Genomic DNA, 229101 nt, shown 5'->3' with positions numbered 1-229101 from the left:
CGTGCTGGATGCTCGTGGCGCGGTTTCGGTGACGGAGCGCGCGGCCTACATCAACCGGATTCGGGCGCGAGTTCGCGCGTGCTGCCTCAAGCACCTTGAACAGTACAAGCTAAATGCATAACTTCCAGCACGTGCTGGGCTAAGTCGCCGCTGGCGGCTGGCTCGCGATTCTCGCCGATGCTCGCGATTAAGCAGAGCTGGGCGGGGAGCATCACTTGAGGAACAAATGGGGATAACGCAGTGAGCGGCAATGATAGGAGCACTATTCGTCCTGGTAAAATTGAGGTGCCGAGCCACCGCCGTGCTTACACATGCCGCTAGATTAGCGGAAGTGGAGTCGGTGGGGTGACCTACTCGCAAGACTAGGTTCGGAACTAGAATTCCAATAGTCGGAAGGGCACATTGACAGCTGAATTGAACGCAGCCGTGCTTTCTGCGGTCCGCAAATTTTTTGCACAATCGCGAGGAACAGCACGCAGCCGATGCGTTTCTCACTGCGCAAGCCCCTGGGCAAGACCGATGCGTTAAGTCGATTTTTCGACAAGGCGGTTCCGCGAGGAAGATTCGGGCTGGCCGATTGACTTAGATAGTCAGTTATGGGAGCTTGCAGGAAAACGATAATGAGTAAAAAAGAGCTCGTAAAGAGCGGAAGCACCGACTTCCAAGACTGAAAGTAGATCGTCGCTCACACCGAGCGCGAAAGTGAGATAACGCGGGCCCTGTCTTTCGAGACGGGGTCCGGACTACGCAACCCCACCGACTCCACTTCCGCTAATCTAGCGGCATGTGTCAGCACGGCGGCGGCTCGGCGGCAAGGCGCAAGCGTGTATATCGCGGGCCGCAAAATTTTTGCACAATCGCGAGGAACAGCACGCAGCCGATGCGTACAATCACTGGAAAAGCCCCTGGGCAAGACCGATGCGTTAAGTCGATTTTTCGACAAGGCGGTTCCGCGAGGAAGATTCGGGCTGGCCGATTGAGACAAAACAGAGGGTCGAGCACTGATCAAGTTCGACCCTGTTTTGGTTATGCATATGTCATTGTTGGACAAAATATCTGAGGAAGTCCTTCTCCAGTCTTTTCACAAGGTTGGGCCGCAGCCCGGTTGTGCAGTGAAGTATCGGCGCGAATACGAGAGAATGCAGTTGAAAATTCTCGATCACATCCCGAAGTTGCTGAACGATATCCAAAGCGGATCGTTTCAATTTGGTGAACCTGAATTGCATTTGATAAACGGGGTAAGGCCGATTCTCTCCGTTGGCCCTATTGATCGGGCAGTTGAAAGAGCAATTTTCAAGGTTGTTTCTCAGCATCTTGCTGCGGTTCTCGCACAACCAAACACGTATGCCCGCGCTTCCCTTCGAGGGGAAACTAGTCGGTCACTGCCTGCCTTGGCGAAAGAACTTCAACAACGGAGAAAGGATTACTCCCACTTTTTCGAAACCGATATAAAGAAGTTTTTTCCAAGTATTAATCATAGCTTGCTGCAGCAAAAACTGAAGAAGCTCTTGCCTGATGAGACACTCATGCCGTTGTTGCTTGCAGTCGCCCAACGGAAGCCTCCAGAAAAGGTATGGAGAGCCCAGTATGTAGACCTGGCTTTCTACTTCGAAGAAGTCGAACGAGGGATTCCTCAAGGATCATGCCTATCGCCCATTCTTTCGAGCGTGTATCTGCACGATTTTGATATCGCCCTTGAGAAACGTAAGATTTCCTATCTGCGGTATGTTGATGATCTCATTGCCTTTGCGGAGAGCGAACAAAGCGCCTCGGATATCCAAGACGTGATTTCAAGAATCTTAGAGGATGTTGGACTAACCGCTCATTCGACGCAAAACAAAGAAGACACAAAAGCCAAGATTGGGTCCGGAAAGGACACGATCACCTTTGTCGGGTTAGAATTCCTACCCGAGAATGTAAAAGATGAACACATTGTTCGTCCCAGAAACAAAGCTCTGCAGCATTTTTGCGACAGAGTGACAGAAATTGGGGATACATCAAACGACCTCCTAACGCTTCTGAAGAGGTTAGACAATTTTGTGAAAGGTTGGTTTGCCGCATATAAATGGTGCAGCATTCCACGATCCGTAATTGATGAGCTCGACAGTCATCAACGGAAAATCGTTGGTCAGTGGAATAAGAAGCATGGCGTTCTTGATCGCAACCAATCAAGATATCCGAGGATGGAGCAAGCAAAATTATTGGGGCTTTCGCAATTACATGACCTAAAGCGTCAGATGGACAGACGCCCAAGCGAGATGGTGCAAGAACCGGACGAAGATTTCTAACTTCAGAGCGCTCATCGTTCAGTCAGTTTCAAGTTGGAAGTAGAGTGACAGCGACAAGTCAGAGGTACCTGATGCTCCGGGCGCGAGTTCGCGCGTGCTGCCTCAAACACCTTGAGCAGTACAAGCTAAATGCATAACTTCCAGCACGTGCTGAGCTAGCTCGCCGCTGGCGGCTGGCTCGCGATTCTCGCCGATGCTCGCGATGAGGTCGGCCACGCCAAGCCCGCGCCAGTTTTCATGGTGAGGAGTCTCCAGCGCAACCTCGGTCCAGGCCGGCGAGTCCTTGGTCCAGAGGTGGAGCGGCCCGCCAAAGCCGTTGGGGTCGGGGCAGTTGAGCGAGCCCGCGCTCCCGAACACCTGCAGATGCGGAAGTTGGTGCGCCTGCACGTCGAAGCTGGTGATGAGCGTCGCCACAAACCCGGATTCGAACTCGAGCAACGCCTGGATATGGGTGTCCACTTCCACTTCGGCGAACTCGCCCGCGCGCGTCTGGCTCGAGATGAGTCGCCGATCATGCGCGCGCGTCGCCGTGGATTGCACCCGCCGAACGCGGCCAAAAAGATGGACCATGGCGGTCAGATAGTACGGCCCCATGTCGAACATCGGCCCGGCCCCGGGCTGGTAATAAAACGCCGGATTGGGATGCCAGTGCTCGTGACCCGGACACAGCATCATGGCGACTGCCGACAGCGGGCGGCCGATTTCCCCGCGCTCGATGAGGTTCTTCGCGGTTTGGTAGCCAGCGCCCATGAACGTATCGGGCGCGCCACCCACACGCAAGCCGCGCTCGGCGGCCAGGGTAAGCAGTTCGCGACCTTCTTCTACTTGGCCGGCCAACGGCTTCTCGTTGTAGACGTGCTTGCCGTTTTGCAGCGCGGCGCGAGCCACCGCGTAGTGAGCCAAGGGCGTGGTGAGGTTGATAATCAGCTCCACGCTCGGGTCGGCTAGCAGTTCGTCCACCGTAACGGCGCTGATGCCGTGGCGGGCGGCGAACTCCCTTGCCTTCGCCGGGTCGAGGTCGGCACAGGCCACGAGGTCAATCTCGGGGAGGCGACGCGAATTCTCGGCGTAGATTCCGGCGATGTTGCCGCAGCCGACGATGCCCACCCGCACTAGAGCACCTCGCCCAGACGCGCGCCCTGCAAGTCGCCTCGGCTCGCAGCCCATAAAACGCCTCGCCGCATGAGTTCGAGCACGGTGGGGTGCGCGACCACCGATGGATCGTGCCCGAGCGAGCAGTAGAAGACGCGGCCCTCGCCGTGCAGTTTGGTCCAGACCGCCGGCATCTCCGTATCAAACTCGTCGAATCGGCACGTGGCCAGCACCCGAATCGCGGGGTCCACGTGCATGTAGTACTGCTCGGTTACCACGTCGAAATCGCTGAGCCCGGCCGTGAGCGGCCACTCGCCGCGGAACCGCACCCGATACGGGCGGCCATCGCCGGGGTGCGCCACAAACTGACCGCCGACCGCGAACTGAAACTCGGTGCAACTGCGAAACGCGTCGCCCATGCCGCCGTGCAATCCGACCAGCCCCGTACCCGCCGCGACCGCCGCCAGCAAGGCTTGCGCCTGCTCGCCGGAAATCTCGCCCATGGTCCAGTTAGGAATCACCACATCGAACTCGTGAGCCTGCGGACAATCGTCGAGGCTCGTCGAAAGCGTGACTTCCCCGCCGATGTGGGCGGCGAGAAGTTCCGCCACCGCGTGGGGATGGTGCCCATCCCAACCGCCGGAAATGATGAGCGTCCGCACTACGCCATGGCCTGCGTGTAGACGGCCTTCAAAACCTCATCCGGGGTCGTCCACCCGTTCATGACCTTGAACAATCCGTCGTCCAGCATGGTGTGGAAGCCTTGCGCCTTGGCGACTTCTTCCATTTCGCGCATCGGTGCGTGGCGGGCGATGGCGGCCTTAAAGTCGGCGTTGCCCATGACCAGTTCGAACACGCCCATGCGGCCCTTGTAGCCCGTGCCGCGGCACTCGGGGCAGCCCGCGCCCTTGGCAAACTTGCCCTGCGCGAGTTGGTCACTGCTCAGTCGCAGCATCTCCACTTCCTCGGCGCTCGGCTTGTAGGGTTGGCGGCATTTGCCGCAGTTCAATCGGATGAGGCGCTGGGCGAGAATTCCCACGCAAACCCCGGCGATGAGGTACGGTTCGGCGCCCATGTCCACCATGCGGCTGACCGTTTCGATGCTGTTGTTGGTGTGCAGAGTCGAGAGCACCAAGTGGCCTGTAAGCCCGGCCTGAATGCCGATGGCGAGCGATTCGGGGTCGCGCATTTCACCGACCATCATGACGTCGGGGTCTTGTCGTAGGAAGCTGCGCATCACCTTGGGGAAGCCCATTTTGTCGGTCACCTGCACCTGCGCGATGTTCTTGTCGAACTCGTATTCAATCGGGTCCTCGACCGTGACGATGTTGCGGAGTTTGGAATCGAGTTGGTGCAGACTCGCGTAGAGCGTCGAGGTTTTGCCCGAACCCGTTGGGCCGGTCACCAAGATGAGGCCGTACGGCACCGAGATACAGCGCGACCAGTTCTCCAGCACCGGCTGCGGCATGCCGAGCTTCGGCAGCTCAACGCGCATGGCGGCGGGGTCGAGAATCCGCATGACGATTTTTTCGCCATTGAGACACGGCACACACGAAACCCGCGCGCCGAGTCGGCGTCCGTTGTATTCCATGTCAATGCGGCCGTCTTGGGGTTCGCGATTTTCGTCGATGCGCATGCCCGCGGCGAGCTTGAGACGCGCAATGACGTTGTTCGCGTGCTCGGGCGGCAACGCGCCGTTGTCGTGCAGGACGCCATCTTGGCGGTAGCGAATGCTCAGCTGCTCGCGCTCGGGCTGCAGGTGAATGTCGCTGGTGCCGGTGTCCAGCGCGGTGGTGATGATGTTGTCAACAATGCCGACGGCCAGCGACATCTCGCTGCCGCCCATTTCCCGCTGCTGGCCGCTTTCGCGAAGAATGAGGCGGAAGCGCTTCATCGCGCCCCAATTGGTATCGGAGAATTGTTGATCCATGCGTGCGTTTTACCCAGCTAATCAGGTGGAGAACCCGACAACTTCAAATAGAGAGTTCCGCCGACCTCGATGGTTCGGCGGAACTCGAATTGATTTGCGGTGAAGTTAGCTCGCCTTCTTCAGATCTTCCGCCGTGAGCAGTTGCGGTTCGGCGGTTTTGCCGACTGCGCCCTCGGGCACGATTACCTTCTTCACGTCCTCGTTGCTCGGCACTTCGAACATGATCTCCAGCATCAGACTTTCCAGAATAGCGCGTAGCGCACGGGCTCCGGTTTTGCGCTTGATCGCCTCGTGGGCGATTTCGCGTAACGCACCTTCCTGCACCTCAAGCTCCACGCCATCGAGTTCGAACAAGCGGGCGTATTGCTTGATGAGCGAGTTTTTCGGCTCGCTAAGGATGCGCACCAAGGTTTCCTCGTCCAGTTGGTCGAGCGAGGTGAGCACCGGCAAGCGCCCGATGAACTCGGGGATGAGGCCGAATTTCAGCAGGTCGTCCGGCTGAACCTCGCGCAGGATGAGGGTCTCCTCTTCCTTCGTCATCGCGGGCTCGCTCATGAATCCGATCACGCTTTCCTTGCGGCGGCGTCGGATGATATCTTCCAGACCTTCAAAGGCCCCGCCGCAGATGAACAGGATGTTCTTGGTATCAATTTGCAGATACTCCTGTTGCGGGTGCTTGCGGCCCCCTTGCGGCGGCACGTTGGCCACGGTGCCTTCCAAAATTTTGAGCAGGGCTTGCTGCACGCCTTCGCCGCTCACGTCGCGCGTGATCGAAGGATTGTCTCCGCGGCGACCGATCTTGTCGATTTCGTCCACGTAGATGATGCCGCGCTCGCAGAGCTCCTTGGCCCGCTTGGGGTCCATGGATTCCGCGGTTTGGAACAGCTTCAGCAAGATGTTCTCCACGTCTTCGCCAACGTAACCAGCCTCGGTGAGGGCGGTCGCGTCGGCAATGGCGAACGGAACTTCCAGCATGCGGGCCAGCGTCTGCGCGAGCAGAGTTTTGCCCGAGCCGGTCGGCCCCACCATGAGAATGTTGCTCTTAGCGAGTTCGACATCGGTGTTTGCCGTGCCGATTTCGGTAATGCGTTTGTAGTGGTTGTAAACCGCCACCGAGAGGGCGCGCTTGGCGTGCTCTTGGCCGATGACGTACGAGTCCAGCCGCTTGACAATGTCCTTGGGCTTGGGCAGCGAGAACTCAGCCGAGGAAGCCCCCCCTGTAGTGGCTCCGGCCGCGCCGCTGGCCACCTTGTCGCCACCGCGTCGAGCCGAGCCCGCCGCGCCGGCGCCGATGCCTTCGCTGGTCAGGATGTCGTTGCACAGGTCAACGCAATCCGAACAGACTGCGCCATGCAATCCGACGATGAGTTTCTTTACTTGCTCTTTGGTTTTCCCGCAGAGGCAGCATTGGTCGCGACGTTCCACAATTCTTGCCATTTCCGAAGTCCTTCAGCCAAAAATCTCGCCGCTGTTAGCTACGAGAAACCACCTTATCCACGAGACCGTAGGCGACAGATTCTTCTGCCGACATCCAGTAGTCCCGGTCCATATCTTTCTTTACCGTATCTTGGTCCTTATCTGACGCTTCGGCCAGAATTTTGGACAAAATTTCTTGGTAACGGTCTGCTTCCTGTACGGCGATCTTCATGTCGGCCACCGTGCCTTGCGTGCCACCGCTCACTTGGTGAATCATCACGCGGGCATTGGGAAGCACATAGCGCTTGCCCTTGGTGCCACCGGCCAGCAGCACCGCACCCATGGAGGCAGCCATGCCAACGCAGATCGTGCTGATGTCGCACTTCACGAGTTTCATCGTGTCGTAGATGGCGAGGCCCGAGGAGACGGAACCGCCCGGAGAATTGATGTAAAGCTTGATGTCCGAATCGCGGTCTTGCTTTTCGAGGAACAGCATCTGGGCAACCAGGAGATTCGCGACGTAATCGTCAACGCCCGTGCCAAGGTAAATGATGCGGTCCACCAACAAGCGGGACCAGATGTCGTAACTGCGCTCTCCGTTCTGAGTCTTTTCGATGACGTAAGGAATTCCCATTCGATTCTCCACTAGTTTCTTCGGCTTTCTACGCCGAATCCCTTACTGCGAATTCTACCTGGTGCAGAAATGTCTACATAAGTCCAAGATTTTCTCTCGGACTTATGCAGTTACATCGCGAAGTCTTCGATGACCGGCTTGAGTGGGGTGCCTTCGGGCGCGAGTTGGGCATAGCTCGCCTCGCGGAATGCCGGCACTTCGCGGGCAATCGCATCCATGATCTCGCTCGCGTTGAAGAACGGGCGGCTCGGTTCGAGCCGAACAAACATCTCGTTGAAGATGCGCCAGGCGGGCTTGCCGTCGCCCGGATTGGCGACCACTTGCTGCATGCGCTGCACGCGACCTTCCACGTTGGTGTAGGTGCCATCGTGCTCGGCGGGCGCTTCCATCGGCAAAATCAGGCTCGCGTACTCCATCACCTCGGCCGTTTGCACACCTTGATAAACCAAGAACGGCACCGACTCGATCGCGTCTTCCACCAGACGGCGATTCGGATGACGGCGGAACGGGTCGCCCACGACCCAAAGCGCATCCACTTCCCCGCTGATGCAGTCGCGGAAAATCTCGTGAGTGTTGAGGCCCGCCTGGCTCAGCGGCTTGCCGCCGGGACCGGCGTCGGGAACTACGCCAAGTTCCACCGCGCCCTCGTCGTTGCCGCCTTCGACAAAGCAGTTAAACTCGCCGCCCAGGGCCGCGCAGATGGCCTGAAGATCGGCGAGGGTTTCAATCGGGCGATTGGTTTCGTAAATCGAGTTGCTGGTGATCACGGCGAAGTCGCCGCCCTTGAGCAGTTCGACCGTCGCTTGAAGGTCTTCGAGCGAAAGACCCGCAAGCCGCGCACCACGCTCGGCGTGTTCGGCGCGACCTTCGACGAGCGCGCGCAGAGCCGCTACGCTTTCATCCAGTCCGCCCGGCTTACAGAACATTCGGCTGTGGGCAAACGAATCGGTGTCGGCGGGACCAGAGTTGATGGTGACCACCTTGGCGCCGCGACTGAACCACGCCTTGCGGACTCGCAGGAACACGATCGGCTGCGATTCGCTGAGGTTGGTGCCAACGACGAGCAAAGTTGCCTTCGCTTCCAAACCGGCGATGGTGGATTGATGGCGATCTTGCAGACGTTGGCCTGCAGGCGGCACAAAGCGCGTCCAGCGGTGGTCAATGTTGCTCGACTTGAAGCCTTCGCGGAACAAGCGTTGGAACATGTAGAGCCCTTCGTTCGAAATCGTCGAGCCGATGAGTCCAGCCGAGCTGGCCGTAAAGTTCTCGGCGATCTTGGCGTAGGCGTCGGCCCAGCTGATCGGCACGAATGCGTTGCCTTGTCGCAACAGAGGCTGCGTCAAGCGCGAGGGGTCGTTGTAGAAGTCGTGGCCAAACTTCCCGCGGTCGCAGGTCCACTCCTCATTCACTTCTTCGTTGATGCGGCCATTCACGCGCACCAGCTTGCCGGCGCGGTGATCCATCCACACGTTACAGCCGTTGCCGCAACCGAGGCAGAGTCCAGCGCGAGTTTCGAGGTCCCAAGGGCGAGCGCGGAAGCGATATTTCGAGCTGGTCAGCGCGCCGACCGGACAAATCTCGATGACGTTGCCGCTGAACTTGCTTTCGAAATCGGTGAGCTTAAATGTGCTCGGCTGCATATCCGCGCCGCGGAATCGGAATGCGAGTTGAGCGTCGCCGGAAATCTCCTCCGTAAACCGCACGCAGCGACCGCACTGGATGCAGCGCTCAAGGTCGAGCGTCACGTAATCGCTCAGCGGAAACGCCTTGTGGGCGTGCCGCTTCATGTCCACGAATCGGCTGGTCGAAGGACCGTAGAAAATGGTGTTGTTTTGCAGCGGGCACTCGCCACCACGGTCGCAAATGGGGCAGTCGAGCGGGTGATTGATGAGCAGGAATTCCAGAACACCCTTGCGGTCGCGGTGAACCGGCTCGGTATCGGTGAAAATGACCATGCCCTCGCTGGCGGGGAGGGTGCAACCGGCTTGCGGCTTGGGCATCTTGCGCACGCTGCCATCGGGTTGCTTAAAGCCCACCTCGACCAGGCACATTCGGCACATACCCACCGGCTTCATGCGCGGGTGATAGCAGAAGATCGGAATCTCGAGGCCAAGGCGCTTGACCGATTCGACGATCAGTTCGCCTTTAGGCACCTGCAATTCAACTTCGTTAATAGTGATCGTAACGAGTTCCGTGCTCTCAACCGCGGCCATAGGTTCCGTAAACATACCCGATGCAACCCGCGGCACGGGTAACCTTGCGGCAACAATTAGGGGGGTTTGGTGAGCACGGTCAATCGGGCATTCTTGTTTACCGACGTCGTCGATTCGACGCGGCGCTGGGAAGTTGAACCCGCCCTCATGCGCGACCTGTTGCCGGTGCATTTCGCCGCGCTTGGCGCGATTGTGGAGCGTCATGGCGGACACATTTTTAAGACCGTCGGCGACGCGGTTTACGCCGCATTTACTGATGTTGCGGCAGCATGTGCGGCGGCGCACGAGGCTCAGGCCACCGACCTGAGTTTGCCGGTCCGCATCGCGGTCACTGCGGGCGAAGTCGAGTCCACCGAAAACGACTTCTTTGGGCCCGCCTTGAACCTGGCGGCGCGACTCGTGGCGTTGGGCGAGCCAGGCCGCGTGTTGTTACCGCTCGCCCTCGCGGGTTCGATGCCCCACCGAGCGCTGGGCGTCGTGCGACTCAAGGGCATCAGCGACTTGGTTGCCGTTGCCGAACTTGCGAACGACCTTCCTCTGATGATGCTGCCCTGCGCGGGGCCGGTGCTGATTCCTTTGCCGCTCACGCCGATTATCGGACGCGAGGATTTGCGTGAGGACATCCTTCGCCGACTGCAAAAAGCGCGCTTGGTGACGATGACGGGGTTCGGCGGCACCGGCAAAACCCGCCTGGCGATTGACGTTGGACTCGCGGCGGCCGGGTTCTTTCCGGGTGGACTCGTCTTTTGCGACCTGAGCGAACTTCCTGCGCTCGATTCGGTGGAGCATATGCGCGGCGTGGTGCAGCGTTCGCTGAGCGAACTCACCGCCGGTCAGCCGCGCCTGCTGATTTTGGACAATTGCGAGCACGTGCTCAAGAACATTACGCGGGTGGTGCAAGACGCGCTTTCGACGGACGCTACGCTGGTCGTGCTCGCCACCAGCCGCGTCGGATTGCCGTTGGCCGGACAGGTGCAGGTGCCGATTCCGCCGTTGCCGCCGAGCGCGGCGGCGGAACTTTTGACCGCGCGCCTCGATGCGCTGGGCGTCACCGCGAGCGCCGACCTCACGCTGAAAATCTGCGAGCAAGTGAACGGGATTCCGCTCGCCATGGAACTGGCCGCGGCGCGTTGCGAGGCGTTTAGCCCGGACCAAGTGTACGAGCGCATGCGCTCTTCGACCAAGTTTTTGCGCTCGCCCGATTCGCTGAACGACCGTCACGCGGGGATGGAAAGCGTGATCGGCTGGAGCGTGGACCTGCTCTCCGCTCCGGCACGCCAGGCTCTGGAAAATCTGAGCGTCCTCATCGGCGGGTTCGACTATTGGTCGGCGATGGCCGTGCTGAACTTGACTGAGGCCGACGATCTGGATGGCATTGTCGAGGAACTCGCGCGGGCCAGCCTCATTCATCGTGACGATCGGCGCTACCGGTTCTTGGAGCCGGTTCGCGGGTTCGCGTTGGAGCGTTTGCAGCAGCATTCCGCCCGCATGACCGAGGTCAAAGAGCGCCTGATCGGCTATGTGGAGGAGCTTGCTCGCGAGGCGCACCCGATGCTGCAGGGCGAGTCGCAGGCAGTGTGGCTCGCGCGCTTGAGCGCGGAACACCCCAACGTTCGCTCGGCGTTTGAGTGGATTGTCGAGCCTGCGCGACGCGCGGAACTGGCGGTGTTGCTGCACGGCTTTTGGCTGGCGACCAATCGCGCGGCCGAAGGACGCTCGTGGGCGGAGGCGGCGCTCGCGCGGCTGCCGGCCGCGCAGTTGTCGCCCGAAGTGGACTCGATGGCGGGTGTGCTCGCGTGGTCGAAGCAGGATTTCGAATCCGCGATTGCGCATATGGAGCGGGCGGTGAGCAAAACTCCGCACGAGCCGCCCACGGCTTTGCTCGTCAAAGTACTCACAAACCTGGGGCTGGCGCACGCCAGCGCGGGCAACTTGGAACGCGGTGAGGAGTGCCTGCAGCAGGCTTTGGCGGCGGCTACGGTGGCGGACGTATTACGAGTGCCGCATGTTCTGGTGAACCTAGGTCGTTTGGCGACCGAACAAAAGCGCTTTCCGGAGGCCACCGATTTGTTGTCGCGCGCCGAGGTGGCGTTTGCCGCGCAAGGCAACGAACGCCAAGCCCGTAACGCCCGGGCCCTGATCGCGGAAAACTATCGAACCTTTGGCGACTTGGAGCGGGCGGCGGCGCAGTTTCGGCAGCTGGCCATGGACGCCTACGGCTTAGGTGAGATCGAGGAATTTGCCAACGAGGCCCTGCGTTACGGGTTGGCCGCGGAAGATGACGAGGTGGTTGGCGAGTGCATGGCGCTGCTGCGCGAACTGAACCTCAATCCCAAGCTCGCCGCCGCCGAAGATCGGGACAAGGTGCTTGAGTTTCAGGAGACTTTTGACATTTCCGCCGAAGCCCTTGCGGCGCGAATATTTGATCGGCTAACATCCGCGTGAGGGTTTATTGATGATTAGTCAACTTGTTGTCGCCGCAGTTCTGAGTCAGGGAGATGTCCAACCTCAGAAAGCCTTTCCAGACTATGTTCCGATCACAAAAATGAAAGTGAGCAAGACGTTCAATCCCAATGGCCGAGTGTGCATCGTCACTACGGCTTACACGATTGATACCGCAGAACCAGATGGAACGCTTGATCAAACCACTTCCGTATACGCTCCCAACACACCTACCCCGAGCGACTACATCGAAGGAGTAGCCCTTAAGCCCGCGGGTGGCGATTTTAATACAGTTGTCTCCTTTCGTATGACACAGGCCGTGTATGACAGTATCACATCTGTCGTGTCGGCGGCGTATGCCGAAGCAAATGAAGATCAACCTGGTATGGACTTCCAATTCATCTCGGGCTCCTGCCGCGGAGGCATGACAACGCCTCCTTTCCGACAAGGATCATTTGTCAAACAAGGATTACTCAAAGTTGCGAGCAACGGACCCACTTATCGAGTCTCGGCGCAGTGGCCAACTACCCCCGCAGCGGTAGGCGCAAAGTACACGATCGCGGCGAGGGCGAGCAACTCAACTTCAGGATTCACCAAGAACTTCTCAGGTGTCATTGCCGCAAACCAACCATCCATCTCGCTGGGCACCTCGCTACCCGCAGGTCTGCTAGGCGAAGCCCGCTCGGTGGATGTCGTCATCGTCGTAACGAAGGCCAATCGCCAGCAGATTCACGTACTTTCCTACCTATGATCTGGATCACCGGCGGCGGCGGATTTCTTGGCCGAGAACTCGCCCGCCAACGCCCCGACGCCGTCGCCACGACCCGCGCCGAAGTTGACCTGCTCAATTTCGACGCGGTTCGTCGGTTTGTGCGCGACCGCGGTGTAGACACCATCATCCATTCAGGCGCGCACGTGGGCGGTCTCGGATTTCAACTCGCCAACGCCGGTAGTGTAGCCGTCCACAACACGCGCATGGGCATCAACGTCCTGGAGGCGTTGGCCGAGCGCGGCGGCCACTTTGTGCTGGTGAGCACCGCCTGCATCTACCCCGAAGATGCGCCGATTCCAACGCCCGAGGACTCGGTCAACACCGGTCCGCCCGCCCCCAGCGTGGCCGCCTACGGCCATAGCAAGCGCATGGTGCATGCTGCCGCCGAGGCCCTGGCCAAAGAAGGTCGTCTGACATTTGCCACCATGGTGCCGAGCAACATTTACGGCGCGGGCGACCACTTCGACGAAGCCAAGAGCCACGTCGCCAGCGGTCTCATCCGGCGCGCCATCGAGACCGTGCGCCGGGGCGAACCGGAGTTCAAAATTTGGGGCACCGGGCGAGCGACCCGCGACTTTATCCACGTCCGCGATGCCGCCCGCGCGGTGTTGCTAGGCTTGAAACCTGAAGCCCATGGCGAACTTTGGAACGTCGGCAGCGGTCGCGAGATGCCGATCCGTGAGATGGCCGAACTGATTCTCGAACTTGTGGGGTTCCAGGGAACGACGACCTGGGACACGACAAAGCCCGATGGCACGCTCCGCAAAACCCTCGATATCAGCAAGATCCAGCGGGGGCTCGGGTTCGAACCGAGCGTGAGCCTCGCCGACGGCTTGCGAGAGACCATCACATGGGCTCAAGAGCACCTGGCAAATGGCCATAATTAACCTTCGTTCATGAAGCTAACGGTTGTTGACGGAGAGCCGAAGGGGCATTATCTGGGGCTCCACTTTCGCATCATCCTGCGCGAGGCCGTGCGCCGCGGCTGGCAGGTGCACCTTGTCACCACCCAACGGGCGCTCGATCACCAGGTGTTCGCGATGCTCAACGAGGAGTTTGCTGGAAAATTCTCCACCTCGCTGATGACCGATATAGTTAACTCGGAAAACTTCTCCAACAAGAAGAAGATTTGGCAACACTTCCAGCGGTGGTTCGCCATGCGCGACGGATTCCGCGCGAGCCTCCGCGACTTTCAACCCGACATCGTGTACCAAGTCGCGCTCGAAAAGAGCGACCTGCCGATGGGCGTACTCGGCTCGCCCTACGACAAAGCCCCGTTTGTCGGCTTGCTTATGAACCGCTACTTTCACGCGCCGACGATGGGTTTGCGGGTCGAGAAACTGAGTCGCCGCGACCGTCTGATGGGCTGGGCGTACGAGCGTTTGCTGCGTATTCCCACCCTCCAGCGCATCGTCAATATCGATCCTCTACTCACCGAGTACCCCAAGAAAATGGGCTGGCGAGGCGCGGATAAGGGCATCTACATTCCGGATACCGGCGCCTACAAACCGTTTGAGATTCGGCCCGGCGCGCGGGCTCACTTTGGTGTGCCCGAGGATAAGTTCGTGCTGCTGAACTACGGCGCGATGACGCCGCGCAAGGGCGTGGCCGAGATGATCGCCGGACTCGCGCACCCCGACTGCCCCGCCCATGTTGTGGGCTTACACGCCGGTCGCAGCGATGCCGGCGTCAAGGAAATGCTCGCTGGCGAAACCGCGCAGCGACTGGTCGCCGAGGGGCGACTGTTCGTCCACGACCGATTTTTGAGCGACGAAGAAGAGTGCGCGGCGTTCGTCGCGTGCGACGTGGCCTGGCTGGGCTACATCCACTTTTTTGGCATGAGCAGCGTGCTGATTAACGCCGGCACCATGGGCAAGCCGGTGCTTGCCCAAAACCAAGGGCTCTGCGACCACTTTGTCCTTGAGAACAATCTCGGCGAGGTGGCGAATGTCTTCGATCCGGCAGATGTCGCGCAGGCGTTGGCGAGGCTCTCCACTCGGCCCAAAGAGACTCAGGCCCAGGGCGAGAACAATCGCCGGTTCTCCGAGAACCACCGCTCCGAGTTGTTCGGGCAGCGCATTTGCGACGTATTGGCTACAGCCGGAAGCGCCGACGCGAGCTGAGCTTCACGATCAACAGCCCCACCACCGCGGCCACGCCACTGGCGACAAGAATCGCGAGCTTCGCCTGATTCTGAACTGCGGCCGAATCCAGCGCGAGGTTGCTGATGAAAATCGCCATGGTGAATCCCACCCCGCCAAGGAAGCCGACGCCCACAATCTGCCCCCAATTGGAATGCTTCGGCAAATCGCAAAGCTTGAGTTTCGCGCCGAGCCAAGCAAACGCCACGATGCCCAGCGGCTTCCCGAACACCAAGCCCAGGATGATGCCGAGCGACAAGGAACTGCCCAGCTGACCGCCGCCGAGCGGCACACCCGCATTGGCTAAGGCAAACAGCGGCAGCACGACAAAAGCGACGCCGCTATGGAGCAAGTTCTCGAGGCGTTGCAACGGGAACTGCGCATTCTCGATTGCCCGCTCCAACCGGCCAAGGTGATACTGCTCCTCGTCGGTCAGGTGCGGCTCGTCGCTGCTGCCGCCTTCTTCAATCTCTTGCAAACTCGCCTTCGCCCGCTCCAAAAACGCGGTGCGATCCATGCGCACCCATAGCGGAATGGTGAACGCGACGAGCACCCCGGCGATGGAGGCATGCACGCCACTGCTGTAAATGCCCGCCCAAACTCCCAGCCCCAGAGCCATGTAGGGGAAGAGTCGGCGCACCCCCATGAAGTTGAGCAGACCCATGGCCAGCAAAAACCCGGCCGCCACAAGCAGGCCCATGGCGTTGACGCCCGATGAATAGAAGAGCGTGATGACGAGGATCGCGCCGAGGTCGTCAACGATGGCGTACGCCGCCAGGAACACCTTCAGCGAGGTCGGCACGCGGTTGCCGAGCAACGAAAGCAACCCCAGCGAAAACGCGATGTCGGTGGCCATCGGGATCCCCCAGGCGCGCGCGGAAGCCTGACCCGAATTCAGAAGCAAGAAAATTCCCGCCGGAATCACCATTCCCCCGAGAGCGGCAAGCGCCGGAAGCGTGGCTTTGCGACGTGTGCTGAGCTCGCCCATAAAGAGCTCGCGCTTGATCTCTAGCCCCACCACGAGGAAGAAGATCGACATGAGGAAGTCGTCCACCCAATGGCGAATCGACATTTTGAACCCAGCATCGCCCCAACTGAGGCCAATCTTGGTTTCAAAAAAGCGGGTGTAAGCCTCCACGCCGACGACGTTGCTCCACACGAGCGCGACGATTGTGGCAGCGAGCAGAACGATGCCGCCCGCGCTGGTGGTGTGCGAGAACTCCAACAGAGGTCGGAAAAACCTTCGGCTCCGCGCGATGCGGGCCGCCCGTCCTGAACGGTTCGGCAAGGCGTCACCAAATTCGGAACGAGGCGCTCGCATCTATAATAGATACCCGAGCCGGGTGCCTATTTGCGCTTTCGGAGCAGGAGCAGCGCGCCGAGCCCAATGGCGGCGAGCGAGCCGGGTTCAGGCGCGACGATCATGCTAAAGCCATTTACGTCCGCTGCAGGATCAATCCAACTGAGTAACGTTTGCGTGGCGCCAAAGCCACCATCAAAGGATGTCCGCGTGAAGAAGTATCCGCTGTTCGACCCCAGAAGTCTGACGGCCGATTCGTTGTGGCCAAACAGCATATAACTGGGCCGAGAGGCTCCGATCGAAAGGTTATCAAATGCGTAATCCAACGTGTCCGAGGCGTTGCGGCGGGCATATTCGGTTGAGAACTGGTTTGAACCAGAGATGGTAGTCAAGAATCCTACCAAGTTGCCGCTTACATCTCCTCCACGAATCCCGCTATTCGTGCCTCCCCAAATACCCGCGTTGCGGAAGTTTCCGACCCAGGTACTCGAAGAATTGACGCCGATCAGGTAATCATAATCCTCAAAGTAGGTTGTTCGTTCCGCGAGCAGATAATACACGCCGGTGCTGCGCATGGCAGCTGCGCCTTCAAGGTACGAAAATCCGCCGCCCGCCCAAGCGAGGGGAGTGCCAATGGCAGCTCCTGTCGCTACGCTTCGGCGTAGCACGTTGCCCGAGTAACCGATAAGGAACTCGCCATCGTTCATACCTTTGGAGATGGAACCCGCCCCGGCACCGACGTCAACTCGCCCGCGATATTCGCCCGAATTGTAATCGTATTTGTAGACCCAACTGCCCGACAAAACGTAGGATTCGCCGGTTGATTGATACGAAATTATCGAGGTGCCGCTCGCCAGCAGATTGAAGTTACCCAGGTAGGTGTTGCTCACCGGATCCCACCGGTGAACCTTCAGCCCCTGCATCACCAGGCCCATTTCGTAGGAGGCGCTGGAGACGAGCGGCAGCGCGGCGAGACAACCTAAAGCAAGAGCATGTTTGAGCATGACTCTAGAGTTGTATCACACGCCGGGCGGATTTGGACGAACTATTTTTTGCCGACGCCGGAAAGGGCATCTTCGCCCATGATTTCCTTAACAATCATGTTCTGGTTGATGCGGTATTTCCGGGCCCGCGGCGCCATGACGTTGCACTCAATCTTCTCGCTGAGGTCAATCGTCGGGCCAGCCGCGGTCCAACTCGCCTTGGTTGTGCACAGCCACTTGTCGTCGTTGCGGTCGGGCGTGTCCATCTTAAAGTGAGCGCCGCGCGACTCGTCGCGGGTAAGCGCGCCTTCCACAATCGCCTTCGACATCTCGACCATATTTTGCAGCGCGCGGGTGAACGGAGCGGCCTGATTGCTCCACGCCGTGCCGTCAATGACGGCACACTTTTTCGCCCGATCGGTCAGATCGTTGAGGTCACTCTTGGCTTGCAGCAAGTCCTTTTGCACGCGCCAAATTCCGCAGTTGTTCCACATCACCTTGGTCAAATCATCGTGCACTTGATACGGATTGTCGGTGCCGCTGGACTTAAGAATGTCGTCATATTGCGACTGGTTCTTGCTGACCGCATCGGCCACCACGCTGCTCGCAAGGTCCTCACCAGTGGCGGGCAGATTGCGCAAATAGGCTTGCACGCCAAGGGCGGTCAATTCCCCACCAGTAAGGCAGGTAAGCAACGCGTTAGCGCCTAAGCGATTCGCGCCGTGATACTGATATTCGCACTCGCCGGCCGCATAAAGCCCAGGAATCGTTGTCATCTGATTGCGATGGCTATTCACGTCAAGAGTTTCTTCGTGGCCCTTTTCGTAGTCCACCCAAAGTCCACCCATCGTGTAGTGCTGAGCGGGATAAATCTTCATCGGCGTGACGATCGGATCTTCACGCATAAACTTCTCGTAAATCTCCAACACGCCTTCCAGTTTGTCGTTGATCTGGTCGCGCGTAAAGCGTCCGCCACGATCTTGGTGAAGGTGTGTGATATCGAGATAAACCTGTTGCTTAGCGCCGATGCCGCGGTTCATGCGGCAAACGCAGTAAATGATAAAGCTGACAATATCGCGGCTCAGCAAGTTACCGTACACCGGGTCGAGTTCTTCGCAAACATACCAGCGATCCTGCTCAGGAATATCCACCGGTTTGCGGCTGTCCATGGGGTCGCGCGGCGTCCAAACTCGGCCCCCTTCCCCACGTACCGACTCGCTCATCAGGCGACACTTATCTTCGCCGACAATCGCGGTCGGGTGAATCTGCACCATCTCGGGGTTGGCGTACACCGCCCCCTCTTGGTAGCAAATGCTCACGGCCGAACCCGAGTTGATCACCGAGTTGGTCGTGCGGCCAAAGATGATCCCGTTGCCGCCGGTAGCGATCACGACCGCGTCGGCGGCGTGACCCTCAATCTTCATGGTGCGCAGGTCTTGCGCCACGATTCCGCGGCAGCGACCTTCGCTGTCTTTGATTAACCCCGTGAATTCAAAGGCTTCGTACTTTTCGACCAGGTTTTGATCCTCAAATCGTCGCACCTGTTCGTCCAGCGCGTACAGGAGCTGCTGTCCGGTGGTCGCCCCGGCGTGCGCCGTGCGATGCTTCAGCGTTCCGCCAAACCGTCGGAACGAGAGGAGGCCTTCCGACGTGCGATTGAACGGCACGCCCATGCGGTCGAGCAGGTAGATAATGGCGGGCGCGCGCTCGGCCATGCGCATCACCGGCGGTTGGTGGTTCAGGAAGTCGCCACCGGTAATCGTGTCTTCAAAGTGCAGAAACGGCGAGTCGCCCTCGCCGCGCAGGTTCACCGCGCCATTGATGCCGCCTTGCGCGCACACGCTGTGACTGCGCTTCACGGGCACCACGCTAAACAGCTTCACCTTGTGCCCCGCTTCAGCGAGTTTCAGGGTGGTCATGAGGCCGGCCAAACCGCCTCCCACAACAACAACGGTGCGTTGGGCTGCCATGTCTTTCGGCTAGTTTACTCAGGCTTGGGTCAATCGTTGGCGCCGTCGTCAATCCATTTGACAAGCAAATCCATGTCGGCTTGGCTCACACGACCGCGCGGAGGCATTTTCCCGCTGCGAATCGCCTGGATCATGCGGCTGTTGTTGGCGGTATCGCCAATGACACCGCTCTGCTTGGCCGCGGCTCCCGAGGCGAGGCTCACCCGCCCGCGCGACTCGCGAATATGGCAGCTGCCGCAGTTGCGCTCCAGCGCATTCTGCACATCGGCGAACACGAGTTTGCGCGTGGGGTCGGGCGCGGCGGCAAGCGTCGCGCCAGCGGGAGGCGTAAACGCAAACACCTTCACATCGAAATCGGTCTTTAGAGCTTCCATGGCCGAGACCTGGACCACCACGTCGGCGCCGCGGGCGGTTTTGTAGGTCGCGCCTCGCGCGATGCCGGTCTTCTTATCAAAGAACACCGTGATCGGGCCCTTTTCGCGGCTGAGCGATGCTTCGCTCATTTGCACGCCACGCACGGTGCGCCCGTTTCCGGCCCGCGAGCTGGTGACCTGCTTGGCGAAGTTAGCATCGAAGAATGCCGACCACGCCCAAATCGCATCGTCGGCGAAGAGCGCCTTCGGCCAGTCGGTGCTGACCGGCGTTTGTGTATAGGTTTTCTTCGACTTGTTATACACCGTGGTCATCTTGCCGTCCACCAGGGTGAGGGTCGTGGGCGTCTCCCACTTCAGAAATCCGGGCTTGCCGAGCATGAGCGTTTGCTCTTCTTGATTGCCGCCAATCTCGGTAACCGTGAACGTCACGGTGAATTGGCTGGCCCCTTGCATGGCGGTGAAATGGGTTTCCACCGGCCCGACGGCGGGCGGCGTGAAAGCCAGCAAAACGGGTGCGGCGATGGCGAGAGCGAGAACTTTCATGGTGTTATCTTACTTGCGGTTTCAATGAAATTGACGGACTTCGACCGCGGCGCGGCACGCGACGGCGGCTTTTTTGCCCCACTCGATCGCCTCGTCCATGCTCGCGACCTCCAAAACCCAGAGGCCACCCGCATACGACTTGGTGTCTAAGTACAGACCCGGCGTCACTTGGAACTCGTCGCCGCTCGCCACAATGGCGCGGGCTTCATCGCGGCCCTGTAACCCGCCGACAAAGCGGCGGATGTTGGCGGCGACCATCTCGTCGTTCAGGTCGTCAATCGCCTGCATCATCGCGGCATCCACATGGCTGGATTGGAAATCCTCGGCGTGGTGAATGGTCACCAAAAAGTTGGGCATGCCGACAGTCTACTTGCGCGTGTGACGCTTGAAGAATTCCACCATCGGGCCCACCCACTTCTGGTCGAATTTGTGGCCGCCATCGGTGATGTAGGTTTGCACCTCCATGCCGTTGGCCCCCTTGTACGTGGTCAGCGGCCCCTTCTTGCCGACTTCCTTCACATCGTTGAGCTTCAGCGCCACATCAATGGACGCTTGCTGGATCGGCCACTTCACGGTTTCGTCGCCGGTGCCGCCGCCAATGAATGCCGGCACTTGCTTGGTCGGGTTGTACCGTCGGAACCCGCCGCTACTGAACGGCGCAACCGCCGCGAGTTTCTCGCCTCGGGCCGCCCACAGCAGAAACGACATGCCGCCGCCGTTGCTATGGCCCATGGCGTACACCCGGTTCATATCAATCGTCCCGCTCTTTTTGAAGTGGTTGTAAACGGCATCAAAAAACGGAACGTCGCGGGTCTTTTCGGGATCGGTGCCGCGAATCTCCCAGCCATTCTTCTTGCCCTCGGGGTCGGTCATACCGGGCGTGGGCAAGCCTTGCAGGTACACAACCGTGGCTTCGGGCCAATCCTCATGAACGTGATAGCTGCGCGAAATAATGCGCATATTGCCGCCGTGACCGTGGAAACACAGCACCAGCGGCGCGTTGGCTGTGTTGGTTCCGGCAAAAACCAGGGCTTGGCGGTCGAGGCCGTTGACCTTGAAATCCAGGACGACCGGTTGAGCGAGGCTGAGCGCGAGAGCGGCGGCGATGATCATGCGGTTAAGGACGCGGCAACCCCGCGAAAGTTCATCCGCCGAACTCGCTACAATGGGAATATGCGTACTTTTGCGGTTATGTTCCTGGCCGGTTCGGCCCTCGCCAGTTGGGCTTGGCACGATACCGGGCACATGGTGATCGGGCGGATTGCCGAGCGGGAAATGACCGCTGACCCGGCAAAGGTCAACGCGCTGCTAGCGAATCTCCCGGCGAAAGATGCCGCCGAAGGCAGCTTTGGCTACCCCACGCTGGGGGCGGGCAGTTTGGGTTCTGGTCCGGAACTCGCTGGTCAGCCGAGCGCGCTGGATTGGGCAAGCGTTTGGCCCGACAAAGTGCGCCGCACCTGGATGGATCGACCTGACTGGCACTACATTAACTATCCGGTCCTCGGTCCCGGCGGCAAGGCTCCCGCGGAACGCCCGGGCAACGTCGAAAAAGCGATTGTGGCCATGGTCGAATTCGCGAAGAACACCGGCAACCCGGCTAACTCGCGCGCCGTCGCTCTGGCGTGGGTGTGTCACCTCATCGGCGACCTGCACATGCCGCTCCACGCGACGGCCTACTACAGCTCGCTCCACCCCGAGGGCGATCGCGGCGGCAACATATTTTTCTTGCGGAAGGACCCCGTGACCCACAAATGGGAGCCCCGGAAGGACTGGAACCTGCACACGTTTTGGGACAAGATGGGCAAGGCCGAGGATCTCGGCGTTTCGGTGATTCTCGACCGCGTGCTGGACCTGAACTTCGGGACTCCGCGCTATACCAACCTCAACCAGATTCAAGCAAATGTCGGCGCGTGGGCACGCGAGAGTTTGCAGATTGCCAAGACTTCGGCGTACAAGGAGGTCAAGAACGGCTGGCTCGTGCCGCTCAGCCCGTTCGCCACGACCGTGAGCCCTGAGTATCAGCGCCGGGCGCAAGAGGTTTCTCTGGAGCGGGTGAACCAAGCGGGTCGCCGACTCGCCGCCGTGATCGACTACATTTTCCGCGATTAGGGTGTGCGGCGACGGGGCCGGAGGCTGAGCTTTTCGGCTTCGCTCGACATGAGGTGGTCGCCGGGGAATTTGGTGAGCCCTTCTTGCGCGACGTCCAGCGCCTCGCGGCGCAGGCCGAGATCGCGGTTTACGAGCACCAGCCAGCGATAGGCTTCCTGCGCGTGAACCTTGGTGTCCTCGTCCATGCGGCTCACATCGGCGGGCGCGATTGCCGCGCGGGCACGGTCGAGATACACCTTCCCTGCCTTCAAATTGTCGAGCGGTCGCACGTAGGTGTAGGCGATTTCCTTGAGCAAGGTGATGCTGTTGGGGTTGGCCCGGAGACCCTCTTCCAAGTAAGCCAGCGCCTTGTCGTAAGCGGCGCGGTTCTTCTCGCGGCACATCACCGAGGCCCCGACCGTCCAACCGGGGATAAATTGCGGGTCAATCCAGGTCATCAGCCGAAACAGCGGCAACGCACCCTTGGGGTCGTTGTGCGAGTGATTCCGCATGTCTTTGTAGCTGGAAGTTGCCCGCTCGATGTCGCCGAAAATGCCTCGGAAATCGCGCTCGCGACTCGGGATGACGGTCACCACGGCCGCGTGGCCGATCTCTTCGTCAAGGCCGTCGTGGGAGTTCTCGCTCACCACATTGCGCTGCTTTTCTTGGTCCAGCATCGGGCGCATTTGCACCCCGTTATGCAGATAAAGATCGGTGCGAACCCACAGCCATCCGCTGACGCTGGTGCGAAACTGCCCGATCAGCGACAGCGAACCGTGCGTCTCGTGCGCGTCCAGCCCGGCAACCGGCGCGTCGGGATTAGCGATCGGACGCACGCCCTGAATGGCGATGCCACCCATGGTGAGCGCGGCGAGCGCGGTAGCCGAACCAATGAAAGCCTTCATGGTCTTAAACCGCCTGGCGTCGGAACTTGAGCCACGACACCCCGAGCATGGCGCTGGTGTAGAGGACCGCATAAGCGAGGAGCGCGCCGACCACCCACATGGGAACCATGCCCCACTGGTCGTTGGCCACGCGGCTGCCGAGATCGAAAAGATTGACTTGCGGAAGCACGCCGTTGAGCGCCTTAAAGAAAAATCCGCCCGCACCCGGGTTGGCGTCATTGGCCATGACCAACGCCCGCACGATCATGCTGCTGCCGAACGCGAGGATAAAACTCATCGTGGCGGCGGCGGCCGGAGTCATGAGGGTGCTCAGGGCGAAGGTGACGCCGCACACCACGGCGAGTCCAAACATCTTGCACAGCAGGTACTGGAGCATGATCGGCTCGAACGTCACGCGGAAAATCGCGAGCGAAACGGCGGTCACCACGGCGAGCAAAAGGAAGCTCAGCCAGCTCACGGCGATGGCTCCGGCGAGCTTGCCGATGAGCAAATCAATGCGTCGAATGGGCCGCGCGAGCAGCGGGTACAGCGTGCGATTCTTGATCTCCTCGGGCATCAACCGCGAGGTGGTCGTGATCGCGATGATCGTCGAGAACAGTCCCAGCACGCTCACCGCGAGGTCCTTGGCGAACGACTGTAAGCCTTGGAATCCGAAGAAGCCAAGGGCCCCTGCGCTCAGCATGATGATAAAGCCAAGAATGGCGATTACCCAAAGGTCTTTGCGGCGGATCGTTTCGATCACGACGCCGCGGGCGATGGCTTTCCAAACTTGTGTCATGCGGCCTCCTGAATGGTTTGAATAAAGTAGTCTTCGAGCGAGCCTTCTTGCGAGACAAGATCAATGATCTGGCCGCCCGCTTGGTTGATCCTGGCGACGGCCTGAATCAGCAATTCCTTATTGCCGAAGGTTGCGCGCTGGGATTGGGCACCAGTCTTGTCAATGTGATCGGCTAGGTCCGTGAGGTTGGTATGTCCGGCGAACTCAATCGCGTAATTTCTCAGCTCGTTTTTCAGAGTCGGCAAGTCGCGTTCTTCGACAAGCTTGCCTTGGTGAATCAGCAGCAGGCGATCGCAAAGCATCTCTACTTCGGCCAACTCATGACTGCTAAAAAAGAGGGTCGCGCCGTTGCGTTTGCGTTCTAGCAACAGGTTGCGCAGTTCTTTTCGGCCGACCGGGTCGAGACCGCTGGTCACCTCGTCAAGGATGAGGAGTTGCGGCGAGCCCAGCAGGCTTTGCGCGATGCCAACTCGCTGCAGCATGCCCTTGCTCAGGGTGCGGTTTTGCTTCTTGAGGGCATGGCTCAGGCCGACGATTTCCAGCAGTTCGCAGGCTTCCTTTTGCAACGCGGCGCCGCGTAAGCCTTGCACTTCGCCGTACAGCTTAAGCGTTTCCAGCGGTGTCAAAAATGGATAGTAGAGCGCGACTTCGGGGAGGTAGCCAATTTTGGCATTGGCCGACGGTTGGCCAGCTTTTTCGCCGAACACCAGCGCCTCGCCGAACTTCGCTTCTTGAAAGCCCATCAGGTGCTTAATCGTGCTACTCTTCCCGGCCCCGTTGGGGCCGAGGAATCCGACGACTTCACCAGGAGAAACCGAGAAACTCAGGTCGCGAACCGCCTCGACAACCTTGCCATCTTTCTGGCGATATTGGATGTGGAGGTTCTTTGCTTCAAGAGCCAATGCGCTCATACTGCAAATTGTTGGCAGATTACGGCCAAAACCTCAGCCAAGTTGTGAACTTTAGCTCGCGCGCTTGCGCACGGAATTGAGGAAAGGATCGAAAGATTGCGCGAATGTTTGGAAGCGCGTGGCGACCATCTTTTCGTGGGTATCAATGACCGCGCCCAGTTGGTAAGAAGTTCCGCTCGGCGAGGGCTCGCAGTGTCGCACCACAAAGGGGACACGAAGCAATCCGGATTCGAGCGAGAAATCAATCACGAGTTCCGAGCCCACCGCGACGTGGTTGGAGACTTGCAGCCCAATGCCGTTTACGCTGATATCCAGCACCCGCACCCCTATGGAGACGCCGTTGATCCGGGCCGATGGCCGAAGCTGCACCTCGTAGCGACCCACCTGTTCGCAAGGCGTGATGCGCAGATCAAAGTTGAGCTTGATAAACAGGCCGTCTTTCGTCAGTTCTTGCACCGTGGCGGTGAAATCAATCCGCCGCCCATGCTGCACAACGTAACAAGTCAACTTGCTCACGCCGGCAAACTGCTGGGCTTGCGGACACTCGATCTGAACCGAAGTTCCGTCCACCATTCTCACATAACCCGAGACCCAATGATCCGTACCAGGCGTGCAAAGGCTGATGCGGTAATCGGTCAGGAATTCAAAATTCGCGGGCATAAGTGATCCTTAAGTGAATCTTTGGCCCGACGCCCCTCGATCACTAGGGGATTTTGTTAAATTTTTCGCAAGAAGCCGCTGAAATTGGTGGGTGCCCTGTTCTTTTGTGGCACTGAACCGACCGCGGTCATAAAATCGGGACTTCAACCCCTTTTGCACGAGTTCAACCACCACCTCATCTTCCCGCTCCACGCGGTCGAGGGCGGCCCCGGCGCCTTCCTCAATCTTGCTTTCATCCCACACATAGCAAAGGAATCTCACCTTCGTCAGTTCGGGGTTAATTGGCTGAATCACGTTCACGCTCAGCCCCCATGGGTAGAAGTTCAGCATCAAGTTCGGGAACATCCAGAAGTAGTAGGCCGAAATGCGCTCGCCATGATCCGGGGACGATGTGGGCAAGTTGAAGATGCCATCCGCGCCGCTCGCCCGACCTAACTGCAGGTTGCCGTGCTCAAACATCTCGGTCGTGTAACCGGCAAAGTCCAATTGCGCGTTGAGCTCGGCGTGGATAAACGGAATATGGAGGCCCTCCAAGTAGTTCTCCACGTACAGCGCCCAGTGCGCCCGCACCAGATAGTCGCGCGACCGCTCGGGCGAGAACTTGAACTCGTTGAGCGGTAGCCACCCAACCCGCTCCATAACCGGGCGAAACACGTCGGCGAACGGCGCTTCCGGCCAGATGCTCGCGAAGAGCAACTTATCCCACTGGGCAAACGGCACCGCCGTCAAGTGATCGTTCTCGCCGGGAAAATCGCAAACGCCCTCAAACTCGGGCATATGCTGAAACCGGCCGTCCAGCCCAAAGCGACGCCCGTGGTAGCGACACCGCAAAAAGCGCTCATTGCTCAGCCCTTCGCACACCTTCATGCCGCGATGCGTGCAGACGTTGCTCAACAGGTGCAGCGTGTCGCTGGTGTCGCGGGTGAGCACCAGCGGCTCATCCAAAAAACCTTCGAGCAGCGTGATCGGCTTGACGGTGCCCGGCGCGCGCAGGTCGTCGGTGTCGCCCAGAAAGTGCCACGCCCGCCCAAACACTTCGTTCTTGCTCCGCTCAAACAGCGCCGGATCGTGATAGAACGAGCCTGGCAGCGTCCAGGCTTTCGCGATTTCGGGGTCAACAGTCAGGCGCGGATCCATGCTGCGAGTTTACTCACGCCTTGCTTTAGACCCGAACTGCCATAATGGTTGCTGGCCCCGCATGAAGAAGTTTTACGTCACGACCCCGATCTATTACGTCAATAGCGTGCCGCACGCGGGCCACGCGCTGACCATGATGGCGGCGGACGTGGTGAAGCGTTACCAGCAAATGCACGGGCGCGAAGCCGTGTTCCTCACCGGCACCGACGAAAACGGAACCAAAGTGATGGAGGCGGCGGCCACCGCGGGCGAAACGACGCAGGCTTTTGTGGACCGCATCAGCGCGACCTTTGCCGACTGCGCGCGCGACACCGGTTGCGACGTGGACATCTTCTTCCGCACGTCGAGCCAGCGCCACTACGAAGCCGCCCAAGCGCTGTTTGCCAAGCTCCAAGAAAACGGCCATATCTTCCTGGACAAATACGAGGGTTGGTATGACGTCTCGGCGGAAACCTTCGTCAAGGAAAGCGATCTGGTGGACGGCAAGAGTCCCGATGGCAACGAAGTGCGGTGGGTCAGCGAGGAGAACTATTTCTTCCGCCTGAGCGCGTTTGCCGAGCCGCTGCTCGCCAAGATTGAGGCCGAGCCGAACTGGATTTTGCCCGAGAGCCGCAAAAACGAGGTCGTCAGTTTCATCAAGCAGGGCCTCCGCGACATGTGCGTTTCGCGCAGCAATCCGGGTTGGGGCATCCCCGTCCCCGGCGACGATAGCAAGGTCATCTACGTTTGGTTCGACGCGCTGATCAACTACCTCGCCGCGAGCGGTTGGCCGAACGCCGGTTGGGAGGAGCTTTGGCCCGCCGACATCCACTGGATGGGCAAGGAGATTCTCACCCGTTTTCACGCCACGCTATGGCCAGCGATGCTCATGGGCGCGGACCTCCCGCTCCCGACTTCGGTCGTGGCTCACGGCTGGTTTACGTTTAACGACGCCAAGATGAGCAAGTCGCTGGGCAACGTGCTCGGCCACAACGAGATCATGGCTTTCTTCCGGCGGATGGGCTGCTCGGACGAGATGGCGGTGGACGCGTTGCGGTTCTCGCTTATTCGCGTTCTGCCCTTCGAAAGCGACTCCAACTTTACGCTCGACGAGATCGCGAAGAACTTTAACGCCGACCTTGCGAACGACCTTGGCAATGCGCTGAATCGCAGCTTGAGCATGGTGCACAAGTTCGCCGAGGGCGTGGTGCCCACCGCTGCTCCGGAAGCCGCGCAGGTTGCGCGAGTAGTGCAGCTTCGCGACGAAGCCGCGGCTCACTTCGCGACGCACCGCTACAATTTGGCCCTCAACAGCGCGTTGGAAGTGGTCCGCGAACTCAACCGCTACATCGCCGAAGCCGCGCCTTGGACCCTGGCCAAAGAAGGCGACGCCCGGTTGTCCGCCGTTCTCGCGACGATGCTGTTTATGCTGCGATCGGCCGAGGGCATGATCCGCCCGTTTATGCCGAGCGCGGCCAACGAGCTCGCCCGCCAACTGGGATACGACGCCACGCAAATGCTCACCGAGTGGTCGCGAATTGGCGACCCCGCAACCATGAACGTGGGCGGCAAGGTCCTGGAGCCGAGCCCCATGTTCCCCCGCATTGACCTGAAACTTATGGAAACCGAAAAGCCCCAAGCACCCGCCGCCCCTGCGGCGCCCGCCCCGAAGAAGGAAAAGCCGAAGTTCGAGCAACCCGCCGAAATTGACATCACCGACTTTATGAAAGTGAAGCTCCAAGTGGCGCGTATTCTCGAAGCCGAACCGGTGGAAGGCAGCCAAAAGCTTGTGAAGTTGCAGGTGATTTTGGGCGAGGAGCGACGGCAAGTCTTAGCCGGAATCCGCGCCAGCTACGAGCCCGCCGACCTTGTGGGCCGCCAGGTCATTGTGGTGGCCAACCTCAAGCCCGCCAAGCTGATGGGTCACGAAAGTCAAGGCATGATTCTGGCCGCCGATGGCCCCGACGGAACCGCGATTCTGCTGCAGCCGGAAGCCGAGGCACCCGAAGGCACCAGCGTTCACTAGGCCGACTTACGGCTGGCTTCAAGCTCGTCCAGGAGCTTGAGCACGCCACCGCGGACCAACTGATACACTTTCTCGAACCCTTCGGGACCACCGTAATAGGGGTCGGGGACCTCGCTGACCGGGCCATCCAGCAACAACCGAATACGGCTGGCGTCGGCGCCGGGGACGCCGCGTATATCGGCCAAGTTGGAGCGGTCCATGGCGACGAGCAGGTCGAATTCGGCCAGGTCTTTCACCAGAAGTTTGCGCGCCCGGCTCCGCCAATTGTGGCCGTGCTTGGCCAATATCGCGATGCTGCGCGGGTCGGGGGTTTCGCCTTCGTGCCAGCCGCCGGTGCCCGCCGAATCCCAGTCGTAGTCGGCTTCGAGTCCACGCGCCTCCACCTCATCCGCGAAGATCGCTTCGGCGATGGGGCTCCGACAGATATTGCCGAGGCAGACGAACAGCACGCGGGTCATGGTTAACAATTATGTCGGCACTTTCATGTCAAAGTGAACCTATGATCCCCCACCCGAGGTTTTCGCTTTGAGAAAGAACGCCCTGTTCGGCATCTTCCTCACCGTTTTCCTCGACATGCTGGGGTTCGGGATGTTCATTCCGGACTTGCAGATTCGCGGCAAGCAACTCGCGGCGCAAGTTCTCGGCGTCAACCCATTGTCAGATAGCGTGCAACTGGGCATGCTCGTGGGCTTTTCGCTCGCCATTTTCTCGCTAGCGCAGCTGATTATCTCGCCGATCATGGGTCGCCTGAGCGATGCCCGCGGCCGCAAAATCGTGCTGCTTTGGTCGGCTATTTTCACGCTGATTGGCTACCTGATCTATGCCAACGCGACCAGCTTCTCGCTGATCATGGTGTCGCGCCTGATGACCGGCATCGGCGCGGCGAATCTTGGGGTGGCGTTTGCCTATGTGGCCGACGTGACCACGCCCGAGAACCGCGGCAAGGGCCTCGGCATGATTGGCGCGGCATTTGGATTGGGCTTCGTCTTGGGGCCGCCGCTCGGCGTGCTCCTGCTTCATCTCGGCAAGGATTCGCCGGCCCTGCTCGGCTATGTCGGTGCGGCGCTGATTCTGGTCAACGTGCTGTTTATCCAGTTCGGGCTGGCCGAATCTCCCCGCGAGAACCTGGGCAAAGACGCGCCATCGCTCTGGCAAAATTTCCGACTCGCATGGACCTACCCGCAGCTGCGCTTGCTGCTCATCATGAGCTTTGTGCTCTCGCTCGGGTTCACCAACCTCGAGACAACGTACTTCCAGCTTTTGGAGAGTCCTCGCTCGAACTACCAACTCACGGCCGAACAGGCGAAGGTCGCCGGCGGTTGGGTGCTCACCTTCGTCGGCGTGGTCGCCGCCATTATGCAAGGCGGGCTGGTCGGCCCGGCCATCAAGCGCTTTGGCGAGATCAATCTGGTGAAGTGGGGGTTCCTCATCACCGCGATCGGGCTCCTGCTGGTGCCACACGGCACGCTCTGGGCGCCGACGCTGATCGTTGTCGCGCTCATTGGTATCGGCAACGGCCTCGCGAATCCGAGCCTCAGTGCGCTCACCTCGCATAATGCGCCGATCACCATGCAAGGCGGAATCTTTGGCATCTCGATGGCGCTGGGCGCGCTGGCCCGGACTGTCGGCCCGATTGTCAGCAACCCGTTGTTTCAAAAGAACCCGGCCTACCCGTACCTGCTCGGCGGCGGACTCATCCTCATTCCGGCGTTCGCGGCCTGGGGTCTGCGACCGGTGCCGCCCGCCGAGTCTGCGACGTAAAAAAATAGCACCCAGCAAGCTGGGTGCCTCTCTCCTTATCATTGCAGTATTAGGTTGGTTGGCCGGACTCCGGAATCGTCCGACAGGGTGTAACGGTGCAAGTCGGGGGCCAATCGGCTTGGGCGGCCACGAAACCGCGACTTTTGCCGGGTACCTTGAACGAGAATGTTGCCACGAACGCCGCTAATCTGTGCCCCAACGCCGTGCCATCTGCTCCCCCGCCTGAGCGAGCAGTTGGGCGTGGAGTTGTGGATCAAGCGCGACGACCTCACCGGCTTCGCGGGCGGCGGCAACAAGGGCCGAAAACTCGAATTCCTGTTGCCAAAAATCCTGGCCGAGGGCGCGGACACGGTGGTGACCAGCGGCGCGAGTCAGAGCAATTTCGTGCGGCATCTCGCCGTGGCGGCGCGCATGGTCGGGCTGGAATTCCACGCCGTAACCATGCCCATGCCGTTTGAGCCCGGTCGCCAGGAACCCGGCGTGGTTGCCCATTTGGGCGGAAACCGCGTGCTGACCGAATTGGTGGGCGCGCACCTCCACGAGTTGCCCGACGGCACGTGGGATGAGCTTGATGACGCTGCGCTGCATTTGGCGGAGAAGCTTCGCGCTGACGGCCGTCGTGTGGCGGTGGTGCCCTTAGGCGGGAGCAGCGTCGAAGGCGCGTATGCCTTCTATCTGGCCGCGCAGGAACTTGCAGCCGAATTCGATCACATCGTTTGTCCGACCAGTTCCGGCTCCACCCACGCCGGGCTCGCGACGGCATTTGCCGGGCGCGCGACTGAAGTGTGGGGCATGGCCGCCGACCCTGAGCCCGAGTTGGCCGATGTGGTGCTCGATCTCGCCGGTCAACTCGCGGCGATGCTGGACACCGCGACGCCGCATTCGGTCAACCTTTCGACCGACTTTGTCGGCGCGGGCTACGGGTTCCCCAGTCCCGCCGGAACCCATGCCACAGTATTACTGGCGCGAACCGAAGGCATCTTCTTGGACCCGACTTACGGGGCGAAAGCGTTCGCCGGGCTGCTCGACATGATTGAGGCAAAAACCCTGCGCGGCCGTATTTGCTATTGGCACACGGGCGGATTTCCGGCCCTCTTCACGCACGGCTCGGGAACCTGAGACCCGGCGGACCCGTCTATGGAATGCAAATGAAGCGAAGTTTGATTGCGATGATCGGCGTTTTGGCCGCCACGAGCCTCGTCCACGCGGACGATAAGGCGCTGGCGATTGCCGAAATCCAAGCCGCGTTGGCGCAAAACCAGCGCTCCAACACGTGCTCGATCATCACCACCGGCTCGCTCCGCGTCAACAACAAAGTTGACGAGTTTCGCATTGAGATTTTCCTCGACGCCGGGACCAAGACCGTGCCACCACAGCTGATGATTCGCGAGTTCCTCGGCCCCGAAAACGGGCAGCTTTCTCAAGTGGCGGCCACCTGGGTGCAAGACGAGATTCTTTACGCGTACAGCTTCCGCGGCAATGTGTACTCGGCGACGCCGTTCGGGGCGCAAACCCGCAGCGCGTCGCAAACCCCCATCGACTCGCTGCTACAAAAGCTGAATGCGACAACGCGTAGCCAAGTCGTTCATTTGGTAAAGTTTCTTGGCGATACCTACACACGCAACGCGAATAGCTGGCGACCTTGGCAGCCCACCGCCACCTTCGACGAAGGGCTCTTTGTCTTGGAAACGGGTAACCGGACCGAGCAGTTTTACTACGGAATCAACGATCCCGATCTTGACATCGTTGGCGACGAATGGCTGTCCACGCTCACCTACTTTAAGCGCGAAACGCTAATGGGTGAACTCCGCACGACCAAGTGGTCGGCCGCGATTTATCCGGGGTCGCTGCCCAACGATGCGGGGACGTTTAGCTTCCGCTTGCCGGCGGGAGCGAAGCTGATTCAGCCGGGCCGTTAAGCACCGCCAAGAGCTCGGTTTCGAACTGTTCCCACGCGTCTTCGGTGGGCAATCCGTGCATTCGCAGCGCCGTTCCATCCGGCCGAATGATCACGGCGAGCACCTTTTCTTCAAGATGGAAGTTGCTCCATTTCAGCAGGCTCAGCGTCGAATCGCTCAACAGGTAGGTTCGGCGATGGCGCGAGATCGGCATGCACTGGTCGAGTACGGCAAGGTGCTTGCGTTCGGCGACCGGCGTCACGTAGGCAAAGCTGATCTTGGGGTGGCCCGGTGCCGTGTCATCCAAAAGGCGCGCCCAGATTTCCCACGTTGCGATGTGCTGAAAATCGAATCCGAAAACCCAGACCGTGCCCGGCTCAAGGAGTCCTTGGCCACCGATGAGCGAAGTCGCCTCGAGGGGCGGCGGACCTTCCCCCGATTCAATTCGCGTCGTGAATTCCGGTTTCCAAAGCATCTTGTCTAGAATTTTGCCACTTTCTTAGATTTACTTTAGGTTTTGCGCACGCGAAAAAGGAGTCGCGACCCGGTGGAACCGGGCAACAATTCCAGATAGCGGCCGCGAACCGCCTCCGTCACGAGTACTTTCCAGGCAAGACCAGGGTCGCTCATCATCGCCGTGCGCTCGTCATCCGGGAAGGGCGCGCCGCCGCTCAGCGCGGTCAGCCATCGGTCGCGCGTCTCCTTATCTTGCAGACCCAAGTTGAGATAAACGTGGCTAATGCGGTTGCGCAGCAGGCTCGCCATGTACTGTTCCACCGTGCTGTTCGGGCCTTGATCCAAGAGCATCGAGTGGCCCGGATTCGCCCAGATGTAGTCGCAATCTAGCAGGTAGCCGAACACCTCGTCGTAGAGCGCCACCCGACCTGGCCCCACCGCGGACGTCACGTCACCCGCGATCTTGGCGAAGGGGGTCATTTCGCGCTGGTAGGCGAGTCGCTTGTCGGCGGAGCCGATCGAACTGAGCTGCCCGGCGGTGAGAATCGTGTGCTGCAAGTACACGGTGTAGAGCGCCTGCACACCGGCCAACGCCTTGAGCATCATGGCCATGGCATCGCGCCGCGCGAAAAGGTCGGCGGCGAGCACAGCCACCACCACATAAGTTCCGCCGAGGTAGCGGGCCTGCTGGCTCAGTACCATCCACACCGCCAATTGCACGCCCACAAACACCGCGCCCACGACGGCTAATCGCGACCGCCGCAGCGTTGCCAAACTCGCGACCAGAGCCAGCACCCACGCCGCGCCGACCGCGCCTTGCGGGAAGCCCGTCCCTGCCTGTGGGTTGGGGTTAATATAGCGTCCGGGCTGATAGCCCAAGCCCAAAATGGCGTGCCCCGGCTGCATGCCGACGCCAAACGACTTTTGCTCGAAGCTGTAGGTGTCGGCGCGCCATTGATCCCAGCCGCGCCCGCCGAGCGAGCTATAGAAAAACGGATACACCGGGTTGCCGGTGTTGACCACGTTGCGGACAAACCATCCGCCCGAGATGAGCAGCGCGATTCCCGCCGCGAGCGCTAAACCGCGCGCCGCTCCCGGCTGGCCGCGCCGCCCCAACCCCAACACGAGTGCAACGGCGACCAATCCAACCCCGGCCAGCATGCCCGTCGTCTTGCTGCCAAGCGCTCCGCCCAAGAGCAATCCGGCGACGGCCCATGTTGGACTTTCCTCGGTGAGGCTTAGCAAGCCATACACCGCGCCAAGCCCGAAGTAGACGCCATGGCTCAGGTCAATGTAACCCGTGCCCAATTGGCTGAACATCACCGGCATGCCGAGCGCCAGCAGCAGCACCCACGGCGTGGCCGAGGCATGGCCGCGGCGGGCGAGCAACCCTGAAATCGTGATCGCGCCCAGCACCGGAATCGCCACGGTGAATGCCCTCGCCATCGGCTCCTGATTCGCGCTCAGCCCGACCATGAACAGGCTGTCTATGGTGAACGGAAAATTGCTGTGGTGGATGAACGGGATGTACGCCGTGGCATCGGCCTTTAGCCAAAGCTTGGGAACGGCAAAGTGATAAGCGAGCGTGTCCCATTCCAGCGAGGTCGGCAACGACATCGCGCTGACGACGCCAAAAATGAGCCCGACCAAGGCGACTAGGCTCCAGATTCCCGGCTTCGGACGCCAGCCCTGAAGGGGTTTCACGAGCATGGCCAAACCAACAATCGCGGGCAGGCAAAGCGTCCAGCCGAGCCGTGGCGGCAGCACAAAGAAAGCCGCCCAACCGAGCACCGTGAGCCCGACCAAACCGCCGATTCCGATGGATTCCGTCTCGCTGAGGCCCGGCGCGAGGCGACGCACCAACGGCCGAAAGAGCCCGGCGAATCCGAACGCGACGAGAAAGGCGAGGAGCACGCCGAACATGAGAACGATTATAGCTAGGCGGGTAACCTCGGCGAGTGCGAAGGTTCTGGCGCATTTATCGCGAATTCGCCCGCAGTTCGATTCAACGAGAACTCGAATTTCGGGCGAATTTCTTCGCGAAAATTCTGCGCAACATGGTGTGGATCGTTTTCTTCATCGTGATTTTGCTCGTCACGTACTCGCACACGGAGATGGTGGCCGGCTGGAACCGGCACGAAGCGGCGATTCTCGCGGGCTCGTGCTTCGCGGTGGACGCCATCATCCGCACGTTCGCATTTTCGCTAATGGAGATTCCGCAGCAGGTGCGCATGGGCACCCTCGATTTCGTGGTGACCAAGCCGGTGGACGCCCAGCTTTGGGTGAGTTTGCGCAAGGTGAGCCTCGACCAGTTGGGGCAGTTCATCGCCGCGATCATCTTCATTGGGTGGGGCGCGGCGAACCTGGGCCGCACGCCAACGGTGCTCGATTGGGGCGCATTCGGCGCGCTCATTCTGTGCGCCGTGGGCGTGTTTTTCGGCATCATGAGTTGCCTCATGACGCTCGGCATTTGGTTTGTGCGGGTGGACAACCTGTGGGTGCTAGGCGACACCGCGTTCCAGGTAAGCCGCTTCCCGATTGACATTTTTCCGGTGGCGTTGCGGCGGGCTCTGACCTACGGGCTGCCGATCGCGTTCATCAGCACCATCCCCGCCAGCGCCTTGCGCACCGGCGCGAGCCTGCCCATGTTGGGGTTGGGAATTCTGTACGCGTTCCTCAGCCTCGCCATTTGCCGGGCGTTTTGGGTGTATTCGGTGCGGCATTACTCCAGCGCGAGTAGCTAGTTCCCGAAGCCCGTGCCGGTGCCGAGAGCCTGGCCGCGTCGCCCGATGCCGAACGGCGTTTCGAACGGCACCGCCTTAATGCGAAGGTAGATTCCAAACTCCGTTCCCCGGCGGAAGCCGACCCGCGTGTCACTCACCTGGACGATCAGCTCGGTGCAGTGCATGTCGTAAATGGCTTGGAGTTGCCGACTTTCGAACTGCTTGAGGTAGCCGTTGTAGCTGAGCAAGGCGTTAAATCGAAACTGCTTATAAGTAAGTCCTTCGGCGTAGATATTGACATTTCCCCAGACATGACGCTCGGCGTCGAACCTGGTGCCGAAGTTGAGGAACTTGTCCTGCGCGAAACGCAACCCACCATTGATCCGCACGTTTTGCCACTTTGCGCGAAGACTGTCGTAGCTAGTGGTCGTTCGCACGTACAGGTCGCGGGTCGGCTCGTAGTCGAGGCGCATGTTCACGAGCTGCCACGGTGCGAGATTGCGTTCCTTGTTCCGGAAGTCGTAGCCCGTTTGGAACCCCGCCCTGAATCCCCGCCCGAACTCGGACAGCATGTCCACCGTGCTAAGGTTCGACTTGCCGGATCGGTCGATGCCGAGCGGCGTGAAGCCCTCCGGCTGCAGGTAGTTGTGCCGCCAATCGAGGTACGACTTTTTGCCAAACTGCCAGCGGTAACCGCCGTCGAGCGCGACCACAAACTGCGCCGTATCGTCGCTGTAGAGGCTCTGCCGAAACCGCGAATTCACGCGGAACTCGGAGCCGTTTTTGGCTCGCCAATTGCGGTTGACGCTGCCATCAAAGTTGGTGCGCGTGAGGCGCTTGCCTTGGGTCTCGCTGAGTTCGCCAACGCTCAGTTCGGCGCGGATGGGCCACTCCTTGGCAAAGGGCGAACTGCCCCAACGCGAGCTTTCGGTGCGCCAGGTGAAGAGCGGCGTGCGGTCGGCGGCGCTGAAGAAGTTGGCCGTGGTTTCGATCGGAATGGCCCGTTGGTAGAGCAGCTCAAACTCCGAACTGCTGAGCTGTTTGGTGGCCCGGAATCGCAGGTCGAGTTGCTCGCGGCGAGTGGTCAGCGCGGAGCTGGTGCTCTTGGATTCTGAGCCGGAGAGAATGAGATCGAGCGAGGTGCGAGTTCGTCCACCGAGTTCTCGCTGGTCGGATAACGCAAAGTTTGAGTTCTTAAAATTGAACGTTGATGAATCCGAATCAGTGCGATTCCAGGTCAAGCGCGTGGCGCCGTTGCCAATTCGGCGACCAATGGCCGCGCGTGTGGTCCAGTTTGTGGTGCCCGGCGCGACCAAGTAGTTGTTGGCCTGATAGACGGAAGAAACGGTAAAGTCTGCGCCGAGAAACCTGTCGCGATGATCAATGCTCGCAAGGCGACTAGCCGAGGCTCCGGTCAGCCCATACACCCGCGCCAGCCCGGTTCGGGCGCCCGACCCATACCGGTAGTCGGCCCCTAAGCCAAACCCCAAGCGCGTGAAATAGTCCACGCGGCTGGTCACGATGTCCCGCGCGCCGCGAGCAAATGAGAACTGGTTGAGGATGTAGTAGCCTTCGTCGCGACTGTAACCCATCTTCGGCGTGTACCGCTCGCCGCGCTCGTTGAGCGGGATCGTGAGAGTCGGCAATGAGAAGATCTTTTTGCCCCCGATATGCAGCGAGGCACCGCGCAGAATCAAGCGATCGCCGCGACGCAAGTCGCTTTCGACCGCCTCGATGTGATAGTGAGGATCGGTTCGATCGCACGAGGTGATCGAGGTACCCCGCCCCACCAGCCGATTTCCGCCGCCGCCGAAGCCGTCGCTCGTGATGTAGAGCGGGCCGGTCAGCCGATTGCCAATGCTTTCCGGCTTCACCACCGTCTGCGAGCCCTCCGCCTCGTAGGTCTCGTCAAGGAAGTTCACCACTACCCGCGACCCCGCGATTTCGGTGCCCTTGCCTTGCACACGAACCCGGCCCGTCATCTCGAAAATGCGGGTGTTGAAGTTCCCCACGACCTCGTCGCAAAACACCTCAAACCCGCGATAAAGAAAATGGATATCGCCCTTCGCGGCAAAGTTGCCGTCGCCGTCTCGTTGAGAGTCGCCGGCGTTGAGCAGCACAAACTTCTTGTCTGTGAGTTTCGGCTCGGGCAGGGTCTGCTTCGGCGGCGGGGTGGGGAGCTTTTTTGCCATCTCCACGCCGCGCTTGATCACGCTCCCCAAATGCCCCATTTGCGCGGGAGCAATTGCCACCAGCAGGGCCGCGGCGAGCACGCCCAACGACCTCATTCGGCGCGCCTCAGCATCCACAAGCCCAGCAGCAAGAACACCACGTTCGGCGTCCACGCGGCGGCGATCGGCGGCAAATAGCCGTTGCGACCAATGATTTCCTTGGCGATGACGAAGGCGTTGTAGTACACCATCACCAGCACGAAGGTGAGCATCACGCCGACGAACGGGCCGTTCCGCGCGAACGACACCGCCAGCACGGCGCCGGTGAACGCAAATATGGCGCAACTCGCGGGCAAGCTGTAGCGCAGGTAGAACTCGATTTCCAGGTTGCGCGGGTCCAACTTCGCCTCGCGTTGGGCGGCGATCGCCGCCCGAAGTTCGGGAATGCTCATCTCCTGGGTTTGCGATCCGCCAAAGAAATTCTCCACGCTGATGCGCTGGTTGATGCGCATCTCGGATTTGGTGCGAATCTGAGTGAGGTCTTTGCCCTTGAACACCCGCACGGTGGCTAGCGGAAACACCCAGTTGCCCTGCCGATAGCTGCCTTGATCGGCGATCACGACCGTCTCCTCGCCGCGCGAATCCTTCTGCGCGAGCATCACGTTGCTCATGTTCATCGTGTCGCCCTCGCCGCGCGTGACCGTGCCGATTGTGACAATCCAACCGTTCAGACTCAAGGACACATTGCTTTTGAACGTCGGCTGCAAAGCAAGCTGCCCCATTTCGCCGAGCAACTTGGTGGAGGCGCGCTCCGAGCGCGGCATCAAATGCTCGGTGATCCAATAGTTGAGACCGGCTCCGAACACCCCCGCGATGAGCACCGGCACCAGCACGCGGCGGATCGGAATTCCGGCGGAGCGAATCGCCGTCAGCTCGCTTTCGCGGGCTATCCGGGAGAGACTCAACGAGGCGCCCAGCGCGATCCCCACCGGCATCGTCAGTTGCAACCAGCTGGGGGTTTTCAGCAAGATGAATTGCAGCACGGCCACAAAGGGCACCCGCTGCATGTTGATGTTTTGATCCTTGTAAAGGGCGATCAGCTGGTTCGCTTGGAACATGAGCACGACCATGAAGGTGCCGATGAGAAACGGCAGCACCATCTCGCGCAACACGTAGCGATCCAGCTTTTTCAAGTTGAAACTTCCCTTCCCAGGAGGCGCACCAGGGCGTATGCGGCTCCCGCGACGACCAGCACAATGACCGGAATCGCGGCAAGGCCAGGTAGCTTCACCACGACGATCGGGAGCCCGACAATGAGGCCAACGGTGATCGCCCAACCCAGCATCAGTCGCGCGACCAAGCCGGCGCTCGAATTAGTCACCGAATGCAGAACCAGCGTATCGCCGCACGAGGCGCAGAAGATCGCGCTCAGGTTCGTTGTGGCTCCGCACTTGGTGCAAACCTGCGTCTCGCCGGACAGACTGTCGGCGCGGATATGGCCGCGCATTTGCCAATGCTCAAACTCGCGATGTTCCTGCGAAAAGTGCGCCTTGTGCAGGTCCGGAATCACGCGCGCGCCGATCGCGATTGCGCGTCGCATGTCGCCGGTATCCCACACCGACGCGGCCACGCGAAACTCGGTGCCGGGATTCGGCCTCTGCCTAAGCGTGTCGCAGTATCCCCGGATTTGATCCTGATGAATGCTGCCCATGGCGCGCGCGTGGGTCAGGCTTTTTATGATCGGAATGGCCAGCAAACTCGCCACGCTGGTGCCCATAAACACAAATCCCAGCGCCGGAGTGGGCGGGTTGGCGGTGAAGTAGCCGAGGCTAAACGCCACGCAAATGCAAAAAATGCCGGGCAGCACTTCCAGCTCGCCCATGATCATCCAGTTGATTGCCAGATAAATCCAGATCCCGATCGGAATCCAAACCAAGCAACCCCCTACGCACCCGAGCGGGTTCGCCGCAACCCTGTCGACAAAGCTCATGCCTCGGGCTCCTTTTTCTCACGGAATTTGCTTTCGGTTCCGTTGCGGATGCGGACGATGTTTGCCCGGTGTTTGAACAAAATGAACGCGGCAATGACGCTGTGGAAGACGATGGCCACCGGCGGCATTTTGAAGAGCAAGTCCCAGAGCGGCAGCGAGGCGGCGGCCACGATGCTACTAAGACTGACGTAGCGGAACATCGCCAGCAGCGGCAAAAACACCACCGCCGAGCCCAGCGCCACGAGCGGAGTCGCGCCGATGACCACGCCGAGCGTGGTGGCCACGCCTTTGCCGCCTTTGAACTTGAGGAACGGCGAAAACGTATGCCCCAGCACCGCCGCGAGGCCCAGCCACAGACCGCTCTCGATGCTGTGGAGCATGTGCACGCCATAGAGCGCGGGCGCCAGTCCCTTGGCGATATCCAAAAACAGCACCAGCAAACCGGCCTTGGCGCCGAGCACCCGGTTGACGTTGGTCGCACCGATGTTGCCGCTGCCCGCTTCAAAAATGTTGACGCCCTTTGCGCGGGCCACGAGGTACCCAAAGGGAACCGCGCCCAACAAAAACGCGAACGGCAACAGGGTCCAGTGATTCATGGTGCAAACAGCCTAAAGGTCAAGACGAGCGGCCCCCTTATTTTGACTGGGCGACGCGCCACGCGTTTTCCAGAAGTTCGCGAATGAGGTGGCGGCCAGAAACTGAGCCTTTGGGCGCGAAGTCGGGTTCGCCGGTCGCCACGTACGATGCGTACCGCGCGCGGAGCAAGTCTCGCCAAATCGGAATCAAGTCTTGCTGCCCCAATGCGTCGAGGGCTTCGGGAGTCGAAGTCGGTAGCGCCCGGCCCGCGTTGAGCGCAGAAATCTGCATCGCCCACTGCAAATCGTCAATGCCGCCGGGCCCAAGTTTCAGGTCGTGCTCGCCGCGACTCCGCTCGGTTTCGATGCGCGCCTTCATCGCGCGGAGTTCGGCGATGGTTTCCGGCGTCCAGTCCAGGCGGTTGGCTTGCGCGATTGAAGTTTCGGGCAAACTGGTGCGGAAACGGCGTAGCGCGAGGCGCTCCCAGTTCTCCATCTCGGTCTCCGCGTAGTGGAGCAAAGCGTCCGGCGTCGGGGCGAGCAACCCTCGCCCGGCGTTGGGCCGCAAGCGAAGGTCGAGCTCAAACGGCTCCTTTGGCCAGCGCCGAAGGGCAGCTTCGACCTCGCGCTCGGCGTGCGACTGATCGCCGTTGGCCAGAAATAGCATGTCCAGATCGGACGCCGGGCCGAGTTCGCGCGCGGCAAACGAGCCCAGCGTCACGGCGGTGAGAGCCGAACTAGCCAGGTGCTTGGCCACCATGGCGTCGGCCAGATCGCTCAGCGACGCCCACGGCGAATCGTCGAACCCCAAAGCGAAACGAGTGAGAATAACGAGCCGTCGCAATTCGGGGTGGTGACCCGACCACGGCGGCAGGTCTTCCTCGATTTCGCCGGACAGAACTTGGTCGAGCAGAGCGGGCTGCGCCTCCACCTGAGCCGCAAGAAAAGGTGCGGTTTCCCGCAAACGAGCCAATGCGGCGGGGACCATTGATGGTTCATTGGCAGAATCGCCTTGTCCCAGTGTGCGGTTATAGATGTCGCGCACACTGTCGCGGCGCTCGGCCAGCTCGTGCTCCAGATCCGCTCCGCTGGCAAAGCCCATCAGGTGCGCCACTCGGGCGAGTTCTCGCTCATTCTCCGGAAGGTCGTGGGTTTGCAACCCTTCGCCCAACTGAATGCGGTGCTCCAACCGGCGATAAAACGTGTACGACTCGGCCAGATATGCCTTGTCGGCGGCGGAAATTTTCGTCACGGCGAGGGCGTCCAAGGTGAATCGCTGCTCGTTGCCCGAGAGCATTTGCAGAATCTGAGTGAGAAACTCGATGTCGCGGATACCGCCGACCCCTCGCTTCAGGTCGCGATCCGTGCGCAACCCTTCGATGGCCGACCGCATCGCGAGCAGTTGATCCACGAACCAATCGCCGTGCGGCCGCTCGAACACCATTCCGCGTCGCATTTCTTCGAACTCCGGCAACTCCGGGCCGCAAACTTGGCGCGCCCGAATGAGGGCCAGCTGTTCCCAAGGCTCACTGTAGTTTTCGTAATAGCGCCGCCACGCGGTCATGTTCAGGAAAATGGGGCCGCTCGTGCCGTAGGGTCGCAGCCGCAGGTCCACCCTATATAATGCGCCCCGCCCCATCGCATCACTCAGCGAGCGCCCCAGCCGCTCGCAGTATCGAATCAGCAGCTTTTCTTCGATCTCAGGCGCGTCGTCGGGGATGACGTATACCAGGTCAATGTCGCTACTGTAGTTCACTTCCGAGCCGCCGAGCTTGCCGAAGGCGAAGACTGCGACCGGATTGGGCGCTTCAACTTGGCGTTCCAGCGCAAAGTTTTCCCACACCACGGCGTGCGCCAATTGCACAATGCCGTCGGCCAAGGCGCTGAGTTCGCGCCAAATCTGGGGCTGGGGAGCGAGGTCCAGCAGGTCGCGCGCGGCCACCCGCAATCCCAGCCACTGTTTAAGATAGCGAAGCCGATCGAGCTTGTAGCTGTGGCTCGGCGCGGCCCGCATCAGGCGGTCGCCTTCGCGGAGAACTTCCGCCACGGTGAGTTCGGTCACAAGCCACTCTTCGTCGAGCAGGCTGTAAGCGAGTTCCGGGTTTTGGATGATGCTTTCGCTGAGCTGCTGACTCGCGCCGAAGATCACGGTGAGCGGCACGGATTCCTGCGCCTCCCGGTGCACCGCCTGATTCCCAGTGATGGCGAGCCACCGCTCCCAGTTGGCGGCGGCCGCCTCCGCATCCGCCGGGGTTAGGAATTCGCTCACCAGCGGAGTGTATCCTTTCGGGTCATGGCGCACCAACGCATTGCCGTTATCATGGCGGGAGGTTCCGGCGAACGCTTTTGGCCGGCCAGCCGCAAACTCCGACCCAAGCAGCTTCTCAAACTCGCCAGCCCCACGGAGTCGATGATTGAGCAAACGGTGGCGCGGATCGCCCCGATGATCAGCCTCGACAAGGTTTATGTGGCCACCGTGCCGCACCTTCAGCAAGCTTGTCGCGAGCACCTGCCGCAGTTGGCCGCTGAAAACATCCTTGCCGAGCCACACAAGCGCAACACCATGGGATGCCTCAGTTGGTTCGCGGCAAACCTCATGGCCACCGGATTCGGCATGGACACCAGCATTGTCGTGCTAAGTGGCGACCATCTGATCAGTCCGCAGGAAAAGTTTTTGCACACGGTTGAAGTTGCGTTCGGCGCGGTGGAGGCCAACGGCGGCCTGTTGAACTTTGGCATCCGCCCCTCGCGACCGGAGACGGGTTACGGTTACCTGCAAGTGGATCGCGACGCGACCGCGATGGGCACTGCCGACGTCCCGGTGCGCCCGCTCAAACGCACGGTGGAAAAGCCCGACCTCGCCACCGCCGAAGAGTACGTCGCGAGCGGCGAGTTCCTGTGGAGCAGCGGCATGTTTGTCTTCACCTTGGCGGCGTTCATGCGCGAGACCGAGACCTCATCGCCGGAGCACTTCCGCGCGATCCACGAAATGGTTCCCGCGCTCCAGGCGGGAGATACGGCCGCGGCAAGCGCCATTTTCGAAAAGCTGCCGAGCATCAGCTACGACTACGCGATCGGCGAGCGAGCCAAGAACACGTGGACCGCAGAGTCCTCGTTTGATTGGGACGACATCGGAGCTTGGGACGCGCTCGACCGGACCATGCCCCACGACGAGGCGGGCAACGTGACCCAAGGCGGGACTTTGGCCCTAGTGAATACCAAAAATTCCATCGTGGTTAACGAAACCGGCTTGGCGGTTGGTGTCCTGGGCATGGAAGACGTGGTCGTAGTGGTCACCGCCGACGCCGTGTTGGTGTGCCGCAAAGACGATGCGCAGCAGGTTCGTGGCGTGGTGGAAATTTTCAGCCAGCAGGGATTGCCGGTTACTTAGGCTTAGTTTTCCACCGAACCTGGTAATTTTACTTAGCCGATCAGGCTAAAAATTAAATTATAGTAGGTGGAACTTTCGGATGCCGTACGGTGTCCTAGGGTTAGCGAGTTCCAGCAAAAAAGGGAATTGTTAAATCAGTTTAACTTTTGGCGCGGATCATGCTAAGATTGTTATCAAGCCGATTCGTCGGCCACGACTCCGGAGGCACGAGCCCCCTGACAGCTATAAATGCGGCTTGCCGCGATATGTACAGGCTCGATCTCCGGTTAAGAGGAATCTGAAACCAATGCGAAAGGCATTTACACTCATTGAACTTCTCGTCGTTATCGCGATCATCGCGATTCTGGCGGCCATCCTGTTCCCCGTCTTCACCCAAGCTAAGGCTGCGGCGAAGAAGACCCAGGCGATCAGCAACGCCAAGCAAACGACGCTCGCTTCGATCATGTACAGCAACGATGTTGATGACATGATTCACCCGGCCCAAACTTGGGGCGGCGGCGGCCCGGCCACCGTTGGTGGTGTTTCGACCAGTCCTTGGACTTGGCTCGTTATGCCCTACATGAAGAATGCGGACATCCTGATGGACCCGCAAGCACCCGGACCCCTCGCCTGGCCGGCCGTATGGCCCGTCCTCGTTGCTAAGGCGTTCCAACCGGAAATGGGCTTCAACGTTGATGGTCTGGCTCAAGTCATCGCTTCGACGACCATCACGCACAACGTTCAAGGTATGACCAACGTTGCCAACCCGGCCGACACCGTGCTCTACACGGCTAAGAACAGCCGCTCGGAAGTCAAGGGTCTCACGACTCCCACCGGTTTCTGGTGGTTCGGTGCTGGTACGTACAACATTCAGTTGACCGTCCAACAACCGTACTGCTCGCCGGATCCCACCGTTGTCTGCGGTTACGACTGGGGTAGTGCTCAGTTCCTCGCCGACACGATTCTTGCTCGCAAGGAAGCCGCTGGTGCTTACACCGGTGCTGTTTCGATGCGCGGTACGGGTCAAATGGTTGTCTCCTGGACTGACGGACACGTCAGCTCCAAGAACTGGGGTGCTATGACCGCCGGTACCAACTTTGGTAAACTGGCCAACGGTACCTGGGTAAGTGGTGCAAACGGACTCCTGTTGCAAGACAAGACCAAGTACCTCTGGGACATCGAATAATATGAAAAAGAACCTGGTATTGATCGCACTTGCCCTCTTCGGCGTAGCCCTCGTTGGTTGCGGTGGAGGCGAAAAGAAGGATGCCGAACCCGCTCCGGTTGAGCAGGGTGCAGGCGAAGGCCCCAAGCAAGGTGGTGGCGCAGCGTCCGCTGATATGACTCCGAGTATCTCGGAAGCCGAAGCGAACAGCCACGTCGGTAGCAAGGGCACCGGCAAGTAAGCCAAACCTGGTCTGAACCTAGAATCTCGCTCGAAAGAGCGAGATTCTTTTTTGTTTCTCACAGTAAAATAAAGGCGATGTCGACGCAAACGTTTATCCCTTCGACCGAGACCGTTTTCCAGCGTGTCGGGGAGAACACCATGATCGTGAACATGGGGCCGCAGCACCCCAGCACTCACGGCGTCCTTCGCATTATCTGCGAGCTCGATGGCGAAACCATCGTGCAGTGCAAGTGCGTCATTGGCTACCTCCACACGGGCATGGAAAAGGAGGCCGAATATCAGCAGTATCACAAGTGCGTGGTCATGACCGACCGCATGGATTATCTGAACGCGAACGGCAACAATCTGGCCCACGCTCTGGCGGTGGAAAAGCTGCTCGGATGCGAAGTGCCCAAGCGCGGCCAATACCTGCGCGTGATCTTAGCCGAGCTCAGCCGCATCGCCAGTCACTGCGTGTGGCTCGGCACCAGCGGCCTGGACCTGGGCGCGATGACCCCGTTCTTCTACATCATGCAGCAACGAGAACTGATTCTCGACCTGTTCGAGATGTTCAGCGGCGTGCGCATGATGCCCTCGTGGATCGTCCCCGGAGGACTCCGCGGCGACATGCCCGAGGAATTCGAGCCGCGCCTGCGCGCCTTCCTCAAGAGCTTCCGCGAAGAACTCAAGGTCGTTGAAGACCTTCTCGTCGAAAACCCGATTTGGAAGGAGCGCACCCAAGGCGTAGGCATCCTCACCGCCGAACAGGCGTTGGCGCTCGGCTGCTCTGGCCCCATCGCTCGTGGCAGCGGCGTGGCGTGGGACCTCCGCAAGAGCAACCCCTACAGCAGCTACGAAGACTTTGACTTCGGAGTGCCGATCGGCAAGACCGGCGACGTTTACGACCGATTCTTGGTGCGCATCGCCGAGATGAAGGAGTCGGCCAAGATCATCGAGCAAGCGATTGACAACCTGCCGAGCGGGCCGTGGAACACCAACGACCGCAAGATCGCGCCGCCGCCCCGCGAAGAGCTCGACAACTCGATGGAGTCGCTCATCCACCACTTTAAGCTCTACACCGAGGGCTTCCACCCGCCGGTGGGCGAGGCTTATGCCGCCGTCGAAGGCTCGAAGGGCGAGCTCGGCTTCTATATCGTAAGCGATGGATCGAACCGACCCTACCGCTGGCACGAGCGACCCAGCTCGTTTATGAACCTGAAGACGCTTGAGGTCCTTTCGATTGGCCGCATGATCGCCGACGTCATCGCGATTATTGGCTCGGTGGACATTGTGCTCGGCGAAATCGACCGCTGACCTCGTAGAACAGCTTCGTGCAAAACTTTCGGGAGGCCTTGACCGGACTGTGGGAAAACCGGAGTCGGTCCGTGCTCAGCGCGCTGGGCGTGACCGTGGCCGCCATCGCCATTGTGATGCTGGTCAGCATCGCCATCGGCGTGCAAAAGGACATCCGCGGCCAGGTTGAAGACCTCGGCGTAAACACGATCGTCGTCATGCCCGGCAAAGTCGGTTTTGGCCAATTCAACCCCAACATCGGCGGTCAAAGCTACCTCAAGGAGCGGCACCTCCCCGCCTTGCGCAAGGTCTCGGGCGTGGTTCGCGCCTGCCCCATGACGTTTGTCGGCGGTGGCATTCGTGCTGGCAAAAAGGAAGCCGCTCCGTTCATCATTGCCACCACCAGTGACTGGTTCCTCATCCGGCCGATGTCGTTCCGATCGGGACGCGCTTTTACTGATCCGCTGACCAGCGAGCGGATCGCGGTGATCGGTAGCATCGCCAGCGACGAACTCTTCGGCGAGGGCGTGGACAGCGTGGGCAAGCAGGTGAATGTCAACGGCCAACAATTTCGCGTGGTCGGCGTGACCGTCGATAAGAAAAGCGAGCAGAGCCTCTTTAGCATGGGCGGCCTGCAAAACGTGGTTTACATTCCCTACCACGCGCAAAAGCAGCTCACCGAGAACCAGCAAACCGATCGCCTGATGGTGCAAAGCCGCAGCGACTACGACCCCAAACAGCTGGTCCCGGCGCTCAACGCGGCGATGACCAGCCAACTTAGCGACCTGCAATTCAGCATCCTCACGCAAGAGGATTTGCTGAACCTCGTGTTCAAGGTCATGAGCATCCTCACATGGCTACTGGTAGGCCTGACAAGCATCGCGCTGTTCGTCGGCGGCATCGGCATTACCGCGGTGATGATGATGAGCGTGAACGAGCGCAGCCGCGAAATCGGGATCCGCAAGACGGTCGGCGCGAAGCGCAAAGATATCTTTGTGCAGTTCATGTTCGAGAGCGTGCTGATCGCGGTTCTAGGCGGAACCGTCGGACTTCTTTTCAGCGCGATCGCGGGCTTTTTCCTGACGCAATACACGCCCATCAAGCCCGAGATTAACTGGCAAGTGATTAGCCTTTGCTTCGGAACTTGTATCTTTGTGGGGTTTGTGTCGGGCATGATCCCGGCGGTGCGGGCCTCGCGCAAAGACCCCGTCGACGCGATGCGCCAAGAATAACTGAACGATTTGCCGCGCGAAAATCACTCATGATTGCGAGGAGCGTCTCATCATGTTTAGTCTCATTTCCGCGTCACTTACTTTAATGCAAGCAACCACTCCCCAAACTTCCCTTACCGTTTACAACGGAGGCTTCGGCCTCGTGAAAGACGTCCGCGTCGTCGAGCTCGCGGCCGGTCGTCAAACGATTCCGGTGCCCAACGTTGCCGCCATGATCGAGCGCGACAGCGTCGCGGTTCGCAGCCTGTCCGCGCCGGGCTCGTTCGAGGTGATGGAGCAGAACTTCCGCTACGACCTCATCAGCCCGTTCGCGATTCTGCAAAAATCCATCGGCGAAGAGGTGACAATCACGCAGGTGCTGGCCAACGGTACGGTCGCTCGCGAGGAGGGCACGCTGCTTTCCGCGCCCGTCAATGAGGCACTCGCCGCGACCAACACGGGCGTGACCATCCGCCTCAAGAATGGGGGCGTGTTGCTGAATCCGCCTGGCACCATTGAGGTGAAGAAACTTCCGGGCGATCTGGTAAGCAAGCCGACCCTGTTTTGGGATCTCGACGCCGACAAGGCAGGCGCGAACACGGTCGAACTGAGCTATCTGACCGGCGGCCTTTCGTGGATCGCCAACTACGTGATTCTGCTGGAGGACGACGGCAACTCGGGCAGCCTCAAGGGCTGGGTAACGATGAACAACACGTCGGGGACCAGCTATGTTGACTGCCGCCTGAAGCTTTTGGCCGGCGAAGTCAACCGAAGTGCACCGGCGAAAACGCCCGCAGATGCCGGGCGCTTCCTTCGTGAATACAAGATGAAGGATCACGACATGCAAGAGGAGCAGTTTGGCGAGTACCACCTCTATACACTGCCCCGCCCCGCGACGGTGCTCAACAACGAGATGAAGCAGCTGAGCCTGCTCGAATCTCCCAAGATCAAGATCGCCAAGCAGATTGTTTTCGATCCGACTCTGAACTACGGCTCGTACCGCGCCAGCGAAGGCGAAATCGGCACCGGCTCCATCAAGCCGCTGGTCAAGTACACCATCGTCAACGCCAAGGCATCGGGACTGGGCATGCCGTTGCCCGCCGGAACAGTCAAGCTGTACCAGCGCGATAGCGAAGGCGCGACCCAGTTAGTCGGCGAGGACTCGATTGATCACACTCCGGCCGATGAACGGATCAGCCTTGATGTGGGGCGCGCGTTCGACATCGTTGCCCAGCGCAACCGCAGTTCGTACAAGCGCATTGTCAGCGGCAAAAAGACCATTGGCGCGACCGAAACCTTTGTCACCGAGCTTCGCAATCGCAAGAAGGTCGCCGAGACCGTGACTCTCATCGAGCGATTTTACGGCGACTGGAAGGTCACCGAATCCACCGAAAAGTACACCAAAGCAAACGCCAACGCGATTGTTTTCACGGTGACTTTGAAGCCGGGCGAAGTGCGCAAGCTCACCTACTCGGTAGAAACTCGTTGGGGAAGCTGACGATTGTGCCGGGAATCCAGGGCCGAGGGAACTAACCCTTGGCTTCGCCGGTTCATTTGTCATATAATTGAGGGAATCATTATGAAACTGACATCACTTTTCTTGGTCGCTGGCGCATTGATGCTGGGCGTCGTGGGTTGTAAATCGGAAGAAGCAGCCGCACCTGCCGCCGAAGGCACGACCGTGGCATCGAACTCGGGCACTCCGACGAAGGATTCGGCCGAAGCCGCGAAGGGCAGCGAAGAAGCGAAACCCGCCGCCGCGACGGAGGCTGGAAAGCCGGCTCCGCAGCCCGCTCCGACCGAAAATCCGAATCGCGGCACCGCGCCAGATGCTCCGGGCGACAATAAGAACCTGGCCAAGCCGATGGACTCGGTTCAAATGCAAAACGCGCCGAAGCCGATGGAGAACCCCCCAAAGTCCATGGATCGGTACGCGACTCCGAAGGGCGACAAGGTGATGCCGACCAAGCCGGGCGGCTCGGGTACCGAAGTCACGTCCGAACCTGTTCGCGACAAGACGCCGAAGATGGTGGCGTTGAAGAATTGGAAGGCTCCCGCCGCGACCGGCAACTTCAAGCCGTATGCCGGCACCTGGGCTCTGCAAGTCGGCCCGAAGATGCAAGAGCTCAACGCCAAACTCAAGAAGGAAGGCAAGGCAGTTCCCCGCTTTGAGTTCGTTCTGAATCCCAACGGCACGTTCAAGTTCAGCCAAGGCAAGCGAGTTTCAACGGGCGTGATTCAGGTGAAAGGCCAGGATATCATGCTGATGCCGACCGCCATCAACGGCGAAAAGCCGAAGTTTGAGCAGGACGTCAAGCCGTACGTGTTCCAAAGCAAGGGCGGCGCGATGATCTACATGCTCGGCGGACGCCCGGGTAGCAAGTTCGTTAAGGCCTAACAAGAGCCCCTCGCCAAAACAAGAGAGTCCGGTGCCACGCTGCACCGGACTCTTTTTTCTTGTGTTGAGGGGTTGTTGCGTTACATGCCTAAAGCTTCGCGCAGAACGGGGTCGCGGCGGAGCCGCTCCATGGCGCGCGAAAGGCGCTTGCGAGCGTTAACGGAACTGAGATTGGCGCGTTCGGCAATTTCGTCGAACGAGAGGCCCAGCGAAAAGCGCATGATGAGCAGCTCGCGATCCACGACGGGCAGACTGCCGAGGCAGGTGCGCAGCGCGCAATCCACTTCGTTCAGTTCTTCGTCCACGACGGCGGCTTCGGCCACGTCTTCCAGGCTATGCTCTACGCTGCGGCGACCCAACTCCTTGCGACGCCAGGCGCGCAGATGGGTGCGGGCAAAGCCGCTGGCCCATGATTGGAAGTTGGCGCGATTCTCGTCGAAGCGGCCCAAATTGAGCATCACCTCGCAGACGCAGTCCTGCGCAAGTTCATTGGCGTCGTCAAAGCCTAGGCCAATGGCAAGAAATTTCTTGACAAAGGATTCTCGGAGGACCTGTGACAGTACCCCTGCTTTTGATTCATCACCAGTGCGAGCCCGAATGGCTAGCGCCGTCGAGTCTACGAAATCCGTGACCTCGTTCATTCTTTTTTATCCCCTCGTGCAAGCCCCAACATCGGGACTAAGCAAATTAGTTTGGTTTTCGCCTCCACCATCAATTGGGCGGATCGCTTAATACCGACTAGTATTGTCCAGACAGCCGAAATCTGTGACAAACTTTTTCAACATTTCTATGTTTCCCGCATAATTACTTGGGTGGTGCCGGGTAATGTCCTGGTGAGATTTTGGGGAAAAGTGCCTAGTCGGTCACAAATTGAACTGAAAATGACAAAAAGAAAGGGAGATTTCATGGACGAATCTTGCGAGCAAGACGCTCTTTTATTTACATCTGCATTAATTGTTGAAAGCGAGAACCATATGAGTTGTGATGATGTTAGGGACTTCCTGTACCTGTACGTCTGTGACGAGCTGACCACCAGCGAATCGCGGACGGTCAGCGAGCATCTGAGCAACTGCCCCTCCTGCCGCGAAGCCCTGGCCGAAATGATTCAGCTTCACACCGTTATGGCCGCGCGCATGCCCAGTATTCCGCTAAGCTACTACTCGGTGAATAACTAAGTGCGCTGGGAAGGTACGGATAACTTCGGAAATTTGATGATCGCCGAGGGCGATTCGACGGGCGCCAACGATCTCCGACCCGATCTGGAGAGCCTCGTCCGCGAGGTGTTCGCGCGTCACTCGGGCAAGGTGGCCTTCGCCATCGATCAAGAGTATCAAGAAGTCGCCGCCCCCGACGCCGGGCAGGTCACCCACATTCTCCGCCTAAACTGGCTCACCGAAGGCGATTCCGCGCAGTTTGACGCGGTGAAACTCGCGCTGGAAGAGCTGCTCAGCGAGATGCACTTCGACGCCACCGTGCACGGCCCCTGGCCCTAAGTCGGTTCCCACGCCAAGACATTTGGTCTGGCACAGAATCTGCCGTATACTTTTCCCATGCGATCGTTGCTTTTGACCGCCGGCCTTGTTGTGGCCGCGACAAGTTCGGGAATTATTCGGCTGACCACGGTGCCCGAGAGCTCCTACGTCACCCTCGGCCAGAGCTATTTGTTCGTCGGGCGGTTTAACGGCAACAGCGGCGTCCTCATCGGCGACAACATGGTGCTGACGGCTGGCCACTTGTTCCCGGGCGGAGCGGCGACCGTGCCGTTTGTCCTGAACGGTGTGACCTACCAGGTCACCAACTGCATGCGCGATCCGCTCTACAACGGCGGCAATATCGTGAACGGCCACGACTTCACGATCGGCCGCATCACCACCCGAGTCACCACTATCGCCCCGGTGAAAATGTCCACCGGCAACGCCGCCGGACAGACGGGCGTCATCGCGGGTTACGGCATCACTGGGGTGGGCACGGGCGGCGCGACCACCGGCAACGGCGTCCGCCGAGCCGGCACGAATGTGATCGAGAACTTTGGAGACGGCCCCAACTGCTGGTGGACCGACTTTGACGATGGATCGGCGACCAACAACACCTTGCCGGGTTCACTCCAAGCGGCGACGGCGACAGAAGGGCATCTGGGCACTGGCGATTCGGGCGGTGGCCTGTTCATGGATATCGGCGGAGTGCCTCACCTGGTCGGGATCAACTCGTTCAATGGCCGTTTCGACGACAATCCGAACCCGCTGCTCTTCGGGTCGGTCTCGGGGTTCAGCAAGCTCAGCGCCGATGGCGGTTGGATTGAAAGCACGCTCAACTCGATGAATCCGGGCCGTGTCTCGGGGACCATCGTGCTCTCGAACTTGTCCATTCCGATGACCAACACGGCGGCGAACGTCACGATTCACGACGTAACCACCGACGCTCAGCTTGAAACCAGCGCCAGTCCGATCGCCATTGATGGTGGTTGGACCATCTCTACGGCGCTCCGTGGCAACTACCGGGTGCGGGTGAAGGCCGGCACGTGGCTCAGCCGCAGTCAGGTGGTGAATATCACCAACGGCTGGACGCGCAACATCGCCCAAGGGAATGCTCTGAACGGCGACTGCAACGGCGACAATATCATTGATATCGCCGACTACTCGCTCCTTGCGAGCAAGTTTGATCTCACCTCGACTTCGGCGGGATGGGACGTGCGGGCGGATTTGAATCGCGACAACATCGTTGACATCGCCGACTACACGATTCTCGCTACCAACTTCGACGCTGTCGGCCAGTAGGACTAGCGGTTCTGCGGAAGGTCCGGCGGCATTTGCCGCGGCTGCGCTGAGGCGTTACCCAGCGAAGTTGCGTCGTAATCCGGCGTGAGCGGCTGCACGCCGCGATCGTCGAGCGCGAGCGCCTGACGATTAACCTGATCCCTTAAGGTGCGCACCTCCTCGCGGAGCATTTGAAACTCCCGGGCCAGGTGAGCGGAGTTGTCCACCGTTTGGTTGCCGCGCATTATCTCCGCCATTTTGCGCTGGTGCCCGGTCAAGATCGCGACGATCGGAATCCCGAAAATCATGACGACGGCGGCAAGAGGAATGATAAATTCAGGATCGAACGGCACGACCACATTATACGGTCCAGAACCCGGAATCTGGGACTTTGGCCCGCCCAATTTTTGCGACGGTTGCGCCCGCCTCGGCGTTGGAAACAACTAGTATGGTTTCCACAACTCGCTCCCGCCACCTCCCCGTCGACGCCAAAATCGCCAAGGTCGCGAATGAGGCTCTGAGTTCGACTTTACTTGATCTTATGGAACTCGCGAACCAAACGCGGCATGCTCACTGGAACCTGCGCGATGCCAACTTTATCGCCGTTCACAAGCAACTCGACGCCACGTTGGCCGTCGCTCACGCCGCCATTGACCAGGTCGCCGAACGGATTCGGCAACTCGGTGGCACCGTGGATGCCCGCTCGAGCGTGGTCTCGAAAGAAAGCACGCTACCCAAGTTCCCGACCGGCGAACTCAGCGCGGCCGATGCCATTGCGAATCTTTGCGAATCGCTGCAGGCGACGAGCAAAACCATGCGCGCGGGGATTTCGGCGGTTGAAGACGAGCCGATTACCGCCGACCTGTTGACGGCCCATTGCCGCGCCCTTGAGGAGCAGATGTGGCTTCTCGACTCGCACTTGGGCTAACGGCGCGAGCCGTTTCCGCCCGACCGATCCACAAGTTCCGCGGCCACGTGCAGGCTCCGGCCAAGGCCGCGGAACACGGATTCCAGCACATTGTTGGCGTTGACGCCCGATTCTTGGCGCACGTGCAGCGCCATCCGACCCTCGTCGCAAAGGGCGGCGAAAAGCTCGCGCGCGCTTTGGCTGGAGATTTCGGCGATCGTCTCCCGGCCTGGATTCACATCCCACGAGAAGTGGCTCCGACCTCCGAGGTCAATCGCGACGAGCATCAAGGCATCTTCGACCACCGCGTGGGTGCTCGCCATGCGCCGGATGTCGCGCGAGTCTTCTAGGCATTCGCGAATCGCGTGGCCGAGGGCGAGCCCGACTTCCACGCAGAGTTGGTGGCAATGCATCGGCCGATCGGAGGTGACTTGCAGACCCAGATTGAACTGGCCGTAGTAGGCGAATTGGCGAAGCCAAAAATCGAGGATCGGGCTGCCGGTCGAGACGTCGCGATGGGTTCCGCCATCAAAGTCGAGCACGACGCTGGAGCGCATGCCGGGAGATTCCCGTTCAATTTCGGCGTAGCGAACGCTCGGCGCACCCTTACTCATGATGGGATTCTACATCAAAGCCAAGCGAGGCGGGCCGTGGTCTCGTTGAGGGCTGCTTCGAAGGTCGACTCCGCCTGCCTGGCTTCTTCCCATGTTACGGACGCCAACTGGACGGGAGTTCCCGGCCTTTTCTGAGCCAGAGCAAATCGGTCGCTGGGCAGCAACACGCCGAGCTTGGCGTAGCCGCCCACGGTCGGGCCGTCTGGGCCCAGCACAATCGGCTTTCCGCCCGGCGGGAGTTGCACCAGCCCCGGAATCGCCATCTCGCTTTCGCCCTGCGGGCCGCCTTGCGCGGCGTCTCCTTCCAATCGCCAGCCGCGTCGATCGGAGGTGATGCTGACCGTCCATTCGCGGCCGACCACGTCGGATTGGTCCAAGTCGTCCGGCGACGGCGTCATGCGCAACGGGGTCGAGTGGTCGAGCGTTTCGGGATGGCCGAGCGCGAGCGCGCCCAACTTGCTGGCGAGCGCAACATAAGTGACCCAGCCGTGGGTCGGCGCGGCGAGCACCAGGCTGCGCTGCACGCGATGCCGTCCGTTGCGATGCGAGCGCGATAGGCCGTCGATGGTCAACGCGCCCTCGGCTCCGGCAATCGCGACCCAAGTAGGCTCGTCAAACGCGAGCTCGACCGGCGCGCCGACAACTTCGAGCACCTTGCTTCTGGATCCGGCCAGCGCTGTGGCGATGCGGAAACTCACGGCATCGAGCGGGCCACCATCCGGCACGCCAAAGGCGCGGCGATTCGGGCGGGTTGGTTCGATCCAGGTCGTGAGCCCGAGCGCGGACACCAGGTTCATCGCGCCAGCGCCTCGCGCACCCAACGAATCGCTTGCACGCAGCCGGGCGAGTCGCCGTGGACGCAGATGGTATCGACGCGAAGCTGAGCCACCTGGGCCTTGATTTCACTTTCGGTAGTGAGGAGCGCGCCCGGCTCGCTTCGGGGGAGCAGCCGACCGTCGACGGCGTAGCCGCGCTCGGCAAAGCCCTCCGCCCAAAACTCCACGCCCGCGGCGGCGGCTATTTGCTGGTGGTAGCTTCCAGGGAACCCGACCAAGGGCAAGCCCCCCAGGATTTCCAGGAGCAGGTCGGCGGCATCGCCAGGCACCTGCGAGTCGTGATAAAACGCACCGTGCGGCTTGAGGTAACTGGCTCCACCGAGCGCGGCGAGGAACTCCACTTGCTGGCGCAAACTCTCCGCAACCCTTGCCGCGTTTAGTGAGGATAGAGGTCTGCGCCCGAAATGCTCAGGGTCAGGATAGCCGGGATGCATGCCCCACGCCAAGCCATTTGCCCGGGCCAGCGCCACGGTCTGCGCCGAAATCTCCCGCGAGCCAGCGTGCGCGCCGCCGCATACGTTGAGCATATCGGCGAACTCGGCAAGCTCAGCATCCCAGGGCTGCCCTTCCCCGCAATCCACGTTAATCCGCAAGCCGTTGACCCTCCTTCGCCGCGAATTCGGCTTCGCTGATGCGGACAAATCGCACAGTGTCTCCGGCTCGAATCGGAAAGAAATCGGAGCCAGCCTCGCAAATCGTGAGCGGCGTGCGGCCGAGCACGGTCCAACCGCCGGGGAGTTCTGCGGGATAGATTCCGGCCATGTCCATGGCGATCGCCACCGACCCGCGTGGGAGTCGCGGCCGGGGCTCCGGTCGACGCGGTATGCCGCAAAGCTCCGGCGCTAGCCCCGAGAGATACGGGAACCCGGGCTGAAATCCGAGCGCCACCACCGTGAGATCCACCGCGAACAGTGACGCTGCATGCTCGTGCGGATCGAGCCCCAGTTCCAAGCAGACCGGAATCTCGTGACGCCGCCCGGCGCCGGCCAGGGGTTCCACGCCGGAGAACAAAGTCAAGGGAGATTCGGCGGTCCCTCGCACGCCGATGGACGAAAACGCGGGTGTGAATTCCAGATCGGGAAACTTTTCCTGCATGGCCAACGCCAGAAACGCGGAACTTTGTGAACCTAAGCCATCCACAATCCAGCTATCCAAGCCCATTTGGCGCGCGCGCATACGGCGTTCAGATTACCGGAGCCCCTTGCAAACGGTCGGCTTTTGTGGAATACTTCCAACTCACGCGGGGGTGTAGCTCAGTGGTTAGAGCGCCGGCCTGTCACGCCGGAGGCCGCGGGTTCAAGTCCCGTCATCCTCGCCATAGTGTGCCGCGGTAGCTCAGTTGGTAGAGCAAAGCACTGAAAATGCTTGGGTCGCCGGTTCGAGTCCGGCTTGCGGCACCACTTCTCTCTTTCTCCGTTCCGGAGACATGGGTGGCACCCTAGGCAGTTATCTGCTCCGGAGTCATTGCGCGGGGCCGGGTGACTAGTCCGCATGTCCAGTAACTTTGCTGGGGGCTCGACGCGCGAATTTCAATATACTTGGTTTCAACATGAAAGAAGTCTTCGCTTTCTTCATACTCGCAGCCGCGGTCGGAGCGCAGGCGAACCTGCTGACCAACGGTGACTTTGAGCTCGGCAACACCGGCTTCTCCTCGGACTACGTGCACAGCCCGCTGGATTACACGCCCGAGGGCATTTATGCGGTGGATACGAACCCGAACAACCACCACAGCCTGTGGCTGAGCTACGGCGACCATACGTCGGGCGCCGGGAAAATGCTCATCATCAACGGCAGAACCAGCATCGGCACTTCGCCTTGGTATCAAACCGTAAGCCTAGTGGGTGGCACGAGCTACAGCTTCTCGGCATGGGTGCGAAGCCCTTACTCTCCCGAGAGCCTTCAACTCGGCCTCAACGGCTCGGTCCTCTCCGGCTCGACGGTCTCCGTCTCCACCACCGCCTGGTCGCAATGGACCTACACGATCGTCGCGCCGTCTACCGGGTCGCACGTTATCCAACTACTCCCGCCATCCACGGCGTCGGCCGGTAACGACTACACCGTTGACGACATCAGCCTGCGAGTCGTCCCCGAACCGGCGTCAATCGCCTCGCTCGCGGCAGGCGTCGCCTTGCTCGCGCTGAGGCGCAAGAAGTAGCGCCCGATCTGGACAAAAATGAGAATTGGCGCGGAGTAAGGGACTCGAACCCCCAACCTACAGTTCCGAAGACTGTTGCTCTATCCATTGAGCTAACTCCGCCTGCCAGACCGGCAGTTTACCGCAAAAGCGCGGCTACACCGACTGCAATAAACTCGCCTTCATCGCCTCCGAGCCGGGCGCGTCGTTCTGCCACACAACTAGCGGAAGCTCGTGCGCCACGCTCACCAGGTCGTGGTGTGGAATCACGCGCAGGCAATAGCCCATCTGGCCGACAAAATCGCAACTCGCTCTAAGCCGGTAGTTGCCGTCGCCTTGCGGTTCCATATCATGAACCTGCACGTCGGTCAGTTCGCGACTAGCGGTAGCTTTACCCACTAAAACTTGTACTCGCACGTCTTCGGCGCTGAGGCCGCCCAGTTGCACGCGAGCGGAGATTTCAAACTCGGTGCCCACCAAGTTGCTTGCCGCCGTCGTATCCGAGACGTCCTCGATGTGCACGTTCGGCCAGGCTTGCCGCACCTTGCCACGCCATTCGATGGCCTTTCCGGCCTCGGCGCAGTGATCGGCGCGAAGCTTCAGGTGCCGCTCGGAGCACGGCACGTAGTAGCGGGACGCGTATTCGCGGACCATACGGGCGGTGCTGTAGACCGGCGCGTGCTGAGCCATGCTGGCCTTCACCATTTCCACCCACTGGGTCGGGATTCCGCTTTCGCCGCGGCTGTAAAACTTCGGCACGATCTCCTGTTCGAGCAGTTGATACAAGGAGCGGGAATCCAGCCAATCTTGGTGCGCCGGATCGGCATGTTCGGTGCCGTCGCCGATGGCCCAGCCCACCTCGTTGTTGTACGCCTCGGCCCACCAACCGTCCAGCACGCTCGCATTGAGGCCGCCGTTCGGGACGACCTTCATGCCGCTGGTGCCGCTGGCTTCCATCGGTCGGCGCGGATTGTTCAGCCACACGTCCACGCCGCGCACCATGTGCCGCGCAATTTCCATGTCGTAATCCTCCAAGAACACCATTCGGCCGCGAGCGCCGCCTTGCTGAATGAAGTTATTGATCTCCTGAATAATGTTTTTGCCGCCATCGTCGCGCGGGTGGCTCTTCCCGGCGAACACGAACTGCACCGGCCGCTCGGAATTGTGAAGGATGCTGAGCAGGCGCTCGCGATCCGTCATCAGCAGGTGCGCGCGCTTGTAGGTCGCAAACCGCCGAGCAAAGCCGATTGTCAGCACCCGCGGATCGAGCACGGTGCTGGCTGAAGAAATCTCGCTGCGACTGGCGTTCTTGGCTTGGAGCGCCTTGACAATCTGCTTGCGTAAGAACCGGATGAAGTCGCCGCGCAGATTCTCGCGCAGTTCCCAGAGTTCCTGGTCGGGAATCTCTTCAACGCGTTGCCAGAGTTTGTAGTCCGAATCGCTGTCGCGCCAGGCCCGGCTAAAGTGGCGATCGAACAGGGCCACCATTTGCGGTGCCATCCATGTGGCGGTGTGAATCCCGTTGGTCACCGAATCCACGGGCACCTCTTGGATCGGATATTGCGGCCAGCGCTCGCCAAACATGCCGCGGCTCACCTCAGCGTGCAGCTTCGAGACGCCGTTGACGGCGTTGGAATTCTCCATGGCCAGCACGGCCATGTTCAAGTCCTCGGCTGAGTTGTCCGGCTGGAACCGCCCCATGCGAACGAACTCTTCCATGGGCATTTTTAGCTTGCCCTCGATTTCTTTCTTAAGATAGGTGTTCAGCAGTTCCGGACGGAACACGTCGAATCCGGCGGGCACCGGCGTGTGCGTTGTAAAAATGTTGCCGGCGACCATGGCTTGGCGGGCGGTCTTGGTGTCCACGCCTTCTTCGCCCATGATCTGGTTGAGCCGCTCGATGGTGAGGAAGCCGGCGTGGCCCTCGTTGAGGTGGCATGTGCTTGGGCGGATTCCGAGTCGCTTGAGCGCACGCATTCCGCCGATGCCGAGAATCATTTCTTGGCGCAGGCGCATTTGCTCGTCGCCGCCATAGAGGGCATCGGTGATCTGCTTGTCGTCTTGCGCGTTGCTCAGCACGTTGCTATCCAGCAGGTATAGCGAAATGCGGCCAACCATGGCCCGCCAGATATGGCAGGTCACCACGCGATCCGGGAATTCGACTTCGATGCTGAGCGGGACATCGTTTTCGTCGCGCATCAGTTGGAGCGGCATCTGGAAGAAGTCGTAGTTCGGATATTTTTCGACCTGCCAGTTGTCGGGCGAAAGGCTTTGCCGGAAGTAACCGCGGCTGTAGAGCAGCCCAACCGCCACCAGCGGAACGCCAAGGTCGCTGGCCGCTTTGAGGTGGTCGCCGGCGAGAACGCCGAGACCGCCGCTATAGATGGGGAGCGATTCCGAGATTCCGAATTCGAAGCAGAAGTAGGCGACCTTGGTGCGGTTGTCGTCGGCCGGATACTGCGATTTGAACCACGTTTGGTCGGCGGCCAGGTAGCGATGAAGCTCTTCGACGCAGGTTTTGAGGCGCGCCAAGTAAACCGAGTCACCGGCAAGTTGGTCCTTGCGCTCGGTGGTGAGGCGCGAGATGAGCTGCGCCGGGTTGTGCTCGACCTCGGCCCACAGCTTGGGGTCGGTCTCCTCAAACAGCGCCTGCGTTTCGGGGTGCCAGGTCCAGCGGAAATTCAGCGCGAGTTCCCGCAGCCCACTAAGGGCGTCGGGCAGGGAGCTCACCACTTCAAAGGAACGCGCAAATTTCAACTGAAACATACACGCAATATTATCAGCTATCCGGGCCCGAGTTTATAGTCTGGGAAGCTGTCTCCTGTTACTTTTACCGGTTTCAGAAAAAGTTCGAGGTGTTGGCATAAAAAAGACATATACTAGAGCCCAAGGGATTCTGCGACTTGTGCTGTGTCCCCGTCCTCTTCAGGAGAGAAAGTATGAACTCATTCTTCAAGACAACAGTGCTCTTGGGCGCGATCGGAGTCGGTGCAGCCGCCTTCGCCGTGGATCAAGAGACGTTCACATTCACGGGCGTTCTTTCGTACGCCGCACCGGACACAGCCGTTGTTGAAACGCGTACTCCGGCCGTTACGGGTTACACCCTTGGTCGCATCCAGCTGAACGCTGACTGCACCGAAACGATCAACACGACGGGTGACTTTGCTTCGGAAAACAAAATTCGATTCACGTCACCGAGCGGTCTGACGACCGAACTCTCGCCGTTCACGACAAATGGATACACCGGCACGGTTACTTCGGCTCCGTTGAACACGTTCTTCTTCGCCAACGCAACCATTTCGGGTACGTGGTCGTACACGTTCCGCAACAGCTTCCGCGATGCTCCGTCGGGCGAAGCTGATGCAACGGTCAACGCGACGGTGACATTTACCGACGAGGCCATCATGCCTCCGGTCGCGACGGACCTCGGCACCCTTGTCGACCCGGAAAGCGACTACGCCAACGCCGACATGAGCGGCACGTCCACAGGCGGCGCCATTCAGTGGTTCAAGTTCACGACGACCACCGCATTCAACCCGCAAACCGGACGATATCTGGACTTTGATGTGACCGGTGCCGCAACGCGCGCTATCGGCATCTACAGTTCGACCGGTGAGCTCCAAGGCAGCGGCTCGACGACGTCGACGACCACCGTTCTTAAGCTTCTCGCTGGACCGGAAACTCGCCGAAGTGCCACGCAAAACGGGAACAGCTGGGCTGGCCCCCTCACGACGGGTGGACTCCAACCGGGTACGTACTACGTTGCCATTGGTGGTACCACGGCTACTTTCTCGGGCGGCTTCGGCGCAACGAGCACAGCGACGGACACAGATGTTCGTACGCTCGAAATTCGCACGAACATCGCAGAAACGCTGAGCACGACGGCTCCCACGAGCACGAACCTAGGCACCCTGACCAACCCGAGCAACGACTATGACGTTGCCGACCTCGAAACGGGTGAACTCGCGTTCGGCGACAGCGAGGTTAAGTGGTTCAAGTTCACGTTGTCGGAAGCCGTGACGGCGGCTGGCGGCAAGTTCTTGGACATCGACACCACTGACTTCTCGGGCATCTCGTTCGATACGGAAATTGCCGTGTACGACAGCACCGGTAAGTGCATCGGACTCGACGACGACAGCGCCGACGGACTCGAATCGCAACTCTCGTGGGGCGATACGACTCCTCGCCTGGTGACCGGCTCGACCGGCCTTTCCGCCACTGGCCAAAACGGTGACCTCCCGGCCGGCGATTACTACATCGCCATGGGTCGATACCAAACGCGCTTCGGCTCCAACTGGAAGGCAGAAATCCTGACGACCACGGCAGCTGGTAGTGCTTGGCTCAACATCCGCACCAACGCTGGTACGGGCGGCGGCGGCGGTGGCGGCGTGAGCGGCACCCTGAACCTGCAGGACTACCTGCCGGGACCGGGCGGCCGATCGGTCACCTTCTCGCTGGCTAACCTCGGTAACGTTGTTGAAACGGCAACCGACAACCTCGACCTCGGTGGCGGTTACTCGTTCACCACGACCCAACCGGACGGCAACTATGACCTGCTCATCGATGCTGGTCGCGGCTGGCTGACCAAGAAGGTCTCGATCACCATCTCCGGTGGCAACGCCGTGGCTAACGCCTCGGTTACCAACGGCGACGTGAACAACGACGGTATCGTTGACATCGGCGACTACTCGATCCTTGCGGCAGCATTCGACCTCTTCCCCGGCGACTCCGGTTACGATGCTCGAGCTGACCTCAACGAAGATGGCTTCGTAGACATTGCTGACTACACTGTCCTGTCGGCTTCGTTCGACCTCGTCGACGACGCCCCGTAAGGGACGTTCTTCGAGAACCTCAATCCCCTCAGCTTCGGCTGGGGGGATTTTTTGTGTATGCACCCCACTTTGTGCCATAGTTGAGTCATGGATTGGGGAGCTTGGACTATGCTGCAGCATTTGGGCGAGGAGGAGCATCTCGCCGGCGCAGTGACGCCGCCGATCGTGCAGACAAGTCTCTTTGTCATGCCCGACTTTGAGACCTTTAAGCAACGAATGTCGGGGCAGTTTGATCCGGAGAATGAGCACGTCTACAGCCGCATTTCGAACCCCAACCTCGCACAAGTGGAGATCAAAGTGGCCACCCTGGAAGGCATGGATCGGGCCCGCTTGTTTAGCTCGGGCATGGGCGCGATCTCGGCGGCCATCATGAGTTGCACCCAAGCGGGGGCGCACGTCGTTGCCGACGAAACCGTCTACGGCCCGACGCAAGAATTCTTGCGCGACTATTTGCCTCGCTTCGGCGTGACAAGCACGTTCGTGGATACTCGCGACATTGCGGCCGTAAAGGCGGCCTGGCAGCCGGAAACAACCCTGCTCTATCTCGAATCACCCGGCAGCATCCTCTTTCGGCTGCAAGACTTAACTGCGCTCAGCGCCTTTGCCCACGAGAAGGGAGCCATGGTCGCCATGGATAACAGCTATTCCGCCGGCCTTATCCAGCAGCCTTCAAGGTTTGGCGTGGACATCGTCGTCCACTCGGCGACCAAGTATCTGTGCGGCCATAGCGATGTCGTCGCCGGAGCGCTCGCCTGCAACGAGGAGCACTATGCAAAACTGATGGTCGGCGAGGTGGCCCTTATCGGCGCGACTCTGGCGCCATTCAACGCCTGGCTGATGCTGCGCGGGATGCGCACGCTTGGACTCCGCATGGCGCAAGCTGAAAAAGTCGGCAACGCCATGGCCGCGTTCCTGCGGCAACATCCGCGCGTCACGGCGGTCAACCATGTGGACGATCAACATCCGCAGGCCGACCTCTGGCGCAAGCAGATGACCGGCTCCGGCGGGCTACTCAGCTTCGAAATCCAGGACCCCACCGAAGACCGCATGCATGCCTTCGCGGACACCCTGGAACTCTTCCAGTTGGGCGTGAGTTGGGGCGGATTCGAGAGCCTTTGCGTGCCGATTCACCTCAAGCTCCCCAGTTGGACGGAGCCGCAATGGGTCATCCGGCTGTACTGCGGCCTCGAAGACCCCGCGGACCTCATCCAGGATGTCGAACGCGGCCTCGCCGCGGCTTACTGAGGTTTCTTCCCGCCGTCTTTGCGGTTCTTCGGGTCCACGTTGATCGGGAGCCCGAGGTCCTTGAGCGAATCCCACGGGTAGAGAATCGGATCGTTCTTGCGTCCGAAGGGCACCGCAATGAACTCGTGGCTCGTAATCTGCTTGATCCCCGGGAACCGGTGACGCACCAAGTGCGCGCAAAGGTGGTGAACCGCATCCACCTGCGCCTGCGGGTAGGGGTGCTTGCCGTCGCCGATGTTCACAATTTCGATGCCGATGGAGAAGTTGTTCACGTTCGTGCGCCCGCTGATGTCCATGCTATTGCCGGCATGCCAGGCGCGGTCGAAGGTGCTGACATGCTGCACGATGCTGCCATCCTTCCCCACAGTAAAGTGCGCGCTCACCTGGCTCTCCGCCATTTGGAACCACTTCACGGTTCCGGCGAGCGAATCTCCCGCGGTGTGGTGCAACACAATCGTGTCGATCGGCGCGTCCACCGGGCGCGGCCCAAAGTGCGGGCTGGCGAACCAGACCAGTTTGTTCGGGCCTGGATCAACAAACTTATCCTGGGCGACAACAACGGCGAACGACAAAAAGAGATCAAACATGGGCAAGTTCCTGCTGCACCGATTCTACAGTAATTTCGGCGGGCAACTTGCCCGCCGGCGGAATCAACACCCGCACATTGTCGGCGGGCGGCGCCCACAGGCGGTGGATGCCTTCGCGGAAGAGGCCCACCACCGGGGTTTCGCGGAATGCGGCCAAGTGCATGATCCCGTTGTCCAAACTCACCACTGCCTCGGCGGCGTCTACCGCGCCGACCACACCAGGAAGCGAATACTTTCCGCGTAAATCTTGCACAAAACCCGTGGCCAAAATCGTGTCATCTACGTTGCCGCCCTTCCAGTGCAGAGCCGCCGTCGAGGGCGGCGCGCCGATGAGGCCGATGCTCTTGCCGCGGGCGTGGAGCCACTGGGTGAGCGCCACCCATTTTTCGGGTGTCCACAGTTTGCTTTCCAGGCTCGCGCCGGTGTTCAGCAGAATCTGGGGCGTGGCGACCTCGGGCTTCCCCGCGGGAATCTCGTAGCCGGGAACCGGACCTTCGAGCGAGAACAGCCGGGCAAAAATCTCAACAATCCAGGGCGTTCGCAGGAACGGATACTTGTCCGTGATCTTCGGCGAAATCCAATCTTGGTCGCGCCAAAGGTCACCGCGGGCGTCGCTTGGGTACTCCCAGTCGCCGCGGCCATCCGCGCGAACGCACGGCCCCGCCACGAAGCCAGAAGGCGTAACCAACGCCATCGCCATGAACTTGGCAATAGTGCTTTGCTCGGTGTTGAGCACCAGGTCGTAACCGGGCCCAGCCCCCAAAGCAATCCACTCCGGCATCGCCCCACCCAGCAAAAATACCGTCTCGTCGGCCAGGTCGCTTTTGTCCGTGAACTCCTGAACACGGGTTCCGGTGAACAGCGTCACGTGTGCGCCAGGAAACTGCCGCCGAATCATCCGCAATAGCGGCGTGACCACGACAAACATGCCGATCGCATCGTTTGCAATCAGCGCGATCCGCGCGTTGGCCGCGATAGGCTGGCCGGTGTAGCGCTCCATCTAGACCAATGCCGCCAGCAGAGCCTCGGTTTCGCTCAGCGCTTCATCAATCACGCTGGCGGCGAAGTCGCACTGCTCGCGAGTGATGATGAGCGGCGGCTCAATGCGAATGACGCGCGGATTGTTGAGCGTGTAGGCGGCGATCAGACCGCGCTTTGTCATCTGCGCAATCGTCAGTTCACCGACTTCGTCTAAGGAAAACTCAAGGCCGATCATCAGACCCAGCCCGCGCACCTCGCTGACCGTATCGGGGTGCTTGGCTTGCACCTCGCGCAGGCGCGCCATAAAGTAAGCGCCGGTGTCGCGGCTCTTCTCGATCAGACCCTCCTCGGCGATCACTTCCAGGGTCGCAATACCCGCCGCGCAGGCCAGACCGTTGCCACCGAAGGTGCTCGTGTGCATCAGCGGATTATCGCCGTAAACGCGGTCGTAGACGCGCCGGGTGAACATCGTCGCACCGATCGGCATGACACCGCCGCCCAGGCATTTGGCGAGGGTCATGATGTCCGGACGAATGCCCTCGTGCTCGCAGGCAAACATGGTGCCGGTACGGCCCATGCCGGTTTGCACTTCGTCCACAATCAGTAGCACGTCGTGCTCGTCGCACGCCTTGCGCACGGCGGTCATGTAACCCGCGGGGGCCAAGTTGATGCCACCTTCGCCTTGCACGACTTCGAGAATCACGGCGGCGGTGTCGCCATCAATCGCGGCGAGCATCGCCGCGGTGTCGCCGAACGGCACAAAAACCGCGCCCGGGACCAGCGGCGCAAACTTGGTTTGGTACTTCTCGCGACCGGTCACAGAGAGCGCGCCCAGGGTCTTGCCGTGGTAACTGCCAATGGTGCTGACGATCTTGCTCGCGCCCTTGGTGCCCTTGGCAAACTTCAGCGCGGCCTCCACGGCCTCGGTTCCGCTGTTGCTAAAGAAGGTGTAGTCGAGTCCTTCGGGCGCGACTTCGGCCAGCTTGGTGGCCAGTTCCGCTTGACGTGGGCCAAAGAAAACTTTGCTGCTGAGCGGCATCAGATCGAGCTGATCCTTGACGGCCTGCACGACTTTGGGATGGCGATGCCCCAGCGAAAATACGCCGTAGCCGCCTAAACAATCCAGGTACCGGTTGCCTTCGTGATCCCACACGTAGCAGCCCTCGGCCCGGGCTTCCACGCCAAAACCGGCGAAGTTCATCAGCTTGGCGAGGTTGGGATTGATGTGGTTTTGATAACCAGAAACGACGTGAGCCAGAACAGCATCGGCGTCCATACGAAAAGTGTACCCATGCCAACTTTCGAATAATTCCTCGGAATTCTATGCCGCTTCGGGATAAGAGAGATATAAATATGTCTACAGGGCCCGGTTGGGACTTGGGAGAAACACAAATGAATAGAGGCACTTGGCTCAAGTGGAGTCGCCTGGTTCTTGCGTTCGCGATCATGGCGATGACCATGGTTGGCTTCGCGCAAACCGGCTCGCTCCGGATTGCCGTGTTCGACGACCCGAACATGAACGGTCTGCAAGACCTCGGCGAAGCGGGCATCGCCGGGCACGAACTTCTCGTCGGCGGAGGCGACCTCGGCACCTTCCATGCGGTTTCTGGCGCCGATGGCCGCATCATGGTTCAGGGCTTGCTGCCCGGCGAATACACCGTCTTCCCGGATATCTCCGGCAAGCGCAAGTTGGTCGACGGAACCCCGCTCGAAACCAAGAAGGTGATCGTCAACGCGGGCTCGGTTGCGAACGTGTCCATCGCGCTGCACGATCGCTGCGTCACCATCGTGGACAAGCGGATTCTGTGGGATCCCACGCGTCCGGGTTGCGTCAAGTACACCTTTACGCTCACCAACAACGCGACCTTCCCGATGGGTTGGATTTTCTTTGACTTACCGGCTGGCGTCACGACGCCGAACAACCCGGTTCAACTGACCCCACCGCTGATGCCCGGCGAAACCCGGACTCTCACCTGGGAGTTCTGCGGCGTTCAACCGAACACCGAGCTGTGCTGGAAGATGGCGTTCCACACGCCCGACCTTTCGGAGTGCTGCGAAACCAAGTGGTGCATCAAGCTGCCCGACTGCGACTGCTTCCAGATTTTGGAAGACATCGCTCGCTGCGACAATGGCGTGCTGACATGGTCTTTCTTCTTGCAGAACCTGTCGCCGTACAATGTCACCAAAATTCTCATCGTGCCGGCTAGCCCCACGGGCATGACCATCACGCCGAACTTCTTTAACGTCACCATGCCGCCGATGGGCGGGACCGGCGGCGGCACCATCACCATCAATGGGGTTCAACCCGGCGAAACGGTGTGCTTCTACATCGCGCTCTATGCGGGCGGCGTCCAGTGTTGCAACAAGCAAATCTGCATCACGCTTCCCGATTGCGGGCCGTGCGTCCTGGTTCCCGGCGAATGCACCTCCCGGAAGCCCGACTACAACAACGACGTTTGGTCGCCGTTCCGACCGCGAACGACGGCCGCCATCACGTGCATGGGCCAGCTCCCCAACGAGCCGGTTGTCGCGTGGATGAACCTCGACAACTACCGTTGCGCGCCGCCGGCGGTGGGCACCAACTGGATGCCAGCTCCGCTTGGCTTCCACAACGAAGGCGCCGGTCCGAACTTCTGGACTCTCGAAAACCTGGGCCAAGTGTTCGGGCTTTGCATCGACAACCAAGGCAACATGTATGTCGCCCAGTCGTCGGCGTACAACTCGGACCAAATCGCCGCGACCACGCGTTGGGGCTCGGCTCTGCACGGCACGGTCTTTAAGATCGCCAACGGTTCTGGCGCGATTAGCGTCTTCAACCCGGTCTCGATGCCGAGCACCATTGATCCCAACATTACGAACACGTACACTACCGAGGAACGCTATCCGGAAGTGGGCGACGTGTGCTTCGACGGGACCAACAACCAGATTTTCGCTACCTGTATGGACAATGGCAAGATCTACCGCTACAGCATGGCGGGCGTGTTGCTGAGCACCTTCGACCCGATGGTCGCCGACAACGGCGCGCCGGGCTTTGCTCCGCGCGGCGAACTGCTCTGGGCCTGCGAATATCACAATGGCCGCCTGTACTACTCAGTGTGGGTAGAAGATGGCAACTTTATCAACCCGACGATGCAAAACCACATTCGCTCGGTGGCGCTCAACGGCTCCGGCGCGTTTGTTCCGACCAGCGATCGCTGGGAAGTGGATATGCCCGGCATTCCGAGCTTGGGCAACATTCCGGCGAGCATGCCGGTCTCGGACATTAGCTTCTCGCCAACCGGCAAGATGGGTGTGGCCGAGCGCGGCATGGGTACGGGCTGGAACATTCCCAGCTTCCCCTGGATGAGCACGCACGCCAGCGGCCCCAACGCCGCTCTGACGAGCAACTATCCGCACCGTAGCCGCGGTCTGGAGTTCACTTGCGGGCCCGCCAATCAGTGGGTTCCCAGTCCGGCGACGTTCGGTCTTGGCCAAAGCAGCGGACATAACGCGGCCGGCGGCATAGACTACGACTACGGAACGGACTGCGCGAGCGTGCCCGGCATGGGCCCGCGCGTGTGGTTCACGAGCGACTACATGGGGCCGTTCCCGGCTCCCACGTTCTGCGGCTCGCCGATTGCCTACGGCATTCAGGGTGTCCCGGTCACTGGCGGTACCTATCTGAACTCGATCCTCGAAGACGTGAATGGCGTCAGCGGGACGTGCGACAAAACGACTGTCGGCGACGTGGAGCTTCCCTGCCCACCCGCCGATGGCGGCGGCACGCCGAATGTGGCGGGCCGAGTCACGTTGGAAGGGTTCGTGGGTGAACCTCACGCGGTGGTCTGTCAGGCTCTGTTCTATCAGGGTTCGACGTACAAGGCCTCGGCCACCGGTCAGCTGGATAACTTCGGGAATCTTAACCTGTTCCCGACGCTGCCCAACGGCACCTACGACCTGTATCTGAGCGGTTGCTCCAACCTGGCTCGCCGGGTTCGAGTGACCATTGCCGACGGCATGGGTAACTTCGGCAACGTGTTGCTGCTGGCTGGCGACGTGAACCGCGATAACATCGTGGATATCGCCGACTACTCGCTGCTGGCTTTGGCCTTTGATGCCGTGCGCGACACGGATCCGGTGGCGGAAGGCGACCAGCCCAGCGAAAACTGGGATGCACGGGCCGACCTGAATGGCGATGGCATCATCGACATTCTCGACTATCACCTTCTCGCGGGCAACTTCGACAAGGTGGGCGACCGACCCTAGGGGTTGACCCTCTCCCCCGACCCCCTGGGTCGGGGGATTTATTATGCCCGCCATTCGGTCAAAATGACCGTAATGGCTCTTCTTTGGTCTGGTGTCTTCCCCGCTCTCACAACCCAGTTTCGGGCGGACGGCTCGCTCGACTTGGACGCAACTGCGTACCACCTCAGCGCGATCGCCGACAGCGGTATTCGTGGCGTGGTGATGCTGGGGTCGCTCGGCGAAAACAACGCCCTGACCTTCGCCGAAAAAATTGAGGTTCTCAGCATGGCGGTTGGTACGGTGGGCGACAAGATGCCGGTCCTCACCGGCGTCAGCGAACTCAGCACCGCCGCCGCCGTGGATTTTGTGCGCGCCGCGGAGAAAGCCGGTGTGAACGGCCACATGGTGATGCCGGCCATGGTTTACCGCGCCGATGACCGCGAGGCGCTGCACCACTTCCGCACCGTCGCCGACGCGGCGACCCAGCCGCTCATGATCTACAACAACCCGCTGGCCTACCCCGTGGACCTCACCCCCCACCTGCTTGAGCAACTCGCCGAAAACGAGAAGTTCGTCGCGGTGAAGGAATCGAGCGCCGACACCCGGCGCGTCACGCAAATCTTCAATCAGATCGGCGACCGGCTCGCGATCTTTGGCGGCGTTGACGACCTGATTCTTGAGGTCGGCGCGCTCGGTGCGCACGGTTGGGTCGCGGGCGTGGGGCTCGCGTTCCCCCGCGAAAACCAAGCGCTCTGGGAGATGATTCAGGCGGGCGAATGGGACAAGGCGCTGGCGTTGTACCGCTGGTATTCGCCGCTGCTCGGTCTGGATATCGGCACAAAATTCGTGCAAAAGATTAAACTTTGCCTGCAAGAAGTTGGATTCGGAACCGAGCACGTGCGCGGGCCGCGCCTGAACCTGGAGGGTGCCGAACGCGCGGATGCGATGCGCATTATTCATGAAGGGCTCGCCCGCCGCCCCAGCCTATGATGCTTTCCTTCGTCGACTCGCACACCGCGGGCGAACCCACGCGCATCCTCACCTCGTTCCCTTCGTTGGTAGGCGAGTCGGTTGCCGAGCAAGCCGCCGACCTGGCGTCGCGGTTTCCGTGGGTGTACGCGGCGACTCTCGGCGAGCCACGCGGCAACGATGTGTGGGTCGGCGGAATCCTGTTGCCCCATACTAACGACTATGATTTTGGCGTAATCTTTTACAATACAACCGGCAACCTCGGGATGTGCGGCCACGGCACCATCGGGCTGGGGGTGACGTTGCAGCGTCTGGGCCGCCTTGGTGTGGGCACGTACACCATGGGCACACCCGCCGGTTTGGTAACCGTGAATATTCTCGGCCGCAACGACGTGAGCCTGCGCAACGTGCTGAGTTACCGCGATTCGACCGGCGTCGCGTGCGGCTCCGTCACCGGTGACATTGCGTACGGAGGCAACTGGTTTTACATCTGCCAAGACCACGGGCTGGCGCTCTCGGAGAGCGTTTGGAGCTTGGAAAAGAAGGGCCAAGCCCTGATGGCCGAGCTTGCCCACCGCGGAATCACCGGTGCCGACGGCGCGCGGATTGACCATGTGGAGTACGTGTGGCCGGGCGACGACACCTGCGACGCGCGCAACTTTGTCATCACCCCCAGCGGCGCGTTCGATCGCTCGCCGTGCGGCACCGGGACCTCGGCCAAACTCGCCTGCCTCGCCGGGGATGGCAAGCTCCAACCGGGAGAATCGTGGCGCGTGCGCGGCATCTCGGGCGAGTGCTTTGAAGCCAGCTACGAACTCGCCGAAGGGGGCGTGCGGCCCACAATTCGCGGCCAGGCCTTCATCACCGCCGAAGGCGCGCTGCACTTTGATGACCTCGACCCGCTGCGGCACGGATTGACCTGGGCATGAAGCACGTCGCCATTGTCGGGGGCGGAATCATTGGACGATGCATCGCCCGCGTGGCCAGCGAGAGCCACCGCGTGACACTCATTGACGCCGAGCCCGCCGACCATCGCGGCTGCTCGTGGGGCAACAGCGGCTACCTTGTGCCCAGCCATTTTTCGCCTCTCGCCAGCCCGGGCATGCTGCTCGCCGGCCTGCGGATGTTGCCGCACCGCGACTCGCCGTTTGGGATTCACCAGCCGATGCGTGGCGAGATGCTTTCCTGGCTGCTGCGGTTCGCGCGGCACTGCACGAAGCGCCATGTTGCGGCCACGCACCAGCTAATTTTGGACCTCAATCTCCGGAGTCAGCGCCTCTATCGCGAATGGGCTCAGGGCTGGCCGGACGCCAAGATTTCCGAAGCCGGGCTGTTGCTGGGGTGCGAGCGCTGGGATACGCTGGACCACGAAACCGAGAGCGTGAAGGTCGCCAAAAACCTGGGTCTGGAAGCCGAGGTGCTGAGCGACCACGAGACGCAAGAGCGCTTCGGGCAACGCGTGAGTTCGGTCGGCGGCGTGTTTTTCAAGTGCGATTCGCACCTCAATCCCGGCGATGTTTTAGCGGCGTTGGACGCGGACCTTGCCGCACGGGGAGTGACTCGTCTCCAGTCCCGCGTGACGCGCCTCGATGAGATAGACGCCGACCAAATCGTGATCGCGGCCGGTGCCGAATCGAGCGCTCTTACCCGCTCATTTGGCCTCAAAATGCCGCTGATCGGCGGCAAAGGATATTCGCTGATTGTGCCCGTGGAGGAACCGCCCACCACCCCGCTGATCATGGTCGAGGGCCGCACCGCGATCACCCCGATGGCCGGAGCCGTGCGCATCGCGGGCACCATGGAACTGGGCGCGGAAGCCGCCGGCATTAATCCGGCGCGGTGGGAAGGCGTTTTGTCCACGGCCCGCCGCACCCTGCCCGATCTCGCGCCGCAGATCATCGCCTTCGCCGAATCCGACGCGGGAAAAGAGCGCGTGTGGAGCGGGCTTCGGCCCTGCTCGCCCGACGGCCTGCCCTACATTGGCCGTGTAAGAACCGATCCGCGCGTGATTATCGCGACTGGCCACGCCATGATGGGCATGAGTTTGGGCCCCATCACCGGCCACCTGGTCGGCCAACTTTTGCGCGACGAAACCACCGATCTCAGCCTCATTCCCCTGGACCCCCACCGATTCTCATGAGCACTTTGCACGCCACCAACCCCGCCACTAACGACCCGCTCCCGGGCGAGTTTCCGCTCGCCAGCCGCGCGCAAATGGACGTCGCCGTTCGCGGCGGTCACGCACTTTTGGCGACCGATTGGATCCGCAACGACGCGCTGCGCGCCGGTCTTCTGGAGCAGATTGCGGTCAACATGGAAGCCGCCCGCGCCACCATTGTCGAGCGAGCGAACCTCGAAACCGCCCTCCCGCTGCCCCGACTGAATGGCGAGCTCGATCGCACATGCATGCAGATTCGGCTGTTCGCGCGGCTCATCGGCCAGACCGGTTGGCGCGGCGATGTCCACGTTCCCGGCAACCCCAATCGGGCGCCGCTTCCGCGACCCGACATGCGCCAAACGTCGCTGCCAATCGGGCCGATTGCGGTGTTTGGCGCCTCGAATTTTCCGCTCGCGTACAGCGTGATGGGCGGCGATTCGGCCTCCGCGCTGGCCGCCGGATGCTCCATCGTGGTGAAGGCGCATAGCGCGCACCCGGGCACCAGCGAGCTCGTCGCGGGTTGCGTGCGCAGCGCCATCCGCGAGGTCGGCGCGCCCGGCTCGGTGTTCGAATGTTTGTTCCTGAGCAACGACGACGCCGGCGCGCTGGTGCAGCACGAATCGCTCGCGGGGGTCGGCTTCACGGGCTCGCTTGGGGTCGGTCGGCACCTCATGGACCTGGCCGCGGCGCGTCCGCGCCCAATTCCGGTGTTCGCCGAAATGGGCAGCATGAACCCGCAGTTTGTCTTCCCGGGCCGCCTGGCCGAAGGCGCGGCGCAGTTTGCGGAAGCGTTTTTTGGCAGCCTCACGCTCGGCGTCGGGCAGTTTTGCACGAACCCCGGAATCGTGGTCGCCGTGCGCGGGCCCGCACTCGACGCGTTTCGGAATCGGTTGGTTAAGCTGGTCAATGGGAGCACCGGTGCAACCATGCTGACCGCCGGTATCGCCGAAAATTATCGCCGTGGCTGCGACCGGTTTCGCGGGGGCTCCGCTCTGCTGGGACATGGCGAGGACTCGGGCGCAAACACCGGTTCGGCGGCGATTTTTGAGGTGGAGGCGAGCGCGTTTTTGGCCAACCCCGACCTGCGCCACGAGGTATTTGGCCCGGCCGCGCTGCTCGTGGTGTGCGATTCCGTGGCGGATTTTGCGGGCATCGCCGAGGCGCTCACCGGCCAGTTGGCCGCCTCGCTGCACATGGCGGCCGCCGACGCTCCGGCGGCGCGCGATCTGCTGCGCACCTTGCCGCATGTGGCCGGGCGCATCATCGCCAACGGCTTCCCCACCGGCCTCGAGGTCGGCGCGGCGACGGTTCACGGCGGCCCGTATCCGGCAGCCAGCGACAGCCGGTTTACGGCGGTCGGGGACGCGGCGATTCGGCGCTGGCTGCGCCCGGTTTGCTACCAAGATTTCCCGTCGGAGTTGTTGGGTTAGGGCTGGGTTTTGCGGGGTCACCTTGGTTGGCTTTTTGACGCAAGCCTTGGCCGCGTTGGGGCTGGACCATCGCTTGATTCCGCTCGCCAGCGTCCGCCTTCGCCGCGTCGAGGCGGGAGGACGCTGCGAGCCCTTCGCTAAAGGCCACTTCCGACCTCGCACTTTCGAATAACCTCCACTTATAGGGTTCGGCACAGCCGCGTCGAGGCGGGAGGACGACGCGAGCCCCGCGAGCGAGTCAGGTACATCCCTGACTTTCGCAACGACCTCACTCCTCCAAAGCGCCAGTCTCAGCCGCGTCGGGGCGGGAGGACGAAGCGAGCCCCGCGAGCAAGTCCGGGGGAGTGGCCGTGGGCCGACGCGGCGCGCCGGGGCTCACCCTCAACAAGCTCATTCGATAGAGGCAGGCTCATTACTTCCACCACTGTTGCGTCGGGGCGAAAGGAGTAGGCGAGCTCCCCCGAGCGAGTCTGACGCTGGCGAACCTTCGCCAGTTGCCCGTCCCATTTTCCAAGGGCCAGCACTAGTCGCGCCGGGGCGGGAGGACACCGCGAGTCCCGCGAACGAGTCTCACGCTTGGGAACTTTCGCCAGCTGCTCGTCCCTTTTTCAAAGGGCCAACTCAGCCGCGTCGGGGCGGGAGGACGACGCGAGCCCCGCGAGCAAGTCCGGGGGAGTGGCCGTGGGCCGACGCGGCGGAAACTTCGCCATCGATTTTCGCCAGATGTGGCTTATACTGGGTGCTCAGGCGGAGTTCGCCTGGAGTTGTGTTTCACATGAGGAAGATTGCTGGTTTGGGGTTTGTCGCAACGGCGTTGCTGCCGGGGCTTGCGCTCGCACAAGCGCGTCAATTTCGGTATTTTCTCACTTATCGAGATTCTGAACTGGTTCGGTTAGCACGATCCACAGGTTCCGACCCTGCCGCCGAAATTGGGGGTGAGATTCCTGTAACGGTACGGTTATCCGTACCGACGATGGGCTCATTCACGGTTGGCCTTGCAATGCAGCATTTGGCGAACGGGCTCGGCCCCGTTTACTTGAATCATTTCAGGAGTTTCATTGCCTACGACCGCGCCCTGCTCTCAAACGGAGCATTTCTTTCAGCGCCGCCGTTAGACCAGAACTCATTTAGGAAGATTTCTCCGCTGTTCACTGGCTCAAATCAACTTCGAAATAACCTAAGCAATTTTGGTTCAGGGATTGTGTATGATCTGAACCGAAACACAATAGATATTGATCTCGACGGGCAACCAGACATTGGTACGTATGGAACAAATGCTGGTCGCGGCTCTGGAGCCTATGTTAGTGGCAATGACGGTGCAACTCAGGTGAGAGGCGCCGGAACAGCATTTCCCATGACCCCCGATTACGACCTGCTAAACGGGTTCATCGGTTCTGGCTGGTTTAAGGTCCTTCCCGAAGCAATTCATCACATTTGCGATGCGACTTACGTAAGTAATCTTGAGGTTGGAGAGGTGTTTGGTTCCAGTGAAGGGGAGACTGGTCTGTTGCTTCACACTACAGGTGGTGAACAGAATGGGAATGGTAACAACATGGGGTTTTATCGTTTGGCTGATGATAATCCCGAACCCTGGCAGAACATCGGCGCCAAGTACACCCTCATCGGGGCCGCGCCTGTGCCGGAGCCTGGGGTGATGCTTGGCTTGCTCGCTGGACTCGGGATTTTGATTCGCCGTCGTCACTAGCTCGGCTCCGCTGCAACCCCGCATGAGGAGGTCCGGGTGGTTCCGAACCGATTCCCGCCGCGTCGGCCCACGGCCACTCCCCCGGACTCGCTCGCGGGGCTCGCGTCGTCCTCCCGCCCCGACGCGGCTAAGGCTGGCCCTGACAGTAGGAGCAAAGTGGCTGGCAAAGGAGGGCAAGCCGGACTCGCTCGCGGGGCTCGCGTCGTCCTCCCGCCCCGACCGCCCCGACGGCGGAAACTTCGCCATCGATTTTGACCAGATGTGGCTTATACTGTGTGCTCAGGCGGATTTCGCCCGGAGTTGTGTTTCACATGAGGAAGATTGCTGGTTTGGGGTTAGTCGCGGCGGCGCTACTGCCGGGGCTCGCGCTCGCGCAAGCGCGTCAGTTCCGGTATTTTCTCACCTATCAAGATCCGCAGTTGGTGCAGTTAGCGCGTAGCAGCGGTTCCGATTCTGACGCGGAGATCGGTGCCGAAATCCCAAACAATGTTTCGTTGGCTGTTCCTTCACTGTCTACCTTCTCGGTAGGGGTTTCGATGCAGCATATTGCAAACGGATACGGATCGGTTTTTCTTAGAACGTTTCAGAGCTATGTTGTTTACGATCGAGCCATCCTGTCGAACGTTGCCTATACTTCAGCAGCGCCCTTAGATGCGAGCTCATTCCGAAAGATATCTCCCGTATACACTGCTTCAAATCAGCTCAGTCAAAACCTTAGCGAGTTCGGTTCAGGCACTGTTTACGATGTTCATCGCAACCCGGTCGACGTGAATGGTGATGGTGTCCCTGACATTGCGACTTACGGTACGAGTGCTGGCCGTGGCATGGGGGCATACATTGGCGGCAGCGACTCCGCGGTCCAAGCACGCGGTGTGGGCACAAACTTCAGCATCACCCCAAATTATGATTTGCTTGATGGATTTGTTGCCTCTGGTTGGAGAAAGATAGTTCCGGGTGAGGTCGTTCATTTTTGCACTTCTACTTACACGAATGCCTTGAGCCTTGGAGAAACCTACGGTGCTAACGGATTTGAAACCGGCTTACACTTGTACACCACAGGGGGGGAGCAAACTGGCCACGGAAATAACATGGGCTTTCGAAGGAACGTAGACGATTATCCCGAACCCTGGCAGAATATTGGTGCCAAGTACACGCTCATCGGGGCTGCGCCTGTGCCTGAGCCAGGGGGGATGGTGGGCTTGCTCGCTGGACTTGGGATGATGATTCGCCGTCGCCGCTAGGTCGGCCCCGACGCAACCCCGCGCAACGCGTTCAGAACCCGCTTCCAGCCGCGTCGGCCCACGGCCACTCCCCCGGACTCGGCTGAGCTGGCCCTGAATGTAGGAGCAAAAGGGGCTGGCGAAGGAGCGCAACTTGGGCTCGCATCGTCCTCCTGCCACGTGAGGACGATTGGCGCCAAATCACATTCGTGGGCCGACGCGGCGAAGGGCCGAACAACCCCGAAACAAGAGCCGGACCAACGCCCACGAAAAAAATGGCGCGGAGTAAGGTATTCCAACCCGCCCGAACGCGCGGCCGGGGGGTGGGCGTAGTTCAAGGTACCATCAAGATTCCCCATGAGTGAGCGCGAATTTCGTCTGTTCGACACCGAAAGCAGGACCGTGAAGCCCTTGGTTCTCAGCGAACCTGGGCATCTTCGCTTCTATTCGTGCGGACCGACGGTCTACTCGTACGCCCACATCGGCAACTTCCGCACCTTCCTCACCGCCGACCTCATCGTCCGCACCGCCGAGGCGCTCGGTTGGCGGGTCAGCTACGTCAGCAACATCACCGACGTGGGCCACCTGACCACCGACGACCAGGCCGATGCGACCGGCGACGACAAAATGGAGAAGGCCCTGCGCAGCAAAGAGGGCGAACAATTTAAGAATGTGTGGGAATTGGCCGGCCACTACGCCACCGCATTTCAGCAAGATTGGGATCAGCTGGGGTTGCGCCGACCGATGGTGTGGCCGCGCGCCACTGAACACATGCGCGAGCAGATTTTGGCCGTGCAGCAGCTCATTGAGGACGGCTTTGCGTACGAAACTCCGACCGGTGTTTACTTTGACAGCGCCAAGTTTGCGCGCCGAGGCGCGCTCAGCGGCAACACCGAACTGGACAACCTGAAGGCCGGCGCGCGCGATGTGGTCCTGGACGATAACAAGCGTCACCAAGCCGATTTTGCGCTTTGGAAAAAGGACGACAAGCACCTAATGCAGTGGTATTCGCCGTGGGGATGGGGCTTTCCGGGTTGGCATATCGAGTGCTCGGTGATGGCGATGGCCTATCTGGGCGAAACGATTGACTTGCACGGCGGCGGCGAGGACCTGATTTTCCCGCACCACGAATGCGAGATGGCGCAGAGCGAATGCCTCACCGGCAAGGCGTTTTCGAATCATTGGATCCACACCAAGTTCCTGAGCGTTGAAGGCGAAAAGATGTCCAAGAGCAAGGGCAACTTTTACACCGTGCGCGAGCTGGTGCAGGATAAGGGCATTCATCCGCTGGCGCTGCGCTACGCCTTGATTTCGGTGCCTTATGGCAAACCGGCCAACTTTACCATGGACCTTTTGCGGGATAGCGAAGCCAAGGTGTTGCGCTACGAAGAGTGCCGGCTGATGGCCGAAGCCGCCGTAGACCGAGGTTTGCCCGGGCCGGATACGGTGGGCGCGGCGCTGGACGAGCTCGCGGACGCCGCGCTCGGTGCGATGCTGGAAGACCTGAACACGAGCGTGGCGCTGGCCAAGGCGTTGGAAGGCACGGGCGTGATTTTCCGCGAGGGCCGCACGATGTCGGCAGCGGCGGGCGAATCGGCTTTGCGCTACCTGCACGCAATCAACAACCTGCTGGGAATTGTGCCATTCGAGGCGCAAACCGGCGCGAATCTGGCGGTGGACGAGGGTCTGATTCAGTCGAAAGTGGACGAGCGGGCCGAAGCCAAATCGGCGCGCGATTTCGCACGGGCCGACGCGATTCGCGATGAGCTCGCGGCGATGGGAGTGGAGCTGCGCGACACGCCGGATGGCGTGGTGTGGCGGCTCACTCGCACGGTGTAATCATGGATTCAGCGCCTGCTCCGGCTTCGCGGCGACTTGGCCGTAACCTCGGGATGATCATGATGATCGGCACGGTCGTGGCCGTGACGTACTCGGTAGTGGATCGCAGTATGAAGGGCGCGGTGAACGCTAGATGGCTTAGATGCGGCGAGCGATTGGCGCGTAAAGCGATTGCCGAAGACGGCTTTCGGGCGCTGCAAGCCGAACGCAAGGAGCGCGACCGCGCCTACGTGAGCCGCGTGGTGCAAGAAGTGCAAGACACGGTGGGTCCGTGCACGCCCGAGGTTGGCGCGGTGCGGCCGACGAGCAAGCAGTTGCACGCCTTTAGCAAGGGCTTTGAGGGTGTGGTCGGCAAAAACTACTGAAGTTTGACCATCGCGCGCAGGCGCTGAATGTCCTTTTGCCCGACCGTGCGGCACTCGCCGAGCGCCATTCCTTTGACGGAAATGAACGCAATACGCTCGCGCTTAAGCGACATCACGTCGTGGCCTAACGCCTCGCACATGCGCCGAATCTGGCGGTTGCGACCCTCGTGCAGGGTGAGGCGGAGTACGGTTTCCTTGTCCGATTGGTGGACGAGTTCGGCTTGAATCGGCTTGGTCTTTCCGCCTTCGATCCACACGCCGGCGCGGAGTTTGGCCAGTTTTTCCGGCGGCATCACGCCGTGGATTTTGACCAGATATTCCTTATCCACGGCGTAGCGCGCGTGGGTCAGGCGGGCGGCGAGTTCGCCGTCGTTGGTAAACAGGAGCACGCCCTCGGTGTCCAGGTCGAGGCGGCCCACCGGCTTCAGCGAGACGCTCATGTCGGGCAGCAGATCCATCACGGTGCGGCGGTTGCGCTCGTCGCTGGTGGTGGTCACGTAGCCCTTCGGCTTGTTCATCACCACGTACAAAAATCGCTCGGCGACGACGGGGCGGCCAAACACGCGGACCTCGTCTTCGGGCCCGACGCGGACCCCCATTTCGATGACCATGCTCCCGTTGACCTCCACCGCGCCCTCGCGAATCAGCTCTTCGGCTTTGCGCCGCGAAGCCACCCCGCAGCGGGCGAGGAACTTGTGCAGACGTTCGGTTTCGGGGGTGGACATGGGGAGTAGACTCCCTTAAGTATGATGGCCTTGGCCCTGATTTCGCTGATCTCCATTGATCACTCAGCTGGATTTGCCCGTCTGGAGGGGCAATTTGAGGGGACGATGGCCTTTTACGATACGTTTGCCAAGGAGCGAAGATCGTTTCCGATTAGCTTGCGGTGGACCCCGTTCTCGGATGGCGCAACGGCGTTGTTCAAGTACCGTTTTCAGCCCGGCCAATATCAGTTAAGCATTGGCGTGATCTCAGTTTCCATGGACGGTACCGTGTGGCTGGACCGCAATAGTAGCTTTGAGGTGGAGCGATTTGACTTGTCAAATTGGGCGGAGTTTTGCGCGGGGCGTTCGGATTGGTTTCAAATTGAAACGGATCGCGAAAGTGAGATGGGGAACTCGCGGATGCGGTTTCGTTATACGTTTACTAAGGATGGGTTTGTGAGTGACAAATCCCTGCTCTGGGCGGGGAAATCCGCGTGGGAGTTTAGCCATCGCATGGAGTTGAAGCGGGTTAAACCAAATCCGTAAAACTAGCAAACTTTAGGCGAAACTGGTGGTGCTCCGCCCACTCCGTTTTGATTGCGTCGGCCCCGGCGATGGTAAGTTGGTTTGCGCGGATGTTTGCCACGACAATGTCGCAAGACGTGACAATGTTGACATCCGGCGCCACTGGTTGGGCTCGCTTGATCGCGCGGCGATCGTCAATGGCGAGGCTCGCGCCAAGCTTAACTGCCGCGGCGAAGCAAAACGCTTCTCCGTTGCCCAAGCCAAGACTGAGCAGGGCCGCGACAGTGTCGCTCAGGGTAACTCCCTCCAGGCTGAGAGTGCTGATCTTCCCGTCGTCAATAAGGCGATGAAGCGTATCTCGCTCGGTCAAAATCTCATCAATCACCGCATCAACAACGTGAACTTGGTATCCCAAGTTTTCAATGAGGTCGAAGCGCCTCACACGTAGAAAGTTCAACAACGTCGAAGCATCAGCAATAAGGAGCGTATCCGCCATCAATCAAAATGCGCTTGCACCTGCGCAAATTCTTCTTCTACATCTAACTTTGCGAGAGTGCAGAAGTCACGAAAGCGCCCGCCCGAGATAACTTCGCGCCGATAGGCTTCGCGGACAAGCCAGCGCAAGTAGGTTTCAAGATACGGCTGGTCGGACGCTTCCACCCACTTGCGCGCGCTACGCTTAGTCAGCAAGGTTTGCAGTTTTTCGCGAGTGACTTTTCCGAGATCACTTAGCCGATAAGCCGCCGCGTCATAACTCACCTGAAACCAATCCGCGATAAACGCGACATCGTGAAAATCGATCTCTTGCGAGCCGGGCGGGTTGCGCTTTTCAATCAGCTCGCCTGCATCGCTACTGTTATCGAAAAACGACATCGGCTCGCGGCTCGCACCACCTTTGTCGAGCCGCGCGAGCAACTCCAATATGCCTTTGGTTGGCATCAAAAACTCGCTGGCAAAGCTGTTCGCTCGCCGCTCCATCAGATCCTTGGCGTTGCTCGCACCACTCACCGAAGTGGGTCGGCCCACTCGATCCGCCAAGATGTGGGCGTACTCATGAGCATAGGAGAATCGGCGGCGACTGCGGTGGTGGCTCTGATTCACGATCGCGGCCGCGCCGATCGCGGGGTGGATCAGGCAGATGCCCGAGACGTTTTCCGGCATGGCGGCGGCGACGGCCCAGACCCCTTGTTGGGCAAGCACTTCGGCCACATCTGCAATCGGACCCGATCCCAAACCCAGCCGTTGACGCTCTTGATTGGCTAACTCCTGGCCCTGCTCATACGCTTCGGCGATCGAGCGCGGGTCGCGCATGCCATAGTCCGGCGGCAGCGGCAACGGCTCGTCGCCGAGTAGGCGCTCGATGGTGCGAGCTTCTTGGAATACGCTGGTGAACCACATGAGTTTCTCACGCAGTCCGGGTGATTCGGCCAAGGTTTCTTGCATCCGGAAGAGCGGGGTGAGCGGCTCGTCCTCGGAGTTGCCTTCCGGACTCAGGATCGAACCGAGCGACCGACCATACAGCCGCGCCAGGCGCGAAATTTCCAGCGAGTTAACGCTGCGGACGCCAGCTTCGATTTGGGCCAGGGTCTCGCGGGAAATGCCCACTTCCCGCGAAGCAATCGCCTGAGTAAGCGCCGCGCTTTTGCGCGCACTTTGCAATCGCGCTCCGAGAGTTTTTTGAGAAAGAGCCATACGCTAGTTTCGGCAGATTTTGCCCAGAATGTAAGCTTTTCTTACATTCACGTAAGTATGACGCGATTAATGAGCCGCGAGTTCCAGACCCAATGCCGCGTCGAGCTCGGTCGGCGCATGCGCAAACGAAGTAAACGCCCAGTCGACCATGCGGGGCTGGTCGGCCATCCAATTCGGCGAATGCAGCTGCACCGTAATCACCTGCCAATCGTTGCGGGTGGCGGAGCCGACGAAGCACCGCCCCGCCTTTTTCGTGTAACCCGTCTTAATCCCGTCGGCGCTGCTATCCAGGCTCAGCCACCTATTGCGGTTGGACACCTCTTCCTCGCGTAGGTCGCCGCGCGAAATCGTGGAGGCGGGCTGGCGGACCACCGCCCGAAACTCCTCGTTGTGCATGGCCGCGCGGGCCATGATGGCCAAGTCGCGGGCGGAGGTGTAGTGGCTCTCGTTGTGCAGCCCGTGCGGATTCATAAAATGCGTGGAGCTGCAACCCAGTTCCGCCGCGCGCTCGTTCATCATTGCGGCAAATTTCTCCTTGCTCCCGGCAATATGGATGGCCGCGGTGTAAGCCGCATCGTTGGCGCTGCGCAGCATAATCGCGGTGAGCAGGTCGGAGGCGGTGAGCTTTTCGCGCGGACGCAAGTTCATGCTCGATTCTCCAACGGAGGTCACGTCGCGCGGCGCAATCACCTGGTCGGTGGGGCTCGTATTTTCCAAGAGCAACAGGCCGGTCATGATCTTGGTGGTGCTGGCCGGAAACATTTTGGCGTCCGGGTTTTTTTCCCACAACACAATGCCGGTCGCGGCGTCGATAATGATGCCGGCGTCGGCCTTGATGCTCAGCTGAGGTTGCGCCCAGGCGGCGGTGGCAGACCCCACAACAAGGGCAAGAGCGGCAATGGTTCGAACTCGCATAGGCAACCTTTGATAAACTGACGGAATGACCCTGCATAGAGATGCAGAATGGCCCCGCGCGGGCGAATGGCTAGCCTCGGCATCGGCGACGAATCCGGCCCTCACGGTGGTGGGGGTGCCGTTTCAGCGCTCGATTTCGCCGGGGCGAGCGGACCTCGCGCCAGCGGCAATACGGGACGCCCTCCTTAAATACTCCACCTACCACCCCGACCATCACCTCGACTTGCGCGATTTGGCGGCGCTGGATGCGGGCGACATCGCCTGGACCAACGACGACGACCCGAGCAAGGAGATCGCCTTTGCTTTGCGAAAGGCGGCGGGGACGTTGGTGCTGTTGGGTGGCGACAACTTCATCACTCGTCCGGGAGTGCACGGGCTCGGCGTGCCGCTGGAGCAAGTCGGGTTGCTCACGCTGGACGCGCACTTGGACGTGCGGAATTTCGATGCGGGGTTGCATAACGGCAACCCGATTCGCGCGCTGATGGACGATGGTTTGCCGGGCGAAAACGTGGTTCAGTTGGGGCTGCTGCCCTTCGCCAATTCGCGCGAGTATTGGGAGTACGCCCGCGGCCAAGGAATCACGAGCGTCACCGCGAACACAGTGCGCGAGCAAGGGCTAGCCGGCTGCGTGCAACGGACGCTTGACGACTTCGCCGCCCGCGGACTCACCGTGTATGTGAACCTCGACGTGGACGTGCTCGACCGAGCTTTCTCGCCGGGAACTCCGGGCGCGCGGCCCGGCGGATTCACGCCCGACGAGGTCGCCGCGGCGGCCTTCGCGTGCGGCCGGTGCACGGCGGTGCGGGCCATGGATTTGGTGGAGATTGACCCGAACACCGATCAAAACGGACTTTCGTGTTTGGCGGCGGCTCGGTTCTTCCTCGAGTTTGCGACCGGCGTGTTGGCCCGAGGCGAGGCGTGAGCGAGTTTGCCATTATCCACGCATCGCTGCTGACCATGGGCGATCGTGGCCTCATTCGCGATGGCGCGATGATGGTGCGCGACGGGCGCATTTCGTGGATCGGCGCGACCAATGAGCTGGCTTACGGTGGCGACACCGTGGATGCTCGCGGCGGGCTGGTTTCGCCGGGATTTGTGGATTCGCACACGCACTTGGTGTTCGCGGGGCACCGCGCGGGCGAGTTCGATCAACGAAACGCCGGCGCGAGTTACCAGGAAATCGCCGCCGCGGGCGGCGGCATCAAGCGAAGCGTCGAGCAGGTGCGTGCGGCCAGCACGCCGGAGCTCACGCAGCAGGCCACCCGCCACGCGGAGTGGCTACTGGCCAACGGAACCACGTCGGCGGAAGTCAAAAGCGGTTACGGCCTTTCGCTAACCGATGAGCTGCGCTTGCTGGAAGTCGCGGGCGGCCTCGAAGCCTCGACCGGTCTTGCTGTGAGCCCGACGTTTCTGGGTGCGCACGCAGTTCCCACCGGCACTGACGGCGACGAATACCTGGCGCATGTGTTGCACGACATGCTGCCCGCGGTTAAGCAACAGGGCCTCGCGCGGGCCGTGGACATGTTCGTGGAGGACCGCTACTTTACGCCGGATGCGGCGCGAAAGCTGGCCGCGCACCGCGGCGATCTCGCGTTGCGGTTGCATGTCGATCAGTTTGGCGATGCGGGTGGCGCGGCTCTGGCCGTGGAACTCGGCGCGCAAAGCGCCGACCATCTGGAGTTCACCGGCGAGGCGGGCATCCGCGCGCTGGCGGCGAGCAACACCGTCGCGGGTTTGTTGCCGGCATCGGTGGCGGCGCTTGGGCGCGATCACTACGCCAACGCTCGGTCGATGCTCGACGCCGGGTGCCGGGTGGCACTGGCGACTGACTTTAACCCCGGCACCGCACCCTACGCGAGCATGGCAAGCGTCATGCATTTGGCGCGATTACACATGGGGATGACGGCCATGGAGTGTTGGCAAGCCAGCACAATTCGCGGGGCCGAGTCGCTTGGCTGGGCGGCGGATCGCGGTTCGTTGGAACTTGGCAAGCGCGCGGACCTCGTTTTGTGGGATGTCGCGGATCCGGAGGAAATCGGCTATTGGGTGGGCGTCTTCCCCCGCAAAGTTTGGGTCGCCGGGAACCTGCGTGTGTCTCGATAATTGCTGGTGGCAGGGTTACTAGCTGGCAAGATTTCGGCCCGCACCGTTACCGTGCGGACAAATACCAGATTGCGGCGGGGCCGCACGTTTTACTAGGAATCGCAGGCCAACGGCCACGGAACACGACCCCTGTCGGAGGATTATGTATCTACTTAACTGGGATCAAGAAAACAACGCAATTGAGGCGAGCCTGGGCGGCGTGATTACCGCGGGCGAAGTCAGCGTGATGGTGGACGACTTGGTGGATGAATTCGTGGCGGGCGATGTTGCCGGCTGGGAATTCGTTTTGGACACCACATTTGTAAAACGATTTGACGAGGGCGCTCACGACCAGATCAATCGGTTGCGCGACCTTTTGGCGATCAATGGTGCTCGCCTGGTGTTCGTGGCCGAGGATCAAAGCTTGGTCGAGGCGCTGACGAGTCAAAACCTGCAAGCCGTGTTGGAAGGTCGTGAGATCTACCGTATGGCGGCTTAGAGCAGGATATCGAGTAGGCAAAAGCCAAAGAACCCAAGGCTGACAAACCCGTTGAGGGTGAAAAAGGCGAGGTTCACACGGCTCAGATCATGCGGTTTGACCAGCGATTGCTCAAAGGCGAGCACGCTGGCGACAAACCCAACCCCCACCCAACCCCATAGCCCGCCGTCCGCGAGCCACGTCGCCCCTAGCAGGGCGACGATGGCGACCGTGTGCAGGGCGCGGCTGACTCGCATGGCACCCACCTTGCCGAGCGTCTCGGGGATGGATCGTAGCCCATGCTCCCGGTCGAATTCCTCGTCTTGTAAGGCGTAAATGATGTCGAATCCGGCGGTCCAGCCGATCACGGCGACCATGAGCGCCACGATTTCCGGCCGGACAAACCCGGCAACTGCCAAGTAAGCCGCGCCCGGCGCAATGGCCAACCCCAACCCCAGAACCAGATGGCAAAGCGGCGTAAACCGCTTGGTGCGACTGTAGATGAGGGTGACAAAAGCGGCGACCGGACTGAGCACGAGCGGCCAATAGCCGAGCATCGCCGCCGAGCCGAAGAACAGCCCCAGCGAGATGAAGAACAGCAGGTTCGCGGTGCCGAGCCGGAGCAGTCCAGCGGGGATGGCGCGCATCTTGGTGCGCGGATTGAGGGCATCAATGTCGCGGTCGGCAATACGGTTGTACGCCATGGCGGCGGATCGGCAACTGACCATGGCCAACAGAATCCAGCCGAACTTGGCCCAACCCGGCCACGCCGAGCCCGTCGCGGCGAGCGATCCCCACATCATGCCGATCATCGCGAACGGTAGCGCGAAGATCGAATGCTCGAATTTGATCATTTCGAGAAACGTGGAGATGGCGCGAAATCCGCTGACGGCACTCACGACTCTATTTTGACTGTTTTGGCCTGAGTTGCTAGGCTACAATACTGTTGGGAAAGGGGTCGTGGTTGTTGCAGTTGTCGGGTTAGGCTTGATCGGCGGGTCCATTTTGCGTGGTCTAGCGGCGAGCGGTTTGACCGATCGCCTGCTGGGTTTTGACACGTCCGTGCCCGCGGTGGATCACTTTCGCGAACTCGGATTGGACGCCTACGGGGCGTCCGAGCTCAGCCGCGCCGAACAAGCCGACTTGTGGGTCGTGGCAACTCCGCCGCGAACGCTCGCGTCGGTGCTCGACGAGGTCGCCGCATTGCGGCAATCCGATTCGGTCGTGACCGACGTCGCCAGCATCAAGGGCAGTTTCCGCGATTCGGCGGCCCCCATTGGCTCCCATTTCGTCGGCGGCCACCCGATCGCCGGCAAGAGCGCCAGCCACCACAGCCTGGCCGATCCCGATTTGTTTGTGGACGCGCCATGGGCGCTTTGCGATGACTTTGAGCCGAGCCGTGAGGTGCGTCACCGCGTGGAGACGATGGTGTACGCGCTCGACGCGCAACCGATTTGGATGTCGAGCGAGGAGCACGACCGCCACTTGGGGCTGCTTTCGCATTTGCCGCACATCTTGGCGGCGGTGCTGTTGCACCAAAGTTTGGGGCTCAGCCACGTGGGGTTGGGCGGCGGATCGTGGCGCGACCTCACCCGCGTGGGCGGCAACTACGCCGAGTTGTGGGCGCAGATTCTTCCGCAAAACCGCGAGCATGTCCGCGCGCACTTGGCCGCGCTAAAGGCCAAGATCGAGGATGTGGATGCGCTCCTCGCGGCGGGTTCCGACGAGGAGCTTGAAGCCTTTTTGACCGAGGCAGACCGGATTCGGCGGGGCGGCGAGGCTTAGCCTTTCGCCTGCGAAATGACTTCCACCTGAAACTCGCGCGTGCTGGCCTTGCCGCCGAGGTCAATGGTCAAACACTTGCCGTCTTGGCATACCCGCAGCACCGACTGTTGTAGTTTGTCGGCTTGCTCCATGTGGCCCAAGTGACGCAGCATCATGACCGCACTCATGAGCAGAGCGGTGGGATTGGCCACGCCCTTTCCGGCGATGTCAGGCGCGGAGCCGTGCACGGCCTCGAACACGGCGCAGTTTTGGCCGATGTTCGCACCCGGCGCGAGTCCGAGTCCACCGACCAACCCCGCGCAGAGATCGCTTACGATGTCGCCGTAGAGGTTTTCGGTGACCATCACGTCAAACTGCTCGGGCCGCGTGACCAACTGCATACAGCAGTTATCCACGATGATGTCGTCGGCTTGAATCTCCGAGTAATCCTTGGCGACCTTATAAAACTCTTCAAGGAACATGCCGTCGCACAGCTTCATGATGTTGGCCTTGTGGATGGCGCTCACGCGCTTGCGACCCTGGCTGCGGGCCATTTCGAACGCGTACTTGGCGATGCGGTGGCAACCCGGACGGGTGATGACCTTGACGCCCTGCGCGATATCCGGGTGCGGCATAAACTCGATGCCCGCGTAAAGGTCTTCCGTGTTTTCGCGCACGATGATGATGTCGAGATTCTTGTCGGCAAACGGCCCCTTGACGCCGGGCAGCGTCTTGGCGGGACGCACGTTGGCAAAGAGGTCGAGCGCCTTGCGCAGCGCGACGTTGGCCGAGCTGTGGCCGCCGCCTTTGGGCGTGGTCGTCGGGCTTTTGAGGGCGACGCCGATGTCGCGAATCTTGTCGAGGGTTTCCTTGGGCATGGGGTCCAGGCCCTTGTCCACGGCGCTCAGCCCGGCGTCGAGGTACACCCAGTCGGCGGAAAATCCGGTGGTCTCGAGGATGGCGATGACCGCCTCCATGATTTCTGGGCCAATTCCGTCGCCCGGAATCACGGCGATCTGTCGCTTGCTCATATACTTAGTATGATCGGTTCCTTTTCATGGGCAAAACAGGAGGAAATTTTCTGTCAGTAGCTTGCACTTAGGCAACCTGGTAGTGCAAAAATCACACTTTGAGGTTACGATATCTGCGTGGATGACGACGAATTCGAAGTAACTCGATTAGCTGAGCACCTTGTGTGGCGCGCAGAGTGTGCACGTAGTAAGCGTCGCCATCTAGCGAGGGACCGCGATAGGTCCGCAAAGATCTCTGAAAAGGACAGTGAACTGCGGGGTGAAGCAGAGCGCCTGAAACCAGTGGCGATTGAATTGGCAGCGAGCTTGGGGCTCATCTTTGATCCGGAGATGCACTCGTTGTATCGAGATGCTTCTACCGAGGTCCCCGATTATCTACGATATGTTCGTTTACAACCGGAGATTGATCCAAGCGGAGAGGGAGATGAAGCGATCGCGTACGCCTATAGTCAACTAAGGGCAAGCAGGATGAGCCCGGAACACAAGAGGCTGATGGAAACTCTTGCGGAGATCGAAATGGCCGATGTCATGCGCGAGGCACTTCGGAAGATGGAGCCTATCTGACCCCAATTCGCAATCTTGGATCAGATCTCGAACTGAGGCTTGAGGCCCGCACCGACGAATCGCGGCGTAACTGGGGGAGAAAGTAAGCGTACAATGCTTTGAGAGGAGAGTTTTAATGAAAACCAATTCCTATGTTCGATGGATGGCCGCGATTGTTCTGGTCGCGCCGACGATGGCGAGCTTCGCCATGGACGATTTGCTCGGTGGAGGCCGAGGTGGCGGCGGTAAAGGCAACGGCAACGGCGGCGGCGGCAATAGCCAAGGCGGCGGAAGCAGTCAAGGCGGCGGCAAAGGCAACGGCGGCGGCGGAAGCAGTCAAGGCGGCGGCAAAGGCAACGGCGGCGGCGGTAACAGCCAAGGCGGCGGCAGCAGTTCCGGTGGAACCCGCGGCGGCGGCAGCGGCACCGTGCCGGTGCGCGACAATCCCCCCGCACGCGACGGCGGCAGCCGTTCGGGTCGCGACCCGATTATCGTGCCGGACCGAGGGCGACCGCAGCAAACCTCGCAAGGGCGTTCGGGCCAAAGCACTTACAAGGGCAATAACAACGCCTCAGTGCGCGGCAGCAACACCCGCGACTACGTTCAGGTGCAAGACATTCCGAGCTACAGCGACATTCGACGCCAAGCCAACCGCGAAGAAAGCGTCCGCGTGAACCGCGGCGGCTACAACAACGGCAACAACGTGCGTTGGCGCACCGGCTACTACCACTACGATCCGTACTGGTCGGATAGCAATTTCTCGTATCCGTTCTACAGCTTTAGCGTGAACAACGGTTGCGCGCTCTCGCCGTGGTACAGCTACTCGTACCTTCCGGGTTACGTCAGCACGACGCGAATCAGCTTTGACAATTGCTGGAATCTGCGCGTTGACCTCGGCTACACGTACCGCTGGGAAGCGCGGTCGCGCTACGACCGCCGATCGGATTCTTACGGCGTGGATATGGCGGTTTCGGCGATTGACCGAGCGTTCGACAAGGATGATCCCCGCATCATCGGCGAACTCATTCCCCGCCGCGACCGAGTGACCATTCGCAGTCGGTGGGAGCGACCTTACTCGTTGGGAAGCGACGACTTCTACGACATGATGGCCGACCTCATTGAGAACTCGCGGACGAAGAACTACCACATTCGCCAAGTGCAACACGACCGATCGTGCAGCACGGTGCGGGTGACGGCCGAGCACATCTATTACGATGCCTGGCGCAACCAGCGCACCGCGTGGCACAGCTACACGCTCGAAGAAGGTCGCTACGGCAACTACCAAATCGTGGAATTTGCCATCAACGACGGCCAATTCGGCGACGACGACTGGCGACGCTGAGCCGCAATCCGCGCAAAACGCAAGCCTGCTTCGACTTCGGTCTGGGGCAGGCTTGCCTGTATAATTGACCTATGACCATTTGGGGCGTTGTGAATCAAAAGGGAGGGGTGGGCAAGACCACCACCACCGTGAATCTCGCCCACGGTTTGGCGCTGAAGGGTCAGCGGGTGCTGGCGGTGGATGCCGACCCGCAGGGCAACGCGACCTCGGGCTTTGGCGTCGAGAAAACCCGCGTGCCGCACACGTTGTTCGACGTCTTTCAGGCGATGATCGACGAGCCTGACACGACCGCCGCTGAGTTGCAACCGGCCATCCTCAACGTCCGCGACAACCTCGACCTCATTCCGGCCACGCTGGATTTGGCGGGCGCGGAGCCGCTTCTGCTCAACGCGGTCGGCAAAGAGCTCATCCTGCGTGACGCGCTGGCGACGTTGGAGGGCCGCTACGACACGGTGATCATTGATGGGCCGCCGAGCCTGGGCATTCTCACCATCAACATTCTGGCGGCGAGCCACAAACTCATCGTCCCCATGCAATGCGAATTCTACGCGCTGGAGGGTCTGAGCCAACTCATGAAGACCATTGACGTGGTTCGACGCCGCATCAATCCGGGCCTCACCATCGAAAAGGTGGTGCTCACGATGGTGGATTCTCGCAACCGCCTGACGCAGCAAGTGATGGAGGAGGTCCACAAGTTTTTTGGCGACCGCGTGTCGTCAATCCACATTCCGCGCAACGTCCGTCTTAGCGAATCGCCCGGCTTCGGAGAGAGCGCACTGGAGCGATTCCCCACAAGCAAGGGCGCGGTTGCGTACAATCAGTTAGCGGAGGAGATTTTAGAAGGATGCGGCGCGCACTAGGGAAAGGACTCGCACAACTGATCGAGGAGCAGCAGGTAGATACCGGAGTATCCACCCTGGCGCTGGCCGAGATCACGCCCAACCGGCAACAGCCGCGGACCCGGTTCGACGACGACACCATCGCCGAACTCGCCGCCTCCATTAAGGAGCATGGGCTGTTGCAACCGATTTTGGTGCGCGCGGTCGCGGATTCCAAGTACGAAATCATCGCCGGCGAGCGGCGCTATCGCGCCGCAAAACTGGCCGGGCTCACCGAGGTTCCGGCGCTCATTCGCGCCGCCACGTCGCAAGACGTGCTGCAGATGGCGCTGATCGAAAACATTCAGCGCGAAGACATCAGCCCGATTGAATGCGCGCGCGCCTTCAAGGAGCTTTCCGACCTCTATGGCCTGACGCAAGAGCAAATCGCGACCCGCGTCGGCAAGAATCGGGCGACGGTGGCCAACACCATGCGGCTGCTTCGTCTGCCGGCGGATATTCAGGACGCGCTGGAGCAGGGCGTCATCAGCGAGGGCCACGCCCGGGCGCTGCTGGGGCTCGATAGCGCCGTGCAGCAGCTTGCGCTGTTCAAAAAGATTTTGGAAATCGGGCTTACGGTTCGCGAAGTGGAGCGACTTGTCTCGGGCAAGACCGCGCCGGAAACCAACCCGACCCGCGCGGTCGTGCCGAAAGACCCCAACCTCAGCGCGTTGGAGCGTGCGTTGAGCACCTATCTGGGTTCGCAGACCGAGATTCAGCCGGGCAAGGTTGGCGGTCGGATGACGATTAGTTACCACTCCGACGAAGAGCTTCAGCAGATTTTGGAGCGCCTCGGCGTTTCGCTCTGATGCACGTGCGGCCGATGCTGGTCGGCGACGTGGCGGGCGTGGTGGCGCTGCAACGCGCGTGCTTTCCCGAGCCGTTTCCGGCGGATCAATTGTGGCAAGGGCAGCATCTGCTCGCGCACTTGATCACGTTTCCCGAGGGACAGTTTGTCGCCGACATCAAGGGGCAGATTGTCGGGTCGGCCAGTGCCCTGCGCATCAGCGAGGCGACCTGGCAAGCGCACCTACCCTGGGAGGAGACGCTCGGCGGATTCGAGTTCCGCAACTATGAGCCCCATGGCACCACGCTGTACGGCGCCGACATCAGCGTGCATCCGGGGTTCCGTCGCCGCGGCATCGCCCGCGCCCTGTACGAGGCGCGGTTTGCGTGTGTGCGGCAACTCGGCTTAGTTCGTTATGGCACCGCGTGCCGCATCCCCGATTTCGCAGGGAGTGGATTCGAAGACCCAGGCGCGTATTGCCAAGCGGTGAGCGAGCGTCAGCGGCAGGACAGGACGCTCAGCCCTTTGCTCGCGATGGGGTTGACCCTGGTGGACGTGATTCGCGACTACATGCCTGATCCCGAATCCGGCGATTCCGCCGCGCTCCTTGAATGGATTAGTTGACGTATGTCTATGTAAACGCCAACCCGGCGTACATGGATGAAAATCAAGAATGGATTGAACGTTCGGCCAAGCTGTTTGAGGCTGGCTCCTACCCGGACAAGGGCGTGGAGTTTGAGGCCGCCGACCTGGAACGTCTGGCGCAGCGGTTTGGCGAACCCGTGCCAGTGCTCATTGAGCACGCGACGTCGCCGCTGGAACTCGGGCGACTGACCCAAGTGTGGGTCGAGGGCAGCGAGCTCTTTGGCACCGTCCACCTTTCGCCCGAAGCCAACGCCCTCATCGAGCGTAGCGACGCCAAGTCGCTGAGCATCGGCCTTTCGGCCGAACTCGACTCGATCGAGGAAGTGAGCCTGGTGCAGTCGCCGCGAGTCAGCTCGGCGCGACTGTTCTCGGGTTCGTTGGGCGAGCTCGTGGATTGGCGCAGCAAGTTCCTGGCGCTGCGCCGCAAACAAGTCACCGACGACTCCTCGCGGCAACTCCGTCGCTGGATCGAAGAGGGAAAACTGCTGCCGGCGCAAAGCGAGTTTGCGCGGGTCCTGTTGGAATCGGGCGGCACGGTCCCCTTTGGCGGCGACGCCACGCCGGTGGCGCAGGTCTTCGCGCGGTTCATCGAATCGCAACCGCCGCACCGATTGTTCGGCGAGCAGGTTCCGCACTTTGAATCCGCCGAGCACCAATTCTCGCCCGATGAACGCGAGTTCTATCAGCGACACTTCCCGAGCGTTGCGCTCCCCGACATTGCGCGAGCCCGGGAGGCTCGCTAACCCCCTATGGCTGCCTTATCTCAACCTTACGAAACGTTCGAGCGACCCGGAATCGTGGTCGCCTACAAAATGGCCGTCGCCAAGCTCTACAAAGGAGCGTTGGTGGCGGTCAACTCGTCCGGCTTTGCCACGAGCATCGCCCACGGCACCGCGAGCCTCAAATTCGTGGGTGTGGCCAACGAGACGATTGACAACACCGCCGGTTCGGCGGGCGACAAGACGATGCCGATTACCAAGAGCGGGTGCTTTGTCTTCCGCGCGGCGAGCGGCTTCACTCCCGCGGCCGGAGACGTCGGCAAGGAGGTCTACGCCAACACCGATTGGGAGGTGCAAATCGCCACCGCGGGCCTCACGAACCAATACAAGGTCGGCACGATTGTGGGTTTGGAGACCACCTCGACCGGCGTCGCGGGCGTGCGCGTCCGCATCGACAACTACACCGTTTAACTCATGGCAATCACAAAATCTGACATCCCGGCTCTGCTCCTTCCCGGCCTGCGGGCCGAATTCCACCAAGCCTATCGCAGCGAGGTCGATCTGGGGCTCGCCGATCGCTTGGCGACGGTCATCAACACGACCTTGCCGATGCAGCGCTACGCTTGGCTGGGCGCGCCGCCACCCATGCGCGAGTTCATTGACGAGCGGCAACCCGGTGGGCTCTCCAGCTACGCCACGGCGATTGAGGACAAGGTCTTCGAGGCGAGCATCGGTGTGGATCGCAAGGCGCTCGAAGACGATCAGCTCGACCTCATCCGCATCCGCATTCGCGACCTTGCGTTTCGTGTGGCGACGCACCGCACGCAACTGGTCATCGAGGCGCTGCTCACGGGTAACACCCAGCTCGGTTCGGATGGTGTGGCGTTCTTCGGGTCGGCCCACCCGCAAGGAGCGGGCACGCTCAGCAACATCTCCGCGGACGATCTCGCCGAAGCTTCGCTGACTGCGGCCATCAACGCGATGATGATCTTGCCGGACGATGTCGGGGTGCCGCTGGGGATTCTGCCCGACACGCTGGTGGTCGGCCCCAAGAACCAATGGCTTGCCTCCGAACTGGTGCAGAGTCCGGTGGTGCGGTACGCCGGCAATGCGGTGGATACCGCGGCCAGCACGCCCTATGTCAACGCGCTGTACGGCAAGCTGAATGTGGTGGTGACGCCCTTCATTGCTGGCACTAACGAGGACCGCTGGTACTTGCTCGACACCAAGCGACCGATGCGCGGCGTGATTCTGCAGCAACGCAGCGACGTGCCGGTCGAGTTCACCGCGATGGAGGGCTCCGACAGCGAATCGGGCTGGATGCGCGACCGGTTCTACTACGGCGTGCGCGGCCGCTACAACGTCGGCTACGGCCTTTGGCAGACCGCGTTTGGGGGCGGCTACTAGTGGACTGGGCCCAAGTGGTGTTGGCGCTCGGATTGGGCGGCGCGGTGGGCGCGGCGGCCGGGGTGTGGACCTCGGTTCGCCGCGCGCAAACCGCGTTGGCTACGTTCCATCAAGAGCTCTCGACCCTGCTCACCGGCGCTCAGTCGCCCGAAGCGCAGCGCGTCCGCCAGGCCTTTGTTGCGTTGGAATCGGAGCTGGCGACGCTGAGCCAGGGCTTAGCGCAACTCCGGAGGGCGCTCCGTTGGAAGTAACCTGGCGTGAACTCTTGCTCACGTGCGGCGGCATGCTCGTCTCCGCCGTGGGCTTGGCCCGATTGACTCTGCTGGGCCGATTTCGTCTGCTTGAGCAGATGCTCAGCGTGCTGAAAGAAAGTTCGCAGCACCGCGAACAGGCGTACGATCGGCTGAGCGAAAGCGTGTTTGCCCTGCGCGAGAACGTGGCCGAGAACACGGCCCTGCTCCGGCGGCTGGCGGACCGCCTTTAAGCCATGGCGTTTAACGTCACGGTGGCGCAGGTGCAGCAGCTGGCCGGAGTTCCCTCGGGCACCTACGACACGCAGATTTCGTTCCTGATTACGCTCATTACGGAGCCTTACACGCTGGCTGTGGACCCGGCGTTGGCCCTCGATGGTGGCGCGTTTCAGATGATGAGCTTGGCGTGCGTCGAGATGGTGGCCGGCGAGCTTGTCGCGTGGCTTTATCGCCAACCCGGCTACGCCGATGAGCTCGACTTCGCGATGATCTCCGTGCGACCCTACGCGGGCCTGAATCCGAACGATCCGAGCGGATTGAAGGCGCAAGGCATGGGCCGGATGCACCCCTATCTGCGGCACGAACCTGCGCAAGGCTTGCTCAACGCGCGGATTGCGCTCGTGAGCGGCAAGCGGGAGGACGACGAATGATTGTCGCCGACCGCTTGGCGGCCAAGATTGCCCGACACGGCGAGGCGGTGACCATTGACGGCACCACCGCCGCCGCCCTTATCTCGGTGGCGACACCCAGCCAATCCTCGGCGTTTATGGCCGCCGACAGCGCGTATCTGGTCACCCGGCCGATCTATCACGCGCTGGTGTTGCCCGCGGTGGCAGCCGTGGTGAATGACGGCGTCGTCTGGGCGGGCGAAACCTACGAAGTTCACCACGTCCATCCCGTTCGCTGGGATGGAGCGGTCGTGGCCAAGGTTGTTCTGTTTAGTTAGGCGGCTTTGGCGGGTGCCACGGCAAAACCGCTCAGGCTAATCGCGGCCGTTGTCGAGGCGTCGGATGGGATGAGCACCTTTTTGACGACAATCGCGGCCTGCTCGTGGAGAATCTCCAGCGATTGCTGCCCCCAGCCGGTGGTGCTTTGCGCGGGTTTGGCCGCGCCTGGCGCGCCGAGACTCACACGGACACTCAGCCCTTCGAGCAAGATTCCGGCGGTTGCGGGCAATGCCCCCTCGCCAAACTGCAGCAGTCCCAAGGTCACCTCATATGAGGACAAGCCAAAGGCGTCTTGAACGGCCTTGGCGATTTTCGGGTCGGGCGCACAGACGACCGCTCGTGGTTCGCCATCGCGGGTGATGCGAAGCACGCCGCACGGTCCGGTTCCGGCTCGCGTGTGGCAGATTCGCGCCGCCCAGAGCGAAAACGCGCCGCCCCATTCCGGATGCACAAGGTTGGTTGAAAGGCGCAGCGCGCCTTCCCAAGCTAAATATTCTGAGCAGATCATAGTTGATTCCGCTCCCCCACACACTTTATCGGCAATCTTTGTCGCGACTTTAGAACACCTTATGTATACTTTTTGATGTGGATTCGGATTCCCCGATATTGGACGACGAGTTTAGCCTGCTGATCCCCGGCTTTCTCGATATTTCGCGGCGCGAGAAGCGGGACGTGAAGATGCGCCACGTGCGCGTGTTGCTGGATGGGCAGGTGCTTGGTCAACTCGCGTTCGGCGAGTCGCGGCGGTATCCCATCCGCCCCGGCAAGCACGAGTTGATCGTCACCAACACGCTCAACAAAAGCCGCGAATTGTTTGAGATTAAGAGCGGCGAGTGCATTAGCTTTAGCTGTAGTCAAACCGCCAGCGAGATCTCGCTGGTGCTCTTTGTCCTGCTCGGCGCCGGCAACATGCCTGTACATTTGCAGAGATTAGACTAGGAATTTGGCTAAATTCCTCAACTTTGCTAGCCGATAATCTCCCTTGACAACGGTAGGGAACAACTATGTCGGCACTACCTCCGATCCGTGGACCTCTCAATGGCGCGGGCATAGTGCCCGTGCATCGTCCGGTGGATCATCGCGACGAGCGCGAGCGCAAACGCCGTCGCGACGAGCCCGAAGAAGCGCCCGAACGCGACGAACACCCCACCCCCGAGGAACCAAACCACCTCGACGTCCGCGTATAAAGTTTCTTATGTACTGACCAATTTGCGGGGCTCAACCGTCCAAACCTTGCATGCTCAAGAAGGTTTGGTTCCCGGCTCTTACGACCCTCGGATTGCTGGCCGCTGGATGCGGTGGCGGCGGTTCGGGCGGAGGCGGAGTGGTGGTCCCTCCTCCGGCTTCGCAACTGTACGCGATCAATCCGGACAATCAGCTCTCGGTGATGAACCGCACCACCCCCGGCGCGCTCGTACGCCAAGTTGACGTGACCGGTCTCGAGGGCGGGGCGTTCTTGCTCTCGATTGACTGGGACGTGAAGCGCAAGGCTTTGCTCGGCCTCGATGACAACTTCCGCATTTATTCCATCAACACCACAACTGGCGCTGCCACCAAGCTTTTTGAGCCGTTCGACGGTTTCACGCCGGGCGACGCGTTGCAGTTTGAGTACGACCCGGTGACGAGCGGCTACCGCGTGATTTCGCAGCTCCGGGCCAACGGTCGCATCGGTGCCGACGGCGTCCTGATTGCCAACGACGCCGATCTGTTCTATCTCTCGGGCGACGCCAACGAGTTTGAGAACCCCAACGTCACTGGCTTCGCGTTTAACAACAACGTCGCCGATTCAGCGGGTTCGACTCTATTCGCCATTGATGCCTCCACTGATGCGCTCGTTCGATTGCCGACTCCGAACAATGGCGGCTGCCAAACCGTGGGCCAACTCGGCATCGACTTGGACCTTTTTACAAGCTTTGAAATTCTGTCTGGCCCCGCCAGCAACACCGCGTTTGTCACCAACAACCAGTCCCTGGACCTCGGCGAATTCCGCAGCGATCTCTATACGGTGAACCTCACCACGGGCGTGGCGACGCTCGTCGGCACGCTCCCCACGGGCGACGTCGTGCTGGATATGGCGATCTCCCCGTAGAAATACCGGTACCAGTTTTTCGAAAAAAGTGTGGCTTGGCGGCCCAAAGCGTTCCGAACGTTACTAAAATAGGTTGGGAGTCCGGTGCGACTTCAGATTCGAATTATGAAACGCTTTACGCTCGCAACGGCGCTAGCTGTGTCGGCCATGTCGACAGTGGTGGCCGCAGAAACAATGATCGTCGATTTCGACAACCAGCTTCAGGCGGTCACCGACCCGAACGCCTTTGCAGGTGGTCGTTGGTTCTTCAGCTTTGTCGATACGGGAGCCTCCGGATCGAACAACAATATCGGCTGGTATCAGGACCCGACGATGATGACCACGGTGGCTCAACCCAACCTCAGCGCCATTCTCGCGGGTAGCAATCCTTCGGTGCCCGCGGGCAATGGAACGGATAATCTTTACCGGCTCCGCTTCGCGTTTATGGCTCCGTGGAACCCGGCGGACGGCGCGACTCCGGCCAACCGCAACACAGATGCGGGCCGCACCTTCCTGCGCGCGTACTTTAGCCAAAACCGCGGAACTGGCGGCGTCCCTGACCTGAAGAACCCCATTCTCAGCACGACCGAGAAGTTTAAGTTCGACATCTATAGCGTCAAGCCCGTCCGCGTTGCGTTGCTGATCAGCGAAGCGGCGCTCACTGGCCCGACGATAGGCGGCATTGGCAGCACAGCTGCTCCGTTTGAACTGGTTGGCGGCCCAACGGCCACCGCCGACGCCCTGAAAACCACCGGTGCCGCCGGTGGATATGTGGTGCCCGCGGGTGTGTGGACAACGATCACCGTTGATCTACCCAACACCGCCAATCTGACGTTGCGAAACTTCTCCGGCGGCAACGGTCTGCTTGACCCCCTTTCGGCCGGATGGGTTAGCCTCAGTTCCCTGATCTTCTCGCCGGTGGCGGGTAGCGAAGCCACCCCGGATGATCACGATATCTTCATTGACAACTTCCGACAAGGCGAGCCCTCGGGTGCCCTGACCGGAACGATTGCCGCCAACTCGTTTGCGGGCGATCTCTCCACACGAACCGCCCACGTCGAAGTGTTCGACGGCGGCGGCAACTCGGTGGCCAACTTCACCGGCGTGACCCTCACGAGCGGCGGTGCGTTCAGCATCACGAACTCGCTCGCTGACGGTACTTACACGGTGAAGGCCAACATCGAAAACGGCTCCTGGCTGCGACGCGCCGTGTCGGTAGCCGTGGCCGGAACGGCCGGTAATGGTTCGTGGACCTTGCCGAACGGCGACATCGTTGACGATGGCATTGTGGACATTGCCGACTACTCGAAGCTGGCTCTGTACTTCGACCGCAGCAGCGGCGATGCCGACTGGACGACCGCGGACGGAGACGGAATCTCCCCGATGATGTGTGACATCACGGTTGACGGCATTGTGGACATCGCCGACTACTCGGCGCTAGCCGCTGCGTTCGACGGCGTCGACGACTAAGCTTTCCCCTGGAGATCGGAGATTGCCTCCCCAACCGGGAGGCAATTTTTTTGCCCGACCACCTTGTACACTGAGGGCATATGGATCCTCAGGGCATTTTCGTTGGGAAGGGAGAGAATCCCGTTTACCTGCTCCCCAAGTATGCGAACCGCCACGGCCTGATCGCGGGCGCGACCGGGACGGGTAAGACCGTCACGCTCCAAACCCTCGCCGAAGGCCTTTCCGACCTTGGTTGCGCGGTCTTCATGGCCGACGTGAAAGGCGACCTCAGCGGGATGTCGCAAACCGGTGGCGGTAACGCCAAGCTGGAAGCTCGCGCCACCGAAATTGGCCTGAGCCCTTATGAGCATCGGAGCTATCCAGTTACCTACTGGGACGTCTTCGGGGAGAAGGGGCATCCGGTGCGCGCGACCATCTCCGAAATGGGACCCTTGTTGCTCGCGCGCTTGCTGCAGCTCAACGAGGTTCAGGAAGGAGTGCTGAACGTGGCGTTCCGCGTGGCCGACGAAGCCGGGCTCCTTCTGCTCGACCTCAAGGACCTGCGCAGCCTGATGGTCCACGTGGCCGACAACGCGGACCAGTATCGCAACGAATACGGCAATGTGTCGAGCGCAACCGTGGGCACGATTCAGCGGCAGCTGCTGGTGCTGGAAGAGCAAGGCGCGGAGACCTTTTTTGGCGAGCCCGCGCTTGACCTGAACGACCTGATTCGCACCACCAGTGATGGCCGCGGCATGATCAACATTTTGGCCGCGGACAAGCTGATGCAAAGTCCGCGACTGTACGCCACGTTCCTGCTGTGGATGCTCAGCGAGCTCTTTGAGAACATGCCGGAAGTCGGCGACCTGCCTCATCCGAAGCTGGCGTTCTTCTTTGACGAAGCGCACCTGCTGTTTACCGACGCGCCCAAGAGCCTGCTCGAGAAGATTGAGCAAGTCGTCCGCCTGGTGCGCTCCAAGGGCGTCGGTGTGTACTTTGTCACGCAGCACCCGCTGGATATTCCGGACACGGTTTCGGCGCAGCTGAGCAACCGCGTGCAGCACGCGTTGCGCGCCTTCACTCCGCGCGACCAAAAGGCGGTGGATACCGCGGCGGAAACGTTCCGGCAAAACCCGAAGTTCAACACCAAGGAAGTCATCACGACCATGGTCGTGGGCGAAGCCCTTGTTTCGATGTTGGGCTCCGACGGCGCGCCGACCGTGGTCGAGCGCACGCTGATCAAGCCGCCCGCCTCGCGGCTGGGACCGGCCACGCCGGAGGAGCGCATGGCCACCATGAACGCCAGCGTCGTGGGCACCAAGTACAACACAATGGTCGATCGCGAATCGGCCTATGAGGTGCTCTCCAAGCGCCGCGTGCAAGCCGAAGAAGAGCAGGCGCAGCAACCAGAACCTGAAAAGAAAGCTCCGGCTCGACGCACCGATTCGGTGCTGGAGAGTGTGGTGAAAAGCACGGTTCGAGCCGCAGGAAGCCAGCTCGGAAGGCAACTGATTCGCGGACTTTTGGGCGGACTGTTGGGCGGAAGAAAGCGTTAATCTTGCAAGCTTTAGCATTCATAAGTTAGACTAAGGGTGATGTTCCGACCCCGGCAACTCTTACAGGGAGCACTTCTCCTGGTTGGAACCTCACAAGTCTCTTTCGCCCAGCGAACGCCCAGCGAATTCTTCGACCAATACGGCTTTAATCCATCGAAGCTGAGCAGCTTTTACAGCAGTTTGGATGGCCTTTCGAAACGCCCGGTTGACGTGCTGTTCCTCGGCGATAGTTTGTCGCGGGGCTATGGATTGGCCGACCCGGATACCCAGGCTTGGCCCAACCAAATGGGTCGCTCGCTCCAAAGCCGTTGGAACCCGCCGGGCATTGAGGGCGGCCGCGGATTTTTGCCCGCTCGCTACACATGGGCGGCTCAGCAGCAGCCGTTTTGGGTGACCGGCGGCTATCCGACCCAGTGGCAAAAGTATATGCAAGCCACCGGCAACGCAGTGCTGCGCCTCAACGGATCGCTCAATTCGCCGCTGTACCTCCGTTGGGATGGTTCGGAAATCACCTCGTTGGAGGTGATTGCCTACCGGATGACCCAGGTCGCGTCGGAGTCGGATTGGGTTTTGTTTAACGACGATCAGCAGTTTGCGGGGAAAATCGTAACCTCGCGCCCGACCCCGCCGGAGATCGCGCGCCGAACCGTGTTGGGCAAGCAACGGCTTGATCCGCAGTCAACATCTAGGCTGTCAATTCGGGCTCCACATACGGGTTACCTACGCCTCAGCGGAATCGTGCGCTACCGCGACGACGAGAACGCGGGGATTCGATTTCAGAACCTAGCCTGCTCGGGCAATCTGCTAGCCGATACCTCAGGTTTTAACAGTTATCTGCAAAACCGGGAGGCTGGCATGGTCACACCCTATACTCGGGATGTCTTCGATGCAAACGTCACGACCTTTCCTCACTCGAAGCTTGTGTTTTTGGAACTCGGCACCAACGATCAGAGCACCTATGGACGGACAGATTTAGAAGCGGCTACGTTGGGCCATCAACTCTTTCGACGCGGCCTGTTTGAGTACTGCCGCATGCTGACAAACCGCGACAATGACGTCGTGCTCGTGGTGATGCCCGCTCCCGGCGCGGGGCGCGAAAGCCGGTACCGCATGATGGTTCCGAATGCCGTGGCCGAAGTCGCGAGAATCCTGCCAAGGGTCACAAGAATAGACTTTGACACGGCGATTGGGTCAGTACCGCGTGCCTTTCTACCAAGCGGATGGGACTTTGGGGATCAGGTGCATTTAACCCGTGTGGCGCACGATTATTTCGCGCAAGTGACAGAGCGGCTACTGGTGGCTGGCCGACTCCATCACTAGGCGAAGTTCTCTTAAGGGAGCGGGTGGATCGTGCGTCCTTCGCGCCACTCGTCGTTGTAGGGTCCGATGAGCGAAGTATTAACGGTTGTGAGTCCGGCGCGGGCCGCCTTGCTGAAGGGCACGACATTGTAGTTCCCCGCTTCGGGGTTGCGGAATCCGGGATTGGTCTTGCCGTAGAAATTGTCGGCGATGCCAAACATGCCCGCGTTAGCCTCGAGATTCATCGAATACCAGATGGTCTCGAAGGTATCAGGATCCTCAAAAACCTGACCAAAGTAGACGTTCTTGGTTACCGAGTTATTCTTTGCTTCTCGCGGGGAATCGTTTAAGATATTCGCCAACGTCGGATAGCGACTCGTCCACAATGCATTTTGATAGGGCATATTGGCCAACCTTGTGTTGAGCGATTCCCACAGACCCGGATAGGAATTGGGCGTTAGCAATCGGCTATCGCAGTGCCAACTGTTGACCATCGGATCGGTGATGTATGGATTTTTAAACCGTAAGTTATTGATCACGTTATTCCGAATCACGTTGTCTCTCCCTCCACCAATTACCCAGGCTGAGCCAACATTGACAAAAATGTTTTGCTCAATGAGCATTCCGCTGATACAATCATCGAGATAGATTCCCCACGTGTCGGAGCGCCGATCGTTGATCGCGTTGCGATGACGGTCGTAGATATTTCGAAACCGATTTCGACGGACGACGTTGCCGCGGTGAGTCCAGTCGCGATTAAAGGCCAATGCACCCGAATCCAAGGTGTCTGTCGCCAGATTGTAGAAGTCGTTGCCTTCCACTAAGTGATCATTGCCTTCAACAAAAACGCCGTAGTGTCGGCCATCGCTAATGCTGTTGCGCGTGATTGTTTGACCGACACCTTCAACCTTGATTCCCGGGGAATAGCTCCAGTCTCCTTGACCAAAGTTCCAAATTCGGCAGTTGTCAACCTTGAGATCGCCACGGGTGAGGGTGGACCGAGTACCACCGATTACATACACACCGACTGAGCCTACGTTGTAAACATCGCTACTGAGAATTTGATTTCCCGGACTTCGCACGAAGGCTCCCATGTTGCCAAAATTACGCAAGGTGCAACCCCGAATCACGGTGTTGGGAGAGTTGATCACTTCAAAAGCATGACGCCAACCTTGCTCCACCACCAAGCCTTCAAAGTGAAGGTTGCTGGGCGTTAAAACACGCACCATTGTGCGATTACTCACGGATAACTCGCACTGAATATCTCCAGTACGGCTTATCGGATAATAGAAGACCAAGCCGCGGGCTCGGTCAATGTAGTACTCCCCCGGCGAATCCAACTCCGCGAGAACATTCTCAACCCTAAAACGAGCCCCGGGCATGTAACCGTAGTAGCTCGCATTGGCCAGATCAATCCTTCCGTTTATTGGGTTAGCAAGCAGGATTTTCAGCATTGCATCCGCGAAATCGTTACCAAGATATCCGTGAACAAACGCGTCAGTAAGCACGCCCCAGCCTGCGATGCGGGAGGCCAACGCGTTATTCTGAACAAAGTTAGCGCCTTGCGAATCGGACTGGAGCATCGGTTCCCCGGCATTCGGATAACCCGCCATTTGGCAAGGCTGTTGCCGATCGTACAGCGCCGCCGCACCGTCCTTCCACAGTGTCGGAATCCCCCGATTGACCAGCGTGCCTAGGTCAATAGTGCCGAGTTCCAGCAGGTTCGCCTGCTTCACATACTGATGCGCTTCCGAGGGGATCAGCGCCGAGGCGATCGGGTCGCTCAGCGGAACAAAGTTGTTCACCTCAATGCTCCCGCGAATGTAAGGAATCTCCTTCGCGTAGTTGCGGATGGTGACGGTCTCGCCGGCGGGCGCGCCATCTTCACCTTCGTACTCAATGCCGGTCGGCAGGCGATAGACGCCGCCGCGCATGTACACCGTCACCGGATACGAAATGCCGGTTGTGCGGCGAAGTGTTTTTAGGTACTGCCGGGCCCGTTCAAGCGATGCGAACGGACCGTTTAAGCCTGCACCTTGGTCGGGCGCCAACCCAGTGTTGGCGTCGCTCCCCGTGGTGGAGACGTATAGGTTCGTGGCCGCAAGGACCGACGAGGACGCGGCGAGAGCCAGTGCACAGAAGAGTTGATTTGGTTTAAGCATGTGCCAGACGGTTTGCCCCTCTCCATCAAGCCCTGCAAGTTTATTCCAACCTTTAGAGGAAAAGTTGGAGAGTAAAGTTCCTAGGATGAATTGCTAAAATTCAAGCAATCCTACGGGGGTCCGGATTTTAGGCGATCCATCACCGGATAGTTGTCCGAACTCACGTGCTCGCGCTGACCATTGGGCCACAGCCGGTACACGCTGACGTCGAAACCCGCCTTTCCCTTGTGCGGGTGCACCTCGCTCCCCGGCGTCACCGTCAGCTCGCGCATTGGCGCGACGGAATGCACGTCGCCCACGACCTTAATCCCGGTCGCGGCGAGCCGCCCCACAATGCGTACTCGCAGATGCTCGCCTTCCCGACCGGCCACAATCACCACCGGCTCATCGTAGGGGTTGTGCAGTCGCAAATCGATATCCGGAAACGCGACCGCGGCATCGCGACCAGGGGCCACATAGCTCGGCGCGAATCGGTGGCGATTCCGCTCCACCACCTCGAGTCCGGCCAAAAGCGCGGCGTTGTAGAGCGTCGTCGAGGTCTGGCACACGGCCCCGCCGTACGCCGAAATCAGGTGCCCGTTGTAGCTCACCGGCGCTTTGACAAAGCCGCGGTCGCGGCTCCACGAACCCACGTGTTGGTTGAAGCTAAACGTGCCGCCCGCCGGTATCACGACGCTGTTGATGCCGTCGGCCGCGCGAAGCGCATTGACCCGTTGGTTCTTGGAGCGACCGGCCAATGGCGTCACATACGAGCCAAGCACCTGCTCCCGGCTCCCCGAACCCAGCGTGGCGACGCCAATTCCCGCCGCGAGCAAGCCCAGAATCACGACCTTCACGGAACGATCTCCAGACGACTTTCCATGCCGGTGGTCACAAGGTCGGGCTGATACATGGGGGCCATCCAACCCGACCGCACCACGTACTTGCCCGGCTTTTCGGCGCGATAGTTCAGCTCAAACTTGTGCTCGCCGACCGGCAGATCGTAGGCAAACAGGGTGATGCGATCATCGAACACCTGAATACCCGAGTACCACATGTCCCAGTAGTCCGCGCTCGGATCGTCCGCGGGTTCCAAGCCGCTCACGCGCGGCAGAGTGATCTGCACAAAGCTCATGGCCGACTTGGTCTTCACTGTAAAGACTTCGCGAACAACTTCACCCGAGCGGAATCGTTCGCGACTGTTACGGCTCGCCACCAATCGCTTGGCGTTGTCGCTCATCCGAATCACGTCTAGCGCGTGGAAGCTGCGGGCTACGGAAATCCCTTCCGGAGAGGCGGGAGGCGCCGCTCCGGCCGCGCCAAAGGACTCCACCATGAGGCTGTAAGCCGCCTGGCCGGTGCCCAGATTGCGCACCTGAATGTCCTTTGTACCGCGATCTTTGATCACGAGCTGCCCGTCGGTCATCGGCATGGACTTGCCGTCCACCGTCACTTCAACTTGACCCGGATCGCCGGCACGGACGCTCGGCAACGCCGCGAGTCCGAGGATAATCTCCGCCGAATCGCGCGTGCTCAGCCAGCCCGCGCCACGGCGACGGCTGACCGCCAGGCCGACGAGGCGTTGCACTTGGTCGCTCTCGGGCTTGTACTTGGCCAGCAACCGAATCGCGCGACCAATCATGCGATCCGCCGTCCAATCTTGATCAATGCTGCCGATGTCCTTGGTGCCGGCCAGCGTGGATTCAATCCCCGCCACGTCGGGCGAGTCGGTGGCCGAAGCGGCCAGGAGTTCTTCGGCTAGAGTCCCCCGGCCAACCGACTTGCGCCAAGCCGAAACGTAGGTGTCGCCGCCCTTCATGTCCGGCGCAATTTGATGCATCGCCGCCGCGAGGTGCAGCAGGTCGGCATCCCAATACTCCTTCGGCTTGCCCCGCTCGGTGTACTTTTGCGCGCGAGTGGTTTGCAGGAGTTTGTCCGCCCAATCCAAGGTCGCTTTCAGTTCGATATTGGGCTGAACGCCAACCGAACGCGCGGTGTGGATTCCTTCCAGCACAATCGCCGTCATACCGGGGTCGGCAATGCCATTGTCGTACCAGGAGAATCCGCCGGTCGGCCGGATCAGCTGATTCAGGCGTCGCGTGGCCCGCACCACCACGTCATCAATGCGCGCACTCCAGGCGGGGTCGGGGTTCGGAGTGAGGCTCCGCACGACCAACGCCGGCACAAAGCGGCTAATCGACTGCTCGGCGCAGAGATACTGAAAATCGACGAGATCGTCCACCGCGGGCCGCATCAGGTCGAGAATCGAGTTCGCCGCATAGATGCGAACCACCCGAAGATTGTTGTCGAACTTGCGCGAAATTGGTTCCCCGCCAGAAGGCATAAGCCCGCTCAGATACTCCCGGTTAATGTTTCGCCGAGTCTGAATCTGCACCGGTAGCCTCACGGCATCCTTGAGGGTGCCCGCGCGGACGCCAGCCGTCAGCAAGCCTTCGCCTTCCGGCCCCATCGTAGCCGCCCACTTCACGATCTTTGTGCCGCCAGCCTCCACGCTCACGCGTTGCTCGCCCGCCGCGCCCAGCGAGATACCTTGGGCCATCACGCCGAGTTCCACGTTCTGCGGCGAATCGGTGTTGTTGGTCACCAGCGCACTAAGCTCGGCTTCGTCGCCTTCGGTCGCCGTAGTCGGCAACGAAAGTCGCACCATCAATGGCTTTTGCGCGAGGATGTTTAGCGTGGCGATGCCCAGCTGAGTTGCATCGCTCACGGCCACAACAGTAGCGCGCCACGACCCCAGATTGTCAGGCAACTTCACCGTCACCTTCGCGAGGCCCGCCGAATCCGTGCGGACGTTCGCGCGGAACGCCGCCGTATCGCGGAACTCCTTGCGCACTTCGCCAAACTTCTTCATCTTCGAAGCCGCATCTTTGTCGCCGCCGTCGAGGTAGACCTCGGGGAAGCTAAAGTACGTGCTCACGGAGCTCGACCGCGAAGGATAGAAAGTGCCCGCCAAGTCGGTTTGATCTTCGCGAATGGCGTAAACGCTCTCGTCCACGACGCCGAAACTCAGGTCGCTAGCCACGGGTTTGCCCGCCACATCCGTGGTCCGCACCGTGTAGTTCACGGTTTCGCCGGGCTGAACCTTCGGCCGATCCGCCGTTATCTCGACCTTCAACTCATGGGAAGTCTCGGTCACTTTCAGCTCGGTTGACGCCTCCTGGAATTGCTTATCCAGCACGCGCACAACCGAAACCGTCGCGTTCGGGAAGTAGTTTTTCGCAACCGGAATATCCACCGTCGTGGAGCGCGAGTCGATCTTGACGACCCGCTGAAACTCAACGTTATTGATCTCAACGGTCAGCAGCGCGTCGCCGCCCACCTTGTCGGTGATAATCAGCGCCTTGGCGGTCTCGCCGCTCGTATAGGTGCGCCGATCCATCTTCACTTCCAGCGTGCCCACCGGGCGATCGTTGCCGCGCAGGCTGGTGACCCACACGCTTGTCGCCGCGCCGATCACGTTGCCCGAGCGGTCGGTGACCTTGGCGCGAATTTGCACGTCGTTCGCATCGGGAACCGGAATCGGCACGCTCGCCTTGCCCGAGGCATCGGTGCGACCCGTCGCCGTCCCTTCCAAAATGAAACGCGAGCGGCGCTTGTCCCACTCGTAGTAGCCGTATTCAATCGTCACCGCCTGACCGGCCACGGGCTTCTCGCCGATCGCAGTCTCCACTTGCACCAGCGCGTTGACCCGCTCACCGGGAGCCGCGACGTAGCGATCGGTGTCCAGCGAAACGCCGTACTCGCCCTGAAGAACGGGCACGGTCGCGCTCGCATCAAAATACTTGTCGTCACCGGCGTTGCCGGTGATCTGGAACTGCACGTCCAGGTCTTCAAGCTCGCTCGATTCGTCCAGGTTTCCGGCGCGGAGTTTGCTGGCCGGGAATCGCACAATCGCCTTCCCCGTGTCGTCGGTCACCGTGTCGTCGAGGTCGCCCACGTATTCGCCGCCGTAGCTGTCGTACTCGTAGTAACTGCCGTAGCCGCGCGGCGAGGCAAACACCGTGCCGGAGATTTTCGCCCCCGCCACCGGCCCGCCAAAGTAGTTCTCGGCGGTCACTTCCATCTCGACCACGTCCACCTTGGTGAAGCTCTCGCGAGTCGGCTTCATCGAGATTTTGAACTCAGGCTTGCGGTAAGCCGCGACCTCAAACGATCGCGAATCGCTGAATTCCTTGCCGTTGACCGTGCCCTTGAGGCTCAGGTAATACCAGCCGACAACGTCAGTCTTGGTCGTGAACCCGCCGTTAAACGTGCCGCTCGGCCCGTTCATCACGGGTGTGCTCACGGACTGACCATCGGGGTCCTCCAAGGTGGCCGTGATTTGCGCGTTACTGGGGATGGCGTAGCTGCCGGGGTCGCCGGTGCGGACGATCGCCTTCCACTGAATCTCGTCGCCGGGACGATACACCGGGCGATCCGAATAGATGTAGCTGCGCACCATCGACCGATTCCGCGCGTATAGGCGGGTGGTGAGGAATGCCGTGGACTTACCTTGCTGGGCGAACATGCCCTGGAACGAGCCGGTTGTCGAGACGTTCACGAGGCCATCGGCCCCCGTGGTACCAATCGTCGCGAGGCCCGAACCGCGCACTTCTTGCACCGGCACGCCGCCAATCGCTTGGCCGGTCTTCAGATCAACCACCTGCACGAGGCCCTTGGTTTCGCCGACCTTGGAGATCAGCCCAATGCGGCTGACGGCAAAATACGCGCCCCGGAATTCGGTGTCTTTGCCTTCGGTGAGGCTGGTGGAAAGCCAGTAAACGCCCTCGGGAAGCTGCTTCACAAACAGCTCTTGCTGGAAGCCGCCTTCGCCATCAGTTTCGGTCAGGTCAAGGTTGATGGTGCGGACCAACTTGAGTTGGTCGGGTTGCAACGGACGCATGGTGCGGCGATCAATGATGCCGCTGAGCACGGTTTGCACGTCCTCGGCCGCCTGAAACTTCGCCATCGGCACTTCGTAAACCGTCGCCTTGATCTCGCGTTGGTCGCTGACGCCGCCGACGTTAAACACAACGTGCTCGTCGGGAAGAAACACCCGCTGGGCGCTGCTGAGCGAAAAGCTCATCGGCAGTCGCTCAAGCGCAAGTTTCACCGTGCTGGTGGCCGCCGACTTGATCACGACCGTATCGTCGTAGACCTCGGCTCGGCGAGTCGTCGCGCGCAGCGAATACGAACCGACGGGAAGATTTTTGGCGCGAAACACGCCTTTGTCATCGGTGCGGATCACGCGCCGCTCGGTTTCAATCTCGCCGTCCGGATCGTCCGGCATGCTCTGCGAAATCACCACCGTGGCGTTGGCCGCCAATTTCCCGGTTTCTTTGTGCAGGACCGTGCCTTCCAGCGAGCCCACCATGATTTCGGTGTTGACCCCGCGCGCGAAGACCGCCGCCAAACACGCCAGCGCCACAACAACGCTGAGCAAGCCGCCCGACTTAAGCAGTTTCATGAGTGAGTGATTCCTCTTGTTTGGAACGCGCTGCGGCGACACTCGCAATGGCGAATATCGCGGCGGCGACAAAGATTTTGATCAGGATTTGCAACTTGGCTTCCTTATCGAACGCGGCGAACGGCAGCATGCCCAGGTGCAGACCCGCGCCGATGCCGGCCACGGCCAGTCCACTGGCCAAGGCGCGCAAGCCGCCCTCCGCCTCCCGCAGGACAAACGCGGTCGCCAACGCCGCGCCAAGAATAAGGCCGAGGCTCCCTCGACCGCCCATCAACACCAAGCACGCCGCGACGAGCAACGCCAACGTGACGCCCGCGAGCCCGCGAGCAATGCGATTGGTTGCGCCCCAAATTCCGCTGAGTTGGACCATGAGGAAGCCTGCGAGAAGACCCACCACGGCGTAGTTTTGGCCGAGGTCAATCGAGCGCATGGCGGCCGGGTCGGCGAGTCGCATCACCCGGAACAGCAGCATCGCGACCACCGGGGCCAGCGTGATGAGCAAGCCGGGGCGGTCGAGGCAGACCATCATCGTGGCCGCCGAAAAGAGCATGATCGGCAATCCCAGTGCGCGATCGAATCCGACCGCGACCGTACACAGGCCCAGCCAGAGAAGCGCCGCGGCCGTCGCGTAGGGGCCACTTTTCGCTTCATCTTTCGGGACAAACCACGCGACCAGCGCGGCCGCACCGAGTCCAAGTAAACCGGGTTGCCACATCTGGCCCACACCCAACAGGTTACGGCCCATGAACACCACGAGCATGGTCGCTCCGACTCCGCCCGCGATCCGGACGAGGCGCCGGTTCTCGCCTTTGGCGAAGGCCTCGCCCACCGAAACCAGCAACCAAACCATCGCCATCGCGACGCTCAGCCGAATCGGCTCCGCCGTGCCTTCGAGCGCGATTTCCTTTGCGAACAGGTGCGTCGAGCCGAGGACGGTCGCGCCGAGCACGAGTCCGGCCAGGCGATCGCTGGCCGAGATCAGCCACACCACGCCCACGCCTCCGAGGAGGCCGAGAATCATGCCGCGCGAATCAATCATGCTCGGCGTTTGGATGGCGGCGATCCCCATCAGCGCGACCGCAAACCCGGCCGAGCCGCGGAATTCTTTGTAATCCGGAAGTAGGTGCATTATCGCGCCCAGGAACGCACCGATGGCCATGCCGTAGAGACTTGCTTGGCCTTCCCACCCGCTGGCCATGGGCGAACGAGCCAAAAGATAGGCGGCGAGGCCAAGCGCGGCGGCCAGCCCCGCGCCCACAAAATCAGACGCCGCCGCCTTTTCGTAGCGCTGCAATCGCGTGACCAATAACAGGACCGCAATAGCGATAATTCCCGGTACAAAGTAGACCATGATGAGTAACTCAGTATAGGTACTCAATTTCAGGCCAAAACGGAGGAAGAACTGTAACTATTTTGTGGGGATATCGCGCAACGAAAACGGATTGTCCTGCAATGCTTCTTGCGCCGAGTAAGGTTTCTTCTCGTTTTGCACCCGAACATAGGTGCCATCGGTCTGCAATTCCCACGCGTTTGTCGTGTCCCGCAAGTAGGGTTCGAGCACCTGTTCCAAGAATCGTTGAATCTGTTTTGCGTTCGAAATCGGGGCCAGGACCTCGACGCGGCGGTCTAAGTTGCGTCGCATGATGTCGCTACTGCCGATGTAAAGTTCCGCCTGGCCGTTGTTGCCAAAGTAGTAAGCGCGGCTATGCTCCAAAAATCGCCCGACGATACTGCGCACACGAATGTTTTTGCGCGGGATGAGGCAGCAGATGCCCCGCACCACGCAATCAATGGAAACCCCTGCGCCCGCCGCTTCGTAGAGCGCGTCGATGACTTCCGGATCCACGAGCGAGTTGAGCTTAAAGATAATCCGGCCCGCCTTGCCGTGCGCGGCCTCGCGCTCAATGCGCTCCAAAATTCCGTCGCGCAGGTTATCTGGCGCCACCAGCAGGCGCTTGTAACTGACGTCTTTGCTGAACCCGGTGAGGTAGTTAAACAGGGTCGCCACGTCGTCCGTGATGTCCGGATCGGAGGTGAACATGCCGAAGTCGGTGTAGAGCTGCGCGGTCACCGGATTGTAGTTCCCGGTGCCGATGTGCGCGAACGAACGCAGCGAACCATCCGATTGCCGTCGCACAACGAGCGCGAGTTTGCAGTGGGTTTTAAGTTCCTGAAAGCCATAGCTCACGTGCACCCCCGCGCGTTCGAGCATCCGCGCCCAAGTGATGTTATTCGTCTCGTCAAAGCGCGCCTTGAGCTCGACCATGACGGCCACTTGCTTGCCTTCGCGAGCCGCTTCCAGCAACGATTCGACCACCGGTGACTCCTTGCCGACGCGATACAGGGTTTGCTTGATGCCGAGCACGCGCGGGTCGGTCGCGGCGGAATCGATGAAGGCCTGCACGCTGGCGAAGCTGTCAAACGGCTGATGCACCACCACGTCGCGCGACTTCACCTCGGCGAATAGCGAGTCGCTCGTCGCGAGTTTGTCGCTGAGATACGATCGGGCGGGCGGAAACTTCTCGCCGGCGATGCTCAGGGCGGCGAGGTCCCAAAGACCTTCGAGCGCGAGCAGCCCATCAATCACCATCACGTCCTGTGTTTCCAGCGCATGCATGCGCATGAGGTTTTTCAGGAGCGCGGCGGGCATGGTCGGCTGCACTTGCAGCAGAACCGGATCGCCAAACCGGCGCTGGTGAATCGTGTTTTCGACCGAGCTGACAAGGTCCGCCGCTTCCAGCCAACGGATATCCATGTCGGCGTCGCGCACCAACCGGAACGGGTGAACCCCCACGATCTTCGCGCCGGGGTACAGCTCATTGATGTTCGCGGTGACCAGGTCTTCCAGCGCAATGAACTCGTTTTTCAGCCCCGGAATAGGGATGAACCGCCGGTCTTCGTGAGGTACCTTCACGCGACCGATCCGCGGCCCGCTCTCGTCGCTAATCTCGACCGCGAGGTTCAGCGAGCGGTTCGAGATAAACGGCACGCTCGGCGCGGGATCGAGAATCAGCGGCGTAAGGATCGGCTTGATCGACCGCAGAAAGTAGGTCGCCATGTCGGCGCGCTGCTTGTCGGTGAGGTCATCCCACCCACGAATCCGCACGCCCACTTTTTGCAGTTTTGGCAGAAGCCCCTTCCACACCTGGTTCGCCTCTTTGCGCATCGGCACGGCAAGCTCGGCGATGGCCTGAAGCTGCTCGGAGGGCGTCAGCCCATCCGGCGTGCGCTCGGTGATTTTCGCTTCTTCTTGCTCAATGAGGCCCGAAACGCGCACCATATAAAACTCGTCGAGATTTGATTCAAAAATCGCCAGAAACTTTAACTTTTCCAGCAACGGATTGCGCTCGTTGGTGGCTTCGGCTAGCACGCGCCGATTGAATTCAAGCCAACTGAGTTCGCGGTTAAGGTAGGCAGCCATGGTCACTTTCGCTTCGCGGTCTTCGCCTTGGGTGCGTTCGCCGCCAGCTCCATAATCGCGCCCTCGCGCACGCCAAACTCGCTCACTACAAAGTGATCAATGTCGAGGCGCTCCATGATCTTACGAAACACCATGGCGCCGGGCACAAGCGTTTGCCCGCGTTTTAACCGAACGTTAAATCTTGCCGCGCCTTGGCTCGCGGTGAGGCGCGCCGCCGCCCATTCCAAATACTTCACTTCCGGCAGCACGATGTCGCGCAGCCCATCCGGGTGCAATGCCCGCCAAATGCCGCGCCCGACCCCGCCCGAGACCACCATGCTGTTGACCCGCGGGAAGTCCGCAACTCGCATCAGTTCGGCATCAATCAGCCGGCCAAGGCGATCCAAGCGGTCCGGCGGGCAAGGGTAAACCAGGCCGGTTTGCTCGATCAGTCGCCCCGTGCCGAGCGGCAGCGAGACTTGATGAGTGAGCGCCCCGCGCTGCACCACCGCGACCTGCACGCTCCCGCCCCCGATTTCGACGAGAGCCGCCGGCTCCGGCGTACTGCAATCCAGCTGCGTGCCGCGCCAGCTCAGCTCGGCCTCGCGATGGCTGGGAATGAGGTCCACGGTCACGCCCACTTCTTTCTTGATCCGCTGCAGAACGGCGTCGTGGTTTTCCGCCACGCGCATGGCTTCGGTGGCAAAAACGTATAGCTTTTGCGCCTTAAAGGTGGTGCATATTGCCTTGTAGCGGGCGAGCACGCCCACCAATCGGTCCGCGTCGGTGTCCGGAATCCGTCGCTCGCGGCTTACTACTTCACCCAGCGAAAGCCATTCGCTTTCGTTGGCGAGCCGTCGCTGAACCGAGCCGTTCACATCGGCGACAAGCAGGTGCACCGTATTGCTTCCGATATCCGCCGCCGCCAGCACCATGCCCATTCCCATTATTATGGGGCCCATAATGCGACATATGGAGATGCTCGCCCGCGCCGCGCAACTGATGACCGAGGCTCACGCCGGGCAATGGACCGACCACGAGCCGCCGCTGCCCTACGTGGTCCATCCGAGCGAGGTGGTGCTGAACCTCCAGCACATCGGCGGAATCACCGACCCGACGATGCTGGCCGCCGCCTTTCTGCACGACACCGTGGAGCACGGCAACATTTCCCCCGAGACCATCGCCGAGCAGTTCGGCCCCGAGATCGCGGCGCTCGTCAAAGAACTCACTCGCGACGAGCCGACCGCCGAAGAACTTGAGGATATGACCAAGGCGGAAGTCTGGGAACTCCGGTCCTACATGCTGCTCCGCGACATCGAGGAGATGTCCGATGAGGCGCAGACGATCAAACTGGCCGATCGCCTGAGCAATGTGAAAATCGCCAATGCGATAAAGAGCGCCGACAAACTGATCCGCTACCACGCGCAGACCCGCACGATTTTGCACCTCATCGCGCCGGAGGTCAATCCGGCGCTGTGGCAGGCTGTGGCGAACGAGCTACTTCAGCCAGGGTAGGCGTTGCTGCGCCGGGAAGGTGCGCTTGGATTTCTTGGTCATGTCTTCCAGCCGCTGAATCCGCTTCTTGTCGTCGGGGTGGCTGCTCAGCCATTCCGGGCTGTTGTTGCCTTTCTTCATCGCCTCGAACATGCGGAACACGTCCACCATGCCTTGCGGGTTGTAGCCCATGGCCACCACCGAGTTGAACCCCTCGACGTCGGCTTGATTTTCGTTCTTACGGCCGTACTTCAGTTGGTCCACACCTAATGCGAGCGAGGCGAGGTCTTGGCCGGTTTTGCCGATGTTGAAAATCTCGCTGGCGATGCCGAACAGGAGACCCTTCTTATTGGAATCCTCCACTTGGCGAGCCCAGTGCTCCATCCGCGCGTGGCCGACTTCGTGGCCGAGCACGCCGACCAGCTGGTCCACGGTGCTCATTTTATCGAGCAGGCCGGTGTAGAAAAAGACCGGTCCGCCCGGCAAGCAGAACGCGTTGACTTCCTTACTTTCGATCACATCGAAGCTGAATTCGTAGGGGCGCGACTTCCACTCCGCGTCAGGGATGGTGCGAATGAGCTTCTCGCCGAGCGAGCGTAGTAGCTTCACACGGGTGTCGGTGCCCGGGAGCACCTTTTCCTTGGTGCGCAGCTCGGCGGCCGCCTCCTTGCCGAGCTTCAGCTGAGTCTTGAAATCGGGCTTCAGGCTCTGCGCTTGGGCCATGGTGGCAGCGCCAACCAGCGTGGTGGCAACGGCAAAATTGCGGATTCTTCGCATCAATGGGTTAGAACGTCACAGCCTGCCTGAAGGTTTCAGGCTAAAGATCTCAAGACACTTGTCCGACAAGACTTGTGGGGAGATTCTCACGAGTCTCGTATTCTTACGAGGTCTTCACAGGATCAATCCAAGGAATTCAAGGAGGGAGGATATACCTCTCTCTCTCGGAAGGTACCGGAAACCTATGAAGAACATCAAGAAGAACAAAGGCTTTACGCTGATTGAAATCATGATCGTGGTCATGATCATCGGCATCCTGCTGGCCATCGCCGTCCCGAACTTCGTTCGTGCTCGCGATACAAGCCGTGCATCGACCTGTGTGGCCAACCTCAAGCAAATTGACTCGGCTAAGGAGCAGTACGCGATGGAAAACCGACTTGGTTCGGGTGCAACTGTCACCCAAGCCAACATTGTGCCGAACTACATTCGCACGATGCCGGCCTGTCCGTCGGGTGGTACTTACGGCATCGCGACCGTCGGCTCTAACCCCACTTGCACCTACTCGACGAGCGACGCTCGCCACGCACTTCCGTAAGGAACGACTCATGCTTGTTAGCCCCGGTTTATCCGGGGCTAATTTGCTATGTGAACGTCGCTTTTGCATGGGGAACAACAAGCCCGTGCGCCAACGATTCATCAGCCCCGGTCATTCTCCGGGGCTTTTGTTTTTTTGCACATTGCCGCACAACTACTAGGTTAAGTTCTTCAGGCATCTATGGAACATCACTTGTAGGGATAGATGTAGATGAACCGCCGTCGAGCACCAAAGAATAGGGGTTTCTCGTTTGTGGAAGTACTTTTAGGAGTCTTCCTGGCTTCCTTGTGCGCCGTCATTGTCAGCGCATCTCTCCCGGTCGCAACGCAAAGTCGCATCAAAGCCGACCTGCTCGGCAAGGCGACCAACCTGGCACAGCAGCAACTCGAACGCGTGCGTGGCACTGGCTATCCCAATCTCAGCGCCGCGGCTCTGCAAACCGAGGGACTCATCGATTCGGTGACGCCCATCGCCGCCGATACCTACAGCTTCACCGCCGTCGGAAACGGCACGAACGAAGCCGTCAGCCAAGTGTTGCCCTCGGGCACCGGCCAAATCCGGGTTGAGCAAGCCGACCTTGACCTTCGCCGGGTGATCGTGACGGTGCAGTACAGCGACCGTGGACAAACCCGAACCGTGCGGGTGGGAACCCTGGTGGCCAACTTATGAAACGTCGAAAGTCTCAAGCGTTTACTCTGGTCGAAACCATGGTGGCGTCCTCGCTGGGCGTGCTCGTGGTGTTCGGCACGGTCTCCACGCTGGTCATGGGCATGTACGGTTGGTCCAAGGGCCAAGGCGCAATTGATAGCAATGTGGATGGCCAAAAATCCATCCGCGTCATCAGTTCCGAACTCAAAGAAGCCATGGAGGTCACGCTCGACGCGAACGGCCTGGGCCTCAACTACAAGCTTCCGCTCAAGGATGGCACCGGCCTTTACGTGCAGCCGATGACCTGGGATGGCGTTACCCGCCGCGTGCAGTACCGCGTGGTGAGCACGGTCGGGCGCATCGAATACGGCCCCTCGGCTTCCATGCGAACGCTCGCCACCAACGTGAGCAACATCAACCCAAGCAGCGGCAACAGCTACCAAATTTTCACCGCTGGCGACGGCACCGTCATCCGCGAACTGAAGATGCGGCTGACCACCGACAACGCCGGGCGCAATTCCGAGCGCCAAAAAACCCTCACCGCGGAGACCTTTTTTCTCCGCAATATCCCGGTGACCACCCGATGACCCTGCAACAAATTCGACCTCGAAGGAATCGCACCAAGAAAGACCGTGGCTTTGCTCTCATCGCCGCGTTTTCGGTGCTGATGCTCCTGACGTTTGCGACCGGCAGCTACCTGGATAGCGCCACGCAAACCAACCGCCTGGCGCGTCGCCAAGCCGTGGATGTGCAGACCACCGGACTTTGCGAAGCGGGTGTGCAGAGCTCGCTCCGCTCGCTGTGGCGACCGTTCCGCGCGAACCAGACGTTCACGGCAATGGACGCGGCCTGTACGGGCGCAACCATCAACAATCCCTTGTCCACGCAGTCGGGCAGTCTCGATGGCGTCGGTCGCTTTAGCAGCGGCGTGGTGGGCTACTCAACCCCAACCGGCAACACTTACGTGCGAAATGTCACGATCCGCGCCGTCGGCTGGGTGGATGCCGACAATGACGGCGTACTCGATACCAACGAGGCCCGCAAAATCGTGGACGTGCAAGCCCGCTACGAGCTCGCCCGCAGCGCCGTTTTTGACTACACGTACTTTGTCAACAACTACGGGTGGATGAGCGGCTTCGGCCAAAACGACCTCGTGGTGAACGGCGACATGCGCGCCAACGGCAACTTCGATTTTAGCGGCGGCGACCCTACCGTCAACGGCTCGATTGTGGCCGCGGCCAACGACAAACTGATCCCGGCCGCGCCCGGCCTGATCAATGGATCGCCGTTCAAGATGGACGACGCGACGTATCGCTCGAAGGTGGATGCCGCGACCCGACCGGGTTACGACAGCACCGTGCACGGCGCGGCGGGCACGTCCGACTACGAAACGTGGCGCGATTTCGTGTTTCAATCCACGGGCGCGATCTCGGCCGGACGCACCTCGGGTGCGGTGAAGTTCGACGCCAGCGGCACCAAAGCGTGGGTCCGCACCGGTTCGACGGCGACGCATACGACGCTCGACACGAACCCCTCGCAGGAGCTGATCATGCCCGACCTGCAAAACATTTCGCGTTACCAAACGTTGAGCCAAACCTACACCAACCCCAAGGCGACGTTCGCCGACGGCACGGCCAACCCCAACTTTGGGCAGCAACCGTACGTGGAGGTCTGGAATAGCAGCACAAACTCATATCAACGCATTTCGACCAACGGCGTGGTGACCGGCTCGGCCATCCTTGTCGGCACTTCGAGCAAACCGGTGAAGGTCCACGGCCCCGTCACGTTTACGCAAGATGTCGTCGTGAAGGGCTACGTCCAGGGCCAGGGCACCCTGTACGCAGGCCGCAACGTGCACATCGTCGGCAGCTGGCAGTATGTCAATCCGCCCGACTTCCGCGGGTCTCCGCTCGCGACCGAGCAGGCCAACGAAAAGAAGGACCTAGTCGCGCTCTGCGCCAGCGGGTCGGTCATCATGGGCAACCCGAAGCAGTTTTCGGATCCGTATCCGCTGTACTACATGAAACCGCCGTTTACCAAGGCGCGTTACGCCGATGACGGGACGCTGATTCCGGCTTACGACGGCACGCAAACCGACGGCACCGGCTACAAAAAGTACCAAAGCGTCTTCGGCGACAACGCGCTTGATGCGATCTCCTCGGGTGTGAATCGGGTTGACGGGATTCTGTATTCCAACTTCGTCGGCGGCGGAAACATCGGCACTGGCGGCGGCGGCGTCACGTTCAACGGCACCCTCATCAGCAAAGACGAGGCGCTGGTGACCTATAGCCTGCCGCTTAAAATGAACTACGACAACCGCATTCGCGAGCGTCAACTGACCAATCAGCCGATCGTTGACATTCAACTGCCGCGCAGCCCAGTGTTGCTCCGCAGCACATGGCAAGACCGAGGTTTCCAATGGTGATGAAGAACAAAGCAACCACGCTCCGAACGCTCCTGTTCGCCTTGGCCGTCGTGGCCATCGGCGCGACCGCCAAGGCGGGCGGCATCATTCGCGATCCGAACTTCAAGCCCGTGCCGGAAGTGACCGACGAGCGCTTGGTGAAGGATCAGGCGCACCAGGCGACGATGGGCGAGGTCAAGGATTTTAAGGCGGCGGCGCCCCAGCCGGTGGCTCCGGCCATGGCGTCCGAGCGCGCGCAAAGCAACATCGCGGTTGCCTCGCGCCAGACTCTGGTGGAAGCGACCGAAGCGAGCAAGCACGCGGCAAGTGGCCCCTCGTGGGTCAACGTTGGGCTCGTGCTTAGCCTTCTGGCCGTACTCGGAGTGAGCGCCAAGGCGTGGGCGGATAAGAAGATTCCGAGCCCGCAGCCCAAGCGAACGCCTAAGCCAAAGTCGGGACGAGCTGGTTAAATTCGCCGAGCGTATTAGCGGTGAAATCAACCCGCTTGAGCACTTCGCTCGCCTCGGGCAAGCGAGTCCCTTGACCGCCCACGCCAATGCGCGTGGTGAGCTCTAGGCGCGCCCGTTCGCGCACGAGCGCGTCCACAACTTCGCTCAATGCCGGCAACTGCTCACCAGTGGTCACGCTCAGTAGGAGCAGGTCGGGTTGCACCTCGGCCACGCGAGTCGTGAGGCTCGCCAGCGGCACATTGGCCCCCAAGTAAAACGTGTGCCAACCGTGCAGGCGCAAACAGTCGCTGAGCATGCGAAGCCCAATGGTGTGATAGTTCTCGGGCACGCACGCTAAAATCGCCTTCGGCCCGGTGGCCGGTGGCACCGCGGCATAGTGCATCACCCGCGACATCAGCCGTTCCAGAATCGCGGTCGCCAGGTGCTCCTGCGCCACGTCAATCGCCTGCACCTCAAACCACTTGCCGATGTAGTAAAACGCCGCCCCAAAAATGTCTTCGTAGGCTTTGATCACATCGCGATGCGCGCGCATGTACTGATCAATCAGCCGCGCTGCGGATTCGTCGTCGCCTGCGGTCGCAGCGCGCGCGATCTTCAGCGCGACCTCGTCGTCGGGAACAACCGGCGGTTCTTCCTGACGAATCATTAGGTTGCGCACCACGACCTCAATATCGTAGCCCTGCAAACTGTAATAGACCTGGCGGCCGATCTTGCTCGACTGCACGATATCGCGTTCGCGCAACTTGGCCAGGTGATTGCTGACATTCGGCTGCTTCATGCCGGTCGCATCCACCAGTTGCGTCACCGTTCGCGCTCCATCCAGCAATTCGCAAAGCAGGATGCGGCGCGACGGCTCCAACATATCTTGGATAAAGTCCGGCATTGCTAGCTACTACGAGCCGCGCATGTTAAAAGTTGTTCAACCTAGCGGCTCACCCCAGGAAACATTCGCCGACCGAAACAATCAGGTACAAACTTGCTTATGGCCGGACAAGAAATTTTGGCGCGAATCGCAATTTTGCACGACGCGCAATCCAGTGCGATTGAGCCAAAGCTGCGGGCCCGGGGGTATCGTTGGGCCACGTTCCAACTGCTCACCACGCTGTACGGCCACGCCCGAGGCTTGGTGCAGGCGGAGGTTGCGCGGCGGCTCGCCATCACTCCGCCAACCCTCACCGAGGCCATCCAACTGCACCTGCGATTGGGCCTGATTGAGCAAGTGGACGATCGGCGCGACCGACGCTCTAAGCGCGTGTTGCTGACCCCCGCCGGGAAGGCCGCGGTGAAGCTGATGGTGCGCGACATTGGCGCAATTGAAGAACAGATGCTAAAGGGAATTACTGAAACCGAACTGAGCGTGGTCGCGCGAGTGTTGGACCAAATGCTGACCAACCTCGAAGGCGGTGACGCCTGATGCGGACCGTGGTCGGCGTGGATTTGGGCGGCACCAACGTGCGCGCGCAAGTGCTGGACGAAGCTGGCAATCCCCAGGGCGAACGGCAAGAGATTCCGAGCCGCGCTCAGGAAGGCACTGAAGCCATCATCGAAGCGCTCAACGAGGTGATTGAGCAAGCGATTAACGACACCGATACCACGCCGGAAAGAGTCGGCCTCGCCATCCCGGGATTTGTGGACGACGTGAGCGGCATGGTCTTTTGGGCGCCGAACTTTGGCCACTACGAAGGCAGCGTTTTTAAGTATTGGAAGGACGTGCCGGTCGGCGCAATGCTGCGTGAGCGGCTCTCGATTCCGGTGTGCATGGGCAATGACGCGAACCTGGCCGCGCTCGGCGAATATCGATTTGGCTCGGGCGAAAACCGCGCCAAGTGCCTGGTGATGCTCACCTTGGGCACCGGCGTGGGCGGCGGAATCGTGATGGGACCGGGCTCCGTGCAAGGCGACGCTCGCGGCCCGATCGTGCTGCTTGGCGGCAACAAGGGCGGCGCGGAATGCGGCCACCTCAGCCTCAACCCGAGCGGGCTGGATTGCCCGGCTGGGAGCTACGGCAGCCTCGAAGCCTATTGTCAGCGCGACAGCATCATCCGCCGCGCCCAGCACCGCCTCAACCGGGGCCGCGATTCGGTGCTGCACCAACTGACCGGCGGCGATTTGAACCTGGTCAGCCCGAGCCTCATCTCCAAGGCCTGCGAAGCCGGCGACGAACTCGCGATTGAGGTGTTCGAGGAAGTCGGCACCTTCCTCGGTCAAGGCATCGGCTCGTTCATCAACATTTTTGCGCCGGACGTGGTGGCCGTCGGCGGCCAAATCGCTAAGGCCGGCGAGTTTATTCTCGGCCCGGCCCGACGCGCGGCCCGCAATGTCGCGATCCCCAACCTGTTTGACTTCGCCACGATTGTGCAGGCCAAGGAAATTGACGACGCCGGCATTCTTGGCGCGGCGGCTCTGGCGTTGATCTAACCACCCGCGAGCGCGGCGTTGACCTGCCCGCCCGCGACATCGCACTGGGCGAAAATGCGCACGTTATCGGTGAGGTCGAGCGCAAGCGACGCTCCGGCGGCTAGCACAAACAACTGATTGGAGCCATCCACGGTGGCGGGCGCGGATTCATCGGGGCCGCTCAAGGTCAGGGCCACCCGCGATCCGGCGATCGGGTTGTGCAGAATCACGCCGTTGCCTGAGCCAGCGGGCAGGGCGATGGGCGTGGCCGAGGTCGGGCTGAGCGCGCTGGTCGTGACGGGCGAAACAATTCGAAGCGTTTGCATCACTCCCTCCGACCGCCAGCGGCGACCTTGTAAACTAGGCGCGATGCTCATTGCCGCGGCCATCGCTCTCGCTCCCCCCACTTGGACCCTCGTGGTGGGCGGCGACCTGATGCTCAATGCGATCACGCCGAAGAGCAAGCCGATGGCGGGCGTCGCGCAGCTGTTTCGCACCGCGGACGTGGCTTACGCCAACCTCGAGATTCCGCTGACGGACGCCAAAACCGTGACGCCGCGCAAGTCGGCCGCTGACCTCAAAGCGAAGCGGCAGTTCGTCCTCAAGGCGGATCCCGGTCATGTTTCAACGCTCACCAGCATGGGTTTGGATCTGGTGAGTTTGGCGAACAATCACGCCATGGATTACGGCGCGAAAGGGCTGAATCAGATGCTGGGGCTGCTGGACAAGGCGGGCATTGCGCATAGCGGCGCGGGCGCGAATGTGGTTGCGGCGAACGAGGTGGCCGTGTTCCGCAATCGCTATGGAATCCGAGTGGGCATGCTCAGCTACCTTTGCTTTGTCGGCGCGGGCGCGCTCAACACGTGCGGCCCGGCGAGCGCAAAAACCCCCGGCATCGCGACGCTCAACTACGGCGGCGCGCTGGATGAAAAGAACCTAAAGGACTTGACCAATCGTATTCTTGCGGCGCGCAAGCGGTGCGATGTGCTGATTGTTGCGCCTCACTGGGGCGACGAGCGGGCCCGCCTGCCCAAAGACTGGCAACTCCGTTTGGGACGAGCGATGATCGCGGCGGGCGCCGACGCGGTCGTCGGCGCGCATCCGCACGTGCTGCAAGGCTCCGAGATCGTGGGCGGCCAGCCGATCCATTACTCGCTGGGGAACCTGATCTCTCCCCGCCCGGCGAACACGGGCGTGTACCGCCTGACGTTTAGCGGGAAGAAATATGTAAAGACGGAGCGCTTGACTTATACAATCGCGGGTGGGGTGATCAAGCGCCGCAAGGGGAAAGACGCCGCCTCGGCGGCCAAGGACTTGGCTGAGCTGGATAAGATTCTCGCGCGCCGCACGGCGCAGCTGTTTCCCCGCCGGTAGCGGGTTGGATGGGGTTTGGGCTTTCGTTTGGCCGAAGGGTGGACGATTCTTGCCATCCGCATAGCTTCCTCTCGTGGTTCCCTCTCGGGATTGCCGACTTTTGCGTGCGTTGACTTGCGCTCTTTCGCAGGCTATTGCACTTTTCAGGGCCAGCATTAGCCGCGTCGGGGCGGGAGGACGACGCGAGCCTAGCGAGCAAGTCCGGCTTGCGCACTTTCGCCAGCCACCCATTCCTTTCGCTGTGCCAGCACCAGCCGCGTCGGGGCGGGAGGACGACGCGAGCCCCGCGAGCGAGTCCGGCTTGCGCTCCTTCCCCAGCCACTTTGCTCCAACTTTCAGGGCCAGCTCAGCCGCGTCGGTGAAAGGCTTTCGCCCTCGACAAAGCTTCACTCTTACGCCAGCCCTAGCCGTGTCGGGGCGGGAGGACGTCGCGAGCCCCGCGAGCGAGTCCGGGGGAGTGGCCTTGGGCCGACGCGGCGGGAAGTGGTTTTTGAACGCTTTGCGCGGGGTTGTGTCGGGGCCGATCTAGCCGCGCCGGCGAATCACCATCCCCAGTCCAGCGAGCAAGCCAACCATCCCCCCGGCTCCGGCCGGATGACTTTCGCCTTCCTCTCTGCCCCCATCTTCAGGGGCGAGTTCAGCCGCGTCGGGGCGGGAGGACGATGCGAGCCTTGCGAGCGAGTCCGGGGGAGTGGCCATGGGCCGACGCGGCGGAAGTTGGGTTCAGAACGCTTTGCGCGGGGTTGGGTCGGGCCGACCTAGCCGCGCCGGCGAATCAACATCGCAAGTCCAGCCAGCAAGCCAACCATCCCCCCCGGCTCCGGCACAGGCGCAGCCCCCATGAGGGTGTACTTGGCCCCAATATTCTGCCAGGGCTCGGGGTTGAATCCTGAATTTCTCGGGTAGCCAAGATTGTTGCTTTGGCCAGTTTGCTCACCACCGGTCGTGTGCAAAAGCAAACCCGTTTCACCAGTTCGGCTGCCATATGGCTCCCCAACTTGCAAGGAATTTGTGTAAACCGAAGTGCAAATTCGATGCCTTTCCCCGGGCTGTACCTTTAACCAACCAAGTGCACTAGTTCCGTTTGACCGTCGATACAATGGCCGGATCGCATAAGATGTCCCAACCGGTCGCACCTGGCGAGTGTCGTCGCTTCCCAAAACATAACCTCCAACGCCAAGGGATGAACTCGCAAAGTAAGTTGCTTGATCTGGGATGCCATCATTGTTCTCGTCGATAGGATCCCGGTTTAGATCATAAGCCGATCCGCCACCGAAATTCTCCAAGTTCATTGACAAGCTTGACTCCGTTGTAAACATTGGAGCGACTTTTCTAAAGGAGTAGTTATCTAAGGGTGGAGCCGCGAGATAACTGACATTTGTCAACTCAGCCCGATCATACGCGATGAAGCTTATACAATCCTTAACATAGACGTCCCCTTCGCCGTTTGAGATATGCTGAAATTCCAAACCCACTCGGAAGGAGCTTGCCGCTGGCACATTTAGATATCTATCCGAGGGTATCTCCTTACCCAGAGCAGCGGTGACATCTGCGCCACTTGCTCTCGCCAGAGCAATAAGCATTGGATCCTGGTAAGTCAAGTAGAAACGAAACTGACGAACCTGCGCGAGCGCAAGCCCCGGTAGGAACGCCACCGCGACAAACCCCAAAACAGCAATCTTCCTCATGTGAAACACAACTCCGGGCGAAATCCGCCTGAGCACACAGTATAAGCCACATCCTGCGAAAATCGATGGCGAAGTTTCCGCCGCGTCGGGGCGGTCGGGGCAGGAGGGCGACGCGAGCCCCGCGAGCGAGTCCGGCTTGCGCTCCTTTGCCAGCCACCAGGGTCCCTTTTCAACGCCAGCACCAGCCGCGTCGGGGTGGGAGGACGATGCGAGCCTTGCGAGCGAGTCCGGGGGAGTGGCCATGGGCCGACGCGGCGAAAAGTGGTTTCCTTGCGATTGGCCGCCTTGCGCGAGTTGCCGGAGCCGCGGACAATTCGCGGACAGAATGCCGTGGTGCGTGCCGCGCCAGCCTCGCCGCGTGCAGCGGGTTTGGCGCGAGCCCGCGAGCGCGTCCGGTTTGTGCTCTCTCGCCAGCCACCAGGTTCCCATTGTCAGGGCCAGCTCAGCCGCGTCGGTGAAAGGCTTTCGCCCTCGCCAAAGCTCCACTCTTACGCCAGCATAGCCGCGTCGGGGCGGGAGGACGTTGCGAGCCTTGCGAGCGAGTCCGGGGGAGTGGCCGTGGGCCGACGCGGCGGAAGGTGGGTTCAGAACGCTTTGCGCGGGGTTGTGTCGGTGCCGACCTACCGACGACGGCGAATCAACATCCCGAGTCCAGCGAGCAAGCCCACCATCACCCCTGGCTCTGGCACAGGCGCTGCCCCGATCAATGTGTACTTTGCACCAATATGCTGCCATGGCTCGGGGTGCATCAAGCTCGAACGGTAGTACCCGTGGTCGTTACCATTGGGTGTTTTTTCACCACCGGAGGTATGCACCAGCAACCCAGTTTCGCCACTGTGGGTGCCGTACGTTTCGCCGATACCTAAAGATGTTGTAAAGGATTGATCACAGATCACATGCTTTTCGCCCGGCAACACCTTCAGCCAACCAAACCCGAAGTTTCCGTTGCGTGTTAGGTAGCGCGGCCACACACTGTGAGACAGTCCGATCGGCCTGAGTTGTCGAAGATCATCGCTTCCCGCCACGTATGCGCCAATCCCCCTGCTGGAAACGACAACGTAATTTGCTAAATCCTGTACCCCATCAGAATTTTCATCGAGTGGCCGTTTCTGCCGGTCAAAGACCGGATCGCTCGCAAATCTCGACAGATTTGCTGCAAGACTTTCTTCTGCAGTAAACGCAGGTGATAGCTTTCTAAAGGAATATGTGTCACTTGGTATGGCACCTAAGTAAGCGACATTGGTCACTTCTGCTCGATCATATGCAATATAACTTGTCAAAGTACTTAAAAAGACTTCGCCATAACTGCTACCCATATTTTGCACAGCAATCCTTACTCTAAAATTCCCAACAATTGGTACGTTTAAGCTGACATGAGTGGGTATTTCGCTTCCAACTGCGGCATTTAAGTCTACCCCCGTTGATCTCGCCATATCTACCAAACCTTGATCCCCATACTGTAGGAAATACCTAAGTTGTCGAGGCTGCGCTTCAGCAAGAAGAGTCAGGGACAAAGAGGCGAGGGAGGCAAAAAGCAATCTCATTGCACAGCCCCCTTCATCTCTGAAGTTGCATACATTGTAAGCACCGGAGACTCAAGCTCCTCATTCGTACACCAGATAACCTGCCCACGCATCACGCGATCATTCGCGAAGCTACTCGCCGGCTCAGTACCAGTAAAGAACGTGTTTAGCTCTTGCTTCATCCGCCAAAGCCCACTCCCCTCGTTGAGAGAATTCGCTTTCGCCACAGTTTCCAAGTTCCTCATGAGACACAAATCGTAGGCGAAATCCGCCTGAGCACACAGTATAAGCCAAATCCTGCGAAAATCGATGACCAAGTTTCCGCCGCGTCGGCCCACGGCCACTCCCCCGGACTCGCTCGCAGGGCTCGCGTCGTCCTCCCGCCCCGACGCGGCTGAGGCTGGCGTTTGAAAAGAGAGCTGCAGCCTAGACCCAAGGGCCGAGCCTGAGAGCATGTGCGGAACCACAGCAGAAGATTGCCAAAAGCGAGGTGAAATAAATGCTGCTCGCGGGGCTCGCGGCGCCCTCCCGCCACAAAACCGCACGGCAAACCTTACAGCAAGACCCCACCAAGGCAAACACAAAAGGCAGGCCGCGAGCGGCCCGCCACGGGGTGCCAGGGAGAGGTGGCAAATTCGACCACGTGTTAAGGGCGACCCCACCTTCATCTAAGCCCATCCTCCGCCAAAAAGCGAGGGAATGTCAGCCCCTATTCATAACCGTCAGCCAACGTTCACGCGGCGACGACGTGCCAGCAGCGCCAGACCCATGGCCACCACCACGCCCGCCGAGGGCTCGGGAACCAACTGCGCGGCGCGCTGCGCCACCAGCGCGTGCCCGGCCCGAGTCGGGTGCACGTTGTCAAAAAATAGCCACTGGTCGGCATTCGCCCCCGCGCCATTGACAATATAGTTCTGCGTCACGTTAGTGAACCCGTAGCCCGCCGGATTCGCCAGCACATCCTGGAACAGCTGCTGAATGTTGAGCTCCAGCACCGTTGAACCCGCGTTGGCTCCGCGGAAGGCGGCCAAGTTGCCTGCCAGAGCGGCGTTGAACCCGAGCGAAAGCGCGTTGGCGCCCGCCTGATTCGCCCCGCCCAGGTATCCCGGCGTAAAGCCGAGCGGCGGCAGATTCGGCACCAAGAAGTTTCGTGCGCCCAGATTGTAAAGGCTCTGCATATGGCCGGTCAGCCAGCCCGCGACCTGCACCGGATTGGTCGCGCCGTTGAAAAAGTCGTTCCCGCCGCCGCTGACAATCACCAAATCGCTGGCGCTCAACGTGAGCCCGGCCAGCTGAATCTGCTGAATCTGGGTGCCCAAGTTCGGCGTCCCCAGCGTGCTGTTGGGCGAGTTTGGATTGAGCTCCGCACCACCCCAGGCAAAGTTGGTGCCGCCGCCGACCGCCGCAGTGGCGCTAAGACCCAGCGTGTTGGCGAGGCCCTCCACCCAAATGGGGCCATTGCTAAAGCGACCGTTCCAGTACGGAGCCGGAGGCTGCGCGCCGCCGGATATCCCATAGACGTTGCCCGTATCGTTGAGGCTATCGCCTAAGGTAACCAGGCGCGTGAACGCGGCATGCGCCGAAACCGAAGCCAGCGCGAGCGAAATGAAAACAAGAGACCGAACCTTCATAGCAGGCCCGAGGCTACCCGTTCCCTACCGCTGATACTTATTCCGCAGGAAAATCGCGACCGAATTCATGGTCAGCAGCACCGCCAGCAACACGATAATTCCGGTCGCGGCCAGCTCCTGAAATCCCGGTTTGGCGCTCCCGCTCCAGTTGTAAATCTGCAACGGCAATGCGGTGAAACTATCGCCGATGCCCTTCGGCGGCATGTTGACGAACACCGCGCCCATGGTCACCAGCGGCGCGGTCTCGCCAATCGCGCGGCTCACGCTAAGGATGACCCCCGTAAGAATACCGGGCATGGCATTGGGCAGCACTTGCTTGGTCACCGCTTGCCAAGGCGTCGAGCCGAGGGCGAGCGAGCCCTCGCGATACGATTTCGGCACCGCGCGCAGAGCTTCCTGCGTGGTGACGATGATCATCGGCAGGATGAGCAAACTCATCGTCAGCGCGCCCGCGATAATCGATCGCCCCAGCGAGAAGATGCGCACAAACAGCGCCAGCCCCAGCAACGCGTAGATGATGGACGGCACCGACGCGAGGTTGGCGATGTTCAGCTGAATGAACTGCGTGAAGCGGTTCTTCTTGCCAAACTCCTCCAGATAAACCCCGGCCGCGATGCCCACCGGCACCGAGATCGCGATGGTCAGGCCGATGATCCACACCGTCCCAATCAGCGCGTTGTAGATGCCCGCGTTGCGCGCATGGCGCGAGGAATTGCGAGTCAGAAAGTTGAAGTCAAGGTTCGGCAAGCCTTGCGCGAAGATGCCCACGAGCAAGATGGCAAGAAACAAAACCGCCAGTAGCGTGCTTCCAAAGCACAGGTACTTAAACGCCTTTTCGCGCCGCGCGCGACGTTGGTTCCACGGGCTGGCCGATAGGTCCAGACTCATTCGTAAACCCTCCGATATTTCTGCACGAGCGCCCGCGCGATGAGGTTCATCACGAACGTGATGACGAACAGCGAGAACCCGACGGCAAAGATGGTTTGGTAGCCGATGCTGCCCACCGGCGTGTCGCCCTTCACCACTTGCACGATGTAGGCGGTCATGGTCTGAATGCTTTCCAGGTAGTTGGTCGTGAGCTTCGGCGTGGCGCCCGCGGCCAAGGTCACGGCCATGGTCTCGCCGACGGCTCGCGAAATCGCCAGAATGAACGACGACATGATGCCGCTGAGCGCGCCCGGCACCACCACCTTCATCGTGACTTCTTGCTTGGTGCTGCCCAGGCCATAGGCTCCCTCGCGCAGGGCGCGCGGAACGGCGGCGAGCGCGTCGCTACAAAGCGAGCTCACCAGCGGCAGAATCATGATGCCCACGACAATCGCGCCGGAGGCCGCGTTGGAGCCTTCCGTCGAGGGGAAAAACTTCTTGAGGAACGGCGTGATCATTGTCAACGCGAAGTAGCCGTAGACGACGGTCGGTATCCCGGCGAGCACTTCCAGCGTCGGCTTGAGCACACGCTTGGTGCGCAACGTCGCAAACTCGGTGAGGTAAATCGCCGAGGCTAGCCCCAGCGGAATCGCGATCACCGCCGCCCCGATGGCGATCATAAACGTGCCCGAGATTAGCGGCAACACGCCGTAGCGGTTGGGCGTAATCTGCGGCGACCACTTGGTGCCCAGATAGAACTCCGCCGGCGTTACCTTTCCGAAGAACGGCACGGTTTCGACGATCAAAAAGTAGGCAATCGCCAGCGTCGTGAGAATCGTGACGATGGCGCAGACGAAGCACAATGAGCGCAAAGTCCCCTCGCTCAATGAGCGAAGGGAGATGCGGCGGCGCAGGGATTCCGCGCGGTTCGAATTGGCTTCGGGAGTGGCGATCAAGACTTACTTTTCCTTGCTGAGGATATCTTCCATCTTAACACCGATCAGGGTTTCGCCGGCAAACACGCTGCCAGTTTTCCCTTCGGTAAATCGCTTGGCCACCAAGTCGTAGGCGGCGTCCGGCAGAGCGACGAACCCTTCTTCGCCCAGGATTGTGCGGGATTCCTTGCTCAAGTACATCTCGATGTAGGCCTTCACTTCGGGTCGCGCGGCGGCGGCCTTGCTCACGTAGATGAAGAGCGGTCGGCTGAGCGGCTGGTAGCTGCCGCCTTGAATGGTTTCCGTGCTCGGCGCTACGGCACTGGCTCCATCGCCAATGGCCACGGCGGCCATTTTGTCTTGGTTCATCACAAAGTAGCTGTAACCCAGGAAGCCGATGCCACCCTTGTCGTTTTGCACGCCGAGGCTGATGACGTTGTCGTCTTCGCTGGCGGCGTAGTCGTTGCGGATCGACTTCTCTTCGCCGACAATCGCCTTGGTGAAGTAGTCAAACGTGCCCGAGTCGGTGCCCGCGCCAAAGAACTTGATCGGCAGGTCGGGGAATCCGGGGCGCACATCCTTCCAGTTGTTGATCGTGCTGCCCGGCGCCCACATCTTCTTGAGCTCATCCACGGTCAGCGACTTGGCAAACGTGTTTTCCTTGTTGACGATCACGGTGAGGCCGTCGAACGCGATGGGAAGCTCGATGAACTCGACGCCAGCCTTCGCGCAGGCTTCCATTTCTTCCTTCTTGATCGGTCGCGATGCGCCCGCGATATCAATTTCCTTGGCCGCAAACTTCTTGAAGCCGCCACCGGTACCCGATTCGCTGACGGCTGCCTTCACGTCCGGATTCTTGTTCGTGAATTCTTCGGCAACGGCCATGCTGGCGGGATAAACGGTGCTCGAACCGTCAACCGTCAGCTTGCCCGAAAGCTTCGCGCCGTCGGTTGCGGGCGTGCCTTCGGTGGTGCCACCTTCGGCCTTGGGGCCGCAGCTGGCAGCGAGGACGCCGAGGCTCAGGCCGGCGAGGAGAACGTTGATCGTCTTCTGACTCATCACGCCCAGATTATGAAATTCGGCCCGTGGGAAAAGAAGCGATTCTTTAAACCAATGTTAAGAAACTTTGTGAATTGTTAAGAACCCGGGCGGGTCGCGATGACTTCAGGGCGACACGCTTCGGCGTCGCAGATGCGATACGCAACTTCGGTTGTGTTCTCCGGAAGCGTGATTTGCTCACCCGAAATGGCCAGTGGCTCGCGCCCGGGTAGCCGCCAGGCACCCACAATTTTTTCGCCTGCCTGGAGCTTTATGTTTAGCTCGTTGGGCTGCCATTCGGCCTGGCTTCCGGCCAGTTTGCCGGCGTCGAGCCGCTCCATCAGCGCCAGGTGCAGAGTCTCGCTGGCGTGGGGTGCGCGGTGCATCCACCCGCTCATCCGAATCAAGTCCGATTCGCACGGAATCGCTTGCCGCACCATCAGGCGAATCGCCGCCCCAACCGGGCTCGGCACCGCCTGATCCAGCGGCTTGAGCGCCGGCCCAAAGCAATCTTCGTGCGCCGCGCTGGAATACACCAGCCCGGGAAAATCGGCGAGCTTTTCTCCGCAACGACGGGCGAAGTCCGCCGCCTCCGGCGCAAACGGAATACAGGCTTCTGCCGCCAAGCCAAGGTAAGCCACGTCGTCCAAATAGGCCGCGCCCATCGGCTTCCCGTCGGCGATCATGTGCGGCCAATCGGGCTGCTCGGCCCACACCGCCAGGGCCCGTTGCGCCATCTGCTGGGCCTGCGCATCGCCGGTCGCACGCGCCCAATCGGCAAGGCCGCGAATCATCAGGCCGTTGGCGCTGGCCAGCATCTTGGTGTCGGTGCTCGGCTGGGCGCGCTGGTCTCGCCGCTGCTTTAGCTCGGCAAGTTCGGCGGCAAATCGCCAGGCGCCATCGCTGACGGGGCTTTCGGGCGACGACCAAATGAGGATATTCTCGCCCGTACGCTGTCGGGTGGCTTCCTCCAAAAAGTTGCCCATCGGAATTACGCCGAACGCATCTTTGAACTCCTGGCTCGCGATCTCGGCGTCGTGCCACACGTACGTTTTGCCCTCCCGACCCTCGGTGTCGGCGTTTTGTGCGGTGAAAAATGCGCCGCAGGCGTCGGTCATGCGCTCCGCGACCCAACCGACAATTCCCTGCCCCGCCAAGCGAAGCAACGCCTCGTCTTCGCCATCTGTCAGCGGCAACGTGGCGGCCATCACCGAAAGCAGTTGCCCGTTATCGGTAAGCATCTTTTCAAAGTGCGGCAGCAACCACTCGGCGTCGGTGCTGTAGCGGTGAAACCCGCCGCCCACCAGGTCGTGGATTCCGCCCAAAATCATGCTGCGCAGAGTCCACCGCGCCATGTGCGCGCTCGCGTCGAGGAGGCAATCCGGACGTTTGGCGTAGGCCGCCAAAAACTCCAGCGCGGTGTGCGGCGGAAACTTCGGCGCGTTGCCAAACCCACCGTACTCGGCGTCGAATTCGTCCTCCAAGTCCCGCGCACAATCGTGCAGCAACTCCGCCGAGAGATCGCCCGAAAACGGCTCCAGATTGGCCGAACGGCTTTCGCGTAGTGCCTTGTCAAACTGCTCGCATGCTGTCTGCACCTCGGTCCGCGCGCCGGTCCACGCCTCGTCAATCTGCCGCAGCAAGTCGCGGAAACTCGGCACCTGACCGTGCCGCTCGGGCGGAAAATACGTCCCCGCGAAGAACGGTCTTCGGTCAGGGGCCATGAACACGGTCATCGGCCAACCGCCCCGACCGCTGCTGAGTTGCACCGCCGCCATGTAGGCGTCGTCCACGTCGGGAAACTCCTCGCGGTCAACCTTAATCGCGACAAACTTTTCGTTGAGAAACGCCGCCACCGCGGGGTCGGAAAACGACTCGCGCGCCATGACGTGGCACCAATGGCAGGTGCTGTAGCCCACGCTCAGGAACACCGGCACGTTGCGCCGCGTCGCCTCGGCAAACGCCTCCTCACCCCACGGCCACCAATGCACGGGGTTGTCGGCGTGCTGCCGCAGGTACGGCGAATGCGACCCAGCGAGGCGGTTCACGGCGTGGACCGCTCGCGGATGAGGCCCAACAGCTTGTAGAGGTTTTCGCCCGGGCAATCGGTCTCAGCGAAGTCGCGGTGCGTTTGCACGCGATCAGCCGGAACTCCGCGCCAGGCGCGCTGCTCGCGCACAAACGCGATGAGCGAGGCCACCTGCGCCGCCGTGGGCTGCTCCTTGGTAAAGTCGCCTTCTAAACAGATCAGCAAGTGGCCCGTCGGGTTGTATTCCGTGTTCGTATCGCCGGCCCATTCCACCGGCCGGCACGCGGCGATCTGACCCTGCCAATCAATGTAGTAGTGGTACGGAATGTCGATCCAGGCCGGCTTAGTTTTGCCGCTCGCGAGCTTATCCTCGCGCTGACTAAACGCCTGCAGTCCGCGCATTTTGTCCACGAACGTGCGTTTGCGGTTGGTGGCCACACCCGCGTGATGAATCGTGATCCGAGAGACACTTTGCCGGGTTCCGCCGGGCAAGACGGGTTTGGCTCCCCAAGCCGCGCGCGAAATCACATGCGGCCCCGGCTCCCAGCCGCGCACCGGATTGACAAATTCGCCGGCCCACGCAACTCCGAGCAGGCCGACCAGGATTAAGAGTGATCGTTGGACCATGGGCTTGAGTAGTTCGGTGGCTCCTTCGTAATGCTGATGTCGTGCGGGTGAGATTCCCGCAGACCGGCGTTGGTGATCTTGATAAACTCGGCGCGTTGACGAAGCTCGCGGAGCGTGCCCGCGCCGACATAACCCATGCCGCTGCGCAGACCGCCGATGAGCTGCGCCATGGTGTCACCGAGCGGCCCCTTGTACGGCACGCGACCTTCGACGCCCTCGGGAACGATGGTCCCGCCCGCCTCCTTCACCTGCATGTAGCGGTCGCTGGAGCCGATCTTCATCGCGCCGATGCTGCCCATGCCACGGTACACCTTGTACGCGCGATTGCGATAGATTTCGGTTTCGCCCGGGCTTTCATCGCACCCGGCGAACATGTTGCCCATCATCACGCAACTTCCGCCCGCGGCCAGACTCTTCACGAGGTCGCCGCTACTGCGCAGCCCGCCATCTGCGATGGTCGGAACCCCGGCTTCATTCGCGATTTCCGCGCAATAGGCAACGGCCGAAAACTGCGGGACGCCGATACCGGCGACCACCCGCGTTGTGCAGATGGAGCCCGCGCCAATGCCAACCCGCAGCGCGTCCGCGCCGAGCTCGATGAGCGCGCGCGTGGCCTCGGGCGTCGCGACATTCCCCGCGATCACCGGCAAGTCGGGAATTTTCGCCTTGAGCATCTTGAGGCATTCCATCACCCCGCGCGAATGCCCGTGCGCGGCGTCAATCACGACAAAATCTACACCGGCATCAAACAGTGCCTTGGCGCGTTCGTAGGGTTCGCGAAGCGAGCCGATTGCCGCGCCGACCACGAGCCGACCCTTGGCGTCCTTGGTGGCCAGCGGGTGCTTGCGAATCTTTTGAATGTCCTTGATGGTGATGAGGCCGGTCAGATGGAACTCGTCGTCCACAATCGGCAGCTTCTCCACGCGGTGCTCGGCGAGGATCTTCTCCGCTTCCTCGAGCGTGGTGCCGACGCGCGTGGTGATGAGGCCGCGCTTGGTCATGCGGTCCTTGATCGGCTTGGTAAAGTCGGTTTCAAACCGAATATCGCGGTTGGTGAGAATGCCGACGAGCTTGCCCTTCGCGTTGACAATCGGCACCCCGCTGATGTGATAGCGATCCATCAGCGCGAGCGCGGCCTGCAGACTCTCATTCGGGGTGAGCTTGAACGGCTTGGTGATGACGCCCGATTCGGATCGCTTGACGCGGTCCACCATTTCGGCCTGCTCCTCGATGCCGACGTTGCGGTGGAGGACACCAACACCGCCCTCGCGCGCCATGGCAATGGCCATCCGCGCCCCGGTTACCGTGTCCATGGGAGCCGAGACGAACGGGACCTTGAGGGTGACGTTCGGCAGCAGCTGAGTTGAGATATCGACTTCGCTGGGCAGGACTTCGGTGTGCTGCGGGAGGAGCAAGACGTCGTCGAAGCTAAGACCTTCGCGAAAATTGTGCATCTTGCCATCAGATTATGGCAGGGTCGGGCTTCGGAGTTTTGCACCGCCCGGCTGGGGCTTCGAGATTTTTACCTGTGTTTAATTTAGTGGTGAATTATATAGCGTATTCTGTGCGTCACATTAATCATGTTGCACATTGACCACATTCATCCGGTCACGGACTTTGTCCGGAATTACCGAACCTACTTGACCCGGCTCAAGGAGACGGGCCGGCCCGAGGTGTTGACCGTGAATGGCGTGCCCGAATGTGTGCTTTTGGATGCCAAGAGCTATCAGGCAATGCAGGACGCGCTGGAGAGCATGCGGTTTGTTCACGCTGTAAACGAGGCGTTGGCAGGCATGCCAGCGAACGACGGAGTGCCGGTGGCGGAGGGTTTCCAAGGGATCCGCGAACACCTTGACCTATAAGGTTTTTATCGAGCCATCGGCTCTGCGCGACGCAACCGAAGCGGCGGCTTACATTCGTTCGACGACGAGCCCGGCAGCCGCGGCCAAATGGCTTGACAAGCTTGAGGCGGCCATCGCAGATTTGAACAGCCATCCTCAGCGATTTCGGGTCATCGACGAGCAGAAATTCTTCGCCATTGAGCTGAGGCAGTTCCGGCACTTCTCGCACCGCGTGATCTTTCACGTGAACGATGAGTCGGCGACGGTACGCGTATTGCGCATTTATCATGGTTATCGCGATGCGCTTCGGCCCAAGGATTAACCTTTCACTGACGATTTTCGCATTTTCCCGGAAATCTTCACTGCTTTTTGCGCCAAGTTTGTTACACTGCATTTCATAGCTCGCAACTATGCGGGCGTCGCCTAACCTCGAGAGGGGTTTTTGGAGAGGTATCAATATGAAAATTAAGCTTGCGGGGATCACCCTTGCGCTCGCCGTCGCGGCCACGTCTCAGGCCAACTATAAGTTTCACTTCGCCTATGGCGATGCGAGCCTCGCCTCGCTGAACAATAGTTCAGTCGGCACCGTCATTACTCCCGGTTCAAACCTGAGAATTCCCACTGCTGGGAATAACTTTTCCGTACAAATTTGGGCCGAGCGTTTGACGTCGACCGGTCAGGATTACCAACCAGGGGGCACCGTCATGGTTGCGTACGACATGGCTCCGGTCGCAAACAGCACAACATCCTGGGACTCTTACTCCTCCTTTGCGCACAGGAGGATCGCCGCAGCCGGCGCAACCGCCTCCGCCTCAATCAACAACGCTGGGACTTTCACGGACGTTTATGATAACTCTTTCACGCCACAAGGTCCTGGCAGCCTGGGCTTTCTCAGCAGAAAGTTCCGGGGCGCACACACGGGCAACTCTAGCAGCCCTCGAATGTTTGGTTTATCCGCGCAATTCAAATTTGAAGCTGCAAGCGGCAATCCGATTTGTTACATTGCTCCAACCGTTGGGCAACGATTTCGGCTGTTTGACATGCAGTTCATAAGCAACCTGCTGGATGGGCAATCTTACGGATTTGCGCAAGGCGAAGTTGGCCTCAATCTTTTCGCATTTGGGCCTGTCACGGGCGAGATAAACGGCGGCTCATCAAGCTGGATGGGCAAAGCACCAACTGGCACCGAAATCGGCTCCCGCTTGAACCTGCTCGCCGTCCCCGAGCCGAGCTCGGCGCTGGCCGTAGCCGTCGGCGCGCTCGCGCTGCTCCGCCGTAATCGACGTGCTTCGAAGGAGGTTCGCTCGTGAAAAAGCTCACCCTCCTCGCGATCGGCATTGCTGTGGCGGCCACGTCTCAGGCTAACTTTAAGTTCCACTTCGCGTATGGCGATGCGGCACTTGCTGCGCTCAACAACAGCACGGTAGGAACCCTGATTGCCAGCGGCACCAACCTGCGCGTGCCGACCGCCGGTGCCAATTTCTCAGTTCAAATCTGGGCCGAGAAAATCTCGTCCAGCACCAAAGTTGCCAGCGGAGCGTCGGTGATCGTTGCCTATGATGTAGCTCCCGTTGCCAACAGCACAACTTCCTATTCCAGCTACTCGAGCTTCATGCACCAGAAGATCCGGTCGCAAACAAGCGACGCAAGTGGATCAATCGTGAACGATGGCACCCTGTCGCGCTTGGTTGACATCAATACAGGTGAGGAACGGGGTCCTGGCTCGTTTTCTGTTCTGAGCAAGAAGTTTCGAGGTGCGTTCACCGGGAACACAATTAGTCCGCGCATGTTCGGTCTCTCGGCTCAGTTCGGGTTGCAGGGCGCGGATGGCACTCCGGTCGGCTTTGGGCTCCCCATGGCCATGAATGAGCGGGTCCGCATCTGCGACATGAAGTTCACCAGCAATTTGGTAGCTGGCCAATCGTATGGATTTGCGCAAGGCGAAGCCGGACTCAATCTCTATGCAACAACCATCGCGAACGGTAACGGCGGAGGTTGTAGCTGGATGGGCAACTACGCGACGAGTGCCGCCGTGGGATCGCGCCTCAACCTAACCACAGTCGTCCCCGAGCCGAGTTCCGCGCTGGCGGTAGCCATCGGCGCGCTCGCCCTGCTCCGCCGTAATCGACGTGCTTCGAAGGAGGTTCGCTCGTGAGAAAGTTCACCCTCCTCGCGATCGGCCTCGCCGTCGCCGCCACGTCTCAGGCCAACTATAAGTTTCACTTCGCCTATGGCGATGCGAGTCTCGCCTCGCTGAACAATAGTTCAGTCGGCACCGTGATTACGCCCGGCTCAAACCTGAGAATTCCCACTGCCGGGAACAACTTCTCGGTACAAATTTGGGCCGAGCGTCTGACGTCGGCCAGTCCGGCTTACGAAGCGGGGGGAAGCGTCATGGTTGCGTACGACATGGCTCCGGTCGCAAACAGCACAACTTTGTTTTCGACTGATAACTCGTTCATGCATGGCAAGATCCGGGCAGCTGGGGCAACGGCGGAATCCTCGATCAACAACCCAGGAAGTTTTGATCCAGTTTATTCCGTTAGCAACGGCGTGTATACGAACGCGGGACCGGGTTCTCTTGGATTCTTAAGTCGAAGATTCCGTGGATGCTACACGGGCAACTCAAGCACACCGCGTATGTCCGGGCTATCGGCCCAATTCAAATTTGAATCCGCAGGCGGAAATCCTTTTTGCCGCATTTCAGCGCCCGTTGGACAAAGATTCCGGCTTTTTGACGTGCAGTTCAAGAGCAATCTGCAAGGCGGTCAGTCGTACGGTTTCGCGCAAGGCGAAGTTGGCCTCAATCTTTTTGCATTCGGGCCTTTAACGGGCGATATTAACGGGGGCTCATCAAGCTGGATGGGTGGAGATCCGGTGGGCACCGAAATCGGCTCCCGCCTGAACCTGCTGGCCGTCCCCGAGCCGAGCTCGGCGCTGGCCGTAGCCGTCGGCGCGCTCGCGCTGTTCCGCCGCAAGCGCGCCTAACCCAATTCGAACCCCTCAGCTTCGCTTGCGGCGAGCCATCGCCAGCAAGCCAAGCCCGAGGGCGAGCATGCTGCCCGGCTCCGGAGCCACCACATTCGCCAAGCCCGTCGGCGTCTGGATAAAGCTCGTACCGGCTAAAAACGGACTGAACGCGTTGTTCACCCGATCGTAACGCATGATGCCACCCCGCGACGGCACGGCGGCGTCGCGACCCAAAATGAAGCTCATACTTCCGTGCCCGTTCGCAATGCCGGCCACGGTATTGATCACCGTGGTGCCAACCGCTGCTATCGAGCTTGGACCGGAGTTCCACACGTCCAACTCGGCGTACACCGTCCCGCTATACTCGAAACTTACGAGAACGTTGCCCGGGCCGGGAGACAGAATCGCGCGATCGGTAGCCCAGAACTCGTCTCCCAAAAAAGTTCCCGTGCCGTAGCTAAACCGTTCCAAGCGAAAATTATTCCCGGTACGAGTACTCATGTAGAACTGACCATCGGGACCAAGAAGACCTTGCTGAATCCCGAGCGTCCCGGAGCGAACGTACTCGCGTTGAATCACCCCGCTAGCCGTAAACCTTCGAATCGAAGAGGCGCCGACAATGTTCAGCGTCCCATCGCTATTGCGAGTGAGATTACTTCCGCCAAAGCCAGTGCTCCATGAGTTGATGAACTCGCCCGTGTTGTAATCCCACACCGAAACGCGGCTCGTCAAATCCATCACGTAAGCCCGATTAAGGGCTTGATCAATGGCGACCGCGCGGGGATTCGACAAGATGCCGCCGCCAAACGAGCCGAGATAGGTATTCGTAATCGGGTCAATCCGGTGCACGCTATTCGTGCCGGAATCGCTGACCAGACACATATCAAACGAGGCAAACGAAGTCGCGAACGAAGTCAAGCCCAACACAACCAAAGAAAAGCGAATCTGCTTCATGCCTAAGTTATACACAACCCAGCAAGAAAGGGGCAAAAAAAGGAGCGGGGTGCAAAAAATGCACCCCGCCCTCATCTCCCCGGGAACGAATCTTAGTCGCCAAGCGCGTCGAAGTTCAATGCCATCAGCGAGTAGTCGGCGATATCCACGATCAAGTCGCGATTGACATCGGCTCGAACATCCCAATTGGGGCTCGAAGGTACGCCATCAAAGGCGGCGGCGATGATGGTGTAGTCGGCGATATCCACAATGTTGTCGCCGTTGCAATCACCATTCTTGAGCGTGAACACTCCGGCATTCGCAACGGTTGACGTGGCCGTCGTCACGGTCTTCACCTTGCGGAGCCACGATCCGGTCCTTACGTACATGCGATACGTGCCCGGAACGTTCGGTCCGGGAACCGTGAACTGGCCGCTTCCATTCAGCGTACCCACCACGCGACCCGAGCCGACGTTGTTCGCGTTGTTCACGTAGTACACGGAAACGTTCGCCGGCATGGTGCCAGCAAGTCCTTGCAGCGAAAGTTGACCGGTCACCGCGGGGCCGGCGGGGGGATTCGAGGTCGCCCACGTAAAGGAGTTCGCCAGAAGACGTCGGAAATTCGCGTTCTCAAGCTGAAGCTGACCATTCACCGTGTGGAAGTTCACGGTGCGACCATTGCCATAATTCCATCCGACTACCGCCGGATAAATCCCGTCGTTGTAAAACGTAATCGCGCCGGCCTTAACCGAAGGTACGAGAGTTCGCACCCCGGCAATATTCGTCGTGTTCGTCGTAAAGGTCGCGGGCATTCCCGCGTTCATGAGCGCGTTCGCCGTGCCCTGCGTGTAAGTAATCGAGGACGCGCTGTCGTACGTTGTCGTCGCGGTCGAAGGCATGATCGCCCCCATGGTTTGGAAGTACGAACCCGTACCCTGCATCCACAGCACCCATTCGGCGATGACCAACCCGCCACCAGAGTTGACATAGTCAATCATGGTCTGCTGTTGAGCCGTGTTCCAGTTGAAGCCCCAATTGTAATTGGCTTGCACGTACACCGCTTCGTACTGACTGACAACGGAGAGATTCGTGAAGCTTGTGACATCCTGGCCGATGACCACGTTGTGCCCCATGGCCGTCAGGGCGGTATAGATGTACTGATCCTGGAGATTGTTTGTGCAGCTGAACACGTAGATGCTCGCCGCTTGCGCGCCCACGGCGAGGGCACCCAACACCGAAGTCGACAATAATCCTCGAGAAAATTTCATAGCTCTTATGTTGTATCACACAAGCGCTAATTTTTCGCTAAATTTTCGGCGGTTGCCGATAATTCATGCCGCATTCATGTCCGCCAAAGAACCTTTGGCTAATGCGGCTGCGGTTGCGAGCTACCACGCCGTACACCAAGCGACCCAGCCAAATGATCGGCGGCCACAAAAGCGGCGCCGCCCACCATCCACCTTTGGTCATCAATCGCGCGCGCAGGAATGCGTCCGCGCCATGCCACGATCGTCCCTGTTCGTCCACCAGCAACACGCCGGTTTTCGCCTGGGCCGCCAGTTCGGGAGTCAGCGGTGGGTTCGGGCAGTTCTGCTGAGTTACGGGCGTCAGGCGGTGATCGCGATCGCGCGCCATCAAGCGGTCTATACTCCACGCGCAGAACCCGCAATCGCCGTCCCAAATCACCCAGTTGCGCACGGCATCAGCCCCCCGTAAACCGCGTCACGTCGGCCACCAACACGGTGAACATCAACATCAAAATCAACACCAGGCCGATGCTCGTCACCACGCCCAGCGCGCGAGGGCTCATCCGCTTGCCACGGATCATTTCGTACAGGGCCACCATCATCTGCCCGCCATCCAGCGGCTGAATCGGTAGCAAGTTCATCACGCCGAGCGACATGCTGAGCAGGCCCGCCATTCGCAAAATGCCTCGCCAACCTTCGTCGGTCGCTTCTTTGGTCGCGGCGACCATGCTGGCCGCCCCGCCGACATTCTTGGTCACCAGCGTGGGCTGCTTCGCGAGGTTAAACAGGCCCGCCACCATGGCGCCGGGAATCTTCACCGCGGTCACCGCCGATTCACCCCATCCCGCCGGACGGCTGCCGAATCTCAACATCAATCCCAGTACACGCGGATGCACCATCTTGCCCGTCGCCAAGCCAGTTGGCGTGACCTCGGGCTCCTCCATCGGGCTCAGGTAAGTCGGCACCGATAACGTTGCGGTTTGGCCATCCCGCGAATACTCAACCTGCGCATCTTGGTCTTTTGGGGTCGCGGCGATCGCCGAGCGCATGTCGCCAAAGCTCTCAATCGGCTTGCCATTCACCCGCAAAATCTGGTCGTCCGGGCGGAGCCCGGCTGCCGCCGCCTTGCTATCCGCGCTGAAACTCAGCACGAACGTCCGACCATCCGGCAGGCCATTGCTCTTCACCAAAATTGTGAGCAGCACCACGCCCAGCAGCAGGCTAAACAGGGGTCCGGCAAAGAGCACCAGGAACCGCTTCCAAGCCGCCTTGGCGTAGAATCCGTCCCGCTCTTCCTGCTCGGTCTCGGGGTTCATTCCCGCGATCGCGCAGAACCCGCCGAGCGGCAGTGCGAGCATCGAAAACTCGGTTCCGCGCTTGTCCTTGCGAGCGATGATCGGGCGGAATCGCACGGGAAGTTTGTGCCCGGTTTCGGTCGTAACCTCACCTTCGCCCATGTTCTGCTCGGGTTCCTTGCCCAGCACCGGCTTGTAGTACGCAAACAGCACGCCGATCCAACCACCAAAAAACGCGAGCGCCAGATAGTTGTTCGGGGTGCCTTGTCCCCGGAGCGCAAACAGCGCGACGACCATGAAGATGCCGTAGCCCGTCACGAGCGGTGAAATCGTGTCGCGGAGGTTCTGGCGATACAGCCGACCCAGACGTGCGGTCACCCAGATGGGCAGCGCGAACGCCATCATCACCATGCCGACGTAAAACAGGTTCGGAACCCTCTCAAGCCCACCGACGGTGGTGAGGGCCGCGCCGATGACCCCCATGCTCCACACCGGCCAAACCGGCTCCAGCTTGCCGCCAGACTCCCGATCAAACGAGCGATCGCGGACGCCGCCCATCATGATCGCAAACGCTTTGACACGCATCCCGAAAAGCCGTGCGGCGATGTAGTGGCCATATTCATGGACGCCCACCAACACCGTCATCACGAGCAAGAATGTGAGCCCGACTTGGCCGTATTTGAGTAGCGCTTCCATGAACCTTCTATTTTACGGAGATTGAGCCAGCAGGATTCCATTGGCGAACCTGCGCCCGGGCCGCGGCATCCACCGCCAGCAAGTTGTCAAGCGTCGGCTCCACGGGTTGATGAGCCTCCACCACCCGTCGCACCGCGTCCTCGATGCCTAAAAACGGAATCTCGTCCCGCAGAAATCGGTTGGCCGCCTCTTCGTTGGCCGCGTTTAACGCGCAGGGGTAGGTTTGCCCGGCGTTGCCCGCCTCCCGCGCGAGGGCCAAACACCCAAACGTCTCGGTATCCGGCTCGGCGAAGGTGAGGGTTGGCGAATCAATCGGGTTCCAATCGCGCAGACCGCTCGGCGGTCGCTCCGGGTAGAGCAATGCGTACTGAATCGGCAGCCGCATGTTGGGCCAACCCATCTGCCCCAGCACGCTGCCATCGGTGAATTTGACCATCGAATGGATAATGCTTTGCCGGTGCACAACCACTCGCACCCGATCGAGTGGTGTATCGAAAAGCCACCGGGCCTCGATAATCTCCAGGCCCTTGTTCATGAGCGTCGCGCTGTCAATGGTGATCTTTCCGCCCATCGCCCAGGTGGGGTGATTCAGCGCCTCGGCTACCGTGATTTTTGCAAGTTCAGAGCGTTTTCTTCCAAAAAACGGCCCGCCGCTGGCGGTCAAAATCAGTTCGTCAATCTCGCGGAGCGGCGCGCCTTGTACGCACTGGAACACCGCCGAGTGTTCGCTATCAATAGGGGTCAGGGTGATGCCGCGAGCGCGCACCTCGCGCATGACAACCTCGCCGGCCGCGACCAACACTTCCTTGCTGGCCAGCGCAATGTCCTTGCCGCATTCAATGGCGCGGAGCGTCGGCAACAGCCCGATCACGCCCGCCACCGAAACCACCACCAGGTCCACGTCGGGCGCGGAAACCATGTCCAGAACCGCGTTCATTCCGCCCGGTAAGCCGGCGGCATCGGCGGCCGCTTCGTCCATCAGAGCCACCCGCGCACCGGCAAACTCGGCCGCCTGCGCTTGGAGCGCCGCCGCCGATCGGTGGGCGACCAAACCGACCACCTGAAGCCGATCGGGGTGCTCGCGCGCCACGTCCAGCGTCTGCGTGCCGATGCTGCCCGTGCTCCCGAGGACGACGATTCGCTTCACGAAGTCAGGGTACCCGCCGCGCTCGCTTCAGCCGAGGTCGGGAAAGCTCGGATCAATCTCGGCGCGCCACGCGATGGCGCCGCCTTTCAGGTTGCGCACGCGCTGAAAGCCTTGGCCCAGCAGAAACTCCGCGGCCCGCGCCGAGCGTCCGCCCGAGCGGCACTGGATGACCAAATCGTCGGTGGGATTCAGTTCGCCGAGGCGATCCGCAATTTGCCCCAAAGGAATCGCTTCCGCGCCGGGAAGCATGCCGCGCTCGGTTTCGGAGGGCTCGCGGACATCAATCAGACGGGGCGGATTCGGCCCGGCCATTTCGGCGCTGAGCTCTTGAACGGAGATTTCGGGAATGTCAGCCATGTTTCCACCTTACCCCTCCAAACCCCGGTTGACTTTTGCCGACATGACTAAATATAGTAGATGCGCGTCTACTATAAATCGCGCGGGATCAAGACCCATGAGAATCACTCGAATCGAAATTGAAGCAAACCAACTCCTCGCCCGCGTTCTGAAACCAAAGGAGTACCCCTACTTTACCGAGGACAGTTTGGCGCGAAAAATCCGTCGCGCCCACGCTCGAAACCGCCAAATCAAGTGGCTTCAACCGCTCGACCCCGGCGACTCGCTCGCCGATCGCGAGGCTATGGCTGTCCTGCGTCGCGCCCGTCTGACCACACGCCAGCGCGAGGTTTACTTCCTGCGCAAAATCGGGCTCACGTTCGAGGAGATCGGTCGCCGTTCCGGCTGCAGCAAGCAGGGCGTGCTGAACGTGTTTCGCCAAGCCAGCAAAAAGCTTCGCGTGGCGTGGTCGGCGTACCCGTACCAGGGGCTGGCCGATGTGTACCGGGCCGAGGTTGCGCGCCGTGGAAAAGTGGCGTAACTGAACTTCTCAGGCGGTAAACTGAGTCTCTGGTTTGCCGTTCATGAAATCCGCCCATCGAATTGTCCATTGTGTGCACTGCGATCTCGGCAACACGCTTGACAGCGCGTTCTGCCGTAAGTGCGGTCAGCCCCTCGATCCCAAAGCGATCGAGGCGGCTAAGGAGCGCAATCGCGACCTCGTGAAAGAAGGCATGAAAGCCGTTGCCGAGGGCCGCTTGGCCGAGGGCGTCCTCGTCGCTCAAAGCGCCTTGGAAGTAGATGAGAATTGCATTGAAGCCTGGGCATTGCTGGGCGAAGCGCGCGAGCGCGACCGCGACTACCCCGCGGCGCTCACCGCCTACACCAAGCTGGCCGAGCTCGACCCCGCTTCGACCGTCTACCCAATCAAGATTGAGCACCTAAACCTGCTCCTCTCGCAAGAAAGTTTGAGCGTGCCAAGCAAGGGCCCCAACCGCGCGGCCGCCGCCCTCACCGCCGTTGCGGCCACGCTGATCGTCGGCTCCGCTGGCATCGGCCTCGCGTGGATTCAGGAAAACCGCCAAGAGCAACCCAAAACCACGACGACCCAAGTGGCGAGCAACCAAACCCGGCCCACGACCACCGAAGGCATTGACGCCAGCCTCGGCCAACCAACTGCACAACCGGCGGCAAAGCCCCAACCCGACGTCGCGCAACCGGCGGCCACCACCGACACCACACCCGATCCGCGTCGTAACCCCGAAACCGCGACGCGCATCAATGCCGGAACTCGCCCCAACAGCTTGCCGACCGGTCGTGGCGACTCACGCGACAGTGGCTTCGAACCGATCACGCCGGACGTGCGGATCGAGCCGTCCACCCCGATTGCGAATAGCCGCCCCAACCCCGGCCCCTCGGTGAATATTCAAAGCGGAACGGTGGACGAGGACCCGAGCACCGGGCCCGCGCCAAAGGCCAATACCGAGCCGGTGAAGAAGCCGACCCGCCCACCGGTCTACGAGATCAAGCCGAGCGCCAATCAGCGCCCGACCATGGGTGGCAGCCAACCGATCAAAACCAATTCGACGCCGGGCACCGACCCCTTTAAGCAAGCGCAAGAGGCGTTCATCGCCGGTCGCTACGAGAGCGCCGTTGGGCTCTATCAGCGCGCCCTCGCTGCGGGCGGCCCCGCCGGACGCATCTACCAGCGCCTCGGTCAGTGCTATGAGCGAATCGGCCGCAAGGTTGACGCGATCGAATCGTACGAAAAAGCGATCAGCATTTTTGAAGCCTCCGGCGGCAACTCCGCCGCGCTGAGCGCATGCAAGCAGGCCGTCCAGGTTCTTCGCGGATGATCAAGCGCACGCTCAGCCTGGCCCTCGCCCTCGCTGGCGTCCACGCCTTCGCCGCGCCCGAGTGCCTCGTCGTGCAAGCTCTGCCGGGTCAAGCCGACGCCGAAGTGTGGGTCGCGGACGACCTCGCGCAAGCCATTGACCTGGACGGCCGCGTGCTGCCCATCACGTGGACCGAAACCGACGCTCTTTGGCGTCGCATGAAAGACAACTCGCGCACCAAATATCCGGCCCGCGCGACCGAAAAATCAGCGATCCAGTTTGCCAACGAATTCCGCATCCCCTACCTCGTCATCGTCACCGCCGTGCGCACCAAGGGCGGCATCGCCGTGGCGACCAAAGCCTTTCGCAATGGCAGCGAGATTTGGAAGCACGGCTTCATTCAGCAAATCTCGGTGAACATGCTCAGCGATCGCACCAGCGACGCGCTCTCGGTTGCCCAAACGCTTTCGATCCTGCTCGCCGAGACTCCGTTCAAGGGCCTCCCTGCCCGTCCGAAAATCGACACGCCTAAGCCCGAGGAAGGCACCGTCACGCAACCGGTCGGCCCCGGCCCGGCCCACGAAATCAAGCCCATTCCGGCCACTCCGCAGGCCCGCGCCAGCGCGAGGAAACTCGTGGACGAAGGTCGGTACGCCGAGGCGATCGCGATGATTCGCGAACTCGTGGACAGCAATCCGCTCGACCCGGGCGTCCGCGAAGATTTGGTTCAGGCGCTCATGGCCAGCAACGACTTTGCCACCGCCGCCGCCACCGCCGAATCATCGGCTACCATCATTCCGCCCGGCACGCGCTTGTGGCTGCTCGCCGCCCGCGCCCACCTGCGCATGGGCAAGATGACCGAGGCGCAAACCGCTCTCAACCAGGCACTCGCCCGCGATGGCGATGGCCACATGGCCGGCCTCATTCGCGGCGAAATCGCGCTCCTCAAGGGCGAACCGGCCCGCGCCGTGGAAGCCTATCAGGAAGCGCTCAAAACCAAGGATTCCGGCGACGCTCACTTTGGGCTCGCCTTGGCCTACGCCTTCGACGGGCAAACCGAACTCGCCGAAGCCGAGTGGAACAAAGCCCCCAAGCCGACCGCGGCGGAAGTCAACGAGTTTTATGCTCGCCTCGTGATTCTCACCGAGCAGCACTGGGAGCGCGTCGTCGCCCAAGTCCGCGAATCCATGGCCGCCGCGCTCGAACCGAAACGCGCCCCGCAAGTGCTCGAGAAGGCGATCAAAAATGCGAACGTCGCGCAGGGTCTAGAAATGGCGATTCGACGCGTAAGCGTGCCCGCCCGCCACATTGCCAGCCACGCCAAGCGCGAATTGGCCCACAAATTGCTCGTTCAAGCTACATCGGACGCCATCGCCTTGGTTCAACGCGGCGATGAGGACCTCGTCAACGATATCGCGATCACCCTCGGCGACGCGATTCGCAAGTACAAACTGGTCCAAGCGGAAACCGAAGTGGAGATGCAAGAACGAGATGACCGAAGTTTTCCGAACCCTCCTGATCCCGAGCGGAATCTTTCTTGGTAGCGCCGTCTTCGCCTTCGCCGTCTTTCGCATTCGGCATCAACTGACCTTGCGTCAACACGCCCAGTTGCGGCCCGTCGGCCCGCTGCTGCTCAAGGCGCGCGCTGGAGCCTTTCGTTCGCACTTCGACCGCTTCGAAAACGGGACGTGGATCATCTCCGCCCCGCTCAGCCGCGACTCGTACGTGGCCCTGCAGCCCGGCGAAGAAGTTCTCGTGGATGCGCCTGTCGAAGGCGGCGCCATGCTGTTCCGCACCAAGATTCTCTCCCGCGACGCGGCCACTCACCAGTACACCATCGGCCTCCCCGAGCGTCTTCACCGCACCGAGCGTCGCGAGCAACGCCGCCGCGCCCTCGAACCCATTGATTGCCGCCTCAACGGCATGCCCGGGCGGGTGCTGAACCACAGCCGCGAAGGCGCGCTGATTCTCAGCGGCCTCAAACTCGAGAACGGCGATCTGGTGATTGTGCAGGTCGGCGACCAGCAGGTCACTGGCTACGCCCTGGATTCGGTGTACGAGGCGTTCGGCGATGTCATGGGCGGACTCACCCGCATCCGCTTCCAAGAGCCCACACGCGCGTTCGAACTCCGGTAAATTGAGTTCCATGGGATTCGCGCGATCACTCCGCCATTTTGGGGCGACCGTGCGCGTCGTGACGCAAGAAGTCTTGACCTACCCGGCGCAAATGGCGATCTGGGTTCTCACCGACGCCGTCACGTGTTTCACCATGCCGCTGGTCATGGCGCTCGTCGCCGGTAGCGGGCAGGTGCGCGGCTACTCGGCCAGCGATTTTGCGCTCTACTACATCGTCATGCTGGTCGTAACCAGCTGGGTGGTCTGCCACGTGATGTGGGAAATCATGACCGAGATGCGCGAAGGGCAATTCAGCTCTCAGCTCTTGCGACCGACCAGCTACCTGGGGTTTGTCATCGCCCGAAATCTCGCTTGGCGCGTGCAGCGCACCGTCCTGACCTTGCCCGTTATCGGCCTGATGGTGCTGTGCTACTGGAGCTATTTGCGCGGCGCGCAACTCCACTTCTCACTGGGCCTCGTGGTCAGCTTGGTGCTGGCGCAGTGGGTCAGCGTGATGTTCTGCACCGCCTTTGCCATGCTCGCGCTCTTCGTCGAGGACGCAACCAGCATCTTTGAGCTGCACTACTTCCCCATGCTGTTCCTGAGCGGACAGATTTTCCCGATCGAAATGCTACCGACCTGGGCGAAGCAAGCCAGCTACTTCCTGCCGTTCTACTACACCACCGCCTTCCCCACCGAAATGGTGCTGGGCAAGGTGCCCGAGCACATGGTGTGGCCGCTCATTGGCGGCCAAGTCGTGTGGATCGTGCTGTGCTACGCCTGGTACCGCGTGATGTTTCGCGCGGGCACCAAGGTGTACAGCGGCGTCGGGATGTAGCGCTTAGTTCGCGCTGCGAAACTCCGCCATGTACGCGGCCAGCGCGTCGCAGCCATCCTGCGGAAACGCGTTATACACGCTCGCTCGGCACCCGCCCACGCTGCGGTGCCCCTTGAGCTCCAGCAATCGGCGATCCTTCGCCCCCGCCAAGAAGGCGTTCGTCAGATCCTCACTCGGAAGCGTAAACGTGATATTCATTTGCGAGCGATTCGCCTCGACCGCGTGGCCCTTATAGAACCCGTCCGAGCCGTCGATCGCGCCGTAGATCGTCGCCGCTTTGCGCGTGTTGCGCTCGGCACTGGCGGCCAGCCCACCGTTGGCCAGCAGATACTCGTACACCAGACCGCACATGTAGATGCTCCAGCACGGCGGCGTGTTATACATGCTGCCGTTTTCGGCTTGCACCCGGTAGTCAAGCATCGGATGCGTCTTCTCGGGAGCCCGGTCAAGAAAGTCTTTGCGGATAATGACCACGACCACCCCGGCCGGACCCATGTTCTTTTGCGCCCCGGCGTAAATCATGGCAAACTTGTTCACGTCGGTCGGCCGCGAAAGAATGTTGGAGCTCATGTCGCACACCCAATCGGTGCCACCCTCGGGCTCGGCCCAAAAATCCACGCCCTGAATCGTCTCGTTGCTGGTGTAATGCGCGAAGGCCGCGCCGGGCGTCAGCTTCAATTCGCCGAAGCTCGGCGCATGATTGTAGTTGCTCGCCTTCGCGTCAAAAATCGCTTGTGCGGAGCCCACCATTTGGGCGGCTTCCAGCGCCTTTTTGCCCCAAGTCCCGGTGATCACGTAGTCGGCGGAGCTGCCCGCCGGCAGAAAACTCATCGGCAACATGCTGAACTGCATGCTCGCGCCGCCCTGCAAAAACAGCACCGTGTAGTCGTCGGAGATGCCCATGAGCTTGCGCAAGTTCGCCTCGGCCCCGTTGATAATCTCCTCGTAGGGCTTGCTGCGGTGGCTCATTTCCATCACGCTCATGCCCTTGCCCTTGTAGTTCAGTAGCTCGCGCTGCGCTTCTTCCAGCACACTCACGGGAAGGCAGCAGGGGCCAGCGGAAAAGTTAAAGGCACGATCGTGGGGTTGACTCATGCCAAGGTTTTACCCGTCAGCGCTGGTTCAAGTATTCCGTGAGCTCGGGCACCATCTCGGCCATGCGGCCCTGAAACGCGATGTGGATCAGCCGCTGGCTATCCATAAGCATCACCACCGGATATCCACCCTGGGCAAACGTGCGCTCCCACGCGCCGTTGACGTCGCGCAGGGCTTGGCCCGGGCCAATCACCAAGTGCTTGAGCTTGTACTTGTTAATGACACCGGCCAACGACGGCACAGGGCTCTCGCCGGGCGCGACCAATTCCACCAGCGAGTAGCCGGTGCCGAGCACCTTGCTCAGGCGCGTTACGCCCGCGTTGGTCTGCACGGCAAAGTCGGGAATCGGAATCGAGGAATCCAAAGTCCACGGCCCGGTGCTGAGCGTCGCGGGCGACATGCCCTTGGGCGGCTCCACCGAGACCGTCGCGGCTTTGCGCCGCACCGCCGTCACAACCCAATCCCGGGTGATCGTTTGCGTCGGCGTGACGATGGTCTGCGTGAACTTTTGCACCGCGCCCTTGGCATCAAACAGCAGATCCAACCGCTCGACGCCGCGCTTCACGGTCAAGCGATCTTTGCCCGTCGCCGTCACCTTCGCGCCGGTGAGCAAAATCGCCAGATTCGGCGGATGAACAATAAAGGGATAGCCGCTCGTGAGCTCATCCGCGATTTCTCCGTACGGCCCAAAGTCGGTCGGCGCTTTCGCGCCCTCGCTATATTCGCGAGCCGTCCAATCGATCTCCAAAAACGCGCGCGGCAACCCGCGGTACTCGTAGAGGTCACCCTCCACGCCAATGCGGAACCGCTCGCTCGTGGCGTCGGGTCGCTCCCATAACACCTTGACCGTACCCTTCGCAAGGGTGAGGTCCATCGAGACCGGCGGGCGAATAAGGTTCGCCAAGCCGGTGCGCAGCCGCTCCGTCGGAGTCGGTGCAAGCGCGGTGGCGGCAATCAGCGATATCAGCATGTCCTGTTAACTCTACGTGCGCGTGGCCCCTCGCATCTGCGGAACAGGTCACCTTGGGGTAGGGACGAGATGGACCGCAAGTACGTTGTTTTCGAAGTAGATAAAGAGTTTTTCGGGATTCCGATTGAGCAAGTGGAGAGAATTCTTGCCGAAATGCCGATCACCAAAATTCCGCGCAGCCCAAAAATCGTGGCCGGCATCTTCGAACTTCGCGGCTCGACGCTGCCCGTGGTGGACCTTCGCGTGCGGTTTGACCGCCCCGCCACCGCCACGAGCAGCAACCTCATCGTGATTCCCGTATCCGGCGAACGAGTCGCGTTGCGCGTGGATCGAGTGGATGGCATCATCGAGCTCGCCGAGGCGGTTATTGACCGCGACCTCGCAATGCTGCGGCAAAAGGAGGACGACTTCATCGCCGGAGTCGCGAAGGACCGCGCGCGGCTCGTGCTGATTTTGGAGCCGGAGCACCTGATTCCCATCCGCGATCGCGCCCGCACGCTCAAACTCGCGGTGGCTTAGCCGACCATGCGCAGGAAGTTGCGCACCAAGTCCATGCCGTGCTCGGTCAACACCGATTCGGGGTGAAACTGCACGCCCTCGATCGGCAAGTGCCGATGCCGAATCCCCATGATTTCGCCGTCGTCGAGGCTCCGTGCCGAGATCAGAAAGTCGGGATGCAGGGTCTCCGCGCGGATCACCAGCGAGTGATAGCGGACCGCCGTAAACGGGCTCGGCACGCCCGCGAACAGGCCCGCGCCATCGTGCTCGATCTGCGAGGTCTTGCCGTGCATGATGCGCTCCGCCCGCGCCACGGTGCCGCCGCTGACCTGCCCCAGCACTTGGTGGCCCAGGCACACGCCAAAAAGCGGCATGGCAAGGTCCTTGTCGCCCGCGAGCATCGCGCTCGCCACGTCTTGGCAAACCCCTGATTCGTTAGGCGTGCACGGCCCGGGACTCAGCATGATCCCTGCTGGGCGCATCGCCCGAATCTGGTCGAGCGACAGCTCGTTGTTGCGGCGCACCACCACCTCGGCGCCGGCCATGCCCAAGTACTGCACCAGGTTGTAGGTGAAGCTATCGAAGTTGTCGATGACGAGAATCATGGGGCGTCCCGGATGACGAAATCGGCCAGCCCGCGGCTCACGCGCGCGGTGGTCCCCACCGGAATCACGTTGAGGGTTTGCGCGCGCTGATCGCTTTGCTGCCGCAGCCGCAAGCCAATGCCCTGGTTGTAAGCGTTGTGGCCAAACCCGGCGACAATCACCATCACGGCGTTCTTGCTGCGCCAACGCATCGCCTTGAGCGCGGAATCGGCCATCGCTGTGTCCCACATCACCATCGCCGCGTAGGTGTTGTCCATCGAACCGCTGTGCCCACCCATCATCGAATCAAAAACCGTGCGATGGTCGGCTTGCGAAACATCGAGCGGCGGCATCTGCGCCAGCATGTCATTGGTCATCGCCTTCACGCCTCCGCGCCCGACGACGCGCACCCAATCGCGCGGAATATTCAGCGCAACCATCGGCAACTTTTTCTCTCGCACGACCTCAAAGATGGGGCGGTACAGGTTGAAATCCATGTTCCAGTCGGTCTTCCAACTCGACCGCTCGGCGAATTCTTCAAGCGTCCAGCGTTGCAGGGTCAAAGGTGCCAGGGAAGCCTGGTTTGGGCGAGTGAACATCTCGAAACCCACCACTACGTCGCGACCGGCGTCCACCAGCGCCTTGATGATCCGCGCCTGATTTTGGTGGTCGCTGAGCTTGTCGTGGCTTTCGCCAACAAACACAAACTGGTAGGGTTTTGCCGCCGCGGCGAGCGCGGCCATATCCACTTGCCGCCCGCTACGAGTCTCGGTGATGCCCGGCTGGAGATCAACTGAGCCCGCGGCACCCACCGGTAGATTGAAGGTGTCAGGCGCGGCCTGAAGCAAAAGGAGGCTGGCGAGGGCAAACATGCCCCGAGTTTATCCTAAGCCTAGCGGCGAGCGGCGACCAGAATCTTGCGCCACTTTTCGCTCAGGTAATCGGTGTCCACGCCACCCTTGCCGCGGCTGCTGTGAATAAAGTAGCCGTTGCCCATGTAGATGCCGGTGTGGCCGATCTTGTTGCGCTTGTTCTCCCAGAAGTACAAACGATCGCCAGATTTCAGATCGTCCAGGCGAGTGATTGGTTTGCCAACGAGCGCTTGTTCACTGGCCGTGCGCGGCAGGTTCATGCCGATTTTGCCGTAAAGTTGTTGCACAAACCCGGAGCAGTCGATGCCGCCCTTGAGGTTATTTCCGCCCCATACGTAGGGCGTGCCGACGTACTTGAGCGCATAGCCGGGGATGCTCGTTTTGTCGAGCCCACTTTCAAATCCGGTTTCGCCGTTCGTAGTTTGCGTTACGTCGTAGGGCAACTTCGCGACCGCGTTGCGGGCGATGTAGCCATCGCGACCATTCTTGAGCTTAACCTTCAGCCAAGTGTCGTACTTACTGTCGTTGACGATGAGATATTCAAACGCCTTGGCGCTGTAATAAACCTTTGCGCGGGCCGCGGGTTGCGCCAGAATTTTGGTTGCCTGCACGGTTTGACCCAACTTGCCGAGCACCTGCTTTTTTGCAAAGGCGGGCAGGGCCAAAGTCAAAATCGCCACGATCGCGGCAATTCGTATCCAGGGTTTTCGGGCGTGCGCAGTCATCCTTTTCAGTTATCGGCACTGTTCTAGACGTTCAAAAGGGTGAGGCAGTTCAGTAGCAGTCGGCCATCGGTTTTTCCGGCCAAGCCATTGACCGCTCGTTCGGGGTGTGGCATGAGGCCCAGCACGTTGCCGCGCTCGTTCACCACGCCCGCGATATCATCGCGACTGCCGTTCGGATTGTCCACGTAGCGAAACGCGATCAAGCCCTCGCCGACCAGCCTCGCGTGAGTCTCGTCGTCGCAGGTGTAGCGGCCCTCGCCATGGGCAATCGGCAACGTGAGGTCCTGCTTGATGTCGCGTGTCCAGAAACTCGTGCGGTTTTCCGCGCGCAACGTGACGTCGCGGCAGACAAATTTTTGACCCTCGTTGAGCAACAACGCGCCGGGCAAAAGCCCGCTTTCGCACAGCACCTGAAACCCGTTGCACGCGCCGATAATCGGGCGGCCTTCCTCGGCGAACCGCTGAACTTCCGCCATGATCGCCGCTCGCGAGGCCATCGCTCCGCAGCGAAGATAGTCGCCGTAGCTAAACCCGCCCGGCACGAACACGGCGTCGAATCCGGCCAGCGAGGTCTCGGCGTGCCAAACAAACTCGGCGCCCATGCCAAGTTCGCGGCAAGCGTACAGCGCGTCTTGGTCGCAGTTGCTGCCCGGAAATCGAAGTACCGCGACTCTCACTGCACGACCTCGTAGCTGTAGTCTTCGATCACGGGGTTCGCCAGCAACTTGCGGCACATGTCGTCAATGCGCGCCGGATCGTAGTTCTCCACGTTCAGCTCAATCATCTTGCCAATCCGCGCGGTCTCCACTTCGCCAAATCCCAAATCGTGGAGCGAGTTGGTCACCGTGCGGCCCGCCGAATCGAGAAGCGAAGGCTTGAGCGTGACGAAGAGGCGGACTTTGGTCATGCCGCTAGTTTACCGAAGCGCTACTCCAGCAACACCCGTTCGGCGAGCACCAAGGCGGCAAAATCGTCGATCGGCACCGGAGGCAGTTGCAGTGTGGAAGGCAACAGCCGTCGCCATCCGCGGCGCGGGTTATGCTCCCAATAACGGGCGCGCGCCTCCTCGCTCGTGTTGCGCTCATCCACCACCATCACGCCGATCGCCGGAAGGTGTTCGCGCAGGCGGCCCACCACCTCTTTGGAGTTGGTGCTCGACCCCACGATGACCATGGCAAAGGGGTGGTTGGCCTGAAACTGTTGCACTCGCGCCACCAGGTCGTCGAGCGGCGCGACCTCGTGCTCGACCAGAGTTAGCGAGCCATCCAGTTCGCGGCGCACCAACGCAAATCCGCATTTGCTGGTACCCGGATCAATCGCCAAAATGGTCTTCGTCATCGGTAGCGAAACTCCATGACGAGGGTGTCCGCGGCGCGGGTTTCGCGAGTGGCGACCGCGATCACGCGCAGGCGTCGCTGGGTGCTCCGCACGTCTTGCACCAGCTGAATCAGTTGCTCCGGACCGACCTCACCGAGCGGCCGCCCGATCGCCGCGATCATGCCCTTTTTCACGGCGGAATCTCGCAAGTCTTTGGTGAAAAATGTGGTCAGTTCCTGCACGACTTGGTCATCCGACTTCGAGCCGTCAATCCGTGCCTCGGCGATCACGTCGCCCGGTTTGAACACCACCGGGTTCTTGCGGACCTGCAACAGCACCGGCACGCTCTCATCCTGAAACGCGTTGAACAGCGAGTTGACGAGGACCACCATCTGGTCCTTGCTGCCCGTGATCGCCTTGATCGCGTCGGCCACTTGCTCATCGGGCGTCTTCACGGTATCGCGGAATTGCACCTGCACCAGGTTCGCCGTCAGGCCGTTGGCATCGGGCTTGGCCCCGAGCTTTTGGGTCTCTCGACGCGCTTGCACGAGCGCGCTTTCCACCTGGATGCGCGCTTCTTCGGCGGTGAGGCCCGGCTGAATGCGGAGCCGCGCCAACTCGTCAAAACGAGCCACGATCAGCGACTTGGTACGCGCGCTTTGCGCATTCGCCTGCAGGCCCTGGCTGATTGTTTGGAGGTCTTCCACGTCGCGAGATAGGGCGTCAAACTGGCCTTGCAACTGTCCGAGTTCGTCGGTGAGTTTGCCGCGCTCTTGGTCCAGATTCTTAATCGCCAGGTCGTACTGTTGGCGCGCCAAATCAAACTCTTTTTGAATCTGCGTCTGGCGAGCGGTGAGGTCCTTGATCTCCCCCTCCTTCGCCTTGATCGAGCGCTCCAACTGCGTGTTTTGCAGGTCCAGTTCGGTCGCGCGCGTGTTCACGGCGCGGAGTTCGCCGTTCACCGAGGTCAACTGCACATTCGCGATTTTGGTCCGCTGTTGCAGGTCGGCATACTCGGCCTTGGCCCGCACCAGTTGCGGTTTCAACACCCGCACCTGCGCGCTGATCCGGCCAAAGTCGCGCTGGAACTTGCCCAACTGGCCCTGCAGTCGCGAGACCTTGCCGGTGAGCGCCATGGCCTGCCGCACCTTGGCCGCAATTTCCTTGTTGCTCGCCTCCAGCTTCGACTGCGTGGTTTTGACCTGGCCGCCGAGCACGCCAATTTCCTTTTGCCGCGCTTCGACTTCGCTGGTCTTGCTGGTCAGGTCGCTGGTCGCTTTGTTGAGCGATTGCCGCGCCACGTCGCGCTGAGCCCGGAGCTGGCTTCCCTCGCGAAGAATCGTGCGCACCTCGCCGCTTGCCAGCGCCATGAGCAGCACGGTCACCAGCGGAATGCTAAAGCCCGCCGCCCCGGTCAGCAACGTCGCCGTATGGCGAGGGCGAAGCTTGAACAACGAGAGGCGCTTTTTACCGAGCTTACGGCCCAAGTTATCCGCGAACAAGGCGACAATCGCCCCGACCACGCAAAACCCCAGAACCACGAGTCCGCCAAATAGATCCATACCCTGTTAATTCTTACGGTGTATTGTGACGCCTGCCACAACTAAGCCGATGACAAGTGGCGTAAATGAAGCCACCCACGCCGGAATAACCTGGCCCCGCGCCCACTGCGACATGAAGTTGCCGATCATCAGATACGCGAAAATGATGAGGACCGCGAGCCAGAAGCCGGTCGCCGCGCCCGTGCGGTGATTGCGAATGCCGAGCGGCGCGCCGACCAACGCATAGATGAGCGCGGCCAGCGGCAAGGCGATTTTGTTCCAGTAGCCGTACTGCAAGTTGCCGACCTGGTCGCGCGTGATTTTGGGGTTCGACTGCGCCTTTTCGATGAGTTCACCCATGCGGCTCATGCTGTAGGCATCGAGGTCCTTTACGCTCGCCGCCTTAATTTCGTCGGGCGTAAAGTCGGGCGGCGGCACCTCGCTGGGCCAGAGCCCTTGCTTCAGCTCCACCACGCTCGTGCCGTCGGCGTTCATCATCACCGCGCGGCCCTTGATGGACCATTCGCGCTCGCTTTTGTACTGCAACGCGTCGGCGGTTACGGTGTACGTGATCTCGCCCTTGGGGTCGTAGGCGCTAATCGTCGCGCCGGTCAACGTGCCCGCGCTAAAGTCAAAATCGGCGGCCATGACCTGCGCGATCAATTGACCCTGCTTGTTGCTCACCGCGTAACTGGTCGCTCGCACTTGCTTTCCGGCGATATTGTTCTTAATCTGCTGCTCAAGCTCCGTTGAGCGGATCGCCGCGCGCGGCACGATGATCTCGTTGAACGAGAACGCGAGCACCGAAACGAGAAATCCGAACGCCGCGACCGGCGCCATGATGCGCCACAAACTGATGCCCTGGGCGCGAAGCGCCACGAGCTCGCTTTCGCCGCTGAGCCGACCAAAGCCGAGCAGGGTCGCGAGCAGCACCGCCATGGGGAAGGTCTTCGCCATGACGCCCGGCACCACGAGCATGGTGTACTCGAGCACCATCGCCGAGCCCGCGCCCTTGACAGTGAACTCCGTGACCTTAAACAGGAAGGTTCCGGCCATGATCAGCACCGTGAAAATGGCGACGCCAAAAATCCACGGACCCAAGATTTCTTGGACGACGAGTTTATCGACGCGCTTCATGATTCAGCGGGCGGGTCGTTGAATTGCTGCCCGAGGTAGTGCTTGCGCACGCTTTCGTCGGCCAGAATCTCCGCCGCCTGCCCCTGCAAGAAAATCTTGCCGTCGATGAGGATGTAGTTTCGATCGGTAATCCGGAGCGTCGCCGCCACGTTGTGGTCGGTAATCAAAATGCCGATGCCCTTGCTTTTCAGCTTGAAAATAATGTGCTGAATCTCCTCGATGGTCACCGGGTCAATCCCGGTAAATGGCTCATCGAGCAGGATGAACTTGGGGTCGGTGGCCAATGCGCGGCCGATTTCAACCCGCCGCCGCTCACCGCCCGAAAGCACTCCCGCCATGCGGTCGAGCTTGTCGGTGATGTGGAGTTCCTCGGCGAGTTCGTCGGTGCGCTCCTTAATCTGCGCCCGCGAATACTTGTTCATCTCCATGACAAGGCGAAAATTGTCGCGCACGCTCAGCCGGCGAAACACACTGGTTTCCTGCGGTAGATATCCCACGCCGGCTCGGGCCCGGCGAAACATGGGCTGGGTCGTCACGTCCGTGCCGTCGAACAACACTCGTCCCTGAGTCGGCTTGACCAACCCCGTGATCATATAAAACGTCGTGGTTTTGCCCGCGCCATTCGGCCCCAACAGACCCACAATCTCGCCCTGCTCAAACTCAAACGTCACCCCGTCCACCACGCGGTTGCGCTTGTATTCTTTCACCAGTCCTTCGGCTTGAATCTTCACCGATTCGGCTCCTTCTTGGGCGTGTAATCCGTGCTACCGGGCTCGCCGTTCATCTCGATTTCGGCCACCTCCCGCTTGTCGTTGAGACTCAAAATCAATTCCGTGCCGCGGTTTTCTCCCTCGAACAACCGCGCCTTGGCGTTGAGCACCACGTTCCCCGTCAGCTTCACGTTGCGCGCCGAATCGTTGTAGGTCAACCCCCCGCCGGTCGCCAGATACTGCTCGGCGAAGCCCTTGTTCGAGCGCGTCATTTTGGCCCGCACCGGCCCGGTGAGGCGAGCGGTTTGCAACGGGTACGCTCCGCGGCCGATGGTCGCGGTGCCGCCCGAACCGGTCAGTTCCACGCTGCGCAAGTCGGTCTCCTGCGTCAATTTGGTCGAACCGTTAAAGTCAAAATCGTCCGTGCCATCGCCCGGCACCATCGTCACCGACCCCGTCGTCGCGCGGAGCGTGCCATTCGCGCCTCCGGTCACGGTCATCGTCACGCCCCCCGAAAGCTCAATGCGCCGCACAGGCTGCTTCGCGCCGGAATCCAGCGGGGCTAATCGCGCCACGGCACTGGCCCCTCGCACGGTCGTCTCTTGACCGCCGCTATCGTGGCGCATGAGCGTCACCGCGCCGGGCGCGCTCAGCACGGGGGTTTCGCCGTTGATGAGGTTCGCCGAGGCCGTGGTCAGCACCGAGCGTCCGCCGCCGTTGTCGAGCGTCACCTGCACATCACCCGAGAACGACGCCGTCTCGATCACGCGCTTGCCGTTCACTTCCTTGAGCGTCCCCTCGATGCGATTGCCGACCGCGACCAAGCCCTTGTTTTTGGATTCGCCGGTGATGCGCCCGCCACTCAGCAGAAACTTCACCCGGCCATCCGCGAGTTCGCTGGTCTTGATGCTGCGCCAACCGCGGATCGTAATGGTCTCGGTTTGAAAGGTCGACTGCGCTCCGGCCACGCCGGTCTGCGCCAGAATCCCCGCCAGCATCGCCAGCTTTAGTTTATTCGGCTTGGGCTCGACCTTCAGTTTCCGCATGAGTGCTTGAATTTTGTCGCGAAACATGTCCGGCGTGCCGATTTCGCGCAGGTCGGCGGTTGCCACAACGGCAGGAATATTCATTAACTTGTACTTGGGAGTGACGACGCCAACCGTATCGCCGGCGTGCAAAAGCTCGTAGCCGGGCAAATATTCCGCGACGCCCGAGGTCAGGGTGCGCCCGTCGGCGGCCTTTATTTCAACGTCGCCGTTGAGCCGCAGGGTCTTTTCGTTTTGGTTGGCTAAGCCCCGGTCGGCCGCGACTTCGCCGGTGAGTTCGCCGTCGCGGTACACCGTGCCCGTCAGCTGCATGAGTTCGCCGCGCGCCTTGCCATCTTCCAACACGAGCGCGGCATCCTTCGCCGAGACGCTCCATTGCGGTTTGCGCGCTTCGTCGAACTGGTGCAGGGTCACCGCGCCGGTCCTAAACTTGCGACGCTCTTCGTCGGCGTTGGCCGTCGAGGCATTTGACTTCTTGGCCCCGCCGGACTTGCCGCCTCCACAGCCACCGATCGCGACAATCGCCATCAGCAGAAGGGGAATAATGGGGAGAGAACATCGCGCCAACGGTTCATTATAGAACCTGCGACCCCCGCGGTAAGTTCCGCCGTTGCCATGTCCGACCGCCGCCAACCCTGCCCGCTCGCGCTGAGCCTCACCCGCGTGCCGGTGAAGCGGTGGGCGACCAAAGCCGACCTGATTACAGCACTGGAGGCCGCCCGATTGGAACTCGAACGCAACCCCGACACTGCGCGCCTTGAGGCTCTGGGCGCTGAGGTTGGCCTGTCGCCGCATCACTTGCAGCGCCTCTTCGCCGCGACCTTCGGCCACAGTCCGCGCGCCTACGGCGAACGCGTGCGATTGCTGCGAGCATGGAGCCACCTCGCGGCCGGGATGAGCGTCTCCGAAACGGCGATAACCGTCGGCTACGACTCACCCCAGCAACTCGCCCGCGTGTTTCGACGGGTCATGGATTGCGCGCCCAGCGAGGTGCGCCGCCTCGTGTCGCCAGACTAGGCGTCGTACTGCACGAGGCCGATCATGTTTCCGTCTGGATCGTAGACCACGGTGCTGTGACCCACGCCGGGCACGGGCGACTTTTCGCCCTCGCCCCGACCGCCACTGGCGTTGGCCTTCGCCACCATCGCATCCAAATCGGCGACCTTAAACCACAGGCTCGGCGACGTCCCGGGCTTGACTGCGTGCACGCGGAGTAACCCGCCGATGTGAGTATCGCCCTGGCCGAACACCACCATGTCGGGAGTGAATTGGCGGAACGTCCAGCCGAACATCCCCTCCAAAAACTGTTGCGAGCGAGCGATGTCGGTGACTTCATACTCGAGATGACAAAGGGTATTCATGCCGTCCATGATGCTTCTATTGTAGGGTCACGTCCCACGGCAATGCGTGGCGATTCTTGCGAATTCAGTACACTTGCTCCCGTATGCAGGTCTATCTCATTCGCCACGGTCAAACCGAGTGGAACCGACTCGGCAAGGCCCAGGGCCACACGGATATTGACCTCGACGAAACCGGCCAGCGGCAAGTGAGCGAACTCGAAACCGCCTTCGCCGGCCGCCCCCTTGGCCAGGTGTGGAGTAGCGACCTTGTGCGGGCAACCAGCACGGCTGCTGCCCTGACCCGCGCTACCGGCGCCGCCCTCACGACCGACGCTGCCCTGCGCGAACGCGCTTTTGGCGAGTGGGAAGGTTTTGCCTACAACGATGTCCACACCCGTCTGCGCGAGGCGAGCGCCGAGGTGGACATCAGCGAGTTTCATGCGCGCCCCCCGGGCGGCGAATCGGTGCTCGACGTGTGGCACCGAGTCGAGTCCATCGTCGCCCGTCTGCGCGAGGCCGAGCAACCCATCGCCATTGTTTCGCACGGCGGCGTGTGCGCTCAACTCCTCGCCCAGCTTTTGCGCGGAACGATGGAGAGCACGCGCTCGTTCCGATTTGAGAACACCGCCATTACCGAGCTTGTCCGTCGTCCCGACGGCTTTTTCCGCCTAGTGCGATTCGGCTGCACCGCCCACCTGAGCGAGCCCAGCGCCCCGATGATTGATGCCCACAATCTTCAAATCCGTTAAGCCGTTTCTGCCCGAGCTCGCCTCGGCGGCGATCCTCTCGCTGGCGTTTCCGCCGGTCAACTTGGTGTTGCTCGCGTTTGTGGGGCTGGCCCCGCTCTTGCGTGCGCTGATCGAGGATTCGGGCAAAGCCGCGTTCTGGCGCGGATGGCGTTTCGGCTACGTTTTCTATCTCATTCAACTTATCTGGCTCGGGCAGTTTGTGTTCAAGTGGACCCAAATGGCGTGGATCGGCATCCTCGTCACGCTCCTCGGACCCCTCGTGTTGTGTTGGGTGTTTGGCTTTGCAGCGCTCGCCGTCAACCGAGCCTGGCAAGTGCGCCGCCCGTGGATCATTCCGCTGGTGTGGCTGCTCGCCGAGTTCGTCGTGGGCCGGCAAGGGCCGTTCGCGTTTCCTTGGTCGCCGCTGGCATTGCCGCTCGCGCAAATGCCGGAGCTCGTGCAGTGGGCCGCCTACGGCCAAATCGGGCTGGTTTCGGCTTGGGTGTGCCTCGCCTCAGTTTGCCTGGTGATGGTGGGCCAAAAGTGGGAGCCGCGCGTCACCGCGCGCTACGTCACCGTGTTCCTGCTCATGTTGGTGGGGACGTTCGCCCTCATGCTGCGGCCATTGCCGGGTCGCAAATTGGTGGTGGCCGCCGCCCAACCGGGCATTGACGTCGCGTTCGGTGATCGCAGCCAACTCGCCAGCGTGTGCCGCGATCTCTACGCGCAAGCCGCCGGCGCGAATCTCGTCGTCTTTCCCGAGCGCATCACCGAGGGTGGCAACCCGCCGTTCGATCCCGACCCGACCTTGCCCGCGCTCTTCGGCGGCTCGCGCACGGTCGAAACGACAACCTACCAAAGCGCGTACACCACCGCGCCCAAGCCCGCCTTTGCCGACAAAACGCAGCTGGTGATCTTCGGCGAGTACGTTCCCTTCCGCCAGTACCTGCCCGCCTCGTTCCGCTTGCCGCAGGCGGACCTCACGCCCGGCGAGACCATCCGCACGCTGAGCGTCGGCGAGGTTCGCGTCGGGCCGCAACTTTGCTTCGAGGCGCTCTTCCCGCACGTCGGCTATTCGCAAACGCAGCAAGGCGCGCAACTCATCGCGGTCATGGCGATTGACGATTGGTACCTAGGTTCCGCCGCGCCGGAGCAGCTTCAACTCGCGAGCCGCATCCGCGCCATCGAGAGCGGTTTGCCGCTCGTCCGCTCGGCGACGATGGGCCGCTCCCTCATCTTCGACGCGTTTGGTCGGACGGTTGCCCTCGCCGAATACGGCCAGCGCCGCGTGATCCGCGCCACAGTTCAGGTTCCGGACGGATCGCCGAACCCGCCCGCGCGCGGCTGGGTGCCGTTCCTCGCCGCGTTTATGGTTCTCGGCGGACTGACCCTTCGGGCTGATCGACGCCCCACGCCCGCTTAAGGCTCATCCAGGCGAGCGCCATGCTGGCAATCGCCCACAGCAGCATCCAAATGGAAGCCGGAATCCCGGTGTAAGCGGCCATGTTTGCGGCGTCGCCCGCTTCTTCGCCTGCCGCCGCGACCTTAAACAGTTCGAACACACCCATGATCGCGGCGAAGCACTGCGCCAAACCGACCACCTGCGCGACGCCGGCCAAGGTTTCGCCGCGCAGAAACGTGCCGCCGGCCACCAACAAACCAACCCACAAAATGCCGATGCCCACGCCGACCGCCGAGCCCCGCACCCAAAACGTCAGCGAGAACAATAGGCACGCGGCCAACGCATACAGGGCGATCTTCGCTCCGCGCGGAGTGCGCGACGCCACCACCACCAGCGCGCCGATGATGCTCGCCCCGACGTAGCCCGCCGAAGCCGTGACCACCGGCGCGCGAGTCGCCAGCATGGTCACGCCCGAGATATCCGATTCCACGCGGATGTAGTCCACGTAGCCGCCCGTGAGATACGCCGCGACGGCGTGGCAAAACTCGTGCAGGTGAGTATTCAGCAGGTACACCGGGAACGCGAGGGAGCGCACCAGCGGCACAAACGGCATGATGCCGATGATCATCGCCAGCCCGACCACCAGCGTCCGGCGCGCGTCGAGTTTCATAGCCCCATTATGAGGGGGAAAAGCGTTTGCAACGAGCCCGCGCTCCGCTTCGTCTGAATCTATCTAGTATTCGCCACTATGGAAATCGTATTTTTGATTGTTGGATTGGCTTTGGGCGGCGGCGTGGCATGGCATTTCTATCGCCAGCATCGCGCCGAGTTTATGCGCGCCGTGGCGCTGGAAGCCGAAAAGTCGGATCTGCGGGTCGAGATCGGTCGCCTGCAAGAAGTCGAAAAGCAAGTCGGTCGCTTGGAGCTAAAGCAAGCAGAATTGGAAGACGATCTCTCCGCTCGCAACGACCAGATTAGCGACTACCGCGAAAAGCTCGCCCGCTCGGAAGAGGAGCAAGAAAGCACGCAGCGCGCCTTCGCCGAAGCGAAGGACCAGTTCGAAGCGGTGTTTAAAGACCTCGCGAACCAAGCGATGAACCAGAGCGCCGAGCAGTTTCTCAAACTCGCCAGCGAGCGATTCGACGGCCTCACCAAGGAGCAACGCTCAGAATTGGAAAAGCGCCAACTGGCAATTCAGGACCTCGTCAAGCCGATCGAAGAAAAGCTGGGCAAACTCGACGAATCTCACCGCGCCATCGAAGAGAAGCGCCGTGAGGAATACGGCACGCTCACCGAGCAAGTCAAGCAGATGATGGACCAATCGCGCAACGTGGACAAAAGCACGCGCGACCTCATCCGCGCCCTGCGCAATCCGGGCGAGCGCGGTCGTTGGGGCGAAGTCCAACTTCGCCGCGTGGTCGAATTCGCGGGCATGATTGAGCACTGCGACTTCAACACGCAGGTGACGGGCGAAAGCGATGCCGGCGGACGTCTGCGCCCCGACATGATCGTTCACGTGCCCGGCGGTCGCGAAATTATCGTGGACGCGAAGGTTCCCTTTGACGCCTACAGCAAGGCGATTGAGGCCGACGACGACGACCTGCGGCGCGAACACATGATCTCGCACGCGCGGCAGGTCCGCAATCACGTCACGAAACTCGGCCAGCGCGGTTACCAAAAGCAGTTCGAAGGCGCGCTCGACTTTGTGGTGCTCTTTGTCCCCGCCGACCCCATGCTCTCGCACGCGCTGGAGCACGATGGCTCGCTCTGGGAAGACGCCGCGCAAAGCGGCGTGATGCTCTGCACGCCGAGCACGCTCATCGTGATGCTCCGTAGTGCGGCAACACTTTGGCGACAAGAGCAGGTCCGTCAAAACGCCAAGGAGATCAGCGACCTTGGCCGCGACCTCTACAAGCGGCTGGGCACGCTGAGCGACCACTTCGGCAAGGTCGGCCGCAACCTCAACCAGGCCGTGAACAGCTACAACCAGGCGATCGGCGCGCTGGAAAGCCGCGTCCTGCCGGGCGCGCGCAAGTTCAAGGAACTCGATACGCACCTCACCGAGGAGATTGACGAGCTTCAGCCGGTGGACGAGCGCACCCGCGTCATCCAATCGCCGGAGCTTAAGGCACTCAAGCCACCCGACGACCGAGCGATCGGTAGCCTGTTCGAACCGAACTAACAAAAAAGCCCCCGAGCAACTCGCTCGGGGGCTTCTGTTTTCAGCGGCTTACTTAAGCGCCTTTTCGATGAGCGGGGTTACCGCCTTTTCGAAGCCATCGCTTGAGCCGGTCCAGTCGCCGATGATCTTGCCCTTCTTGTCCACCAGGACGAAGCGCGGGATGCCGCTGACTTGCAGCTTGCTGGCGAGGCCGTCGTTGCCGATCGTGTTGAGATACGTGTACTTGTGCTTCTTCACGTAATCCATTGCCTTCGCCTTGTCGCTGTCTTCGGTGCCGCCTTCCAGGTTCATTCCGATCACGACCAAGCCCTTTTTGTTGTACTTGGTGTGCAGCTTTTGCATGGTCGGGCTCATCTTGACGCACGGACCGCACCAGGTGGCCCAGAAATCGAGGAGCACAACCTTGCCCTTAAGGGTCGCGTTGGACACCTTCGCGCCGCTGAGGCTCTTGGCCGAGAATGTCGGCAACGCCTTGCCGGTCATGGTCGCCCCGCCTTGTGCGCCGGTTTGCATCGCGGCGATTACGCCAAGACAGCCAAGCCCGGCGATGGTGATTGCTTTTGAAATCGTCATACTGCCTTTCATAACGGGTGAACCCGCCTCGAAGTTCCGAGTTTCTGCCTAGATGGGAAGCGCGTAGGACTCCTTGGGCGAGGCCAACACGAAGCAACTTTGCAACTTGCCCATGCCCTTAATCGAGCTCAGTCGGTCGCGAATCAGCTGTTCGTAGTGGCGCATATTCTGCACGACAATGCGGAGGAGAAAGTCGAATTCCCCGCTGACGTGGTGGACTTCAAGTACTTCCGGAATGCCCGAGACCGAGTTCACAAAGTTCTCAATCGGCTGATCTTGGTGTAGCGCCAGACTGACCTGCGCGAAGATGGTGAGACCGAAGCCCAGTTCTTCGGCGTTGAGGTGAGCGGTATAACCCTTGATGAGGTCGAGCTGCTCCAGCTTGCGCACGCGCTGCAACACGCTCGGCGGCTTGAGCCCGATCTTGCGACTGAGGTCCGCATTGGTAATGCTTCCATCGGCCTGCAAAATGCGGAGAATTTCTAAATTTGTTTCGTCAAGATGCTCTTTCATACCGGTTCTCCTTACTATCTTAGCATGATCCGCGAGTTTTGTCAATGAAAGTTAAACGACTGAGGTTCGATGCCTGGTGCCTTCGCGCGGTGGTGTTGGAGCTGCAATCCCTCGTCGGAATCGAGTGTCAAAACGCCGAGTCGCTGGGCGAGCACGGCGTGGCTCTGCAGTTTTGGGATGGTCGCCCGCACTGGGTTCATATCCGCTCGCACCCCGATCACTACGGCATTCGCCTAGGCGCGGCTCCGCCGCGCGGCGAACGCATGCCGTGGGTGATGACGCTGCGCCGCTCTCTCAACCGCGCGACCCTGGTTGCGGTGGAGCAGATTGCTCTAGAACGCTTGGTGGACTTGGTTTTTGACCAATCGGGATCTAAATACGTTCTCACCTGCGAGCTCATGGGGAAGAACTCCAACATCATCCTACGCGACGCGGACGATCGCGTGGCAAGCGCGGCCCGATTTACCGGCAAAAGCCGCTCCGAGCGAGCGATTCTGCCCGGACGAGCATTCGAGCGCTACCCGCGCGAGCCAAGCGCTATGCTTTCCAGAACTAACCCATCGGGCCCGGGCGGACTTTCGCCGTTTGTGCAAAAGCTGTTGCAGGAGTACAGCCCCGAGCACGTGCTGGATCGCCTCGCCGAAGTCTCGGCCAAGGCGACGCTCGTGCCCGGTTTTGGTGTAACGCCGATCCCGCTAAGCACGGAAACTCTGCAAGAACTATTTGGCGACCAAGTGGTTCCAAAACGATTCAACTCGATCAGCGAGGCCCTCGCCGAATATGAATCAGCGGAGCCCGAACCCGAACGAGAGAGTCTGCGCCACCGCTTGCGCGTGCAGTTGGAGCGCATCGAGCATGCCCGCGCCACGGCGGTGCGTGGCCTGGAAGATGCCGCCGACACCGCTCGCCGCGCGAGTGAATTACAGGAACGCGGCAATCTCATTCTCGCCTACCAAGGCAGCATCCAGCCCGGCGACAAGATGCTGAAAACCTACGACGAACAGGTGATTCCGCTCAACCCTGAGCTCACGCCAGTCGAAAACGCCGAGGCGTACTTCCTACGCGCGCGCAAGGCGAAGCATGGCTCCGACGAAGTGAACGAACAGCTCGAACGCATGCGCAGCGAATTAGTAACCGTTCGGTCCCTTATCACACTGGCCGACCAAGCGACCACGGATGAACAACTGCTTGAAGTCAAAAAGGAAGCGGCCACCCGCAATTGGTTGCAGATTCAGGTCGCCCCGCAGACCAAGCCCAAGGACCGCCCGTTCGAGGGCCACGCGATCAAGGAACTGCTCGCCCCCGGCGGCTACGCCGTGTTTTATGGCGAGAACAGCGATGCCAACGACTTCCTCACGATGCGCATGGGCAAACCCAACGACTGGTGGCTGCACGTGCGCGGCGCTCCGTCTACCCACGTCCTCATCCGGGCGAACAACCAGCCCGAACGCGTCCCGAAGGAAACGCTAACATGGGCGGCGGTCATCGCCGCGAAACATAGCCCGAGTAAGCACGCGCAAATGGTGCCGGTGGATTACACGTTAAAAAGATACGTTCGGCGCCCTAAGGGTTCCAAGCCAGGATTCGTCACCTACACCCACGAAAAGACGATTCATGTTAACCCGACCGGAAAAACTTAGGCCCCGCCTTGACAATTCTGCCAAGAGTTGGCTAAGATAACTAAGTTGTCCGAGCAACACGGAACCCTGCCGAGGTGACCGCTATGATTAACTTCAACATTTGACTTCAACCCATCGCACGATGCGATAGCCGCGCTAACCTTGCGCCCCGCGAAGTCATCCGCCTCGAACCCAATACACGCCTGTTCGCCGGGGTTTTGCCTCGCCTGACCGTCCATTTCCTTTTTTCACATGAGCTTAACTTCTAATTCCGAGAGCCTAGAACCGGCTCCTCAAGGGCGAGATCAGGAACTATTGATCTCGCTCGACTCCGACCTTAATCAAGAGTTTCAGTTCGGCACCCTCAGCATGGAGGTGACCGCCGAAACCGTGCGCGTCTCCGAACCCAACGGCGTCGAACTCTTGCGCCTTCCCATCGCCGACATCGCAACGGCGCGAAACGAGCCGGTGGTCGGCGGCGGCATTCTGCAAGTCACCACCAAGGCGGGCGAAATCGTCCCGGTCATCAGCTATACGCACACGCTCGGCGCGAAGTTTAGCGAGGCCGCGCGCGGCATTGAGCAACTCGCCAAAGGCGAACCGCTCAGTATCAATCTCAAGCGCGAAATCACGCGCTGTCCCAAGTGCTCGCGTCTACTGCCCGAGGCCGATGGCGTATGCCCCGCTTGCGTAGACCGCGGCAAAACGCTGGCCCGCATCCTGCGCTTCGCGGGTCCGTACAAAAAGCAAGCGGCGTTTCTCGCCATCATGAGCCTGGTCACCACCTCGCTCAACCTGTTGCCGCCCTATTTTCAGGGTCGGCTCATTGGCGAGGTCTTCGAAACGAAGTCCAACCTGAACATCCTGTGGATGCTCATCACGTCGTGGGTGTGCGTCGCCATCACGGTCAGCGCGCTGAACGTCACGCGCGACCGCTTGGTCGCCTGGATGAGCGGCAACATCGCCGCCGATCTCCGCGCCACGGTGTATCGCGCCATCGAGTTTTTGCAGCTCACGTACTTCGATAAAAAGCAGGTCGGGGCAATCTCCAGCCGCGTCACGAGCGACACCGACCGCGTGTGGGGCTTCCTTGTCGAGGGCGTTCCCTACTTCCTCAACAACGGCCTTATGCTGGTTGGGGTTATTGCGTTCTTGTTCATCATCAATCCGCTCATGGCGGCGGTGGTGCTCATTCCCGTGCCCATCGTCACGCTCATCGGCGTGGTGTTTTGGAAGCCGCAAAGCCAACTCTTCCACCGCGTGGGCCAAAAGTGGGCGCGATTCCACATTCACCTTAACGAGTCGTTGCACGGCATCCGTGTGGTGAAGGCATTCGCCAAGGAAGACCGCGAGTTTACGAAGTTTCAAAACCGCAACTTCGAGCTCCGCGACGCCGGTGTCAAGGCCGACGCGCGCTGGTTTACGATCTTCGGCGGAATGATGTTCTTCACGACCATCGGCACCATTTTGTGCTGGGCGATGGGCGGCTGGTTGGTCGCGCAAGGCAAGCTGAAACTCAGCGAGTTCTACATGGTGCAAGCCTACTTGGCGCTGGTTTATGGCCCGCTCCAATGGTTCGCGGCGGTCAACAACTGGTTCAGCCGAGCGATGGCTGGGGCCGAGCGTATCTTCGAGATCGTGGACATGCAGCCGGAAACCTACGGCAAGCGTGAAGCCGGCTACGAAATGGCCGGCGAAGTCGAATTCGACAATGTGCGCTTTGGTTACGACAAGTCGAACCCAGTGCTCAAGGAGATGAGTTTCGTCGCCAAGCCGGGCGAAATGATCGGCCTGGTCGGAAAGTCGGGGGCGGGGAAATCCACCACCATCAACCTCATCGCACGGTTTTACGAGCCGGATGCAGGGGCGATTAAGATCGACGGCCGCGACTATCGCGAGATCGCGCTACAAGACCTGCGCGAGCAGATCGGCATCGTGTTGCAAGAGCCGTTCCTCTTTAACGGCACCATCGGCGAAAACATCGCTTACGGTCGTCCGGGAGCGAGCTTTGACGAGGTGATTGAGGCCGCACGCGCCGCCAACGCGCACGAGTTTATTCTCAGCAAGCCCGATGGTTACGACACAATGGTCGGCGAGCGAGGTGCCAAGCTCAGCGGCGGCGAGCGTCAACGCGTTAGTATCGCCCGAGCGATCTTGCACAACCCGCGCATCCTCATCTTGGACGAGGCGACTTCGAGTGTGGACGTGGAAACGGAAAAGAAGATTCAGGAGGCCATTGGTCGCCTGGTCAAGGGCCGCACCACGTTCGCCATTGCCCACCGCCTCTCCACTCTTCGCGAGGCCAATCGCCTGATCGTGCTCGACAAGGGCAAGATCGTGGAGACCGGCACGCACGAGGAGTTGATGACCAAGAAGGGCGTGTTCTACGACCTGGTACAAACCCAAGCCAAGATCCAAGAGATCATCGGCTTCGACATCGAAAGCGACGTGGTGCCCGATGCTCAGTTTTAACATCCGGCTCATGGATATGGAGCGCGAGTTGGGCGTTTACGCCCGCATTCGCTCCATGATCGATCAAGAAGAGATCACCGAGGAAGTGGTCCGCGAGCGCTGGGCCAACTACACGGCTCTCACTCACGAGATTGTGGTCGCCGAGCGCGATGGCCAGCTTCTTGGCATGGCGCGTTGGGGCCGCATGTACTACGAACCCGAGGGCTTGTATCAAATCTCGGTCGGTGTCTTCCCCGAGTTCCGGCGTCAAGGCGTGGGTCGGGCGCTGGCTCGCCACGTCATGGACAGCCGCATCGCGGCGGGGGCCAACAAGCTCATGGGCGGCTGCTACGCGCAGTTTCCTGAGAACGAGTTGTTTGCCCGGGAGATGGGGTTCAGCTTCAAGATGCGGTACGTGGACCAAGAGGTGGAGCTTCCAAGTTCGATCACCGTCCCGTTGCCCGACGGCATTGAGGTCGAGGTGTTTCAGGCGGCCAGTCCCGACGACGCGCGGTTGCAGGAAATCTATGACACGTACGCCGAGGCCGATAGCGATGAGCCGCTGACCCGGGAGACCGGAGTTCCGAGCCGCGAGGTGTGGACGAACTATTGGAAGCTGGCCGACTACAACGAAGGACTCATTGTGGTGGCCCGCGAAAACGGCGTCCCGGTTGGGCTATGCCATTCGGTGCGACGGCAAGATCACTTCGACACCGGCTTCACGGGAACTCGCCGCGCGGTGCGCGGTCGCGGCATCGCCAAGGCGCTTAAGGTGCGGCTGATGCAAGAAGAGGCCAACCGCGGCACCTCCAAAATGGCGACCTGCAACTCCTCGCTCAACCAGGCGATGCTCGCCATCAACCGTACGGTCGGATTCCACATCACGTCCGAATTCGACATTTGGGAACAAATGGTTCCAAATTCACAATCATGAACACAGCAGAACTCTTTTTCGAACCGAAGGACCGGTTGCGCATGACGCTTCCGGAGGATCGCAGCTACCTGACGGTGGTACCCAAATGGGCGTCCCCAATCAGCCACCCAAGCCGGTACTTGTGCCTGCTCGATGGCAAGGGCACCGAGATCATGCTCCTTCCCGACCTCGATAGCGTCTCCCCGCTAGCCCGCCAAGCGTTGGAGACCGAAATCCAGCGCCGCTACCTCACGTCCATGATCCACAAGATCACGCACGCCAAGGTGGAATTTGGCGCGACGTATTGGCACGTCATCACCGAGCGCGGCGAGCGCGAACTCGTCACGCAAAGCCTGCAGGAAAACGCGCAGTGGCTGAGCGACGTGCACCTGGTGCTGCTGGATGTAGACGGCAATCGCTTCGAAATCGCGAACATCAACGAACTCGACCCCAAGTCGAAGCAGTATCTGGAAGCAATTTTGTAGTCAGTCGGTACCCAATTAACATCTAGCGTTTGGTGCCGCCCATGGCGTAGAATCTCGGTATGTCAACGACGACCGAGATTCGCGCCCCGCGCGGCACCACCCTCTCTTGCAAGGGCTGGCACCAAGAAGCCGCCCTGCGCATGCTCATGAACAACCTCGATCCCGAGGTCGCCGAGCGGCCCGAGGACCTGGTGGTGTACGGCGGAACCGGCAAAGCCGCCCGCAACTGGGATGCGTTCCGCGCCATCGTAAGGTCGCTGCAATCGCTCGAAAACGACGAAACCCTCCTCATCCAAAGCGGCAAGCCGGTAGGCATTTTCCGCACCCACGCCGAGGCGCCTCGCGTGCTCATCGCCAACAGCAACCTGGTCGGCAAATGGGCCAACTGGGATCACTTCCGCGATCTTGAAGATAAGGGCCTCATGATGTACGGCCAAATGACCGCCGGCTCGTGGATCTACATCGGCACTCAAGGCATTGTCCAAGGCACGTTCGAAACCTTCGCCGCCTGCGCCGACACCCACTTCGGCGGCACGCTCGCCGGGCGGCTGGTCGTGAGCGGCGGAATCGGGGGCATGGGTGGCGCTCAACCGCTCGCCGCGACCCTCAACGGCGCGTCGTTCCTGGGCATCGACGTCGACCCGACGCGCATTCAAAAGCGCCTGGAAACGGGCTACATCGACCGCATCGCCTTCACCCTCGACGAAGCCATGGCCATGCTCGAAGGCCGCCCCGCGCTGAGCGTCGGTCTGGTCGGCAACTGCGCCGACGTGCTGCCCGAAATGATCCGCCGCGGCCTCATTCCCGACGTGATTACCGACCAAACCAGCGCGCACGATCCGCTGGGCGGCTATGTCCCCAACGGCATGACCTTGGCCGAGGCAAACGCGCTACGAACCGCCGACCCCGACCTCTATATTCAGCGCAGCATCGCCACCATGGGCGCCCACGTGCGTGCCATGCGCGACATGCAAGATGCCGGGGCGATCGCCTTTGATTACGGCAACAACATCCGCGCCTACGCGGTGGAAGCCGGCGTCACCGATGCCTTCGAGATCAAGGGATTCGTGCCCGAATACATCCGGCCGCTCTTCTGCGAAGGCAAAGGCCCGTTCCGATGGTGCGCGCTCAGCGGCGACCCCGCCGACATCGCCCGCACCGACCGCCTGATGCTGGAGCTCTTCCCCGAGAACAAGACCCTGCGCCGCTGGATCGAAAACGCCGCCCCCAAGATCAAGTTCCAAGGGCTCCCCGCCCGCATCTGCTGGCTGGGTTATGGCGAACGCGCAAAGGCTGGGCTCGCCTTTAACGAACTCGTGCGCACTGGGGAAGTCAGCGCGCCCATCGTCATTGGCCGTGACCACCTCGACTGCGGTTCGGTGGCCTCGCCCAACCGCGAAACCGAAGCCATGCGCGACGGAACCGACGCCGTGGCCGATTGGCCATTGCTCAACGCGATGGTCAATACCGCGGCCGGGGCCAGCTGGGTTTCGCTGCACCATGGCGGCGGCGTGGGCATTGGCTACAGCCAGCATTCCGGCATGGTGGTGGTGGCCGATGGAACCGAGGCGACGGCTCGCCGTTTGGAGCGCGTGCTGACCTCCGACCCGGGCATGGGCGTGATTCGACACGTGGATAGCGGGTACGACGAGGCCGATGCCTGCGCCCGCGAGCACGGCGTCCGCATCCCGATGTGGGAGTAAGGTCGCGCGGGTAACCTTGCCCGCATGACCACAAACCACGCCGACATCCGCATTGGCACGCTCGCCAAGCTGGATGACGCTCACACATACCTGCCCCAAATTCTCCCGCACGGCTTCGAGAGCTTCTCGCTTACGAGTTGGGCGCGAGTTCCGGAAGGCATCAACTGGGCCGAACGGGGTCAGCAAATCCGCGACATCTGCGGCGACCAGGCGGTTATCAGCAGCATCGGCGTGTACGGAAACCCCATGCGCGACGACTTCACGCGCGACGCGTTCGCCGAGTTCATCCGCAACGCGCACCACTTCGGCGCCAAGGTGGTCTGCGGGTTCGCAGGTGCCATTGAGGAAAAGAAGATTGACGAGCAGATGGACGAGTTCCGCGCGACGTGGGAGCCGCTCGCCAAACTCGCCGAAGACCACGGCGTCAAGATCGCCTTTGAAAACTGCGACATGGGCGGCTATTGGGAGCGCCCGGCCTGGAACATTGCGCACTCGCCGCGCGCCTGGGAAATGATGTTCGACGCCGTTCCGAGCGATGCCATGGGGCTGCAGTGGGAGCCCTGCCACCAAATGGTCAGCTTCATCGATCCGCTGCCACAACTCCGCAAATGGGTGGGCAAAATCCACCACGTCCACGGCAAGGACGCAACCGTTGCGCACGATCTGGTGCGCGAACTCGGCACGCGTAGCGGCAAATTTGTGGTGTTTCACCGGACGCCGGGCTTCGGCGATACGAATTGGGCCGACCTCATCACCATCCTTCGGCAGGCCAAATGGGAGGGCTGCATTGACATTGAGGGCTGGCACGACCCGGTCTATCGCGACGATCTGGAGATGACCGGCCAAGTGTTTGGTCTTAACTATCTTAAAGCGTGCCGCGGCGGGCCATTTGTCCCCAATCCGAGCTAGGAATTCGCCCCGCTTTCCAGGTACAATTTAGGTTCAAATCGCGTCCTCTCTTTACCGGGAGATCGCGCCCTAAATTGTTATGTCCGACGAGCAGATTACAACCGTATCCGTTGAGGATGAGTTAAGCCGCAGTTATGTGAACTACGCGATGTCGGTCATCATCGCGCGGGCGCTTCCCGATGCCCGCGATGGTCTCAAGCCCGTGCAGCGCCGCATCCTCTACGCGATGCGCCAACTCAACCTTACGCCCGACCATGGCCACGCCAAGTGCGCCAAGGTCTGCGGCACCACCTCGGGCGACTTCCACCCTCACGGCGAGCAGGTCATCTACCCGACGCTCGTTCGGATGGCCCAATCGTGGTCGCTCCGCTACCCGCTGGTGGATGGCCAAGGGAACTTTGGTAACGTGGATGGCGACAGCCCCGCCGCCATGCGATACACCGAATGTCGCCTCACCAAAATCGCTGCGGAAATGCTCGAAGACCTCGACCGCGAGACCGTGGACTGGGTGCCGAACTACTCGCAATCCGAACCCGAACCGACGGTTCTCCCCGCCAAGTTCCCCAACCTCCTTTGTAACGGCTCGCAAGGCATCGCCGTTGGGATGGCCACCAGCATGCCGCCGCACAACCTCACCGAGGTCTGCAACGCAATTCTCCACCGTGTGGACAACCCCGAAAGCACGGTCGAAGAGTTGATGGAGCACGTGCAGGGCCCCGACTTCCCAACCTACGGCATCATCATGGGAATCAAGGGCGTTCGCAGTGCCTACGAAACCGGTCGCGGCAGCGTGATCATGCAGGCCAAAACCATGATCGAGCCAGGCGAAATGGGCAAGTCGCTCATCGTCGTCACCGAAATCCCCTACCAAGTCTCCAAGGAGAACCTGGTCAAGAACATCGGCTCGCTCATCAAGGACCGCAAGTTCGATGGCCTGGTCCGCGTGGCCGACTTCAGCGACAAGCGCGGCATGCGTGTGGAAATCGAAGTCCGCCGCGACATTCAACCCAACAAGGCGCTGAACTACCTGCTGAAGCACACCCAACTTCGCACCACCTTCGGCTGCACCCTGCTGTCGCTGGTCAATGGCGCGCCGCGCACTTGCGGTCTGCAACAGCTGCTCGACGAGTACATCAAGCACCGCCGCGAAGTCATTGACCGCCGCACGCGATACGAGCTCTACAAGGCGTTCGAAGAAGCGCACCTTAACGAGGGCTACCAAATCGCGCGCCGATTCCTCGACGATGTCATCGCCCTCATCCGTCGGTCCGAAGACGCCAACACCGCGCGACAAGAAATGGTGCGCCAGTTCGCCATGTCGCCGTTGCAAGCCAATGCCGTTCTCAACATGCCGCTTCGTCGCCTGACGCAGCTGGAGCAAACTCGCCTGATTGACGAGTACAAGGAAGCCCTGCGCAAGGTGCAAAACCTGATGGACATCCTCAACGACGAGGGACGTCTGCTCCGCGTTCTCAAGGACGAAGTCATCTACCTTCGCGACAAGTACGGCGACGAACGCCGCACCAAGATCATTGCCCGCGAAGCCGGCGAATTCAGCGAAGAAGACCTGATTCCGGAAGAAGAAGCGATCATCTCGATCAGCCGCGACGGTTACATCAAGCGCGTGAGCATCGACGCTTACCGCCAGCAAAAGCGCGGCGGCAAGGGCGTCAACAACACGCTCAAGAGCGACGATGAACCGGCGCACCTCTTCCAGGTCAACACGCACAATTACATCCTGTTCTTCACCGATCGCGGTCGCGTCTATAAGCTCCGCGCGTACGATATTCCGGAAAGCGGACGCTACGCCAAGGGCATGCCGGTCATCAACTACATCGCCATCGAAGGCGGTGAGCGCGTGACGGCCACGGTTTCTGTGCGCGATATCCGCAGCGAAGGTTATCTGACGATGATCACGCGCTACGGCGAAATCAAGCGCACCGAAATGGGCAAGTTCGCCAACATTCGGTCCAACGGCCTCAACGCCTTTGACATCGAAGAGGGCGACGAACTCGGCTGGGTGCTCAAAACGCAAGGCTCCAACGACATTCTCATCATCACCCGCGAAGGCCAGTCCATCCGGTTTAGCGAAAAGGGTGTCCGCGATCGAAGCCGCGCCGCGGGCGGCGTTAAGGCCATGACCCTCAAGGGCGACGACGTGATCGTCAGTTCTGCCGTGGTTACAGCCGAAGCTAGCCTGCTCGTGGTCAGCGAAAACGGCTACGGCAAGCGCACCAACATCGACGAATATCGGATCCAAGGACGCGGCGGTAGCGGCATCCTGACCATGAACGTCACCGCGAAGACCGGCAAGATCGTCGGCGCCGAAATGGTTGAGCAAGACGACAAGCTGCTCGTCATGACGATGAACGGCAAGGGGATTCGCATGAAGGTGAAGGAAATCCGCACCACGGGCCGCGTGGCGCAGGGCGTCAAACTGGTTGATCTGGCCGCGGGCGACACCGTTCGCAGCATCGCCGTGATTATCCAAGAAGCCGATGAGGGCGATCTGCCCGACGGCGGCGACGGCACCGAGACCGAAGTCGAGGTCGCAGGCGAGGAATAAGGCGGGCATGGAAACAATCCAATTGGGCGGGACCGACATTGTCGTGTCCCGCCTTGCCTATGGGTGCATGCGAATCTCCGGCACCTGGAACCCCGCCGAGCTCACCGCCGAGAAAGTCGCGGCCGGCAAAGCCGCGCTTCGCAGCGCCTACGACGCGGGCTACACCCTCTTTGACCACGCCGACATCTATGGCCGCGGCACCTGCGAAGAGATTCATGGCGAGCTGTTCGCCGAATCGCCGGGCTTGCGCGAGCGCACGATTGTCGCCACCAAGTGCGGAATCCGGTTCCCGGATGACCCGCCCGGCGCTCCGCACCGCTACGATTTCCGCGCCGATTGGATCATCGAATCCTGCGAGAATTCTCTCCGACGCCTGCAAACCGACTACATCGACCTGTACCAACTGCATCGCCCGGACTACCTGATGAACCCGCACGAGATCGCCGAGGCCTTCGATCAGCTTCACGAAAGCGGCAAGGTGCGCGCGTTTGGGGTCAGCAATTTCTTGCCCGACAAGTTCACCGCGCTGCAAGCCTGGGTGCGGCATCCGCTGCTCGTCAACCAAGTCGAAATCAGCCTTTGGCACCTCGACACGCTGGAGGACGGCACGCTGAATCAGTGTTTGGAGCACGGAATCACCCCACTTTCGTGGAGTCCACTCGGCGGCGGACGCGAAGGTCTGGCCGAGCTCGAGGTCGGCGATCTTGACCTCACCCCGGCTCAGGCGGCGCTCGCTTGGCTCATGGAGCATCCGGCGGGAATCATTCCCATTGTCGGCACCACCAACCCCGCGCGGATTCAGGAGCTAGCAGCCACGCCGACGAAAATCGGCCGCGAAAATTGGTACCGCATGTTTGTCGCCGCGCGCGGCAAGGCTTTGGCGTAAGGACTGATGTAAGTAAAATTACGAGTGCCATGAACGACGCCAAGCTGACCAACATTGGACTCCTCGCCCTCCGCATCTCGGTGGGCCTTGTCATGGTGCTGTTCGGCGCGCAGAAGCTCCTCGGCGCGTTCGGCGGCGCGGGCTTTAACGGAACCATCAAATGGATGGGCAGTCAGGGCATCCCCTCCTGGCTGGCGGCGCTCGCCATCTTCGCCGAATTCTTCGGCGGCCTCGGCCTCATCTTCGGCGTGTTCACGCGGTTCGCCGCGTTCGGCGTGGCGTGTACCATGGGCGGCGCGCTCATCACCAAGTTCAAGGAAGTCGGCTGGCAAGTGGACACCCAGGCCAACGCGATGCAAACGTTCTCAGGACTCGGTTTCCCGCTCGTCATCATGGGCGCGTCGCTCGCGCTGATGCTTATCGGCGGCGGTCAGCTGTCCCTGGAAAACAAATTCCTTAAGCGCAAACGCTAAGCCGCAACCGGCGCTTGGTGCCGGAGCCGCATCCACGCGATGCTCATCACCGCGAAGTCCGCGAGTTGCGACATGGTGAGCGACGCGATGGCAATGGCGATGCCCGGCCATTTAAGGCGGACCCCCACTTCAATCACCAGGACCATAATTCCGAGCCCAATCACAACTGAAAGCGTGCGCACAGCCGTCGCGCGGATGGCCGTCAAGAGCCCCCGGAAGTAGTTGGTAAACGTCGCCACCACCGGCAAGAGGAACGTCGAAACCAGCAGCACGTGCCCGATGTCGGCGACCTCGGTTGAGCGCTTCATCAGGCCGTGGATGTAGTAGCGATCGAGCCCGGTGAGCGAAATCAGCATCGCCGCCCCCGCACTCACCATCGCCACTTGGCCCACAAATTTCAGCATCGCCGCGCGAGGAATCTCGCCCAGGGAGCGGATAATGACCTCGGGCAAGGCGTTGCTCGGCGCCTTGGTCATCCACATCAGGCTGCTCGCCACGCCCCACGCGGCCAGGTTCACAATCGGGTTCGGGCTCCGCGAGAACGCTGACGCGAGCAGGGGCATGCCGGCGAACATCATCATCGTGCTCAGCGTGAGCGGCAAGTGAAACGCGGCGATCTCGCGGCCGCGAATCACGCGATCCTCGTCGCTGATAAACTCCGCGCTGCGGATGATCTTGCGCGCCACCGCATACACATAAATCGCCTCGACAATCACGCTGAGATTGATGCCGGCGCAGATCGCGAAAATCCCGGTCATGCCCGGAATCTGAGCGATGAGGATCCCGCCGAACACCATGGTCGCAAGCCGCGCGATGGTCGCGTGAGTCACCGGCTTGGTGTTCCCCGCCCGAATCAAAATCCCTTGGTGCAGCCGTCGCCAACCCACCGCCGCGGTCCACGTGACAAAGCAAATCGCGGGCGAACGCATGTGCGCCACGAGTTCGGGCTTAAAGTGCAGCAACGGCCCGGTGACGAAATCGAAGAACGGCGTGAACGCGAAAAGCAGGTGGAAGAACGTCGCCACGCCCAGCAGCAACAAGCAGAACTTCCGCACGCTCAGATACGAAACCGGCCCGCGAACCAGAGCCGTGCCCGTGCTGAGCATGTCAATCGCCGGGCTTTCGATGAACAAGCAGACCGCGAACAGCGGCACAAACGCCGCCTGCATAAGGTCCGGCGATGGCAGCGTCGAGAGGAGCGCGGTCGAAACCGGCCCTTCCAGGCTCATGAGCAGCCACGAGAGAGCCAGGGGAATAAAGAGAAGCCAGAGCCGTCGGTTGTAAAAACTCGCGCGGAGTGCGTCGGTCACTTAGCGCCCACGCACAAAGGAAACCGGCACCGAAACCTTGCCCAACACGGCCTTGACGAGCTTACAATTCGCGTCGACATCGTCGCCGCTGCAGCTAAGACCTAGAATGACTTGGAGAACCGACTCGCCTTCGAGGCTGTCCTCAATCGCGCTGCCCATGTCGCGGCCACGCGCCAAGTCTTTTGAAACCACAAACTGTTTTTCTTTCACGCGCTGATAGGCGCGCATCACGGCCTCACCGGCCATCCGCTCTTCTTCCGGAAGCGGCGATTGCATCGGCAACTCGCGGGGCACGATAATCGGGGCAATCAGCCGGATCCCAGCGTCGAGCGTGTCGCAAAGGTTGGCCGTGTAGTCCACCAGATAATCGTCTACCGAAGTCATGGTGAGAACCACCGCGATGGTGCCGCCCGGCGCGACGCTGCGGTCCTTCTTTACCTTCACGTTCTCCATCTCCTCGATGTCGACGTGCTCCTGCAACACGTTCAGGCTGGCCCGGGCTTCTTCCACCGAACAAGCAATGGAAAGCTGACTCCGCACCTCGGAGACTTCTTTGAGCACGTCCATCACGTGCTTCGGAATCGCGGCGACGATGACGCGGCTATCGTGATCCTGGATAAATTCGTGCGCGCTGCGGAAGGTTTCCGCGCCCTGAAGGGTGCACTCAGTGAGACCCGAACAGTCGATGATAACGCCGGTCGGATACCGGTCGAGGGTCAGCGAAACCGCGGTGTGGATCGTCTCCCAGTGGTTCTGGCGCAGAGCCCCGGAGAGGATAATGACGTCTTCGTACGATTCAACAATCATGAGTGGTCCTAAAATTGGACCTCCATTATTATGACGCCTCGTGGACCGCTCGCAATTCCAGGTTAAGACTCAGCTCGACCCAGCGCCGCGGCGGCGGCAGCTTGAGGGCGTTGCGCGGATTCACAGATGTGAGGCGCATGGCGGTTTCAAGCCCAAAATCTTCGGCCAAATTGCAGAAGCAATCGAACAGGGTCACTGCGCTTCCGGCCAAGGCGCCGTTCGCGAGGCGAACCTCGCCCTCGCCGACGCGAACGTCGTGCCCCCACATCCGCATCTCGGTTCCGGCGGCCATTCCCGCGGCTTTGCTTGCATCGCTAATCGCGATGACCTTGTCGGCCGGCTTGCTTTGCAGCAGCAGTTGGGCGGCCACGGGGTTCACATGCACGCGGTCGTAGATCAGTTCGCATGTTGCGGCTGGTTCGGTCAGCCCAAACCCCACCGTGCCCGGCTCGCGGTGCGTGAATCCGCGCATCGCGTTGTAGAAGTGCGTCAGGTGCGTCGCCCCGGCCTGAAAAGCCGCGTGAGCTTGCTCGTACGTCGCGTCGGTGTGAGCTTGACTCACGATGACGCCGCGCTGCGTTAAGTTGGCGGCCAGCTCGTGCGCGCCGGGAAGCTCCCCCGCCATCGAAACGATCCTGAGTCGCGGATCGTTCAGCACCTCGTCCCAGCCCGGCCCGCGATCCGCCGGGTCGAGGAGCGCCGATTCGGGCTGCGCGCCGGGATACTTGCGGCTGAGAAACGGCCCTTCCAAATGAAATCCGGCGATCATGGGGTGGGCGGTCAACCCCCCAATCGCGCGCCGCACATCGGCCAGCGGATAGCTAATTGTGGTCGGCAAGAAGAATTCCACCCCCACCCGCGCCAAGTGCTCGGCCAACTCGGGCAGGCAATCGGGCTGCTCCATCCAATCTAGACCGAATCCGCCGTGAATGTGGGTGTCCACAAATCCGGGCGCAAGCACGCATTCGGCGACCCCGTCGGTGCGTTCAAACGTGCCGCCGGCCACGCGGTAGGTGCCAAACCCTTGCGGGCCCCAAGTCCAGGCGACGAAGTTCATAAGCTTAAGGCGTACCCCACGCCGGCCCGCACCACGCGACCCTCCATTTCGAGAATCGTGAGTTCGGTGAGCACCTCGGCGACCTCGCTGCCGACGCGGGAACTGAGCTTCTCCGCCGTGATTGGCTCGCCCTCCAACGCGGCGAGGATCCTCCCGCCCAGCGTGGTCAGGTCAATCTCCGCCGGGGCGGGCGCGACCGCGGATTCGATGCCGTACTCGGCGAGAATATTCTCCGGGTGCACAACCAAGGTCGCGCCATCGCGAATCAACGCGTGCGAGCCAAAAAACGACGGCGACGTGATCGGCCCGGGGATGACGTACACCTGCTTGCCTTGCTCAATCGCGGCGATCGCCGTGCGGGTCGCGCCCGACTTCGCGGGCACCTCGACCACCAGCAGCGCATCCGAAAGCGCGGCGATGATCGCGTTTCGCTCTAAAAACGTGTAATCGCGTTGCTTGGCGCCAACCGCAAACGGACTCACCAGGCCCATGCGCGAGAACAATTCCTTGTGCGCCGGCGGATAGGCGATGTCCGCTCCGCACGGAAGCACGGCCACCGACTTGCCGGTTTCCAACGCGCCCTCGTGGGCACAAGCATCAATGCCGAGCGCGCCGCCGCTGATGACCGTCACGCCCGCCGCGGCGAGTTCACTAGCAAAACGCCGAGCCACGGTTTGGCCGTAGGAGGTCGCCTGCCGGGTGCCAACAATGCCGATAGTCGGCCCCACCAACCCAGATAGATCGCCCCGCCCGAACAGCACCGGCGGATATTGGGTGTGATCGAGCCCGCCGCGATATGGTGGCCGCTCGATAACCTGACCGCCTTGCCGCATAAACGTTTCAAAGGCGCGGAGGTCGGCGCCCTGCACCGCCTTGCGCTCGGCGGCGGTCAAAAGGGGGTGCGATAAAAGCGCCGAGACGGGGTTTAAACCCCCGCCTCGGATACTTTCGACAATCTCATGCGCTTTGGTTCCTCGCAAGTTGCCCGCGAGCAGATATTGCCAAAACGTCGGAGTCACGAACTCTGCTTAGTTGCCGCCCGTTCGTCCGCCCACGCCGCCGGGGCCGCCGGGAAGTCCGCCCGCGCCATCGGTTCCGCTGGCCGGTGCGCCCGGAAGCTTAATCGGCCGCAAGCCATTATCAATGGTGAGCGCAAACGTTTCCACCGTTCGGTTGCCGAGCCAGTCAGCGCTCTCCACTGTGATGTTCTTGCGACCATCTTGCAGATACGGGTTCTTCACGCTCGGACCAAACTTCACGATCACCCAGCCATCGCGCGTGTATTCGTGGTTGTACTTCACGCCGTCGATCATCACCTTAATCGACTTCTCGTCGATGCCGGTGGATTCGTCGCTCAGGCGGAAGTAAAGTTGCAGCGGCGGTTGTCCCGAAACCTGGTCGCCCGAGTTCGGAAACAGCATCTTGGTGCTGGGGCCGGTCACGTCCACGCCGTTCTTGCGGTCGAAGCAGAGCAAGCTACCGTCGCGACCCATCGCGAACAAGCTATTACCAATCGCGGCCGGAACGCCCGAAACCGTGACGTAGTTCGGAGTATTCGCGTCGGCGGGGGCCACGAGCGGTCGCACGATATAGTTCCAGGTGATCGCCTCAATCCCAAAGTCCACGAAGTTCACCGAGCCGTTGGCGGTCATCACGCTAACACCGCTCTTGGTGACCACGGGGTCAACAATCGGCATGCTGCCGATGTCCATCGGCTTCTTCATCATGGGTCGGCCGAGATCATCCACAACAAAGAGCTTGCCCGAGCGGGCGACCACGGCAATCTTCCCTTCGCCGTACGCCGGGTTGGTGCCGAGCGGCTCGCGGAGCATGATCTCCTTGCGGCGCGTGCCCGAACTGGCGCTCAGAATCGAAATCGAATCGCCGGTGCTTACATATAAATAGTCGCCATTCACGACCGGTCGGAAGTCGGCGCGAAGGTTACCGAGCGCGGTTTGCCAGCGCACCTTCTTACTCGCCACGTCCACTGCATAAATCTTGCGGTCGCCACCGGCGGCCAAAATCGTGTTGCCGAAGCCGCCGATTTGCCCGACGAGTCCACCAAAGAAGCGAAGCGAATTCTCCCAAACGGGGGTGCCATCTTCCGAGCGGATCACCATGAGGCTGCCATCGCCCAGTTGCAGGGCCACGAACTTGCCGACCGCGGCCGGGGCGCCGACAATCTTTTCGGTGGAGATGTACTGCCATTTTTGGGCGCCGGTCTCGGCGTCCACGGCATAGACGATCTTGTTGTCGGCGGCGGCCACCACGAGGTTGTCCATCACCATGACGCCGGAGTTAAAGCTGCCCGATTCGAGCGCGGCTCCCGCCGGATATCGCCAAACCCCGTTGCCGGAGGCTTGGTCAATCATATAGATGCGTCCGCCTGTCGCGACCGCAAGGTTCGTTCCGACCGGAACGATGGCTCCCGAAGGCGAAATCTTTGTGGACTGGGTCCAGCGCCAAGCCAACGGGGCGGGTCCAGCAAACTGGGCCGAAGCGATCCCCATGGCAGCGAGGGCCACAGTCGAAGCGAGAAGTGTTTTCGAGAAATTCATGTCTCTTTGTCAACCACCGGGTAGGTACACCGCAAGTATAGCGGGGTCCGGGGCGGGCTGTCTATCGGCCCACCGTTTAACTATGACGAACCGGACCTCCTGGAAGTCACGGCGCATCTTTACTATAACGCCTCGAAGTGGGCCTCAAGGGCAGTTGCGCCGGGCCGGGCCGATGATGTATCATTTCGTTCGGTCGGGCTCATAGCTCAGTTGGTTAGAGCGCACCCCTGATAAGGGTGAGGTCACAAGTTCGAATCTCGTTGGGCCCACCAGCCTTCCCCCGACCCCTTTTCTTCCTTGGTTCAGGTTCAACCGAACTCAGCTGCCGGACGCTCCGAGAATAATTCTTGATGCTTTGACGGGGCGAACCTGCCAATTTCCACAGGTTTTGACCAGATGGTGACCCTGGTAAAAATAACTAAATTGCATGACGGCGGCTTAACCATTTGAACCTAAATTCTCCATTTTCGCGGTTCTGGAGCGCTGGCGGGCAAAATTTCTCTTGCAGATTGCCCAAGTTGCTGATACAATAGGTTTGTCTTCGGCATGAGACTTGCTCGAATGCTGAACTTGACTTCTTTTCGATTCGTTCGAAGAGGTAGAGGTGGTATGAAACTTAACACGCGCACAATTGCTCTTGCTGCTGTCATCGGTGTTGCCGGTGTAGCAAACGCACAATTTCGATTCTTTCTGGCCTACGGCGATGCCGACCTGGCCACGCTCCAAAAGAAGAACTACGGTGGTATTTCGAACCCGGCCGCAGCTGTCGGTGTAGAAATCCCGACGAACGCTCCGCTCAAGGTTTGGAAGGCTGGCGATGGCAAGACTTTCAAGGTCTCGGTCATGGTAGTTCGCACCGGCGGTAACGCTGACGCCCTGTATTCGGGTGGTTCGGTTCTCGCTATGTACGACCGCGCTCCGGTTGCAAACTCGACGTCGACCCTGGCCAACGAATCGACCTTCCTTGATAAGAAGCTCGCCTTCGGTGGTACCACGATCGCTTCGTCGGTGACGGGCTTTGGTTCGTTCGCAACCTACAATGGCGACGGTACGGACGTTGACGACGATGGCGACGGCGCTGCCGACACCAATGCAATCTCGGCTCTGAGCCGCGTTCTCCGCGGTCAGTTCACCGGCAACACCTCGACTCCTCGAGGCGTTGGTCTCTCGGTTCAATACCAAATGAACCCGACCGGTAAGAACTACAAGGTTGGCTCGACGGCCGTGAAGCTGTTTGACCTGACCTTCAAGAGCAACCTGGCTGCATTCGAGCAGTACAACGGTCTCTCGCTCTTCGTTGCCGGCGCTGGCGCCCCGAACGGCGGTTCGTCGACGTTCATCGGCGGTGCTAACGATGCTAACAGCGTCGGTACCTCGCTGACCGTGCAAGCCGTGCCCGAACCGGGTACCGCTGCCGCCATCGTGGCTGGCCTCGCTGCTCTCGGTCTCCGACGCCGCAGCAAGTAAGAATCGAAAGATTCTGAACAGTGCGCTTGGGCGCGTGATCTCCGGATCACGCGCCCATCGTACTTTTGGCGTACACTCCCTTTCAATATGTCGCGCATCGCCATCTACCCCGGCTCGTTCGACCCGCTCACCAATGGGCACCTCGACGTCATTCAACGCGCGGCCACCCAGTTCGATGAGGTCATCGTCGCCATCGGCCTCAACTCCAACAAAAAGCCCATGCTCCCGGCCGACATCCGCGAGCATTGCATCCGCGAGGCAACCAAAGAAACCCGCAACGTGCGGGTGGAAAGCTTCGACGGTCTCGTGGTGAACTTCGCCCGCGAGCAAGGCGCCACCGCCCTCGTCCGCGGCCTCCGCGCGACCAGCGACTTCGACTACGAGTTCCAAATCGCGATGGCCAATCGCCGCCTCGCGCCCGAACTCGAGACCATTTTCCTCATGACCAAGTGGGAGCACAGCTACCTTTCCAGCAGCATCGTGCGAGAAGTGGCACTTTTGGGCGGGGATTACTCGTCCTTTGTACCGGGGGTTGTGTATTCAATCCTTGGGGAGTACCTGGCGCGGACCTCGTAATTGTCGCAGGGCCGAGAGCCACAAAACCGAGTCAGAATGAAAGAAATGACAGATCTGTACAAGATGCTTGAGCAACTCCACGAGATCGCGGTGGACAAACCGCGCTCGATTGGACCGATTGCCTTTGGCCTCCACAAGGACGAAATCTCCATGCAGATCGCCAAGATCCGCGCCTCCCTACCCAAGGAGGTCCGCACCGCGGAGAACGTCGCCCGCGAAAAAGATCGCATCGTCGAAAACGCGCACGAGGAAGCCGCCCAGCTACTCACGGCCGCCGAGCGAGACTCGCAAGGTCTGCGCGAAGCCGCCAGCAAAGAGCGTGAAGACATCCTCGCCGAAGCGCAAGCCCAACGCGAGCAGCTGATTGCCGAGCACGAGATTGTGCGGCTGGCCAAGGTGCAAGCCCAAGAGCTCCGCGACGCCGCGGAGCAAGATGCCAGCCTCACCCGACGCGGCGCCGACGACTACGCGTTCGGCATCCTGCAAAAGGTGGACGACATGGCGACCAAGATTCAGCAACGCGCTCGCGAAGGCATGGAAGAAATCAATCGCAGCGAGCCGCAGCCGCCGCTGGCCATCACCGTCGCCCGCGACGTGCCCACACAAGTGCGCTAACCAATCTCTTCCGGCACCGATTCTTTGGCGGTCCAGGCAGCGTAGAAGCGCTCCCGGGCCGCTTTTGCTCGCGCCACACAATCCGCGCCGGCCACGTTCAGGTGGCCCATCTTCCGGCCCGGAGCTGCCACCGCCTTGCCGTACCAATGCACCGCCACCGCGGGATCTTTCACGGTGGCCGCGAAGAGCCCCTGCCGCCAGTCGCCCGCGCCCGGCTGACCGAGGAGGTTGGCCATGCACGTCGGCACCCCATCCAACGGCGCCGGCGGAAGCCCCAGCACTAACCGCACATGATGCTGAAACTGCGAAGGGCCACCCCAGTTGAGCGTGTAGTGCCCGGTGTTGTGCGGGCGCGGTGCAAGCTCGTTAATCAAGAACTTGCCGTCGTTGGTTTCGAACAGTTCCACTCCGAAAAGGCCGAACCCGTCCACCGCCTCAACCGCCGCCATGGCGACCTCGCTCGCGTCCACGTCCGCGGGAAACACCAGGTCGCACACCGACTTCACCTGCACCGTTTCCATGGTCGGGAACGCGCCCTGCTGAACCGGGTCGCGGAACACCATCACCGCCAGTTCCCGCTTAAAGTCCACAAACTCCTCGGCCATCCAGCCGCCGTCCGACCAGGTACTTCGGAGGTCTTCGAACTCCTCTTTCGATTTTGCGTACCGCGTGCCCTTGCCATCGTAGCCGCCGAAGCGCGCCTTCAGCACCATCGGGAATCCGATCTTCGCGACCGCGCCGACGCCGTCCGAATCAATCTCAACCGCGCGCGGTCCGGGTACGCCGGCCTTGGCCAGCGCCTGACGTTGCTTCAATTTGTCCTGAATGGTGGCGAGCGCCTCCACATTAGGCACCAACGTGCTGGGGTCGCGGCCGCTCAGTTCGAGGGCTTGCACAATCACTTCCGCCGGGATGAATTCGTTCTCCAGCGTCACCCGCGCGCAGTTGCGGAACAACTGCGCCACCGCCTCGACATTGCTGAGCGAACCGGTCACCGCGGGAGCCACCTGACTTGCGGGACTCTCGCCGGATGGGTCGAGAGAGAGGCACGTAAACCCCATCTGCTGGGCCGCCTGAATGCTCATGCGGGCCAGTTGCCCGCCCCCCAGAAACCCTAAATCAAAGTCAAAGCTCAACGTTTACCACCTGTTCCGGCCGATGCGGCAGCCGCGTCGCCCGCTCCAAATCGCGCGGACGAATCACGCCGATCAGTTCGTGCTCGGCCCACTTCAGGCCCAACTTGCTACCCCGCTCCAGAATATCTTCCAAAATGTCGTCCACGCTCACCAAGTCGGGCAACGTCAGGTTCATGCTCACCTGCACCAAACCCCGGCTCGCCAGGGGCAGTCCCAACGCGCGTACGCCAAGGTATCGCGGGTCGCCTTCCTGCCGGGCCAACCGCATTTCCTTGGCCACCTGCTTCACTGCGCCAAGATCATCGCCCGCGAAGTTCGAGTTCATGGCGATTAAAAAATCTCTCACACCCATGACCGTCGCGCCCGCCTGGGGATGCGCCTGAGTTGGCCCGAAATCCGGCGAGAGCGTCTTGCCGGCCAAGCTGCCAAAGCCCCCGCGCCGCAGGGTCGGCAAATCGGCCTCGTGGCGTCCGCGTTCGCTCTTTTCATACAGAAACACGGGCAGGTCAAACTCGCGCGCCAGCCGCTCGCCGATGCCAGCCACCGCATCAATAAGATCGGCCACCTTTTCGTCGCGTGTAATCGGGATGAACGGGCACACGTCCAGCGCGCCGATGCGCGGATGAACCCCGATATGACGATTCAGGTCAATCGCCGGAATCGCGATCCGCGCAAGTTCAAAAAGTGTATCCGTCACCCCCAAGAGCGGCCCGGAAAACGCGGTCACCGTTCGGTTGTGATCCACGTCGCCGCTGGCAAAGTGCACCTGCAGGCCCGAGGCCGAGAGGACGTCGTCAAACTGGCGCGCCAACTCGCGGTTCCGCCCGAAACTCCAGTTAGGGACCGTGAGAACCACTTACATGCCCACGATGTTGTAGCCCGAATCCACGTAGACCACCTGCCCCGTGACCCCGCGCGAGAGGTCGCTCAGCAGATACACCGCGTTGCCGCCGCACTCTTCTTGGCCGTACTCGCGCTTGAGCGGCGCCTTGTCCTGAACGTAGGTCACCATGGACATGAGGTCCTTCACGCCGCGCGCCGAAATCGTGTTGATCGGCCCCGGCGAGAGCGTGTTGACGCGGATGCCGCGCACGCCAAGGTCTTGCGACAAGTAGCGAATCGAGCTTTCCAAGGCCGCCTTTGCCACACCCATCACGTTGTAGTTGCCCACAGCGCGTACGCTACCCAAGTAGCTCAGGGTAATCACGCTGCCATCGTCGTTGATCACGTCCTCCAACAGCTGACAAAGGCTCACCAGCGAATACACGCTGACGTCCATCGCCAGTTGAAACCCGTCGAAACTCGTGTCGATGAACCGGCCCTGCAGGTCCTCCTTTTTGGCAAACGCCGCCGAGTGGACCAAAAAGTCGATCTTGCCATACGTCGCCACAACTTCTTCTTTCAAGCGACGCATATCGTCGGCGTTCTGAAAGTCAACCGTGAAAATCTTGTAGCCATCCTGCCCGTCGATCAATCGCTCCACGCGGCTCACCATGTCCGCGTTTTGAGCGCCAATGCCCACTTCCGCGCCATGCGCGCGGGCCGCTTCGGCAATGCCCCAGCCGATCGAATTTTTGTTGGTGACGTTGAGCACCAAGCCCTTCTTGCCTTGGAGTAGCATGGTATCACTCTACCCGGATGCCCAACGCCCCCGAACTCATGGACGCCGCCTTTGCGCGACTCGCCGAAAAGCCTGGCATGGAAGTGCGCGAGTCGCAATTGCAGCTCGCGAGGCTCATCAGCGACTGCATCAACATGGGTTGCCACGGCGCGTTTGAAGCGCCCACCGGACTGGGGAAATCCTTTGCCGGCCTGGTTCCCGCCATTGCCCACGCGCTCGCTAGCGAAAAGCGCATCGTCATCGCGACGTTTACCAATGTGCTGACCGAGCAGTATTGGCGCAAAGACTTGCCGTTCGCGCTCAGCCTGTTTGATGACCGTCCGAGCACGCAACTGCTGCTCGGTCGGCAGCGGTTCGCCTGCCTTGCTCAAGTTGCCGGAGTCGATCCGCAACTTGGCGAGCAACTGCAGCAATCCGGCGGGCTCGGCATCGAAAGCGAGTTCCGCGGCAAAACGAAAATGAAGCAAAAGGAGTTCGCGCAACTCTGGAAGCAAGTGTCGGCTCCTCCCACCTGCCCGGCGCGCGCCTGCGAATTCTACGATAAGTGCTTCTACTACGAGGCGCGGCGACGTTCGGCCAACGCCAGCCTGGTCATCACGAATCAGTCGGTGGTGATTCAGGACGCCTTGCTCAAGGCGACCACTGGCGGCGAAGCCAACATGCTCGGCGACTACGACTACCTGATCGTGGACGAAGCGCACGACTTCCATTCTGCCGCGCAAGGCGGCCTCGAATTCGAGATCAGCGAATCGGTGCTGCGGCAGCAAGCGAGCATGGCCATGCGTATTTTCGAGTCCTGTCGCGCCCTGGCCATGGCCGCCGAGTGGGAGCCGCATTGGCGGCGCGTGCTGGAGTTGGTGATGGACACCTTTAGCTATGCCACCACCACCATTGGCGACCTGCACCGCGACTATCAGGGCCGCGCGTTGGTCGCCGCGATGCCGCCCGAGCTGTATGACGCGCTGAAGCAGATGCACCTGCCCGCCGGCGAAACACGCGTGGAGCAAGTCACCAGTTCCCTCGCCGCCAATCTCAAGCGATTCCTGCGGGCGGCGGAAAAGATCCTCGGCCCGGCCAACCCCGGCGCAAAGCGTGGTGAACAGGTCGAAGTCGAGCGCCAGGTCCACAACTATCGCGGCTACCTCGATGACTTTGCCGGACGCTGCGAGCTCTTTATGGCGCCCGCGGGGACGGCGATCAGCTACGTCGGCGGTTCCAGCCGGTCGCCCATTCTGCGCAACGACCTCGTGGAACTCGGCCCAACCCTGAGCGAGTTGATCTGGCAGAAGGTGCCGACCACCTGCATGTCGGCCACGCTTGCGGTTGACCACAGTTTCGAGTTTATCGGCGACACCATTGGTTTTCGGCCTGAAGTCACGGAGATTCTCCCATCGCCGTTCGACTTCCCCAGTTCGATGTCCGCGTACGTTCCCGAGAAGGGTCGAATTCCCGATCCCACAGCCGCGCGGCAAGGCGATTTCGAAGCCGAGTATTTCACCGCCATTGCCGCCGAAATCCAGACGATCATTGAGCTGGTGGGCGGGCGCACCCTTTGCCTATTCCACTCGCGCCGCGAAATGGAGGCCGTGGCCGAACGGGTGACGCTGCCCGAGTGGCTCCCGGTTTTCACCCAAGCCAGCGGGGCGGTGAGCACCATCGGCGACAAGTTCAAAAAGGACCCTCACGCCAGCCTGTTCGGACTCCGCTCGTTTTGGACTGGCTTCGACGCGCCCGGCGACACGCTCAGTTGCGTCATCGTGGTGCGCATTCCGTTTGAGGTGCCGATCGAGCCGCTCCAGATTGCCCGACAAGCGTGGATGGGCCTCAACCAGCGCGACAGCTTCCAGGAATGGACAATCCCGAGCGCCAAGATGCTGATGCGCCAGGGAATTGGCCGCCTTATCCGCAAAGATGGCGATCGCGGTTTGGTCGCGCTTCTCGACCCCCGCCTGACGCTGAAGCCCTACGGCGAGAGCTTTTTGGAGAACCTCCCCGATGGCGTGCGGTCGTTCTCCGAGGCCGCAGATGCGGTCGGGCACGTGGGCTTTAGTTTCCTGGAAGCTTAGACTTCCGAAGCCAGGAGAATCGCTTCGGCGACTTCGCGCATGCTTTTGCGGTTGCTCATCGACTGGGTCTGAATCCGGCGATAAGCTTCCGACTCGCTGATGCCTTGCTGTTGCATCAACAGCCCCTTGGCCTTGTCGAGCAACTTGCGGACCTCGAGCTTTTCTTCCAGGTTCGAAACGGACTTACTGAGCTCGGCGTTTTGCTCGAACCGGCTCCGCGCGACTTCAATCGCCGGTGGCAGGTCGTTGGGCTTAAACGGCTTAACCAGATAACCGAACACCGCCGCGTCGGCGGCGCGTTGAATGAGGTCGCGATCCGAGTAGGCGGTGAGCAGCACCACCGGCGCCACGCCCTGCTCGCTCAGCAGGCTCGCCGCCTCAATGCCATCCATAATCGGCATCTTGACGTCGAACACGCAGACATCGGGTTGGAGTTGAGTGGCCATTTGCACGGCCTGTTGGCCATCGGTGGCCTCGCCCACAATCTCATAGTCCAGCGCTTGCAGCGTCTGGCGCAAATCCAGCAGGATAATGGGGTCGTCGTCGGCAATCAAAACTCGCAAAGTGGACATGGCTTTCCAGGTGCGGCCTCGTTGACGCGGTTCTAGTGTACCGCCGTGTGCTCGGCGGCTTCAACTGTATTCAATAACAGGCTCGCCACCGTCATCGGGCCGACGCCGCCCGGCACCGGCGTGATCGCACTGGCCACCGCAGCGCAGCTTCCAAAATGGCAGTCGCCGACGTCGTGCGAGCGACCCTCGACCTTGTTGTAACCGGCGTCAATCACCACCGCGCCCGGCTTTAGCCACTCGCCGCGAACCATCTCCGCGCGACCCACTGCCGCGACCACAATGTCGTGCTCGCGCACGAGCTCGGCCAGATTCTCAGTCCGCGAGTGAGCGATCGTCACCGTTGCGTGGCGTTGCAAAAGCATCAGCGCGGCGGGCTTGCCCAAAATCACGCTGCGGCCGATAACGATGGCTCGCTTGCCCGAGCACGCGATGCCAAAGTGCTCCAGCAGCCGCATAATGCCAAGCGGCGTGGCCGAGCGGAATCCGGGCAGATCGGCCACCAGGCGGCCCAGGCTGTCCGGCGTGATGCCGTCCACGTCTTTGGCCGAGCCCAACGCGAGCAGCGCCGCGTCCTCGTCCAGGTGCTTCGGCAAGGGGTGCTGAATCAGCACGCCATGCACGCTGGGGTCGGCATTCAATTCGTGAATCTTGGCCAAGAGTTCGGCTTGCGTGGTCTGGGCGGTGACTTCCCACGAGCCGCTGATCATGCCGGCTTTCTCGGCCCAGGTACGCTTCATTCGCACGTAGGCGAGGCTCGCCGGATCTTGCGAGGCCACCACAACTTCGATGCGCGGCGTGACTCCGCGAGCGACCAAAGCAGCCACGCGATCCGCCAATTCCCTCCTCAGTTCGGTCGCAAGAAACTTACCATCCAGGAGCAGGGGCATGACCCCTAGTTTACTGCCAGGAGACGTTTTCGCGAAGGACGCGGGCCGGGTTTCCGCCGATCAGCAAGTTGTCGCCGTCAAACGATTTGGTCACCACGCTGTTCGCGGCGATGACACACCCGTTGCCAATGCGCACGCCTTTGAGAATCTTGGCGTGAGCCCCGATCCAGGCTCGCTCGCCAATGACGATGCTCGGGTCGCGGTCCGTTTTGCCGTCGTAGCTCAGCGTGTGAAAGTCGGTATCCAGAAACTCCACGCCCCACGAAATCGTGCAGCCGCGCCCAATTTCGACGTGACTGGTGGCGATGAACGTGGTGTTCGCCGTCACCCGACCGCCGTGCAAAATCAGCTTGCCACCCGGGGCAACATCCACGCGGCAGCCTCGGCCCAAGGCAAAAAAGTCGTTCACCACCATCTCACCTTGCACGTTCACCCAGGTTCCTTCGCGCGGCGACATGAAGCCCACGTACTCGGTCGCGATTTCCAAATGACCTTTGGTCTGGATGTTTTTGAGGCCGCGGATCTGCACGCGGTGGTCCGCGCGGATGCGCTTGCCCGCCAGCTTAAACAGCACCTCGCGAATCAGCAGCATCGGCAACGACACTCCCGCCGCGCGCAGCCGGGCAAAGTAATCAGAACGGTTCACGTTCCTCACCTTCGGCTTCCTCGTCCATAAACCCAAGGTCGGGGCCGTCGAAAGCTACACCTTGCCCGCCGAGCACGCCTTCGACGTCGCGCACATCAATGCGCACATCGCGCGGCCGCGGTCCGTCGCGCGGGCCGACGATGCCCTTTTCTTCCATCAGGTCCAGCAGCCGCGAGGCGCGTTGGAACCCGATGCTAAATCGGCGTTGCAGCATGGACGTGGAGGCTTGGCCGCGCTCGACCACCCACCGCACAGCATCGCCAAACAGCGGGTCGAGGTCGCCGCCGGAGCCGCCATCTTCGCCGCCCGCGCTCGTGGACTCCACCGTGATCGGCTTCAGGACGTAGTTGGGCAGTTCTTGCTCCTTCCAGTGCTTGCAAACGTCTTCGATTTCCTGTTCGCTGACGTAGCAGCCCTGCATCCGCACGGGCTTGTCGGCGTCAATCGGCAGGAACAGCATGTCGCCCTTGCCTACCAAATCTTCGGCGCCCGAGCTATCCAAAATCGTCCGCGAGTCAATCTGCGACGACACCGCAAACGCGATCCGCGAGGGCACGTTGGCCTTAATGAGGCCGGTAATGACGTCCACTGAGGGTCGCTGAGTGGCGATCACCAGGTGAATGCCCACCGCGCGGGCCAGCTGCGCCAGGCGCACAATGCTGGTTTCCACTTCGGCTTTCGCCTGAATCATCATGTCGGCAAGCTCGTCAATGACCACCACGATGTAGGGCATGCGGTCGGCGAAGCTCGCCTTGGCGTTCCAGCCCTCAATGTTGCGGACGCCCTTCTCGCTGAACAGATCGTAGCGAATGTCCATCTCGCGCCAAACCGCGCGGAGCACGCCGGGCGCTTCCTTAACGTCCTTGACGACCGGGCACATCAGGTGCGGAATCCCGTCGAACAGCGAGAGTTCGACGCGCTTCGGGTCGATCATCACCATGCGCAGGTCCTTCGGCGTATTTCGGACCAGCAGGCTCGTGATGATCGTCGCCAAGCCAATGGATTTGCCGCTATTGGTGGCTCCGCCAATCAGCAGGTGAGGCATCTTAGTGAGGTCCGCGTAGCGATTCGCACCCGCGACATCCTGCCCGAGGGCAAAAGCAAGGCGCGACTTGTGGTCGAGAAATTCTGGCGAACTGCACACCTCGCGCAGGCTGACCATGCTCGGCTGGGTCGTGGGCACTTCCACGCCAATGGCGGCCTTGCCTGGAATCGGGGCTTCGACGCGCACCGAGCGCGCGGCCAGATTCATGGCGATGTTGTCGGCGAGCGCGGTGATGCGACCCACGCGCACGCCCGCACCAAGCTGAATCTCGTAGCGAGTAATGGTCGGACCGGTCGCGACTTCGACCACGTTCGCTTCAATCCCGAACTGGTCGAGCGTGTCTTCGAGGGTCTCGATGTTGCGCTGCATCTCTTCGGCGCTGCGCTTGGGCCGACTCGGAGGCATCGCCAGCAGCGTCATTGGAGGCAACGTGTAGCCCTCCTTGGGTTCGGGCGTGGAATTCTGGGTGAGGCTCGTCGGCGGCACCGCCTCGGTCATCTTGGGCATGCGCCGGGTTTGCAATCGCTGGGTTGGCGGAGTTTCGTCGTCCGGCTCGGCGGCGGCGTTGCTGGGTCGAGCCATGCGTTCGCGGTTGACGACCACCGCTTTATCCGGGGCTTCGCGACCGGTCACGCGCACTTCGCTTTGGCCACGACCCGCGATGGGTTGCAGCTGAAATCGTTCGAAAAAGTCGCGCAGCGGAAACTCGCGGCACAGCACGATACCGATCATGCCGAGCGCGCCGAGCCCCACCATGCTGGCCCCGCCCAGCGCCCAATTGAGCGCCCAGGCCACCGCGCCGCCGACATAGCCGCCCGAGGCGACCACTGTCGCGTGGTCAAACCAATCGCCGTGAAGTGACCGGGCAAAGAACCCGACGATGCACAGGAACAACAGGCCGATGCCGATGCTGACCCTGGTGATCTGCATGGCTTGGCGTCCGCGAATGAACGCGACTCCCATGGCGGCGAGCGCAAACGGCACCACCCAAGCGACTCGGCCAAACACCGTGTACGCGGCATCTTTAAGGGCTTGCCCCACCGCGCCTGCGTTGCCCATGGCCAGCGCTAGCAACATCACCACGCCAACCGCAATCAGCACAATGCCGGCGGTATCGTCGTGGCGATGCGATCGTTGGGGGGCAGCGGCAGCTCGGCGCTTCGTTTTAGACCGCGTGGAGGTTGGCATCCTTGATCTCGTTTCGTTGTTCATCACAGCACCTTCCTTGGCGTTGCTTTAGGTTCAGTATAGCCTAAGCGACCTTAAATGCAAGATAAACTGTGCGCGTGGTCGGAATTCTCATCGGGACCAAGGGGCGCGGCTCCAACATGGCGGCGCTGATTCAGGCCGGGTTGCCCGTGGCCTTGGTGGTCGCGCCCAGCCCGGAGGCTCCCGGATTGGCGCGAGCCGCCGAGCTTGGCGTGCCGACTCTGGCGCTCGATCCGCGCCGCGACGACCTGGTCGCGCCGTTGAAGGCGGCGGGCGTCACGGTGCTGTGCTTGGCCGGTTACTTGCGGCTGCTGCCGGATTCCGTTTTGGACGCATTCCCGGGGCGGGTGCTGAACATCCACCCCGCGCTTTTGCCTCGCCACGGCGGCAAAGGTATGTACGGCATGCACGTGCACGAGGCCGTGGTTGCGAGCGGCGACACCGAGACCGGCTGCACGGTCCACCAAGTGACGTCCGTGTACGACGATGGCCAGATTCTCGGCCAACTGCGCTGCCCGGTGCATCCGGGTGACACCGCCAACGACGTTGCCGCGCGCGTGTTGGCCTTAGAACACGAGCTGTACCCAAGCGTGGTGAGGAGCCTGCTTTGAACCCGTTTGTGTTAGCGTTTGGCCGAGTGTTCGGCACCATTGTCACGTTCGTGCTCGGGCCGCTGCGCTCGATTCATGAAGAGCGGTTGCCGCGCGGCGGGCTTCTCATCGTCTCCAACCACCTCTCGGATTGCGACCCGGCTTTTGCTTACATCGGCGCGCGGCGACACGTGACCTTCATGGCCAAGAGCGAGCTGTTCGAAATGAAGTCCATCGGCTGGTTCATCCGCGCCTTTGGCGCGTTCCCGGTGCGGCGCGGGGCGCCCGATCGGGCCGCGCTAAAGAAGGCGATTGACTACCTTGGCCAGGGCCAAACGGTGGGGATTTTCCCCGAGGGCCGCCTAAGCGAAGATGGCAAACTGCAGCCGCTGCTAAGCGGGGTCGCGCTGATTATCAGCCGCGCGCAGGTGCCGGTGGTGTGCTGTGGTTTGCAGAACACGAACCGCGTGATCCCCTACGGCAGCATGATTCCGCGGCCCGCGTTCCGGTGGGTCTGGGCGCGGTTTGGGCGCGTGCAACGCTTCGCGCCCGAAGCCACAAACGAGGAGATCATGGCTTGGCTGGAAAGCGAACTGCGCCGCTTAACCGGGCAATAAGAACGGGGCTCGCTGCATGGCGTGCCCCGTTAGCGATGAAGCTCTAAGTTACTTGCTCTTGCGGCGAAGGACCAGCAGACCGCCCAGCGCGAAGGCCAGCAGCGAAGCCGGTTCCGGAACAACGCGAATCGCCGTCGTGAAGTAGTGCTCGCCGGCAGTTTGGTTCGACCAAATTCGTGCCGCGTTCAGCGAAATGCCGCTTTGCGTGCCCCACGGACCGCCGCCATTAAAGCCGATCAGGGTCGGCGTAACATAGCCGCTACCGAATCCGCTGAGGCTTACTTGCCAATCAGTTGTGTTGGTCAGCAGGTTCTGCGTCAGGTTGCCGAAAGCAAAGCCCGCGTCGCTGAGCGACGCTTCGCCCACGATCATCGACGGCGCGCCAAAGACGTCGCGCGCACGGATGTGCAGGTAGTTGGTCATGCCAGGCGTCAGCGCGACGGTTCCGGTGACCGTACCGGCTTGCCAAGTGTTGACTTGCGCGGCAAACTGGGTGCCCTGTACAGCGTCCGACGTCGAAATGTACGCCTCAAAAAAGTCGTCGGCGACCATTTTCAGGGTGAGGCTGGTGGCCGAAGCAAGGCCCACACTCGCCACTAATGCAAGGGACAAAAAGCACTTCATCCCATAAATAGTAACAGGCAAGCGCCGATCCTGCGGCAGGTAGTTTTACGGGTTTTTGCTCACGCTGTCGCCCGCGACCCAACCCGTGCTAAACGCCGCCTGCAAGTTATAGCCGCCAACCGGCCCCGCGACATCCAGAATTTCGCCGGCGAGGAACAGCCGCTCACACTTGCGCGAGCGCATCGTGTGCGGATCGACCTCGTCGAGGGCGACGCCCCCCGCGACCACCTCGCCCTTGTCCAAAATCACTTCCGCGACGCCGCCGAGCGGCCAATTCTTCGTCACCTCGACCAGGCGATTGCGCTCTTTCTTGCCGAGGTTCGTGGCCAACGTCTCGCCATCCACCTGCGCGGAGCGAAGCAGTTCCGTCACCAAGCTCGCCGCTACCGTCTCCTCCAGCCACCGCTTGATGGTGCGCTTGGGGTGAATCTGACACCACCGCACAAGTTCCTCGCTCACCGCTTCGTAGCTTTGGTCGGGACGGCAGTCGGTCAGCAGTTCGACCGGCCCGGTCGCCTCGGCGCATTCTCGGCTCAGGCCGAGCACGGTTGGGCCGCTCACGCCGCGGTGGGTCATCAGCAAGTCGTCTCGCCAGCGCGCGATTTCCTTGCCGCCCGCTCGCGCCTTGAGCAGGCAATCGCGAAACGAGACGCCACTCAGCTCGGGGCGCGCGGGATCGGTGCGCATGGGCGCCAGGGCGGCGCGAATCGGGACCAGCGTGTGTCCGGCGGCCCGCACCCACGGGTATCCGTCGCCGGTGGTGCCCGAGTTGGGATACGACTTCCCGCCCACCGTCAGAATCACGGCCTCGCCTCGGAGTTCCTCCCCCGAGCCGAGCCGCACACCCAGGCAACGACCGTCCTCGATAATCAGGCCCAAGACTGGGGTCTCTACACGGACCTCGACGCCGGCATCGCGCAGCACTCGATCCAAAATCGCGACCACGTCCTTCGCGGTCTTGTCCACCGGGAAAATGCGTCCGTTGGGCCGCGTGTAAACCTCCAGCCCGCGCGAGGTGAACAGGTCCACCACCTGCTCGTTGGAAAAGCGGTACATGGCCGGACGCAGGAACAGGGCTTCGTTCTTGCGGAACGCTCGGAGCACGTCCTCAATCGGACCGGCGTGGCAGATGTTGCACTTGCCGCCGCCCGAGATCAAAATCTTGGTGCCGATGCGGGCGGTCTTTTCCAGCAGCACCACGCGGTGACCGCACTGAGCCGCGCGCCACGCCGCAAAGATGCCCGCCGCGCCCGCTCCCACCACAATCACCATGCCCTCTATTGTGGCGAAAAAGAAAAGGGCCCTCCCGATTGGTCGGGAGGGCAGATCTGCAGGGGTTGTGTCAACCCTTCTTTTTGACTTTCTCGGGCTTGGTTTGTTCCTCAACCAGGCCATTATTTTTCTCAGCATCCCGGGGAGCGGCCACGCGGCCTCGATTTTCGGTGTTCACCTCACGCACGGTGATGAAGAACACCAGTTCGCGGCGATCGCGATTCTTGGTTTCGCGGCTGAACAGACGACCCAGGAGCGGAATGTCCTTGAGCAGCGGGATGCCGCCCATGGTCTTGGATTCCGTGTCGGTGATCAGGCCACCTAGAGCGATGGTTTCGCCCGAGTTGACCATGACGGTGTTGGTCATCACGCGCTCCACGGTTTGCGGAAGTTGGCCGCCGCCGGGGACCGAGGTAAAGCCCTTCAGCGAGCGGATGACCGGTCGCATGTCGAGCGTGATCTTACCATCGGCACCGATGCGCGGAATCACCGCGAGTCGGATACCCACGCCGATGGACGCAGTCGTGACGGTCACGCCGTTCTGCGTGGACTGAATGGATTCCACGTAGCGGATCGTCTCGCCGATGAAGGTTTCGCTTTCGCGGCCATCCATGGCCAGCAGGTTCGGGCGGCTAATCACGCGGCCCGAAGCGTCCAGCTGATCCAGCGATGAGAACAAGCTGCCGGTTTGACCGTTCAGGTTGTAGTTGACGCGGGTTTCGCCTTCGAGCGTGCCGATGTCATCTTGAGTGCGACCGGGGTTCTGGTTGATGCGGATCGAGCGGGCGATACCGCCGGTCAGCATGCTCCAGTCGATGCCGATTTTGAGAGCTTCGCTGCGCGAGAGTTCCACCACGCGGACATCAATGGCCACTTGCTTGGGCTCCAGGTCAATGCGCTCGATGAACGCAGCCGCGCGGGTGATCTGCTCGGGTGAACCGCGCAGAATCAAGCGCATTGGTTGAGCGGTCTTTTCCAGCTCGTTAAACGGCTGGCTCAGCGCGCTGTCAAAGTCCTTGCTTTCGCCCTTGGCCGAGACGTCTTGCGCGTCGCCGCCGCCGCCATCGCCCTTCATTTCGCTGGTCGCCTTGTTACCGGCGCGAATGCCTTCGTAAAGGCGCGGGGCACCGGCTCCGGCGGGAGCGAAGTCCACTTGCAGACCCGGGACGAACGACATCACCTGATCGCGGACACTGCGCGGGTCGGAGAATTTCAGATCGTACACCGCGATGTTGTCACCGACGCCATCAAACTCGGCGAGGAGTTGCTTGGCGCGAGCCACTTCCGATTCGCGTCCGACGATGATCACCGACTGGCGCTCGCCGGTTTCCGGCGAGGCGTGCAGCGCAACCTTCGGGAAGGCAGGGCCAAACCCTTGGAAGCTCACGTTATCGATCATCGCCTTGGCCTTGAGGGTCTTCGAGCGGATGGTGTAGGTGTCGGTCACCAACGCGCTGCTGACGCTCGGCTCGATGCCGTAGCTGGCGCAGATTTGGCGGTCGAGCTGCGTAATGTAATCACGGACTCGGCTCACCATCTCGTCGTTGCCGATGAGAATCATGTAAAGGTTGTCCAGCGGAGCCAGCGAGGCCGTGCTCTTCTCGGACTTGGACGACGATCCACCGCCGCCGCCACCTTGGCCGGGATCGACCTTAGCTCCGCCACCGCCGCCATCAGCTTCGGCTCCGGTCGAACCGCCGCCGCTTTCCGAGGTGGACGATTCCTTCTTTTCCGAGGAAATTTCGCTGGACAGCAGCATTTCGAACGAGCCTTCGCTCGTGCTCGGAATGAACGCGCGGGTCACGGTCTCGCGAATCTGGCGAATGTCACCGCTGTAGATCGGCACGATAAGCGTGGTGCTCACGGCCTGGTCGCGGCGGCTCAGTTCGTTGACGATCTCACGGATCTTTTCCTTCGGCGCGACCACGTAAGTCGTTCCGCGGACACGTTCCCATCGCAGACCGCTCGGTACGGTGACGAAGTCAAGGGCCGAATCCAGCGGGACGTTCGCGATGCTCACCGTCACCGTGCCCTTCATGTTCGGGGCAGTCACGATGTTCGCGCCCGATTGCAGAGCCAGCGCCTTCAGCACGAGGTTGACGTCCGTGGCGACGAAATCAAGCGAAATGGTGCGCTTCTTTTCGACCGCGTTACTGCGGACATCCTTTTCAAAGCCGTTTTGCTTCGGAGGCGTCGCTTGCGGCTTGGTCTGGACTTGCGGCTTCGGCGTCGGTTGCGGCAACGGGGTCGGCGTCGGCTCGGTGACCGGCGTGTCGTTGCGGCGCAGACTCATGAAGTCCGGCGCGCCTTGCGCACTCGTCGCCGTCAGCAACGGAGTCGAATCTTGGTTCGCCGTCTTGACCGGCGTTTCCGCCGGATTCGGCAGCAACGGATTGGTGTCCGAACCAGCGTTGGCTTGCTTCGGAATCGTGATCACGAAACCGTCCGCGGTTTTGGTAATCAGCGGCGTGAGCGCCGGGTCGGTCAGGCGAATGCTGACGCGGACCTTTGGCGGACGGGCGGTGTACCAACCGTACTGCACGTACTCCACGCCCTGCTTGCGGACCGAAACCTTACCGGGCTTAACGCCGCCCGCGAGGGCTGCCTCAAACTCGGCAATGTACACCGTGTCCCGCATGACGCGAAGTTCCTTCGGCGACTTGAGATCGGTGCCCGCCACAGTGACCACAAGGGCCCCCTGGGTCACGCCCGTGGTCACGCCCGAGATCTTCGCTTGCGCAAGCGCAAAAGGCGCGACTCCGAAAACCAGAGTCGCGCCCAGGAACCAGCGAGATCGCAGTGATTGCGCTCTACCGGGCCAAGTGAAGGATGTGCTGTTTGCCGCCATACTCAATCACAACATGACGACTGGCGACGGCAATAAGCCGCGCATCAAAAGCTTCCGATCCGAGTTTTACTAAAAATTGTTTTCCACCGTGGTCCTGCAGGATCGCGGTCGGAACGTCACCTTTCACAACCCCCACCACCGAAAGACCGGGGTCTTCGGGAGTCGGCTTGAACTCGGTTTCCTTGGTTGGCGCCGTCGGCTGGGTGTTGCCCACCGTGGTCGCGGTCGGATCCAATTCGCCACCCATCGGCGTCAAGTCCGGTCGCATGGGTTGCAAACCGCTGGTGTTGGGCACCGCACCGCCACTTGTGGCTCGCGGGCCAGGGCCGCCGCCAATGGGCTTGGGCGCCGGACCAGCCGCCGCCGTGTTAGCCGCGATTGCGCCCAAACCACCGGGGATGTTAAACGGATCGCGCTCCGGAAACTCGGGGCCGGCATACTTGCGAATGCCTTCCTTCACGCCGCTTTCGTCGGCATAGTCCCGATTCTCGACCGGCTGAGAGGTTTCCTTGGCCACCGCCTTGGCGGGTGCCGTCGGCTTACTGCCGCCGAGGAACGAGAACGCCCCCACGCCGACCATCACCGTCATCAACGCGCCCATCACGATGAGCTGTTTCTTTTCTTTTTCGCTCTTAGCCATTCTTTTCTCCTCGGGAAGTCTTTTCGCCGCGCGCCTGAGTCGAGGGTTCAACCGACGTGGTCGGCTTCTTTCCGCCGCCCGGCTCTTCGGTGCCGGCCTTCGGCTGCTCTACCTCGGGGTAGAGGTAAGCGCGCAGAGTAATCGTCATGTCCAGCGAACCGCGGCTGTTGTCGCGGGTGCCGTTTTGGCGAGGCGAGATATCGAGGCTCTCGATCCGCACGATGTTGGGAAAGTTCTCCAGCGCCTCGATGAAGCGACGCGCGGAAATGTACTCGCCCGAACCCTTCACCTCGATCAGCTGATCGTCGTAATCCTTGCGAACCGGCTTGTCGCCTTCCTTGCCCTGGTTCGGCGCCGGCTTGTTGGCGTCGTCCTTGGGGCGCACGCCCGTGACGATGAGGCCGTTGGCGATACCGGTTTGCTCGAGGCGGGTCATCAAACCCGAGACCGCGACTTCCGGTCGCTCGTCAACAATGTGCTCCAGGCGCTTGTTACAAAGTTGCAGCCGCTCGTTGATGGCCGCGAGTTCGCGATCCACCGTCGCTTCTTCGCGAATCTGCGAGAGCAAAGCCTTGGCTTCGCGATCGTTCTTGCCCGCGTCGCCCATAAAGCTGATGGCACCGGCGATGGAGCCGAGGACCACCACGCCTGCCAAGACCGCGATCATTGTGGGGTTGGACGTGTTCTTCATGCCTTTTCCTCCTCTTCCTTCGGCTTCGGTTGAGCTGTTCCCGCGACCCGCGCGGTGAGCTCAAACTTAATGCCCGTTCGGTCGGTCGAAACTTCTTCGTTGGTGTAGTTCAGCACCACGCCTTCGTAATCGGTGCTCGCTTGCAGACGGTTCATCATGTCCGCGGCCGAACCTTGCCCCCCGCTGATGCCTTGAATCGTCAACGCGACCGGCTCGGTCGCCATGGTCTGCGTCGAGCGAATCTGCGTCAACCAGGCGTCGGGCGGCGTGTTCTTGGCGAGGTGGTTCAGGATTCTAAACCAGCGCTTCGTGGCTCGCTGCGAATCGTCGAGATTCTGCATCTTGGGTTCGAGCTTGCCCACCAGAGCGGTGAGTTCGTCAATTTGCTCGACCTTCGGATAAATGCGCTCGTGCTTTTGTTTTGCATCCACCAGAGCGGCGCGCTTGCCGGAGAGATTCATCCATTGCATGCCGAGGAAGCCAAGCGCCAGCACGGAAATGCCGAGGGCGCCCGCCGACACCAGCTTCGTCTTGCGACGCTGGGCCCGGACCAGAATGCGTTGTTCGCGAATGAGGTTAATGTTTGGCATAAGGTTAAGCGGCGGGCTCGTTGGACTTCATCGCCAACCCGGATGCAACGGTGAAGTTGCTACCCGACCCAAGGTCGTGGCTCACTCCCGACGTGAATCGGGGGTTGTCCATCACTCCAATCTTCAAGGCTTTCAGCCCCAGCTTGGCGCTGAGGTACTCGGTGAGGCCGCCCAGTTCGGCGCCGCCACCAGTCAACACCATGTGCGTCACCGCTTCCGGGGTACCGGCCTCGGTGGCCTGGGTGGTGAAGAAGTTCAGGCTGCGGCGAAGTTCGCGCAGAGTTTCTTCGAGGTGCGGCTGCAGCACGCGAAGCGGCGCAGCTTCCACAACGGCGTCTCCTGCCAGCGGCGAGATATCCAGCTGAGCCTTGCCCGATTCGGCATCTTCGCGCGAGAGCTTAAAGAAGTTCGCGAGCGCATCGGAAAGTGCGTTGCTACCTTGCGGAATCGTGCGAGTGAGCATGAACCGGCCCTTGCTGACCACGCTCACGTTGGTCGTGCGGGCACCGAGGTCCACCAGGGCGAACGTCTTTTCTTCCCAATTGTAAAGGCTGTCCGACTCGATGAGCGCGCGGTAGACGGCGAACGGCTCAAGGTCCACGGCTTCGACCTCAAGGCCGGCCGCTTCGCACGCCGCGATACGTGAATTCACGAGGTCGCGGGGGGCCGCGACGAGCATGACTTCCATCTGCGTCTCGTCGAGATCGCCGAGGATCTCGAACTCCACGTAGCTGTCTTCAATCGAGTTCGGGATGTAGCGCCCGGCTTCAAAGCGAATGGATTTCTGCAGGAGTTCGGCGGTCATCTTCGGCATCGCCACGGTTCGCACCACCACCGTGGCCGAAGCCACCGAGAGGTTCACCAGCCGACCAGCGAGGTTGTTGTCCTTAAGCAGGGCGCGGAGAATGCCGCCCACCAGCGGGACGTCCACCACCACGCCATCGACGACGGCGCCCATGGGCGTGTCAACGGTGTACGCCGAGGAGACCTTCCAACCGAGGCTCGTCGGTTCGACCATGGCCACCTTAATGGCCGAGTGCCCGATATCAATTCCGAGAGTTGAACCTTGTTTACGCGACATGATTTTGAGGGGTGGTTTCGGTGCGCATGGCGTGCAGTTGCGAGGCGACAAAGGCCTCTACATCCGTGCGGCGGTAGCGGAGATTCGCGCCCGCCACAAACCCGGGCAACTGCCCTTGGCGGGTGAGTTGGGCGACTTCAAACGTTTCAAGACGAAGCATCTCGGCGACTTCTTCCAGCGTCATGATCGACTGCTTGGTCGCGAGGGTGGCCGAAAAGAGCTGCATGGATTGCTCGGGCGAGAGGTCAAGTTCCAGCAAAATCCGCCCCATTTGAAGCGCATTCGTGCCCGCTGCCGAGGTCTCGACATCCTGTGTTGTACTGACCGAATCCATGGTCTCCGTTCCTAAAGACGGAGAAGTAGCCTCAACGATTGCACTATTTATCGGTTGGGTCGGTTTTGTTGTGTCGTAGACGCCCGCCGCGCGGATAGCATCCTGAATCAGGCGGTCCGTTCGGTCGGTGGTGGTGATCGTCTCGCTCACGTCGGCGTTAATCGAGGTCATTACAGTCTCCATAGGGGTTGCTTCAGGTTCAATCGCCACCGGATTCGTCGTCGGGGTGGCATCAAATTTGGGGCTGAACTTCCGCGCCGGCGTGGGGCTGTAATCGTGAAGCTCATCGAGGTGGTGAAAGATTCGTTGGAATAGGTTCATGCGGCTGTTTCTCCGTGACTAAAAACTTGATAGAGGTAAAAGGGGTCAACCACGCCCGCACGGGCGCAGAGTTCGTTGGCCATGGCTTGGTGCAGCCATTGGCAGATGCGGCCCGGATTTCCCGCGGCCTTTTGGTGAAGCAACTCGACCGCCTCAACCGAGATCGGGAACGATTCGCCTTTCCACCCGGCCGCCGCGAAGCGGTCGCGAATGAGGTCGCTCGCCTCGGCCGCGGTCAGCGGCGCGAGTTGGACTTGGAAGGCGAGGCGCGTGAAAAACTCGGGGTGAATCGAGAGGTTGCGCACCAGCGTAGAGCCGCCCGCCAGGATGCAATTGATCAGGTACTTGCTGCCCACGCGAGCCTTGGTCAGCTCGTCGAGCAGCCCCAGAATCGCCGGGTCTTCGACGGCGTCCACGTCGTCGAGCATCAAAATCGTACGCGGGCCGCGCTCTGCGCGCTCAAAAAGCTCGAGGTGCACGGCTTGCCGCAGCAATTGCACGTCGTCGGCGATAGCCGGGCAGCCAAGTCCTTGCAGAATCGTTCTCAGCAACTGGACCGGGGTCAGGCCGCGCAACGAAAACGCCAGAACTTGCGCGCCTTCTTCGACGAGAACTTGTTTGAGGTGATGCAAGAGCGTGGACTTGCCCGATCCCGTTTCGCCGGTGACGCAAGCCGCGCCGCGATTGCGCTGGACGGTGAAGTAGAGGAGCGTGAGCGCGTTCTCCAGCGAGTTGGTCAGGCGCACAAAACGGCGGTCGTACCCTTGTGCAAAAGGATCCTCCGCGAGGCCCCACTGAGCCCAGTAGCTGGTTTCGGCATTCACCACGATCACCACTTGGGTTATCGGCAGACTTTCCTGGTAGCTTTAACTTTGTGCAGTGGCGCGTCCTCCAAAACCGAAACTTTCGCAATCTTTGGTTGGGGCAGCTCATCTCGCAGCTCGGCGATTCGTTCTACTTTTTGCTGTTCGGGTTCATGGTGGACCACCTAACCAAGGACACCCGCATCGTGAGCTTGGTGATGCTGGTGCAGGGTCTTCCCTACATCGTGCTGAGCCCCTACGCGGGGGTCATTGCCGACCGGCTGGACCGCCGCCGCATCCTCATTTTCTGCGATGTGGCCAGCACCGTGGTCTTGCTGATCGCGGCGGCAAAGCAGCTTCTCTCCGGCCTCACGGTCCCAGAAATCTTTGTCGTCGCGGCGTTGCTTTCGGTGGTCAACGCGTTCTTCATTCCCGCCAAAAATGCGAGCATCAGCCGATTGGTGCCCGAGGACCAAGTGAACGAGGCCAACAGCCTGAGCCTGGCGACGCAAAACACGATGCCGCTGCTGGGCTTGCTCGGCTCGACCATGGTGCTGACCGCATTGGCGAAACTGGGCCTTGGCTTCGGGTTTGGCATCGCGATCATTATCAATGCGGCGAGCTTTTTGGCGTCGGCCCTGTTCATCGCGCGACTGCCCGCGCTACCCACCGCCGGGACCAGCGGTTCGGGCTCGGCCAAAGAGGAGTTTCGCGAGGGCTGGCACTACGTGCGCTCGCACCGGGTGCTGCTGACGATCGTCGCGCTGAGCTGCGGCACAACGCTCATGATCGGCTCGTTCTATCCGACCTATCTCGCGGCCAACCGGCAGTGGTTCGGCGGCGAGTTTGTGACCTTGGCGATCGTCGAAGCTTCGTTTTTTGTGTTCATGATCCTCGCCAGCCTCTACTTGGGACGGCACCCGGTGCGTCGGCTGGGCCTGGCGTTCGCGGTGCCGGTGGTGCTCATCGGCTTGCTGGTGGCGGCCATGGCGTGGGGCCGCAACTACGCGGTGTTCGTCGCGCTCAACGCGGCGTGCGGCATCTTTGTGCCCTACCTGCAGATTCCGATCACCAACTACGTTCAACTTGAAGTGCCCGACGAGGTGCGCGGGCGCGTGTTCGGGTTCATGGGTCTGGCGAACATGGGCATGACGCCGATTAGCTTGCTGATTTTCGGCCAGCTCATCCAAGTGTTCGGGCTACACGCCTCGTTCTTGGTGAGCGGTCTCGGCTTTACCGCGGTGGGCCTTATCGCCCTGGCGCTGCCGGAGTTCCGCCGGGCGCAAATAACGGTGCCCGCTCCTGAGGAGCAGGCACCGATTGAATCCTAACGAAGGTTGGCTTTACTCAGCCGGAGCTTCAGCGGCCTTCTTCTTAGCGGCCGGAGCCTTCTTCGGCTTCGGTTCGCCAGCCGGCTTCTCGGCCTTCACGACCTTGGGGGCGGCAGTTGCTTTCGCGACTTTCTTGCCGGACTTGCCGGCGGCCATTGCTTCCTTGCGGAGGTCCTTGATGCGATCTTCCTTGCGTCGCCAACGGTTGCGGAGTTCCTTGTTTCGAATGCGCATAAAATGGTCCTTGAACGCCAGAAAGATACCCCATTCCTGGCGAATGTGTGAAAAACACCCAACTTTCTACCGGTCTGAAGCATCTATTCTGTAACGGATCGATGCATCCGGTGATATAGTACGTTTAACGGGGTTCGCCTCGCACTTTTTCATTCAAGACAACTGCCATGAATATCTCGTTCCCGCCCGCCAAGCTTGGTCTAGTGGCGCTCGCCCTTGCCACCGCTGGCATGGCGATCGCTCAAACAACCAACACGGTCGAACTCAACCGCATGCGCGCTCAGTTTCAGCGCGACGATGCCGCCCGATCAACCCGCGTTACTTCCTATGTCACGCGCACGGGTGAAAAGTCGACCCGCACTTTGAACAACCAGCAGCAATGGATCTATGACATTGCCGCGAACGGCAAGCCGATCTGGCGCGCCTTCGACAACCTCACCGCCGCCCGCAACATCGGCGCGACCGATCTTTGGGGCGGTGGCAAGTCGGGTCTCAACCTCGATGGCTCGCGCGCTAAAGTCGGCGTGTGGGATAGCGGCGCGGACATCACCATTGGTGAGTTCGGTGGTCGCATCCGCCGCGGCGACAACTTCAGCGTATCCGATCACGGGATGCACGTCAGCGGAACCATTTGGGCCGTCGGCCTTAATCCGCAAGCCAAGGGTATGTCGTACAACGGCTCCGGCGTGTTCTACGATGCCGGCAACGATGACGCCGAAATCGTGGGCGAAATCCCCAGCGGCCTCATGCTTTCGAACCACTCCTACGGGTTCCTCGCCGGTTGGGTGTTCAACTACCGCGGCGACGGCAAGTGGGTTTGGCTCGGCGATCCCGCCGTCAGCGAAGTCAAGGATTTCAATTTTGGGATGTACTCGGGCTACGCTCGACAGATCGACCAAATGCTGTACAGCGCGCCGTTCTACCTTTACGTAGCCTCGGCCGGTAACAAGCACGGCGAATCGCCCGACACGCAACCGGTGGATCACTGGGTGTGGCAAAACGGCGACTGGGCGAGCTCCAGCAACGTCCGCCAAGACGCCTTTAGCTACGAGCAAATCGGCTCGGACAAGATGGCGAAGAACATGATGACCGTCGGTGCGACGGAAAAACTGTTCGGCCCGTACACCGGACCCAATTCGGTCCGCGCGTCAGGCTTCGGTTCGTGGGGTCCCTCGGACGATGGCCGCGTCAAGCCGGACATCACGGCTCCGGGTGTGGACTTGGTTTCGACCGTCCCCGGTGGCTACGCTGCATTCAGCGGTACGTCCATGTCGTCGCCGACCACCACGGGCGGCCTTAGCCTTCTGCAAGACCTTTATGTCTTGCGCACGGGCGGTCCGATGCGCGCTTCGATGCTCAAGGCCGTGGCGTTCCACACCGCCAAGGAAGCCGGCGAAATCGGTCCCGACTACATTTATGGTTGGGGGCTGCTGGATGTCAGCGCGGGCGCAACTGCTGTCAGCAATGGCCTCCTCAACGCCGCCATGATGCAAAACATCACGGTTCGATCGGGTCAAGTGATTGACATTCCGATCACCGCTCGCAGTGGCCAACCGCTCCGCGTGACGGCCAACTGGACGGACCCGGCAGGCACTGCCGTGAACAACGTGTTGGACAGCCGCACGCCGACCCTGGTTAACGACATTGATGTCCAAATCATCGACACCGCGACCAGCGATGTCTACCTGCCGTGGAAGCTCGATCCGGAAAATCCGGGCGACCCCGCCACGCGCGGCGACAACACGGTGGACAACACCGAGCAATGCCAAGTTGACGATCCTGATGGACAGTACATCATCCGTATCTCGCACAAGGGCGCTTCGCTCGCTCCCGCAGGTTCGCAAATCGTTTCCGTCGTCATTTCGGCGGACGTCCCGACCGGCCTTTCGGACCTCGAACTGAGCCCGGGTAGCGTTATCGGTGGCGTGCAAAACAGCGTCGGTACGGTTACCCTCGCCGAACCGGCTGCCGAACCTCTGGCGATTGAACTCACCAGCAGCGACACGACGGTTGCGACGGTTCCCAGCGTGATCACGGCGAACACCGGCGACACCTCGGTGAACTTCACGATCACCACCAAGAACGTACGACCTCGAACCGGCAACCAAGTTCCGGTCACCATCTCGGCGACCTCGGACATCGGTGGTCGAAGCGCTGTTCTCAGCGTCCTTCCGATTGGCGTGGCTTCGGTCGAACTGACCTCGAACGACGTGATCGGCGGCAACAACATCACCGGCAAGGTGCACCTGAATGCACCGGCGCCGACGGGTGGCGTGGCCGTGGCTCTTCGCAGCGACAAGACCAAGGATTCGCGCCCGACGCGAAACTGGATCTACGTCCCCGCGGGCAACACGTTCGGTGGCTTCACCGTTCGCACCAGCGGCGTCAACCTTTCGAGCGACACGACGATCACCGCCGTTCGCCTGGGCCTCACCGCCAGCAACTCGCTGCGAGTGAATCCGGCGACCATGACGACCTTCACGGCTACCCCGGGTAGCCTGCGAACCGGTCCCGTGACCCTCAAGATCACGCTGAACGGTCCGGCCGGCCCCGCCGGTCAGGTCTACACCCTTAGCAGCAGCAACAGCGCTCTGCTCTCGGTGCCGCAAACCATGAAGGTGCCGTCGGGCAAGACCACGATCACCGTGGTTGGTGCCGCGGTCGGTACGGGCTCGGCCACTCCGGTGACCATCACCGCCACGCGCGGTTCGGTGAGCCAAACGGCCACCGTCAACGTCGGCAGCTAAACGCGGCCGCTGACCAACGAGGCAGGAAGTTTCGACTTCCTGCCTCGTCTCTTTCTTGAACGACCATGGATTGGCCCGCCACTCTTGAGCAATATCTCGCGCACCTCAGCGCGACGCGCTCGGCGCATTCCGTCCGGTCGTACGGCTCGGACCTCCGCCAGTTGGTGGCGTTCTTGCCGGACCGCCCGCTGGATTCCACCGCCATCCGCGCTTACCTTCGCGAACACGGGGCATCAAGCCGTACTCGGGCGCGCAAGCTGTCCGCCATTCGGTCGTTTGTCCGCTACCTGCGTCTGGCCGGGATGCTCGATACCGATCCGACCGAGTCGCTGCAGGCTCCCTTTCAGCGACGGACTCTCCCCAAGGCGCTGAGCGAGCCCCAAGCCCAGGCGTTGCTCGACGAGATCGAAGGGACCAAGACCGCAGAGCGCGACGCCGCGATTTTGGAGCTGATGTACGCCGCTGGGCTCCGCGCCAGCGAGGTGGTCGGCGTCAACCTGCCCGATGTTGACCTCAAGACCATGCAGGCTCGGATTCATGGCAAGGGCAACAAGGACCGCATCGTCCACCTCAACGAGACCGCCCGGGATGCGCTGGAACTTTGGCTGACCAAGCGACGTGGCGGCGAGCCTGCGCTGTTCACCAACGATCGCGGCCAACGCCTGAGCGTGCGCACGGTGGGCAATGTCGTGAAGCGTTGGGCGCGCCGCGCGGGACTCGACCCCAGCGTGAGTCCGCACACGCTGCGGCACACCTTCGCCACGCACCTTCTGGATCACGGCGCGGACCTCAAAACGGTGCAGCAGCTTTTGGGGCACGAAAGCCTGGCCACGACGCAGGTTTACACCCACGTGAGCGTCGAGCGGCTACGCGATACGGTGCGCACGGCGCACCCGCGCAGTTCACCCCCGCCCGAATCTGAACCCCGGTAAACTCTGCCTGCCGCCCGGGTGGCGAAATGGTAGACGCAGAGGACTTAAAATCCTTTGGTAGCAATACCGTGAGGGTTCGAGTCCCTCCCCGGGCACCAGCTAGATTTTTACGCCGGTGCTAATGCCGAAATGGCGGCCATTGATGAGGATGAGCGAGACATTGTTGCGCTTGCCGGTCCGGTTTAGGAGCCAGTGGGTGTTCCGTCCGTCGTTCTGAATCATGAGGCTCCACTGCGGTTGCAGGGCGATACTGATGCCGAAGGGTACCGTGAACGTTCGCTCCCATTCCGAGTAGTTGAGCGAAACATACGGGTCTAGCTTGAGGCGCGGCAAACTTTTGGCAAAGGTCAGGAAGTAGCTCTGCGTTCCGGGCGGCGAGAATATCCGGTCGCTGGACGTGCCCAGCGAAATCATCGGCGGCCAGGCATCCATCTTCTCGGGCAGAAGCGTCCAGTTGGCCGTGGGGTTGACCTCGCCGACGGCGGGATTGTATTCCAGGCCGAGCAGCAGTCGGTCGCTCAGGCCGTAGGCGGCATTGAAGCGCCATCGCGGACGCGCCTCCTTTGTGTTGGCGTAGCGCAGCGTAAGCTGCACTTCCCCCTTATTGCTCCCCGAACCGAGGAACTGCCCTTCGCCGGGTCATCCGACTCACGTGGGGACTTGGCTGGGTATCTGAACCGGCTGAGTCGGACGACTTTCCTGCGCCATCAAGATTTGATTGGCGAGGAACAGCCCGATGCTCCAGGTTTGTCGGTTCACAGGGTTACTTATACCATCGGCGGCTCCGCCAGCACATATCCCGCGCGCAGAACCGCGACCAAGCTCGGCGGAGTGACAAGCCGCGCGTCGCGAAGCGCTCCCAAATCCACGGCCCCCGAGTACCCCTCGTGCGACCAGCGATGTGCCTGCCCGCGCCAAACGAGCCACGCCGACCCCGCGCTCTCCACGAATGCCCCGTCCGGCAACCCGAGAACATCCACCGGCGGACGCGCGCCGCGGATCATGGGCACACGCTCGGCGTGCAGCACGCGATCCATTTCCTTGGCACTTGCCCGCGCCCCAAACGCCGCCGCCCAAGCGGCGCAGAACCGCAGGTAGTCCGCGCGCCGACAGAATGCACACGGGCGGTGCCCCGCCGCCAACGCGACCGCCTCATCCAAAAAGAACAGTTCCGTCCACGAGCGGGCGCTCATCACGGGGCGTCGCCATCCGCGAAACTCCAAGGCGCAGGCGATCCACGCCTTGTGCCGCCACGTCTCGCACTCCAGCTCCTGGGCCGCGTTGTGCAGAATCCCGCGATTGCCGATCACGCGGCCACGCGCCGCCGACCGCTCGATCCGGGAAAAGGGCGTTACGCGGTTCTGCAAAGGCATGTCTCGGAATACCCGGCAAACCCGCCAGCCCGCATGCTCACCAGAGTTTCCCGCCCCTGGTAGGAACACCAACCAACCCACCGAACTGAGAGCGGAACGGCATCGGTGGGGCTGGCATGGTTCTTGCCCGCAACTTTTCGCAATGAAACTTACACTGTTCGTTTTGTCTCTGGGTGTGGTTGGTGTGGCCAGTGCCCAAACTTTGGTCAGCAATCTGCACCTTCAGCGGCAACAATCGGGGTGGATTTGTAGCGGCGACATGAGCACGGCGATGAGCTTTACGCCGGGTTTCGATGCCAACATTTCGGGCATCACCATGTGGGGATTCGGCATGATCCGCACGACGCCGCTGATCATGAACATCCACGCGGACGATAACAACAAGCCGGGCGCGATCATTTTTAACCTCAGCGGCACGAATCCGGGCGACGCCTGGTCCGAATACAACTTTACGGCCACCGCAGTTGGCGGCGGGGGTAGCGGAAGTGGCGGCGACAAGCCAGGTGGACCGGGCGCGCCCAATGGCACCGGCAACATTCGCGGCGGACGCAAGTACTGGGTCGTCGGCAGCAGCCTCGCGCCGGGCGCAATCTACGGCTGGGGCCACACGCAAGGCGGCGGCGGCGAGGTCGGCATGTCCGGCTGGACCATCGGCGACAACCCCAAAGTGCGGCACCTCAATGGCGCATGGGAAGACACCAATTGGATTCCTTCGCAGTTCCGAGTGAACGGTCAGCCGGTGCCCGAACCCGCCAGTATGCTCGCGCTCGGCCTCGGCGGCATCATGCTGCTGCGGCGACGATCGCGCTAGGTTCAACGGGTAGGCTCTGGCGGTGAAGCAACTTCCGCCCGGCTGGGTCGTCACAGGCTTCGGCCCGTTCGGCGACGTCACCGAAAACCCCAGCGGCATCTTGGCTCAGGCATTGAGCCCGGATGCCGTTGTGTTGCCCGTGACCTACGCGGCGGTGGACCAGTTTTTGGCGGACCTGAGTCCCACCGAATGCCTGCTCATGATCGGGGTGGACGCCACCGCCAAGGAGCAGCACTTGGAGTTGATCGGTCACAACCAAGTGACCGGCCTGGTGGATGTGGATGGCCAAGCGCGCCGCGGCTCGATTGTGCCCGACGCCCCGGCTAGGCTCGGGTCAACCCTTGTCCCCGCCGAGCTAGCCACCACCCTGGCCGAGGGCAACACGCGCGGCTTGCGATTGCGCACCGATCCCGGGCGATACCTTTGCAACTACGCGTTGTTCTGCGCGCTGGCCAGGCGACCGGAAATCAAGTCGGCTTTCCTTCACATCCCGCCGTTCGAGGTGATGTCGAAGTCGCGCCAGGTTCGCCGAGCCCGCTGGATCGTTGAAGAGTGTCACCGCGCGTGGTACCTTTAAGGCGTGTCCCCACTGGAAACTTTCCCCAACCCCGCGCCGGGGCGGAACTACCTGATTGCGCATAGCTGCCCGGAATTCACGAGCGTTTGCCCCAAAACGGGCCTGCCCGACTTTGCGACAATTGATCTGGAATACATTCCCGACGCCACGTGCATCGAGCTCAAGAGCCTGAAATACTACTACCACTCGTTCCGTGATCAAGGCATCTTCTACGAAGCCGTATCCAACCGATTGCTGGAAGAACTGGCCGCCTCGTGCAGCCCGCGCTGGATGCGCATCACCGGACGATTCGCCGTACGCGGCGGCATTAGTTCGGTCATCACTGTCGAAACCGGGCCGCGACCCGACCTCGGCTGAAACAAAAAAAGGGCCCTTCGGCCCTTTTTTTGTTTGTCTTAGCGAGTCATCGCGAGCAGCGGAATGCGGCCTTGCGTGCTGACGTAGGTCCACGCCACCAGCGGCTGCGGAACCGTGCGCCCGGCCAGATTCGCGGGATCAAACTTGCCCGCCGTCCGCATGGCCTCATCCGATTCGGCGGCCAGTTTGCGGCTTTCGGCCCCAGCCAAAGCCGCATCGGCGGCGAACTTCTTCGCGTCTTCGGCGAGACCGTTACCGGCGGCTTGCTTCGCCTTGAGCAGGAGGTCTTGCTCGCGGTCGCCAAACAGTTTGGCTCGAAGCGAGGCGACCATGCCCAACGTGTAGAACCCGCCGCCGTATTCGGGACCGGCCTTCGTCGCGGCGCGCGCCAGGCCAATCGCTTCTTCGCTCTTGTTTTCGGTCACTGCCAAAATGGCGAGCGAGGTGAGCGCCTGGAACGATTCCGGCTTGGCTTCGAGAGCTGATTGCAGATACATGCGGGCGGCGCGGCGTTGGTACTCGGCGTCCTTTTCGGCGGTCCCGCTGCGGAACGAGAAGTCCACGGCTTGTGCGGCGCGGCTGAGGAACGCATCAAACATGAGCGGCTCGGCCAGAAGGGTGCTTTCGAACGATCGACGGCTGCCTTCAAAGTCGTTGAGGCGATATTGGAACTGCGACATGTACGCGCCGTTCACGGGGTCTTGCGAGTTCTTGCCCAGCGCCGTGAGCACACCGCGCATAGCAGCGGTGCGGTTTTTGGCGAGCGCAAAGAACGCTTGGCCCGTGGTGACCGTGGCCGACGTGCTGTCCTGGAGCAGCGCGGCGCGCTCGGCATCCATGGACGGGGTGGCTTTGCCGTAGAGGTCATGCAGAATCGCCATGATCATCAGGCCGCCACCATCGAGTTCCTTACGTCGCTCAGCGCCGGTCATCAGTTCGTAAGCCTTTTGCGCCCGACCGCCGCGCACCATCGCGTAGAACAGGCGATTGGCGATCAGCGTGTTGGTGCGATCCTTCATATAGGTCGGCATCAACGCGTCGGCGGCTGCGCCATAGCGTCCGGCTCGGGTCAGCAGGTCGGCGTAGTCGAGCAGATTGTCGTCCTTCACTTCGCCAAACGCATCAATCCGCGCTTGGTACACCTTCTGGCGGTACTTGGCGGCGGACTTAAACGCCCCGCCCAGCACGTTGAGAATCTCGTCGCGATTGCTGCTCCGGTTGGAATAGTTGAATGCCTGTTGCAGACTCGCCGCGCTGGCCAAATCGAGAGCGGCAAGATTTTTCGGCTCCGAAATCAAAATCTCTTCCGCGAACTTCACCGCGCGGTCGAAAATGCCCAGTTGCAGGTTCGACTTCGCCAGCAGCAAGCGGCCCGGATTGTAGTCCTTTTGCGCCTTCAGGGCCAGGCGGCCCTGAGTAATGGCTTCGCTGAACTTGCCGTTGCGGAACAAGTCTTCGCCCGCCGCCACAAAGGGGGCGGGACCGGCGGCGAGGCCGTTGTCCACGTTCAGCGTCACCGAAACCGTACCGGACTTGCCGGTCGCGGTGTAGGCTTGCACCTTCAGGGTCAGTTTGCCCTCGGGCTGGGTCAAGCCGTCAATCAAAAACTCATAGGGAGTACTGTCGTCGGTGTTGCGGAGCTCGTTGTTTACGTAAAACTCCACCTGAGTGATGTCTTCCTTGCTCTGCAGGTCGACCTCCACCATCTTTTCCACGCCGATTTTGTCGCCTTCCTTTACGTTCAGGCTAACCTTCACCTGCGCAAACGCAGTCGTCACGGCGAGCATGCTCACCAGGGCCAGAGATCCAATTCGAACCTTCGTCATTCCAATCCTCAACCCAATTATGACGTCTTGGTGCGGCAAGGAATTCGATGGCCTCGCCAAAATGCCCTCGATCAGATTGCAGCTTCGCCGCGCTCGCCCGTGCGGATACGAATGGCATCGGCCACCGGCTCCACAAAAATCTTGCCGTCGTTCGCCTCGCCGGTGTGAGCGTGCTCCAAAATCGTGGCGATCACCTCCTCTTGGCGCTCCGCCGGCACCACCACCGTAAGCTTGCTTCGCACCGGGAGCGACACCGAAAGTGTCTGTCCGCCCACCACGCGCGCGGCTTCTTCGGACGTTCCTCGCCCGCGCACGTCTTGCACCGTGATGCCCGACACGTCGAGCGCGCTGACGGCGGCCTTCACCCCTTCCAAGCGGTAGGGCTTCAGGTAGACGATCACGCGAACAAACTGGCTCATATGCGGAAGTTGCGCCAATGATGGATGACCCGAAAAGTGTAGCTGATGAAGTTGAGCACGTCGCGGTAGAGGTCAACCACGGCTAATCCCGCCTCGTTGAGGCGTCGTCGCTGCAGCAGCGCGGCGAGATCGTAGCTCACATACGCCAATGTCATCACTCCCCACAGCAGCCCCCACCAGCCGGGACGCAAAATCGCCCAGCCCACGCCGAGCGGCAAGCAGCCGAGCGTGAACAACCCCAAAAAGCTGAAATCGCGTCCACACATCATGCGATAGAGCCACACCGCCAGCACCGCAATGGGGATGAGTTCCAGTCGCACTCCGGCGAGCGTGAGCGCCGCCGCCAAGCGAGCCATGGTGCCGAGGATAAACGGCAACACCCAAATACTCAGGCGGTCGCTTTCGCCACCGAGCCGAATCTTGCGCAAGGTGCTCGCGACCAGCAGTGCGCCGAGCGCGGCCAGCGCCGAGCGGGTCAGGTCTCGGGCGTAGTCGGGTGCCCAGTTGAGTAGCGATACCGTGGCCGCCGCCACCACCAATACGCTCAGAGTAAACCGGTCGATCACGTCGCGGATAAAGCCGAGACGCACGTCGTAATCGAGGCCCGCCGCATTGCCGGGGAGCTCTTCGGCTTCCGGAAAGTACGGTTGCGGTTGCATCTACTTGAGGTGCGCGGCGACCCAATCGCCCACGTGAGCCAAGCCTTCGAGCGTGCCGAGTTCGCCTCGCGGGCCGCCCCACATCGCCACCGGGCTCATCTCCCGGGTGTGGTCGGTCGAGGTGTCGGTCGGGTCGTTGCCGTGGTCGGCGGTGATGATCAGCATGTCGTCCGACCCGAGTTTCGCCAAGAGCTCGCCGAGAAACACATCAAAGTCTTCCAGGCACTTGCCAAATCCCGGCGCATCGTTGCGATGGCCAAACAGCATGTCGGTGTCCTCAAAGTTCGCGAAAATGAAGCTGGCGTCGCTTGCGAGCGCCTCGCGCATCATCACCGCGTGCTCGGCGTTGTTTTGCGTGCGACGCACCGAGCGGAAGCCACGCCCATCGAAGAGCTCGGGAACCACGCCGATGCCGAACGTCGGCTGCTCTAGGCGATCCAACAGGTTGGGCGGCGCTTGCACCGGGAAATCTTTGCGCCGTTCGGTGCGCTTGTACGCGCCGGGTTCGCCAATAAAAGGCCGAGCGATCACGCGCTGCACCTCGTGCGGTCCAACGCAAAGCTCGCGAGCGATGTGGCACCACTCGTACAGCTGTTCAATCGGCACTTTGTCCTCGTGCGCGGCGATCTGGAACACGCTGTCAGCGCTCGTGTAGACGATCGGAAAGCCGGTGTCGCAGTGCAATTCGCCGAGCTCGTTGATGATCGCCGTCCCGCTCGCCGCGCGGTTGGCCAAGGTTTGCGTGCCGATGCGCGACTCGAATTGCTTGATCAGCGGAATCGGGAAGCCGTTCGGAAAGGTCGGGAATGGCCGCTCCAAGACAATGCCCATCATCTCCCAGTGTCCGGTCACCGAGTCCTTGCCCTTGCTGAGCGGGATTAGCCGCGCGAAACCCGCTTCGGGCGCGGGATCTCCGCCCACACCGACGGTTCGCCACCAGCCCAGCCGTTCTAAGTTGGGGGTGTTGAGCGGCCCGGTCTTCTCCCAAACATGACCGAGCGTATTCGGCTGGTGCGGGTCGTTGTAGTCCGCCGCGTCGGCGGTCGCCCCGGCTCCGCAGCCATCCAGCACAATGACAATCGCGCGCTTCATGCCTAGTTGAGGAAGTACCGAATGTTGGTGATCACGACGTTGCGACGACCCGCCAGCGCGATCTTAAGCGGCACCGCGATGTTGTTGTGCAGGAAGCTATGCCACCAGTGCTTGGGCACGGCCTGCGGCACGATCACGGTGATGATCATGGTCGGGTCTTCTTCCAGGGCTTGGTCAATGTAGCTAATGACCGGCCCGACCAGCGAGCGATACGGCGATTCGAGAATCACCAACGGAATGTCGCCGCCGTGCTGATCCCACTCCTTCTTGAGGTCACCCGTGCTCTTGGGGTTAAGCGTCACGTGCAGCGCGCGGCAATCCTTGGCCGTGCTTTTGGCGTAACCAATGGCCTGCAGAATTCCCTTGTGAACGCGCGGCACGAGCAGCAAAGTGGTGCTCTTAACGTTCGGCACTTGGTCGGTGGGCTCCACCGACAACTGCTTGCCGAGGTAGCGGTAGTGCTTGTTCACGCCCAAGAAGATGGCGATCATGATCGTCATGGCGATCGGGACGATGTAGCCGCCATCGGACCATTTGGTGACGGCGATGACGCCCGTCACGACGAGGGTCACGATGCCTCCGATCACGCTCATGATCCACAGATAAATCGGCTTGCCTTCCTTGCGGTTCTTTTGCACCATGCCGAACTGGCTGAGGGTAAAGCACATGAACACGCCGATGGCGTACAGCGGAATCAGGTGGTGGGTGTCGCCCTTAAAGATGACGAGCAGAATGCTGGCCGCCACGCCCAACGCGACGATGCCGTTCTTAAAAACGAGACGATCGCCGAGCGTGCCGAACTGTCGCGGGAGCAGGTCATCCTTCGCAATTTGGTTGGCTAGTCGTGGGAAGTCGGCAAAAGCGGTATTGGCCGCCAAGACAAGAATGGCCGCCGTTGCGACCTGGATGGCGGTGAACCCGATTGAGCGGTCGCCGTAGACGTACGCGGCAATCTGCGCGGTGACGGTCTTAAAGCCCGGGCCGGCTTCCATTGGGTAGGCGTGGAACTTGTTGCCCAGGAAGCTCATGCCCACGAACATGAGGACCAGAATCGTCGCCATCGCCCCCAGCGTTTTCGCCGCGTTGCGCGACGTCGGCTCCTTAAAGGCAGTGATCCCGTCGCTGATCGCTTCGATGCCGGTCAGCGCCGTACAACCAGAACTAAACGCCTTGAGAATGAGGAACACGCCTAGCGTTTGGTGGATGGACTGATCGTTCTTGGCGTTCAGGAGCACCTGCGGCATCTCGGCGGCGGGCTTGGTCAAGCCGATTCCGATGGTCACGAAGATCAACCCGATGAACGTGTAGGTCGGAATCGCAAACACCGCGCCGCTTTCCTTCGCGCCGCGGAGATTGATCAGCGTGAGCATCAACACAAAGAAGAGGTTGAGCTGGATGATGTAGGGCGCAGCCTGCGGCGCCATAGAAACAATGGCCAACACGCCCGCCGACACCGAGACCGCGACGGTAAGGACGTAGTCAATCAGTAGCGCGCCGCCGGCGATCATTCCCGGCCAGCGACCAAGATTCTCCTTGGAAACGCGGTACGAACCACCGCCATCGGGATACGCGTAGATGGTTTGGCGGTAGGAAAACGCCACCAGCACCACGAGCAGCACAATGAAAATCGAGATGTTGAAGGTCGCGCCCAAAAGCGCCAACCCCAACACGTGCATGATTTCTTCCGTGGCGTAGGCCACCGAAGAGAGCGCGTCGCTCGCAAAAACGGGGAGGGCAATCCGCTTGGGAAGTCGCTCGTGTTGGGCCCGTTTGGTATGGATCGGGCGGCCAAATAGCGCACGCTTGAACTTGTTGAGAACGCCCATAGGGTTGCAGAGTTAATTATGGCCAGTTCGCCATAATGACCGTATGGCCTCGGCATCTACCCCCATCCAACCCCCGCAAGTCCGCTGGGATCTTTCCGCTCTCTTTTCGGGCATGGACGACCCCAAGATCGCCGCCATCTACGCGGCGATGGATCAGCGCGCAGACGCTTTTGTCGCCGCTTATCGCGGCAAGATCGCTCCGCTGCAGCTGTCCGCGAGCGAACTGGCCACGTGTATTGCCGAGCTCGAAACGATCTATCAGGAGGCGTACAAGCCATCGCTGTTCGCCAACCTGCTGTTTGCGGGCGACAGTCAAAACGCGGAGATCGGCGCGTTTATGCAAGAGCAGCAGCTTAAGCTGAGTTCCCTCCGGATCAAGCTGATGTTCTTTGCCCTCGACCTGATGAAGGTGGAGGAGGCTGTAATCGCCCCATTGCTGGCGGACCCCGCTCTGGCCAACTACGCGCACTACATTGATACGGTCCGCCAAGCTCGACCCTACACGCTGAGCGAACCCGAAGAAGTGATCGTCGAGGAGTGCTCCAATACCGGTGGCCGCGCTTGGGTGCGGTTTAGCGAGGAGGTCCTGGCCAAGCAGATGTATCACTACATCGCGCCGGATGCGGACGTCGCCGAGTCGTTGAGCGAAGAAGAAGTTCTCATGCTGCTGCGCGACCCCAACCGCGAAGTTCGCGTGGCCGCCGCCGAGGCCTTCTCGCGTGGCCTTAAGGAAATCGAGCACAGCCTGGTGTTCTGCTACAACACGCTGCTTCTGGAAAAGAGCACGAGCGATCGGATTCGCGGTTACGGTTCCGCCGAGCACGAGCGCCACATGAGCAACGAGCTCACCAAGGAGATTGTTGACCAAGTGGTGGACCAATCCGCCGCGAACTATGGCCTGGTTGAGCGCTACTACAACGCCAAAAAGAAGCTGTTGGGCGTGGATGAGCTGACCCACGTGGACCGCTACGCGCCGATTTTCGACAGCAAAGTCGAGATGTCGTTTGAGGACGCACGCACGCTGATTCTCGACGCATTTGCCAACTTCTCGCCGACGTTACGCGACCGCGCCGACGAGTTTTTCGTGAACAATTGGATTGATGCCGAGCCGCGTCCCGGCAAGTCGAGCGGCGCGTTCTGCTCGTACCTGACGCCCGATACGCACCCGGTGGTGTTTATGACCTACCTGAACAAGGACAAGGATGTGAGCACGCTGGCGCACGAGTTGGGCCATGGCGTCCACGCGAGCCTCAGCCGGGAGCAGACGTTCTTCAACTTCCACGGCACCCTACCGCTGGCCGAACTCGCAAGCATCTTCGCCGAGATGTTGGTGTTCGAGAAGCTGCTCGAAGGCGCGTCCACCCGCGACAAGGTCGCCATGTACGCCGAAAAGATCGAAGGCATTTTCGCCTCGGTGTTCCGGCAAGTGGCGATGTTCCGCTTCGAGCGCCGCGCGCATGCGGCTCGCCGCGAGCAAGGCGAACTGACCGCCGAGGACCTCGGCAACATTTGGCAAGACGAACTGCAAGCGATGTTCGGCAACAGCGTGAAGCTTGGCGAGGAGCACCGCGCTTGGTGGAGCTACGTTTGGCACTTCGTTGGCGCGCCGTTCTACGTGTACGCGTATGCCTTTGGTGAACTGCTCACGCTCGCGCTCTACGAAAAGGCCAAGGCGCAGGGCCCCAGCTTCGCCGCCGACTACGAGCGCGTGCTGCGGCTCGGGGGCAGCAAAGCTCCGCAAGACCTTATGGACATTGTCGGCGTGAATCTGGCCGACGGCGCATTTTGGGCGGGCGGACTCAAGGTCGTCGAGCGATTTATCGACGAGTTCGAGCGTTTGGTCGGCGAACTATGAAATTGACGCTCGTTGCGGGGCTTGTTGGGGCCGCGGTTCTGGCCGGGGCGCAGCTGAATGTCCGGAATCACCGCGCGTACAGCATGCCGTTTTTGCGGATGGGCTTTCCGGATCTCAAAATTCAGCGCGGCGAGCGGGTGTGGACGTACGAGCTCACGATCGCCAACGACTATCGCGAGGAGCCGCGCAATTTCTCGCCCGTGGTGGTGGAAGATTGGGAAATGCAGCGGGTCCAACTGGGTCTGCACGAGCATGATTGGTTCATCGAGGGCGGTGTGGCCGCTCGCAACGGCGGCGCGCTGGATGCGGTGATTGACTGGTGGCATCGGCTCGCCTTTAGCTATCAGACCCTGCGCGACTACTCGCCGCATGGGCAAACCCGAATCACCTCGCCCGGGCAACGAAGCTTTGGCACGGCGTTTGGGCTTACCGACGTCACGGTCGGTGCGCGACGCGGCCCGGCAACCGTAGCGATCAAACTCCCGCTCGGCAACCCGCGCCAGCTGCTTGGCTCGGGCAACATCGATGTCGGTGCGTCGGTCGCAAGGTCATGGCAACAGGGTCGGTGGGGCATTCATGCCTTGGCCGGGCTGGTGTGGCAGGGTCGCCCCAAGGAGTTGCGAGCCGCCAAGACCTGGATTCCGCAGCAGCAACTCGGCGTGAGCTACAACATCTCGAGTTCCAAGCGGCTGAGCATTCAGTGGCAAAGCGAACCCGCCGCCGTGAAAGTGGGAGCGGCCGGCGCCGACAGCATGCACAACAGCCTGGTGTTCGGCCTGCGACAGACCTTCAAAAACAAGCAAGTCCTCGACCTGTATCTGGTCGAGGACGGAGATTTTCTTTTTTACGGACGAACGCCGAGTTTGGCGAACGTCGGCGCGGACTTCACAATCGGAGCGCGGTTGAGCGTCCGGTTCTAGTCGGCGTCGTCGGCGTCAGCCCCGAAGTCTTCGGCCTTCTTGGCCGCCCCGGCGGCGGCCGCCGCAGCCGCTTCGGCGGCGCGGGCCTTCGCCGCTTCTTCAACGCTCAGCTGGGAGATCGACTTGATTTGGCGGTTCGGGCAGTTGTTACAGATGAAAATTACGTTGACCGACTGGAGCCAGTTGGGCACTTTCTCCATCGATTTTCCGCATGCGCTACATTTGACCATTGATTATTCTATGTCCTTGAGGTCTTGGAACTCCATGACCGTGTTTTTGTGGCTGAGCCACCCGTTGACAAACATGATCACCGCGGCGAGCCAGTAGAGAAGGGCAAGATTCCCTTCGGGCAATTGGCCCGGGTCGCGAATGGCACGGTCGCCGCCGAGAAATGGCAGGCCGATGATGCCGATGATCACAAGGATGCCAGCAATCCAAAAGAAGGTGTTCTTCCACCACTTGGGCTCGGTCAGTTTCTTCTTCGCGGACACGTGGGTAGTTTACCTTGTCCAAGGCCTAGCCGCGAAACTCGGACGTAATCAGCATAGACGTGACAATAATCAACATTCTTTTATAAGAAAATAATAAAAACGGAGAAACACCGGTAACATGGGTGCAACTCTACGGAGCATTACAAATACGTGCCACTAACAAAACTCGCTGATCAACAAAACTTCGCGCCGTTCCACATCGACGACCTGCTCGAATCCGCCAATCGCGTGCTGAGCATGGCCGGGCTTCGAGAAGTCCAAAGACGCACCCTGCGGTTCTACATCCACCGCGGCATTGTGCCAAAGCCCATCGGCTCGCCGAAGTTCGCCCGCTACCTCTACTCGCACCTGCTGCGATTGGTCGGAGCCCGCAGCGCCCAAGATCAAGGCTACAAGCTGGAGCAAATTCGCGCCGAGTTCGACCAGTGCGCCAACGAAGAAGAATTGGCCCTCGTGGTCTCGCGATACCTGGACGCGCGCCCCACGAAGCGCCGCCAACTCGTGGTGGCCGAAGAAGTGGCTGCCTACGGCGATCGCAAGATCGTCCTGTCGCCGGGGATTTCGCTCAGCATTCTGAGCGACAAACCGGTGAACGAGCAACTCGAAAAGGCACTCACCGAGATCAACAAGATGCTCGGCAAGTGACCTGATCGGGTTCTGACTTAGCTCAGTTCGGCGATCGTGCGTTCAATCAAATCGATGACTTGACCCACGGTCGCCGAATCAAAGGCAAACTTGCCGCCCGCAGTTCGGAAGAACTCGGAGATGCTCACCGTTCCGCCCAGACTCAGCGCCTTTCGATAGGCCGCTACCGCCGCCTTTTCGTCGCTCAGCGAGTTGTTCCACACCTGCATTGCGCCTAACTGCGCTAGACCGTATTCGATGTAGTAGAACGGCACTTGGAAGATGTGCAGTTTGCGGTGCCAGCCGGTCGCCACGATCTCGTCGAGGCCGCTGTAATCTACGCCCTTCATAAAGCGGTGCCACAACTTCGTCCACTCGGCGTCGCAGTTTTTGGCGTCCAGCGCCGCATCCGGATTTTCGTAAACCCAAAGCTGGAACGCGTCCACCACCGACATGTACGGCCAGAACAAAATGCACTTTTCCAAGTGCTCAATGCGGGCGCGCTTGGCCTCCTCGGCGGTGTAGTAGCCGCCCTTCGACTTCTCCAGATACGGCGCGGCGAGAAGCTCCATGGACATGCTCGCGACTTCGGCGACCTCGCTGCCCGTTTCCATTTGCATAGTGTACGGAAGGCTCGCCGATTCGAACACGTGGAACGCGTGGCCCGCCTCGTGCAGCAACGTTTGCACGTCGCCATGCAGACCGACCGCATTCATGAAAATGAACGGACGTCGGCTCAATGCGAACGAGGTGCAGTATCCGCCGGGCGCCTTGCCCTTGCGGTTACCAAGATCAAGCAGACCCTCATTGACCATCGTGCGGTAGTTATCGCCGAGCACCGGATCCACTTGGTCGAAAATCGCCAGGCACGGATTGATGAGTTCGTCATCGGTGTTGAACGGGCGCAGCGGAGTTTCGCCGGGCGCGGGTGCGCTGGAATCCCATGGGCGCAAAGTGTCCAGACCGAGCTTGCTGCGGCGGCGTTCCAGCACCCGCTCCATCGCCGGCACCACGCGCTCTTCGATCGCGGCGTGAAACGCGCGGCAATCGGCAGGCGAGTAGTCAAAGCGGTGCATCCGCTTCCATTGCAGGTCGCCGAAGTTGTCGCCGAACCCGGCGTTCTTGGCTTGCTGCCGGCGATTCGTCAAGAACTTCGCCCACAGCGAATTCAGCGTGTCGCGGTCGGCAAGGCGGCGGCCCATCTCGGCTTCATAAGCGCGTTGCCGCACCGCCCGATCCGGGCTTTGGTATTGCTGGCTCAGTCGGCTGAGCGTAATCTCCTCGCCGTCCCACTCCACGGTTTGCGCGCCGATGACCTTGTCGTACTCCATGCCGAGTTTGTTCTCCTCGGTTTGGAGTTCCAAGTTGGCTTCGCAGAAGGCTTCGGCGTCGGCGCGCATGTTGCGGACGGTCACCATCAGATCAGGCTGGGTGGGGTTGAGTTCCACCAAACGGTCCTTCAGTTTGTGAAGGGCCAGCGCGTACGGCTCGAACACCTCATCCAAAAAGTGCGTGAGCGCGTCTTCGGCGGCGGCATCGGTGGTGTCCACCGTGGTCGCGACGTTGAGACGCGAGTACAGGTCTTCGACCTCGGCTTGTGCCTTGCTCCAATCGGCGAGCCAAGCTTCTAGGTTGGCCGCATCAACGGGGCGGTTTTCGAGTTCGGTAAATGTGGGTTCAAAGTCCGACCAGGACTTGTGAGGATTTGCGGTGGGGGCGCTCATGAATACAGTGTATCTTGCTTGGCACACTCGCCGAAGCCTTTCGCATAATGTCCTTAATGCTTCCAATCAGCGGCACGTTCCTCGACGAAATCACGCACGATATTCCCAGCCAAAACTGGGGCGAGGCCGAGTGGCGACGCGAGTTTGCGCTTTACAACCGCATCGGCCTGGACACCGTCATCATCATCCGGGCGGGCTACCGCAACCGATGCATCTTCCCCGCCAAGTGCCTGCCCGACCTGCTGCCGATTTACGAGGATCTGGGCGAAATGTTCTATTCGCTGGCCGACGAATACGGCCTGAAAGTCTTCTTGGGCACCTACGACAGCGGCTATCACTGGGTGCGCCGGACGTGGTGGAAAGAGGTCGAAATCAATCAGGCGTTTATCGACGAGGCGGTCGCCCGCTACGGCCATCACCCGTCATTTGCCGGTTGGTATCTCACCCACGAAACGGGCAAAAACGACGCCCACATCATTGATCTGTTCAATCACATCGGTCGGCATTGCCGCGCCGCCAAGGACGTGCCGGTGCTGATTTCGCCCTACCCGCAAGGCGCAAAGCAACTCGGCGAAAACGCCTTCACGCTGGAGGAGTCATTTGAGCACTGGAACCGCATTTTCAGCGAGACCCAGGGCGCGTTCGACATCTGCGCATTCCAGGATGGGCAGGTCCACTACCAAGAGTTGCCGCACTTTATCGACGGCATCGCCGAGCTCGCAAAGAAGTTCGGCATCACCCTGTGGAGCAACCTCGAATCCTTCGATCGAGACATGCCGATCAAGTTTCCGCCCGCCGATTGGCGTTACTTGCGATTCAAAATGGAGGCCGCCAGCCGCGTCGCCGAGAAGATCATCACGTTCGAGTTCCCGCACTTCGTCTCGCCGCACTCGTGTTATCCGGCGGCGCATAATCTGTTCCGCCGCTACTGCGAGCACCTCGGGATCGAAGCTTAGATCGTCAGGCCGCCGTCCACGGTGAGCACTTGCCCGGTGACGTAGCCCGCCTCGCGACTAGCGAGAAAGACCGCCGCCGCGGCGATGTCAACCGGGGAGCCCAGACGCCCCGCCGGGGCGTTCTTGCTCACGCTCTCGCGAAACTCGGCGGGCAAGTCCTTGGTCATGTCGGTCTCAATGAACCCCGGCGCAATCGCGTTGCAGGTAATGCCGCGCGAGCCCAGTTCCTTGGCCACTGAGTACGTCAGGCCGACCAGGCCCGCCTTGCTCGCGGCATAGTTGGTTTGCCCCGCCGCGCCATGCAACCCCACGATGCTGGTGATGTTCACGATGCGCCCGTAGCGCGCCTTCATCATCGGGCGGCTCATCGCGCGGATCGTGTTGAACGCGCCGCGCAGGTTGACATCAATCACGGTTTGGAAATCCTCGTCGCTCATGCGCATCATGAGCCCGTCGCGGGTGAGACCGGCGTTGTTGATCAGCACGCTCGGCGCGCCATGGGCGGCGACAATCTCATCGGTGAGTGCGTTCACCGCCGCGCTGTCGCTCACGTTGAGGCCGTAGGCGGACGCTTTGCCTCCGGCGGCAGTAATAGCCGCGGCTGTTTCCTCGGCGTTGCTCGCCTTGGTCGCGATGCAAGCGACGGTCGCGCCCGCCGCACCAAACGCCTCGGCGATAGCGCGCCCAATGCCGCGACTTGCGCCGGTGACCACCACCAACTGATCCTGAAAACTGAGATTCATGATTCGAGGATACCGGGGGCGGCGGCCAGGGAGGCTGCGTCTTGCACGGCCACGCTCACCGCTTCTTTATTAATGCGGCGCAACAGTCCACCCAGGACTTCCCCGCCGCCGCACTCGGCGAAGTGGGTGATCCCGGCGGCCAGCATCGCCTCGACGCTCTCGCGCCAGCGCACGGCGTTCAGTAGTTGCTGCTCCAAAAGCGCGGCCCAAGCCGCGGAATCGGCGACAGCCTGCGCCGTGACGTTCGCGTACACCGGCGTGTGTTGGGCCGTCCAGTTGGCGGCGGTCGCCGCCTGACCCATGGCGAGCGCGGGGTCGGCCATCAGCGGACTGTGAAACGCGCCGCTCACGTTTAGCGGAAGTACGCGCTTCGCGCCCGCCGCGACGGCGGCCGCTTCGATGCGACCAACGGCGTCCTTGTCGCCCGAAACCACGACTTGGCCGGGGCAGTTATCGTTCGCGACTACCACGACCGAGCCTTCGGTACTGGTCGCGAGGCACACCTCGCTGAGCGGCCCCGAGTCCAATCCGAGCACGGCGGCCATGCCGCCGGGGCGCGTCGCGCCCGCGCTCGCCATCAGCTTGCCGCGAGTCTGCACCAGCTTCGCGCCTTCGGCCACGCTCAACGCGCCGCTCGCCACCAGCGCGGCGTACTCGCCGACGCTGTGTCCGGCGAATGCGCTCGGCTTGCCCACACTCGGCGCGAGGGCGTACCAGCCGGCGAGTCCCGCCGTAAACAGCGCGAGCTGAGCGTTTTGGGTCTGGCGAAGATCATCCTCGCTCAGTTCCCAGCAAATCTGGCGCAGGTCTTGGCCCGTCGCCTCCGAAACTTGGTCGAACACCTGGGCCGCCGCCGCGTTTTGCTCTGCTAACTCGCGCGCCATGCCCGGCTTTTGGGAGCCTTGCCCCGGAAACACCACCGCAAACATGCGGCGAGTTTATCAGACCGGCCCGTGGACAATTGGCCGCGCCATCTCAAGATCGCCGCGAAATGTGGCAATAACCAATAGTAGGATGAAAGTCGACGGCAGCCAACTCACCGCGATGATTCAGGCGTTACAGCCCGAACAGCAGGTCGAGACGATGAAAACGCAGGTTCAAGCGAGCCTGTTGCGCAAGACCCTCGACACCCAAACCGAGACCGCCACCGAGCTCTTGAAGATGCTCGAGGGCAAAGGTCAGGTTATTGATATCCGCGCCTAGAATTTCAGGTCGCGCCCCTGTTCTTGGAACCACGCGACGGCGTCGCGCATGGTCTCGGCCAGCGGCCGATGGCGCAATCCCGCTGCCTTCGCGGCCTCCCAATTCACCACCATGATGCCTTCTCGCTCGGTGTCGCCCTCCATGTCCAACGGCTTGGCGTAATCGCCGGGCGTCAGTGCCGCTGCGGGATTCAGCGTTTGCACGGCGAGGTCGAGCACTTGGCGGAACGACATCGGAGTAGCGGGGCCAACCGCGTTGAACGTGCCCGGCGTTTGGCTTTGCAACAGGTTGAGCACGAGCCCGGCGAGGTCGCGCGCATCAATGACTTGCAGCGGCTGATCAATGCCCACCGGTTCGCGGCGCTGGCCGCGGCGGATATGCTCCAGCCAATACGTCAAGCGGTCGGTGTGGTCAAACGGCCCGACGATGAGCCCGGGGCGCACGATGGTGACAGTGCCCGACCAATCGGATTCGAGGGTGCGCTCGCAAAGCACCTTAAGGCCGCCGTAAGTCTCGCCGTCAACCTTTTCCACCGTTGGATCAGCGAGCTCCAGCACGCGGTGATCTTCGCGGATGTCGCGCTCGCCCGCCTGCACGTCGTACACGCTAATCGTGGAGATAAAGAGGTACTGCTCGGCGCGGCCCTTCAGCGCGTTGATGGCGGTGGTCATGGCGCGCGGAATGTAGCCGCTGACATCCACGATCGCATCCCAGCGCCGCTCGCCGAGGTCAAACTGTTCGATTTCCAGGCGATCGGTGAGCAGGTGCTCGCACTCGGGAAACAGC

Annotated in this window: 225 protein-coding genes and 5 tRNA genes (2 of these 230 only partly in view); 112 read left to right on the top strand and 118 right to left on the bottom strand. The window is 61.0% G+C overall.

All coding sequences use genetic code 11. From position 1 onward, the window contains the following. Nucleotides 1–121 carry the end of a glycine--tRNA ligase subunit alpha gene (locus JNJ45_11495; GenBank protein MBL8049292.1) on the top strand. Its footprint begins 857 nt before the window's first position, so the window shows 121 of its 978 coding nt (coding positions 858–978); its start codon lies beyond the left edge, outside the window; it ends in the stop codon at nt 119–121. Nucleotides 122–1034: 913 nt separating this feature from the next. Further along, nucleotides 1035–2288, top strand: coding sequence for a hypothetical protein (locus JNJ45_11490; GenBank protein ID MBL8049291.1), 1254 nt, complete (start codon nt 1035–1037; stop codon nt 2286–2288). 102 nt (nt 2289–2390) lie between these two features. Here JNJ45_11490 and JNJ45_11485 read toward each other — a convergent pair whose 3' ends face one another. The 6 genes from JNJ45_11485 to nuoG all read right to left on the bottom strand — a co-directional run bounded on the left by JNJ45_11485 (nt 2391) and on the right by nuoG (nt 9573). Next, nucleotides 2391–3395 (bottom strand): Gfo/Idh/MocA family oxidoreductase, encoded by a 1005-nt coding sequence (locus JNJ45_11485; protein MBL8049290.1) that lies wholly within the window; start codon nt 3393–3395, stop codon nt 2391–2393. A 5-nt stretch (nt 3396–3400) separates the two neighbouring features. Continuing rightward, nucleotides 3401–4042 (bottom strand): ThuA domain-containing protein, encoded by a 642-nt coding sequence (locus JNJ45_11480; GenBank protein MBL8049289.1) that lies wholly within the window; start codon nt 4040–4042, stop codon nt 3401–3403. Then, a complete protein-coding gene (locus tag JNJ45_11475; protein ID MBL8049288.1) occupies nt 4042–5310 on the bottom strand; it encodes a type II/IV secretion system protein in 1269 nt (422 codons plus the stop codon). The genes JNJ45_11480 and JNJ45_11475 overlap by 1 nt, the downstream gene beginning before the upstream one ends. Before the next feature lie 105 nt (nt 5311–5415). Beyond that, nucleotides 5416–6747, bottom strand: a complete 1332-nt coding sequence (gene clpX, locus JNJ45_11470) for an ATP-dependent Clp protease ATP-binding subunit ClpX (GenBank protein ID MBL8049287.1) — start codon at nt 6745–6747, stop codon at nt 5416–5418. 34 nt (nt 6748–6781) lie between these two features. Further along, nucleotides 6782–7360, bottom strand: coding sequence for an ATP-dependent Clp protease proteolytic subunit (locus JNJ45_11465; GenBank protein ID MBL8049286.1), 579 nt, complete (start codon nt 7358–7360; stop codon nt 6782–6784). A 110-nt stretch (nt 7361–7470) separates the two neighbouring features. Then, complete coding sequence (gene nuoG / locus JNJ45_11460; protein MBL8049285.1) at nt 7471–9573, bottom strand: NADH-quinone oxidoreductase subunit NuoG; 2103 nt, start codon at nt 9571–9573, stop codon at nt 7471–7473. 69 nt (nt 9574–9642) lie between these two features. Here nuoG and JNJ45_11455 point away from each other — a divergent pair, with 69 nt between their 5' ends. From JNJ45_11455 to JNJ45_11440, 4 genes are read left to right on the top strand one after another with little or no spacing between them, the layout of a single operon-like run. Further along, a complete protein-coding gene (locus tag JNJ45_11455) occupies nt 9643–12018 on the top strand; it encodes a hypothetical protein (GenBank protein ID MBL8049284.1) in 2376 nt (791 codons plus the stop codon). Between the two features lie 10 nt (nt 12019–12028). Further along, nucleotides 12029–12766, top strand: a complete 738-nt coding sequence (locus tag JNJ45_11450; GenBank protein ID MBL8049283.1) for a hypothetical protein — start codon at nt 12029–12031, stop codon at nt 12764–12766. Continuing rightward, nucleotides 12763–13674, top strand: a complete 912-nt coding sequence (locus JNJ45_11445; protein ID MBL8049282.1) for an NAD-dependent epimerase/dehydratase family protein — start codon at nt 12763–12765, stop codon at nt 13672–13674. The genes JNJ45_11450 and JNJ45_11445 overlap by 4 nt, the downstream gene beginning before the upstream one ends. A 9-nt stretch (nt 13675–13683) precedes the next feature. Beyond that, nucleotides 13684–14910 carry a glycosyltransferase family 4 protein gene (locus JNJ45_11440; protein ID MBL8049281.1) on the top strand — a complete coding sequence of 409 codons (1227 nt, stop codon included), beginning with the start codon at nt 13684–13686 and terminating at the stop codon, nt 14908–14910. Here the strand turns inward: JNJ45_11440 and nhaA are convergent. From nhaA to JNJ45_11410, 6 genes are read right to left on the bottom strand one after another with little or no spacing between them, the layout of a single operon-like run. Then, nucleotides 14882–16249: a Na+/H+ antiporter NhaA gene (gene nhaA, locus JNJ45_11435; GenBank protein ID MBL8049280.1), complete on the bottom strand. Its 1368-nt coding sequence runs from the start codon at nt 16247–16249 to the stop codon at nt 14882–14884. The two genes, JNJ45_11440 and nhaA, sit on opposite strands and share 29 nt — an antisense overlap. A 26-nt stretch (nt 16250–16275) precedes the next feature. Beyond that, nucleotides 16276–17232, bottom strand: a complete 957-nt coding sequence (locus JNJ45_11430) for a PEP-CTERM sorting domain-containing protein (GenBank protein MBL8049279.1) — start codon at nt 17230–17232, stop codon at nt 16276–16278. 41 nt (nt 17233–17273) lie between these two features. After that, the gene (sdhA, locus tag JNJ45_11425; protein MBL8049278.1) at nt 17274–19181 is read right to left on the bottom strand and encodes a succinate dehydrogenase (quinone) flavoprotein subunit; all 1908 of its coding nucleotides are present in this window, start codon (nt 19179–19181) and stop codon (nt 17274–17276) included. Nucleotides 19182–19210: 29 nt separating this feature from the next. Further along, complete coding sequence (locus JNJ45_11420; GenBank protein ID MBL8049277.1) at nt 19211–20098, bottom strand: hypothetical protein; 888 nt, start codon at nt 20096–20098, stop codon at nt 19211–19213. 21 nt (nt 20099–20119) lie between these two features. Continuing rightward, nucleotides 20120–20455, bottom strand: coding sequence for a hypothetical protein (locus JNJ45_11415; GenBank protein MBL8049276.1), 336 nt, complete (start codon nt 20453–20455; stop codon nt 20120–20122). Nucleotides 20456–20464: 9 nt separating this feature from the next. After that, nucleotides 20465–21211 (bottom strand): hypothetical protein, encoded by a 747-nt coding sequence (locus JNJ45_11410; GenBank protein MBL8049275.1) that lies wholly within the window; start codon nt 21209–21211, stop codon nt 20465–20467. 60 nt (nt 21212–21271) lie between these two features. On the opposite strand from JNJ45_11410, the gene JNJ45_11405 reads away from it, so the two are divergent. After that, entirely contained in the window at nt 21272–22207 is a 936-nt protein-coding gene (locus tag JNJ45_11405) for a S1/P1 nuclease (protein ID MBL8049274.1), read from the top strand. Here the strand turns inward: JNJ45_11405 and JNJ45_11400 are convergent. From JNJ45_11400 to JNJ45_11380, 5 genes are read right to left on the bottom strand one after another with little or no spacing between them, the layout of a single operon-like run. Then, entirely contained in the window at nt 22204–23091 is an 888-nt protein-coding gene (locus JNJ45_11400; GenBank protein MBL8049273.1) for a hypothetical protein, read from the bottom strand. The two genes, JNJ45_11405 and JNJ45_11400, sit on opposite strands and share 4 nt — an antisense overlap. Before the next feature lie 4 nt (nt 23092–23095). After that, nucleotides 23096–23869, bottom strand: coding sequence for an ABC transporter permease subunit (locus JNJ45_11395; GenBank protein ID MBL8049272.1), 774 nt, complete (start codon nt 23867–23869; stop codon nt 23096–23098). Further along, nucleotides 23866–24780 carry an ABC transporter ATP-binding protein gene (locus tag JNJ45_11390; protein ID MBL8049271.1) on the bottom strand — a complete coding sequence of 305 codons (915 nt, stop codon included), beginning with the start codon at nt 24778–24780 and terminating at the stop codon, nt 23866–23868. Before JNJ45_11390 ends, JNJ45_11395 begins: the two co-directional genes overlap by 4 nt. Before the next feature lie 51 nt (nt 24781–24831). Continuing rightward, on the bottom strand, nt 24832–25440 hold the full coding sequence (locus JNJ45_11385; protein MBL8049270.1) for a PilZ domain-containing protein: 609 nt from the start codon (nt 25438–25440) through the stop codon (nt 24832–24834). A gap of 9 nt (nt 25441–25449) precedes the next feature. Continuing rightward, nucleotides 25450–26577 carry a Rieske 2Fe-2S domain-containing protein gene (locus JNJ45_11380; protein ID MBL8049269.1) on the bottom strand — a complete coding sequence of 376 codons (1128 nt, stop codon included), beginning with the start codon at nt 26575–26577 and terminating at the stop codon, nt 25450–25452. Between the two features lie 61 nt (nt 26578–26638). Here JNJ45_11380 and metG point away from each other — a divergent pair, with 61 nt between their 5' ends. Next, nucleotides 26639–28582, top strand: coding sequence for a methionine--tRNA ligase (gene metG, locus JNJ45_11375; GenBank protein ID MBL8049268.1), 1944 nt, complete (start codon nt 26639–26641; stop codon nt 28580–28582). Here metG and JNJ45_11370 read toward each other — a convergent pair. Then, nucleotides 28579–29040 (bottom strand): low molecular weight phosphotyrosine protein phosphatase, encoded by a 462-nt coding sequence (locus tag JNJ45_11370; protein MBL8049267.1) that lies wholly within the window; start codon nt 29038–29040, stop codon nt 28579–28581. The two genes, metG and JNJ45_11370, sit on opposite strands and share 4 nt — an antisense overlap. A gap of 67 nt (nt 29041–29107) precedes the next feature. Here JNJ45_11370 and JNJ45_11365 point away from each other — a divergent pair, with 67 nt between their 5' ends. From JNJ45_11365 to JNJ45_11355, 3 genes are all read left to right on the top strand, one after another. Continuing rightward, nucleotides 29108–30343 (top strand): MFS transporter, encoded by a 1236-nt coding sequence (locus JNJ45_11365; protein MBL8049266.1) that lies wholly within the window; start codon nt 29108–29110, stop codon nt 30341–30343. Between the two features lie 165 nt (nt 30344–30508). Beyond that, the gene (locus tag JNJ45_11360; protein MBL8049265.1) at nt 30509–31462 is read left to right on the top strand and encodes a pyridoxal-phosphate dependent enzyme; all 954 of its coding nucleotides are present in this window, start codon (nt 30509–30511) and stop codon (nt 31460–31462) included. Between the two features lie 29 nt (nt 31463–31491). Then, a complete protein-coding gene (locus tag JNJ45_11355; protein ID MBL8049264.1) occupies nt 31492–32262 on the top strand; it encodes a hypothetical protein in 771 nt (256 codons plus the stop codon). Here the strand turns inward: JNJ45_11355 and JNJ45_11350 are convergent. Together JNJ45_11350 and JNJ45_11345 are read right to left on the bottom strand one after the other, a co-directional pair. Further along, nucleotides 32213–32716, bottom strand: a complete 504-nt coding sequence (locus JNJ45_11350) for a hypothetical protein (protein ID MBL8049263.1) — start codon at nt 32714–32716, stop codon at nt 32213–32215. The two genes, JNJ45_11355 and JNJ45_11350, sit on opposite strands and share 50 nt — an antisense overlap. Nucleotides 32717–32751: 35 nt before the next feature. Next, complete coding sequence (locus JNJ45_11345; GenBank protein ID MBL8049262.1) at nt 32752–34620, bottom strand: hypothetical protein; 1869 nt, start codon at nt 34618–34620, stop codon at nt 32752–32754. A 35-nt stretch (nt 34621–34655) separates the two neighbouring features. On the opposite strand from JNJ45_11345, the gene JNJ45_11340 reads away from it, so the two are divergent. Further along, nucleotides 34656–35441, top strand: a complete 786-nt coding sequence (locus JNJ45_11340) for an ABC-2 family transporter protein (GenBank protein MBL8049261.1) — start codon at nt 34656–34658, stop codon at nt 35439–35441. On the opposite strand, the gene JNJ45_11335 is transcribed toward JNJ45_11340, so the two are convergent. Genes JNJ45_11335 through JNJ45_11315 form a run of 5 tightly spaced genes read right to left on the bottom strand, consistent with a single transcriptional unit; the run spans nt 35438 to nt 42425 of the window. After that, entirely contained in the window at nt 35438–37708 is a 2271-nt protein-coding gene (locus JNJ45_11335; GenBank protein MBL8049260.1) for an LPS-assembly protein LptD, read from the bottom strand. The genes JNJ45_11340 and JNJ45_11335 overlap by 4 nt on opposite strands. Then, nucleotides 37705–38784 (bottom strand): LptF/LptG family permease, encoded by a 1080-nt coding sequence (locus JNJ45_11330; protein MBL8049259.1) that lies wholly within the window; start codon nt 38782–38784, stop codon nt 37705–37707. Before JNJ45_11330 ends, JNJ45_11335 begins: the two co-directional genes overlap by 4 nt. Next, nucleotides 38781–39581: a hypothetical protein gene (locus tag JNJ45_11325; protein MBL8049258.1), complete on the bottom strand. Its 801-nt coding sequence runs from the start codon at nt 39579–39581 to the stop codon at nt 38781–38783. Before JNJ45_11325 ends, JNJ45_11330 begins: the two co-directional genes overlap by 4 nt. Beyond that, complete coding sequence (plsY, locus tag JNJ45_11320; protein ID MBL8049257.1) at nt 39578–40177, bottom strand: glycerol-3-phosphate 1-O-acyltransferase PlsY; 600 nt, start codon at nt 40175–40177, stop codon at nt 39578–39580. The genes JNJ45_11325 and plsY overlap by 4 nt, the downstream gene beginning before the upstream one ends. Before the next feature lie 37 nt (nt 40178–40214). Continuing rightward, on the bottom strand, nt 40215–42425 hold the full coding sequence (locus JNJ45_11315) for a hypothetical protein (GenBank protein MBL8049256.1): 2211 nt from the start codon (nt 42423–42425) through the stop codon (nt 40215–40217). Nucleotides 42426–42449: 24 nt separating this feature from the next. Between JNJ45_11315 and JNJ45_11310 the strand changes: the two genes are divergently transcribed. The 7 genes from JNJ45_11310 to JNJ45_11280 all read left to right on the top strand — a co-directional run bounded on the left by JNJ45_11310 (nt 42450) and on the right by JNJ45_11280 (nt 49815). Further along, on the top strand, nt 42450–43547 hold the full coding sequence (locus JNJ45_11310; GenBank protein MBL8049255.1) for a mannose-1-phosphate guanylyltransferase: 1098 nt from the start codon (nt 42450–42452) through the stop codon (nt 43545–43547). A gap of 286 nt (nt 43548–43833) precedes the next feature. Next, nucleotides 43834–44712: a prepilin-type N-terminal cleavage/methylation domain-containing protein gene (locus tag JNJ45_11305; GenBank protein MBL8049254.1), complete on the top strand. Its 879-nt coding sequence runs from the start codon at nt 43834–43836 to the stop codon at nt 44710–44712. A 1-nt stretch (nt 44713) separates the two neighbouring features. Continuing rightward, entirely contained in the window at nt 44714–44932 is a 219-nt protein-coding gene (locus JNJ45_11300) for a hypothetical protein (protein MBL8049253.1), read from the top strand. Between the two features lie 77 nt (nt 44933–45009). Beyond that, entirely contained in the window at nt 45010–46227 is a 1218-nt protein-coding gene (gene nuoD / locus JNJ45_11295; protein ID MBL8049252.1) for an NADH dehydrogenase (quinone) subunit D, read from the top strand. 17 nt (nt 46228–46244) lie between these two features. Continuing rightward, nucleotides 46245–47438: an ABC transporter permease gene (locus JNJ45_11290; protein MBL8049251.1), complete on the top strand. Its 1194-nt coding sequence runs from the start codon at nt 46245–46247 to the stop codon at nt 47436–47438. 85 nt (nt 47439–47523) lie between these two features. Further along, on the top strand, nt 47524–48915 hold the full coding sequence (locus JNJ45_11285) for a DUF4139 domain-containing protein (protein ID MBL8049250.1): 1392 nt from the start codon (nt 47524–47526) through the stop codon (nt 48913–48915). An 81-nt stretch (nt 48916–48996) separates the two neighbouring features. Then, entirely contained in the window at nt 48997–49815 is an 819-nt protein-coding gene (locus tag JNJ45_11280; protein ID MBL8049249.1) for a hypothetical protein, read from the top strand. A gap of 80 nt (nt 49816–49895) precedes the next feature. Here the strand turns inward: JNJ45_11280 and JNJ45_11275 are convergent, their stop codons facing one another. Continuing rightward, complete coding sequence (locus tag JNJ45_11275; GenBank protein ID MBL8049248.1) at nt 49896–50456, bottom strand: sigma-70 family RNA polymerase sigma factor; 561 nt, start codon at nt 50454–50456, stop codon at nt 49896–49898. Nucleotides 50457–50789: 333 nt separating this feature from the next. On the opposite strand from JNJ45_11275, the gene JNJ45_11270 reads away from it, so the two are divergent. From JNJ45_11270 to JNJ45_11260, 3 genes are read left to right on the top strand one after another with little or no spacing between them, the layout of a single operon-like run. After that, a complete protein-coding gene (locus JNJ45_11270) occupies nt 50790–50990 on the top strand; it encodes a zf-HC2 domain-containing protein (protein MBL8049247.1) in 201 nt (66 codons plus the stop codon). Between the two features lie 33 nt (nt 50991–51023). Further along, nucleotides 51024–51308 carry a hypothetical protein gene (locus JNJ45_11265; GenBank protein ID MBL8049246.1) on the top strand — a complete coding sequence of 95 codons (285 nt, stop codon included), beginning with the start codon at nt 51024–51026 and terminating at the stop codon, nt 51306–51308. Between the two features lie 57 nt (nt 51309–51365). After that, nucleotides 51366–52589, top strand: a complete 1224-nt coding sequence (locus JNJ45_11260) for a trypsin-like serine protease (GenBank protein MBL8049245.1) — start codon at nt 51366–51368, stop codon at nt 52587–52589. Between the two features lie 2 nt (nt 52590–52591). Here the strand turns inward: JNJ45_11260 and JNJ45_11255 are convergent, their stop codons facing one another. Then, a complete protein-coding gene (locus JNJ45_11255; GenBank protein MBL8049244.1) occupies nt 52592–52921 on the bottom strand; it encodes a hypothetical protein in 330 nt (109 codons plus the stop codon). Nucleotides 52922–53016: 95 nt separating this feature from the next. On the opposite strand from JNJ45_11255, the gene JNJ45_11250 reads away from it, so the two are divergent. Continuing rightward, nucleotides 53017–53496, top strand: a complete 480-nt coding sequence (locus tag JNJ45_11250; GenBank protein ID MBL8049243.1) for a DNA starvation/stationary phase protection protein — start codon at nt 53017–53019, stop codon at nt 53494–53496. Here JNJ45_11250 and JNJ45_11245 read toward each other — a convergent pair. The 4 genes from JNJ45_11245 to JNJ45_11230 are packed head-to-tail and all read right to left on the bottom strand — an operon-like array spanning nt 53493 to nt 56101. Beyond that, nucleotides 53493–54089, bottom strand: coding sequence for a hypothetical protein (locus tag JNJ45_11245; protein MBL8049242.1), 597 nt, complete (start codon nt 54087–54089; stop codon nt 53493–53495). The genes JNJ45_11250 and JNJ45_11245 overlap by 4 nt on opposite strands. 14 nt (nt 54090–54103) lie before the next feature. Then, nucleotides 54104–54886, bottom strand: coding sequence for a hypothetical protein (locus tag JNJ45_11240; protein ID MBL8049241.1), 783 nt, complete (start codon nt 54884–54886; stop codon nt 54104–54106). Next, nucleotides 54883–55566 carry a LamB/YcsF family protein gene (locus tag JNJ45_11235; GenBank protein ID MBL8049240.1) on the bottom strand — a complete coding sequence of 228 codons (684 nt, stop codon included), beginning with the start codon at nt 55564–55566 and terminating at the stop codon, nt 54883–54885. Before JNJ45_11235 ends, JNJ45_11240 begins: the two co-directional genes overlap by 4 nt. After that, entirely contained in the window at nt 55508–56101 is a 594-nt protein-coding gene (locus tag JNJ45_11230) for a carboxyltransferase domain-containing protein (GenBank protein MBL8049239.1), read from the bottom strand. The genes JNJ45_11235 and JNJ45_11230 overlap by 59 nt, the downstream gene beginning before the upstream one ends. A 66-nt stretch (nt 56102–56167) precedes the next feature. On the opposite strand from JNJ45_11230, the gene JNJ45_11225 reads away from it, so the two are divergent. From JNJ45_11225 to JNJ45_11215, 3 genes are all read left to right on the top strand, one after another. Beyond that, nucleotides 56168–56243 (top strand) — tRNA-Asp (locus JNJ45_11225). Nucleotides 56244–56249: 6 nt separating this feature from the next. Next, a tRNA-Phe gene (locus JNJ45_11220) sits at nt 56250–56325 on the top strand. Nucleotides 56326–56474: 149 nt separating this feature from the next. Further along, nucleotides 56475–57080: a PEP-CTERM sorting domain-containing protein gene (locus JNJ45_11215; GenBank protein ID MBL8049238.1), complete on the top strand. Its 606-nt coding sequence runs from the start codon at nt 56475–56477 to the stop codon at nt 57078–57080. 26 nt (nt 57081–57106) lie between these two features. Here JNJ45_11215 and JNJ45_11210 read toward each other — a convergent pair. Both JNJ45_11210 and glgP read right to left on the bottom strand, forming a co-directional pair. After that, nucleotides 57107–57182 (bottom strand) — tRNA-Arg (locus JNJ45_11210). Nucleotides 57183–57215: 33 nt separating this feature from the next. Next, nucleotides 57216–59825 carry an alpha-glucan family phosphorylase gene (glgP, locus tag JNJ45_11205; GenBank protein MBL8049237.1) on the bottom strand — a complete coding sequence of 870 codons (2610 nt, stop codon included), beginning with the start codon at nt 59823–59825 and terminating at the stop codon, nt 57216–57218. A 173-nt stretch (nt 59826–59998) separates the two neighbouring features. Here glgP and JNJ45_11200 point away from each other — a divergent pair, with 173 nt between their 5' ends. After that, nucleotides 59999–61891, top strand: coding sequence for a hypothetical protein (locus tag JNJ45_11200; GenBank protein MBL8049236.1), 1893 nt, complete (start codon nt 59999–60001; stop codon nt 61889–61891). Nucleotides 61892–61978: 87 nt separating this feature from the next. After that, complete coding sequence (locus JNJ45_11195) at nt 61979–63136, top strand: PLP-dependent transferase (protein ID MBL8049235.1); 1158 nt, start codon at nt 61979–61981, stop codon at nt 63134–63136. Here JNJ45_11195 and JNJ45_11190 read toward each other — a convergent pair. The 3 genes from JNJ45_11190 to JNJ45_11180 are packed head-to-tail and all read right to left on the bottom strand — an operon-like array spanning nt 63130 to nt 65980. After that, entirely contained in the window at nt 63130–63723 is a 594-nt protein-coding gene (locus JNJ45_11190) for an N-acetylmuramoyl-L-alanine amidase (GenBank protein MBL8049234.1), read from the bottom strand. The genes JNJ45_11195 and JNJ45_11190 overlap by 7 nt on opposite strands. Continuing rightward, nucleotides 63716–64723, bottom strand: a complete 1008-nt coding sequence (locus JNJ45_11185; GenBank protein MBL8049233.1) for a glycosyltransferase family 9 protein — start codon at nt 64721–64723, stop codon at nt 63716–63718. Before JNJ45_11185 ends, JNJ45_11190 begins: the two co-directional genes overlap by 8 nt. Next, nucleotides 64724–65980: an aspartate aminotransferase family protein gene (locus JNJ45_11180; GenBank protein ID MBL8049232.1), complete on the bottom strand. Its 1257-nt coding sequence runs from the start codon at nt 65978–65980 to the stop codon at nt 64724–64726. Nucleotides 65981–66096: 116 nt separating this feature from the next. Between JNJ45_11180 and JNJ45_11175 the strand changes: the two genes are divergently transcribed. The 9 genes from JNJ45_11175 to JNJ45_11135 all read left to right on the top strand — a co-directional run bounded on the left by JNJ45_11175 (nt 66097) and on the right by JNJ45_11135 (nt 78614). Further along, a complete protein-coding gene (locus JNJ45_11175; protein ID MBL8049231.1) occupies nt 66097–68949 on the top strand; it encodes a hypothetical protein in 2853 nt (950 codons plus the stop codon). Between the two features lie 72 nt (nt 68950–69021). Continuing rightward, on the top strand, nt 69022–69918 hold the full coding sequence (locus JNJ45_11170) for a dihydrodipicolinate synthase family protein (GenBank protein MBL8049230.1): 897 nt from the start codon (nt 69022–69024) through the stop codon (nt 69916–69918). Then, nucleotides 69915–70826, top strand: a complete 912-nt coding sequence (locus JNJ45_11165; GenBank protein MBL8049229.1) for a proline racemase family protein — start codon at nt 69915–69917, stop codon at nt 70824–70826. The genes JNJ45_11170 and JNJ45_11165 overlap by 4 nt, the downstream gene beginning before the upstream one ends. After that, nucleotides 70823–72037: an FAD-binding oxidoreductase gene (locus tag JNJ45_11160; GenBank protein MBL8049228.1), complete on the top strand. Its 1215-nt coding sequence runs from the start codon at nt 70823–70825 to the stop codon at nt 72035–72037. The genes JNJ45_11165 and JNJ45_11160 overlap by 4 nt, the downstream gene beginning before the upstream one ends. After that, nucleotides 72034–73485 carry an aldehyde dehydrogenase (NADP(+)) gene (locus JNJ45_11155; GenBank protein MBL8049227.1) on the top strand — a complete coding sequence of 484 codons (1452 nt, stop codon included), beginning with the start codon at nt 72034–72036 and terminating at the stop codon, nt 73483–73485. The genes JNJ45_11160 and JNJ45_11155 overlap by 4 nt, the downstream gene beginning before the upstream one ends. A 775-nt stretch (nt 73486–74260) precedes the next feature. Further along, nucleotides 74261–75190 carry a PEP-CTERM sorting domain-containing protein gene (locus JNJ45_11150; protein MBL8049226.1) on the top strand — a complete coding sequence of 310 codons (930 nt, stop codon included), beginning with the start codon at nt 74261–74263 and terminating at the stop codon, nt 75188–75190. Nucleotides 75191–75501: 311 nt separating this feature from the next. Beyond that, complete coding sequence (locus tag JNJ45_11145; GenBank protein MBL8049225.1) at nt 75502–76431, top strand: PEP-CTERM sorting domain-containing protein; 930 nt, start codon at nt 75502–75504, stop codon at nt 76429–76431. Between the two features lie 336 nt (nt 76432–76767). Continuing rightward, on the top strand, nt 76768–78249 hold the full coding sequence (locus JNJ45_11140) for a cysteine--tRNA ligase (GenBank protein MBL8049224.1): 1482 nt from the start codon (nt 76768–76770) through the stop codon (nt 78247–78249). Nucleotides 78250–78251: 2 nt separating this feature from the next. After that, nucleotides 78252–78614, top strand: coding sequence for a hypothetical protein (locus JNJ45_11135; protein MBL8049223.1), 363 nt, complete (start codon nt 78252–78254; stop codon nt 78612–78614). Here JNJ45_11135 and JNJ45_11130 read toward each other — a convergent pair. Then, complete coding sequence (locus JNJ45_11130) at nt 78608–79339, bottom strand: rRNA pseudouridine synthase (protein MBL8049222.1); 732 nt, start codon at nt 79337–79339, stop codon at nt 78608–78610. The two genes, JNJ45_11135 and JNJ45_11130, sit on opposite strands and share 7 nt — an antisense overlap. Nucleotides 79340–79360: 21 nt before the next feature. Between JNJ45_11130 and JNJ45_11125 the strand changes: the two genes are divergently transcribed. Continuing rightward, on the top strand, nt 79361–79864 hold the full coding sequence (locus JNJ45_11125; protein MBL8049221.1) for a hypothetical protein: 504 nt from the start codon (nt 79361–79363) through the stop codon (nt 79862–79864). Here JNJ45_11125 and JNJ45_11120 read toward each other — a convergent pair. From JNJ45_11120 to JNJ45_11110, 3 genes are all read right to left on the bottom strand, one after another. Continuing rightward, on the bottom strand, nt 79848–80285 hold the full coding sequence (locus tag JNJ45_11120) for a hypothetical protein (GenBank protein ID MBL8049220.1): 438 nt from the start codon (nt 80283–80285) through the stop codon (nt 79848–79850). The two genes, JNJ45_11125 and JNJ45_11120, sit on opposite strands and share 17 nt — an antisense overlap. 53 nt (nt 80286–80338) lie before the next feature. Beyond that, the gene (locus JNJ45_11115; protein ID MBL8049219.1) at nt 80339–81535 is read right to left on the bottom strand and encodes an ImmA/IrrE family metallo-endopeptidase; all 1197 of its coding nucleotides are present in this window, start codon (nt 81533–81535) and stop codon (nt 80339–80341) included. A gap of 66 nt (nt 81536–81601) precedes the next feature. Further along, the gene (locus JNJ45_11110) at nt 81602–82450 is read right to left on the bottom strand and encodes a D-alanyl-D-alanine carboxypeptidase (GenBank protein MBL8049218.1); all 849 of its coding nucleotides are present in this window, start codon (nt 82448–82450) and stop codon (nt 81602–81604) included. 25 nt (nt 82451–82475) lie between these two features. Here JNJ45_11110 and JNJ45_11105 point away from each other — a divergent pair, with 25 nt between their 5' ends. The 3 genes from JNJ45_11105 (at nt 82476) to JNJ45_11095 (ending at nt 85031) form a co-directional block, all read left to right on the top strand. After that, nucleotides 82476–83372, top strand: coding sequence for an agmatinase family protein (locus tag JNJ45_11105; protein MBL8049217.1), 897 nt, complete (start codon nt 82476–82478; stop codon nt 83370–83372). After that, nucleotides 83369–84553, top strand: a complete 1185-nt coding sequence (locus JNJ45_11100; protein MBL8049216.1) for an imidazolonepropionase — start codon at nt 83369–83371, stop codon at nt 84551–84553. Before JNJ45_11105 ends, JNJ45_11100 begins: the two co-directional genes overlap by 4 nt. A gap of 142 nt (nt 84554–84695) precedes the next feature. Then, nucleotides 84696–85031, top strand: a complete 336-nt coding sequence (locus JNJ45_11095) for a hypothetical protein (GenBank protein ID MBL8049215.1) — start codon at nt 84696–84698, stop codon at nt 85029–85031. Here the strand turns inward: JNJ45_11095 and JNJ45_11090 are convergent. Beyond that, nucleotides 85028–85864, bottom strand: a complete 837-nt coding sequence (locus tag JNJ45_11090) for a UbiA family prenyltransferase (GenBank protein ID MBL8049214.1) — start codon at nt 85862–85864, stop codon at nt 85028–85030. The two genes, JNJ45_11095 and JNJ45_11090, sit on opposite strands and share 4 nt — an antisense overlap. Before the next feature lie 106 nt (nt 85865–85970). Between JNJ45_11090 and JNJ45_11085 the strand changes: the two genes are divergently transcribed. Then, nucleotides 85971–86795 carry a prephenate dehydrogenase/arogenate dehydrogenase family protein gene (locus tag JNJ45_11085; GenBank protein MBL8049213.1) on the top strand — a complete coding sequence of 275 codons (825 nt, stop codon included), beginning with the start codon at nt 85971–85973 and terminating at the stop codon, nt 86793–86795. Here JNJ45_11085 and JNJ45_11080 read toward each other — a convergent pair. Continuing rightward, nucleotides 86792–87805: an isocitrate/isopropylmalate dehydrogenase family protein gene (locus JNJ45_11080; protein MBL8049212.1), complete on the bottom strand. Its 1014-nt coding sequence runs from the start codon at nt 87803–87805 to the stop codon at nt 86792–86794. The two genes, JNJ45_11085 and JNJ45_11080, sit on opposite strands and share 4 nt — an antisense overlap. Nucleotides 87806–87922: 117 nt before the next feature. Between JNJ45_11080 and JNJ45_11075 the strand changes: the two genes are divergently transcribed. From JNJ45_11075 to JNJ45_11020, 12 genes are all read left to right on the top strand, one after another. After that, nucleotides 87923–88369 carry a hypothetical protein gene (locus JNJ45_11075; GenBank protein MBL8049211.1) on the top strand — a complete coding sequence of 149 codons (447 nt, stop codon included), beginning with the start codon at nt 87923–87925 and terminating at the stop codon, nt 88367–88369. A gap of 142 nt (nt 88370–88511) precedes the next feature. Beyond that, nucleotides 88512–89690, top strand: a complete 1179-nt coding sequence (locus tag JNJ45_11070; protein MBL8049210.1) for a hypothetical protein — start codon at nt 88512–88514, stop codon at nt 89688–89690. A 71-nt stretch (nt 89691–89761) separates the two neighbouring features. Further along, nucleotides 89762–90550 (top strand): ParA family protein, encoded by a 789-nt coding sequence (locus JNJ45_11065; protein MBL8049209.1) that lies wholly within the window; start codon nt 89762–89764, stop codon nt 90548–90550. Continuing rightward, nucleotides 90535–91377 (top strand): ParB/RepB/Spo0J family partition protein, encoded by an 843-nt coding sequence (locus JNJ45_11060; GenBank protein ID MBL8049208.1) that lies wholly within the window; start codon nt 90535–90537, stop codon nt 91375–91377. Before JNJ45_11065 ends, JNJ45_11060 begins: the two co-directional genes overlap by 16 nt. Next, nucleotides 91377–91979 (top strand): GNAT family N-acetyltransferase, encoded by a 603-nt coding sequence (locus JNJ45_11055; protein MBL8049207.1) that lies wholly within the window; start codon nt 91377–91379, stop codon nt 91977–91979. Before JNJ45_11060 ends, JNJ45_11055 begins: the two co-directional genes overlap by 1 nt. A gap of 32 nt (nt 91980–92011) precedes the next feature. Next, nucleotides 92012–92743, top strand: a complete 732-nt coding sequence (locus JNJ45_11050; GenBank protein MBL8049206.1) for a hypothetical protein — start codon at nt 92012–92014, stop codon at nt 92741–92743. A 6-nt stretch (nt 92744–92749) separates the two neighbouring features. Further along, nucleotides 92750–93190: a hypothetical protein gene (locus JNJ45_11045; GenBank protein ID MBL8049205.1), complete on the top strand. Its 441-nt coding sequence runs from the start codon at nt 92750–92752 to the stop codon at nt 93188–93190. A gap of 3 nt (nt 93191–93193) precedes the next feature. Next, entirely contained in the window at nt 93194–94126 is a 933-nt protein-coding gene (locus tag JNJ45_11040) for a Mu-like prophage major head subunit gpT family protein (protein ID MBL8049204.1), read from the top strand. Beyond that, on the top strand, nt 94096–94377 hold the full coding sequence (locus JNJ45_11035; protein MBL8049203.1) for a hypothetical protein: 282 nt from the start codon (nt 94096–94098) through the stop codon (nt 94375–94377). The genes JNJ45_11040 and JNJ45_11035 overlap by 31 nt, the downstream gene beginning before the upstream one ends. 14 nt (nt 94378–94391) lie before the next feature. Beyond that, nucleotides 94392–94610: a hypothetical protein gene (locus JNJ45_11030; GenBank protein MBL8049202.1), complete on the top strand. Its 219-nt coding sequence runs from the start codon at nt 94392–94394 to the stop codon at nt 94608–94610. 3 nt (nt 94611–94613) lie between these two features. Then, nucleotides 94614–95027, top strand: coding sequence for a hypothetical protein (locus JNJ45_11025; GenBank protein MBL8049201.1), 414 nt, complete (start codon nt 94614–94616; stop codon nt 95025–95027). Continuing rightward, on the top strand, nt 95024–95323 hold the full coding sequence (locus JNJ45_11020; GenBank protein ID MBL8049200.1) for a hypothetical protein: 300 nt from the start codon (nt 95024–95026) through the stop codon (nt 95321–95323). The genes JNJ45_11025 and JNJ45_11020 overlap by 4 nt, the downstream gene beginning before the upstream one ends. Here the strand turns inward: JNJ45_11020 and JNJ45_11015 are convergent. Further along, nucleotides 95320–95832 (bottom strand): hypothetical protein, encoded by a 513-nt coding sequence (locus JNJ45_11015; GenBank protein ID MBL8049199.1) that lies wholly within the window; start codon nt 95830–95832, stop codon nt 95320–95322. The two genes, JNJ45_11020 and JNJ45_11015, sit on opposite strands and share 4 nt — an antisense overlap. A gap of 77 nt (nt 95833–95909) precedes the next feature. Between JNJ45_11015 and JNJ45_11010 the strand changes: the two genes are divergently transcribed. The 6 genes from JNJ45_11010 to JNJ45_10985 all read left to right on the top strand — a co-directional run bounded on the left by JNJ45_11010 (nt 95910) and on the right by JNJ45_10985 (nt 101717). Continuing rightward, nucleotides 95910–96263: a hypothetical protein gene (locus tag JNJ45_11010; GenBank protein MBL8049198.1), complete on the top strand. Its 354-nt coding sequence runs from the start codon at nt 95910–95912 to the stop codon at nt 96261–96263. 65 nt (nt 96264–96328) lie between these two features. After that, nucleotides 96329–96511, top strand: coding sequence for a hypothetical protein (locus tag JNJ45_11005; GenBank protein MBL8049197.1), 183 nt, complete (start codon nt 96329–96331; stop codon nt 96509–96511). Nucleotides 96512–96561: 50 nt separating this feature from the next. Beyond that, entirely contained in the window at nt 96562–97413 is an 852-nt protein-coding gene (locus tag JNJ45_11000; protein ID MBL8049196.1) for a DUF4394 domain-containing protein, read from the top strand. Nucleotides 97414–97518: 105 nt separating this feature from the next. After that, the gene (locus JNJ45_10995) at nt 97519–98862 is read left to right on the top strand and encodes a hypothetical protein (GenBank protein MBL8049195.1); all 1344 of its coding nucleotides are present in this window, start codon (nt 97519–97521) and stop codon (nt 98860–98862) included. Nucleotides 98863–98942: 80 nt separating this feature from the next. Beyond that, on the top strand, nt 98943–100397 hold the full coding sequence (locus JNJ45_10990) for a DUF853 family protein (protein ID MBL8049194.1): 1455 nt from the start codon (nt 98943–98945) through the stop codon (nt 100395–100397). Between the two features lie 39 nt (nt 100398–100436). Next, nucleotides 100437–101717 carry an SGNH/GDSL hydrolase family protein gene (locus JNJ45_10985; GenBank protein MBL8049193.1) on the top strand — a complete coding sequence of 427 codons (1281 nt, stop codon included), beginning with the start codon at nt 100437–100439 and terminating at the stop codon, nt 101715–101717. An 11-nt stretch (nt 101718–101728) separates the two neighbouring features. Here JNJ45_10985 and JNJ45_10980 read toward each other — a convergent pair whose 3' ends face one another. The 6 genes from JNJ45_10980 to JNJ45_10955 all read right to left on the bottom strand — a co-directional run bounded on the left by JNJ45_10980 (nt 101729) and on the right by JNJ45_10955 (nt 113645). Beyond that, nucleotides 101729–103630, bottom strand: coding sequence for a right-handed parallel beta-helix repeat-containing protein (locus tag JNJ45_10980; GenBank protein ID MBL8049192.1), 1902 nt, complete (start codon nt 103628–103630; stop codon nt 101729–101731). Between the two features lie 338 nt (nt 103631–103968). Then, nucleotides 103969–104694: a VanW family protein gene (locus tag JNJ45_10975; GenBank protein MBL8049191.1), complete on the bottom strand. Its 726-nt coding sequence runs from the start codon at nt 104692–104694 to the stop codon at nt 103969–103971. Further along, the gene (locus JNJ45_10970; GenBank protein MBL8049190.1) at nt 104691–109304 is read right to left on the bottom strand and encodes a hypothetical protein; all 4614 of its coding nucleotides are present in this window, start codon (nt 109302–109304) and stop codon (nt 104691–104693) included. Before JNJ45_10970 ends, JNJ45_10975 begins: the two co-directional genes overlap by 4 nt. Further along, nucleotides 109291–110655: a hypothetical protein gene (locus JNJ45_10965; GenBank protein MBL8049189.1), complete on the bottom strand. Its 1365-nt coding sequence runs from the start codon at nt 110653–110655 to the stop codon at nt 109291–109293. Before JNJ45_10965 ends, JNJ45_10970 begins: the two co-directional genes overlap by 14 nt. 57 nt (nt 110656–110712) lie before the next feature. Beyond that, complete coding sequence (gene ppk1, locus JNJ45_10960; protein ID MBL8049188.1) at nt 110713–112725, bottom strand: polyphosphate kinase 1; 2013 nt, start codon at nt 112723–112725, stop codon at nt 110713–110715. 2 nt (nt 112726–112727) lie between these two features. Next, nucleotides 112728–113645 (bottom strand): hypothetical protein, encoded by a 918-nt coding sequence (locus JNJ45_10955; GenBank protein MBL8049187.1) that lies wholly within the window; start codon nt 113643–113645, stop codon nt 112728–112730. 31 nt (nt 113646–113676) lie between these two features. Between JNJ45_10955 and JNJ45_10950 the strand changes: the two genes are divergently transcribed. Then, nucleotides 113677–114219 (top strand): bifunctional (p)ppGpp synthetase/guanosine-3',5'-bis(diphosphate) 3'-pyrophosphohydrolase, encoded by a 543-nt coding sequence (locus JNJ45_10950; GenBank protein ID MBL8049186.1) that lies wholly within the window; start codon nt 113677–113679, stop codon nt 114217–114219. Here JNJ45_10950 and JNJ45_10945 read toward each other — a convergent pair. Further along, nucleotides 114202–114975 carry a M48 family metalloprotease gene (locus JNJ45_10945; GenBank protein ID MBL8049185.1) on the bottom strand — a complete coding sequence of 258 codons (774 nt, stop codon included), beginning with the start codon at nt 114973–114975 and terminating at the stop codon, nt 114202–114204. The two genes, JNJ45_10950 and JNJ45_10945, sit on opposite strands and share 18 nt — an antisense overlap. A 184-nt stretch (nt 114976–115159) precedes the next feature. On the opposite strand from JNJ45_10945, the gene JNJ45_10940 reads away from it, so the two are divergent. From JNJ45_10940 to JNJ45_10920, 5 genes are all read left to right on the top strand, one after another. Further along, complete coding sequence (locus tag JNJ45_10940; protein ID MBL8049184.1) at nt 115160–115510, top strand: prepilin-type N-terminal cleavage/methylation domain-containing protein; 351 nt, start codon at nt 115160–115162, stop codon at nt 115508–115510. A 285-nt stretch (nt 115511–115795) separates the two neighbouring features. Next, nucleotides 115796–116179 carry a hypothetical protein gene (locus tag JNJ45_10935; protein ID MBL8049183.1) on the top strand — a complete coding sequence of 128 codons (384 nt, stop codon included), beginning with the start codon at nt 115796–115798 and terminating at the stop codon, nt 116177–116179. Further along, nucleotides 116176–116745 (top strand): type II secretion system protein, encoded by a 570-nt coding sequence (locus JNJ45_10930; protein MBL8049182.1) that lies wholly within the window; start codon nt 116176–116178, stop codon nt 116743–116745. The genes JNJ45_10935 and JNJ45_10930 overlap by 4 nt, the downstream gene beginning before the upstream one ends. Next, nucleotides 116742–118583: a hypothetical protein gene (locus JNJ45_10925; GenBank protein MBL8049181.1), complete on the top strand. Its 1842-nt coding sequence runs from the start codon at nt 116742–116744 to the stop codon at nt 118581–118583. Before JNJ45_10930 ends, JNJ45_10925 begins: the two co-directional genes overlap by 4 nt. Then, entirely contained in the window at nt 118583–119032 is a 450-nt protein-coding gene (locus JNJ45_10920) for a hypothetical protein (GenBank protein ID MBL8049180.1), read from the top strand. Before JNJ45_10925 ends, JNJ45_10920 begins: the two co-directional genes overlap by 1 nt. Here JNJ45_10920 and JNJ45_10915 read toward each other — a convergent pair. Next, nucleotides 119004–119915 (bottom strand): metalloregulator ArsR/SmtB family transcription factor, encoded by a 912-nt coding sequence (locus tag JNJ45_10915; protein MBL8049179.1) that lies wholly within the window; start codon nt 119913–119915, stop codon nt 119004–119006. The genes JNJ45_10920 and JNJ45_10915 overlap by 29 nt on opposite strands. Nucleotides 119916–120014: 99 nt before the next feature. Between JNJ45_10915 and JNJ45_10910 the strand changes: the two genes are divergently transcribed. Beyond that, complete coding sequence (locus tag JNJ45_10910; GenBank protein ID MBL8049178.1) at nt 120015–120446, top strand: winged helix DNA-binding protein; 432 nt, start codon at nt 120015–120017, stop codon at nt 120444–120446. Then, on the top strand, nt 120446–121450 hold the full coding sequence (locus tag JNJ45_10905) for an ROK family protein (GenBank protein ID MBL8049177.1): 1005 nt from the start codon (nt 120446–120448) through the stop codon (nt 121448–121450). Before JNJ45_10910 ends, JNJ45_10905 begins: the two co-directional genes overlap by 1 nt. Here JNJ45_10905 and JNJ45_10900 read toward each other — a convergent pair. Further along, a complete protein-coding gene (locus JNJ45_10900) occupies nt 121447–121755 on the bottom strand; it encodes a hypothetical protein (protein ID MBL8049176.1) in 309 nt (102 codons plus the stop codon). The genes JNJ45_10905 and JNJ45_10900 overlap by 4 nt on opposite strands. A gap of 43 nt (nt 121756–121798) precedes the next feature. On the opposite strand from JNJ45_10900, the gene JNJ45_10895 reads away from it, so the two are divergent. Beyond that, a complete protein-coding gene (locus JNJ45_10895) occupies nt 121799–122803 on the top strand; it encodes a CapA family protein (protein MBL8049175.1) in 1005 nt (334 codons plus the stop codon). Between the two features lie 758 nt (nt 122804–123561). Here JNJ45_10895 and JNJ45_10890 read toward each other — a convergent pair. The 9 genes from JNJ45_10890 to guaB all read right to left on the bottom strand — a co-directional run bounded on the left by JNJ45_10890 (nt 123562) and on the right by guaB (nt 134595). Continuing rightward, entirely contained in the window at nt 123562–124491 is a 930-nt protein-coding gene (locus JNJ45_10890; protein MBL8049174.1) for a PEP-CTERM sorting domain-containing protein, read from the bottom strand. 620 nt (nt 124492–125111) lie between these two features. Then, entirely contained in the window at nt 125112–125924 is an 813-nt protein-coding gene (locus tag JNJ45_10885; GenBank protein ID MBL8049173.1) for a PEP-CTERM sorting domain-containing protein, read from the bottom strand. A gap of 812 nt (nt 125925–126736) precedes the next feature. After that, nucleotides 126737–127645, bottom strand: a complete 909-nt coding sequence (locus JNJ45_10880; protein MBL8049172.1) for an SGNH/GDSL hydrolase family protein — start codon at nt 127643–127645, stop codon at nt 126737–126739. Between the two features lie 24 nt (nt 127646–127669). Beyond that, the gene (gene pstA, locus JNJ45_10875) at nt 127670–128533 is read right to left on the bottom strand and encodes a phosphate ABC transporter permease PstA (GenBank protein MBL8049171.1); all 864 of its coding nucleotides are present in this window, start codon (nt 128531–128533) and stop codon (nt 127670–127672) included. After that, on the bottom strand, nt 128530–129468 hold the full coding sequence (gene pstC / locus JNJ45_10870) for a phosphate ABC transporter permease subunit PstC (protein ID MBL8049170.1): 939 nt from the start codon (nt 129466–129468) through the stop codon (nt 128530–128532). The genes pstA and pstC overlap by 4 nt, the downstream gene beginning before the upstream one ends. A 3-nt stretch (nt 129469–129471) precedes the next feature. Next, a complete protein-coding gene (locus JNJ45_10865) occupies nt 129472–130509 on the bottom strand; it encodes a PstS family phosphate ABC transporter substrate-binding protein (GenBank protein MBL8049169.1) in 1038 nt (345 codons plus the stop codon). Nucleotides 130510–130583: 74 nt separating this feature from the next. Further along, a complete protein-coding gene (locus tag JNJ45_10860; GenBank protein MBL8049168.1) occupies nt 130584–132533 on the bottom strand; it encodes a thioredoxin domain-containing protein in 1950 nt (649 codons plus the stop codon). Next, nucleotides 132530–133141 (bottom strand): N-acetylmuramoyl-L-alanine amidase, encoded by a 612-nt coding sequence (locus tag JNJ45_10855; protein MBL8049167.1) that lies wholly within the window; start codon nt 133139–133141, stop codon nt 132530–132532. The genes JNJ45_10860 and JNJ45_10855 overlap by 4 nt, the downstream gene beginning before the upstream one ends. Further along, nucleotides 133120–134595, bottom strand: coding sequence for an IMP dehydrogenase (gene guaB / locus JNJ45_10850; protein MBL8049166.1), 1476 nt, complete (start codon nt 134593–134595; stop codon nt 133120–133122). Before guaB ends, JNJ45_10855 begins: the two co-directional genes overlap by 22 nt. A 126-nt stretch (nt 134596–134721) precedes the next feature. Here guaB and JNJ45_10845 point away from each other — a divergent pair, with 126 nt between their 5' ends. The 5 genes from JNJ45_10845 to JNJ45_10825 all read left to right on the top strand — a co-directional run bounded on the left by JNJ45_10845 (nt 134722) and on the right by JNJ45_10825 (nt 137970). Beyond that, complete coding sequence (locus JNJ45_10845) at nt 134722–135003, top strand: type II toxin-antitoxin system Phd/YefM family antitoxin (GenBank protein ID MBL8049165.1); 282 nt, start codon at nt 134722–134724, stop codon at nt 135001–135003. After that, complete coding sequence (locus JNJ45_10840; protein MBL8049164.1) at nt 134993–135304, top strand: type II toxin-antitoxin system RelE/ParE family toxin; 312 nt, start codon at nt 134993–134995, stop codon at nt 135302–135304. Before JNJ45_10845 ends, JNJ45_10840 begins: the two co-directional genes overlap by 11 nt. A gap of 136 nt (nt 135305–135440) precedes the next feature. Beyond that, a complete protein-coding gene (locus JNJ45_10835) occupies nt 135441–136292 on the top strand; it encodes a PEP-CTERM sorting domain-containing protein (GenBank protein MBL8049163.1) in 852 nt (283 codons plus the stop codon). Then, nucleotides 136289–137137: a PEP-CTERM sorting domain-containing protein gene (locus JNJ45_10830; protein MBL8049162.1), complete on the top strand. Its 849-nt coding sequence runs from the start codon at nt 136289–136291 to the stop codon at nt 137135–137137. The genes JNJ45_10835 and JNJ45_10830 overlap by 4 nt, the downstream gene beginning before the upstream one ends. Next, on the top strand, nt 137134–137970 hold the full coding sequence (locus tag JNJ45_10825; GenBank protein MBL8049161.1) for a PEP-CTERM sorting domain-containing protein: 837 nt from the start codon (nt 137134–137136) through the stop codon (nt 137968–137970). The genes JNJ45_10830 and JNJ45_10825 overlap by 4 nt, the downstream gene beginning before the upstream one ends. Before the next feature lie 15 nt (nt 137971–137985). On the opposite strand, the gene JNJ45_10820 is transcribed toward JNJ45_10825, so the two are convergent. From JNJ45_10820 to JNJ45_10795, 6 genes are all read right to left on the bottom strand, one after another. Next, nucleotides 137986–138906 (bottom strand): PEP-CTERM sorting domain-containing protein, encoded by a 921-nt coding sequence (locus JNJ45_10820; GenBank protein ID MBL8049160.1) that lies wholly within the window; start codon nt 138904–138906, stop codon nt 137986–137988. A 92-nt stretch (nt 138907–138998) separates the two neighbouring features. Beyond that, a complete protein-coding gene (locus tag JNJ45_10815) occupies nt 138999–140153 on the bottom strand; it encodes a hypothetical protein (protein MBL8049159.1) in 1155 nt (384 codons plus the stop codon). Nucleotides 140154–140190: 37 nt separating this feature from the next. Further along, on the bottom strand, nt 140191–140583 hold the full coding sequence (locus tag JNJ45_10810) for a DUF393 domain-containing protein (protein MBL8049158.1): 393 nt from the start codon (nt 140581–140583) through the stop codon (nt 140191–140193). Between the two features lie 4 nt (nt 140584–140587). Then, entirely contained in the window at nt 140588–142123 is a 1536-nt protein-coding gene (locus JNJ45_10805) for a site-2 protease family protein (protein MBL8049157.1), read from the bottom strand. Between the two features lie 7 nt (nt 142124–142130). Beyond that, nucleotides 142131–143270: a 1-deoxy-D-xylulose-5-phosphate reductoisomerase gene (locus tag JNJ45_10800; GenBank protein MBL8049156.1), complete on the bottom strand. Its 1140-nt coding sequence runs from the start codon at nt 143268–143270 to the stop codon at nt 142131–142133. 27 nt (nt 143271–143297) lie between these two features. Then, complete coding sequence (locus JNJ45_10795) at nt 143298–143627, bottom strand: sulfurtransferase (protein ID MBL8049155.1); 330 nt, start codon at nt 143625–143627, stop codon at nt 143298–143300. Between the two features lie 97 nt (nt 143628–143724). Between JNJ45_10795 and JNJ45_10790 the strand changes: the two genes are divergently transcribed. The 5 genes from JNJ45_10790 to JNJ45_10770 are packed head-to-tail and all read left to right on the top strand — an operon-like array spanning nt 143725 to nt 148394. Further along, nucleotides 143725–144147, top strand: coding sequence for a sigma-70 family RNA polymerase sigma factor (locus tag JNJ45_10790; GenBank protein ID MBL8049154.1), 423 nt, complete (start codon nt 143725–143727; stop codon nt 144145–144147). A gap of 43 nt (nt 144148–144190) precedes the next feature. Then, nucleotides 144191–145462, top strand: coding sequence for a tetratricopeptide repeat protein (locus JNJ45_10785; protein ID MBL8049153.1), 1272 nt, complete (start codon nt 144191–144193; stop codon nt 145460–145462). Continuing rightward, on the top strand, nt 145459–146985 hold the full coding sequence (locus tag JNJ45_10780; GenBank protein MBL8049152.1) for a tetratricopeptide repeat protein: 1527 nt from the start codon (nt 145459–145461) through the stop codon (nt 146983–146985). The genes JNJ45_10785 and JNJ45_10780 overlap by 4 nt, the downstream gene beginning before the upstream one ends. Beyond that, a complete protein-coding gene (locus JNJ45_10775; protein MBL8049151.1) occupies nt 146933–147577 on the top strand; it encodes a flagellar brake domain-containing protein in 645 nt (214 codons plus the stop codon). Before JNJ45_10780 ends, JNJ45_10775 begins: the two co-directional genes overlap by 53 nt. A gap of 10 nt (nt 147578–147587) precedes the next feature. Continuing rightward, the gene (locus JNJ45_10770; protein ID MBL8049150.1) at nt 147588–148394 is read left to right on the top strand and encodes an ABC-2 family transporter protein; all 807 of its coding nucleotides are present in this window, start codon (nt 147588–147590) and stop codon (nt 148392–148394) included. Nucleotides 148395–148397: 3 nt separating this feature from the next. On the opposite strand, the gene serC is transcribed toward JNJ45_10770, so the two are convergent. After that, complete coding sequence (gene serC, locus JNJ45_10765; protein ID MBL8049149.1) at nt 148398–149489, bottom strand: 3-phosphoserine/phosphohydroxythreonine transaminase; 1092 nt, start codon at nt 149487–149489, stop codon at nt 148398–148400. A gap of 16 nt (nt 149490–149505) precedes the next feature. Further along, nucleotides 149506–150459 carry a hypothetical protein gene (locus JNJ45_10760; protein MBL8049148.1) on the bottom strand — a complete coding sequence of 318 codons (954 nt, stop codon included), beginning with the start codon at nt 150457–150459 and terminating at the stop codon, nt 149506–149508. 69 nt (nt 150460–150528) lie between these two features. Here JNJ45_10760 and JNJ45_10755 point away from each other — a divergent pair, with 69 nt between their 5' ends. Then, on the top strand, nt 150529–150978 hold the full coding sequence (locus JNJ45_10755; protein MBL8049147.1) for a purine-binding chemotaxis protein CheW: 450 nt from the start codon (nt 150529–150531) through the stop codon (nt 150976–150978). On the opposite strand, the gene JNJ45_10750 is transcribed toward JNJ45_10755, so the two are convergent. Genes JNJ45_10750 through lptC form a run of 10 tightly spaced genes read right to left on the bottom strand, consistent with a single transcriptional unit; the run spans nt 150975 to nt 159456 of the window. Further along, nucleotides 150975–151562: an aminodeoxychorismate/anthranilate synthase component II gene (locus JNJ45_10750; GenBank protein ID MBL8049146.1), complete on the bottom strand. Its 588-nt coding sequence runs from the start codon at nt 151560–151562 to the stop codon at nt 150975–150977. The two genes, JNJ45_10755 and JNJ45_10750, sit on opposite strands and share 4 nt — an antisense overlap. After that, complete coding sequence (locus tag JNJ45_10745; protein MBL8049145.1) at nt 151559–152413, bottom strand: ChaN family lipoprotein; 855 nt, start codon at nt 152411–152413, stop codon at nt 151559–151561. Before JNJ45_10745 ends, JNJ45_10750 begins: the two co-directional genes overlap by 4 nt. A 20-nt stretch (nt 152414–152433) precedes the next feature. Continuing rightward, nucleotides 152434–153138 (bottom strand): C40 family peptidase, encoded by a 705-nt coding sequence (locus JNJ45_10740; protein ID MBL8049144.1) that lies wholly within the window; start codon nt 153136–153138, stop codon nt 152434–152436. 23 nt (nt 153139–153161) lie between these two features. Beyond that, complete coding sequence (gene purQ, locus JNJ45_10735) at nt 153162–153815, bottom strand: phosphoribosylformylglycinamidine synthase subunit PurQ (GenBank protein MBL8049143.1); 654 nt, start codon at nt 153813–153815, stop codon at nt 153162–153164. Next, entirely contained in the window at nt 153812–154045 is a 234-nt protein-coding gene (purS, locus tag JNJ45_10730; GenBank protein MBL8049142.1) for a phosphoribosylformylglycinamidine synthase subunit PurS, read from the bottom strand. Before purS ends, purQ begins: the two co-directional genes overlap by 4 nt. A gap of 20 nt (nt 154046–154065) precedes the next feature. Continuing rightward, nucleotides 154066–154476, bottom strand: a complete 411-nt coding sequence (ruvX, locus tag JNJ45_10725; protein ID MBL8049141.1) for a Holliday junction resolvase RuvX — start codon at nt 154474–154476, stop codon at nt 154066–154068. Beyond that, nucleotides 154473–156017: a DUF3084 domain-containing protein gene (locus JNJ45_10720; GenBank protein MBL8049140.1), complete on the bottom strand. Its 1545-nt coding sequence runs from the start codon at nt 156015–156017 to the stop codon at nt 154473–154475. The genes ruvX and JNJ45_10720 overlap by 4 nt, the downstream gene beginning before the upstream one ends. A 6-nt stretch (nt 156018–156023) precedes the next feature. Next, nucleotides 156024–157133 carry an LptF/LptG family permease gene (locus tag JNJ45_10715; protein MBL8049139.1) on the bottom strand — a complete coding sequence of 370 codons (1110 nt, stop codon included), beginning with the start codon at nt 157131–157133 and terminating at the stop codon, nt 156024–156026. Then, nucleotides 157130–157864 carry an LPS export ABC transporter ATP-binding protein gene (gene lptB, locus JNJ45_10710; protein MBL8049138.1) on the bottom strand — a complete coding sequence of 245 codons (735 nt, stop codon included), beginning with the start codon at nt 157862–157864 and terminating at the stop codon, nt 157130–157132. The genes JNJ45_10715 and lptB overlap by 4 nt, the downstream gene beginning before the upstream one ends. Continuing rightward, on the bottom strand, nt 157861–159456 hold the full coding sequence (gene lptC, locus JNJ45_10705) for an LPS export ABC transporter periplasmic protein LptC (protein MBL8049137.1): 1596 nt from the start codon (nt 159454–159456) through the stop codon (nt 157861–157863). Before lptC ends, lptB begins: the two co-directional genes overlap by 4 nt. Before the next feature lie 48 nt (nt 159457–159504). Here lptC and JNJ45_10700 point away from each other — a divergent pair, with 48 nt between their 5' ends. Beyond that, a complete protein-coding gene (locus JNJ45_10700; GenBank protein ID MBL8049136.1) occupies nt 159505–159906 on the top strand; it encodes a helix-turn-helix domain-containing protein in 402 nt (133 codons plus the stop codon). Here the strand turns inward: JNJ45_10700 and JNJ45_10695 are convergent. Beyond that, a complete protein-coding gene (locus tag JNJ45_10695) occupies nt 159903–160259 on the bottom strand; it encodes a VOC family protein (GenBank protein MBL8049135.1) in 357 nt (118 codons plus the stop codon). The genes JNJ45_10700 and JNJ45_10695 overlap by 4 nt on opposite strands. A gap of 74 nt (nt 160260–160333) precedes the next feature. Between JNJ45_10695 and JNJ45_10690 the strand changes: the two genes are divergently transcribed. Together JNJ45_10690 and lnt are read left to right on the top strand one after the other, a co-directional pair. Beyond that, a complete protein-coding gene (locus tag JNJ45_10690; GenBank protein MBL8049134.1) occupies nt 160334–160978 on the top strand; it encodes a histidine phosphatase family protein in 645 nt (214 codons plus the stop codon). Beyond that, nucleotides 160953–162380 carry an apolipoprotein N-acyltransferase gene (gene lnt, locus JNJ45_10685; GenBank protein MBL8049133.1) on the top strand — a complete coding sequence of 476 codons (1428 nt, stop codon included), beginning with the start codon at nt 160953–160955 and terminating at the stop codon, nt 162378–162380. Before JNJ45_10690 ends, lnt begins: the two co-directional genes overlap by 26 nt. Here lnt and JNJ45_10680 read toward each other — a convergent pair. Continuing rightward, on the bottom strand, nt 162325–163029 hold the full coding sequence (locus JNJ45_10680; protein ID MBL8049132.1) for a M50 family metallopeptidase: 705 nt from the start codon (nt 163027–163029) through the stop codon (nt 162325–162327). The two genes, lnt and JNJ45_10680, sit on opposite strands and share 56 nt — an antisense overlap. A 78-nt stretch (nt 163030–163107) precedes the next feature. Between JNJ45_10680 and rmuC the strand changes: the two genes are divergently transcribed. Beyond that, nucleotides 163108–164541, top strand: coding sequence for a DNA recombination protein RmuC (gene rmuC, locus JNJ45_10675; GenBank protein MBL8049131.1), 1434 nt, complete (start codon nt 163108–163110; stop codon nt 164539–164541). A 48-nt stretch (nt 164542–164589) separates the two neighbouring features. Here the strand turns inward: rmuC and JNJ45_10670 are convergent, their stop codons facing one another. Further along, a complete protein-coding gene (locus tag JNJ45_10670) occupies nt 164590–165114 on the bottom strand; it encodes a TlpA family protein disulfide reductase (protein ID MBL8049130.1) in 525 nt (174 codons plus the stop codon). 48 nt (nt 165115–165162) lie between these two features. Beyond that, nucleotides 165163–165627, bottom strand: a complete 465-nt coding sequence (locus JNJ45_10665) for an Lrp/AsnC family transcriptional regulator (protein MBL8049129.1) — start codon at nt 165625–165627, stop codon at nt 165163–165165. A gap of 44 nt (nt 165628–165671) precedes the next feature. Between JNJ45_10665 and JNJ45_10660 the strand changes: the two genes are divergently transcribed. The 9 genes from JNJ45_10660 to JNJ45_10620 all read left to right on the top strand — a co-directional run bounded on the left by JNJ45_10660 (nt 165672) and on the right by JNJ45_10620 (nt 177632). Continuing rightward, nucleotides 165672–167267, top strand: coding sequence for an NFACT family protein (locus tag JNJ45_10660; protein MBL8049128.1), 1596 nt, complete (start codon nt 165672–165674; stop codon nt 167265–167267). A 294-nt stretch (nt 167268–167561) separates the two neighbouring features. Continuing rightward, complete coding sequence (locus JNJ45_10655) at nt 167562–169718, top strand: ABC transporter ATP-binding protein (protein MBL8049127.1); 2157 nt, start codon at nt 167562–167564, stop codon at nt 169716–169718. A gap of 10 nt (nt 169719–169728) precedes the next feature. Continuing rightward, nucleotides 169729–170631, top strand: coding sequence for a GNAT family N-acetyltransferase (locus JNJ45_10650; protein MBL8049126.1), 903 nt, complete (start codon nt 169729–169731; stop codon nt 170629–170631). Then, nucleotides 170628–171095, top strand: a complete 468-nt coding sequence (locus tag JNJ45_10645) for a DUF1854 domain-containing protein (GenBank protein ID MBL8049125.1) — start codon at nt 170628–170630, stop codon at nt 171093–171095. Before JNJ45_10650 ends, JNJ45_10645 begins: the two co-directional genes overlap by 4 nt. 59 nt (nt 171096–171154) lie before the next feature. Next, nucleotides 171155–172798 (top strand): urocanate hydratase, encoded by a 1644-nt coding sequence (gene hutU / locus JNJ45_10640; GenBank protein MBL8049124.1) that lies wholly within the window; start codon nt 171155–171157, stop codon nt 172796–172798. Between the two features lie 24 nt (nt 172799–172822). Next, nucleotides 172823–173707: a sugar phosphate isomerase/epimerase gene (locus tag JNJ45_10635; GenBank protein ID MBL8049123.1), complete on the top strand. Its 885-nt coding sequence runs from the start codon at nt 172823–172825 to the stop codon at nt 173705–173707. A 79-nt stretch (nt 173708–173786) separates the two neighbouring features. Further along, complete coding sequence (gyrA, locus tag JNJ45_10630) at nt 173787–176273, top strand: DNA gyrase subunit A (GenBank protein ID MBL8049122.1); 2487 nt, start codon at nt 173787–173789, stop codon at nt 176271–176273. A 7-nt stretch (nt 176274–176280) separates the two neighbouring features. After that, nucleotides 176281–177159, top strand: coding sequence for an aldo/keto reductase (locus JNJ45_10625; protein MBL8049121.1), 879 nt, complete (start codon nt 176281–176283; stop codon nt 177157–177159). Between the two features lie 29 nt (nt 177160–177188). Beyond that, nucleotides 177189–177632: a DoxX family protein gene (locus JNJ45_10620; GenBank protein MBL8049120.1), complete on the top strand. Its 444-nt coding sequence runs from the start codon at nt 177189–177191 to the stop codon at nt 177630–177632. Here JNJ45_10620 and JNJ45_10615 read toward each other — a convergent pair. Genes JNJ45_10615 through JNJ45_10595 form a run of 5 tightly spaced genes read right to left on the bottom strand, consistent with a single transcriptional unit; the run spans nt 177629 to nt 183331 of the window. Beyond that, nucleotides 177629–178942, bottom strand: coding sequence for a hypothetical protein (locus JNJ45_10615; GenBank protein MBL8049119.1), 1314 nt, complete (start codon nt 178940–178942; stop codon nt 177629–177631). The genes JNJ45_10620 and JNJ45_10615 overlap by 4 nt on opposite strands. Next, on the bottom strand, nt 178943–179749 hold the full coding sequence (locus JNJ45_10610; GenBank protein ID MBL8049118.1) for a hypothetical protein: 807 nt from the start codon (nt 179747–179749) through the stop codon (nt 178943–178945). 28 nt (nt 179750–179777) lie between these two features. Beyond that, nucleotides 179778–180806, bottom strand: coding sequence for an amidohydrolase family protein (locus tag JNJ45_10605; protein MBL8049117.1), 1029 nt, complete (start codon nt 180804–180806; stop codon nt 179778–179780). Further along, nucleotides 180803–181825 carry a DNA-processing protein DprA gene (locus tag JNJ45_10600; GenBank protein ID MBL8049116.1) on the bottom strand — a complete coding sequence of 341 codons (1023 nt, stop codon included), beginning with the start codon at nt 181823–181825 and terminating at the stop codon, nt 180803–180805. The genes JNJ45_10605 and JNJ45_10600 overlap by 4 nt, the downstream gene beginning before the upstream one ends. Before the next feature lie 9 nt (nt 181826–181834). Beyond that, on the bottom strand, nt 181835–183331 hold the full coding sequence (locus JNJ45_10595) for a PQQ-binding-like beta-propeller repeat protein (GenBank protein ID MBL8049115.1): 1497 nt from the start codon (nt 183329–183331) through the stop codon (nt 181835–181837). A gap of 228 nt (nt 183332–183559) precedes the next feature. Here JNJ45_10595 and JNJ45_10590 point away from each other — a divergent pair. The 4 genes from JNJ45_10590 to JNJ45_10575 all read left to right on the top strand — a co-directional run bounded on the left by JNJ45_10590 (nt 183560) and on the right by JNJ45_10575 (nt 186022). After that, nucleotides 183560–183636: transfer RNA gene (locus JNJ45_10590), tRNA-Ile, on the top strand. Between the two features lie 337 nt (nt 183637–183973). Further along, nucleotides 183974–184831 (top strand): PEP-CTERM sorting domain-containing protein, encoded by an 858-nt coding sequence (locus JNJ45_10585; GenBank protein ID MBL8049114.1) that lies wholly within the window; start codon nt 183974–183976, stop codon nt 184829–184831. An 87-nt stretch (nt 184832–184918) separates the two neighbouring features. Next, nucleotides 184919–185407 (top strand): pantetheine-phosphate adenylyltransferase, encoded by a 489-nt coding sequence (coaD, locus tag JNJ45_10580; protein MBL8049113.1) that lies wholly within the window; start codon nt 184919–184921, stop codon nt 185405–185407. Between the two features lie 45 nt (nt 185408–185452). Continuing rightward, on the top strand, nt 185453–186022 hold the full coding sequence (locus tag JNJ45_10575) for a hypothetical protein (protein MBL8049112.1): 570 nt from the start codon (nt 185453–185455) through the stop codon (nt 186020–186022). On the opposite strand, the gene JNJ45_10570 is transcribed toward JNJ45_10575, so the two are convergent. Genes JNJ45_10570 through JNJ45_10560 form a run of 3 tightly spaced genes read right to left on the bottom strand, consistent with a single transcriptional unit; the run spans nt 186019 to nt 188779 of the window. Continuing rightward, the gene (locus JNJ45_10570) at nt 186019–187107 is read right to left on the bottom strand and encodes an ATP-grasp domain-containing protein (GenBank protein ID MBL8049111.1); all 1089 of its coding nucleotides are present in this window, start codon (nt 187105–187107) and stop codon (nt 186019–186021) included. The genes JNJ45_10575 and JNJ45_10570 overlap by 4 nt on opposite strands. Before the next feature lie 40 nt (nt 187108–187147). Continuing rightward, complete coding sequence (locus tag JNJ45_10565; GenBank protein MBL8049110.1) at nt 187148–188014, bottom strand: hypothetical protein; 867 nt, start codon at nt 188012–188014, stop codon at nt 187148–187150. Then, nucleotides 188015–188779 (bottom strand): enoyl-ACP reductase, encoded by a 765-nt coding sequence (locus JNJ45_10560; GenBank protein MBL8049109.1) that lies wholly within the window; start codon nt 188777–188779, stop codon nt 188015–188017. It abuts the gene before it with no gap. Between the two features lie 17 nt (nt 188780–188796). Between JNJ45_10560 and JNJ45_10555 the strand changes: the two genes are divergently transcribed. Continuing rightward, nucleotides 188797–190845, top strand: coding sequence for an ATP-dependent DNA helicase (locus tag JNJ45_10555; GenBank protein ID MBL8049108.1), 2049 nt, complete (start codon nt 188797–188799; stop codon nt 190843–190845). Here JNJ45_10555 and JNJ45_10550 read toward each other — a convergent pair. The 4 genes from JNJ45_10550 to JNJ45_10535 are packed head-to-tail and all read right to left on the bottom strand — an operon-like array spanning nt 190842 to nt 195096. Continuing rightward, nucleotides 190842–191417 (bottom strand): response regulator, encoded by a 576-nt coding sequence (locus JNJ45_10550; GenBank protein MBL8049107.1) that lies wholly within the window; start codon nt 191415–191417, stop codon nt 190842–190844. The genes JNJ45_10555 and JNJ45_10550 overlap by 4 nt on opposite strands. A gap of 32 nt (nt 191418–191449) precedes the next feature. After that, nucleotides 191450–192304, bottom strand: coding sequence for a bifunctional 5,10-methylenetetrahydrofolate dehydrogenase/5,10-methenyltetrahydrofolate cyclohydrolase (locus JNJ45_10545; GenBank protein MBL8049106.1), 855 nt, complete (start codon nt 192302–192304; stop codon nt 191450–191452). Nucleotides 192305–192314: 10 nt separating this feature from the next. Continuing rightward, nucleotides 192315–192950: an acyltransferase gene (locus tag JNJ45_10540; protein MBL8049105.1), complete on the bottom strand. Its 636-nt coding sequence runs from the start codon at nt 192948–192950 to the stop codon at nt 192315–192317. After that, on the bottom strand, nt 192937–195096 hold the full coding sequence (locus JNJ45_10535; GenBank protein MBL8049104.1) for a DNA translocase FtsK 4TM domain-containing protein: 2160 nt from the start codon (nt 195094–195096) through the stop codon (nt 192937–192939). Before JNJ45_10535 ends, JNJ45_10540 begins: the two co-directional genes overlap by 14 nt. A 185-nt stretch (nt 195097–195281) precedes the next feature. Between JNJ45_10535 and JNJ45_10530 the strand changes: the two genes are divergently transcribed. Then, nucleotides 195282–195815: a phosphoribosylglycinamide formyltransferase gene (locus tag JNJ45_10530; protein MBL8049103.1), complete on the top strand. Its 534-nt coding sequence runs from the start codon at nt 195282–195284 to the stop codon at nt 195813–195815. Further along, the gene (locus JNJ45_10525; GenBank protein MBL8049102.1) at nt 195812–196411 is read left to right on the top strand and encodes a 1-acyl-sn-glycerol-3-phosphate acyltransferase; all 600 of its coding nucleotides are present in this window, start codon (nt 195812–195814) and stop codon (nt 196409–196411) included. The genes JNJ45_10530 and JNJ45_10525 overlap by 4 nt, the downstream gene beginning before the upstream one ends. Before the next feature lie 48 nt (nt 196412–196459). On the opposite strand, the gene JNJ45_10520 is transcribed toward JNJ45_10525, so the two are convergent. The 9 genes from JNJ45_10520 to JNJ45_10480 form a co-directional block, all read right to left on the bottom strand. Beyond that, nucleotides 196460–197035: a PEP-CTERM sorting domain-containing protein gene (locus JNJ45_10520; GenBank protein ID MBL8049101.1), complete on the bottom strand. Its 576-nt coding sequence runs from the start codon at nt 197033–197035 to the stop codon at nt 196460–196462. 45 nt (nt 197036–197080) lie between these two features. Then, nucleotides 197081–198307, bottom strand: coding sequence for an aminoacetone oxidase family FAD-binding enzyme (locus tag JNJ45_10515; protein MBL8049100.1), 1227 nt, complete (start codon nt 198305–198307; stop codon nt 197081–197083). Nucleotides 198308–198377: 70 nt separating this feature from the next. After that, entirely contained in the window at nt 198378–201026 is a 2649-nt protein-coding gene (locus tag JNJ45_10510) for a hypothetical protein (protein ID MBL8049099.1), read from the bottom strand. A gap of 91 nt (nt 201027–201117) precedes the next feature. Further along, complete coding sequence (locus JNJ45_10505; GenBank protein MBL8049098.1) at nt 201118–201795, bottom strand: hypothetical protein; 678 nt, start codon at nt 201793–201795, stop codon at nt 201118–201120. Next, nucleotides 201788–202486, bottom strand: a complete 699-nt coding sequence (pilO, locus tag JNJ45_10500; GenBank protein MBL8049097.1) for a type 4a pilus biogenesis protein PilO — start codon at nt 202484–202486, stop codon at nt 201788–201790. Before pilO ends, JNJ45_10505 begins: the two co-directional genes overlap by 8 nt. Further along, nucleotides 202483–203076 carry a PilN domain-containing protein gene (locus JNJ45_10495; GenBank protein ID MBL8049096.1) on the bottom strand — a complete coding sequence of 198 codons (594 nt, stop codon included), beginning with the start codon at nt 203074–203076 and terminating at the stop codon, nt 202483–202485. The genes pilO and JNJ45_10495 overlap by 4 nt, the downstream gene beginning before the upstream one ends. Nucleotides 203077–203080: 4 nt before the next feature. Continuing rightward, a complete protein-coding gene (gene pilM / locus JNJ45_10490; protein ID MBL8049095.1) occupies nt 203081–204157 on the bottom strand; it encodes a type IV pilus assembly protein PilM in 1077 nt (358 codons plus the stop codon). Further along, nucleotides 204147–204812 carry a helix-turn-helix domain-containing protein gene (locus JNJ45_10485; GenBank protein MBL8049094.1) on the bottom strand — a complete coding sequence of 222 codons (666 nt, stop codon included), beginning with the start codon at nt 204810–204812 and terminating at the stop codon, nt 204147–204149. The genes pilM and JNJ45_10485 overlap by 11 nt, the downstream gene beginning before the upstream one ends. Beyond that, nucleotides 204809–205645, bottom strand: coding sequence for an AAA family ATPase (locus tag JNJ45_10480; protein ID MBL8049093.1), 837 nt, complete (start codon nt 205643–205645; stop codon nt 204809–204811). Before JNJ45_10480 ends, JNJ45_10485 begins: the two co-directional genes overlap by 4 nt. 41 nt (nt 205646–205686) lie before the next feature. On the opposite strand from JNJ45_10480, the gene JNJ45_10475 reads away from it, so the two are divergent. Next, nucleotides 205687–206946, top strand: coding sequence for an MFS transporter (locus JNJ45_10475; protein MBL8049092.1), 1260 nt, complete (start codon nt 205687–205689; stop codon nt 206944–206946). Nucleotides 206947–206958: 12 nt separating this feature from the next. Here JNJ45_10475 and JNJ45_10470 read toward each other — a convergent pair whose 3' ends face one another. Next, on the bottom strand, nt 206959–207180 hold the full coding sequence (locus tag JNJ45_10470; GenBank protein MBL8049091.1) for a hypothetical protein: 222 nt from the start codon (nt 207178–207180) through the stop codon (nt 206959–206961). Between the two features lie 167 nt (nt 207181–207347). On the opposite strand from JNJ45_10470, the gene JNJ45_10465 reads away from it, so the two are divergent. The 3 genes from JNJ45_10465 to JNJ45_10455 all read left to right on the top strand — a co-directional run bounded on the left by JNJ45_10465 (nt 207348) and on the right by JNJ45_10455 (nt 210957). Further along, entirely contained in the window at nt 207348–209927 is a 2580-nt protein-coding gene (locus JNJ45_10465; GenBank protein ID MBL8049090.1) for a S8 family serine peptidase, read from the top strand. A gap of 65 nt (nt 209928–209992) precedes the next feature. Then, nucleotides 209993–210859 (top strand): tyrosine recombinase XerC, encoded by an 867-nt coding sequence (locus JNJ45_10460; GenBank protein ID MBL8049089.1) that lies wholly within the window; start codon nt 209993–209995, stop codon nt 210857–210859. 12 nt (nt 210860–210871) lie between these two features. After that, nucleotides 210872–210957: transfer RNA gene (locus JNJ45_10455), tRNA-Leu, on the top strand. 1 nt (nt 210958) lies between these two features. On the opposite strand, the gene JNJ45_10450 is transcribed toward JNJ45_10455, so the two are convergent. Both JNJ45_10450 and JNJ45_10445 read right to left on the bottom strand, forming a co-directional pair. Beyond that, nucleotides 210959–211453, bottom strand: coding sequence for a hypothetical protein (locus JNJ45_10450; GenBank protein MBL8049088.1), 495 nt, complete (start codon nt 211451–211453; stop codon nt 210959–210961). A 173-nt stretch (nt 211454–211626) separates the two neighbouring features. After that, complete coding sequence (locus tag JNJ45_10445; protein ID MBL8049087.1) at nt 211627–212232, bottom strand: hypothetical protein; 606 nt, start codon at nt 212230–212232, stop codon at nt 211627–211629. Between the two features lie 142 nt (nt 212233–212374). On the opposite strand from JNJ45_10445, the gene JNJ45_10440 reads away from it, so the two are divergent. The 3 genes from JNJ45_10440 to queF are packed head-to-tail and all read left to right on the top strand — an operon-like array spanning nt 212375 to nt 213977. Next, nucleotides 212375–213043, top strand: a complete 669-nt coding sequence (locus tag JNJ45_10440) for a PEP-CTERM sorting domain-containing protein (GenBank protein ID MBL8049086.1) — start codon at nt 212375–212377, stop codon at nt 213041–213043. A 22-nt stretch (nt 213044–213065) separates the two neighbouring features. Beyond that, nucleotides 213066–213620: a hypothetical protein gene (locus JNJ45_10435; protein ID MBL8049085.1), complete on the top strand. Its 555-nt coding sequence runs from the start codon at nt 213066–213068 to the stop codon at nt 213618–213620. 3 nt (nt 213621–213623) lie between these two features. Further along, on the top strand, nt 213624–213977 hold the full coding sequence (gene queF, locus JNJ45_10430) for an NADPH-dependent 7-cyano-7-deazaguanine reductase QueF (GenBank protein MBL8049084.1): 354 nt from the start codon (nt 213624–213626) through the stop codon (nt 213975–213977). Nucleotides 213978–214015: 38 nt separating this feature from the next. Here the strand turns inward: queF and JNJ45_10425 are convergent, their stop codons facing one another. From JNJ45_10425 to JNJ45_10405, 5 genes are all read right to left on the bottom strand, one after another. Next, entirely contained in the window at nt 214016–215803 is a 1788-nt protein-coding gene (locus JNJ45_10425) for a hypothetical protein (protein ID MBL8049083.1), read from the bottom strand. 71 nt (nt 215804–215874) lie between these two features. Next, a complete protein-coding gene (locus tag JNJ45_10420) occupies nt 215875–216222 on the bottom strand; it encodes a P-II family nitrogen regulator (protein MBL8049082.1) in 348 nt (115 codons plus the stop codon). Next, nucleotides 216219–216881 carry a hypothetical protein gene (locus tag JNJ45_10415; protein MBL8049081.1) on the bottom strand — a complete coding sequence of 221 codons (663 nt, stop codon included), beginning with the start codon at nt 216879–216881 and terminating at the stop codon, nt 216219–216221. The genes JNJ45_10420 and JNJ45_10415 overlap by 4 nt, the downstream gene beginning before the upstream one ends. Next, the gene (locus JNJ45_10410) at nt 216882–217973 is read right to left on the bottom strand and encodes a phosphopentomutase (protein ID MBL8049080.1); all 1092 of its coding nucleotides are present in this window, start codon (nt 217971–217973) and stop codon (nt 216882–216884) included. A gap of 2 nt (nt 217974–217975) precedes the next feature. Continuing rightward, entirely contained in the window at nt 217976–219799 is a 1824-nt protein-coding gene (locus JNJ45_10405) for an APC family permease (protein ID MBL8049079.1), read from the bottom strand. 43 nt (nt 219800–219842) lie between these two features. Here JNJ45_10405 and JNJ45_10400 point away from each other — a divergent pair, with 43 nt between their 5' ends. Next, nucleotides 219843–221654 (top strand): M3 family oligoendopeptidase, encoded by a 1812-nt coding sequence (locus JNJ45_10400; GenBank protein MBL8049078.1) that lies wholly within the window; start codon nt 219843–219845, stop codon nt 221652–221654. Continuing rightward, nucleotides 221651–222574 carry a DUF3187 family protein gene (locus tag JNJ45_10395; GenBank protein ID MBL8049077.1) on the top strand — a complete coding sequence of 308 codons (924 nt, stop codon included), beginning with the start codon at nt 221651–221653 and terminating at the stop codon, nt 222572–222574. Before JNJ45_10400 ends, JNJ45_10395 begins: the two co-directional genes overlap by 4 nt. On the opposite strand, the gene JNJ45_10390 is transcribed toward JNJ45_10395, so the two are convergent. Beyond that, on the bottom strand, nt 222571–222774 hold the full coding sequence (locus JNJ45_10390) for a hypothetical protein (protein MBL8049076.1): 204 nt from the start codon (nt 222772–222774) through the stop codon (nt 222571–222573). The genes JNJ45_10395 and JNJ45_10390 overlap by 4 nt on opposite strands. A gap of 33 nt (nt 222775–222807) precedes the next feature. Then, nucleotides 222808–223065: a hypothetical protein gene (locus JNJ45_10385; protein MBL8049075.1), complete on the bottom strand. Its 258-nt coding sequence runs from the start codon at nt 223063–223065 to the stop codon at nt 222808–222810. A gap of 150 nt (nt 223066–223215) precedes the next feature. Here JNJ45_10385 and JNJ45_10380 point away from each other — a divergent pair, with 150 nt between their 5' ends. Further along, nucleotides 223216–223710, top strand: a complete 495-nt coding sequence (locus tag JNJ45_10380) for a MerR family transcriptional regulator (GenBank protein MBL8049074.1) — start codon at nt 223216–223218, stop codon at nt 223708–223710. A 17-nt stretch (nt 223711–223727) separates the two neighbouring features. Here JNJ45_10380 and JNJ45_10375 read toward each other — a convergent pair whose 3' ends face one another. Continuing rightward, entirely contained in the window at nt 223728–225413 is a 1686-nt protein-coding gene (locus JNJ45_10375) for a M3 family oligoendopeptidase (protein ID MBL8049073.1), read from the bottom strand. Between the two features lie 56 nt (nt 225414–225469). On the opposite strand from JNJ45_10375, the gene JNJ45_10370 reads away from it, so the two are divergent. Continuing rightward, nucleotides 225470–226369, top strand: coding sequence for a DUF4434 domain-containing protein (locus tag JNJ45_10370; protein MBL8049072.1), 900 nt, complete (start codon nt 225470–225472; stop codon nt 226367–226369). Here the strand turns inward: JNJ45_10370 and fabG are convergent. After that, entirely contained in the window at nt 226366–227112 is a 747-nt protein-coding gene (gene fabG / locus JNJ45_10365; protein ID MBL8049071.1) for a 3-oxoacyl-[acyl-carrier-protein] reductase, read from the bottom strand. The genes JNJ45_10370 and fabG overlap by 4 nt on opposite strands. Beyond that, nucleotides 227109–228041: an ACP S-malonyltransferase gene (fabD, locus tag JNJ45_10360; protein MBL8049070.1), complete on the bottom strand. Its 933-nt coding sequence runs from the start codon at nt 228039–228041 to the stop codon at nt 227109–227111. Before fabD ends, fabG begins: the two co-directional genes overlap by 4 nt. A gap of 85 nt (nt 228042–228126) precedes the next feature. On the opposite strand from fabD, the gene JNJ45_10355 reads away from it, so the two are divergent. Then, nucleotides 228127–228315, top strand: coding sequence for a putative motility protein (locus JNJ45_10355; GenBank protein ID MBL8049069.1), 189 nt, complete (start codon nt 228127–228129; stop codon nt 228313–228315). Here JNJ45_10355 and JNJ45_10350 read toward each other — a convergent pair. Further along, on the bottom strand, nt 228312–229101 hold the 3' portion of the coding sequence (locus JNJ45_10350; protein MBL8049068.1) for an NAD-dependent epimerase/dehydratase family protein. The gene runs 113 nt beyond the window's last position; 790 of the gene's 903 nt are visible here — the last part of the coding sequence; its start codon lies beyond the right edge, outside the window; the stop codon is at nt 228312–228314. The genes JNJ45_10355 and JNJ45_10350 overlap by 4 nt on opposite strands.

It is taken from the genome of Chthonomonas sp. (assembly GCA_016788425.1).
Classification (GTDB): Bacteria; Armatimonadota; Fimbriimonadia; order Fimbriimonadales; family Fimbriimonadaceae; genus JAEURQ01.
The sequence above is the reverse complement of the archived record's forward strand: the minus strand, read 5'-3'. Positions and strand labels throughout refer to the sequence as shown.

Excerpts from the sequence above, each read along its gene's own strand:
- JNJ45_11490 (MBL8049291.1), top strand. The coding sequence starts at position 1,035 with ATGTCATTGTTGGACAAAATATCTGAGGAAGTCCTTCTCCAGTCTTTT.
- JNJ45_11475 (MBL8049288.1), bottom strand. The coding sequence starts at position 5,310 with ATGGATCAACAATTCTCCGATACCAATTGGGGCGCGATGAAGCGCTTC.
- clpX (MBL8049287.1), bottom strand. The coding sequence starts at position 6,747 with ATGGCAAGAATTGTGGAACGTCGCGACCAATGCTGCCTCTGCGGGAAA.
- JNJ45_11465 (MBL8049286.1), bottom strand. The coding sequence starts at position 7,360 with ATGGGAATTCCTTACGTCATCGAAAAGACTCAGAACGGAGAGCGCAGT.
- nuoG (MBL8049285.1), bottom strand. The coding sequence starts at position 9,573 with ATGGCCGCGGTTGAGAGCACGGAACTCGTTACGATCACTATTAACGAA.
- JNJ45_11450 (MBL8049283.1), top strand. The coding sequence starts at position 12,029 with ATGATTAGTCAACTTGTTGTCGCCGCAGTTCTGAGTCAGGGAGATGTC.
- JNJ45_11445 (MBL8049282.1), top strand. The coding sequence starts at position 12,763 with ATGATCTGGATCACCGGCGGCGGCGGATTTCTTGGCCGAGAACTCGCC.
- JNJ45_11440 (MBL8049281.1), top strand. The coding sequence starts at position 13,684 with ATGAAGCTAACGGTTGTTGACGGAGAGCCGAAGGGGCATTATCTGGGG.
- nhaA (MBL8049280.1), bottom strand. The coding sequence starts at position 16,249 with ATGCGAGCGCCTCGTTCCGAATTTGGTGACGCCTTGCCGAACCGTTCA.
- JNJ45_11430 (MBL8049279.1), bottom strand. The coding sequence starts at position 17,232 with ATGCTCAAACATGCTCTTGCTTTAGGTTGTCTCGCCGCGCTGCCGCTC.
- sdhA (MBL8049278.1), bottom strand. The coding sequence starts at position 19,181 with ATGGCAGCCCAACGCACCGTTGTTGTTGTGGGAGGCGGTTTGGCCGGC.
- JNJ45_11420 (MBL8049277.1), bottom strand. The coding sequence starts at position 20,098 with ATGAAAGTTCTCGCTCTCGCCATCGCCGCACCCGTTTTGCTGGCTTTC.
- JNJ45_11415 (MBL8049276.1), bottom strand. The coding sequence starts at position 20,455 with ATGCCCAACTTTTTGGTGACCATTCACCACGCCGAGGATTTCCAATCC.
- JNJ45_11410 (MBL8049275.1), bottom strand. The coding sequence starts at position 21,211 with ATGATCATCGCCGCCGCTCTCGCGCTCAGCCTCGCTCAACCGGTCGTC.
- JNJ45_11405 (MBL8049274.1), top strand. The coding sequence starts at position 21,272 with ATGCGTACTTTTGCGGTTATGTTCCTGGCCGGTTCGGCCCTCGCCAGT.
- JNJ45_11400 (MBL8049273.1), bottom strand. The coding sequence starts at position 23,091 with ATGAAGGCTTTCATTGGTTCGGCTACCGCGCTCGCCGCGCTCACCATG.
- JNJ45_11395 (MBL8049272.1), bottom strand. The coding sequence starts at position 23,869 with ATGACACAAGTTTGGAAAGCCATCGCCCGCGGCGTCGTGATCGAAACG.
- JNJ45_11390 (MBL8049271.1), bottom strand. The coding sequence starts at position 24,780 with ATGAGCGCATTGGCTCTTGAAGCAAAGAACCTCCACATCCAATATCGC.
- JNJ45_11385 (MBL8049270.1), bottom strand. The coding sequence starts at position 25,440 with ATGCCCGCGAATTTTGAATTCCTGACCGATTACCGCATCAGCCTTTGC.
- JNJ45_11380 (MBL8049269.1), bottom strand. The coding sequence starts at position 26,577 with ATGGATCCGCGCCTGACTGTTGACCCCGAAATCGCGAAAGCCTGGACG.
- metG (MBL8049268.1), top strand. The coding sequence starts at position 26,639 with ATGAAGAAGTTTTACGTCACGACCCCGATCTATTACGTCAATAGCGTG.
- JNJ45_11370 (MBL8049267.1), bottom strand. The coding sequence starts at position 29,040 with ATGACCCGCGTGCTGTTCGTCTGCCTCGGCAATATCTGTCGGAGCCCC.
- JNJ45_11360 (MBL8049265.1), top strand. The coding sequence starts at position 30,509 with ATGTTGCCACGAACGCCGCTAATCTGTGCCCCAACGCCGTGCCATCTG.
- JNJ45_11355 (MBL8049264.1), top strand. The coding sequence starts at position 31,492 with ATGAAGCGAAGTTTGATTGCGATGATCGGCGTTTTGGCCGCCACGAGC.
- JNJ45_11350 (MBL8049263.1), bottom strand. The coding sequence starts at position 32,716 with ATGCTTTGGAAACCGGAATTCACGACGCGAATTGAATCGGGGGAAGGT.
- JNJ45_11345 (MBL8049262.1), bottom strand. The coding sequence starts at position 34,620 with ATGTTCGGCGTGCTCCTCGCCTTTCTCGTCGCGTTCGGATTCGCCGGG.
- JNJ45_11335 (MBL8049260.1), bottom strand. The coding sequence starts at position 37,708 with ATGAGGTCGTTGGGCGTGCTCGCCGCGGCCCTGCTGGTGGCAATTGCT.
- JNJ45_11325 (MBL8049258.1), bottom strand. The coding sequence starts at position 39,581 with ATGAGCTTTGTCGACAGGGTTGCGGCGAACCCGCTCGGGTGCGTAGGG.
- plsY (MBL8049257.1), bottom strand. The coding sequence starts at position 40,177 with ATGAATCACTGGACCCTGTTGCCGTTCGCGTTTTTGTTGGGCGCGGTT.
- JNJ45_11310 (MBL8049255.1), top strand. The coding sequence starts at position 42,450 with ATGGCGCACCAACGCATTGCCGTTATCATGGCGGGAGGTTCCGGCGAA.
- JNJ45_11305 (MBL8049254.1), top strand. The coding sequence starts at position 43,834 with ATGCGAAAGGCATTTACACTCATTGAACTTCTCGTCGTTATCGCGATC.
- JNJ45_11300 (MBL8049253.1), top strand. The coding sequence starts at position 44,714 with ATGAAAAAGAACCTGGTATTGATCGCACTTGCCCTCTTCGGCGTAGCC.
- nuoD (MBL8049252.1), top strand. The coding sequence starts at position 45,010 with ATGTCGACGCAAACGTTTATCCCTTCGACCGAGACCGTTTTCCAGCGT.
- JNJ45_11285 (MBL8049250.1), top strand. The coding sequence starts at position 47,524 with ATGCAAGCAACCACTCCCCAAACTTCCCTTACCGTTTACAACGGAGGC.
- JNJ45_11280 (MBL8049249.1), top strand. The coding sequence starts at position 48,997 with ATGAAACTGACATCACTTTTCTTGGTCGCTGGCGCATTGATGCTGGGC.
- JNJ45_11275 (MBL8049248.1), bottom strand. The coding sequence starts at position 50,456 with ATGAACGAGGTCACGGATTTCGTAGACTCGACGGCGCTAGCCATTCGG.
- JNJ45_11270 (MBL8049247.1), top strand. The coding sequence starts at position 50,790 with ATGAGTTGTGATGATGTTAGGGACTTCCTGTACCTGTACGTCTGTGAC.
- JNJ45_11260 (MBL8049245.1), top strand. The coding sequence starts at position 51,366 with ATGCGATCGTTGCTTTTGACCGCCGGCCTTGTTGTGGCCGCGACAAGT.
- JNJ45_11250 (MBL8049243.1), top strand. The coding sequence starts at position 53,017 with ATGGTTTCCACAACTCGCTCCCGCCACCTCCCCGTCGACGCCAAAATC.
- JNJ45_11245 (MBL8049242.1), bottom strand. The coding sequence starts at position 54,089 with ATGAGTAAGGGTGCGCCGAGCGTTCGCTACGCCGAAATTGAACGGGAA.
- JNJ45_11240 (MBL8049241.1), bottom strand. The coding sequence starts at position 54,886 with ATGAACCTGGTGTCCGCGCTCGGGCTCACGACCTGGATCGAACCAACC.
- JNJ45_11230 (MBL8049239.1), bottom strand. The coding sequence starts at position 56,101 with ATGCGCGCGCGCCAAATGGGCTTGGATAGCTGGATTGTGGATGGCTTA.
- JNJ45_11215 (MBL8049238.1), top strand. The coding sequence starts at position 56,475 with ATGAAAGAAGTCTTCGCTTTCTTCATACTCGCAGCCGCGGTCGGAGCG.
- glgP (MBL8049237.1), bottom strand. The coding sequence starts at position 59,825 with ATGTTTCAGTTGAAATTTGCGCGTTCCTTTGAAGTGGTGAGCTCCCTG.
- JNJ45_11200 (MBL8049236.1), top strand. The coding sequence starts at position 59,999 with ATGAACTCATTCTTCAAGACAACAGTGCTCTTGGGCGCGATCGGAGTC.
- JNJ45_11195 (MBL8049235.1), top strand. The coding sequence starts at position 61,979 with ATGGATTGGGGAGCTTGGACTATGCTGCAGCATTTGGGCGAGGAGGAG.
- JNJ45_11190 (MBL8049234.1), bottom strand. The coding sequence starts at position 63,723 with ATGTTTGATCTCTTTTTGTCGTTCGCCGTTGTTGTCGCCCAGGATAAG.
- JNJ45_11185 (MBL8049233.1), bottom strand. The coding sequence starts at position 64,723 with ATGGAGCGCTACACCGGCCAGCCTATCGCGGCCAACGCGCGGATCGCG.
- JNJ45_11180 (MBL8049232.1), bottom strand. The coding sequence starts at position 65,980 with ATGGACGCCGATGCTGTTCTGGCTCACGTCGTTTCTGGTTATCAAAAC.
- JNJ45_11175 (MBL8049231.1), top strand. The coding sequence starts at position 66,097 with ATGAATAGAGGCACTTGGCTCAAGTGGAGTCGCCTGGTTCTTGCGTTC.
- JNJ45_11170 (MBL8049230.1), top strand. The coding sequence starts at position 69,022 with ATGGCTCTTCTTTGGTCTGGTGTCTTCCCCGCTCTCACAACCCAGTTT.
- JNJ45_11165 (MBL8049229.1), top strand. The coding sequence starts at position 69,915 with ATGATGCTTTCCTTCGTCGACTCGCACACCGCGGGCGAACCCACGCGC.
- JNJ45_11160 (MBL8049228.1), top strand. The coding sequence starts at position 70,823 with ATGAAGCACGTCGCCATTGTCGGGGGCGGAATCATTGGACGATGCATC.
- JNJ45_11155 (MBL8049227.1), top strand. The coding sequence starts at position 72,034 with ATGAGCACTTTGCACGCCACCAACCCCGCCACTAACGACCCGCTCCCG.
- JNJ45_11150 (MBL8049226.1), top strand. The coding sequence starts at position 74,261 with ATGAGGAAGATTGCTGGTTTGGGGTTTGTCGCAACGGCGTTGCTGCCG.
- JNJ45_11145 (MBL8049225.1), top strand. The coding sequence starts at position 75,502 with ATGAGGAAGATTGCTGGTTTGGGGTTAGTCGCGGCGGCGCTACTGCCG.
- JNJ45_11140 (MBL8049224.1), top strand. The coding sequence starts at position 76,768 with ATGAGTGAGCGCGAATTTCGTCTGTTCGACACCGAAAGCAGGACCGTG.
- JNJ45_11135 (MBL8049223.1), top strand. The coding sequence starts at position 78,252 with ATGGATTCAGCGCCTGCTCCGGCTTCGCGGCGACTTGGCCGTAACCTC.
- JNJ45_11130 (MBL8049222.1), bottom strand. The coding sequence starts at position 79,339 with ATGTCCACCCCCGAAACCGAACGTCTGCACAAGTTCCTCGCCCGCTGC.
- JNJ45_11125 (MBL8049221.1), top strand. The coding sequence starts at position 79,361 with ATGATGGCCTTGGCCCTGATTTCGCTGATCTCCATTGATCACTCAGCT.
- JNJ45_11115 (MBL8049219.1), bottom strand. The coding sequence starts at position 81,535 with ATGGCTCTTTCTCAAAAAACTCTCGGAGCGCGATTGCAAAGTGCGCGC.
- JNJ45_11110 (MBL8049218.1), bottom strand. The coding sequence starts at position 82,450 with ATGCGAGTTCGAACCATTGCCGCTCTTGCCCTTGTTGTGGGGTCTGCC.
- JNJ45_11105 (MBL8049217.1), top strand. The coding sequence starts at position 82,476 with ATGACCCTGCATAGAGATGCAGAATGGCCCCGCGCGGGCGAATGGCTA.
- JNJ45_11095 (MBL8049215.1), top strand. The coding sequence starts at position 84,696 with ATGTATCTACTTAACTGGGATCAAGAAAACAACGCAATTGAGGCGAGC.
- JNJ45_11090 (MBL8049214.1), bottom strand. The coding sequence starts at position 85,864 with ATGATCAAATTCGAGCATTCGATCTTCGCGCTACCGTTCGCGATGATC.
- JNJ45_11080 (MBL8049212.1), bottom strand. The coding sequence starts at position 87,805 with ATGAGCAAGCGACAGATCGCCGTGATTCCGGGCGACGGAATTGGCCCA.
- JNJ45_11070 (MBL8049210.1), top strand. The coding sequence starts at position 88,512 with ATGGCCGCGATTGTTCTGGTCGCGCCGACGATGGCGAGCTTCGCCATG.
- JNJ45_11065 (MBL8049209.1), top strand. The coding sequence starts at position 89,762 with ATGACCATTTGGGGCGTTGTGAATCAAAAGGGAGGGGTGGGCAAGACC.
- JNJ45_11060 (MBL8049208.1), top strand. The coding sequence starts at position 90,535 with ATGCGGCGCGCACTAGGGAAAGGACTCGCACAACTGATCGAGGAGCAG.
- JNJ45_11055 (MBL8049207.1), top strand. The coding sequence starts at position 91,377 with ATGCACGTGCGGCCGATGCTGGTCGGCGACGTGGCGGGCGTGGTGGCG.
- JNJ45_11050 (MBL8049206.1), top strand. The coding sequence starts at position 92,012 with ATGGATGAAAATCAAGAATGGATTGAACGTTCGGCCAAGCTGTTTGAG.
- JNJ45_11045 (MBL8049205.1), top strand. The coding sequence starts at position 92,750 with ATGGCTGCCTTATCTCAACCTTACGAAACGTTCGAGCGACCCGGAATC.
- JNJ45_11040 (MBL8049204.1), top strand. The coding sequence starts at position 93,194 with ATGGCAATCACAAAATCTGACATCCCGGCTCTGCTCCTTCCCGGCCTG.
- JNJ45_11025 (MBL8049201.1), top strand. The coding sequence starts at position 94,614 with ATGGCGTTTAACGTCACGGTGGCGCAGGTGCAGCAGCTGGCCGGAGTT.
- JNJ45_11020 (MBL8049200.1), top strand. The coding sequence starts at position 95,024 with ATGATTGTCGCCGACCGCTTGGCGGCCAAGATTGCCCGACACGGCGAG.
- JNJ45_11015 (MBL8049199.1), bottom strand. The coding sequence starts at position 95,832 with ATGATCTGCTCAGAATATTTAGCTTGGGAAGGCGCGCTGCGCCTTTCA.
- JNJ45_11005 (MBL8049197.1), top strand. The coding sequence starts at position 96,329 with ATGTCGGCACTACCTCCGATCCGTGGACCTCTCAATGGCGCGGGCATA.
- JNJ45_11000 (MBL8049196.1), top strand. The coding sequence starts at position 96,562 with ATGCTCAAGAAGGTTTGGTTCCCGGCTCTTACGACCCTCGGATTGCTG.
- JNJ45_10995 (MBL8049195.1), top strand. The coding sequence starts at position 97,519 with ATGAAACGCTTTACGCTCGCAACGGCGCTAGCTGTGTCGGCCATGTCG.
- JNJ45_10990 (MBL8049194.1), top strand. The coding sequence starts at position 98,943 with ATGGATCCTCAGGGCATTTTCGTTGGGAAGGGAGAGAATCCCGTTTAC.
- JNJ45_10985 (MBL8049193.1), top strand. The coding sequence starts at position 100,437 with ATGTTCCGACCCCGGCAACTCTTACAGGGAGCACTTCTCCTGGTTGGA.
- JNJ45_10980 (MBL8049192.1), bottom strand. The coding sequence starts at position 103,630 with ATGCGCGGCGGCGTCTATCGCCTGCCGACCGGCATTGAGTACGAAGGT.
- JNJ45_10970 (MBL8049190.1), bottom strand. The coding sequence starts at position 109,304 with ATGAAACTGCTTAAGTCGGGCGGCTTGCTCAGCGTTGTTGTGGCGCTG.
- JNJ45_10965 (MBL8049189.1), bottom strand. The coding sequence starts at position 110,655 with ATGGTCTACTTTGTACCGGGAATTATCGCTATTGCGGTCCTGTTATTG.
- ppk1 (MBL8049188.1), bottom strand. The coding sequence starts at position 112,725 with ATGGCTGCCTACCTTAACCGCGAACTCAGTTGGCTTGAATTCAATCGG.
- JNJ45_10955 (MBL8049187.1), bottom strand. The coding sequence starts at position 113,645 with ATGGGCATGGTGCTGGCGGCGGCGGATATCGGAAGCAATACGGTGCAC.
- JNJ45_10950 (MBL8049186.1), top strand. The coding sequence starts at position 113,677 with ATGGAGATGCTCGCCCGCGCCGCGCAACTGATGACCGAGGCTCACGCC.
- JNJ45_10945 (MBL8049185.1), bottom strand. The coding sequence starts at position 114,975 with ATGCGAAGAATCCGCAATTTTGCCGTTGCCACCACGCTGGTTGGCGCT.
- JNJ45_10940 (MBL8049184.1), top strand. The coding sequence starts at position 115,160 with ATGAAGAACATCAAGAAGAACAAAGGCTTTACGCTGATTGAAATCATG.
- JNJ45_10930 (MBL8049182.1), top strand. The coding sequence starts at position 116,176 with ATGAAACGTCGAAAGTCTCAAGCGTTTACTCTGGTCGAAACCATGGTG.
- JNJ45_10925 (MBL8049181.1), top strand. The coding sequence starts at position 116,742 with ATGACCCTGCAACAAATTCGACCTCGAAGGAATCGCACCAAGAAAGAC.
- JNJ45_10920 (MBL8049180.1), top strand. The coding sequence starts at position 118,583 with ATGAAGAACAAAGCAACCACGCTCCGAACGCTCCTGTTCGCCTTGGCC.
- JNJ45_10915 (MBL8049179.1), bottom strand. The coding sequence starts at position 119,915 with ATGCCGGACTTTATCCAAGATATGTTGGAGCCGTCGCGCCGCATCCTG.
- JNJ45_10910 (MBL8049178.1), top strand. The coding sequence starts at position 120,015 with ATGGCCGGACAAGAAATTTTGGCGCGAATCGCAATTTTGCACGACGCG.
- JNJ45_10905 (MBL8049177.1), top strand. The coding sequence starts at position 120,446 with ATGCGGACCGTGGTCGGCGTGGATTTGGGCGGCACCAACGTGCGCGCG.
- JNJ45_10900 (MBL8049176.1), bottom strand. The coding sequence starts at position 121,755 with ATGCAAACGCTTCGAATTGTTTCGCCCGTCACGACCAGCGCGCTCAGC.
- JNJ45_10895 (MBL8049175.1), top strand. The coding sequence starts at position 121,799 with ATGCTCATTGCCGCGGCCATCGCTCTCGCTCCCCCCACTTGGACCCTC.
- JNJ45_10890 (MBL8049174.1), bottom strand. The coding sequence starts at position 124,491 with ATGAGGAAGATTGCTGTTTTGGGGTTTGTCGCGGTGGCGTTCCTACCG.
- JNJ45_10885 (MBL8049173.1), bottom strand. The coding sequence starts at position 125,924 with ATGGCGAGATCAACGGGGGTAGACTTAAATGCCGCAGTTGGAAGCGAA.
- JNJ45_10880 (MBL8049172.1), bottom strand. The coding sequence starts at position 127,645 with ATGAAGGTTCGGTCTCTTGTTTTCATTTCGCTCGCGCTGGCTTCGGTT.
- pstA (MBL8049171.1), bottom strand. The coding sequence starts at position 128,533 with ATGAGTCTGGACCTATCGGCCAGCCCGTGGAACCAACGTCGCGCGCGG.
- JNJ45_10855 (MBL8049167.1), bottom strand. The coding sequence starts at position 133,141 with ATGGTCCAACGATCACTCTTAATCCTGGTCGGCCTGCTCGGAGTTGCG.
- guaB (MBL8049166.1), bottom strand. The coding sequence starts at position 134,595 with ATGCACAATTTTCGCGAAGGTCTTAGCTTCGACGACGTCTTGCTCCTC.
- JNJ45_10845 (MBL8049165.1), top strand. The coding sequence starts at position 134,722 with ATGTTGCACATTGACCACATTCATCCGGTCACGGACTTTGTCCGGAAT.
- JNJ45_10835 (MBL8049163.1), top strand. The coding sequence starts at position 135,441 with ATGAAAATTAAGCTTGCGGGGATCACCCTTGCGCTCGCCGTCGCGGCC.
- JNJ45_10820 (MBL8049160.1), bottom strand. The coding sequence starts at position 138,906 with ATGAAGCAGATTCGCTTTTCTTTGGTTGTGTTGGGCTTGACTTCGTTC.
- JNJ45_10815 (MBL8049159.1), bottom strand. The coding sequence starts at position 140,153 with ATGAAATTTTCTCGAGGATTATTGTCGACTTCGGTGTTGGGTGCCCTC.
- JNJ45_10805 (MBL8049157.1), bottom strand. The coding sequence starts at position 142,123 with ATGGAAGCGCTACTCAAATACGGCCAAGTCGGGCTCACATTCTTGCTC.
- JNJ45_10795 (MBL8049155.1), bottom strand. The coding sequence starts at position 143,627 with ATGGCTGACATTCCCGAAATCTCCGTTCAAGAGCTCAGCGCCGAAATG.
- JNJ45_10790 (MBL8049154.1), top strand. The coding sequence starts at position 143,725 with ATGAGAATCACTCGAATCGAAATTGAAGCAAACCAACTCCTCGCCCGC.
- JNJ45_10785 (MBL8049153.1), top strand. The coding sequence starts at position 144,191 with ATGAAATCCGCCCATCGAATTGTCCATTGTGTGCACTGCGATCTCGGC.
- JNJ45_10780 (MBL8049152.1), top strand. The coding sequence starts at position 145,459 with ATGATCAAGCGCACGCTCAGCCTGGCCCTCGCCCTCGCTGGCGTCCAC.
- JNJ45_10775 (MBL8049151.1), top strand. The coding sequence starts at position 146,933 with ATGACCGAAGTTTTCCGAACCCTCCTGATCCCGAGCGGAATCTTTCTT.
- JNJ45_10770 (MBL8049150.1), top strand. The coding sequence starts at position 147,588 with ATGGGATTCGCGCGATCACTCCGCCATTTTGGGGCGACCGTGCGCGTC.
- serC (MBL8049149.1), bottom strand. The coding sequence starts at position 149,489 with ATGAGTCAACCCCACGATCGTGCCTTTAACTTTTCCGCTGGCCCCTGC.
- JNJ45_10760 (MBL8049148.1), bottom strand. The coding sequence starts at position 150,459 with ATGCTGATATCGCTGATTGCCGCCACCGCGCTTGCACCGACTCCGACG.
- JNJ45_10755 (MBL8049147.1), top strand. The coding sequence starts at position 150,529 with ATGGACCGCAAGTACGTTGTTTTCGAAGTAGATAAAGAGTTTTTCGGG.
- JNJ45_10750 (MBL8049146.1), bottom strand. The coding sequence starts at position 151,562 with ATGATTCTCGTCATCGACAACTTCGATAGCTTCACCTACAACCTGGTG.
- JNJ45_10745 (MBL8049145.1), bottom strand. The coding sequence starts at position 152,413 with ATGTTTGCCCTCGCCAGCCTCCTTTTGCTTCAGGCCGCGCCTGACACC.
- JNJ45_10740 (MBL8049144.1), bottom strand. The coding sequence starts at position 153,138 with ATGACTGCGCACGCCCGAAAACCCTGGATACGAATTGCCGCGATCGTG.
- purS (MBL8049142.1), bottom strand. The coding sequence starts at position 154,045 with ATGACCAAAGTCCGCCTCTTCGTCACGCTCAAGCCTTCGCTTCTCGAT.
- ruvX (MBL8049141.1), bottom strand. The coding sequence starts at position 154,476 with ATGACGAAGACCATTTTGGCGATTGATCCGGGTACCAGCAAATGCGGA.
- JNJ45_10720 (MBL8049140.1), bottom strand. The coding sequence starts at position 156,017 with ATGGATCTATTTGGCGGACTCGTGGTTCTGGGGTTTTGCGTGGTCGGG.
- JNJ45_10715 (MBL8049139.1), bottom strand. The coding sequence starts at position 157,133 with ATGAAGCGCGTCGATAAACTCGTCGTCCAAGAAATCTTGGGTCCGTGG.
- JNJ45_10700 (MBL8049136.1), top strand. The coding sequence starts at position 159,505 with ATGTCCGACCGCCGCCAACCCTGCCCGCTCGCGCTGAGCCTCACCCGC.
- JNJ45_10695 (MBL8049135.1), bottom strand. The coding sequence starts at position 160,259 with ATGGACGGCATGAATACCCTTTGTCATCTCGAGTATGAAGTCACCGAC.
- JNJ45_10690 (MBL8049134.1), top strand. The coding sequence starts at position 160,334 with ATGCAGGTCTATCTCATTCGCCACGGTCAAACCGAGTGGAACCGACTC.
- lnt (MBL8049133.1), top strand. The coding sequence starts at position 160,953 with ATGCCCACAATCTTCAAATCCGTTAAGCCGTTTCTGCCCGAGCTCGCC.
- JNJ45_10680 (MBL8049132.1), bottom strand. The coding sequence starts at position 163,029 with ATGAAACTCGACGCGCGCCGGACGCTGGTGGTCGGGCTGGCGATGATC.
- rmuC (MBL8049131.1), top strand. The coding sequence starts at position 163,108 with ATGGAAATCGTATTTTTGATTGTTGGATTGGCTTTGGGCGGCGGCGTG.
- JNJ45_10670 (MBL8049130.1), bottom strand. The coding sequence starts at position 165,114 with ATGACGATTTCAAAAGCAATCACCATCGCCGGGCTTGGCTGTCTTGGC.
- JNJ45_10665 (MBL8049129.1), bottom strand. The coding sequence starts at position 165,627 with ATGAAAGAGCATCTTGACGAAACAAATTTAGAAATTCTCCGCATTTTG.
- JNJ45_10660 (MBL8049128.1), top strand. The coding sequence starts at position 165,672 with ATGAAAGTTAAACGACTGAGGTTCGATGCCTGGTGCCTTCGCGCGGTG.
- JNJ45_10650 (MBL8049126.1), top strand. The coding sequence starts at position 169,729 with ATGGATATGGAGCGCGAGTTGGGCGTTTACGCCCGCATTCGCTCCATG.
- JNJ45_10645 (MBL8049125.1), top strand. The coding sequence starts at position 170,628 with ATGAACACAGCAGAACTCTTTTTCGAACCGAAGGACCGGTTGCGCATG.
- hutU (MBL8049124.1), top strand. The coding sequence starts at position 171,155 with ATGTCAACGACGACCGAGATTCGCGCCCCGCGCGGCACCACCCTCTCT.
- JNJ45_10635 (MBL8049123.1), top strand. The coding sequence starts at position 172,823 with ATGACCACAAACCACGCCGACATCCGCATTGGCACGCTCGCCAAGCTG.
- gyrA (MBL8049122.1), top strand. The coding sequence starts at position 173,787 with ATGTCCGACGAGCAGATTACAACCGTATCCGTTGAGGATGAGTTAAGC.
- JNJ45_10625 (MBL8049121.1), top strand. The coding sequence starts at position 176,281 with ATGGAAACAATCCAATTGGGCGGGACCGACATTGTCGTGTCCCGCCTT.
- JNJ45_10620 (MBL8049120.1), top strand. The coding sequence starts at position 177,189 with ATGAACGACGCCAAGCTGACCAACATTGGACTCCTCGCCCTCCGCATC.
- JNJ45_10610 (MBL8049118.1), bottom strand. The coding sequence starts at position 179,749 with ATGATTGTTGAATCGTACGAAGACGTCATTATCCTCTCCGGGGCTCTG.
- JNJ45_10605 (MBL8049117.1), bottom strand. The coding sequence starts at position 180,806 with ATGAACTTCGTCGCCTGGACTTGGGGCCCGCAAGGGTTTGGCACCTAC.
- JNJ45_10585 (MBL8049114.1), top strand. The coding sequence starts at position 183,974 with ATGAAACTTAACACGCGCACAATTGCTCTTGCTGCTGTCATCGGTGTT.
- coaD (MBL8049113.1), top strand. The coding sequence starts at position 184,919 with ATGTCGCGCATCGCCATCTACCCCGGCTCGTTCGACCCGCTCACCAAT.
- JNJ45_10575 (MBL8049112.1), top strand. The coding sequence starts at position 185,453 with ATGACAGATCTGTACAAGATGCTTGAGCAACTCCACGAGATCGCGGTG.
- JNJ45_10570 (MBL8049111.1), bottom strand. The coding sequence starts at position 187,107 with ATGAGCATTCAGGCGGCCCAGCAGATGGGGTTTACGTGCCTCTCTCTC.
- JNJ45_10560 (MBL8049109.1), bottom strand. The coding sequence starts at position 188,779 with ATGCTACTCCAAGGCAAGAAGGGCTTGGTGCTCAACGTCACCAACAAA.
- JNJ45_10555 (MBL8049108.1), top strand. The coding sequence starts at position 188,797 with ATGCCCAACGCCCCCGAACTCATGGACGCCGCCTTTGCGCGACTCGCC.
- JNJ45_10550 (MBL8049107.1), bottom strand. The coding sequence starts at position 191,417 with ATGTCCACTTTGCGAGTTTTGATTGCCGACGACGACCCCATTATCCTG.
- JNJ45_10545 (MBL8049106.1), bottom strand. The coding sequence starts at position 192,304 with ATGCCCCTGCTCCTGGATGGTAAGTTTCTTGCGACCGAACTGAGGAGG.
- JNJ45_10520 (MBL8049101.1), bottom strand. The coding sequence starts at position 197,035 with ATGAAGTGCTTTTTGTCCCTTGCATTAGTGGCGAGTGTGGGCCTTGCT.
- JNJ45_10515 (MBL8049100.1), bottom strand. The coding sequence starts at position 198,307 with ATGGTGATTGTGGTGGGAGCGGGCGCGGCGGGCATCTTTGCGGCGTGG.
- JNJ45_10505 (MBL8049098.1), bottom strand. The coding sequence starts at position 201,795 with ATGGCTAAGAGCGAAAAAGAAAAGAAACAGCTCATCGTGATGGGCGCG.
- pilO (MBL8049097.1), bottom strand. The coding sequence starts at position 202,486 with ATGAAGAACACGTCCAACCCCACAATGATCGCGGTCTTGGCAGGCGTG.
- JNJ45_10495 (MBL8049096.1), bottom strand. The coding sequence starts at position 203,076 with ATGCCAAACATTAACCTCATTCGCGAACAACGCATTCTGGTCCGGGCC.
- pilM (MBL8049095.1), bottom strand. The coding sequence starts at position 204,157 with ATGTCGCGTAAACAAGGTTCAACTCTCGGAATTGATATCGGGCACTCG.
- JNJ45_10485 (MBL8049094.1), bottom strand. The coding sequence starts at position 204,812 with ATGAACCTATTCCAACGAATCTTTCACCACCTCGATGAGCTTCACGAT.
- JNJ45_10470 (MBL8049091.1), bottom strand. The coding sequence starts at position 207,180 with ATGCGCATTCGAAACAAGGAACTCCGCAACCGTTGGCGACGCAAGGAA.
- JNJ45_10465 (MBL8049090.1), top strand. The coding sequence starts at position 207,348 with ATGAATATCTCGTTCCCGCCCGCCAAGCTTGGTCTAGTGGCGCTCGCC.
- JNJ45_10460 (MBL8049089.1), top strand. The coding sequence starts at position 209,993 with ATGGATTGGCCCGCCACTCTTGAGCAATATCTCGCGCACCTCAGCGCG.
- JNJ45_10445 (MBL8049087.1), bottom strand. The coding sequence starts at position 212,232 with ATGCCTTTGCAGAACCGCGTAACGCCCTTTTCCCGGATCGAGCGGTCG.
- JNJ45_10440 (MBL8049086.1), top strand. The coding sequence starts at position 212,375 with ATGAAACTTACACTGTTCGTTTTGTCTCTGGGTGTGGTTGGTGTGGCC.
- JNJ45_10425 (MBL8049083.1), bottom strand. The coding sequence starts at position 215,803 with ATGACGAAGGTTCGAATTGGATCTCTGGCCCTGGTGAGCATGCTCGCC.
- JNJ45_10420 (MBL8049082.1), bottom strand. The coding sequence starts at position 216,222 with ATGAGCCAGTTTGTTCGCGTGATCGTCTACCTGAAGCCCTACCGCTTG.
- JNJ45_10415 (MBL8049081.1), bottom strand. The coding sequence starts at position 216,881 with ATGCAACCGCAACCGTACTTTCCGGAAGCCGAAGAGCTCCCCGGCAAT.
- JNJ45_10410 (MBL8049080.1), bottom strand. The coding sequence starts at position 217,973 with ATGAAGCGCGCGATTGTCATTGTGCTGGATGGCTGCGGAGCCGGGGCG.
- JNJ45_10405 (MBL8049079.1), bottom strand. The coding sequence starts at position 219,799 with ATGGGCGTTCTCAACAAGTTCAAGCGTGCGCTATTTGGCCGCCCGATC.
- JNJ45_10400 (MBL8049078.1), top strand. The coding sequence starts at position 219,843 with ATGGCCTCGGCATCTACCCCCATCCAACCCCCGCAAGTCCGCTGGGAT.
- JNJ45_10395 (MBL8049077.1), top strand. The coding sequence starts at position 221,651 with ATGAAATTGACGCTCGTTGCGGGGCTTGTTGGGGCCGCGGTTCTGGCC.
- JNJ45_10390 (MBL8049076.1), bottom strand. The coding sequence starts at position 222,774 with ATGGAGAAAGTGCCCAACTGGCTCCAGTCGGTCAACGTAATTTTCATC.
- JNJ45_10375 (MBL8049073.1), bottom strand. The coding sequence starts at position 225,413 with ATGAGCGCCCCCACCGCAAATCCTCACAAGTCCTGGTCGGACTTTGAA.
- JNJ45_10370 (MBL8049072.1), top strand. The coding sequence starts at position 225,470 with ATGCTTCCAATCAGCGGCACGTTCCTCGACGAAATCACGCACGATATT.
- fabG (MBL8049071.1), bottom strand. The coding sequence starts at position 227,112 with ATGAATCTCAGTTTTCAGGATCAGTTGGTGGTGGTCACCGGCGCAAGT.
- fabD (MBL8049070.1), bottom strand. The coding sequence starts at position 228,041 with ATGTTTGCGGTGGTGTTTCCGGGGCAAGGCTCCCAAAAGCCGGGCATG.
- JNJ45_10355 (MBL8049069.1), top strand. The coding sequence starts at position 228,127 with ATGAAAGTCGACGGCAGCCAACTCACCGCGATGATTCAGGCGTTACAG.